Origin of the sequence: Butyrivibrio sp. NC2002, from assembly GCF_000702265.1 — a bacterium.
In the GTDB taxonomy this organism is placed as follows: Bacteria; Bacillota; Clostridia; order Lachnospirales; family Lachnospiraceae; genus Butyrivibrio.
In genome coordinates, this window is record NZ_JNKZ01000004.1 from 518,770 (window position 1) to 727,456 (window position 208,687).

The following is a 208,687-nucleotide window of genomic DNA, read 5'->3' on the forward strand; positions in this document are numbered from 1 at the left end:
ATGCTGTCTTTAAGATAGCACCTGTTTCAAGGATTTTAGCTGCAACACCGTTCTTTACTATTTCCATGAAAATAGGTGTAGATGCAGGATATACACTTAATGTAAATCTGTCATTACCTATAAATCTGCCCTCTAAGATATCAGCAGCTGCGCAGATATTTTCAAATCCGCCACCTGCGCATCCGGCAATGACGCCCTGATCTACCATGAATTTGCCGTCTTTTATCTTATTCTTAAGTGAGTATTCTACCTTATCGCCAAAGCTTACCTTTGCTCTCTTTTCAACATCTGCGATTATGTCTTCAAGGTTTGCGTTGACTTCATCGATCTCATAAGTATTGCTTGGATGGAAAGGCATAGCGATCATAGGCTTAATTGTGCTAAGGTCAACCTCAACTACTCCGTCGTAATAAGCTATTTCTCCGGGTTTTAATTCCTTGTAATCGCCGCTTCTTCCGTGTATTTCATAGAAGTTTTTGATCTCATCATCGGTCTGCCAGATAGATGAAAGGCAGGTTGTCTCCGTAGTCATAACGTCGATTCCGATCCTGAAATCAGCACTAAGTGATGATACGCCGGGACCTACAAATTCCATTACCTTATTTTTTACATAACCATCACCAAATACCTTGCCAATTATCGCAAGAGCTACGTCCTGAGGACCAACTCCGGGCGCAGGCTCTCCTGTAAGGTAAATAGCTACAACGTCAGGCATGTTGATATCATAGGTCTGTCCAAGGAGCTGTTTTACAAGCTCGGGACCACCTTCACCCATAGCCATTGTTCCAAGAGCTCCGTATCTTGTGTGAGAGTCAGAGCCAAGGATCATTCCTCCGCCTGTTGCAAGCATCTCTCTTGCAAACTGGTGGATAACAGCCTGGTGCGGCGGAACATAGATTCCGCCGTATTTTCTGGCTGCTGTAAGACCATACATGTGGTCATCTTCATTTATTGTTCCGCCAACTGCGCAAAGTGAGTTATGACAGTTTGTAAGTACATATGGGATAGGGAACTTTTCAAGTCCTGATGCCCTTGCGGTCTGGATAATTCCGACATAAGTTATGTCATGGCTTGTAAGCTTGTCAAACTTTACATTCAGCTTATCCATATTTCCGGATGTATTGTGAGCCTTTAAAATACTGTAGGCTATGGTATTCTTCTTAGCCTCAGCCTTATCAGCCGCCTTACCTGTTTTTGCCTGTATCTGTTTTTCCGCGTCTATCCCATCCGGAATGAGTTCCATTCCATTAATCAGATATCCCCCCGCCTGTAACGTACTTACCATTAACTGCATTCCTCCTTAAAAAATTTTGCCTATTAAATATTGAGCTTATCTATATGCCAGATTTCATCAACATATTCCTGAATAGTTCTGTCAGATGAAAACTTACCGCTGCTTGCTGTGTTTAGAATTGCCATCTTTGCCCACTTCTTCTGATCTCTGTAAGCTTCGGAAATATTTCTCTGTGCCTCAGCATAAGAGTTGAAGTCCTTCAAAATGAAATACTGGTCTGCCTTGTTAGAGTTTATTGTATTTAGAAGTGAATTGTAAAGCGGTCTGAAAAGTTCTCTGTCTCTTGAGAAGGTTCCGTCAACAAGGCGATCAAGTGTCTTCCTGACATTGGGATCCTTTTCATATATTTCTCCGGGGTTATATCCGCCATTCTTTTCATAGGCGATTACTTCCTCAGAGGTAAGACCGAATATGAACATATTCTCCTTGCCGACCTCTTCAAGCATCTCAACGTTTGCGCCGTCAAGCGTTCCCAGAGTGATAGCTCCGTTAAGCATCATCTTCATATTACCGGTTCCTGATGCTTCCTTACTTGCTGTTGAAATCTGCTCTGAAATGTCAGCGGCAGCAAAAATAAGTTCAGCATTTGAAACTTTGTAATCCTCAATGAATACTACTTTAAGTTTGCCATTAATACTAGTATCATTATTAATCACATCTGCAACAGAGTTGATTAATTTTATAGTGAGTTTTGCTGTCTGATAACCTGCAGCAGCTTTTGCTCCGAAAATATATGTCTTGGGGCACATATCAAGATCCGGATGCTCCTTAATCAGATCATACAGATAAATTACATGTAATATATTAAGGAACTGTCTCTTGTATTCATGAAGTCTCTTTACCTGACAGTCGAATATAGACTTAGGATCAACCTCTATTCCGTTGTGCTTTAAGATATACTTTGCAAGGCGCTTCTTATTCTGAAGTTTGATATCCATGAACTCTTTCTGCGCCTTCTTATCTGTAGCCAGTTCTTTTAAGCCGGAAATAACAGACAGATCGGTTATCCATCCGTCTCCTACCTTATCTGTTATCCAGTCTGCAAGAAGCGGATTGGCATGCATAAGGAATCGTCTCTGAGTGATACCGTTTGTCTTATTATTGAACTTATCCGGGAACATCTCATAGAAGTCCTTAAGTTCACGCTGTTTTAATATCTCGGTATGAAGTCTTGCAACACCGTTTACAGAATGACCGCCCACAATTGCAAGGTGCGCCATCTTAACCTGATTGTCATAGAGAATAGCCATACTTCTTATCTTGCCCTGTACATCTATACTCGGGAGATTGGAGTACTTTCTCATGATCTGGTCTACAAATCTTCTGTTTATCTCATCTACTATCTGGTAAATTCTGGGAAGCAGTCTCTGGAAGAGGTCAATTGGCCATTTTTCCAAAGCTTCTGCCATGATCGTATGGTTTGTGTAACAGCAGGTCTTCATGGTAACATCCCACGCGGTATCCCACGGGAGATAATACTCATCCATAAGCAGTCTCATAAGTTCTGCGACTGCTACTGTCGGATGTGTGTCGTTTAGCTGGAAAACAGCTTTTTCATAAAACTTGCTGATATCATCGTGTTTTCTTAAGTATCTCTTAAGCGCAGTCTGAACAGATGCAGAAATAAAGAAATACTGCTGCTTAAGTCTAAGTTCTTTTCCTGCGATATGATTATCATTGGGATAAAGCACTTCGCAGAGCTGACTTGCCAGGTTTTCCTGTTCTACAGCCTTCTGGTAGTCACCCTTATCAAATGAGTCGAGCTCAAAGCAGTTTACAGGCTCAGCATCCCAGATACGGAGCGTATTCACAAAGCCGTTGCCGTATCCTATAACGGGCAGGTCATAGGGGATAGCCCTTACTGACTGATATCCTTCCTGTCGGAAGATATTTCGTCCTCTGTCATCAACAAAAACATTTACATAGCCGCCGAATTTTACTTCTTTTGCATATTCGGGACGACGAAGTTCGAAAGGATTGCCGTACTCAAGCCAGTTATCCGGCACTTCAACCTGATAACCATCGCTTATTTTCTGGCGAAACATTCCATATTTATATCTGATTCCGCATCCATAGGCAAGATAGCCAAGTGTGGACAGAGAGTCAAGGAAACATGCGGCAAGTCTTCCAAGACCACCGTTTCCAAGAGCGGGATCCGGCTCCTGATCCTCTATAAGGTTAATATCCACTCCCAGTTCATCGAGTGCATCTTTAACATCCTTATAAGCCTGCAGGTTAATAAGGTTATTACCAAGCGCTCTTCCCATCAGAAATTCCATGGACATGTAGTAAACAATCTTGGGATCCTGTTCACTTGCCGCCTTCTGTGTCGTCATCCAATGATCGACAATTGCATCTTTTATCGCATAAGCGGATGCCTGGAATATCTCCTGGGGTGAAGCCTCCTCGATAGTCTTTCGGTAAAGTGTTTTTACATTGTAAAGTACACTTCGTTTAAAAAGTTCCTTGTCAAAAGATAATTGTTTTTTCTTCATTACACCCTCCTCATAATAGATGTAGGTACGTTAGTATTGTAACGCGAAATCAATCATCTGACTAGTTAAAGCATTATAAACTTCTTACCATAATTAATATCATTTTCGGGGTGGTAAAATATTTAACTTGTTAAAAAAGCGATATGTGATTATAATTCCTTTAGGTTGTATATATATGTTATACAACTTTCTAATGTTTATAGTTTAAAGAAAGGGAGAACAAACATTATGAAAAAGTTATTGGCTATGATGCTTACAGCATCACTCACACTCGGCCTTGTAGCTTGTGGCGGTTCATCTTCTGAGCCTGCAGCAGATACAGCTGAGGAAACAACTGTTGAAGAAGCTGCTGAAGAGACAGCTGAAGAAGCAACAGAAGAGGCAACAGAAGAGGCTGCTGAGGAAACAGAAGAAGCAGCTGAAGAAACAACAGAGGAGTCAGCTGATGCTGAGACAGCAGCTGCCGGCGACTACAAGATCGCTATGATCACAGACTCCGGTGACATCACAGATATGTCATTCAACCAGACAACATACGAAGCTTCAAAGGCATTCGCTGAGGCTAACGGTGTTGACTATCAGTACTACAAACCCACAGAAGATTCAAACGAAGCACGTGTTGCTGCATTCGATAACGCTGTAGCTGACGGTTACAACGTAATCATCGTTCCCGGCTATCTTTTCGCTGAAATGATTGCAACTGTTGCTGAGGAGAATCCTGAAGTTACAATCATCGCTCTTGACTGCTCACAGGGTGACTTCGAAGGCGCTGGCATGGATGAGCTTCCTTCAAATGTTTGCTCATTCACATATCAGGAAGAGCTTGCTGGTTACATGGCTGGCTATGCTGTAGTTAAGGAAGGCTACAAGAAGCTTGGTTTCCTTGGCGGTATGGCAGTTCCTGCAGTTATCCGTTATGGTTATGGTTTCGTTCAGGGTGCTAACGATGCAGCTAAAGAAGACGGCGTTGAGTCAGACGTAGAAGTTAACTATGTTTACGGCGGACAGTTCTTCGGTGATGAGTCTATCACAGCTGTTATGGATACATGGTATCAGGGCGGCACAGAGATCGTATTCGCTTGCGGCGGCGGTATCTTCAATTCAGCTGGTGAGGCTGCTAAGAAGGTAGGCGGCAAGGTTGTTGGTGTAGACGTTGACCAGTCCGGCACAATCGATGGTCTTTACGGTGATGGCGTTTGCGTAACATCAGCTATGAAGGGTCTTGCTGCAACAGTTAACTCAACACTTACAGATCTCTTTGCTGGTAAGTGGGATTCATACGCTGGTAAGATCGAGAACCTTGGTCTTGTATCAGGCGATGATCCGTCACTTAACTATGTACAGCTTCCTACAGATACATGGTCAATGACAAACTTCACTGTTGATGACTACAACAAACTTGTTTCTGCTATGTATGCTGGTGACATCACAGTTTCTAGCGATATCGAGGCTATGCCTTCAACAGATATCACTGTTACAGAATTTGATAACATTCACTAATTAAATGCTTTTATGAAGGGGAAGGAGCAATCCTTCCCTTTTTATACCCAAAACACGGCACATTAAAGCCATAGAAAATATCACTGTTTCATATATTCGGGTGATATTTTCTATGGTTTTACTATGCCATGAAATTAAGATATAATTATGAATAGTTAATTATTACAAATGTTAGAAAGGTGTGCCTCTTATGGAAGATTATGTAATTGAAATGTTGCATATCACGAAAGAATTCCCCGGCATAATTGCAAATGATGATATCACTTTGCAGCTTAAGCGCGGAGAAATCCATGCACTGCTTGGTGAAAACGGTGCAGGAAAAAGTACACTTATGAGTGTGCTTTTTGGCCATTACACTCCCGAGAAGGGTGTTATTAAAAAGGATGGCAAAGAAGTAAAGATCAACAACCCCAACGATGCTACTGCTCTTGGAATAGGAATGGTCCATCAGCACTTCATGCTGGTTGACATTTTCTCAGTTCTGGACAACATCATCCTTGGTTCGGAACCCTCCAAATTCGGTTTTCTTACCAAAGCTGATGCCAGAAAGAAGGTTCTTGCTCTTTCAGAAAAATACAATCTGAAGGTAGATCCCGACGCGATAATTGAAGACATTACTGTCGGAATGCAGCAGAGAGTAGAAATTCTCAAGATGCTCTACAGAGATAATGAAATTCTTATTTTCGATGAGCCTACTGCTGTTCTTACTCCTCAGGAAATCGATGAACTTATGAAGATCATGAAGGATCTGGCTGCTGAAGGAAAATCTATTCTTTTCATCACTCATAAGCTTAACGAGATCATGGCTGTAGCAGACAGATGTTCAATCCTTAGAAAAGGAAAATATATCGGTACAGTAGACGTTAAATCAACAACAAAGGAAGAGTTATCTTCCATGATGGTTGGTCGTAACGTTAAATTCGCTGTTGATAAAGAAGAAGCAAAGCCCGGCGAAGAAGTTCTTAAGGTCGAGAATGTGTGCGTTAAGAGTAAACTTCATGCAAATGATTCTGTTCACAATGTTTCATTTAATGTAAGAGCAGGTGAAATCGTTTGTATCGCAGGTATCGACGGAAACGGTCAGACCGAATTTGTCGGTGCTCTTACAGGTCTTGATGATATTTCAAGCGGCAAGATCACTCTGTGCGGCGAAGACATCACAAAGAAATCAATCCGTTACAAGAATACTCACGGAATGAGCCATATCCCTGAAGACAGACATAAGCACGGTCTTGTTCTTGATTACACTCTTGAAGAGAACATGATCCTTCAGCGTTATTTTGAGCCTGAGTTCTCACATCACGGCATTCTTAAGAAAGCTGAGATGAGAAAATATTCAGACAAGCTTGCAGCTGCTTTTGACGTTCGTTCAGGACAGGGCGCTACAACTATTGTACGTGCAATGTCAGGTGGTAACCAGCAGAAAGCTATCGCTGCCCGTGAAATGGATAGAGATCATAAGCTTTTAGTTGCTGTTCAGCCCACTCGTGGTCTTGACGTCGGCGCTATCGAAAACATTCACGAAGCTATCGTAAAAGAAAGAGATGCCGGTAACGCAATCCTTCTTGTTTCACTTGAGCTCGATGAAGTAATGAACCTCTCTGACAGAATACTTGTTATGTACGAGGGAGAAATTGTTGGTGAAGTAGATCCTAAGAATACAACTCTTCAGGAACTTGGATTATACATGTCAGGCGCTAAGCGCGACACAAGAAAGGAGGCATAAGCGTGAAAGAGAAAACAAGTATCTTTAACAAACCCGGATTTCAGACGCTGCTTGCATCCGTTTTGTGTGCAGTTCTTGGTATTTTCCTCGGATATATCATTCTGCTTCTGATGAACCCGGAACACGCTGCTGAAGGAATGTTTGCAATCCTTCGTAATTTCTTTAAATTTGCAGGCAATCAGAAAAAGCTCATGAGTGCCCTTGGATCCGTACTTGTAAAATCAGTACCTGTGATCCTTTGTGCTGAAGCTATTTTGTTTGCATTTAAGACAGGACTTTTCAATATCGGTTGTGCAGGTCAGTACACAGTAGGCATTATTGCAAGTCTTTATACTGCTCTTGCTCTTCACTGGAACTGGTTCTTCTGTGTTCTTGCTGCTATCGCTGCAGGCGCTATTTGGGGATGCATTTGCGGTTTCTTTAAAGCTTACTTCAACGTAAACGAAGTTATCGCAGGTATCATGCTTAACTGGATCGCACTTTATGTCTGCAACATTGTACTTGGTAATAAAACAGTTATGGATACAACCAAGTCCGAGACTCACAACGTAAAAGACGCAAGCCTTTTACCTGCTTTCATGAGCGAGTTCTTCGGAAAGAACAAGTACATGACAATCGCCGTTCCGCTTACTATCATAATTGCTATCCTGATCCTGTTTGTGCTCAACAAGACAACCTTTGGTTATGAGCTTAAGGCAACCGGACACAGCAAGGATGCTGCAAAATATGCCGGAATGAACGCTAAGAGAAATATCATCCTCAGCCTTGTTATTTCAGGTGCTATCGCAGGTCTTGCAGCAGGTCTTTATTACCTTACAGGTATCGAGCATTACAAGATTGCTTCTTCTGTTCCCGGAATGGGATTCTCAGGAATTGCTGTTGCTTTCCTTGGCGGTCTTCATCCTATTGGAACGATTTTTGCAGGTTTGTTCGTTACTTATATTACTCAGGGCGGACAGTATCTTAACACTAATTACTACAATCCACAGGTTGCAGATCTTATGATCGCTATAATCATCTATCTGTGCGGATTTGTTCTGTTCTTCAAGACTATAATGTCAAAACCTGTGAGCAAGCTTGGAACTGCTCCGGCTGACACTAAGAAAAACGATGCCGAAAACAAAGCGGCTGACAAGAAGGAGGTGTAAGAATATGGCTTTACTTATTCAGTACACACTAATTTTCTCCGCCGTTTTGATCCTTGTAGCTTTAGGTGGTATGTTCTCAGAACGAAGCGGTATCATCAACCTCGGTTTGGAAGGAATCATGGTATTTGGTGCTATGGCAGGCGCAATGGTAATGGTGCTTCTTCCTGAAAATGCATCCAAGTTTACCATCATTTCACTTACACTTATCGCAGCAGCCGTTGCCGGAATGATCTCATCTCTGCTTATCGCTGTTGCCTGCATTAACTTTAATGCTGATCAGACACTTATCGGAACTGCACTTAACATGCTTGCTACCGCAGCTGCGACTGTTATTATCAAAGCTTTTAACACCAGTCGTTCAAACGGAACAGACTTTTCAGCAAAACTCGACTACGTAAGAGGTCATGATGCTTTTATTTTCAACGTCGGACCTGTACAGCTTTCATGGTTTGTAGTAGTAGCTGCTCTGCTCCTTATTATCTCAATAATCGTTTTCTACAAAACAAAGTTTGCACTTAGACTCAGATCCTGCGGTGAACATCCTCAGGCTGCTGAATCAGTTGGTATCAATGTTTACGCTATGAGATATTCAGGTGTTATCATTTCAGGATTCCTTGCAGGTGTCGGCGGTATTATTTACATCGCTGCAGCAAACTCAACCTGGCACTTCGATTACGGTGTTGCCGGTGCCGGTTTCCTCTCACTTGCCGTTATGATCTTTGGTCAGTGGAAACCTGAAAGGATTGCTTGGTCTGCTGTACTGTTCGCAGTATTCAGATCGCTGTCCAACGTATATATGGGAATCGGATTCCTGCAGGCACTTCCTATTTCAGGAACTGTATACAATATCATGCCTTATGTGATCTCACTTCTCGTTCTTGCATTCACTTCCAAGAATTCAAGAGCTCCTAAGGCAGAGGGTATTCCCTATGACAAGGGCATGCGCTAATTAGTTAATTGGTTTACCTGATACCCTCTTTTACAGAGGGTATCTTAATGTAAAGGTATCGATTTCCGTTTTTTCTTCAGAGAAGATGGAATCTAAAAAAGAAAGGAACAAAACAATGGATATTAAAGAAATTCTTAATCACTGTGATCATACACTTTTAAAACAGGAAGCTACATGGGACCAGATAAAGGAAATCGCTGATGACGGTATGAAATACAATACAGCTTCAATCTGCATTCCTCCCTGCTACATTAAGAGAGCAAAAGAATATGTTGGTGATAAGCTTCAGCTTTGCACAGTTATCGGATTCCCTAACGGAAACATGACTACAGCAACAAAAGTATTTGAGACAAAAGATGCTCTTGCAAACGGTGCTGACGAAATCGATATGGTAATCAACATTGGCGAGCTTAGAGCTAAGAATTACGACTATGTTCTTAATGAAATCAAAGAGATCAAGGCTGCTTGCGGAAACAAAATCTTGAAGGTTATCATCGAGACATGCCTTCTTACTGATGAAGAGAAGATCAAGATGTGCGAGCTTGTAACAGAAGCAGGCGCTGATTACATCAAGACTTCAACAGGTTTCTCAACAGCAGGTGCTACATTCGCTGATATTGAACTTTTCTCAAAGCACATCGGCCCTAATGTAAAGATGAAGGCTGCAGGTGGTATCGGAAGCATCGCTGATGCTGAAAAGTTCATGTCACTTGGTGCTGACAGACTTGGTACAAGCAGAATCGTTAAGATCGTAAAGGAAGAGAACCTCCTTTAATACCGTCATCATTGCGCCTTGATGTGGGTGCATGATCTCTCGGGATGTTTGAAGTTTAAATAATCTAAAAAAGCTCCGCGCGGACTATATATAATCCTCGCGGAGCTTTTTATATGTTATGTTCCTACGTTATTTACTATGCCAAAGGAGATGCAGTTACCAAGGACTGCTCCATAGTCAGTACCCTCTTCCGGAACTGCCTTGTGTATTCCGTCTACCATGTATCGTTTTCCATTGTTTGCAAGTTCCTCTATGACTTTATATCTGTCGATAAAGAAGGCATTTCTTGAAACTTTTACTCCTCTTTGTATTCCTTTATAATCAGATAGGTTACAGCCCGGGAAATTGATATTTACTATCTCTCCGTACTTTAGTTTCACTTCGAGTCCGTCAGCTATCATATCCTTTAAATACGCATCTGTGACCTCATGGTTTGTCCAAACGCCCTCAGATAATGCAATTGCATGAAATCCCTGAAAAGCAGCCTCAAAAGCCGCTCCTGCGGTTGCAGAGTATTGAATATCCGTCGCAACATTATAGCCGTCATTTATTCCTGATAAAACTACATCCGGCTTCTCATCCATAACGCTCAAAGCTCCCACGCGAACGCAGTCTCCGGGAGTTCCGCTGCACGAATATGCGTGCACACCCTCCACGGGGAAATCATGTGGGTATATATCTATTGAATTTCTTAAAGAGATACTGTGAGATGCGGCACTCCTTTGATGTGAAGGAGCGACAACCCATACCTCGCCAAACTCCTTTGCCGCTTTTGCAAGTCTTATTATTCCATCTGCACTGATTCCATCATCATTAGTAATTAAGATTTTCCTCAAGTTGTTATTTGCCTCCATGATCATTTAACATAATAACGCATCCATAGCGTCTCTTTTTTTCTTAGAAAAAAAGAGACGCGGCAGCTAATGCTACCGCGTGCCTAATACTACTTTATATTATTTTTCAAACCTTCTCAACACCGATCGTAACTTTTTCTCCGTTGATATCCCATTCCTTGGAATTAGCAACGTCACTGCCGTATACTACTTCACTGGCAAGGACTTTTGTAGAAATAGATTCTTCGTTATCCTTTACGATCTTGGCGATCTTGTCATTACCGTTAACAGAGAGCTTGATGCGATCCATAACTTCGAAGCCTGAATCCTTACGCATTGTCTGAACCTTACTGATGACTTCATACATAAAGCCTTCATTTAAGAGTTCCTCTGTAAGATTGGTATCAAGAACTACTGTTACACCGTGATCCTCTGTGCTCTCGAAGCCTTCCTTCTGAGCCATATCGATAAGCAGATCCTCTTCTGTAAGTTCAACTGCTGTTCCGTCTGCGTCAAACTTAAGAGCGCCGTTTGACTTAAGTTCATCCATAGCGTTGTTGCCGTCAAGAGAGCCTAAATATTCTTTGATCTTGCCGAGTACTTTTCCATATTTAGGTCCAACAGTCTTAAGCTGAGGCTTGAATGTGTAAGTTGTAAAGTCTCTTACATCATCTGCAAATATAACTTTCTTTACATTAAGCTCATCTTCGATGATATCAAGATAGAAGTCAGAAACGGTCTTCTCAGCTTTGACATACATCTGTCCGATGGGCTGACGGTTCTTGATAGCAGCTGCATTTCTGCAAGCACGTCCAAGTACAACAATCTGAAGAACCTCATCCATATTTTCCTCAAGATCCTTATCGATAAAGCTCTCGTCTACTGCAGGGAAATCACAAAGGTGGATTGACTCCGGTGCAGTAGGATCGCTTGTACGTACAAGGTTCTGGTAGATAGACTCTGTCATGAAAGGAACCATGGGAGCTGCTGCCTTGCAGACATTTACGAGTGCTGTATAAAGGGTCATATATGCAGAAATCTTATCCTGCTCCATTCCCTTAGCCCAGAAACGCTCACGGCTTCTTCTTACATACCAGTTGGAGAGATCATCAACAAATGCATCGAGAGCCTTTCCAGCCTCAGGTATTCTGTAATTTTCAAGGTTCTTATCCACTTCACCGATCATGGTGTTCATCTTTGAGAGGATCCACTTATCCATTACAGTGAGTTTATCCTTCTCAAGTTTATATTTTCCGGCATCAAAACCATCAATATTTGCATACAGAACAAAGAATGCATAGGTATTCCAAAGTGTTCCAAGGAACTTTCTTTGTCCTTCAGAAACAGCTTTTCCTGCAAATCTTGAAGGAAGCCATGGTGCACTGTTTGTATAAAAGTACCATCTGATAGCATCTGCGCCGTATTTTTCAAGAGCTTCGAAAGGATCAACTGCGTTGCCCTTTGACTTACTCATCTTCTGTCCATTTTCATCCTGCACAAGGCCGAGTACTATAACATTTTTAAATGCAGGCTTGTTGAAGAGAAGTGTTGCCTCAGCGTGAAGTGAGTAGAACCATCCTCTTGTCTGGTCAACTGCTTCTGAGATGAACTGAGCCGGGAACTGCTTCTCGAAGAGTTCCTTGTTTTCAAAAGGATAGTGAAGCTGTGCGAAAGGCATTGCACCTGAATCGAACCAGCAGTCGATAACTTCCTTTACTCTGTGCATCTTCTTGCCACACTTAGGGCATGTGATCTCATATTTATCAATGTAAGGTCTGTGGAGCTCAACTGTCTCAGCAGAAGGATCTCCTGAGAGCTCTGCAAGCTCTTTTCTTGAGCCTACGGAAAGCTGATGTCCGCAGTCATCACACTCCCAGATATTAAGAGGAGTTCCCCAATATCTGTCACGTGAGATTCCCCAATCCTGGATGTTCTCAAGCCAGTCGCCAAAACGTCCCTTACCGATTGACTCGGGAACCCAGTTGATTTCCTTATTATTTCTGATAAGGTCATCCTTAACCTCTGTAACCTTGATGAACCATGATGAACGCGCATAGTAAAGAAGGGGTGTACCACATCTCCAGCAGTGAGGATAATCGTGCTCCATCTTAGGTGCAGAGAAGAGAAGCTTTCTTGCATCGAGATCCTTAAGTACCTCAGGATCTGCACTTACAGCACCTTCATCCATTTCCTTCTGAGTAGGCTTACAACGCATTCCTGCAAAAGGTGTCTCGGGCTTTAACTTACCTTCTGAGTCAACCATCTGAACAAGGGGTGCATCATATTTTCTACCAACTCTGGCATCATCTTCACCGAATGCAGGAGCAATGTGAACGATACCTGTACCGTCTGACATTGTTACGTAGTTATCGCAATAGATGAAGAATGCCTTCTTGTGCTGCTTCTCTGCTTCATCTGCAGCGCACTTGTAAAGAGGCTCATATTCTTTATACTCAAGATCTGTACCAACATAAGTTTCAAGAACTTCGTATGCCTTTTCGCCTTCTTCCTTTGCAAGGCTGCCGAGTACTGTATCAGCAAGAGCCTCAGCAAGGTAATATGTGTATCCGTCAGCTGCCTTAACCTTGATATACTTCTCATCAGGGTTTACGCAAAGACCGATGTTTGAAGGAAGTGTCCAGGGAGTTGTTGTCCATGCAAGGAAATATGCAACTTCTCCCTTAACCTTAAAGCGAACTACAGCTGTGCGCTCTTTGAGCTGTTTATAGCCCTGAGCAACCTCATGAGATGAAAGAGGTGTGCCACAACGAGGACAATAAGGAACTACCTTAAATCCCTTGTAAAGAAGACCCTTTTTCCAGATTTCATTAAGAGCCCACCACTCAGATTCGATGAAATTGTCATCGTATGTGATGTAAGGATGATCCATGTCAGCCCAGAATCCGACTGTACCTGAGAAATCTTCCCACATTCCCTTATATTTCCATACAGATTCCTTACATTTTTTGATGAAAGGCTCTATACCGTATTCTTCAATCTGCTCTTTTCCGTCAAGGCCAAGAAGCTTTTCAACTTCAAGCTCAACAGGAAGACCGTGTGTATCCCAGCCTGCCTTACGGGGAACTGTGTATCCCTTCATTGTGCGGTATCTCGGGATCATATCCTTGATGGCACGTGTAAGAACGTGTCCGATATGAGGCTTACCGTTTGCAGTCGGCGGTCCGTCATAGAACATATACATCTCGCCCTTGCTTCTGGTATCTACGCTCTTCTGGAAAATGTCTTCGTCTTTCCAGAATTTCTCGATCTCTTTTTCGCGGGCGACAAAATTCATGTCAGTGTCAACCTTCTTATACATTAGAAACTCCTTTCATAATGCGCTTAATTCGCATCCTTTGTGAAACGTTTTTTATCAGGAACGCAATTTCCTATGATGTAAAAAACCCCCGTCCTGTAAAAAGGACGAGGGTTAAACTCGCTGTACCACCTGTTTACAACATACTCCCCTTTGCCAAAGCTCAGGTTTTATATGGCTCTCTGTCACGGTGAGAATCCCGTCATAACCTACTCTACCGCCAAACCTCTTTGCCTGTAAGATCAAAGAATAATCAGTTGATAAGCGATCTGTATATTTCAGTCATGCAGCTCGGAAGTGATTTTCGGTAATCTGTACTCGCACCTGCTCGCACCACCCGCAGGCTCTCTGTAGCTTTTCATAATTACGTACTGTCTTCGTCATAACTTTTTCTATGCAATTAAGAATTATTGTATTCACCGGATTAAAAAATGTCAAGATAAAAACATATATATCAGCTATATATGTCACTCACTTATCCCTCAAAGCCCAGAAAGCTACTGCACTTGCAGCGGCCACATTAAGGGAATCCACTCCGTGATACATGGGTATCTTAACGCAGTAATCGCAGGAATCTATTGTTTCCTGCTTTAGTCCGTCGCCCTCTGCGCCAAGGAAAACTGCCAGTTTATCTTCTGAGTTTATCTCTTTATCATCAATCGATCTTGAATCATCCCTAAGCGCCATTGCAACTGTAGAAAAACCAAGCTTTTTTAGCTGCACAGCTCCATTTCCCCCAGGAAGAAAAGTCCAAGGTATCTGAAAAACAGTTCCCATGCTCACTCTTATAGCTCTCCTGTATAAAGGATCCGTGCAATCAGGAGAAAACAGGCAAGCATCCATTCCAAGAGCAGCCGCGCTTCGTATGATTGCCCCTGCATTTGTGGGATTTGTTACGTTTTCAAGAACGGCGATTCTTTTGGCATTTTTACATATATCTTCTACCGCAGGAAGAGGTCTTCTTTTCATCGCGCACAAAACGCCTCTCGTTAAATGAAATCCGGTTATTTCTTTGAGCACTTCATCAGGCGCCGCATAAACCGGTACATTTATATCAAGCTCATCGATTTTTCGTAAGAGCTCAACTGTTTCGCTTCCCTCCTGCAAAAGCTGCTTTTGTTCAAGAAGCAGCGAAATTGGTTCATATCCTGCATCCAGTGCACGAAAAATGACTTTAGGGCTCTCTGCTATAAATATCCCCGGCTCCGGTTCCCATATATGATAAAGCTGAACCTCCGACTGCTGTGCATACATCGTAAGTTCCGGTATGTCTATGTTTTTTGTATAAATTATTGTTTTCACTGTTATATCTCCAATGAAAAAAGTATAGCACAGGTTTCAGTTTTTCTTCAGAAAAACAGAAACCGTATTGGACTAGCCCGCTTTTGCCCGCAAGAAGTCATAGCAAAGCTTGTATATGTTTTTCTTATTTCGATATATGCTCAGTTTATACATGAAAATATTTCTGCCCAAAAGGTGGCTTGCATTGTGGTTTTCTGCGGTACTGCTCTATTTTGTATTTTGAATGCGAAAGCCCTGTCTAAAGATTTTACTACGGGAATTTCCAGCATTGCAGCAAAAGAATTAAAGGATGGAAGCATCCAAAAAAATTATGTGGTAAAAGAATATGTGCTGTCTTGTCTTGAAGTTGCTGAGGATGGAACTGATGTAAGTATTGTGGTTCCGGTAAATGCTACAAGCGATGCTCTATACGGAATGGGACTTCTGCCTGAAGCAGATTCTTTTGTAAATGTTTCTGCGGCAGGATTATATAACCTTAATTCTGTATCTGTAACTTATGATTATGAGTGATCATGAGGTATTTGCAGTATAGCTCCATCCGGTATGGAGCATAGACAAGTCAAATGGTCAGATGGACAGAAAATTGTAGCAAAAGTTTTCAAAAAAATGTTGACAGTAAATAGGTTATCGTGTAATATTCTATTTGCGTCGCGCAAGCGACTTTACATATATGCGATAGTAGCTTAGTTGGTAAAGCGCCACCTTGCCAAGGTGGAGACCGCGGGTTCGAGCCCCGTCTATCGCTCTAGTAAAACGAAAAGCACATCCATAAAGGATGTGCTTTTTGTTTTAGTGAGCGGCAGAGGAGCCACTCACCCGCGGTGCGGGATTCGTATCTCCGCTTCGCTCCGGTCGTCGCTATGCCGAGGTCCTCGCAAAGCGAGGAACGTGTCCTGCGGAGCTGGATTTAATTCTTGCAGGCAAAAGCTAAAAGCCCCAAGTGTTCAGAAAATCAGCATGACTTGGGGCTTTTGTACTTTCTGCCACTGCGTCTCGGAGCGGTAAAAGCAACAAGTTGCCTTGAAATCAAGGGGACTTGGGGCTTTTGAAGAATTCGCAGATGCGATGTCTGAACGAATTCCACTTGTGACAAGGGTAAAAAGCCCCAAGTATATAGGAAAATGGACATACTTGTTGCTTTTGTACTTTCTACCACAGCGTCTCGGAGCGGCAAAAGCAACAAGTTGCCTTGAAATCACCGGAACTTGGGGCTTTTGAGGAATTCGCAGATGCGGTATCTGAATGAATTCTTCTTGCGACAAGAGCGAAAAACCCCAAACACTTAGGAAAGAGAAGAAATTGTCTGCATGAAGTCTTACTTTTTTGTTGAAATGTATCTTGAACTATAGTTTTGGTCAATATGCTCCTATGTATTCTTTCAATCCCACCACCTATTATAGTGTTGACAGACTTTTGTCTGTAAATTATACTTCTAAATATTTATTTTCTGAAATATCAATCTATTTTATTGAATATATCGAACTTATCAGGAATCTTAATGTTAATACATTTTTTAGATAGGGAGGTGAAGGGATGAAACATACAACAGCACATTCTATAGATAAAGAGACAATAATAAATAGCCCTTCAAGACAGGAGATCATTAGCAGTTTTTATTCCCAGTATGAAGAAGACGGGCGCCTTGATAGAACAGTTCATGGGAGGCTTGAATATGCCACAACCATGCACTATATTCACAGATATGCCGGCAAAGGCTCAAAGATACTTGAAATAGGAGCCGGAACCGGAAGATACTCTATAGCCCTTGCTAAAGAGGGAATGGATGTAACCTCGGTTGAACTTGTTGAAAGCAATCTTGAAGTACTTAGAGCTGGCAGCAAGGGTCTTCCTAACATTCATCCCATGCATGGAGATGCCACAAATCTCGAAGCTCTCGCTGATAACTCCTTTGATGTCACTCTTGTTTTCGGGCCTATGTATCATTTGTATGAAGCAAAAGAAATCGATAAGGCTATAGATGAAGCTATCAGAGTAACTAAGCCCGGTGGAATACTGCTTTTTGCGTTTATATCGGTTTATGCGATCATGTATTCCAACTACTTCTATGGAAACTGGAGTCTCGGTCAAAATGAAAACTTTACAGAAGATTATAAAATCAGGCATTTTAAAGAGCAGCTTTTTACAGGCTATGATATTGCTGAGTTTGAGAACCTGTTTTTGGATAAAAAGGTTTCCCCGATAACTACAACCGGTGTAGACGGGCTTATTGAGCCTTTAGAACCAAGGGCTGATTTCGATGTTTCGGATGAAGATTTCAACAAATTATTTGAATGGTATCTGCATTTTTCCGAGAAAAGAGAACTTTTAGGCAATACTAACCATCTGCTTTATATATGCAAGAAGGATTGATAACATAATTAAAGTGAAAGACTCTAAGCCACAGTCTTTCACTTTAATTATGTTACTCAGTACATATCGCTACTGAATATGAGATATGAATTGTCATGAAGGATTACATGTCCGGTCAGAATCTGTGAATATTCATCCCACTTATTTTTATCAAGTATCAGTATGGAATGAGGGTCTGCGAGGAAATTATCTATTGTACCTTCTACGCAGATGAGATTTCCATACATCTCGGCAGGAGCTACATATTCCGGCTCCCAGTGAGCCAAGTCTGCATAATTTATCCTCCAGTCAGCTATAAGGTAAGCATTATAATCTGCATAAGAATCACCATATTCCTCCCTGAATTCCTTTATATCATTAGTGAAGTTATCCACAGGATGCCCGCCTTTGCCCGCAACAGCAATTACATCCCTGATACACGGGACTACAAACCATAGGCTAAAACCAATGATTGCTGCCACAACCAAAGCCTTTGCCAGCATCCTGTCTCTACCAAGAACTTTTATACACCACTCTCCAAAGACCGCTGAAAATATGCACATGGCAATTTGTGATGTATAGGTGTACCAGGTCAAAAAGCTACCTGTTACTGTAAAGAATACTAATGGTGTCGCAATCCACAATATGAACAGATAATTGTCACCAAGGAAGTTTTTTAAACCTGTTAAAGAACTACCTGTAAAATACTTTTTATCACCGGCCCATAATATAATACCAATCACCAGGACTGCATAGAAAATGAAGCACACATTTAGTTTAAAAAAATCACTGATAGGCTCAATTACAAATTGCTTCGATTGCGAAACCCTATAAGTTACTTCACCCAAGAACAATGCTTTAAGCAAATTCGTGCCATCAAACATTGCTCTTTTGATCATCCATGCAATGGGCATTATAGAAGCCAATATCACTGAAATCACTACTCTTTTTGCCGACTTAAAAGCTTTATGGATTTTGGGAATATATAGAAGTCCTATTAAGAAGATCAGTGCTGCGTGAGGTCCCTTGCACATAAATGCCAGACCCAGATTCAGCCCATAACAATACATAAAATTGGGATGTTCCTCCATAAGATATAAAGAGAGCATCGCCAACACAAAAAAGAAATTGTACCAAGCGTCCATCTCCGCTGCTCTGTACATATGAAAACTAAACAGAGGCGTGCAGGCACAAAAAAGAATCGGATAAAGAGCGGCTGCGTACCTTTTCTTTTTATATAAGAGAAATGTCATGACGGCGATCAGCGTAAATAATCCACCAATTGCAGAAGGGAATCTAGCAGCAAATCCGCTAACCCCCAACACTTTGAACGACAGAATCATAATATCCAAAACCAAAGGCGGCTTTGAATTAAAGTAATCGGTCGCGTATCGATAAGTATTTATCAACCAATTACCCTGCTTATACATCTCATATACGTTTGTGGCATGATATGCTTCATCTGTCTGTATAAGATATCCTTCCCCCAGATTTTTAAAAAGCATGTAAATACATAGACCCACAAACACAATTGTAATCATTATCCAAATCGTATTGCTAAGCTTTCTTTTAGTCATAGCTCCACCTTTTAGATATATAAAAAACAATATGATGTATCAGTTAGAAATCTACAATTTAACTATTTAAGATTATCTTACCATAGCTGGAATAAATGTGTTATCCGTAATTGCTTGCATGAACCTTTTATAGTAGTACATTATAGTTAAAAATTGCAGTGGGCATCTTCGGATTACACCTGGAAGAACCTGATGCGTCGGGTTCTTTTTTGTGTCAATAATCACAAGCATTCTGTTGGTTATATCATACGAATGAAGGTGATATAACCAACAGACATTATATTTCGCAAAGCAAAGAGTTATTTATAAAACTGAAATGCATATAATAAGCCCAACATAGAAACTCCGTCCTTGGTTTCATTATTTTTTAGCATCTCAAGTACTTGTTCTTTCGGAAGCCATTTTTTGTATGCAACTTCGTCAGTATCGTATAGTGAACCTTCCATATCTACTCTGGCCGCAAAGCAGTGGCATATACAGTCTGACATACCATTGGCAGGATTTTGAGAACAAAGAAAACTTACGTCTTTCAAAGAACAGCCGGTTTCTTCAATACATTCTCTTCTAGCAGCTTCTTCAGGGCTTTCGCCTTCTTCGATTTTACCGGCTGGGATTTCCCATTCAAGTCTTCCAACAGTATATCTTCTGTGGCGAATAAGGAGTACTTCATCTTTTTCATTAAAAATCGTCACACAAACAGCTTCCTTTGGATAATGCACCTGATGGTACTTTTCAATGATATAGCCACTTGGAAGTTTTACCTTGTCAGCGTACAAACATACAAAATCACTTTCATATATTACTTTTCTATCAAGCCTTTGGGGCATAATTATATTTTCCATATTGTCCTTTCCGATTTACTTTATCCTATGGATTATCTAGTTTTTTCACAGATTCCACAATTTATCACATTCGAAATATCTAATTCAGTTGCTGTTTACCGGTGGTTTCCAGGGCTTAGGGCAGAGAAGAGTAGTTCTGCCTATATCCGGAAGAACATCATATATAGAACATCCCATACGCTCTTCAAAATCTTCTTTTATTTTGAAGGCAATCTCCCAACCTTTAATGTATCCTTCCATAATTCCGTATCGTCTTGTAACATCAACAAATCTTTTTTCCAGAATTACAAAACCATAATCTGTGGCAAGAGAATCACATAGCTGGATCAGCTTGTCATAATCATCAGGCTCACCACAATTCATTATGTAATCTCTGATAGCCTTCTCATGTCCTGTTTCGGGCTCGTAGCTAAACTCTTCCTGCATGTGAAGATAGGAATGTGTCATGCAAATTCTGGCTGCTTCATCCCATCCTTTTTTCATACAGTACTTATACCCTTCATATACGTGAGTAGGAATATCAACAAAACCGAATTTACATCTTCTTCCGATATCATGCAAAAGCCCGAATATATAAGCTTTCTCTGAATCCATATCAGGGATCTTTTCAGCAATGTTACGAGCTGCTATGCCAACATTTTTGGAGTGATCAACCCATGGTCCGGGATTTAAGTTTCTTGCTATTTCTAGCTCTTCCAGAGCTTCTTTGACACTTGGAAACATCTGCTTTACCTCCTTGTCTTGAATATATTCAGGCGCTCACTGAACTTATAACCATGACTTCCTGAATTTCTGAGGAAATTCAATATTCTATGTTATACTCAGATTATAAAAGGTGACGTTACGTAATCTTCAAGCACTATTTTTACTGTATCGGAGAAAACTTTTATGAATAAAAAAGGCTACTATTCATCCGGACAATTTGCCAAAATGGCTCACGTGTCGGTAAGAACTATAAGGTTTTATGACCAGAAGGGGCTACTTGTGCCATCTTATACAACAAAGTCAGGTGCAAGATTTTACACTGATTACGATTTTGCAATTCTGCAGCAGATAATGCTTTTAAAGTACCTGGGATTTTCTCTGGATGAGATAAAAGAAATACCAAACGGTCAGGCTGATAATCATTTCATTCTGAATGCCCTTAAGATGCAGAAAAAACTGCTTTCAGAACGAATTGATGAAATGAAAAATGTTGAAGAAGGTGTAAATGCAACCATCAAAGCTTTGGAAAGCTCTGCTGCTCCTGATTGGAAGCAGATGCTGGATCTGATCCACATGACTTCAATGGAGAACAACTTAAAGAGCCAATATCAAAATGCAAGCAACATCTCTGCCAGGATAGATCTTCATAACATATATTCAACAAATAAACAAAGATGGTTTAATTGGGTACTAGAGGAATGTAATATCTCTTCCGGGATGAATATTCTTGAGCTTGGTTGCGGTAATGGAGCATTATGGGCCGAGAATATAAGCGAATTGTCCAAGCGCAATTATACAGATATACAAATAACTCTTTCAGATATCTCTGCAGGTATACTGCATGATGCAAGACAGAATATAGAAAGTGCTACAAAGGCATATTCAAAAGAACTGCGAGACTTAACATTTTCTTACAAGGCATTTGATCTTAATGCTATACCATTTGAAGATAATTCCTTTGATCTAGTAATTGCGGGTCACGTCCTTTTTTATTGTGAGGATATCCAACTTGCCTGTAAGGAAATAAGTAGAGTGCTAAAGCCTGGCGGAAGACTTGTTTGTAGCACATATAGCAGTAACCACATGAAAGAAATCAGAGAACTGGTAAAAAATTTTGATGATAGGATCGTGCTTTCCAGCAATGACTTGTATAAAATATTTGGTTTGGAAAATGGTGCTGATATCCTGCGTAGCGTGTTTGAAAAAGTGGAGCTGAAGAAATACCAGGATGAAATAGTCATTACTGACGCCGGCCCGTTAATAGATTATATCTTTTCATGCCACGGCAATCAGAACCACTATCTTCTGAACAGATATGCAGAATTTAAGAATTATATTATGAAAAAGGTAAGTCAAGAATTCCACATAACCAAGGATGCAGGGCTCTTTATCGCAATTAATTAAATAAAGAGCTTTAATACAAAAAACGCACATCATGTGATGTGCGTTTTTGTATTAAAAGAGCGATAGACGGGGCTCGAACCCGCGGTCTCCACCTTGGCAAGGTGGCGCTTTACCAACTAAGCTACTATCGCATATATGTAAAGTCGCTTTCGCGACAGCAAAATAAAGTTTACACTAGTGTTCTATATTTGTCAACAACATTTTTGAAAAATCCAAAAATGTTGCTGACAACGTATCGCGCCGCCTTTTCTCATAACAGCCCATCCCCCGTTTATTTGCTGAAAAGTCCCTGTAAAAGAATTATAAGAATAAGTACAGGCAATACTATTCTGTAAAAATGCTTAAGGAAAGCAGGCATTTTAATGCCTGATCCGATGTTTACCTCATCAATATAGTTGTCAAATCCCCATCCAAATCGTGTTACGCAAAAAAGTAATATTACAAGCGCACCTGACGGAAGAATCAGATTACTTACAAGGAAGTCCTCAAAATCAAGGACATTCCTTCCACCAAAAAATACAAGATTTTTAAGAACATTAAATCCGAGAACGCACGGAAGTGATGCTACGAGCAAAAATGCGCAGTTTATGGCAACCGAGGTTCCTCTTTTTATGTTAAATATATCAACTACACTTATTACTATATTTTCAAAGACAGCGGTAACTGTTGAAAAGCTCGCAAATGTCATGAGCATAAAAAACAGCGTTCCCCAAAGTCTTCCCATCGGCATGTTTACAAATATTTCGGGAATCGTGGCAAAAATAAGCGACGGTCCCTGCGAAGGTTCTACTCCAAATGAAAAGCAGGCAGGAAAAATGATAAGTCCCGACATTATTGCAACAACAGTATCAAGCACAGCTATAGTTATGCTCTCGCCTGTAAGACGATTTTCTTTACCCATGTAGCTGCCAAAGACTTCAATTGATCCCATTCCTATGCTGAGCGTAAAGAAAGCCTGACTCATAGCTGATGATATGATCTTGGCAAGTCCTACAGTTTTTGCCCTGCCAAGATCCGGAAGCAGATAAAACTTAAGTCCCTCCATAGCATTATCAAGTCTGAAGCTCTTGGTTGTTAGTACTGCAAGGAGTATTAAAAGACCGATCATCATAAATTTATTTACTTTTTCCAGTCCATTCCTGACTCCAAGACTTAGTATTCCAAATCCTATAAGCACGGTTAGTACTGTAAAAATGCCCATTTCGAGGGGGTTATTCATAAGTCCGTCAAAAACAGCAGAAACTTCTATAGGTTTCTCATCAGTAGTAAACTGACCGGTAGCAAATTTATAAAAGTAGTCCAGCATCCATCCTGATACGGTAGTGTAATACATCATCAGAATGTAGCTTCCTGCAAGGCATATCCATCCATGAACGTGCCATTTCTGTCCTGGTTTTTCCAGCTTTTTGTAGGCTTTTACCATGGTTAGGCCGCTTTTTCTGCCTATTGCAAGTTCCATTGTCATTACCGGAATTCCCATTATTGCAAGGAAGAGAAGATAAAATAAAACAAATATTCCTCCTCCGTTCTGACCTGCCATATATGGAAACTTCCAGACATTTCCTATTCCAATCGCGCATCCTGCGCTGACAAGTATAAATCCGAGTCTTGATCCAAAACTCTCCCTGTTACCTTCGTTCATACACTTATAACCTCCAAAGTATCGCAAAGCCTTATTATATCATCTAACCTCAGCTGTGGAAACTTTGTTTTTATATGTATCTGATAAATTGTTACTGGCTAAAACTCCAACATCTTGAGTGGTCACGCACCCGCTCCAAGGCGCCTCCGGTGAGAATTTTTTTACTTAAAAAAGGACCGCAGAATATGATCATTCGCGGCCCTTAAACATATTAAATAATTTGATTTTTGTCAGTCTGTGAAAAGAGGAGTTGAGTAATATCTGTCTCCACTGTCGGGGAGAAGTGCAACTATTACTTTTCCTTTGTTTTCCTCTCTCTTTGCAAGCTCGATCGCTCCAAAAAGTGCTGCACCGGATGAAATACCTACAGATATACCCTCTTTTGCGGCAAGAAGTTTCGCAGTTTTGAAGGCATCCTCATTGGAAGATGTGAACACTTCATCGTACACCTTAGTATTTAAAACCTCCGGAACAAAGCCGGCTCCTATGCCCTGAATTTTATGAGCACCGCTTTTTCCTTCTGAAAGAACAGGAGAATCCTCCGGTTCAAGTGCAACAACCTTTATTTCTGCATTCTGCTTTTTAAGGTACTCTCCTACACCCGTTACTGTTCCGCCTGTGCCCACACCTGCAATGAAAACATCTACCTTTCCGTCAGTATCTCTCCAGATTTCAGGTCCTGTTGTCTCTCTGTGACTTGCAGGATTAGCCTCATTCGTGAACTGTCCGGGAATAAAGCTGTTTGGTATTTCCTTAGAAAGCTCCTCAGCCTTTGCGATTGCGCCTTTCATTCCCTTTGCCCCTTCGGTAAGTACAAGCTCAGCGCCGTATGCTTTAAGGATATTTCTTCTCTCAACGCTCATGGTTTCGGGCATTGTGAGAATTATCCTATAGCCTTTTGCAGCAGCTATCGAAGCAAGGCCTATTCCTGTATTTCCGCTTGTGGGCTCAATTATTACAGAGCCTTCTTTTAAAAGTCCCTTCTTTTCCGCATCTTCTATCATATATTTAGCAGCGCGGTCCTTAACACTACCGGTAGGATTGAAATACTCAAGCTTTACCAGAATTGTCGCATTTAATCCAAGCTCTTTTTCTATATTCGTAACCTCAACAAGTGGGGTGTTTCCAACTAGTTCTATTGCATTTTTAAATATGTTAGCCATGATTTTGTCTCCTGTATTATACTGCTGCAAACCCTTTTTCGAGGTCTGCGATTATATCGTCGATATGCTCCGTTCCGATAGAGAGACGGATTGTTGACTTGTTGATACCCTGATCGGTAAGCTCTTCATCTGTAAGCTGTGAGTGGGTTGTAGATGCAGGGTGAATAACAAGGCTCTTTACATCAGCAACATTGGCAAGAAGTGAAAAGATCTCGAGATTGTCGATAAATCTCCATGCTTCTTCCTGACCGCCCTTTATATCAAATGTAAAAATGGATGCGCCGCCATTCGGGAAATATCTCTCATAGAGCGCATGATCGGGATGATCTGCAAGAGACGGGTGATTAACTTTTTCTACCTTCGGATGATTTGCGAGAAACTCCACTACTTTCTTAGTATTTTCAGCATGTCTGTCAAGACGAAGTGACAAAGTCTCTGTTCCCTGAAGAAGAAGGAATGCATTAAAAGGTGAAATTGTCGCACCGGTATCTCTTAAAAGAATTGCTCTTATGTATGTAACAAAAGCTGCAGGACCAACTGCATCGTAAAATGATACTCCATGGTAGCTCGGGTTAGGAGCAGCGATGTTAGGATATTTTCCGCTTGCTTTCCAATCGAATTTGCCGCTTTCAACAATGATACCGCCCAGAGTAGTTCCATGACCTCCGATGAATTTGGTTGCAGAATGAACAACTATATCTGCGCCATGTTCAATAGGTCTTATAAGGTATGGTGTACCGAATGTGTTATCGATCACAAGCGGAAGACCATGCTTATGCGCGATCTTCGCTATCGCATCAATGTCCGGGATATCGCTGTTTGGATTACCAAGTGTTTCAAGGTAAATAGCTCTTGTATTATCCTGAATTGCATTTTCCACTTCGCTCAAATTGTGAGCATCAACAAAAGTTGTTGTTATGCCGTACTGGGGAAGTGTGTGTGCAAGCAGGTTGTAGCTTCCTCCGTAAATGGTTTTCTGAGTAACAATGTGTCCGCCGTTTGCTGCAAGTGCTTCTATCGTATATGTGATCGCTGCTGCACCGGATGCAAGTGCAAGTGCTGCGCTTCCCCCTTCGAGTGCTGCGATTCTTTTCTCAAGTACGTCCTGTGTTGAGTTTGTAAGTCTTCCGTATATATTTCCCGCATCAGCAAGACCGAATCTGTCTGCTGCATGTTTACTGTTATGAAAAACATAAGAGGTAGTCTGATATATCGGAACTGCTCTTGAATCTGTTGCAGGATCTGCCTGCTCTTGTCCAACGTGTAACTGTAATGTCTCAAATCTGTATCCGCTCATTTTCAAATCCTCCTTATTCCCGCCAATGTTTTGTTCCGGGTTTTTTATTCAATCTTGTTTTGTTGGATTTATATTACAATCCGGAGCACGACTTGAAAATTCGCTTAAATTTATCGCTCGTGATAAACATTACTTATAACATTGTTATATCTCTTTGTATTTAGTTAATTCATCTATATATGCCTGACCGTATACCGACATCTTACTTCCTATCCTCGTGATATAGCCTATTGTAAGAGGATCCTCTTCTTTAAGTTTTATCGCCACAAGACCTCCCAGGATCACATCATCACCTGAGAGCATTCCGGAGCCTATGGAATATCCTCCAAGCTCTGCGATTATTTCCATAGATGTTGCTCTGTCATCAGATTTGACCATCTTTTTAAAATCATAATCCGCCATAGCTTCCTCATTCAGATACAGATTGCTGTCATCGCTTTGATCAAAGGAAACCACAGGATAGTCTTCAAGTTCTTCTATTGATATCTCTTTTCTTCCCGCAAGTTTATGCCCTTTCCACACGTAGATATAAGTTTCTCTTATCATAAGAGGCGTAAACTCAAGCTGATATTCTTTGAAGAGCTTCTTCATAAGTGCCTCATTTGCACCCGAAAAAGACACTATTCCGACTTCGCTTTTTAGTTTCCTTACATCCTCAAGTACCTCTTTTGTCTTGGTTTCATGTATTGAAAAGATGTACTTACCGGGATCCATCTTTTTTATAACGTCCGTGAATGCCCTTATTGAAAAGTTATAATGCTGTGTGGATACTGAAAACCTCTCTTTATCACTGTCTTTTGATAAATACCTGTCTTCCAGAATTTCATACTGCGCAAGCGCCTTTTTAGCATAGATAATAAACTCCCTGCCTTCATCAGTTAGGGATATTCCTTTGTTTGTTCTCTCAAAAACAAGGATCCCCAGCTCATCCTCCAGCTCTTTGATGCTTGCAGAGAGCGCAGGCTGCGAAACATAAAGTTTTCCTGCAGCTTCCCTCATAGATGATGAGGCTGCAACTTCCAGTACATACTTGATCTGTGTAATATTCATAGCCTTCCCCACTTTTCCTACCAAGTTGGTATAGAATGATTTCCTTGAGGGCTATTATATATTATTTCACACAGCCATGTCCACATGTTGCACGGTTCCTACGCCTCCGCTTTCCTTAAGATTCATAAGTATATCTTTTCCCTCGGAATCCTTGAACCAGACCTGCAGCTTATCAAATATTTCATCAAAATCTTTAGACCCTTGTGTGCTTTTTTCTTTTGTGCGCGAGAAACTATTTTGATAGAAATGTATATACGAAAATGATATTATATATGATGTTTGAAATGAAAAAAGTTCATCTTCTTATATGGGAAAAGGGAGAGAGTTCTAAAATGGGGAGCACATATAAAAATGGTATTTATCGTTCTGTAATATGTGGCATTATCGCATTTATCAATGCCATCTGTACGCAGGCAATTTTAACTCATGCCTGTTTTGGGTGGAATTATCTGCAGAGAAAAAGCTGGCTATTAATGTTTTTATCCGGCTTTGTAATTGCTGTGATCTTTTCCGGTCTACTTGATTTTTTATCCTCAAAAAAAGGACTTGTATTTAAGTCTAAAAAGATATTTATCATATTACCTTTTCTGTTTTTTATCTGCTGGCTTCCGTACTTTATAGTCTATAGTCCCGGACTAGTAAACTACGATACAGTCAATCAGGTTCTGGACTTTTTGGATGGAATATCTCCTGTTCCTTTTGGATTTGTTAACGGGCAGGAAGAAGTTGTTGCGCTATTTAATGCGCATCACCCTGTTCTGGTGACGATAATCTTCGGTACCTTTATAAAAATCGGCATTTTACTGGGAAATCCCGCAATCGGACTAATGCTGTATATCACGATACATATGATTCTGGCAGCTGTTATCTTTAGCTTTGCCATTAAATATGTCACTGATCTTTCAGGTGCTTTTGATGGAGTAAGCGCTTTACTTGTAGCCTTTTTCGCGCTTTGTCCTATAATCCCTTACTATGTTTGCATAATGCTCAAAAATTCGCTTCATTCATTGATTGCAGTAATATATGTCTTAATTTATCTAAGAATGGCATTAAAACCGGGCGAACTCTCTGCCAGGGAAAAAGTACTATGGTTTGTTTCTTCCATTCTGTTACCCCTTACGCAAAATACCGGTATTTATCTCGTAGTACCGACCAGCATTTTGCTCATCATCAAAAACTGTACGAAAAGTAGGAAATTCGTCGCAAAAACTCTTGCGACGGTATTCATAATGATGATGATAATTACCAAAATAGTTTATCCGTTTTTCAATATTTTTCCCGGCGGCAAACAGGAAATGCTTGGTACTTTGTTCCAGCAGACCGGCCGATATGTACGCGACTATGGCGATGAAGTTACAGAGGATGAAAAAAAGATCATATCTTCTGTTGTAGATTTTGACGTTCTTGTAAATGATTTTAAGTTTGAATCAACAGATGCTATTAAGGCATCCTATAATCTTCATGTGACAAAGAAGGAATTATCAGATTATTATAAAGTATGGCTTCGCCAGGGACTGCGGCATCCCGGTGCATACTTTAGAGGAGTTCTTCCCATTTGCGGACAGTTTTTTGCAATGGGATATGATGTGGGAATATTCGATCATATTCCTGCTGCTGAAAATATCGGAGTCTGGGCGCAGATGAAACACAGCTTTTCGGATGAGGTTCGATCAGTCTTTACCAGCTGGTATTACTGGATCAGATCCTTCCCCTTCATCAATATATTGTTTCAGCATGCGCTCTATGCGCTGTGGATTCCAATGTATGCTGTTTATAGAAAGCTAATTTCAAAAAATAAGAGCTTACTGTTTATCATGCCGTTCATTGTTAATGATCTGTTCTTGATAGTAAGTCCTATGGGATATTCAAGATATGCTTTATCAATGATATTTACGGGACCGTTTTTACTTTATCTGGTTTTCAGGATGGAAGAATTTGCTATAAAAAAATGAAAAAATGAGGAATATTCCAAAGGGAGTATTCCTCATCTCTTTTATCCACTTCCACTATTTAGCCGTTATTTAGGTGTATTACCCATCCGGCATCTGTTGAACTATCTGCTTCTGTTTCTTCTTCATCCTGCGCCTTATTCACTATATCTCTAAGGTCTGACGGGATCTTGTCTACATCAGTTATTACAACAGTATCTGAAAAAATATTGCCTATCGACAGGGTTGCCAGATCCGATGATTTCTCACTCTTTACTGCTGAATTTACATGATACAAATCATATGGAATAGCATTTTCGACCGTTTCCTTTATGTCTTTTCTGTCTTCAGAGCTCCATTCATAGTCATCTTCTCCAGAATAAACAGTCATATCAATAACTGATGCCTTTTCATATCCATCTCTCCATTCCACAGGAAGATTTTTGGAGGAAAGAAAAGCCTTTGTATTTGTAAAAGAAGGAAATACATAAAAATTGTAAATTTCCATTCCGTCATATCTTTTATTTCCAAGGTTTCCCAAAATTGTATACTCTATAAGCGGAGACTCCTTTTTAAGATCGTCAAAGTTCTGGGAATAGATATCCTTTTTCAGTGCTTCAAGCATCTCTTCTCGCTCAGATAAAGATAATTCTTTTATATGGGATCCTGTGATATCAGTATAATTTAAGGCATAAAATTCATCAGGCTTAGAATCCAGGATTCCAAAGCAGGCATTCTTAAATTCCTCTGTATTAAAGATTTGTCCGAAATTATCAAGTATTGCCTCATCACTCATGTCGACATAGAATTTTCTGTCTACTGTCTTTCCGTTTTTCATGTGCCAACGGAAACTAATCTCCCTAAGTGTCGCATTTTCATCATAAGAGTATGAATCATTGTTACTAAAAATCTTTTCAAAGCGAATCTCTTTTGTCTTCTTTGCTCCGGCAAGTTCGATCGGCTCAATATTTGACATATCGCTAAGGCGCATATTTTCCATAACTCTGCCATCCTTACCCATATTATACATATATGTCCCATCATTAGATAACATGCAAGTCCTAAGATTATCAAATATCATGTCTGTTGTCACTGCGCAGCTCTCTACTCTGTCAGTATTCGGAAGCCAGCAGTCATAACCAAATAAATCAAAGATGAATGCTGCAACCAAAAATGCACTTACAGCTCCTGCAAGAGCACTTGATGGTATGTGCTTCATACTGGCTTTAAAGTCAAATTCGTATATAGTCTCTATAACTATATGCGTTACAACTACTCCGCACAAAACTCCAAATACAAGACCGAAAACCTTATCACTTAATCCATAGAACAGAAGTCCAAATGAGAGGGAAACTGCTATCATGATCGCAATTTTTATTAAAGGCTTAGTAACCTTAAATGCCATCGCTTTTCCTGCTGCCTCGGATGGTCTTATTGTATTTAAGTACCTGCAGCCAAAATATAAAACTATTGAAAGCACACAGATAACAGCGAGTTCAGGAAGTAAATGTACAGGGTAACTTACTGTTTTTATTTCCTGCATCTTAGCTATGATTTCAAATATAGGTCCAACCGGGAAATATTCTAACCATGATGACTCTTTTTCAAAAACCGAATAGGAAATGAAAAATTCCAGCTCATATAATTGAATAATAAAAGTGTAGAAGCTTGTAAGTCCGTAAAAGACCATTGTTCCCAAAAAAGCAACAACTATGTGCCCTGTCAGAACTGCTGCAAGGATCGCAATCATATAAAGGAAAACATATTCAGCAATTACGGTAACTGCTGATAAAAGATAAGCTCCGATCGTGTTCCACAGGACGAATCCGTTTGCAATACCTATGATCAGGGTAATTATATTGCATATTATAAAAGGAACTGCAAATACAAGGATCCCGTTTACGCACATTATGTCAAAAAGTTTGCTTCTCTTCATTGGAAGTGCGCCATACAAGTCGCTCATTTTAGAATCACTAAGATATGAAAATCCCTGAAGGGCATTCACTACCGCAAGCCCAAAAACTATGATAACAACAGGTACTGAAGGCGCTGATACATTTTGGAAAAATGCACGCCTTATATCTTCTATAACTGCCAATTCATGTTCAAGCCTGTACTTATAGCGACTTATAAGAAGCATGATAAAAACTATCTGTGCAAAAAAGTTAGCTGCAATTGATAATGCTATTGGCCAAAGCCTTCTTTTTCTGTTTTCTTTACATAAATCAGCAAATGATCTTTTTGATGTCATATCCCTCTACCCCCGTTTCACTTATGAATATCTCCTCCAGAGAAAGTGGCAGCATCTCCATATATATCGGGCTCTCTTCCATAAGAACCTCCCTTGTCTCTTCCTCAGTCCCCCTGACTGTAAGCGTCACAAGTTTTCCCCTGTTCTCTTCTGAAATCACGCACAGCCTCTTCATTACGCGCTCTTTACTGTCATCATCCCTGAATACGCACTGAAGCTTGTGCACATCGGCCTTGGCATCATCAAGGTTCTTGGACAAAATTATTCCTCCCTTGTGAAGAAGGCCCACTGTATCACATATATCCTCAAGTTCTCTTAGGTTATGCGATGCAATAACCGGTGTGAATTTCCTTGTTGCCATTTCGCCTGCAAAAATGCTCTTAACCGCCTGCCTCATAACAGGATCAAGTCCGTCAAAGGTTTCATCGCAGTATAGATATCTGGTCATTGAAGACAGCCCAAGAATAATACTTAACTGTTTCTTCATTCCCTTTGAAAATGTCCTTATCTTGCGCTTTTTTTCAAGTCCGAACTTATCCATAAGCTCTGAGAATCTCTGCATGTTGAAGCTCTCGTATACTTTCTCGAAAAAGACCGCCATTTCCAAAGGAGTTGTATTCGGGAAAAATGCTATGTCATCCGAGATATAGAAAAATTCCTGCTTTACCTTGGGATTATCAAACACAACTCTTCCGTCTATGCTTATTGTTCCTTTGTCAGGCTTTAGTATTCCTGCAGCCATTCTCAAAAAAGTACTTTTTCCTGCGCCGTTTGTTCCGATAAGCCCAAATACCTGACCGTCTTCTATAGTCAGGTCGATTCCACTAATAGCAATGATATCTTCAAAACTCTTTGTAAGATTTATCGCTTGTATCATACCTTCCTCCTATAAAAACTATTTCTCTTCTTTCCTGTCTTTAAAGTGTTTTTTTACAAAATCCAGAACCTCTTTTTCATCAAGGCATAATGTATCGGCCTTATTTAAAAGATTTCCCATTTCATCAAAAAACTCCTTGCGTCTCTGTGGCATGACCTGCGAAGTATTCTCCGCAAATCTCCCCCTGCCTGCTACAGAATAGCAAAATCCCCTCTGCTCAAGATTGTCATATGCCTTCTGTATTGTGTTTGGATTGATGGACAGATCCATAGCAAGCGATCTGACTGAAGGAAGTGCTTCATCCGGACCTATTATTCCGCGCAATATAAGCCCTTCCATTTTGCTTGATATCTGCTCATATATAGGTCGTTTGTCCCTATAATCAATTTCAATCAGCATAAGTACCTCCTGATCTTGTGCCATAAGTGTACTATCTCATCTAGTACACTTAGATAATACACATCGTCATATCCTCTGTCAACAAAAATTACGATTTTTTGACAATTATTTTTTAAGAGCAATAGAAAAAGAGGCCGTATATAGTACAGCCTCCCTTTGCTTTTTCCGGTTTCTTTATTATCCGTATATTGAAAAATCGTTAATTACAGCTCATAAAGTTCTGAATATTTTTCCTCAAGATAATCAAGGAAGTCATCAGCAGTGAGTTCTCTTCCTGTGATATCCTTTATCCACTCTGAAGGAGCAAGCCTGTCTGCTTTCTTAAATACATTCTCCTTCATCCAGTTATTTATTGTAGTAAGATCACCCTTTTCAACGCATCCGTTTATGTCGATCTCGTTTTTCATGCGGTTATAGTACATTGCGTTGTACATGTTTCCGATAGAATATGTCGGGAAGTATCCAAAGCCTGATGTCCAGTGCACATCCTGAAGAACACCCTCTCTGTCATTTTGAGGCTCTACTCCAAGGTACTCCTTATATTTCTCTTTCCATCTTCTGGGAAGGTCTTCTACATCTATTTTGCCTTCGAAGAGCTCCTTCTCTATCTCGTAGCGGATTATTACGTGGAAAGTATAAGTAAACTCATCTGCCTCTGTCCTTATAAGTGAAGGCTCTACAATGTTAAGTGCCTCGTACAGTTCTTTCTCAGATACACCGTCCATTACCTGCGGGAAGATCTCGCAAACCTTGGGATAGATCAGATGAACAAACTCTCTTGATCTGCCGATTCTGTTTTCATACATTCTTGATACAGATTCATGCATACCAAGAGTCTTTCCGTCTGTAATGAAATATTCGTAGTTTTCCCTGGGCTGATTGCTTTCAAACAAAGCATGACCACCTTCGTGGATAATTGAATACATGCTTGATGCAAACTGAGTCGGGTAGTAATGAGTTGTTATTCTAGTATCGTCTTTTCCAAGACCTGATGTGAAGGGATGCTCAGATGTAGTAAATGCGCCTCTTTCAAGGTCAAATCCCAGCACATCTATAAGATACTCTGCCATCTTTTTCTGCTGTTCATCAGTAACTTCTATCGACATAAAGTCTCTGCGGATTTCTTTTTTGCTGCTCTTTATTTTTTCAAGAAGAGGAAGGAGTCTTTCCTTGCACTGTCCGAAGAGTTCATCCAGTTTTTTGGAGGTGATACCTCTTTCATAGTCATCAAGAAGATGGTCTATTACAGGCTTTGAATCCGCATCATCTCTTAAGCTTACAGCCTCTGCATTTGCATTTTTTACCTTTAAAAGAGAGTCTTTAAATAGTGAAAAATCTGAAGCTTTTCTTGCTTCTGACCAGTCCACAAAAGCCTTGTTGTATACAAGCTGAAACTCCATCTGCTTTTCGGGAGTTATGTTCTTCTCCTTTTCATAAGCTCTGTGTAAGTTGTCTGCAAGTGCCTTGTCCCATTCTCCGAGCTCGTCTCTGTGATCGTAGAGATAGTTTTCAGCTTCCACAAATTCATCTGCCTTGGTAAGCTTAAATGCCTGATTAGCAAGAAATGCCATTACTTCTCCCTGCTCCTCCATTCCCTTTGGCGGGCAGATTGTCTCCTGGTCATAGCTTAATACCGAAACTGCATGTCCGTATGTGTCAGCTTCACTTAAAACTTTCTTTACATATTCGAGCTTTTCCTTTAATTCGTTACTCATTTTTTCCTCCAATTTACTTTTTCGTTCCCATTTTTGTGACCTGTCATGCACAATTTACATAGGAAAATCCTCAGGATGTTCCTTAAAGTGCATTATCATAGTGGCTGTAAGGCTCAAGTTTTTTGCCTCTGAACCAATATCACTTCTTTTTATAAAAAGAGCCTGAGAAAGCTCATTTTCATCCATTTTTATTTCGCTATCTTCTGCCTCGCAGAAAAAACCAAGCAAAAGGTTAGAGTCAAATCCCCAGGGCTGACTTGCAAAATATCTTATATTCTTTACTTTAAGCCCTACCTCTTCCATTACTTCTCTTCTGACTGTATCTTCTGCTGTTTCGCCGATCTCGCAAAAGCCCGCAATTAGCGCATTTCCCTTATATGCTCTGCCGGCATATCTGGTCATAAGAATTCTGTCTTTGCAGGTAACTCCCACGATTACAGCAGGGCATATCTTTGGATATATAATATTTTTGCAGGAAGGGCATATCATTGCCCTTTCCTTGTCATAATATTCTGTCTTTGCAGCACATCTTCCGCAGAATCTGTTGTCTCTATACCACACAAACAGATGGTATGCAGTCATCCCCGCAAAACACAGATCTTTTGGATAAGCATTTCTTAAAACCCTAATATCTTCATAGGTAAATCCGCCTGATCCATCAATGTCTCCATCATTTTCGATGTCGCTTTTTTTAAGAAAAAAGCTCCTGTCATCTATCTTAAACAGGAATATCACATCTTCTTTTTTAAGACCAAGATCACTAAAGCGCGGGCAGATCACACCTCTTCCCTCTTCAATTTTGCACAGAATCTTTCTATTACAAAATGAAAAAACTATACTGTCAGATGAAGGCTCAGTATTTTCATACTCATTATGAAATATTTCGGGAGCTATATCCTGTATCATATCCGCCCTTTCTTACATCTCTTCACAAACCTGGAAGATAATGAACTTAAGGTAGTAAGAGGCATCGTTTGACCAAAGGATAGGATGGTCTGCTGCCTGCTGCCTGAATTCCACCTGCCTTAGCTGCTTGTGAGCGCTTCGAGCTGCCTCGCGTATTGTCTTTTTAAAGAGCTCTTCATCCATGAAGTGTGAGCAGGAGCATGTTGCAAGAAATCCACCGTTTTTGACGAGCTTCATTCCCCTTATATTTATCTCTCTGTATCCTGTAACCGCCTTCTTAATTGATGCGCGAGACTTGGTAAAAGCAGGGGGATCAAGGATCACCACATCATACTGTTCTCCCTTTTTCTCAAGATCAGGGAGCAGATCAAAAACGTCTGCACACTCAAATTTAATTACATCTTCAAGTCCGTTTAGTTTGGCATTTTCAAGAGCCTGAGCGCAGCCTACATCTGATGCGTCGACTGCAAGGACAGATGAAGCACCTGCTGCCGCTGCGTTTAATCCAAAGGATCCTGTATGTGTGAAGCAGTCGAGTACCTTTTTGCCTTTGCAGATTGAAGCGATCGCCCTTCTGTTATTTTTCTGATCAAGGAAAAAGCCTGTTTTCTGGCCATTTTCCACATCAACATAATACTTTACGCCGTTTTCTTCTATCAGCACTTTTGTATCAAAAGGCTCGCCTATAAATCCCTTGATCCTTTCAAGGCCTTCCTGTTCTCTGACCTTGGCATCACTTCTCTCGTAAATGCCCCTTATTATCACACCATCCTCAGAGAGTACCTTTTTGCAGGTATCAAGGATTATGTTTTTCATCCTGTCTGTTCCAAGCGCTAGTGACTCTATTACGAGAACGTCCGAGAACTTATCAATTGTGATTCCCGGAAGGAAATCTGCTTCTCCAAAAACGAGGCGGCATGATAGCTTTTTAAGCCTGTCACTTTCTGATCCTTTATCTGTCACAGCTTTGTTATCGCCTATGCCATATACAACGGGGTCCATCACAGCTTTTCTGTATTCCCAGGCATTTCTTATTCTTTTCTCTATCAGCTTTTCATCTACAGTATTCTCTTTTTTTCTGGACATCATACGGACTCTTATTTTGGAATTCGTATTGATAAAGCCGTATCCCATAAAATAGCCATCGTGGTCATGCACTTCAACAATGTCTCCATTTTCAAAGCTTCCTTCCACTTTGGTTATCTCATTGTCAAAAACCCAGGCTCCGCCCGCTTTGATTGTTCTTCCTTCTCCTTTTTTGAGAATTACTTTTGCATCTGATACTACTATTTTCTCCATATATCTTCCTATCTTCTTAATATTGCGCTAATCTGGCGCTTATTTCCTCTTTGTACCTGTTTCTTACATCATCAGGTCCCATTATCTTTACGTTTGTTCCAAGTCCGAATATCCAGCCAAAGAACTGATCGCTTAGAGCAACTTCAACTCTCGTTTCATACCATCCGTCTTCCGAAGATTTTTTGATAACGGCATCTTTTCCGAACCTGTCCAGAATAACACCTACCATCTCCTCTTTAAAGCCGATATTGACTACCTGTTCGTTTCCGTTAAACATACCAAAATTTTTCTTGGTATAACCGGCAAGGTCTATTTTATCAAATACCTTCTTGCCTTCTCGCTTTTCATCGATAAGTTTTATGAACTTCATCTTATCTACGCGGTAGTGCTTAATAATTTCAGCCTCTGAATCATAGGCAATAAGGTAATAATTTTCATCATCCCATGTAAGTGCCCAGGGACTTACCTTGTATAAATGTTTCTGCCTAGGGACCATTTCCTTATGAATGTTCCACTGCATGTACTCGAACTCAATCTTAGAGTTACTCATGATCGCATTATGTAAGTCGTTGACAATGTAATATATACTTTCATTCATTGTCTTTATCCTGCCCTGAACAACGACCTGTCTGTTCAGAGTTGCAGCTTCATATACGCTTACAAGACTTGTCAGCTTTTTTATCAGTTCCCTGGACTTTTTCTCCGTAATAAACTTGGATGACTGAATTGCATCTACAAGGAGCTGAAGTTCTGCTATCTCGAATTTCTTCGAGCCGACGTGATAGCCATAGCTTCTGCCAACAGACTCACCTATGACATCTATTCCCAAAACCTGAAGCGCTTCCATATCGTTGTACAGGCTTTTCCTATCCGCAGTTATGTCATTTTCCGCCAAAAGCTGTTGTATCTGCGGCATGGTAAGATAGTGGTCATCATCTGTTTTTTCTACCATTATCTTTGCCAGGTAATACAATTTTAGTTTTTGATTTGTTCCTTTAGGCATGATTTTTCTCCGTTACCTGTATGTATTATGTTTTTCCCGACAATACTATCTTCGTATACTTTCTCCAAATTTGCAAACCTTTATATTAGTGTCAGCTCCTGCCACCGGCTAAGATAAATACTATGCGCGGATACTCATCTATCTGCTATGAAAACATATTATATTTTGATAAAATATAGTTGCTTTTAAGACTTCTTGCAGGCAAAGATGAAAAAGTCCGCAAGAATCCTGCCTTAAAGAGTCATAAGGAATCCACCGCAAGCGGTACCCCCTTATGACCAAGTATGCAGGACATGCCCTTTACTTTGCGAGGACCTGGTCCAATATGTTTTTTGTTGGAGGTAATAATGAAAAGAAATATTACTAACTTTATTAAAGTCACAGCAATCACCTGTGCACTTTCTTTGGGCATCTTAGGATGCGGAGGTTCTGACGGAGCCGCTTCTTATGATAGTGCAGGCAGCATGGATTATGCTGCGGAGGACTATTATGACAGTTACAATGAGGAAGCTGTAACTGAAAGCGGCGTGTCTGAGGACTCTTCAACTGAAGCTCCGGAAGTTAAAAAATCCAATCGCAAGCTCATCACAAATATGTCTATGTCGATCGAGACAAAAGAATTCGACAAGATATTGTCTTTTCTTGAATCAAGGACAGAAGCTCTCGGAGGCTATGTTGAATCGATGTCAATTGATTCCAGGTACTCTGACGACAGAAGATACGGCTCACTGACGCTTCGCATCCCCGAGGAAAATCTTGATAGCTTCGTTAATGAAGTATCCGAAAAAAGCAATATTACATCTCAAAGTAAAAACGTTACTGATGTAACTCTTTCTTATGCCGATCTTGAGAGCCACAAAAATGCTTTGCGCGCAGAAGAACAACAGCTCCTTACTCTTATGCAGCAGGCTACAACCATTGAGGAAATAATGGCGGTTCAGGAGAAGCTGACCGATGTCCGCTACCAGATCGAATCAATGGAGTCTCAGCTTAGGACATACGATAATCAGATAACCTACAGCACTTTAACTGTGAGTGTTGAAGAGGTTGAAGTATTTACTCCTGAAGCAAAGCAGACCTTTATGGACGAAGCAAAGCAGGGATTTGTCGAAAATGTCGCCCTTATAATATCTGTATTTAGAACAATTGCACTGCTTATCATAACTCATATTCCTACGCTCATACTTATTCTTATCATCGCAGGAATTGCAATCCTTCTGGTAAGAGCAGCTGATAAGCGCCACAAAAAAAGAATGCAAAACAGAGGCCCCAGCAATATGAATCCATATCCTCAGCAGGTTCCTCTTAATCAGGCTTCATATATGCCAAACGGCACTACCTATCAGCAAACACCTCCCGGAAATGCTGCAGGTACAGCTGCTCCCGCAAATCCTTTGAATGGAAATAATGGAGAAAATAAATAAGAATTAATGAAAGCCGCTCTTACTTGCTTTTGATAAAACAAATAAGGGCGGCTTTTTTCTGCTTTTTTATAAGCGCAATGAATTACATGTGGATAATATTAAGTACGTTTAGTATTGAGCTGATAAGGATTATCACTATAAATACAGGTGCTATATATTTTATCATGAATTTAAAAATCTTCTTCCTGCGGAATGGATGTCCGTTAAGCTCAACCTCTTCCTCAAGTTTTTCAACTGTCATATATTTAGTCACAAGGAAGCAGATTGCAAGTGCTGCAATAGGCATCATGATTGAGTTTGTAAGGAAATCAAAAAAGTCGAGGAACTGCATTCCAAGGATCCTTACATTAGCAAGCGGACCGTTTCCTAGTGAAGAGAGGCTTCCAAGGAAGATCATAATAACGCCCATAAATACAGTTGCTCTTCTTCTGCTCCACTTGAATTCATCAGTAAAAGTTGATACCGCACTTTCTGTCAGCGCGATGGCACTTGTCACAGCAGCAAAAAGAACCAGTGCAAAGAATAATACACCTATTACTCTTCCAATTCCTATGCTTGCAAAAATCTTGGGCATCGTAATAAACATTAGTGATGGTCCCTGATTAAGCATTTTTCCGTCACCATCTGAGAATGCGAATACAGCAGGGATTATCATAAGGCTCGCAAGTATAGCGATAGCAGTATCAAATATCTCAACCTGCTTTGTGGATTCATCTATACTTACTTCCTTTTTTACATAAGAACCGAATGTTATAAGTATACCCATCGCAATTGAAAGCGAATAAAACATCTGACCCATGGCGGTAACTACTGTCATAAATGAAAAATGCTTCACATCAGGAATAAACAGATATTTTACACCCTCAAGCGCACCGGGTCTTGTTACTGTGTACACGCAGATAATAAGTGCAAGTACAACAAGTATCGGCATCATTATCTTGGATACTCTCTCGATTCCGTTTCTTACACCCATGAAAATAACACTAAGCACAAGAAGCGAAAAAATGATAAACCATATCTCTGACCTTACTCCATCTGTAATAAAGCCTGTAAAAAAGTCTTCACCTGCAACAACCTGCGCGCTTGATACAATATAAGCATACAGGTATTTGCAAACCCAGCCTCCTATAACAGAATAATAAGGAACAATAAGAATTGGTATTATCGCATTGATCCAGCCACCTGCGTGCATGAGCTTATTGTCTGAAAGTGCCTCAAATGCACCTACAGGACTCCTTTTAGTGGAACGACCGATCGCGGTTTCTGCAATGATCATCGTATAACCAAAAGTAACTGCAAGAATAATATAGACAAGAAGGAATATTCCTCCTCCATACTTTGCACAAAGATATGGAAATCTCCATATATTACCAAGTCCTACGGATGCTCCGGCTGCTGAAAGGACGAATCCGATCTTTCCGGAAAATGAACTTCTTTTCTCTTTCAAAATACTGACCTCCAAATAAAAATACGCTTGAATTATATCAGATTTTTATACAGTATGGTCTTAATTTTTGTTTTACATTAAAATGTTGTACAGATTCTTGTTTTTTCAAAAAATACGGGAATATAGAGAAATGTGAAAAAGGACAGATCTATGCATTATACTTATATCGTTAAATGCGCAGATAACACACTATACTGCGGATACACCAACAATCTGGAAAAAAGAATAGCAGACCACAATGCAGGAAAAGGCGCAAAATACACAAAGTCCCGTCTTCCTGTTACCCTGGTCTATCATGAAGAATTTGAAACAAAAGAGCAGGCAATGAGCCGTGAATGGCACATAAAGCAGCTTAGCAGAAAGGCAAAGCTTTCCCTTATCCAAGGAAAGTCTTGACATCACATCAGCCTTATTGTAATATACAATTTGCTGTTAATTATTTCTATTAGTTAACGGGGCGTGGCTCAGTTTGGTAGAGCGCGGCGTTCGGGACGCCGAGGTCGCAGGTTCGAATCCTGTCGCCCCGATTTTTTTATGCCTTTTTCTAACTTTTTCCATTTTTCCCAAGTTTAACTGAATGCGAATACTTGATGAAGAAGAAAGCATCAAGTACGGCATAAAATATTCCGAATCCAAGAAAGACACCTGTCAGTTCAAGTTTGAACATAAACATGTTTCAAATCGTGCAGAAACACGATTTGAATTCTACCATGAATATGAAAAAACAGAAAGAACGATATTTTTGAAAAAATATTTTTTTAAGTGATATGTTTTAATGCTCTGAATCGTATTATATTTAGAAGGCCTTCTAAACAATACAGAAAGAGAGTTTTGACATGGAGGAAAAAGAAGCAAGGCGGATATTGGAAACATATGCTGACATGATACTTAGAATCAGCTATGGTTCGGATCAGGAGGAGACACAAATGATCACAAACCTTTCATTTGATGTTGATGGCGTTCACTACTGTCTTATGACTTTCGACACAACCCTTACTGTTGATGATCTTTTTGATATGGCTGAAGAGCTTATAACTGAGGGGAAGTAATAAACTAGCTTCTTGCAGAGAGCTACCTAAATATTGGTAGCTCTCTTTTTGGAATTGGATTCCGTAAAATAGCAATATTCTGCTTTTTTCAGTGCCGCAATTGTATATAATAAAATTATGTAAAAGCTACTGATTTCTTGACCTGAACGGAGATCACATGAAAATTGATATTCAGAAAATTGAAACCGGTGAAGACAGTATAGTAATTCGATACAAAAAAATAACTCCCGAAATGCAAAGGATAATCGGTATTTTGGAAAAATCCGATCATAAACTTTGGGGTAAAACCGAAAACGGTTCAGTGAGCATAAATATTTACGACCTTCTGTACCTTGAATCCGTGGATGATAAACTGTTTGCATATACCGGAAATACAGTCGTCAGACTCGATGGCACACTTAACGCATTTATGATGGACATTGCTGATGAAAGCTTTTTTAGATGCAGCAAATCAATGGTCATAAATGTAAATAAGGTAAAAGCCTTAAAGAGCCTTTCATCCAACAGAATAGATGCAACGATGGAAAGTGGCGAGCATATAATTATTTCAAGAAGATATGCTTCAGATTTTAGAAGGCTTTTGAAAGGAGGCAGATAAATGAAAGAGAAAAAGAAATTATCATTATGGGAGCTTTATCTTACAAAAGAAATCGGAATTGAGTTCAAGGCTTGTCTTTATTTCTTTGCCTTTTTATTTTTCTACTGCACATACCGGGTAATAAACGGCATATATGATGCAAGTATTCTTCATATGACTGAGCTTATCCTTATCTGCTATGTCATTGGATACATTCAGGTATATCTTTTATGGAATTTTGATGAAGCTGATAAACTCGGGATAAAAGAGGTCATCGGAATGGTAATCTGTACCGCAGTATATTGTGCTCTCTCATTGCTTTTTAACTGGTTTTCCAAGAGCATACTTGTTACCGCACTCTTTGCTGCTTACATTTTACTTGTGTATTTTTGCGTATATCTTATCTACAAATATAAGCGGGAAATAGATGATAAAAAGCTAAATGAAGACCTCAAATTTTTCCAGACAAAGCATAAAAGTGAATGATAGAGGATAAATAGTGCATCTTACGGGAACAGTTATTGTTCCCGTTTTTTGTTTTTGATATGAATAAAGTATAGAAGCAAGGAGGTGCAGGATGAAAGAAAACGTGATTGAAATAAGCAATCTTACAAAGAGTTACAAAAAAAACAGAGGTGTCATTGATGTCTCACTATCTGTAAAAGAAGGGGATATTTTTGGCTTCATTGGCCCAAACGGCGCGGGAAAATCAACAACTATCCGCTCTATGCTTGGATTTCTAAAAATAGATTCAGGAAATATTAAGATACTTGGCATGGATAGCATAAAAGATCATGAAAAGATATTAAAGGAAGTTGGATACATGCCCTCTGAAGCCTGGTTCTACGATTCAATGAAGGTTTCAGACGTGATCAAATATGCAGCCGATGTCAGGGGTATTGACTGCAGTAGTGAAGCGCAAATGCTATGCGAAAGACTAAAAGTTGATACAGCAAAGAAGATAAAGGAGCTTTCTTACGGAAACAGAAAAAAGGTAAGCATTGTCTGCGCGATGCAGCACAGACCAAAGCTCTTTATCTTCGATGAACCTACAGGTGGGCTGGATCCTCTTATACAGAAGAAGTTTTTTCAGCTGATAAACGAATATGTGGATCAGGGAGCAACCTGTCTGTTATCTACACATGTTCTGTCTGAGGTTGACAAGTACTGCAAAACTGCAGCAATTATGCGTGAGGGAAGGCTCACAATGCTTGAAACACCACATATAGACGATGAAACATTCCTTAGCTTCTATGAAGATGCTGAATAAAACAAACTATAGAAAAACTTGAACTAACAAGTAATCACGTAAAATTGTCAGCATTATTTTAGGAGGATAATATGAAATCTGTATTAAAAAGAGAATTACTACTTAACATGAAGAACCTGCTTATATGGAGCCTGTCAGTTGGAATACTCGGTCTTACCTGTATCCTTATGTACCAGTCAATGGAGGGCGAGATGAAGGATATGGCTGATGCCTTCTCCAATATGGGCGCTTTTTCAGAAGCCTTTGGTATGAGCACACTTAGCATAGCCACTCTTAAAGGCTATTTTGCTACTGAGATAGGAGCTGTTCACGGCCTTGGTAGTGCTATGTTTTCAGCAATTGTCGCAATCAGCATCATATCAAAAGAGGAAGATGCACATACAGGAGAATTCCTGTTTTCACTGCCTCTTTCAAGAAAAAAGATACTTCTTGCAAAGGCAATCTGCGTTGCGATCATGCTTATAGTTTTTACAGCGATATGCACCCTGTTTTACCTCGCCGGATTTGCATATCTTGGTGAAGAGATGCCAATCAAAGAATTTATGACCTTTATGGGCAGGCAGCTGCTTATGAATGCGGAAATTGCCGGTATCTGCTTTGGCCTGTCATCTCTTGCAGGGAAAAACAGAATAGGGCTCGGCCTTGGAGCTGCTCTTTTCTTCTATGCTTATGATGTACTTGGCAGAGTAATTCCTGATTTAAAGGATTACCTTTTTATAGGCCCCTTCTCTTATGCAAATGCAGCGGAAATATTCACAGATGCTCAGTTACCGAAAAAAGCTATAGTTCTTGGTATAGTTTTTCTTATCTGCGGAATATCATTTGCATTTTGGAATTATGACAAAAGAGATTTGGCAGCATAAACAAGGCGCGGAGACTAAAGTCCGCGCCTTATCTTATTCTTCGTCCACTTGCTGGCGCTTAACAAGCTCAGCAAAGTAGCCACTTTTTTTGATCAGTTCCTCATAAGTCCCGTCTTCAACAATTTTTCCGCCGTCGAGGACAATTATCCTGTCACAATTTTTGATCGTAGAGAGTCTATGAGCAATTACGATCCTTGTACAATTAAGACTATCAAGTGCATCTGACACTTTTTTCTGTGTGATATTATCAAGGGCGCTTGTCGCTTCATCAAACATAAGTATTGACGGTTTTGGAGCTATCGCCCTTGCTATCATAAGCCTTTGTTTCTGTCCTCCCGATATTCCTCCTGAGCCCTCGGTTATTACTGTAAACATGCCCATAGGCATTGCTCTTATGTCATCTGCCATTCCGGCTAGCTCTGCTGCCTCCCAGGCTTCATCCAGTGTAAGTTCAGGGTTTGATATGGTTATATTGGAATAGATATCTCCCATAAATAGAGAGCCTGTCTGCATAACCGTGCCGATCTTACTCCTTAGTGACTTAAGATCAATGGATTTCATGTCTTTCCCGTCATAGTAGATCGCACCTCTGCTTGGATGTTCAAATCCCAGCAGCAGTCGCATCAGAGTAGATTTTCCGCAGCCTGTTTTTCCGGTTATCGCAACATATTGTCCGGGTTTTATCTTTAAACTGATCCCGTCAAGAACAAAGGGCATATCTTCTGTATATCTGAATTTCAGATTGCTTATCTCTATGTTTCCCGTAAGCTTTTCTATAACCGGTTTGTTTTCAGATACTTCAGGCTCAGCTTCCATAATAGGTCTTACCATCTCAAGAATAGGATCGATCCTTGCAATCTCCGCAACCATTCCTGAAAAGGCAACAAATGCGCCGTTTACCATTCCAAAAGCAGCATTAAAAGCATAGTATTCCGGAATACCGATGTGACTTTTTATCGCAATGCCATATATGATTATTGTTCCTATAAGAGATATAGCTGTTGTCAAAACGGTGCTTACTTTTACGAAAAGAGGCGGATCGTATTTATATCCTGCCTGATCGGAATATGCCCTGCCCCATCTGGCAAAAGCCCTTCTCTCTGCACCTGCAAGCTTTATCTTTTCAATGCCTGATATAAGTGCATAGGCTAGGCCGCTCTCCTTTACCTCCAGATTCATCTGTATCCTGTTAATTCTGGCAGCGGCAAAAACCGAAGTTATATTTATGATAGTTGCAAGGATCACAACCGAAAGTGCCGGAAATGCAAGTGCCGGCGCGAACGAATATATCTGAGCGATATATATAAATGATAATATCAACGTAGTTACAGTTGACATTGCAGTACTCAGCATCTGCGTAACAAGGATATTCATGTAGCCTGTTCGTTGCGAAATATCTCCTGATGCATAATCTTTAAAAAAGCTGTTTGGAAGCATCAAAAGCCTCATCATGGTTGCCGACTCAACGCTTAGATTAAGCTTTAGCGCTATTCTTTCAAGAAAAAGATCTCTTATCGTCCCAAACAAAAGATTACTTATGGAAACGCATATCATGAAAACCGAAATAGCTATAAGTGCTCTCATATTTGAAGAAACAGCTACATCCGCAAAGAGACTTTTGTTTATTACAGGAATAAGCATTCCGACAATCGACGCGATAACTGAATAGATAAGATAAGCATATAGGCTTCCTTTATCTGTATTTTCAATGATGAAGGTGATAAGGTCTTTTATCCTCATTTTTCTCATTGGAAATGGCTTATAGAATACTATTGCTTCATCCGAAATAAGTTTTTCCGATCTGCTGTTTATCTTTACATATCTTCCGGTCTCATAGTCCATGTATTTATATCCGGTCATTCCGGAAGGAATAAGGGCAACAGGTTTTCCGCTATCTCTTAGCACGGAAAGCATCGCTCCTGATGCGTCTCTGTGCCATCCCTTTTTCAGGACAACCTCCCTTGTCATGATTCCGTAGGGTCTAAGCAGGTATTCCAATATCTCATCGATCGAATTAAGTTTATCGGGAACTTCTCTGGCTGACACGTGATAATACTTTAGAATTGAGCTGATCGCATCCTTGGTCTGCTCTCTCTCGTCATGAAGTGATGCCGTCAGCTTTTTCCCCATAACTGAACCCGCAATTCTAAGACATGTATCCTCAAAGGCTTCCATGTCTGCTCTTTCTCTCATTTCAATTTGTTCGTCAAACCAGTTCATCCAGATTCCCCTAAAACAATTTTTAGTTTATTCACTAGTAACAAGCTGCTTATAAAGGCCATCATTTGCCATAAGCATGCTGTGTGTTCCTCTCTCTACAACCTTGCCATGATCAAGGACTATGATCTCATCGCAGTCTCTTATCGTTGAGAGTCTGTGTGCCACTACAATACTGGTAATTCCTCTGTCCTTTATCGCTTTAACAACTCCGTACTCAGTCTGTGCATCCAAAGCACTGGTTGCTTCATCCATGATTATGAGTGTGGGGTCCTGCGCAAGGACTCTTGCTATTTCTATGCGTTGTTTCTGTCCGCCTGAGAGGTTATGACCGCCCTCAATGATCTTATACTGGTAGCCCCCGTCTCTGCTCATGACCTCTTCGTGAATCTGTGCATCCCTTGCAGCCAGTATCATTTCAAAATCTTCTATGGATTTGTCCCACATCTTGATATTGTTGGCAACAGTATCTTCAAAAAGTATTACGTCCTGATTTACAACCGCAACAGAGCCTCTGAATACGCCTCTTTCTATGTCACTCATTTTCCTTCCGTCAAATAAGATCTCTCCGCTCCATGGCTGATATAATCCCGAAATAAGCTTACTCAATGTACTTTTACCGCATCCGGTTGCACCCACAAAGGCGACGCTTTTGCCCGGATACAATTCCAGATTAAAGTCCTCGATAAGAGGCGGTGAAAGCTTGGAATACCCAAAACTTACATTATGCATTGAGAGTCTTCCCGAGAGCTTTGACTTATCTTCCGTCACTACCTTATCGGCATCTTCTACTGCTGAGGGATCAAGAGGATATTCCATTACATCCTCTATTCGCTCCATTTCCGTGCGCATTTCCTGAAGGCTCTGCCCTGCACTTATAAATGATTGCGCGGGTTCAAGGAACTGCAAAAAAAGCCCCTGAAACGCCATGACCGTACCTTCTGTAAATTTGCCAATCATAACAAGATACACACCAACTATAACGATGATGTTATTGGTAAGTGTCATAATAACAGTCGGGATCAAACCAAAATATGCATTTAATTTGGCGAGCTTTACATTCTGCGCATTTACACTTGCCTGATATCCTGCCCATCTGCGAAAGAACCCGTTTTCTGCGCCGCTGCTCTTTATTGTCTCTATCATTTCAACTCCGGAAACGGTAGTTGCATAGAGCTTTGCCATATCTCTCATTTGAACGCGCGTTATATTTACACGTTTTTCACTTATAATTTTTGAGAAAAACAGATTTATAAATATTGAGCTTACTCCCAGAAGGGTCATCGGAACTGAATATCCCATCATGAAAACAAGGTAAAAAAGCAGCATTGCCGCATTAATAAGCAGCGGAGCAAAGGTGTTTACAAGGACATCCGCTATCATCGCATTGGTCAGTCTTCTCTGTTCAATATCTCCCGCCATTCTCTGAGCAAAAAACTTCATCGGCAGACGAAGAACGTGCCAGAAATATGTGGTATTTCCCACAGCATCGAATTTGCCGCTTATTCTTAGCGAATAAATCGCACATATCCATTGAACTATTATCTGTATCGCTGAGATAAGAGAAAGTACCAGCAAAAATGGAACTACAAGTTTTGGATTTTTTCCTGTAAGAAGATAATCAAGGAAGAACTTTGATAGCGCGGTAGTTGTAATAACACACAAAGATGCGGTACAGGTTGTTATCGCAACAAAAGCAAAGGCTGCTCCCGTACCCTGCATCCTCTTTTTCGCAAAGCCTATTATGCTTTTCTTTTTACCTGATGGAACAAAATCGGGCCCCGGAGAAAAAAGAATTGCAACCCCGGTAAAGCCCTCGTCAAATTCTTTTTCGCTAAGGACTACTTCTCCTCTTGCAGGATCATTGACATAGGCATTTCCATTCTTAAATCCATTAAGAACTATAAAGTGATTGAAGTTCCAGTGGATAATACATGGAAAAGTTGCTTCCTTCTTGAGAGCTTCTGTCTCAAATTTGTAGCCCTGAGCCTCTAATCCGTATTCTCTTGCAGCCTTGGCGACATTGCTGGCTTTGGAGCCATCACGGGATACTCCGCAGTCCTCGCGGACCTGCTCGAGTGGTATCCACTTGTCGTAGTAAGCCATGATCATGCAAAGAGACGCAGCGCCGCATTCAAGTGCTTCCATCTGCATAATAACAGGAACCTTAGCCACGCCCTTTTCTAATGGAGACTTAATATGTTTATTTCCCCTCGTTATCATATATTCCCCTTATTCCAGAATGCACGTAATAGGTGCTACCGTCTTTTCACCATTCTCTGTATTTACATGTATTTCACCGAAAAAGCCCCAGATCATTATCCCCGCAAGAAGAATTATGGTAGATAACAGAACTATCCAGACCGAAAAAGTTGTAACCTGAATGTAGTCATTTAACTGCTCAGGTGATGAAACTCTTTCCAAACTTTTTTTACGAAAAACTGATTTGCCTTCCATGTTCTTGCCCCCTGCATAGATACTTATATTTATTTTATTGTATATCAAACCTTTTTGTCATTCATAAAATTCGTAAAAAAATTATCATAATTTAATATTTTTATTTGTGTTAATATATATCAGGTAAAAAATTATTTTGGAGGGGATATGACTTTAGACGCTTACTTTAATCCGGATTTCACGTGGCCAAAAAAGCTTATATATCTGCTTTTGGCATTCCTGTTTCTTTTGTTTAGCATACTTATGATTTTTGCAAGTACCCAGATACTTGTTCCCAGAATGTCATCAAGGCAGGAAAGGAAAGAAGCTCTTACTGAAAAATTCTACCTGCTTGTACAACTGTTTTATGAAATGATCATATCAGCGACATCCGTCATGACTTTTGCCTGCTCATATGTCATCTTAAATCACATATACACGCTTATTTTACGAGGTGAGGGAAGCGGCATATACGCTCAGTATTTTCTAAAAGCATGGGAAGGCGCAGGAGATTTCATTCTGCTTCTTCTTATATGTTTATCATGCGTTATAAACACTATCCTGGATCATCTGATCGTGCCACTTAAAAAGATCTCAAAAGAAGAAATGGCATCCGTCAGAATGCTGGCTATGTTCTACGTTATTATTACACTTGTTTGTCTTAATATAATTGGCGATGAGAGTGAATACAGTCCTGTCATGATGTATTATCTTGGCCTTATGATCGGCCGCTTCGTATATTTCGACGCATCATTTGCTGATTTTGCCAATGCCATAAAAAATACGGTCATGAAGCTCCCTCTGCTGATCCTAGGTCTCTTGGCGACAGGGCTTTTATGTTATCTTGGTTTTTATCTGGGATATCTATTGGAGCGAAACTATTATATTGTGGGGCTTATTTATACTCATCTGTTTTTCCTTGTTGCAATATTCATACTGCACCACACAAAGATACTGCAGAAGATCTTTCCAAAAATACTTTGACTTTTAATTTTTACAAAAAAATTGAACCTTTAGTTTCATTTAAGGTTCGTCGTGTATATTAACTTCAGAAACAAGAAAGAACTTGTTTCGCCCCTCATAAAAACACTTTTCTTCATAACAAAAGCCAAATCCTACGTGACAAGGATTTGGCTTTCCCCCATTAATTGGGCTCTGCTGCATTAACCGTTTCTTCGACTGTCTTTTCCTCGACAGCTGCTTCCGATCCTTTGGGCTCATTAGAAGCAGCATCTGTCTCCTCTTCATTTTCAGGATTTTGCGCTTCATCTGTTGCTTCTTCCTGAATATCTTCTGTCTTGGAAGGCTGTGCATTAGCCATCACTTCCCTCTGGACAGCCTCTGCTTCATTAGATTTCTTAATAACATCAGAAACCATCCCGGTAAGCTGTGGGTTTGCAGCAAATATCAGGATAACCGCAACCATTCCCAGAACAGCGCCTAAGATACAGTACAAAATTGTTTCCGCGATCTTCTTCGGATCCGGCTTTTTGAAATTAATATTAATTGGTAATTTTGGCATAATCTACATCCTTGTATTTGAAAACTCGATCCATCGTTACAAATTACCGGAAAATACTTTCTCAATTACAGTATAGCATTCGCAAACTCTCAGTATATTTTCATTCTGCTAATTTATTCTTAAAAAATGATAAATAATTAGCATTTTTAACCCCCAGGGGGGCTTGCGACATGGATAAATACATAATTATACTTATTGAAGATTTTTAATAAAAGGATTAAGGAGATTTTAAATTATGCATATGGCAGACGCTTTGGTTGCTCCGGCTGTTGCGGGCACCATGTATGTACTTTCTACAGGAGCTGCGGCTGTTTCCGTTAAACAGGTCCGCGAAGAAAACGATCCCAAAAAGATCCCTGTTATGGGTGTTATGGGTGCATTTGTTTTTGCAACCCAGATGCTCAACTTCACTATCCCGGGTACCGGTTCCTCAGGACATCTGTGCGGAGGAATGATGCTCTCAGCTATGCTCGGACCTTTCGCCGGATTTTTGACAATGATAGGTGTTCTTCTTGTTCAGTGCCTGTTATTTGCAGACGGAGGACTGCTGGCTCTTGGATGTAATATCTGGAACATGGCATTTTATGGGTGCTTTATAGGAGCACTTCTTATATGGAAACCCATCATGAAAAACGGCGCATCAAAACTTAAGATTTTCATTGCATCGATACTTGGATGCGTACTTACACTTCAGCTTGGCGCATTCTCAGTATCAATTGAAACACTTGCATCGAAGATCACAGAACTTCCTTTCTCCGTATTCATGTCAACAATGCAGCCCATACACCTTGCTATAGGCTTTGTTGAGGGTCTTATAACTGCCGCTGTTCTTTCATTTGTTCACGAAGCAAGACCTGAGCTCTTGTGGGGAGTCGGAACTTCTGATACTGTAAAGGAAGGAAAGCTTTCATTTAAAAATACTATCATCACTATAGCCGTTGCAGCAGCTCTTTGCGGAGGAATCGTTTCACTTTTCGCTTCTGCATTCCCTGATGGTCTTGAATGGTCCATGGAACAAGTTGCAGGAACAACAGAACTTGAGGCAGTAGGTGGAGCTTATGATGCAGCTGCCGGAATTCAGGAAGCTACATCTCTTCTTCCCGATTATGCATTTAAGGGAAGCGAATCTGCTATAGGAACAAGTTTTTCCGGCATTGTCGGTGCACTCGTAGTAATTGCTGTAACAGTCGGCGCCTGCTATGCATTTAGATTTTTCAAGAAGAAAGAAAAAGCCTGATCTATTAGTTTATGAACTCAATTGAAAGAAATTTAAACGAACTTGATAAACTACAAACTTTGCAGCAGCGTTCTCACTGGATGAACAAGCTTCATCCGCTGGGAAAGCTGCTTCTTAGTATTCTCTATATTCTGACAGTCGTTTCATTTGGAAAATATGACCTCTCTTCTCTTCTTGTCATGTCAGTATATCCGATCTTTGGCTTTATTATCGGCGAGCTGTCTTTTCGTGAAGGGTTATATAGGATGAGGCTCATACTTCCACTTGTTATATTCGTAGGTATTTTCAATCCTTTCTTTGATAAAGAAGCCCTTTTCTATATAGCTGTGAATGAAGCAGTAAAAATCCCTGTTACAGGCGGCATGGTTTCCATGATCACACTTATGCTTAAGGGATTCTTCGCTGTCTTATCGGCTTATATATTGATCGCAACGACTTCCATCGATGATATCTGCTACGCACTAAGGATTTTGCACATTCCCAAAACTGTTGTTGTCGTCATTATGCTGATCTACAGATACTTCGGTGTAATGGCCAACGAAGCAGACAGGATGGCTACGGCCTACAAGCTTAGAGCGCCCTCGCAAAAAGGAATCCATTACAAAGCATGGGGAACCTTCGTCGGTCAGTGGCTCCTTAGAAGTATGGACAAGGCGGGCATTGTTTATGAAAGCATGCTTCTTAGAGGATTTACCGGGGATTTCAAGACTCATAAAAGGAGCTTTTCCCCAACAGATGTAATATACTTTTTACTGTGGACCATCGCTTTTATCTTAATAAGGCACGGCGGTCTGTTTGGCTGATGATATAGATAGGTGAATTTAGTTTTTTAGAGGAATATTTATGCACACCGGTATACATGGAGAAATACTAAAAATCGAGCATCTTAGCTTTTCATACGAAAATGACGCTCAGGTACTTACTGATATAAATTTATCTGTTCACGACGGGGAAAGCATCGGTATTGTTGGTTCAAACGGAATCGGCAAGTCCACTCTGATGAAGCTGCTTGTTGGTCTGTATCTTGATTTTAAGGGCGAGATCACAATTGCAGGTCACCCTGTTAACAAGAAAAATCTAAATCACATAAGAGAGCATATAGGCTATGTATTTCAGGATTCTGACAGTCAGCTGTTTTTATCAACTGTCGAAGATGATGTCGCATTTGGTCCGCAGAATTACGGCCTTTCCGATGAAGATGTTGAGAAGCGTGTATCTGAAGCACTGTCAAAAGTGCATATCGAAGATCTGCGCAAAAAGCAGACCTATAAGCTATCCGGCGGCGAAAAAAAGCTTGCAGCCATAGCAACTATCCTCGCAATGGAGCCTGATATAATCATAATGGATGAACCCTCTATCGCTCTTGATCCCAGAAACCGCAAGAACCTTATTTCCATCCTGAATGAAATTAAATCCATGAAGCTGATAACCTCTCACGATCTTGATTTCATCATGGATACCTGCGAAAGAACGATCCTTTTGGACGACGGCAGGATCATAGCTGACGGAGATACGAAAGAAATACTTAGTAACGAAGAACTCCTTGTGTCTCACGGTCTCGAGCTTCCTCTCCGCCTGCAATAATCTCAGTTTTTCTATGCACAAAAATCAATGCGCCGGGATTGATATTATTATCAATCCCGGCGCATTATTTTCTTATTTACTCATTAAATTTGAATAGTGTATTCCTTTTTAAATGCTTCGCCCTTATTAAGAGTATTTCCATATTCTCTTTCTTCAAGCTTTTGACCAAAACCTACTCTATCGCATCTTCCGCACCAGGGTTCAATGCAGACAAAAGGAGCATGCTTGCCTGTTGGTGACCACAATCCAAATAATGGCATATCGAACTTAACTGTCAGGACAGTATTTCCCTTATCATCGATAAGTGCAACCTCGTCTGCCTGCTCATCCTCAACTATTAGTGCATCTCTCATAAAAAGCTCATCAGACATCTTTAATATGCCGCCGGGAATCCCATATTCTTTTACTTCATCAGAAAGGCATCCTGATCCGTCTGATGAGATAATCCCTGCTTTTACAATAGATAGCGGCTCATTATTTTTCATGAGCTTTAATGTATATGTATCAAGATCGCAGTTAAATGCAGGGTGACCTCCTATTGAAAAATACATTGTTTCGCTGTTTGTATTATTAACCTTCCACTTTACGATCACCTTGTTTTTAAGCAATTTGTAGCCTATTGTCAGCTTAAAACCAAAGGGATACTTTTTGCGGGTATCTTCATTATCTGAAAGTTCAAATGAAAGCTCATCCTCTTTATTTATGACGCAGTCGAATTCCATGTCCCTTGCAAAACCGTGCTGTCCCATCTTGTAGGTTTTGCCTGCAAAAACTGATTTCTTTTCATAATAATTGCCAACCAGAGGGAAAAGTACAGGTGACGTTCTTCCCCAAAACTCAGGGTCTGCCTGCCACATGATCTCTGTGTTTTCATTCTTTTTTATAAGGCTCTTAATCTCTGCTCCATGAGAAGAAACCGTAAGTTTTACTGCTTCATTCTCGATCACATAATTTGTACTCATACTGCTATTCTCTACTTTCCCGATATGGCTTATGAAAGCTTAAGGTCGCCTTCTTTTATCCAACCGATTTTTCTAAATCCCATTCCAAAAAGAGTTGTTAATACTGCAGGTAAAACAAAGCATATAAGAATAAGTCCGATCCAGTCCATAGCTGTAATCGATGCCTTTACTCCTGTTGCCACATCATTTACCCATCCGGCATATACTCCGATCTGTCCTACAAGTCCGCATGTTCCCATTCCTGATGCAACTGCGCTCGCAGGATCGTTCATCTGAAGGTGGAACACACATGTTGCAATAGGGCCTGTAATTGCACTTGTAAGAATCGGCGCGATCCAGATCTTGGGATTTTTAACTATATTGCCCATCTGAAGCATTGAGGTTCCGATTCCCTGTGAAACAAGGCCTCCCCACTTATTTTCCTTAAATGACATGAAAGCAAATCCTACCATCTGTGCGCAACATCCAGCAACAGCTGCTCCTCCTGCAAGTCCTGTAAGTCCAAGTGCCGCACAGATAGCTGCTGATGATATAGGAAGCGTAAGCGCTATTCCAACTACCACAGATACTACTATGCCCATGAGGAATGGCTGCTGATCGGTTGCCCACATTACTACTCTTCCCACAGAAGAAGCCGCTGTCCCGATTGCAGGTGCAATAAGATATGCCATGCCAAGTCCTACAAGGATTGTAGTAATGGGTGTCACAAGAATATCAACCTTGGTCTCACCTGCTACTGCTTTTCCACATTCAGCAGCTATAACTGCTATAAACAAAACGGCAAGCGGTCCGCCCGCTCCTGCTCCGCCTGTTAAAGTGGTACTACCAAGTGCATTTGCCGCATAACCAACAGTTACCAGTGAAAACAGTACAAGGGGCGGTGCCTGTAATGCGTAACCAATAGCAACTGCCATTGCCGCACCGCTCATCTGTGAAGCATAGCCGCCAACTTCTGTAAGCCAAACTATGCCTAGCTGTTTTCCGATCGTGTTAAGAATTGTTCCTATAAGAAGAGATGCGAACAATCCCTGCGCCATAGCAGATAAGGCGTCAATACCATATCTTTTCCCCGAAATTACAATGTTTTTCCTTTTTAAAAACTCCTTCATGCCTTTTCTCCCTTTTTCTTTTTTTACACAGCAAAACTGCCGCTATATGCGGCAGTTTAACAGTCAATACATTATGCATTCACCACTGCATTTACAAAAGCTTCAAATTCCGGTTCATCCGTTTCATGCAGAGCACTCTTTATTGTGAGCATCGGCTCTACTATAGTAACGTTCTTTAACTTTGATAATTTTTCCGTGATCAGTTTGCCTGAAGCAGGTGCCCATGTTCCATTCTGGGCTATGGCAAAAGTTCTCCCCGAAACTCCCAGTGCCTCAAGATCTGATAAAAAGTTTTCCATCGGAATGTATATTCCATTGTTGTAGGTAGGGCAGAAGATCACTATCTTGCTGCATCTCCACACCTCTGATACAAGCTCTGAAGTATGTGTATCAGATACATCATATATTCTTACGTTCTTTCCGCTCTTTTCCCTTAAGTGGTCAGCTGCCTTCTGGGCTGCGCTCTTGGTGTGTCCATAGAGGCTTCCGTATATAACAACGATTTCATCATCTTCAGGTGTATAGGTGCTCCACTTCTGATACTTGTCTATAAACCATCCGATGTTTTCTCTCCAGATAGGTCCGTGAAGCGGGCAGATCACCTTGATATCAAGTCCCTGAGCCTTCTTTAATACTGCCTGCACCTGCATGCCGTATTTACCTACTATATTTGCATAATATCTTCTTGCTTCATCAAGGAATCTCTTTTCAAAATCGTACTCATCTGCAAATATTCCTGCATCTATTGCTCCAAAAGTTCCAAAAGCATCCGCACTAAAGAGCACCTTTGTTGCCTTGTCATAAGTAAACATTGCCTCCGGCCAGTGGACCATGGGAGCCATTACAAATGTAAGCTCATGCTTTCCAAGAGACAGGGTATCTCCTTCAGCTACAGTTACCTTTGCCTGATCGTTTAGTTCCGGGAAAAACTGTGAAAGAAATGTAAAGGTTTTTGCATTTCCAACAAGTGTAACTTCCGGATACATGGAAACTACCGTACTTATCTGTGAGCAGTGGTCAGGCTCCATGTGATCTATAACAAGATAATCAAGCTTTTTGTCCAAAAGGATTCCCTTCAGGTTTTCAAGGAACTGGTCTGATATAGAAATATCCGCTGTATCCAAAAGCGCTGTCTTTTCATCCATGATCACATAGCTGTTATAAGACACACCATCCTTTAAAGGGAAGATATTCTCAAATCTTGACAGCCTTCTGTCGCTTCCTCCAATCCAAAATGTATCGTCTGTCACCTTCTTGTAATTGATCAATGCTTTACCCTCCTCTGAAAAATATATTCTAAAAAATAATTGTCCATATACACAAATGGTGCCAGAATGCCCTTTTTAAGGGCACTTTGACACCTATTATTATCAATCTACTTCCAAAGTATTTTCTTCAGGAGATTCTTCTTTTGTACTCTCATGATATTCCTTCTCTGTGTTTACGCTCCAGATATTGCTTCTATCACGTGTTCCGCTGAGAATATTCTTAACGGTTTCAAATGATGTACACATAGAATGGTCTATATTGTTGTATCTGTGCTGACCATTTCTACCAACACAGTAGAGATTGTCAATTGTGTTGAGGTAATCAACCAGTTTATCCATCTCTTCGTATGTATCGAAGTATGCAGGATATGCCTTCTTAACTCTCTCTACATGATAATCGATAACCTGATCCTCTGAATCGATGAGGTTTATCTTAACCATCTCTGAAATTGCCATCTTAGCAAATTCATCATCGGTCATGCTCCACATATCATCGCCTTCATTGCAGAAGTACTCAAGTCCCATCCATACAGTATTATCAATGTCTTTTACAAGATATGGTGACCAGTTATTGTAAATCTGGAATCTTCCCATCTGCACGTTGCGGTCATGTACATAAACCCAGTTATCCGGAACTATATTTCCGATTGTCTTAACGTTTGTCTTGTTGATGAGATTAAGATGAGGAATAAGTACACCAAGTGTCATGTAGTCTCTGTAAGGAAGACCTGCTGCAATTCTTACGGGATCTGCAGGTACATCATTCATTCCTGCTACAAGATCCTTTATAGGCATTGAGCTTATAACATAATCACCTTCAACAGTTACTTCCTTGCCATCCTGAAGGTATGTAACACCTGTGAGATGGTCGCCATCCTTGTTTATCTTAACAACTTTGGCATTCTTTATTATCTTTCCGCCCTTCTTCTCTATCTCGGAAGCTGTTACATCCCAAAGCTGTCCGGGACCGAGTTTCGGGTAGCTGAACTCTTCTATAAGTGATGTCTCTACCTTACCGCCTGTCTTGCCGCTCTTTTTCTTAAATGCGTTGGCAAGAACAGCCATAATTGAAACGCCCTTAACTCTCTGAGCGCCCCAACTGGGATCTATCTGGCTGGGATGTCTTCCCCAAAGATTCTCTGTGTAATGCTCAAAGAACATTGAATACAGCTTTTTACCAAATCTGTTCACGTAGAAATCTTCAAGTGAATTTTCCTTGCGCTTAAATATCATAGCCTTAAGATATGAGAAACCTGCAACTATTGTGGTTCCAAGTCCCATATTAGTAAATGTCTCAACCTTAAGGGTTATAGGATAATCAAAGAATTTGCTGTTGAAGAATATTCTTGAAATACGATTTCTTCTAAGCATTACCCTGTCTTCAATTTCAGGATCCGGTCCACCCGGATTGAGTGATGAAGGGCGCTTTAAAACTATATCGTCATAGGATGCACTGCCCTGTCTGGGAAGCATATTATCCCACCATTCATTTACTTCGGGAACCTTAGAGAAAAATCTGTGTCCGCCCATATCCATGCGGTTTCCCTTGTACTCAACTGTGCGGGAAATACCACCGAACTTGTCAGTCTCCTCAAAGATTACTACCTCTATATCATTTGATTTTGTAAGAAGCTCATAAGCTGCTGTCAGACCTGCCGGACCAGCACCAATGATCAACGCTTTTTTCATGACTAATCTTATCTCCGTTTTTTCTTATTCAGTATTATATAATATCATGTATAAATTTTTATGTCGACCGCTTATTACCTATAATATTAACAATCGTTTCCTCCATCAGCTTAATATCAATAGGTTTTGCAACATGTGCATTCATTCCGGCACCAAGGGCCTTTTGCACATCATCGGCAAATGCATTCGCAGTCATTGCTATTATCGGTATTTCCCGGGCATCCTCTCTTTCAAGTTCTCTGATAGCTTTTGTAGCCTCATAGCCGTCCATGACCGGCATCTGAATATCCATAAGGATCGCATCATAATACCCGGGCTTTGCATCTGAAAACATCTTTACCGCTTCAAGTCCGTTCACTGCCCTCTCTGTAACAGCACCTTCCATATTCAGAAGTTCTATTAATATGTCTGCATTTATTTCATTATCTTCGGCCGCAAGAAGCCTCATTCCGCCTATCTTACTTATCTGCCTTATATTTGAAGAGCTTGTCCTGTTTACAATATCCTCAATAAGCTGTTTAAAAGTAGACATGAAAAACGGTCTCTGCAAAAAGTCGTAAATTCCCGATTCTCTTGCTTCATCCGCAACCTCCTCCCAATCCTCTGTTAAAAGAAGGAGTATCGGCGATGATAATAGTTTTTTCTCATGTATCCTCTGTGCCAGCTCAAAGCAGCTAAGGCTCATTATCTGCATTCCAAGGATTATTACGTCAAATCCCTTTTTATCTCTGTCACTTACCTCTATAAGATGGAGAGCTTTATATCCGCTAGTTGAGAAGAAGACCTCGACACCTGTATCCTTAAGCGCTGTCTCTATCTTGGCACACTCATTTACATCATTATCTATTACCAGTATCCTGTGGATTCCGTGGTTTTTCCAGAAGTCGCCTTTATTCTGGTCTACTCCCTGAAGGCGGATCATTATGTCAAACGTAGAACCAATTCCCTCTTCCGAGCTGACGTTTATTGTTCCTCCCATCATTTCTACCAGATTCTTGGCAATTGCCATTCCAAGTCCCGTTCCCTGAATTTCAGTTGCTTCAACCTTCTTTTCTCTGGTGAAGGCGTCAAATATCGTCTCCTGGAAAGCTTTACTCATTCCAATTCCGTTATCTTTTATTGAAAAGTGTACGTCCCAATATTCACCGGTTGCATTTTTTGACTCATCTATTGAAAATACGATCGTGCCGCCAACAGGCGTATACTTTACCGCATTTCCCAGGACATTTACGAGTACTTCATTTATCCTTTGCTTGTCGCCTATGAATATATCCTGCTGCATCCCTCCGGAGTGAATCTGATAATCCTGCTGTTTTGCCTTTGCCTGAAAAGCTATTACCGAATTAACCTCTTCAAGTAATAATCCAAGCGCAAACTCCTCCTGAGAAAGCTTCGACTGTCCGCTCTCAATCTTACTCATATCAAGAACATCGTTTAATAAAGATAGAAGGTTCTGGCAGGCAAGTCCTATCTTATGTGTATAGTCTCTTACTTTTTGGGGATTCTCCGAATTTTTTGCGATAAGAAGATTGAAGTTGGTTATCGCATTCATGGGAGTTCTGAAATCGTGAGACATGTTGGCAAGAAAGCTTGTCTTTGCGTCATTTGCAGATTTTGCCACTTCTACCATCGCTTCCATCTGCTTATTTCGCGTAACTTCCTCGGTCTTATCTATCCAGACAAGCAGATACCTGTCCTTTTCCTTAAAAATAACGTGCTTAATTGTGCCTTTAAAGTAGCGTATCTCTCCGCTTTCTTCATTAAATACTTCAAGAACATCAGCAGATAAGGTATCTTCAAGTTCAAGTTTTTTAAGGACAGCGATAAGATCTGTGGGATCTCCGGCATATTTTTTGCCGACATTAAGAAGTACCCTTATGTCATCCATAATGGTATCCCTGCTTATCCCTACCAGCTGCGTTACGTTTTTGGTAAGAAAATCCGCCTTGTAATCTTCAAGATTAAAAATAGCAGCTATGGACTTATTTTTTTCTACTACATAGTCGAAAAAACTAACAAGATCCTCCACGGTGTCCCTCTTCCTTTTTCTACCTCTTTTCGTACATTTCGCTACCTTGGAAATATTCTCCGCACTTCCTTAGTTCGCCAAGTACAAGATTGTAGCCTTTTTGTGTATCAATCCACGTATTTATCGTTATTCCCCGTGTATCAACAGGGCAAACTGTTATCTCTATGTCTTTTAGTTCACACTGAAATGTCATGAGTGCTCTTCTTGCATGAAAAGCCTGACAGCACAAAATAATATGCTTAACATCTTTAAAGCACTCTTTTTCTCTTATCATCTTTGATACGAAAATTGCATTTTCAAAAGTACTGGTCGCCTTTTCCTCGAGATAAACTGCTTCCCCCGGAACCCCGTTTTCTTCCATTATCTTTTTTAGATATGAAGCTTCTGTCTTTTCTCCAAGGCAGTTGTTGCCATCTCCTGTAAAGACCTTAAATTCCTCATATAGGCTCTCATAGGTAAAATAATAGTTGCCGGATACAAGGATTCTTTCAGAATAGCCGTCCTTATAAAGCTCTGCGGCATGAATTCCCAGCTCTTTTATAGGAGCGCCGGGAACAACTATCAGATCGGCTTTTTGGGGTTCATCTTTTTTGAATATGAAATTTCCTATATCTCTAAATGATAATTCGTTATACATTTTACCTGATCATTACCTGTTTTATTTCAGCGATATAAATGTAATGATAATCTCCATTTCTGTAATTATCCGCAATAAGTCTTCCACTCACAAAGTTCTCTTCCTTCATAAGCTGCTTATACAATATCTTGCATACGATCACGTTGTCCGCTTCATCTATAAACGGAACTTCATCTTCATAATAATTGACCGTAAGTTTGGCATTTTCAATCTTATCTTCGTCACGCCCTGAGACGCTGCCACAATACTTTTTCACATAGTTAAATTCACTTTTGTTAAGAAAAGAGAGCGAGAATTTCTTGTTCGCATCCATAAATTCCTTGGTATATCTGCTTTCTCTCACATAAACTATAGCGCAGGTTTTATCCCACACATAAGTGACTCCGCCCCATGAAACTGTCATGGTATTGCATTTGTCTTTATTTCCTGCGGTCAGAAGAGCCCATGTGTCTCCTCCAAAGCGGAAGGCTCCTTCCAATATTTCATCTAGTTCAACAGGTTGAAATACGTGCATATAGTCCTCCTTTTCGTAGGCAATAGCCTTGTGAGAGTTGTTTATATGTTTAGAAATCCCTAAGCTTATCCTCTTCTGTAAGCTCGGTATTTTCTATCTTCGTAATGGTCAGGTCATAGCTGTAATCTTTACTTACTTCTATTGTGAGCTTTTCTCCTACCTTATGCCCCATGAGCTGCTTTCCAAGTGGTGATTCTACACTTATAAGTCCTTTAAGAGCATTCCCTCTCATGGTCGTAACTATTTTATATACTTCTTCGCTTCCATCCTCTTCGATTCTAACCGTTACTGTCTTATTCATTCCGACTTCATCTTCTGCGCTTGAATCATCGATGATCTCTGCCGTTTTTATCATTCTCTCAAGGAAACGGATCCTGCTTTCATTTTGATTTTTGGCCTTTTTAGCTGCATAGTACTCAAAGTTCTCACTTAAGTCTCCCTGAGCCCTTGCCTCCTTAACGTCTTCAAGAAGTTCTTTCCTGACAACGGCTTTTCTATGCTCTATCTCAGCCTCCATGTCCTCTATATCTTTTTTTGTTAACTGATTATGCATTTCTTACACCTCACTACGTACAGTTAAATTAATTTTACACGATTTTCTTTTGCAAAAAAAGTGAATAAATCATAAAAAAGCTGCCATGGATGATAAAACCATGGCAGCCTCTAAAGGTCTTATATTATTTAAATCAAGCCTTGCCGTCTGATCCAAGAACATTGATGATCTTGTCGTGAACGATTTCCTTAACATAAGCACGGCCGTCGCCAAGATACTGACGAGGATCGAAGTGCTCAGGATGCTCAGCGAAGTGCTGACGGATACCTGCTGTCATACCAAGACGAAGATCTGAATCAATGTTGATCTTGCAAACTGCGCTCTTAGCTGCTGCTCTGAGCTGCTCATCCGGAATACCAATAGCATCCTTCATAGCGCCGCCGTTTTCATTGATGATTCCAACGTACTTCTGAGGAACTGCTGAAGAACCGTGAAGAACGATCGGGAATCCGGGAAGTCTCTTAACAACTTCCTCAAGGATATCAAGACGAAGCTTAGGATCCTGGCCGGGCTTAAACTTGAATGCACCGTGGCTTGTTCCGATTGCGATAGCAAGTGAATCAACACCTGTGCGCTTCATGAAGTCTTCAACCTGATCGGGATTTGTGTACTGTGCAGCATCATCTGCTACGTTAACATCATCTTCAATACCAGAAAGTGTACCAAGCTCAGCCTCTACAACACAGCCTTTCTCGTGAGCATAATCTGCTACCTTCTTGGAAAGTTCAATGTTTTCTTCATAAGGCTTTGAAGAAGCATCGATCATAACAGATGTGAATCCGTTGTCGATACACTCCTTACAAATCTCGAAGCTTGCACCGTGATCAAGGTGAAGAGCGATCGGAATAGATGTAGCCTCACAAGCTGCCTTAACCATGTTTACAAGGTAAGGGAACTGTGCGTACTTGATAGCACCCTGAGAGCACTGAAGAATAACGGGGGATTTAAGCTCGTCACAAGCCTCTGTAATAGCCTGGATGAACTCCATGTTGTTGATATTAAATGCACCAACAGCATATCCACCATCGTATGCTTTTTTAAACATCTCAGTAGTTGTAACTAATGGCATAATTTGTACCACCTTTCGTATAATTTGTTAACAAAATAACTAGAAATATTATAGCTCAAATTCATAGAAGGTTACAAGATTTTTTACTGTTTCCATCAAAAGCTTGAGTAGATAAATGATGAGGCATCATAGCCGGGTCCCCATACTCCACACGTAATAACGAATACAGCGGCCACAATATAGATGACCCATCTCATCCAAAGTCCCTGTTTATTGATATTTTCCCTGACAATGATCCCTCTGTAATTGCATACGTCAACAATAAACAGAACTATTAAGGATCCAATCATCAGATAAACATCCGGAGCTGACAGTCCAAGTGAAATAAGGGTTCCATCTGTTATTATCCAGGGCGATATCGTCCACATATTCTTAAGGATAAATGCAGCCTGAGCAAAGCTCTCTGCTCTGAAGAATACCCATCCGATATTTACCAGCATAAATGTCACAAAAATCTTGATAAATTTATGTGAAAAGCTCTCTCTGTCTATGTTAAACACATCTACAAGCTTATCTCTTAAAGGCTTTAGCAGAATTCCTGCAACCTGGAATAAGCCGTGGATAAGTCCCCACACAACAAAAGTCCATGCTGCTCCGTGCCAGAGACCACTTACTGCAAATACGATCATCAGGTTTATGAGTTTTCTGGTAAGTCCCTTCCTGTTTCCGCCAAGAGGAATATAGATGTAATCCCTAAACCATGTCGAAAGAGATATATGCCATCTTCTCCAGAACTCTGCAACAGATCCCGACAGATATGGATTTTTAAAGTTATCCATAAGTTTAATTCCCATAAGCTTTGCTGTACCTATGGCAATGTTTGAATAGCCCGCAAAATCACAGTATATCTGAAGTGTATAACACAGTGTGGCAAGGAACAGAACTCCGCCATCCCTCTGCTCATAATTTGCATATACGCTGTTTACAACCGTAACAAGTCTGTCAGCGATTATTATCTTCTGGAAATATCCCCACAATATCAAGAGCGCAGCATCTTTTATATCATCCATAGAAACTTTTTTGGGACTCACATACTGAGGCAGCATATTTGAAGCTCTCTCAATAGGTCCTGCCGATATCTGCGGAAAAAATGAAATAAATGTCGCAAGTCTTAAGTAGTTGTTTTCAGGCTCTATTTTTCCCATGTAGCAGTCAGCAATATATCCAATCGCCTGAAACAGATAAAATGATATTCCGGCAGGAAGGATGATATTTAGAACGGGAGCTGTCTCAGATAGCTTAAAGAAAGACTGAATGCTACTCACAGTATCCATGAGAAAACCTGTGTATTTAAAATACCCAAGCATCAAAACAAGTATCGTTATCGATGATACAAGGACAGCCTTTTTCTTTGATCTGTCGCCGTTTTCTCCTCCTACGGCTCTTCCGGCCACATAAGCTACAACAGTAACGAAAAGTAGCAAAATAAGGAACTTACCGTTTAGCTTATAGTAAAATCCCCAGCTGGCTGCAAGAAACCAGATATATCTGTATTTTTGCGGAATAATGCATGTGATCAAACATGCTGATAGTATGAATATCAAAAACTCCAATGATACAAACTGCATCACTTTCCCCCCCTTAATCCGATAAGTAGTCGTAAGTAAATTTATCACAATTGTAGTATTGGTGCGCTTTTACCTGTCCCTTTTTAAAGAACAGCATCTGTACATCTGTGTAAGCGTAAGCATCCGAATACAGATAATTTGTCTCGAAGTCATCGTTTATATATAGCATTCTGTAGATATCGCCGCCTGCTCCGTAGCTTAGATCTCCTTTAGACGTTGAAACTGTTTGCAAATCCATCTCTCCTGCAAACTCTGTTACATTTCCCTTATCTGAGATGAAAATATACGGTGCTTTTGTCTCTATGGCTCTATCCAGGACTTCGCCTGCTCCCATAGCCTTTAGTTCCTTCATAAATACAGTATCGTAAAAGCTCTTTGATCCGCCTTTAATGCTTATAGCAAAGGTCTGCTTATTCTGAAGAAGCTGCATGTATAGTCCGCTCGTATATATGTCTTCATTGCCTGTTAGCATCTTTTTCATATTGTCATAGTACTCATCAGCACAGCTCTGCCAGACCTGATATTCAGGATCATCTCTATGGTCGGGAAGATCAAGATTTTCTGCTATGAAATTCTCAAGGCATTTTGTAACCTTATCTGCTCCTATTACATTGAGGTGTCCGGCATCCTTGAAGTCCATGTCATAGTCGACAAGCCCTTCCATATCAAGCATGTTGATAGAATATACTCCATACTCATCTGCAATCTGCTCAGCCGTTTTGGCAGCCTGCTGATTTTCCTCCATGGCAAGGAACGGAAGGGTCATTACAACCACCTCTATGCCCTGCGCCTTACACTCTTCTATGATCCTTCTTAGATACGTCGTACCTACTGTTTCTCCCGGAAGTCCTCCGGTATCAAGGTCAGTATATTCAAAATCATAGCCATGGATGTTATAGAGCATATCGGCACCCATAAGGGTATTTATCTTTGATGTGCCGCTTAGTCTTTTTACATCATCTGAAGTGATCTCTTTCCATCTGTCATGATAAACGATAAAGTCGAAAAGATACTGCATCTTTATGTCCTTATCCTCTATCATGTCATTTATCGCCTGCACCTTGGTTTTTCCAAGTGGAAATCTGTCTATATTAAGGTGCAGCTCATCGCTTGTAACATTCGCATTTGGATCGTCTATATAGCGAATGTCGTTTTCCAGCATATATGCGTCTACAAACACAACCTTGGGCTTACAATAATCAAGAGCCAGCTTCATTTGCCAGTAACTGGACATCAGAACACTGCCGTAACCTCCCAGATTATATGCTGTAACGCCCAGATCCTCATATAATTCAATCGGATTTATTCCGTTTATTACATGGGATGATCCAATAATAAATGCATCAATGTGGTTCTTTTTGGCCTCCCTTACAAACATTTCATTTTTCTCATAACTTGATTTTCTCTCAACAACGAGACTTACCGCAAACAAGCATGAAAAAAACAGGATCAGAAATATAACTGTTTTTAATAAATTCCCTAATTTCCCCTTCATACACCCTCTCAATATCTTTACATTTTAAAGAAGTTTGTAGACCAGAAGGCCTCCTCATTTACTGCTGTTATTCTGCTGTACTGCAGAACCACTGCGGACTGGGCACCGTATGTCCTTACAAGCTTTCCGTTTTTTATGTTATAGCACAGTTTATCCGTCTTAAATCCCTGCCTGCTGCTCTCCATAACTCTTATAAGTCTTGCTTCCATCGGTATTCCCAAAGGAGTAACGTCTATCTCCTTAATTGTCTCATACTCTCCGCAATTTATAACCACTATTGTGGCGCAAATTCTGTTAAATCTGCCGTATGCAAGAATATTATCTCCGGCATCAAGCTTTCTTAGTGAGCCTGTCCTTAATTCCATATTTGACTTGTGGATATGGATCATTTCCCTGTGAAAATCGATCATGTCAATATCTTCAAGTCCCCATGGATATGTTCTTCTGTTATCGGGGTCGGTAAAACCGCATACTCCCGCTTCATCACCATAATAGATCGTGGGAGCTCCCGGCCATGTCATTTGCAGTACTACGGCCTGCCTCATAACTGCCTTGTTCACGCCTGCTTCAGCTGCTGCAAAGCCTAAGTTGCTACATCTTCCCACCATTTTGTTAGTTCTTGTAAGAAATCTTGAATGGTCATGGTTTGACAGCTCGTTCATAGCAACCTGAAGCGATGAGCATACAAAATTCTCCGACATTGCTTCGGTCATTCTTATCCAGAATGCTTCTACATTACCAACCAGATCTTCCCGATAATCATCACTGTGCTTTTCCATTCCTGTAAGAAGATAGGAAACCGGCTCCATAAAGGCATCGTAGTTCATTACACTGTCCCACTCATCTCCTCGCAGCCAGTTCTCTGCAATTCCATAGTGCTCAGCAAGAATAAGTGCATCCGGCTTTACTCTCTTTACAGCTTTTCTGAATTTTTTCCAGAATTCATGATTATATTCGGAAGAATGTCCAAGGTCTGCTGCCACATCCAGTCTCCATCCGTCCGCATTATAAGGCTCTGACACCCATTTTTCTGCGATTTTCAGGATGTAATCCTCGAGAGCTTTACTGCCTTCATAGTTTAATTTAGGCAGTGTATCGTATCCCCACCATCCATCGTAGTTTTCGTTATATGGCCATTTATCCTTATGGAATCCAAAAAAATCATGATATGGACTGTCCTTTGAAACATAAGCTCCCTTTTCATAATTCTTTGAGCCCTCATATATTCTCTCTTTGTCAAGCCACTTATTAAACGATCCACAGTGGTTAAACACTCCGTCAAGGATAACTTTTATTCCTCTTTTATGAGCTTCTTCAACTGTCTTTATAAAAAGCTCATCAGATGCTTCAAGGTTCTTAATATTCGTCACCCTGTCTATATATCTGGTGGCATCCTTATTATGCTCTCCATCCTCAAGGAGTTTTCCCTCATCAGATACGATCTTACCAAAATGAGGATCTATATGGTCATAGTCCTGAGTGTCGTATTTATGACTTGATGGTGATACAAATAGAGGATTGAAATATATAACATCTATTCCAAGATCCTTTAAATAATCCAGCTTATCTATAACTCCCTGCAGATCTCCGCCATAGAATTCCCGTATATCTCCTATAGGATCAGGATCCTTTCGCCAGTTCGTAACTCTTACTGATCTGCCACCAACGTATTCATATTCATCTGTTAAAACATCATTGTCAGGGTCACCGTTTCTGAATCTGTCTACAAAAATCTGATACATCACAGCGCCCTTGGCCCAATCAGGTGTGGAAAAATCCGGGATCAGTCGAAATTTCAATCTGTCCGGCATTACTGAAGTAGCCCCTCCCTGATCATAGTACAGAACCATGTCAGGTGATTTAATAACAAAATAGTAGTGGATCATTTTCTCATCTTCTGGGATTTCAACCTTTGCCATGTAATAGGCATTGTCATCCTCTATCTGATGAAGATCCATTTTATAATTTATTGTTTCTTTTCTTGTTTCCCAAATCAGACTAACATCTACCGCATCATCCTTGGAACACCTGAAATACAGGTAAGCCTTGCTTCCTGCCTTAGGTTCGGTAGGTTGTAAATAGTCCAATGTCATATCATGGAACAGTTTGTTCCTTGCTATCATAGAACAGCTCCTGCTAACTAATTTCCCCTTATATGCAAAAAAGACAGCTTAGGGATGCTGTCTTTTTTAGAGAAGGTATTTCTTTCTTATGGGTATAGCAAAAAACTTTAAATGTATTGGGGGTTACGTGATTATATTATCACTCGATTATATTATCGTAAATGCTCACATTTCACAAAATAACCAAAAACCCCTACAGCTTTTTGTAAGTATTGCACAAGTCAAATCTTATCCGCAAGTGCAACTACATCCTCCACAAAAGAATCAGCTTTATTTGTATCAATCGCAGAACTTGATGACAGTCCAGTGCCTTCTACAGAGCGAAGTTCGAACAGATCCTCAAATTCTTTGCGGCCAATTTTTTCTTTTTCTATTAAGAGATTGGCACATTTGTGCAATACATCTTCATGGCTCTTAATTATTTCCTTCGCCTTGCTGTAGCAAAGATCGATGATCACCTTGACCTGCTTATCGATCTCACCCGCCATAAGCTCGGAATTTCTCTTGTTGTGCTGAATATCATATCCAATAAATACATCCTCTTCCTGTTCGTTGTAATTGATGATACCTATTGTCTTTGACATTCCGTATACAGTAACCATCTTCCTTGCGATACTGGTTGCTTTCTGGATATCGCTTGAAGCACCTGTTGTGATATCGCCAAATATGATCTCTTCGGCTATTCTTCCTCCAAGTGCAACCATTATCTCCTGCAGCATCTTGCCCTTTGTAAGGAACATTTCGTCCTTCTCGGGAAGAGGCATTGTATATCCTGCAGCACCAACGCCTGTGGGAATTACCGATACCGTGTATACAGGTCCAACATCAGGAAGCACATGATACAAAATAGCATGCCCTGCTTCGTGATAAGCAGTGATCTTCTTTTCCTTGTCTGAAATGATATGACTGCGTTTTTCTGTTCCAATACCAACCTGAACAAAAGCTTTCTGAATATCCTTCTGCTGAATATAATTGCGGTTATCCATAGCTGCATTTATCGCAGCCTCATTAAGAAGGTTCTCAAGGTCAGCACCTGTAAAACCTGCTGTAGTCTGAGCAATGCTTGATAATTCAACATCCTCGGCAAGAGGTTTGTTCTTGGCATGAACCTTAAGGATCTCTTCTCTTCCTCTTACGTCGGGTCTTGCTACAGTTATCTTTCTGTCAAAACGTCCGGGTCTTAATATAGCGGGATCAAGAATGTCCACACGGTTTGTTGCAGCCATTACGATGATTCCTTCATTTACTCCAAATCCGTCCATCTCAACAAGGAGCTGGTTAAGAGTCTGCTCTCTTTCATCGTGTCCGCCGCCCATACCGGTTCCGCGTCGTCTTGCAACTGCATCTATCTCATCGATAAATATGATACAAGGTGAGTTTTTCTTGGCATCAAGGAAAAGATCTCTTACTCTTGATGCACCTACACCGACAAACATTTCAACGAAATCCGAACCGGAGATACTAAAGAACGGAACCCCTGCTTCACCTGCTACAGCTCTTGCAAGGAGTGTCTTACCTGTTCCGGGAGCACCCTCCAGCAGTACACCCTTGGGTATTCTTGCTCCTACTCTGGTAAACTTGGAAGCGTCCTTCAAAAACTCTATGATCTCAACAAGCTGTTCCTTTTCCTCAACAAGTCCGGCAACATCATCCAGCTTTATCTTATTATCGACGCCTGTGAATAAGCGGGCTCTGCTTTTTCCAAAGCTCATCATCCTGTTGTTTCCGGAAGACTGACCCTGGGCATTGTTCATCATAACAAATAAGAATACCAGCACCAAAAGTCCTACAAGTATCGGGATGATCAAACTAAGAAGAAGGTTCTGCCCCGGAACATCTCTCACTACAGGATCGACCTGATGCTCTACAAGAATCTCTTCAATAGCCGCTACATCCGTTACATATAAGAGCTTATTAGAGCCGTCTGTAAGAGTTATCTCAACAGCACCCGTAGGTGTTTCTTCATTTGGAATGATCTCAGCCGAATAAACCTTGTTATCTTCAAGGTCATCTATCAGCTGTCCTCTCGTATATGCAGCACCTGATCCTCCGTTTCTTACCTTTCCGTACTCAAGAAAAGCAAGTGCCAGAAGAAGTATTATTATAAGACCGAAATAAAAATTAAAGCCTTTGTTTTTACCCACTATTTTGTCCTCTTGATCTTAATATTTGAATTAATCGAATTCAACCACTCCGATGTAAGGAAGATTTCTATATCTCTGATCGTAGTCAAGACCGTAGCCTACAACAAACTCATCAGGAATCTCAAATCCTGTGTAATCTACATGCACGTCCATAACTCTTCTCTCAGGCTTATCAAGAAGTGTGCAAAGCTTGATGCTTGCAGGGCCTCTGTCTCCAAGCATTTTAAGCAGATAGCTGAGAGTTCTGCCTGAATCCACGATATCTTCAACTACGAGAACATCCTTATCCTTAAGGGGTTCATCAAGGTCCTTAACGATCTTAACAACACCGCTTGACTTGGTAGATGAGCCATAGCTTGATGCTGACATGAAGTCCATTGTTACAGGAACTGTAATTCTCTTTGCAAGCTCACACATAAAGAATGTGCCGCCCTTAAGAACACATACAAGATGTACTGTCTTTCCTGCATAATCCTTACTGATCTGATCACCGATCTGCTGAATTCTCTTGTCTACTTCCTCTTCTGAAAGAAGAACTCTCACTGATTCTGCCATTACTGCCTCTCTTCCGGGAGAAACTCATCTCCCTTTAACTAACTGTAAACTTGTAACTTCTACTGCTAAAATCTGACTTGTACTCTCACCTATCTTGTATTTGTCATTCATACGAAATCCGGGGATCCATATAACTTCCTCATCATCCGCAAAAATGATCAGCTCTTCCCTCATATGTGCAGGGATTTTCTCATCGATCATTAGCTTTTTCAATGTCTTTGTCCCATTGGAAACTGAAATCCTGTCTCCCTTTTCTCTGGTCCTGAACGACATAGTATTATTTATTTTATCATAATCAAGCCATTTCGTATATTCTCCCGTCGGTATTTCTTTGGTATTGTCCGCAGGAAAAAGACACAGCCTGACTTCTCCAAGCCCCGGCAAATCGAAGGTTTCCTTGCCTTTTGTTGTAAGCTCATTTTTAGATATCCTTACCTTGCTATAGTTTCCTTTTTCTTTTTTGCCTCCGGTATTTTCTGTCTTATCTTTTTTACAAAAGCTCATCTTATTGTAAGCTCTTGTCACCGTTATCTTGTAAGGCAGGTCATAGCTTTTTGTTCCGGCACTATTCTCTGCCATCTCAATAAGAGCATCTATATGCGCTGCAGTAATATCCTTAATCCCCGGTAAAATCTCCTTTAGTGCAAGCATCATAAGTCTTTCTTTTACAAATGGTGAAATATCCTGCAGCTTATCAAGGTCAATTACGAGCTCTCCGTCTTTTGTGACAGATGAAGCATTAAGAACCAGCCTCGCCTTATCTTCAATATAATCATCTATATCTGACAAAAATGCTGCTGCCTCCGCAACATGCCTTACAGCGCCCTTGTTTATTTCCTTTTCTGCAACCGGAAGGATGTTATGCCTTATCCTGTTTCTTGTGAATTCATCCGTATTGTTACTCTGATCTACGCAAAAGTCCTGTCCGATAGAATGTAAGTATTCCTCAATTTCAGCTCTCGAAAGTGGCAGGATCGGTCTTATGATCGTATGATTTCCATGTTTTCTTACAGGTTTTATGCCTGATAATCCCTTAAGCTTCGTTCCTCGGAATAAATTGTGTAGCATGGTTTCAGCCTGATCGTTGGTATTATGGGCAGTTGCGATAAGGACCTTCGTTCCTTTTTCCTTCTCTATCTTATCAGCAATTTCCTCAAATGCCTTGTATCTTTCAATCCTTCCCGCTTCCTCTTCGGACAATCCGCTTTCCCTGAATATTCTGGGAATATCCACATCCTTTCTGTGAAAAGGTATGTTATATTTTTCGCACAGTTTTTCTACAAAAAAAGCCTCTCCTTCCGCTTCCTTCCGTATCATGTGGTTTATGTGTATTACCTCCAAATTAAAAGAAAGCTCCTTGGATAAGCTCATTAATATATAAAAAAGGCAGACAGAATCAGCGCCTCCGGAAACTCCGGCAAGCACTGTCTCTCCACCATTTATCATTTTTTCCTTATTTATGAAATTTCTTACTCTGTCAATCATTATTTACCGGCACCGCTATCCTTGAATATTATCTCTCCAGGATAAACAAGTCCCAATTTTTCCTTCGCTACTTCTTCGATATATTTTCTGGTTGTCGTATATGTTTCAAACTCAGCAATGTCTGCTGTTCTTTGTTCTTCACTCTCTATCTGAGTCTGAAGAGCAGTTATCCTGTCGTTATAGCTCTTTTGCTTCTGCAAAAGACCAACGCTCTTTATCGACACAACAACAAGCAGTAACAAAACTGCTACTGTAGCAAGCATCATTCCATATTTATTTTGCGTATTTGTCTGCTTGTATTTTGCTCTTACTGCCATTTTCCCTCATATCCAGAACCCGATTCTCGTTTTTTCGGATTCTCTCCCTATTTATATTCTAATACACACAGATTTAAGTGTCAATTTACCTCAGTTTCCGGCAATTTAAATATATCGATAAAGCGAAGATACATCCTCTTTATGGATAGTTTCTTTCACATCAAGGACTTCTACCTTCACATCCTTGTTGCCAAAGCCGATCGTGATGATGTCGCCTGCCTTAACTTCTGCTGATGCCTTGGCTACTCTGTCATTTATCATAACTCTCCCGGCATCGCAGGCATCATTGGCAACTGTTCTTCTTTTTATAAGTCTTGTAACTTTAAGGTATTTGTCTAATCTCATTAATTATCTCCAATTATCTTCTTCTATATCTGCTATTAATTACTGTGCTTGCAGCATTAGGAGAAGTCGACTCGCTATTGTCTCCTGTTGTTTTATCATCCTGCATATTTGTGCTATCGCCGTTAGTTCCGGCATTTTCACTACCCCAAGCGCCGGAAGGTGTATTTGCCGAGCTGTTTCCCGTGCCAGCTGATGTGGAACTTCCGGAATCACTTCCTGTTCCTGTATCTATATCATCTTTATTCTGACCGGAACTATCTGTAGAACTAGCGGTTCCCGGATTTTCAGGTACAGGGATTTCATTATCATCTGTATTTCCTGTGTCTGACGATCCGGTTCCTGTATTTCCCGTATTTCCTGTGTTACCGGTATCAGAAGAGCCGCTTCCGCTATTACCTGTATTAGAAGATCCGCTTCCAGTATCTTCTTTTCCGGAAGAATCACCTGTATCTGAACTATCACCGGAATCACCTGTATCATCCTTTTGAGGATCATCGCTTCCGGTATTTCCGCTATCTGAGCTCTCTTCTTTAACCTTCTTAAGGTCAGGGAAGGTATAAGTTACATTTGTCTTTTCCTTATCTACCTGAATAGTATAACTTCTGGTCTCATAGCCATCTCTTTGAAGTGTGACCATATGCTGTCCGGCATTTTTTTCAAAGCTGATCGGTATGATTCCTACGTAGTTACCGTCAAAATAGGCCTCTGCACCAATAGGAGCATCAAAAGATATCTTGTAACCTGTTATAGCATTTTCGTCCTCTTGTGAAGATGAAGAATCAGATGAACTCGATGTTGTTGATGTTGCTGAGGAATCTGATCCCGTAGATGTAGATGAGCTCGACGTATCTACTTCTACTGTCGTTGCTGCTGCGCTGCTGTCAACTCCTGCAGTTGTTGAAGTTGAGGATGATGCGCTACTTGCCGCTTTTTTAGTATTATTGGTAGTTGCCTCAGAGCTTGCCGAGGTTGATGTTTCCGGTACCTCGGGTATTGAAATTGAGGTTGATGAATCAGCACTCTCTTCTTCGCTTGCAGATTCAGATGTATCTGCATCATCTTCCTCTTCTTTTTCCTGATTTGGTTCAAGGTCTACAAAAATCGAAGCATCTTTTTCGCCAACCTTCAGGTACTTATCCACAGCGGTGTAACCATCAGCCATAACATGAAGGCTATGCTTCCCATAAGTAAAGCTGTGTGGCACTTCTGTTATTATCTCTTCGCCGTCCACAAAAACTCTTGCTTCTGAAGGTGTGACATAAAATGTAACATTACCTTCCTTTTCCTTCTGAATAGATACAACGCCTGTATCTATAACGGTCTCTTCATTTCTTGCAACAACAATTTCTGAATTAAGCTTAGCCCCGTTTCCTGAGATTGAGACATTATAGCTTCCTTCAGGTGCACTTATAAGCATATTTGGAGTAATTTTCCTTATAACTTCCTTATCGAGTTCTATCCATGCTCCAACCAGACTTCTGTCATCCACAACGTCTGATGAAAGGCTCACATATCCGTGTCCTCTCGTTACGACTATACTGTAGATTTCCTTGTCTATTCCGCTAACCCTTATGGTATCGGTGGGAAGGATATCTTCAGGATTTACAGCCTGATCATCAGCTATCAGAATGGTTTTTCTCGTAAGATGAAGAGTTTCTCCATTTATTTTTGCAGTCTGATCATCGCTTATAAGATTAAAATCTTTTACATTTTCCTTAACCCATGCTTCACCGGACACAACACAAGAATTTAAGTGCTTGGTGCCCTTTAAAAAGGTTATATCCACAACCTGTCCGATTGTCAAAAGAGTTGCAGAAATAGGTCTCCCATATATGTCATAAATATGAGTTGTGTTGTCATAGCTTAATGTATAATTTTTTCCAGTGTCGTGATTTCTAAACTGAATCGTCTTTGAATATGTATTTATCTGCTTTATAGAAGCTGTATCTGCAGAGTCATATTTTCCAAGGAGTGTTACCCTTGTTTTAGAATCGAACAAGTCCGACTCAGACGCTGCATATACGCTTAATGACTGCCCTAAAAAAACAGATGTTGTCATTATCATTGTAAGTAATAATCGCATTGTTTTTTTCATCAGTTTCCCCTCCGTCACCATACCAAAATGACGTAAAATACCGCTTTTTTACAAATTAATTATCTAACGATTTCCTGTAAGTTGCAAGGTGATCTGTGTCAAGAAGATAGGCTTTAGTATTGTGCTCAGGATATTCCAAAACATCACTAAGCATTTCCTTTAGTACATCCCCAAGCTCTTTCCCCGCCGGGATTCCTTCTTTCATAAGGTCACTTCCGTTAACCGCCAGATCTTTTAGCGATAAGCACTCATTATTCTTTTTTATCTCGTCATAAAGCTCCCTGACTTTTTCTATCCAGGCAAGCTTCTCTTTTCTTTTATATTCGCTCTGCGCAAGTGTATCTGCTTCTTTTACAAAAAGAAGTGGCAAAAATAGCTCCTCGCCAACCTTGCTTATTGCTTTTCTTACACTCTTTTTTTCGGCAGGAAATCTGTAATCATGATATCTTATAAGCTTCTCTACAACATCCATTGTATTCCTGTCAAACTTTAATCTCTTTAATATATTTACTGCAGTAACAGCACCTTTTTCGGCATGCCCATGGAAATGGTCCACACCTTCATCATCTGTTACCCTGCAAGATGGCTTCTCGATATCATGAAAAAGCATGGTAAGTCTGAGCGCCTTATCACTTTTTACATATTCAACAGATCTGATAATATGCTCCCCAACAGTATAAACATGATGAGGATTATTCTGCGCTGTCTCCATGCAAACATCAAATTCAGGCATTATTACCCCGGTTATCCCAAGTTCATAGAGCCTCCTTACTTCCCCCGGATTATCCGAAGTAATGAGTTTTATCAGCTCAACCTGTATTCTCTCTGCGCTTATTCTATTAAGAGTATCAGCCAGTTCTTTAATAGCAAGAGAAGTATTTTCTTCTATGCCATATCCAAGTTGTGCCGCAAATCTCACAGCTCTCATCATCCTGAGAGCATCCTCTGTAAAGCGCTCCTTTGGATCGCCAACACATCTTATGACCTTTTTCTCTATATCCAAAAGGCCGTCAAACTCATCTACCAGGCCTTCTTCATAGCTGTAGGCCATGGCATTTATGGTAAAGTCTCTTCTCTTTAAATCTTCAATAAGGCTGGCGGTAAAAGTCACATCCTTGGGATGTCTTCCATCCTCGTATTCGCCGTCTATGCGATAGGTTGTGACTTCAAAGCCTTCCTTATCCATCATAACAGTTACAGTACCATGAGCAATTCCGGTATCTATGGTGCGCGTAAAAAGTGCCTTAACTTCTTCAGGTCTTGCACTTGTTGTGATATCCCAGTCTCCCGGCTCTCTTCCAAGGATACTGTCTCTTACGCATCCGCCAACCACATATGCTTCATATCCTGCTTCATGAAGCGTTTTCAATATCTGATTAGCTTTATCAGGTATTTTTATTGTAATATCTTTGCCTGTATTGCTCATTTTCTAAAGGTCTGTAATCTCCGTTTCAATAATTAATATGCTCTGCCCCAGTAAACCATCTTCTTAGCAGGTTTGCCGCAGCATACGCATGTACCTGCCAGATTCTCCTGCTCAAAAGGAATACATCTGCTGGTAACTGAATAATCTTCCTTGATCTTATCTTCGCAAGCTCTCTCGCCGCACCACATAGCCTTAACAAAGCCCTTTGTCTCCTTGAAGGCTTCTTCAAACTCTTCTTTGTTGGTTGCAGCAAAAGTATGAGTTTCAAGGTGCTTCTTTGCTCTCTCAAACATATCATTCTGAATAGCAGGAAGAAGCTCTGAAACCTTAGCAGCAACATCAGAAATTGCACACTCTATCTTTTCTGACGTATCTCTTCTTACAAGTACACACTTTCCGGCTTCGATATCCTTAGGTCCGATCTCAATACGAACAGGAATACCACGCATCTCCTGATCAGCAAACTTGTATCCCGGACTTCTGTCTGTATCATCAAGCTTAACTCTGAACTCTGAAAGAGACTCAAGGAGCTTGTTTGCAGCATCAAGAACTCCGTCCTTCTTCTGCTGGATAGGAACTATCATAACCTGAACAGGTGCAATTCTGGGAGGAAGCACAAGTCCTGAATTATCTCCGTGTACCATGATCATAGCGCCGATAAGTCTGGTTGTAGCACCCCATGATGTCTGATATACGTGGTGAAGCTTGTTATCTTTTCCGGCATACTGAATATCAAATGCTTTAGCAAAGCCATCACCAAAGTTGTGGCTTGTAGCTGACTGAAGAGCTCTTCCATCGTGCATAAGAGCTTCAACTGTGTAAGTAGCTTCTGCACCTGCAAACTTTTCTTTTTCAGTTTTCTGTCCCTTAATAACAGGAATAGCCATGTCTTCTGCAAGGAAATCTGCATAGACATTAAGCATCTGCTGTGTTCTCTCCTCAGCTTCCTCAAAAGTAGCATGAGCAGTATGGCCTTCCTGCCATAAGAATTCTCTTGAACGAAGGAAAGGTCTTGTCTCCTTTTCCCAACGAACAACGCTGCACCACTGGTTAAGTACCTGAGGAAGATCCTTATATGAGTGAATCTCTCCCTTATAGTAATCACAGAAAAGTGTTTCAGAAGTAGGTCGAACGCAATATCTCTCTGTAAGTGGCTCCTGACCGCCGTGTGTAACCCATGCTACTTCGGGAGCAAATCCTTCTACATGATCTTTTTCTTTCTGAAGAAGTGACTCCGGAATAAGCATTGGAAGGTACGCATTTGTTACTCCCGTCTTCTTGAAGCGCTCATCAAGGTGTTTCTGAATAAGCTCCCAGATTGCATATCCGGCGGGCTTAATTACCATAAATCCCTTGATGTTGGAATAACTGATGAGTCCTGCCTTAATAACTACATCGGTATACCACTGTGTGAAGTCCTCATCCATTGAGGTAATTTCTGAAACTAATTTTTTACCATCCTGTGCCATTTTTTATTTCTCCTCGTAAATCTCTATCCCATTTTTGTGCATGGGCATCCACTTTTAAATATCGATAGTATCTTAACATGGTAAAGCTTTAAAGCGGAATTTGTCAAGCTAATCACTAATATCATCCTATTTTATTAATGAAGAAAAGCCGAAGGCAATTATCATCCTTCGGCTACAATATCCATATTCAAGCCTTTATATACCATCTTATTGGCTGTTTCTTCCAAGCTCCATTATCTGATGGAAGGTTTCTATGTCATTTTCTGTCAGCTTTATATTGCAATGCATCTCATTTCCATCAGGAGTCGTAACCTTCATATCAAAGACGGTTCCGGGTACTATGGATGCTGCGCTCACCGCTTTAAAAAAAGGAATTACTCTGGGATGTTCGCTATTAAATGTATCAAATCTCTGTTTAAGCTGCATTAAGGCCATTGGATTAACATTCATCATCTTCACCTCTCTCAAAAAATTATATTAAAAACTCATCATAAAGAATTTTAGCGCGAAAAAAAAGTACCGCCCCATGAGCTATACTCACAAAACAGTACTCGGCGTGCGCCTCCAGGGGCTCGAACCCTGGACACCCTGATTAAGAGTCAGGTGCTCTACCAACTGAGCTAGAAGCGCTTAGCTATTTGATTGTTTGCCGCTCGCTGACGACAAGGAATATATTACATCGGTTTTTCTAATAATGCAAGCACTTTTTTAAAAAATTTTCAAATTTTCTTATTTTTTTACAAAGAGTCCTGATTATATGAGGGTTTTAGGCATTTTCAGTTGAAATATTTTCTGCCTTTTCGGGGTGCTCAAGCATCTCCTGCATGGTTTTCCATCCAAGAACGGCACACTTAACTCTTGCAGGCATATGTGCAATATCCTGAAGAGAAGCAGCTTCATCAAGCTCTTCTATCTGAGCCTCATCCTTGATATCACCCTTTATCATTCCCATAAATGTTCCGGCAAGTTTTATGGCATCTTCCTTTGATCTGCCGATCACCTGATCAGCCATCATGTCTACAGATGCCTGTGAAATAGCACATCCTGAGCCATTGAACAAAGCATCTTCTATAACTCCGTTCTCTATCTTAAGCTGCAAAGTAATATCATCTCCGCAGCTGGGATTTACACCTCTTAAAACAAGATCGGGATTCTCCATCTGTCCCTTGTGTGAAGGACGAAGATTGTGCTCATTTACTATTTCTCTGTATAAACCTTTTAAATCCATTTATTGCCTCTTTTCAAAAACTACAAAATATTTTTATCAGTATCCCATAACACTGCGAACACCTTCAAGGTGCTTAAGGAATCTGTCTACTTCTTCTTCAGTATTATAAAAGTACACACTGGCCCTTGCTGTAGATCCTGCGCCTATAAACTGCATAAGCGGCTGTGCACAGTGATGGCCCGCCCTTATGCATACATGGTCGTCATTAAGAACAGATGAAATATCATGAGGATGAACTCCATCCATAGTAAATGTCACGATTCCGCTGTGCTTTTCCGGATCATTTGATCCATAGATTTTGATATAAGGAAGCTTTTTCATGCCTTCCATCATCCGGCGTGTAAGCTTATCTTCCTGCTCTCTTATAAAATCAAAACCAACGCCCTTCAGATACTTAATAGCAGCTTCAAGACCTACCGCTCCTGCGGCATTAACAGTGCCCGCCTCAAACTTATGCGGAAGCTCAGCATAGGTTGCATCTTCTCTTGTGACATATTCTATCATCTCTCCGCCTGTAAGGAAGGGATTCATATTTTCAAGAATCTCTTTTTTGCCATAGAGAACGCCTATTCCCATAGGTGCCATAAGCTTATGACCTGAAAATGCGTAGAAATCCGCATCTATATCCCTTACATTTACCGGAATATGAGGAGCAGCCTGCGCACCGTCAACTATAACTGTTGCGCCCTTTGAATGAGCATAGGCAGCTATCTCTTTTACAGGATTGGTTACGCCAAACACATTTGATACATGACCTACAGATACAATTTTTGCTTTATCTGTGATCTTGCTTTCATATTCCTCTTTTGAAATAACGCCTTCTTCGTCAATTTCAAGATATACAAGCTTTGCCTTTTTAGCCCTTGCCACCATCTGCCAGGGAAGAATATTGCTATGATGCTCCATTATCGTGATTACGATCTCGTCACCCTCATTTACATTATCCATTCCATAGCTATATGCAACAAGGTTAAGGGATTCAGTAGTATTTCTTGTAAATATTATTTCCTCTGAAGATGAAGCACCGATAAAATCTGCAACAGTACTTCTTGCATTTTCGTAACGCTCTGTAGCATCCATGCTTAAATCGTAAAGACCTCTAAGCGGGTTTGCGTTTGAATTCTCGTAAAAATCTTTTATAGCTTCAATAACAGCTGTAGGTCTCTGGCTTGTAGCTGCGTTATCGAAATATATATAGTCTCCCTTATTTAAAATGGGAAAATCCCCTCTAAAGTCTTCCGGTCTTGCCATAGCGGTCTCCTTAGTTATTTCAAATTATAAAATATTTCTTATATACTGCTGAATTCTGACAATCATTGCCTCATCGGGAATCATTCTTGCTATTGATTCCATACGGGCGCGGATCATGAGTCTTTTAGCCTCTTCTTCGTCTATGCCTCTGCTCTCCATATAGAAAAGAACATCATCTCCAAGCTGTCCTATTGAGGCACCGTGTCTTCCGTCCACATCTTCTTCCTGACAGAGGATAACGGGCATTGTCCTGTTTATTACATCAGGGCTAAGAAGCAGAGTATCCTCCTGCTCATCACCAACTGAGCCTGCACTTCCTGCCTTGAAATCAAGTGTTCCTCTGAAGGTCTTAACGGCCTCATCAAGAAGAACTCCCCTGAATATCATGTTGGACTCTGTCTTTTTACCAATCTGATCTGCAACATAGTTCATATCGTAAGTCTGCTTATGTCTGCAGAGATAACCTGTGTGATTGTTGTATATACTCTTATCTCCAAGAAGAGTGATCCTGTCTCCGCCCCAGGTGTCCTTTGCTCCCAGCTGCATGTTTATTGTCTCGATGTCTGCATTATCATCACAGATTCCGCCCACATCATCAAAGTGCATAACATCTTCGCTGAGCATCTGAACCTTAATAAGGTTTATCTTTGCTCCTTCTTCTGCAAGAAGCCTTGTCTGGATTCCCAAAAATCCCTTTGCATTCTCCTCAGAATCATACTCCATGATAACAGTGATCTCTGAATTCTTCTTAGCATGGATAACCTGACTTCCGAGAACGCAGCTTCCGTTTTTTAAGCTGTATTTTACAACTACGGGTTCCTCGGTCTTATAACCTTCAGATACTGTATATACAGTGACAGGAACGTTCATCTCTTTCATGAGGTTATCGACTGCAGCTCCCATTCCTGTTCTTACGATCTGTCCATCATTTAACGGTGCTGTATCTCCGTTTGGTCCGGGAAGATCTGCCTTTTTACTCTCGATCTTTTCATTTACCTTTAAAAAGATTTCTTTTACGTCATCTTCAGATAAATCGCTTTTAACTGTGACACTTGATGGAATATTTTCCGGCTCAGGTGTCTTAGTATCTTCTATATATAAATCTTTTAAATCTATCTCGCTGTCATTTGCCTTTAAAAATCTGTAAGTCAGCGCAGGGAGATGATTTACATTCATTTTTATATCCATATCTTTTCCCATTTATTATAGATGTAATTAGTACCACTTCACATGTAAAACCCGCATTATTACAGCGGACTGGTCACCATTTATCCTATCAGCCGCCTGACATCTCAAGCTTTATGAGGTTATTCATTTCAACCGCATATTCAAGAGGTAGCTCTTTAGAAACAGGATTGGCAAATCCGCTGACTATCATAGCTCTTGCATCCTCTTCTGAAAGACCTCTGGACATAAGATAAAATACAGCTTCATCGCTGATCCTTCCGATCTTAGCCTCATGTCCTACGTCTGCATCATCAGTTCTTATATCCATTCCGGGAATAGTATCTGCTCTTGAAATGGAATCAAGCATCAGTGAATCGCAGGAAACCGATGTTTTTGCATGCTTTGCTTCTTTATTTATTACAACTGAGCTCCTGTAGGTTCCTATTCCGCCGGACTTTGAAATAGACTTGGTGGAAATAAGGGAAGATGTATATTTTCCCTGATGAACTACCTTGGCACCGGTATCAAGGTTCTGACCTTTTCCGGCAAAAGTAATTCCTGTATATTCCATCTGAGAGTGGTCACCCTTAAGAATAGTCATGGGATAAAGGTATGATGTATGTGATCCGAATGAACCTGATACCCATTCCATTCTCGCACCTTCCTCAACGAGTGCTCTCTTTGTGTTGAGGTTGTACATGTTTTTGGACCAGTTCTCTATTGTTGAATATCTAAGTCTTGCATTCTTTTTTACAAAAAGCTCTACGCAGCCTGCGTGAAGGTTAGCTACATTGTATTTAGGTGCAGAGCATCCTTCGATAAAGTGAAGATCCGCTCCCTCATCAACAATGATAAGAGTGTGCTCAAACTGACCGGCGCCTGCCGCATTAAGTCTAAAGTAGGACTGAAGCGGGATATCAACCTTAACTCCCTTTGGAACATATACAAATGAGCCACCTGACCATACCGCTCCGTGAAGTGCCGCAAACTTGTGATCTGTAGGCGGAACCAGCTTCATGAAGTACTCATGGACCATCTCGGAGTACTCGCCTGTAAGAGCGCTTTCCATATCTGTATAAACAACGCCCTGATCTGATACTTCATCCTTTACATTGTGATAGACAAGCTCCGAATCATACTGCGCACCAACACCTGCGAGCGACTCTCTCTCCGCTTCCGGAATACCAAGTCTCTCGAAAGTATTCTTGATATCCTCCGGAACATCTTCCCATTTGCCCTTCATATCGGATTTGGAACGAACATAGGATGAAATAAGATTCATATCAAGTTCATCCGTATCAGGTCCCCAAGGTGGCATATCCAGACTGTTATATAGCTTAAGACAATCGAGCCTGAACTTTCTCATCCACTCCGGGTCGTGCTTTTCCTCGGAAATCTTCATAACGATATCCTCAGTAAAGCCATCCTCCATTCGATAGAAATCCTGCTCATTCTCTACGTCTTTTATGTCATAAACACTGCGGTCAATATCTACAACCGCCTTCTCATTTTCACTCATAATATTTCCTTTTAAATCGTAGTAAATGCTTTACTTATCAATTTGCCGAAAGCGGGCTGCATCCGTCGCATCCCTCACATCTTGTATATTTCTCAAATCCGTGCTCGTTGATCTCTTCAACAAGGCTTCCGTCACCTGTTGTAACGATATGACCCTTAACAAGTACATGTGTATAGTCAACATGAAGAGATTCAAGGATCTTGGTACTGTGAGTTATTATAAGAAGCGCACCGTCCTTCTGCTTCTGGTATTCCTGGATACCCTTTGATACTGTACGAACCGCGTCTACATCAAGTCCTGAATCAGTTTCATCAAGAATTGCAAGCTTAGGCTTTAACATAAGCATCTGAAGGATCTCTGCCTTTTTCTTTTCTCCGCCTGAAAAACCAACGTTAAGGTCACGGTCTGCATAAGTGCCATCCATGGTAAGAAGCTCCATTGCTTCCGCAAGCTGCTTCTTATACTGAAGAAGCTTAACAGGCTTACCTGTCTGCTCATGATATGCATTTCTTATAAAGCTTCCGAGTGATATTCCGGGAACTTCAAGAGGATTCTGGAATGATAAGAACATTCCTGCCTTTGCTCTCTTATCTGCTGAAAGAGATGTTATATCCTCACCATCAAATAAAATAGAACCTTCCGTTACCCTGTAGTGAGGATTACCCATGAGAGTATATCCAAGTGTGGATTTTCCCGCACCGTTTGGTCCCATAAGGACATGAGTCTCACCGGGTCTGATCTCAAGATTTATATTATGCAGTATCGGCAGATCATCAACCGAAGCTGAAAGAGAGCTGACCTGTAATAATGATTTATCTGACATATTTGTTACTCCTTATAATAAATGTACTAAAACGTACAAACTGCGCGTAATCTAGTAGATTATAGCACATAATATGAAAAAATGTTAAAAAATCTAAGATTTCCTAGAGAAATAGTAGGAATTAAGAAAAATACTGCTTTTATAGGTGAAAAAAAGTGCTGCCCTCAATAATGAAGACAACACTTTTTCAAATTATTATTATTTATTCCATTGGCCGGCTGTGTAGTAGATTACAGAACCTGCACCTCTTTTGCTGATAGGTGTGATGTAAAGAAGTCCTGTATTATATGTCTCACCATTTACCTTCTTTACACCCTCTACATATACATAATATGTCTTGTTTCCTTTTACCTTTTTACCACCGATCTTCTTGATGGAAACACTGGTCTTATTTCCTTTTACTGTCTTAACCTTCTTGAACTGACCGCCCTTGGAAGATGCAACGTAGATATTGTACTTATTAATACCTTTTACTTTCTCCCACTTTACATTCAGCTTTCCGCCGCTTACTTTACCTGCAAGCTCTCTTGCATCCTTTTTAGCAGGCTGTGTCATGAAAAATGCAGTCTTTGAAACAGGTCCCCAGTATGTAACTCCATTGATAACTGAATATGCCTGGCAGCATCCTTTATAGATCTTCTTGTTATCAATTCTGTGTGAGTATCCCACATAGCTTGAAGTTACTGTCTCGATGACATTTCCTCTTTCATCCATGAAAGTGAATTTGTAGCCATCTGCACCTGTCTGCTTATCCCATGTTATATCTACATTGTGGATTACTCTCCACCACATTTCCTGGTTTACTCCGGTAACCTGTCCGGGAAGTGTCTTTAAAGTTCCACTTCCAACTGATGAGCTATTAGTTCCTCTACTGGAAGTATAAGTGTAATATACGCAAACTTCATACTCTGTTCCGGGAACAAGGCCGTTAATTGTATATGATCTGTTTGTCCCTACAGGAACACTTTTGTTCTCTGCCATTGCTCTGGCTGTTTTATAATCTGTACTATAACCAATGTAGTAAGACTGCAGTCTGTTACTTCCATATAAAGAAGGTGCATCCCAGGTAACAGTAATGGATGTCTCTGTCTGTGCAGTCTGCTTCAATCCATATGCGAGAGCAGTATTTTTACCGAATCCCACAACGAGTGCAAATGCTGCTACTGCAAGCAGTATCTGCGACAATTTCTTAAACTTTTCTTTCATTACATTTTTCCTCCAAAAAAATTATTGCATCGCTATTTTTAGCACATATTTCCCATGTTTTTTCATTTTCGCGACGAAATGCACGAAATCGAGGACGAAATGCAATTATTGTCTATTTAGCAAAAAATAATATTGTTAATTAAGGTAATGGTCATCCGAAAAACACGGGTGACCATTCTTTTTATTATCATTTTATTGAAAAAAGTCTATGATATATGCTTTAATGATGTCGAATATAAACTTTTTTAGAGGTGACAAAAAAATGAATTTTTGGATTCCTGTTTTGGAGGATACAATAGAAGATGGTCTTAAGATACTTCCCTTTTTATTTATTACATATCTGATAATGGAATATCTTGAGCACAGAACCGGTGATAAAACAGAAGAACTGGTTCAAAAAGCCGGTAAATTCGGTCCTCTACTTGGCGGATTGTTCGGCGCTTTTCCTCAATGTGGTTTTTCCGCTGCTGCGACAAACCTGTATGCCGGAAGAGTCATCACTTTAGGAACTCTCATTGCAATATACCTATCCACTTCTGACGAGATGGTGCCTCTTTTTATATCAGAGCAGATTCCCGTTTCCAAGATGATAGGCATAATCGCGATGAAGGCAGTTCTTGGTATATTCTACGGATTCCTTGTAGACTTTGCACTTAAGCAGTACAGAAAGATAAAAAAGCTCCGTCTTCAGGATCCTGTAAGGATTGATGAACTCTGCAAAAGAGAACATTGCCACTGCGAAGAAGATACACCTAAGATCTCAGCTCACAGGTCAAGAAGCGAAAGCGACTCCTCAAAGAAGATATCCAAGGCAGCTATTGCAGAAGAAGCAAGTAAAAAGCATGACCACTCCCAAGAAGGTCACGGAAACATACTTCGCTCCGCGCTTGTACACACTATTCACATCTTCATCTATGTGTTTATATTTACTCTGGTACTTAATGCAGCTATTGAGTATATAGGCGAAGATACTCTGTCTGAGTTCATGAAAAACAGCGGAGTTTTTGCCCACGTTATCGCAGGACTTGTAGGTCTTATCCCCAACTGCGCTGCATCTATTGTAATTACTGAATTATACATAAACGAGATAATAAGTTTTGGCACGATGATGTCCGGCCTTTTGGTTGGCGCAGGTGTCGGCCTTCTTATCCTCTTCCGCGTAAATGAAGGCACAAAGAAAAACCTGCAAATCACCGGTATTCTCTACATAATCGGTATCTTCACAGGTTTCATATTAGATCTTTTTTCTTTTACATTGTAATTACTACGTTATAAAACTTCCGGTATGGAGGAAGTTTTATAACGTTATTTTTTAGTAAGCGGCAGGCGAACCTTAAATTTGATGGTATGGTCGCCTCCCCGGAGAGCTTCGATAGTCCCTCCGTGGGATGTTGCTATCGCTCTTGCTACAGACAGCCCTATTCCATAGCCTCCGGTGTCACGACTTCGTGAGGAATCTCCCCTGTAAAAACGGTCGAATAGCTTATCAAGATTTCCCTCTGGAAGTGAATCACAGGTGTTTGCCACCTCGAATATCACATGCTTTTTCTTTGCATCCCTTTCAAGAAATACAAATACATTGCCCTCTCCGCCTACATATTTCATTGCATTGTCTATAAGGAGCGATGATAACTGGCCAATTCCGTTTTTGTCGCCCATTATCATTATCCCATCCTCTATGTTCTTCTCATATTTGAGATTCTTTGATTCGGCAACTGCCTGGAAGGATTCAGCACTCGTCCTTATGATATCGCTTATATTTATCTCCGAAAAAACAAGGTGGATATTCTCTTCTTCCATCCTCGAAAGAGACAGCATATTTTTGACAAGTCCGTTCATTCTCTTTATCTGGTTCTTAACGCTCTCCGTCCACTCGCTCTTTCCCGATTCAAGCTCTATTACATCTACGTTTGCAGAAATAACAGCAAGCGGTGTCTTTAGTTCATGCCCTGCATCAGTTATAAACCTCTTTTGTTTTTCTAAAGACTCAACTACAGGAGCAACCGCCCTTCCCGAAAACAGATAAACCAAAATAAGCATTGCAACAAGAGCAACCATACCAATAAACAATGTTGATATAAGAAGCCTGTTTGCACTATAGATGCTGTTTGAACAGTCAAGGAAAAGTACAAGATAGCTGCCATCCTCCTGTTTACTTATAAGATATCTGTAGTGGTTATTAACATAGCCCCTTAGTATATTCTTGTTTTTTAATACCTCTGTCTTGTAATTTTCTGCATCTTCCGCAGACACTGCTGCTATGTGGCCTGTGTCTATTTCCTTAGTATTTCCGTCTTCATCTGTCCTCACAAAGAAATATCTGGTCATAAAGGGCATCTCAAGAGTCCTGTTATAAGCCATTTTCTCGTTAAATATGTCCTTGTTTTCAGGAGGACTTGGGGGAGTTTCCCCATCTTTTGCATCATCCATTTTCCTTGGATTTTTCATCATCTCAGGGAAAAAGCCATCATTATCTGCAAGGAGTTGCAGCGTTTCATCTGCGGAATTTTTAATCTGCACATAATTAGAGATATTTATAACAGAGAGTAAAACTACAAGTATTACAAGGAGCGAAAGCATGGCGGTAATGACAAATTTCCGCCTCAGTTTTTTTACCATATATTATGTTTCCTCCGTGAGTTTCCATGATCATTTTTCATGAATAGAATATCCAAGCCCTCGTGATGCCTTTATCTCTACATTTGCATCAAGGGATGTCAGTTTTTTCCTAAGGTTTGATATATAAACCCATACTACATTTACGTCCGCTTCGCCATCAGACCATATCCTGTCCATGAAAGAGTCCACAGATATAATATGCCCGGGGGTTGTCATGAGCATCTCCATCATCTGGAACTCCCTGTTCGCAAGACGGATTCCTTCGTGCCCTTCTGTCTTTAGCATATACTCAGACCTGTCCAGCTCCAGGTTTCCGCAGGATAAATTGTTTGGTGAAAAGTCAGCCTTCCTTCTTGTCATAGCCCTTATTCTTGCAAGGAGCTCTCCCATATCAAAAGGCTTTGTCAGATAATCATCTGCTCCCAGATCAAGTCCTGCTATCCTGTCCTCGATCTCTGACTTGGCAGTAAGGAAAAGCACGGGCGTCTGCACTCCTTTATCGCGGATCCTTTTTAATACCTCGGTTCCTTCAAGGTGGGGCATCATGATATCAAGGATTATCCCGTCATAGTCGCTCGATAATATGTAATCCAACGCATCCTGCCCATCGTAGACCGCATCAACCGTATACCCTGAGTGCTTAAGGATCGCTACAAGCGCATTTGATAGTTCCTTTTCATCTTCTGCAAGAAGTAGTTTCATAAATAAAGTACCTCCTAAATTCAAAAGCCTCCGTAATACTCATCAAGAAGAAGCTCAACAACCCTGTTGTAACTAGCTTTTCCGTCTCCTACTCCGTTTACCTTAAGAGTAGTATCAACGAATGTTTCTGCTGCGTTTTTTACTGTTTTTGTGTCAAAAAGAGCATTGTCCTCGACCTTTTCCCAGCTCTCTTTTGTCAGGAAAACGTTGTCTTCCTTAACCTGATCGGAAATTGCAACATGAGATAAATACTCATCTTTTGACACATTTTCATAGAAAGCATTATTTACATAATTAAGTATCCCTAAGTATCCGCTGTAGTTAAATGCGATATCATCAGATGATACGCAAGAAAGATACCCTATAAAATTGGCCTCATCCTCAAATATATAGCTTTTTGTGTGCGCAAGCTCGTGACACATGGTAAAAGGCTTATTTAAAACATGCATCACATCATTATAATTGGCTTCCATTGAAAAAGGGAAATAATAGCCCTGCATATGCTGCTGGCTCACAAATCCTGAAAAGAAAAGCGGCTTAGGAGTGACGTAAAAACCGGATAGCCTCTCGTACCTGGATGATAGCTCAGATACCGCTTCCCTTGCCTTACTTTCAATTACTTCGTCCCTGTCATCCCCTGTGCCATCAGCAAAAATGACCTCGTTATTTTCATCTCTTTTTACAAGAAGCGATAATTCATTACACTTATTTACAACCTCATCCCTGTATGCAGACAGCTCCTCAATAGTGTATTCTCTGCCCTGATCTGTGCCTGCAGAAAGAGGCGTTGTGTGGTAGTTGATAAAACAGTTAAGCGTCATCACAAGGAAAATTATCACAAGTATCCGAAGAGTCACTATAAATATAACTCTTCTGATCTTCGTAAACATAGAAATAATGAAAAAAGCTATCCATAAAAGTCCTGCAATTATCATTATTTCCCCGACTGAAAACGGGAAAACGCTTGTAAGTCTTCCAAAGCTGCCTGTTATAATAGGAAAAATCCTAAGCGCATAAATATCTGAAAATCCCGGAACTACCCAAGACAAAGCGTTTAAAACCACAGTAAATATGAAGATCATCAAAAATATGCTTACGTGTTTTTTTCTCATATATACATTATAAGCTATAGGGATCAAAAATTGTTTCACTTTAAATCTCATTTTTTGTGTTAGAATATCCCTAAATATGTACTTTAAAAGGAATGATCTATGAAAAAAAATATTACTACCGCTATCTGCGCTCTTATCGCTGCTATCATGCTAAGTGCCTGCGGATTATCAGAAGAAAACAAAAATCTGGTAAATGAAGCACTTTCTAACCTTACAATCGAAAAGGAAAGCAGCGAAAAGCTCTACGGAGAACTTACCGATGAAAGCTTTAGTGATGAGCTTAACGAATTAGCAGCACAATATCAGGAATTTTCGGAGCTTGATGTATCTAAGATCAAAAACAAAAAATGTGAAGAGATACTTGGTAACATAAATGCTCTGACTGACTCCTACAAAGCACTATATGATGAAATGAACGCTGAGCTTTCAAAGGAGCAGGCAGAAACAGCTGAAAATGAAAAGCACATCGAGATACTCTCCAATATCATAAATAAGTCAGGATCAGAACTTAGCTCTATCATTTTAAGGGATAACTCGCAGGGTACTGATTCAGAAAACCTCCTTTTAGGCGGTCAGACTCTTAAAAGCGGAACTATCCTTGCAGGCGCTGTTCTTCCTGTATATATTGACAGCACTGATTTTGCCCTTATAATTACTGACACACTAGGTAATACTCACGAATATGCGCTTCCTCTTACAGGTCTTCAAAAGGATGTTCAGATAAAGATATCTGTAACAATAAACACCCCTGAAGCAGGGGTGTCTATCGGTGATTATGCATCTGTTCCTGATTCTGAATCCTGAGCACTGCTCTCATTTGTCTGAGTACTGCTATCTCCATCTCCAGACATTTGATTCTGAGGTGCCTGTCCATTAGATGCTTGTCCATCAGGCATTGTAGGTCTTTCACCATTTTTAAAGTTTGGCATTTCGCCTTCCGGGATCTCACCATTCTGGAAGGCTTCTTTATTGCCTCTTCCTCCGCCCATATGGCCGCCCTGCATCATTTGACTCTGAGTGCCAGCAGTCGTTGCTTTATCGCTGACTGTAAAGGTATCTGTGGTATCACCCGCTGTAATAGTATAATCGCCTTCTTTTAATTCATCAGAGCTAAAGACAACTGAATTTCCTGTCTTTGTCATGGTGTATTCCATCAGCTTATTTCCATCAGAATCTGTAATTGTGATCTCTGTGCCTGCACTAAGCGTTGTTTCAAAGTTATACATTACCGAGTACTGTTCTGAATCCTGACTGAATGTTTCAGCCATTCCGCTTGCGCCTACAGCTATCACAGAGCCTCCTGATATAACAGCTACCCCGCCCTTATCAAGGGCTCCGTTTCCGCTGTTTTCAGGTCCGTCTACAACGATTGTCCCTCCATCTATATAGAGGTCTCCGTTTGAATCTATTCCGTCGCCTTGTGAATTAACATATAAATTGCCGCCGTAGACATGGATATAAGCGTTTTCATCATAATCCATTCCACCGCCCATTCCTCCAAAGCCAAAGCTATCCTGGGAAGTGCTGGTAGAAGCGTTTAATCCGTCATCACTTGATATTACGCTTATTTCTCCGCCTGTTATATCTATGGTATCTCCTTCGAGACCTTCATAGCTTTTTTCTACATTTATTGTTCCGCCTGCAATATACAGAACCGTTCCTGCATGGATTCCGTCATCCTCTGCATTAATTGTTATGTCTCCGCCTTCTATGTAGATATATCCTTTTCCGGATTCCTCTTCGTTACTTGTGTGGATGCCGTCCTTCTCGCTTCCGCTTACAAGGTTAAAAGTTCCGTCCTTTATCCGGATGCTGTCTTTTCCTTCAAGAGCATTGCCTGTTGCGGTCACATTGTAGGTTCCGCTTGTAAATTTGACATCATCTTTTCCAACGATTCCGTTTGCGTAACCTGCTTTTATATTTAGTGTGCCATCTCCGTTAAAAGTGATATCGTCTTTGCTGAAAATAACTCCGTCGACATTAGTCTCTGTATCTTCCTGCACATACTCGCTTCCTGTATCCTGAAGGGTGTTTTCTGAGTTTTTCGCAAGGGTTATAAATACTTTGTCAGCTGATTTTACATATATACATGCGCTGTCATCATTGGTGATAGTTACTCCGTTTAATACAATCTGCACTTTGTCGGTATCAGCTGCATCTACAACTATCTGACCGTCATTTAATGTGCCTGAAAAAATATAGGTTCCTTCGCTTGTTATCGTGATCGTTGTGCCATCTGCGCTTACTCCGTTTCCGGAAACCTCTACTTCGTCGCCGTTTAAAGTGATATTTGCGCTGCTCTCCTCATCAAAGCCTGTATCGAGGTCCCTTGAAGTAAACATATTCTCAAAGTCGAGCTCGCTTACACTTGTTACTGCACCTATTGTTGTAGTATCGTTGCTCGCATTTATGATTTCTGCAGAACTTACGCTACTTGCTGTATCTGATGTTTCTGAATCTCCGCTTTCAGACTCTGTACTTTCTGAATCCGTGCTTTCACCTGTTTGATCATCTGCTGTTTCATCTGTGCTTGTAGCTGTTTCTTGCTGCGCCTGTCCACATCCTGTTGTTCCTAATGTTACTGCCGTTCCTATAGTAAATATCATTCCTGTTGCCAGAACTGATAATAAATTTTTTCTTTTCATGATCTGATACCTCATCAAAAATCGCATTGGCTTCTTTTATAAAGTTAAGCTCTTACAGCTCAGCACCGGGTACTGCCACAGGTCTTGAGCATGCAATCTCAAGATTTCCGTTTCTTTCTCTCATCTCATCGATCATTGCCTTAGTTGAAGCTGTATTTCTCATTGTGATGTTATATGTAAGCTTATAGAGGCTTCCCATTCCGGTTGTCTTTACTTCAAGAAGCTCTGCACTGTTTGTATATCTTGTAAAAATGTCATCAAATATTCCCTCAAAATCAAGTGTTTCGGGAACTGTTATCTTAAGTGTCTTAACCTCTGAACCTACACCTCCAAAACCAATTGCCTTAAGTGCTACGTTTACAAGTGTGATAACTACTGCAAATATGAATGCAAGTCCGATATATCCCATACCTGTTGCAAGACCTACTGCCATTGCAAGGAAGATGTTTGTAATATCCTGACCTGTTCCGGGCTGTGATCTGAATCTTACAAGGCTGAATGCACCTGCTACTGCAACGCCCGCTCCAAGGTTACCGTTTACAAGCATGATAACCAGCTGAACTATAGCCGGAAGAAGTGCCAGAGTGATCGCAAGGCTCCTTGATGTTGATGATTTTACTCCTGCCATAAATGCGATATAAATTCCAATTGCTACTGAACAGATAGTTGCTATAACGAAGGCTATCGGTGTGATAGTGCCTGATTCCATGATTGTTCCAAATAAAAATGTAGTCATTTTTTGTATCTCTCCTTTTTTTCACTAAGAAACTATATTATGCTGAATTATGCTGACAAAATCCTCTTGTCCCTGATGATCGTGCCATCCGAAAAAGGCTTTTTTACGCCCTCCGGATATGTGTAATCAAGGTATCCTTTTCCGTATTTTGAAAATGATACTTTTCTGATATTTAAATCACTTAAGATGTGAGCCATTTCTATGGACATCGCGCCTGCGATCTTAAGCTCCATCAGATGCTGTCCCTTTTTTAATATGTCAGTTCCGACATTTCCCATCTTAAGATCAAGGTCATCTACTCTCCATCTTATGTTTTCATCGAATGTGATCCTAAGCTCAGGATCATGTATTCCTGCCATCGCTATCCTGTCATAAGAGATCGCCATCGCAGGCTTCAATCCTGCATAGTATGTTTTGAAATAGTCGATCTCATTTGAAATCTGCGATTTCTTTTTTTCATCCAAAGGCTCATCCTCGTTTAAATAGCCAAGGGCCTTTTTATAATCCATACCTATCCTTCTCTTATATACAATGCCTTTATATTTTTTCTTTATCTCTATGAAGGCTCTTGTATCATCAGTCGGCACTCCGTAGGTCCTAAGTCTTAGCTTCTCCTTATAAACCGGTTTTTCAAGTGAAGCCTTAATAAGGCTAAAGTCCGGAGTGTCATAATATATGTTTAAGATGGAAGTCTTCCCGTACTCGTCGACTTCAGCCATGTCCTGAAGCCTTTCCCTTATTGCTCTGTACTGGAAGTCTTCCAGCAGATATTTTGTCTCGAATCTCTGGAAAGTGTCTTTGAATCCGCCCATGTCTTTTGCCTTTCTGATTGCTTGTTTTCTTGTTTACATAGGCATCATAACTTTTGAACCTAAAATTATCCTTAAAACTATTATTTTGTTTCGAAAAAATATGAGAACTTACTAAAAAAACAAGAAAATCCCTTGTTTTTAGCGCATTTACGGATTATAGTTTATGATACACAAAAGTATTTTAAGAGGTTATGGTTATGGAAAAATATAGTAAAGGCGATAAAGTTATTATTCTTGATTACAACAACAAGCCTGTTGTACCTTATGTAGTTGCGGAAATTGAAGATGTTATAAGCGACACAAGAGTCAGGCTCTTTCTTCCCGACGGCGCAAGCTGCTACGAGTACACAGACAGATTTAAGAAAATAGATGAGGAAAAATATAAAGAAGTCTTGAACGATGTTCACGAAAGAGAGCGTGAGCTTCCTCTTGATCTTAAGATGGATATCAGAAAATTTGCTGCAGATCATCCCCGTCTTACAAGAGATATCTACAAAAACTTCCAGCTTGATAAGCAGTACGTTAGCGTTATCCACGCATATTCAGGACGTCTCCTCATGTTCGGTAAGGAATTCATCCCTGAGAGATTCCTTTATGAATACGAAGTTGCAAAAGAAGGACTCCAGAAGACCAGAAGCTTTTTCCACGATCTGGATGAATCAATTCCCGAAGTCCATATCGACTGACTTAACCGGGACGTTTCAAATTGACGCATATTATTAAAGGTGCATTTGGGCAATAAGCCTCAATGCACCTTTTTCAGTCACGGGGAAGTCAACGGGGACGATTCAGTATGACTCGCTTTCAGGCAGGGCCACAAGTTCTGTGAGTTTTCCTGCATTCTTCTTTAATATCTAAATACAAATATCTGAAACACGAACGTGAGCAACAGTCCAACCAAAACCATGAAAATACCTGCAATCATCGTAAGTTCATCTTTAAAGGCCATCAAGTTATTAACAGTTAACGTACCTAAACCTGCGGAATATCTCGCCCTTTGGCTGTATCTTAAATTCCATATCCTGCCCTGTTTTTGGGTGTTTAAAGTTTAGCTTATAGGCGCACAGAGCTACGTTTCTTACCATGAGCTCTCTTGAGAGGGCATTGCTGTCTTCTGTAAAGTAGCGCCTGTCTCCCATTATTGGGTAGCCCATGTTGCTTAGCTGCGCTCTTATCTGATGGAATCTTCCGGTATCAAGCCTTATTTCAAGAAGGCTTATGCTTCGCTTATCCTTTTCGATATCTCCATCTGCATCAGTTTCTTTTGCCTTGAATTCTACTATTTTTTCTCTTTTAATGGTTATCTCTTCAAGGACTTTATAGGATAGAGCTGCCTTTTTAGCTGAATCTGTCAGATTCTCTTCTTCAACGATAACTGCACTTCCTGTTTGCTTGTCTCTGTCGATATAGTTAAATAGAGCCTTTTCCTTTTCGCCATCGGGAAGAATTCCGAAGACTACGGCCAGGTAGTTTTTGCTCATCTCACCTTTTGACTGAACTTGCTCACTAAGGGAGGCTGCTGCCTTTTTATTTTTGGCAAAGACAAGGATTCCTTCAACGGGCTGATCGAGTCTGTGTATAACATGGATAAGTCCGCCTTTTTCTCCTCTTCTGTTTAGCTGCGATCTGAGCATGTTTTCAAGGTCAGGTTCCGTCACGCGACTGCTCTGAACAGCTAGTCCTGCGCTCTTGTAGCATACAAGTATGTCTTCATCTTCAAATAGGATTTCAATGTTTTGCATAAAATCTTCCTTATAAACAAAAGTTTCGAAATCATTAGATTAATTTTTTAAAGCTCTCCGCAGCTATTGCAGAGAGCTTTATCATTATACCTTAAATCTGTAACCTACGCCCCATATTGTTTCAATATATTGCGGATTACTTGTATCGAATTCAATCTTTTCACGAATCTTCTTGATGTGAACGGTTACCGTAGCAATGTCACCGATTGAATCCATGTTCCAGATTTTTCTGAAAAGTTCTTCTTTTGTAAATACGTGGTTAGGATTCTCTGCAAGGAATGTAAGAAGGTCGAATTCCTTAGTGGTGAAGCTCTTTTCAGCGCCGTCCACATATACTCTTCTTGCAGTCTTATCGATCCTAAGGCCTCTTATTTCAACTACGTCGTTTGACTCATGTCCGCTTCCTACAAGTCTTGAATAACGTGCCATGTGAGCCTTAACTCTGGCAACAAGTTCTGAAGGGCTGAAGGGCTTTGTGATGTAGTCATCCGCGCCAAGTCCGAGACCTCTTATCTTATCGATATCATCTTTTTTAGCTGATACCATAAGGATCGGTACGTCCTTCTTCTCACGAATTCTCTTACATACTTCAAATCCGTCCATTCCGGGGAGCATCAGATCCAGTATTACCAGATCGAACTCCTCACTAAGTGCTGTCTGGAGACCTACATCTCCTGCGTTTTCAATTTTCACCTCAAAGTCTGACAGTTCAAGATAATCTTTCTCAAGATCAGCAATCGCCTCTTCATCCTCAACAATCAAAATCTTGCTCATACGGTGCCTCCTCATTTTAGTTTATTTTGACTTCGTAACATAACTTTCATTTTTAGAGAAACTCGGAATCATGATCTACGACATTCTCGCCGTCCGCTTTTTCATGGTATTCCATGTATTTCCTTAAAACAAAGTGCATACAGGTTCCTTCGCCTTCATGGCTGGTCGCCCATATATATCCGCCGTGATCTTCGATGATCTTCTTAACAATAGAAAGGCCTATTCCACTTCCGCCCTGTTTTGAATTCCTCGATGCATCCGTTCTGTAGAACCTGTCGAAGATATTTGGTATTTCCTGAGCCCCTATACCCTTTCCGTTATCCTCGATCTCAACTCTTACAGAATCTACCTCATCAAGAATCCTTATATCTATTATTCCGCTTCCATCCTCACGTCCAAGATATTTAACACTGTTACTTACAATATTGTTTACAACTCTCTTTAGCTGCTCTGCATCTGCAACTATCTGTGTATCCGGAGTTGTAAGGTTTGCGTAATTCAGCTTTATGTCTTTATTTTCAAGCTCCATTCCTATTTCTTCTATGCAGTCTCCAAAATAATCTCCCACATTTATTCTGGTGAAGTTGTAAGGAATTCTGTTGTTATCTATGCTTGAGTATAAAGTAAGCTCATTTATCAAATTGTTCATGTCATTCGCTTTATTGTATATTGTGCGAATGTACTTCATCTGTCTCTCCGGAGTATCTGCAACTCCTTCAAGAAGTCCCTGTGAATATCCTTTGATCGCTGTTATAGGTGTCTTTAGATCATGGGATATATTGCTTATCAGTTCTTTATTCTGACTTTCTCTTATTACCTTTTCATCCGCGGACTCTTTTAACCTTAGCCTCATGTCCTCGTAGTTTCGGTACAGCTCCCCAATCTCTCCCTTTTCATTTATATCGGTAGGAAGCATATATTCGAAATTACCGTCTTTAATGTGCTTCATCGCAACATTCAGTTCATTTACCGGTTCGAAAAATCCTCTGTTTAGCCAGGTGGTAAGAATAAGGCTGGTAGCGATAAGTATCAGTACAAATGCTATGCACATGTAAGTTATCAGCCTGCTGTAAGATCCCTCGACCGCCGATTGAATGACATAAAACGAAGCAATTACCAGGATGAAAGGCATTATTATAATTGTAATTGATGTAATTAATAGCCTAGTCTTAAAACGCATGTCTGCTCCTGTTTTTAGTATATCATATTTTTATTTATGCTTTATCAGCATCAATGCTTAGAATATCCTGCATTGCTTTGTAGCATATGTCATATCGTCCCTGTCCTGTGAGATCGCTTAGCTTTTCGATCAGATCAGGGTTATTCTCTATCACCTCCACTATCATGGGATTGTATCTTGTTCCGGCATCTTGTTTTAATTCCTTTAGAAGCTTTGCAAAATCTTTTCCCTGTGTATAACTTCTTGTAAGTGTGTCTGTTCCTGCTTCTATAGAATCAGCAATAGAAATGATATCTATTATGATCTTAATAGTCGATTCGTTATTGTCATATCCAAGAGGATATCCGTGAAGTCCGTCGTAATGCTTGTGGTGTCCTATGATTACATCGCTGTATGGCTTTAGTGCTGCATTGTCCTGAGCTTCTCTGTAGCCTATTTCCGAGTGTTTCCTTATAGTTGCATACTCGGTGTTCGTAAGGCTTCTGTTCTGTCTGTTGACTACGCTGGGTATATAGCATTTTCCTATGTCATGCACAAGACCGCTTATTGTTATAAATGAAAGAAGATATGCCCTGTTTTTCTGAACTTCTTCTACTGAGGTCGTTCCTCTTACCCCAACAAAAGCCTCCGGATGTGTATCCAGAACTTCCTGCCCTATAAGTGATGCTATATTGGCAACGAGCCTTGAATGGATATAAGTAAACGGCTGCCTTCTGACTATCATGTGCATAAGGAACTGAACCTTATTAAGTTCTCCCGTGAGAATAGGTTCTGCTGCATGATACCATTCGGCACATACTGGAAGCATGGTTCCTGTGAAAAACTGATAGGGAACTTTTCCCAGAATCTCCATGGATTTTGGTAAAAACTTATCCGCCCATTCCTCTTTTATCACATCTGGTGCATCCATGGTTCTTATGACCATGATAGCGGTGCAGGCATATTTAAAATGCCTCATTATAAGTTGCAGCGCCTCTGTGTCATCGCCCTTATAGTCCGGAACAGGTATTATTTCATTTATGCTTTTTATTATCGTACTAAGGATTTCTTCAGGTGTTACCTGGCCTGTAAGATACTTGTATGTGATGCATATTCTGTAATTGGGGCTTCCCTCTACTTCTCCGCCCTCAGTCATCGCACGATTACTCATATCTTCGATCAGCTTTATATACCTCTCTCTTTCCTCTTTGCTAAAGAGGTCATAGTGCATGTTTTTTGCAAGAAAAGCATCGTCTGCTGATTGGACAAACCTTTTTACGTTTTCATTTTCTGCGTCATTTTGCTGGACAAAATCGCTGTTCCACAGGTTTCTTAGTTTTTCAAAAACAGTAATGCTCTCCATACTGCAGGATTGAACCTTGTAATAGAAATTACCGAGGTAGCTTATTAAATTAAAGTAATCTTCATAGATAAATTCTCTTATTTCAGGGGTAGATATCTTAGAAATGTTATCGCTTTGCTCAATTACTTTTCTAAAGTAATGCATAGCAACATCCATGCCTTTTTTATCACTTACCGTTCTGTAAAAGCTTGCGTATTCACTCGCAAGGACATGGTATATTGCTACTAAAAACTCAGGTTCTCCCATGTCTTCGAAGACAGGAAGTATCCTCTCACAAAATTCTGTGAGCACAGCAAAGTCATGATGACCATCAAAGAAAAATCCAATTGCCAGATCATACAAAAGCTCAGCTTCTTCGGGAGTGATCTCTTCTGAACAATTATCCCAAAGTTCAGACATAAGCTCTTCATTTTCTGCGTAAATTTCACGCATTACATACGATCTTTCGGACATAAGTTGAACCCAGTCAAACGGATCACTGGTTGTAAAGAGCTGCTTTTCGTAATCGCTTAGTCTGACCGAATTCTCAGTGTATAGTTTTCGAAATTTTTCAGCAAGTTTTCTTTCTATCATCTAAGCCCCTCATCATAAATAAAAGAAAAAAAAACTAAAAAAATATGTATTTCATTTATAATACCATATTTCGTTAATATGTGCCATCTAATAAAACGCGCACAATTGCACATTTTATTAGTCTTTGCTAAAATTTCTCTATAGATTTTTAATTTGGAGGTAGTTATGAGCAAAAAGCGAAATTTCGTATTACTTGGTCTTCTTTCCGCAGCTGTAGGCGGTAGCTATGCCTTAACTTCATATTTGTATGATCTTTCCCTCGTTCCAAAGAAAAAGACAGAGGAAGATATAAATTCAGATCCCGATGATGCAAAGGCTGTTAAATGGCTAAGGGAATATGATAAAAAGGAAGATGCTTACATCAAATCACTTGATGAGCTAAGCCTTCATGCAACACTTCTTAATGCTGAAACTGGGTCGCACAAATATGCCATCTGTATCCATGGTGTAAAAAGCGATGGCGAATATATGGCTTATTACGCAAAGCATTATATTGATAATGGTATAAATGTTCTTCTTCCCGATAACAGGGGCTTTGGAAAAAGCGAAGGAAATTACACAGGATATGGCTACTTTGACCGTCTGGACATCATGGAGTGGATCTACTTTATTTTAAGAAGAGATAAGGATGCTAAGATCATGCTCCACGGAACCAGCATGGGTGCAGCTATAACTCTTATGACAACTGGTGAGCACCTTCCGGATCAGGTAGTGATGGCTGTTTCTGACAGTAGTTACACTTCCCTTAAAGAGGAATTTGCAGATGTATACAAAACACTAAAATTATCGGTCATTCCTTCTATGCTTGTGCTGCTGATAATGAGGGCAATTGTTCTATTTAGATGCGGCTACGACATAGATAAGGTAAACTGCCTGAATGCAGTTTCAAGGTCAAAGACACCTACTTTGTTTATCCACGGAGATGAAGACAGGCTCATCGATCCTCAGATGTGTGCCCGCCTTTATGAAGCATGCAGTGCTCCAAAGCAGTATTGCCTTATCCTTGGTGCAGATCACGTCAAGGGAGCTTATGTTGATTCTGACAAATATTGGAAAAAGGTTCACTCTCTTATGGAAAAAACAGGTTTCTGATTATATAATGTAATGAAAAAATGAAGTAAAGGATAGATTTATGCAGTACAAGACAAAAGGCACATGTGCCACACAGATAAACGTTGAACTCGACGGAAATATCATTAAGTCTGTATCTTTTGTAAACGGATGCAGCGGAAATACTCAGGGCGTAGCCAGGCTCGTTGAAGGAATGGATGCTAATGATGCTATAAAGAAACTTCGCGGAATAAAGTGCGGTTTCAAGAGCACATCCTGCCCGGATCAGCTCTCATATGCCTTAGAGCAGGCTTTAAACGCTTAATTATTGTATATAAAGAAGGTTTTACATGGCTAAAAAAATAGTTCTTACGGGGGGCGGTACAGCCGGCCACGTTACACCAAATCTCGCGCTTATTCCCGAGCTTAGAAAAATGGGATATGAAATAAGTTATATTGGATCACATAACGGAATTGAGAAAAAGCTGGTGGAGGATTTTAACGTTCCTTATTATTCTATTTCTACCGGAAAACTCAGAAGATATTTCGATCCCAAGAATTTTTCAGATCCTTTCAGAGTAATGAAAGGCTTTGTGGAGGCGAGAGGTCTTCTTAAAAAGTTAAAACCCGATGTTGTCTTTTCAAAGGGAGGATTTGTATCCGTTCCTGTCATAAGAGCAGCATCTACCCTTAAGATTCCATGCGTACTCCACGAGTCCGACATGACTCCGGGACTTGCAAACAAACTTAGCTTTTCATCTGCAAAGACCATTTGCTGTAATTTCCCTGAGACACTTTCTATGCTTCCCGCTCAGAAGGCTGTTCTTACAGGTACTCCTATAAGAAAAGAGCTCCTTCAGGGTTCAAAAGAAGCAGGTAAGGCATTCTGCGGATTTACAGATGATAAGCCCGTTGTCATGGTTACCGGCGGAAGTCTTGGTGCTCAGAGCATCAATGAGACAATAAGATATGCGCTTCCAAGGATTCTTCCGCATTTTAACGTTGTTCATCTGTGCGGTAAAGAGAAAATGGATAATTTAAGACTTAACACTCCCGGCTATAAGCAGTTTGAGTATGTTAAGAGTGAAATGAAAGATATCTTTGCGATGGCTGATGTTGTCGTATCAAGAGCCGGAGCCAATGCTATCTGCGAGCTTGCAGCGCTTAGAAAGCCCAATATTCTTATTCCGCTTTCTGCAAAAAGCAGCAGAGGCGACCAGATAATAAACGCCAGATCATTTGAACAGCAGGGATTTTCCCTTGTTATAGACAATGAAGAGCTTGATGAGGACATCCTCGTTGAAAGCATATTTGATGTATATAAGAACCGTGAGAAGTACATCGAGAAAATGAAGGAAAGCAATCAGTTCGGTGCAACCGAGACAATTCTAAACATAATTGAGGAAGCGGCTAAAAAATGAGATATCCTAAATTTTTAAAAAATGGCGGAATAATAGGCTTTGTGGCTCCATCCTTTGGATGTTCCACAGAGCCTTATATTTCTTTATTCAAAAATGCTCAGAATAAATTTGATAATTTGGGCTATAAGATGAAGTTTGGTCCGAATGTATATGAAGATAAAGGCATTGGTATCAGTAACCTTCCGCCTCTTTGCGGAAAAGAGTTAAATGATATGTACTCAGAAGAAAGTGTTGATGCCATAATATCCTGCGGCGGCGGTGAGCTCATGTGTGAGGTTGTGCCCTACATCGATTTTGATCTCGTGAAAAGATCAGAACCTAAGTGGTACATGGGCTACTCTGACAATACGAATTTTACATTTTTGTCAGCAACTATCGCTGATACTGCTGCAATCTACGGTCCCTGCGTTTCATCATTTGGAATGGAACCCTGGCATTCATCTATTAATGATGCTCTTCTTCTTTTAAGAGGTGAGCGCCTTACTGTAAGTGGCTATGACATGTGGGAAAAAGAAGACGAGCTTCCGGATATTCCCCCGGAAGAGGTAAATCCATTAGAGCCCTATAATCTCAACCGCAAAACAGAGTACAAGTTCTTTATCCCGTCGGATAGTTCCTCTATGTATGATGGAAAAGAGCTACTTCCTGTAACTGATAAAGAGATTAAGTTTGAGGGTCGTCTTATCGGAGGATGCATGGACTGCCTTGTTAATCTCTGCGGTACAGAGTTTGATCATGTATCTGATTTTGCAGAAAAATATAAGGATGACGGGATCATCTGGTTTCTTGAATCCTGCGACCTTAACGTGATGTCCATTAGAAGATCCATATTTATGATGAAGCATAGCGGCTGGTTTAAGCATGTAAAGGGATTTCTTATCGGAAGACCACTTTGCTATGGTCAGGAAATGATGGGACTTGATCAGTACAGTGCCGTTACCGAGCTTCTAAAGCAGTTCCACGTACCGATCCTGATGGATCTCGATATCGGTCATCTGCCTCCTATGATGCCTCTTATCGATGGCGCATACACCAAGGTATCTGCAAAAGCAAGCACCTTCACATTGGAACATATCCTAAAATAGTAATAAATGTTGATGAAATGTCACAATGTAAAAAGCATGTAGAATAGGGACTAGCAAAAGACCCGATTTCTACATGCTTTTTAATGATATTTACATTATTTGTAATTAAATGTTAAGTAAGTCGCTGTATACAGCAAGTGCGCCGTCTGTTTCGTGAGCAAGTACTTTCTTTGCAAGTACTTTACCGAGCTGAACACCTTCCTGATCAAAGCTGTTTAAGTTCCAGACAAAGCCCTGGAACATTACCTTGTTCTCGAAGTGAGCAAGAAGTGCGCCGAGTGACTTGGGATTAAGCTCCTCACCTATTATAATGCTTGAAGGACGTCCGCCCTTGAAGTTCTTGTTAAGGTTCTCATCCTTTTTACCGCAGGCAAATGCAACAATCTGAGCAGCTACGTTAGCACAAAGCTTCTGCTGGCTTGTTGAATCCTGAATGTTTACATCATTTTTCAGCTGGCTGTTTCTAAAGCCGATGAACTGCATAGGAATGATGTCTGTTCCCTGGTGAAGGAGCTGATAGAATGAGTGCTGTCCGTTTGTTCCGGGTTCACCAAAGATAACAGGTCCTGTCACATAGTTTACAGGCTCGCCAAATCTGTTTACGCTCTTGCCGTTTGATTCCATGTCGAGCTGCTGAAGATGAGCAGGGAAGCGGCTAAGTGCCTGTGAGTAAGGAAGTACTGCTGTTGAAGGATAGCCAAGTACGTTTCTCTCATAGAAGCCTATCATTGCATCGAGCATTGCAGGATTCTTCATCATATCCTTTTCTTTTGCAAGTTTGTCTTCTTCTGCTGCACCTTCGAGGAACTGTGCAAATACATCAGGACCAAAAGCAAGTGAAAGAACTGCTCCGCCTACACCTGAAGTTGATGAATAACGTCCGCCGATATAATCATCCATGTAGAAAGCTTCGATGAAATCATCGCTCTTTGCAAGAGGTGATGTCTCAGAAGTTACAGCAATCATGTGCTTTGATGAGTCAAGGCCAGCCTTCTTAAGAGCATCCATAACGAATGACTGGTTAGTAAGGGTCTCAAGTGTTGTGCCTGACTTAGAAACGAGGATGAAGATTGAATGTGCAACATCTATAGAATTAAGAACAGCTGAAGCATCATCAGGATCTACGTTACTGATGAACTTAGCTTCCATCTTGAAGTTGCCTGTCTTGTGAGCCCAGTTTTCAAGTGCAAGATACATTGCTCTGGGACCAAGGTCTGAACCGCCGATACCGATCTGAACAACAGTTGTGAACTTCTCACCCTTTTCATTTGCAATGGCTCCTGAATGAACCTTATTTGCAAACTCTGCGATCCTCTTCTGCTCGTTCTCATAGAACTCTCTCTTATTAACTCCATCAGCTATAACATCATTGCCAAGCTGACCTCTTGTAAGGTGGTGGAGAACCATTCTCTTTTCACCTGTATTTATAACTTCTCCATTATAGAGCGCTTCAAACTTCTCAGAAAGCTGAGCTTCCTTTGCAAGCTTATCAAGTGCTGCAAGGATGTCATCATCAACTTCCTTTGCTGCGTAATTGTAATCAAGTCCTGCTGCCATTTTTACTGAGTATTTTTTTACTCTCTCGGCACCTGATTCACCTGTCATTGCTGAAACAAGATCAATTTTCTTTACATTTTGCAGTTCCTTGTAGGAATCAAGTGTATCAAGATTTTTCCAATCAGCCATTTTTGTAGAATCCTCCTATTATCTATTACGTATGCCTCCATGTAAAATTCCCAGAGATTCCTGTTCTTTCTCCAAAAACAGAGAATCATAACTGTGGGTATTTTACATAGAGACACAAGCAATTATCATGCTTTCGCGTTAAAGTATAGCAATACTTGAGAAGCGCCGCAAGATTTAAGTACTTAAATAATCATAAAAAAATAGAACTCCCAATCTTGAGAGTCCTATTTCTATTTCAAATATTATTTTGCCAGTCTGATTACATTCCAGCTCTTTGAAGGAAGAACTGTTGTAAGAATTCCGTTATCAACCTTGCTGTCCTTGCTTTCTGTAGGAGCAACTGTGTTAGGTTTCTTTTCTGTGTTTACAGCCTTGAGGTCATCATTTGTAAGAACGATGTGCTCAACTACTTTGTAGCCTGCATACTGTCTAAGGTCACATGTAAGCTCGAAGTCTTCCTTAAGGTTCTTATTTACAGCAAAGATTGTAAGTGTTTCATTTTCATCATCTACTGTTACAACGCTGTCGATGTAAGGAGCATCACCGTGCTTACTCTCGTATGAAGGAGACTTAACAACTGTGTTAAGAACTGTTCCTCTTCCGTAGATGCTTGCATGCATGTAAGGATAGAAAATTGTCTGTCTCCAAGCACCTGTATCGCTTGTCATGATAGGTGCAATAACGTTAACGAGCTGAGCAAGGCATGCGATCTTAACTCTGTCTGCATGACGAAGGAGTGTTATGAGCATTGATCCAACAAGAAGTGCATCCTCAAAGTTGTAGATATCTTCAAGCTGATGCGGGTGCTCAACCCACTTCTCAAGCTTCTTATCCTGCTCGTTTGAGTGATACCATACGTTCCACTCATCAAATGAGAGGTTGATAGTCTTATTTGATCTCTTAACTGCCTTAACATAATCGCAGATAGAGATAACCTGTGAAATGAACTTATCCATTGCTACGCTGCTTGCAAGGAAGTTAGGTGTATCATCCTCTGCATTGCCGTAATAGGAGTGAAGTGAAAGATAATCAGCTGAATCGTAGCTGCACTCAAGTACTTCTCTCTCCCACTTACCAAATGTATCCATATAAAGTGAAGAAGAACCGCATACTACTGTCTCGATTGAAGGATCAACAAGCTTCATGATATGACCTGCTCTTCCGGCCTTCATACCGTACTCACCGGCTGTCATATGACCAAGCTGCCAGGGACCGTCCATCTCGTTACCAAGGCACCAGAGCTTGATATTGTGAGGATCCTTTACGCCGTGCCTTATACGCATATCACTGTAGTATGTGCCGCTCTTTATGTTGCAGTATTCAACGATGTTCTTTGCTGCATCGATGTCTCTTGTTCCGAGGTTAACTGCCATCATCGGCTTTGTACCTGCCTTTGAGCACCAATCCATGAATTCGTTAAGTCCGAACTGGTTTGTCTCAACTACATTCCATGCAAGCTCAATTCTTCTGGGACGATCTTCCTTAGGCCCAACACTGTCTTCCCAGTTGAAGCCGGAAACGAAGTTTCCTCCGGGATATCTTACTATCGGAACGTTGATCTCCTGAATGAGTTTCAGTACGTCTTTTCTGTAGCCGTTCTTATCGGCAAACTTGTTGCCTGGCTGATATATTCCCTCGTAGACAGCTCTTCCGAGGTGCTCCAAAAATGAGCCGTAAATTCTGTCATCAATTTTGCTTATTTCGAAATCTCTGTCGATACAAATTTGCGCTTTTTGCAGTTTCTTTGCCATGTAAATAACCCTCCTTATACATTTAAAGCTGTGAATATTATTGCCTATTGCTATCTAAAATCATATATATTTTATTCCGTAAATATTGACTTTTTGTCCGGTTATATGTTTGTATGTGTTTGGAGGAAAAGCTATGTTCAGAACAGATTACTGTGGCTATAATGTGCACAATCCAAACAAAGATAGTATCTACAGACCGGAAGGCAGAGGTGACTATTTATTTCTTCATATCACTTCCGATATGGATTTTTATTTTCCAAGAGAAAAAAAGGACAAAAAGGCAGTCTACAAATATGGTATGTCTCTTACTAAAGTGCGGGCAAAAAAGGGAGACTGCATATTATATACACCGGGGTATTTTCAGTATTACTGCGCTGTTTCTGCTTTTTCCAACTCATTTGTACATTTTACCTGTGATGAGGATGAGATCAGAGGTATTCAGATTCCAATGAACAACCTGTTTCATCCTGTAGATGACGAAGCTATCGTAGATACCTTAAGACGTCTTCAGTTTGAGTATTTGTCCAAGCAGCAAAGGCGCGAGAAAATGATAGATCTTTTGATAAGAGAGCTCCTTATAGCTGCAGAGAGAAGTATTTCCATTCCTACGTCTGAGGTTGAAAAAACAGAAGTTTACGCATCTTTATCGAGGTTTAGGGTAGGAATGCTCCAAAGATGTTCTGAGGAGTGGGATATTGAAAAAATATGCAAAGAGACCAATCTTGGTAGAAGTCAGCTTTATCACTATTACAAGGCTTTCTTTTTTACCACCCCAAAGGATGATCTTATAAACGCAAGAATTGATAAAGCAAAGCATCTGCTTTCTAACAAGGAACTTAGGATTTCAGAAGTGGCTGAACAGAGCGGATTTACCAATATATATCACTTCAACAGATACTTTAAACGTGAATGTGGTTGCACTCCGAGCAAATATCGGCTAGGATTTTCCATATTTTTGTAAATTGTAATGATTGACTAGTCAGTTAGTACATGCTAAAGATATATTTACTAATTATTGCTTTTTTGAGAGGTAAATATGAAGCACTCGCCTTTGACAATGGGGTTATTGGCGTTCGTTTTTACATGTGCTTGTATGGTATGTTCCTGCAACAGCGCCAGCAAAGCAGATGTGACAGAAACGTCCGATGAATCATCCTACAGTAAAAACTATGTATATTCCATAAAAGATCTGGGTGTCTCTTCAGATGACAAAACCTGGATAGCCGGTACCTGCTCCGCTGACAGCGAGATTCACGGTCTTAGGATCACAGAAAGTGATGGCTACAATAAATACGCTATTACTCCGGCTGAAGGTGACATTGATATAAGTTCTATTCCTCTTAAATCTGACAAAGGTATATCTTATAGTCTTTTAAACTGCGACGGTAATGACAATTTTTACACCGTCAGAAGCTATGATGACAAAGATAATCACACAAAAGAAATCGTAAAGATAAACAAGCATGGTGAAATCTGGGCAGCCCCAGTGGTTTCGGAAGATGAAACCGGAGAAATAATAAGCCTTGTCGTTTCTTCAAAGTACGGCGTTATTACCGTTAGTTCAACCGGGTACAGCATATATGATGAAAAAAACGGCGATGGCAAGCATATAATAGACAGAGATAATAATTCTGCTTTTTTCCCGCCAAAGCTTTATTCTCTAAGAGATGGAACGGTGCTTATATCAGAGCCTGATGAAGATCTCGTATATCATATGTACGAACCTGATTTTAATAAGAATTCATTTGGCACTGAGGTGTCTCTTCCCGAACAGATCGATCCGGGACAGAGGATGTGTGCCGGAAAATCTCATGATTTTTTCACTTACATGAATGGAATAATCTATTGTTATAACCTGGGAGATAGTCAGGTCACACCTGTATGCGACTTCTATATGTCAGATTTCGTAATAGATTACGTGAATCGTATTTTTGAGATTGACGACTGGAATCTTGAGATATTTGCAGGACTTAACGGAAAGCCCGATACTCTTTATAAACTTACGAAGGTTGATCCTGAGGACGTCGCCGAAAAACAGGTCATTACTATAGGAACTACTTTTAATGACTATTCAATCAACCGTTCTATCCAGGAATTCAACAGCGATAATGACAAATATAAATTAAGAGTAGAAAATTACGATCCCGAATACTTTGAGATACAAAACGGAACAAGTAAACTCCTTACTGACTTAAAAGAAAATAATGCACCCGATATTCTGCTTTTCTATCCATATAGTACGACAGACTATCCTATGTATGCTGAATATGACTATTTCCAGGATCTGTCCCTTTATCTTGAAAGAGATCCTGAGCTAAGAAATAAACCTCTTCTTGAGAATGTGATCAATGCAGGGAAGCTAAATGATAAGTTGTATTTCCTTATACCGTCATTCTCAGTTGAAACCTGCGTAGGATATGAAAAACTTCTAAAAGATAAGACCGTTACACTTAATAATATTTTCGAGGTTTGTGATGATCTGAATATCAAAAGAGATGTATCTCTTGGCTACTTTACAAAAGAAAGCTCCTATCCTCTTTTTTGCTCTAACATACACGATTTTGTAAATCTTGATAATAAAACCTGTAATTTTAATAATGAGGCCTTTTATAATCTTTTGGGGCTTATTGATTCATTTCCTGCTTATACCGAATCTGTTGATTATTCTTCATATGATTCGTTTTACAAGGATGAAAAATCGCTGCTTTTGTACTGCAATATATGCAACTTTCAGTCATATCAGACGATGAAGGATGCTTATTTTGGTGATGATATTGTATTTAACGGTATCCCGGGTAATAATTCGGCATATTCATATATATGTCCTACTATGTCTGTTGCGATAAACAATAAGAGTCTATATAAAGATGCTGCGTGGAATTATGTAAGAACTCTGTTTCTTGACGATTATCAAAACAGTATAGACTGGGCATTTCCGGTTACTCACAGATCATTTTCCGCATTAAAACAGCAGGCTTTAAGCGGAACCTACTACCAGGGAACAACAGGTCAGACTCTTGTTTCATCTGAAATTATAAACAATTCAGGGGAAGATATTAAAGTAAGGCCTTTAACAGAGAGTGAAGTGAGTCAGGTATCTGACCTTATAAACTCAGCCGATCACATCGGTTTTCCTTTTAATGATTGCTCAGATATAGTTTCTTCTGAGATAACTGAGTTTTATAAAGACGAAATATCAAAAGAAACCCTTATAACCAATATAGAGAATAAAATTGATGCTTATTTGAAAAAAGAATACAGGGAGGATAATAAGTAATGGGGGCATACATATTTGTACACTTTAGAGAGAAGTACACACCTGACGGTGAGCAGGTATATTTTGGTCTGTCCAAAGATGGCTTTAACTGGGAGATGGTCAACAGCGGTGAGCCTGTTCTTGTTAGTAATGTAGGTGAATGTGGTGTTAGGGATCATGTCATCTTCAGAAAAAAAGAAGGCGGTTTTGTTATTCTTTCAACAGATTTAAGTCTCGCCAATAATTTTGAGAGTAAATATCATGGAGATTGGAAGGAAATAAACCACAACGGCAGCAATTTCCTTGTAAAATGGGAATCTTCTGATCTTGTACACTGGTCGGATGCTGAGCTTGTGAGGATGGTAGATGATTCATTTGGTTGTGTCTGGGCTCCTGAAATTATTGCAGATGAAGAAAACGGCGATTACATGGTTCACTGGAGCAGCTTCCACAATGAAGAAAATCCTGATCACACTGCAATTTACTATGCAAGGACCAAGGACTTTAAGACTTTTTCAAAGGCAAAGATCCTGTGCAAAAAGGAAGACACCGGAATTATTGATTCAAATATTGTTTACGAAAACGGCTACTACTACCGCTTTATAAAGAGCGATTTTAATCCTGAGCACATAATGCTTCACAGGAGTACATCACTTACAGGCGAGTATGAGAGAATGCCTGCTTTTGATGAAGAGATGGACAAGCTTGAGCAGGGGCAGTATGAAGCTCCTACCTGTTTTAAATTAAGCGATGGCAGATGGTGCGTAATGCTCGACTTCTACGGCTGTGAAAAAGAAAAGCAGGGCTATGTTCCTTTTATCGCAGATGATATAACCACAGGCCGCTTTGTACGAAGTGACGATAAGTTCAGTTTTCCTTACGGCTTTAAGCATGGTACTGTAATGACCATAACTGATGAAGAATATGATAGAATAAAAAAAGCATATCCGAATAATTGATCATATTCAAAAAGGAGCAAATATCATATGAGTACAAAAATCGGAATCATCGGAGCAATGGAAATTGAGGTTGAGACCTTAAAAAAGGAAATGACCATAACCGGTACCAAGACCATTGCTAACATGGAGTTTAATGAAGGCATGCTTGGAAACACGGATGTTGTCGTTGTTAAGAGCGGAATAGGCAAGGTTAATGCCGGTATCTGCGTTCAGATCCTTGCAAGTGTATTCAACGTTACAAACGTTATAAATACAGGTGCTGCAGGCTCACTCGATGCCAAAATCGATATAGGTGATTTTGTTGTTTCCACTGATTGTGTCTATCACGACGTTGATGCAACAATATTTGGCTACAAAAAAGGCGAGGTTCCCCAGACAGGACTTAGAGAATTCCCTGCAGACAAAGACATGATCGAAGGAATTAAAAAAGCTGCAAAGGAAGCTGATATTACTTCAAAACTCTGGGATGGCAGAATATGTTCAGGTGATCAGTTTATCTCAGACAATGCTGTAAAGGATGCTATCAAGAAGGAATTTAACGGCCTTTGCACAGAGATGGAGGGAGCTGCAATAGCTCACGCCTGCTATATCAACAAGATTCCATTTGTGATCTTAAGAGCTATATCAGATAAAGCAGATGGAAGCGATATGCTAGACTATCCCGAATTTGAAAAAAAGGCTGCACACGACTGCGCAAGCCTTACACTCAGCTTTATAAAAAATCTTAAATGATAAGACGCCCGGATCAAATGTCCGGGCGTTTTACTTTTTTACTTATGAGTCGAAGAACTCTCTTCCATCATCTGTTACCATTCTCTCAGACTTTGGATACTCAAATATTTCAGCATTCTCTGCATTTTTAGTAAGATAATCCGCAAATCTCTTAGCATACCATTTAGCCATCGGAAGATTGTGCATAAGGTAATTTCCGCAGTTAACAGCCTGAGCTCCGGGTACTTCCTCGGCATTCTCAACTGATTTGAATGCTCTTGTAACAAGGTCGCATATTTCCTTGGGAGCACGGTTTCCCTTCATAATGAGATAGAAGCCTGTAAGACATCCCATAGGTCCCCAATAAATGATCTGATCCTTCCAATCGGGATCATTTCTAAGGTAAGTTGCAATTATATGCTCAAGAGTATGCATTGCAGCTACCTCAACTGCGGGCTCAACATTAGGCTTTGTAACCCTGATGTCATAGGTTGTAACCTTCTCTTCTCCTAGAATATCTACTCTGCTGGTAAAGATTCCGGGTACAATTTTTGTGTGGTCAACAGAAAAGCTGGGAATTAAATCCATTTTTTTACTCCTTTGTATCAATTAAAATATCTCTTTAAGAGACCGGCAAATGCCTTGCCATGTCTTGCCTCGTCTCTTGCCATCTCATGAACTGTATCATGTATAGCATCGAGGTCAAGAGCCTTAGCGCGCTTAGCAAGATCAACTTTACCTGCTGTTGCGCCGTTTTCAGCATCTACTCTCATCTCGAGATTTTTCTTTGTTGAGTCTGTTAAGACTTCACCTAAAAGTTCTGCAAACTTAGCAGCATGCTCTGCTTCTTCCCATGCAGCCTTTGCATAGTAGTCACCTACTTCAGGATAGCCCTCTCTATATGCCTGACGGCTCATAGCAAGGTACATACCTACTTCTGAACATTCTGCAGTGAAATTGGAACGAAGGTCCTCTAAAATATCACTGGGAACACCCTTAGCTACTCCTACTACATGCTCTGCAGCCCATACCATGTCACCTGACTGTTTGGTGAACTTTTCAGCAGGTGCCTTACATACCGGACATTCCTGCGGAGGCTGATCTCCCTCATGAACATAACCACAAACTGAACATACCCATTTCATAGATAAAATCTCCTTTCTTTTGAGGATTTTTACCCTCCATGTATATAAAAAATGTTAGAAAATTATTGCTTTTTTAAGTATAACAAATAAATTGTACACATTTTAACATTAATAAAAATTTAATATTTCTGTTCCTTTTGTTATTGTAATTTAATAATGTTATATGTGATTTTGCGATATACTAATGATAGTTAATTATGTTTGCATTTATTTTACGAAAGAGGTTGTTATGTCAATTCTCGAAGAAAGAATAAAAAGCGTATATACAAATTTAACCAGAGAAGAGCGTAAAGCTGCTGATTATTGTCTTAAAAACGATGCCAGTATTTTTAATAAAACCGTTGCAGAACTTGCTGAGGATTCAGGTACCACTCAGGCAACCTGGAGCAGGTTTTCCAAATCCCTAGGATATACCGGACTTAAGGGCTTAAAGCATGAACTCTTTACAAGTGCTAATAATGCCGAAAAACCCGGACCTCATATCGAATTTAAGGATATCGATCAATATACATCTATGCAGGCCATTGCAGATAATATCTGCGCTACCAGTACTCAGGCCATTCAGACAACCTACAGACTCTTTGATGCCAAGTCATTTGAGAATGCTGTAGATGCCATCATTTCAGCCAGAATGATCAGGATATTCGGAGTTGGTAGCAGCGGACTTGCAGCTTATGATCTGTATACCAAGTTCCAGAGATTATCATATAACGTAACTTTTAACGAGGATCATCATAATTCTCTTATGAATGCGGCTCAGCTAAAAGAGGGCGATGTTGCTATTTTCCTGTGTGACTCCGGAAGAACCGAAGAGATCATGCAGCTTCTAAAGACTGCTAAAGAAAAAGGTGCTGAAACCATCGCTATCACAAAGCTTGGAAACAGTCCGCTTGCGCAGGGTTGTGATCATGTTCTTTTTACCACATCTCCTGAAATCGATAAAAAGAGCGGTGTTACAAGTTCAAGATTTTCACAGCTTTTCCTTGTTGATACCATCTATACGGCTGTTGCAAACAAGGATTTTGAAAATATCAGAACTCTCCTGCAGGATTCCTATGATCTGTTCCACGAGCTTGTAAATTATTAAGACAGGTATGGTAGATTACATATATCTGCAAAACTCTCTCAGGGTGTATGGCATAGTCCTTGAGAGAGTTTTCATTTTACTCCTCTCCCGGTGGTTGCTCGTATGTTAAGAGGTCTTGCTCTTCATAGGGCTTTATGAGCTCATTTACTATTTTCTCTGTAAAATCCTTCATTTTATCAAGCTCTTCTTCATAGTTTTCAGTTGTAAGTCTGTATTCTCCTCTTACCATCTGATCTAGCATAAGCTTATTTATTTCAGGTGAAAAATGTATCGAATCAAGGTAGTTTTCGAGGTTTGTTATAACCATAGGCTCATTCTGAAAACAGAATACTTCCGCGTTATCATAGGATAATAGTGCCTTTACCATCTGTTTTTCATTGTAAATATAGGCATCTCTCTCACCTGTTCTGTATATTCCATCCCACCAAAGCATAGAATATGCCGGGAAAAAGAAATGAAACTGCGTATCCGGATGATTCTCAACCTGCCTTGTAAGAAGATCGATATTTGCAAGAAGCTCTTCTTCGTAAGCCTTCTCATCCATCATTTCACTTACTTCCAATGTTCTGTTGTAGAGCCCAAGCGCATTTGCCTGATTAAAGGTTTTCCATTTTGCCCAGTTGTAGGATAGTGATTCATCATAATCCGTAAATAGGGAATTCACTATAAGATATGGTATCTTCTCAAAAATTACTCCCTTGTTGAATAAATACATTACATCGTTAAAGGGATTATGATCGTAGAGGTACATCGGGCATCCCGTTGATTTGTACGTTGTTTCACTACTTGCGCTAAGAGATGACGGATCAATGTTGTAAAATACATGATCTATCTTATTTCCCGAGCTGAAGGCTTCGTCCAGAAGGTAGCACAGATCTGCTGTTGCTCCGTATGACCTTACTGCCTTTATAGTATTGCAGTTATAAGCTTCGTTATACCAGTCGTTGTCGTTATTTTCCACCACAGAGGATCCTACAAGGACCGCGTCATAATCAAAATGCCTGAGCGTCCCAACGCACTGATATTCCTTGTCGTTTAAGACCGCTTTTAAAAATGGCAATGGCTTATGATAGTGATAAAAAGGATCAAATATGATCACCAGACCTGCTATAAGTAAAAGAAGTACAGCTACTGATATCAGAAATTTTTTTATGAAGGTTATGTCCTTTGTTTTTGTATTTTCCATGTTTTCTAAACTCGCACCTAAAAGTTAAAATAAATAAATGTACTTACCTGTGATAAAGATATGAATGACCATACAAACAGGATTACCAAAAGGAATGTATATCCTTTTCCTATTTTTTCTCCAAAAACAAGTTCTCTTGCATTATCCCTTGTCATTACAAATGCGGATACTATCATAAGGATTGCAAAGCTTGCAATATATACAGGTGTTTCAAGGCTTTTGTTTACGAGGTTTACTGCCTGACGGATGAGATAGTTTTCCGATATGCTAAGGACACTTGCTGTCTTATACAAAAATCCCGGCCAGGTAAAGAAACAGAGTTGTTTAAAATATTGGATTGCATAAGTCATGTTCTTTGATCTGAAAAATACAAGGGATATCAAAAACATGATGTATGTAAGTATTTTTCCAAGAAATTCAGGTATTACTATAAGCGGCTTTTCTCTAAGCAAATAGCTCTTTTTTATGTCTGTCTTTGTTGCCATAATTCCAAGATCGTCAAATACAACCATTATTCCCATGATCAGTCCCCAGCACAGATATGTCCAACCTGCTCCGTGCCAGAATCCGCTTAAAATAAATATGATAAGAACATTAAGCGCAGTCCTTAATTTGCCTTTTCTTGATCCGCCAAGAGGAATATAAACGTATCTTACGAAAAATCTTGTTAGTGTCATGTGCCATCTCTGCCACAGATTTCTAACGCTAAGTGCTTTATAGGGTGAGTTAAAGTTCTGAGGAAGAGTTATTCCCAGCATGTAGCTTACGCCCTCTGCCATATCACAATAACCTGAAAAATCAAAATAGAGCTGGAATGAATAGGCTACAAGGACTAATATTCCAGTTATCGTATCCATGTAATAGGTGTATAAAAATCCGTAGTCGGCTATTTTAGCGAGGTTATCACCAAGAAGTACTTTCTTTGAAAGTCCGATAACGAATAACTGCATTCCCTTTGCTATGTTCTCAGATTTCAGAATTCTTTTTTCTTTGTCTCTGAACTGGCTTATCATTTCACCAGGAAGTGCAATAGGTCCCTGAATTATCTTCGGAAAATATGTTATGTATAAAAGATATTCTGTAAATGTCACAGATTTTGCGGACACTTTTTCCCCGGGATCACTATAGTTATCCACAATCTCCCTATATGTATCCACTAAGAATGCTATATGTGAAAAAATATAAAAACTTATTCCCACAGGCAAAACTATAGCAAGGCTATCTATCTTTCTCCCCGTTACAATCGATATATTTTCAAGGAAAAAGTTAGTGTACTTAAAATAACCCAGTAATCCAATATTTGTAATTATTCCAAATACAAGTAATATCTTTTTATCTCTGCTCGTAATTATAAGTCTGCTTATTTCGTAGGTAATAAAGGCTGATAGAAGAAGAATTATCACAAATTTAAATGAAAAAAGGCCATACAAAATTATGGAAGATGCAATTAGCATATAATCTGCAATCTTCCATTTTTTCATGGCCGATAAGGTATACCACAAGATAACTACAAGTGGCAAAAATATTAATATAAATGAAAATGAATTAAATGACATATCCTTATTCCAGAATGAGACCTACCGGGCAATGATCCGATCCCATCTGATCCTTGTAAATAATTGCATCTTTGAGCCTGTTTTCAAGAGCCTTGGATGTTATAAAATAGTCTATACGCCATCCTGCGTTTTTCTCACGTGCTTTGAATCTGTATGACCACCATGAATATGCGCCTTCAAGATCAGGATAAAAGTGTCTGAAGGAATCAATCAAATCAGCTCCTATCACATTATCGAATTTAGACCTCTCTTCGTCTGTAAAACCTGCATGGCCTTTATTTGTCTTAGGATTCTTAAGATCTATTTCCTTATGCGCAACGTTAAGGTCACCACAGTAAATTACCGGCTTTTTCTTTTCAAGAGTTTTAACATATTTTAGGAAATCATCCTCCCATACACATCTGTATTCAAGTCTTGAGAGGTCTTCCTTTGCATTCGGAACATATACGGTTATCAGATAATAATCCTGATACTCAGCTGTTATTACTCTTCCCTCATGGTCATGCTCTTCTATTCCAAGACCATATGTAACCTGTATAGGTTCTTCCTTTGTAAAAAGAGCTGTACCTGAATATCCTTTTTTCTCTGCATAATTCCAGTACTGATGGTATCCGGGCAGATCAAGTTCAATCTGTCCTTCCTGAAGTTTTGTCTCCTGAAGTCCTATTACATCAGGTTTTTCTTCTTCCATAAATTTTTGGAATTCGCCCTTTGATACACATGCGCGAAGACCGTTTACGTTCCATGATACAAGTTTTTTTGACATAATTTTCTCCTTGAAGGAAATTATTTGGTGGTTGTATTTATGTATTTATTTCTGAATTTGGAATACATGATCTTCTGAGAATCATATACTCCGTAATAGCCTGAAAACGTGTAACTAAGTGCTATTGCCAAAAGATAATAGGGCATTCCGTTGTAGCCAAACATTTCAAAACACAAAAGAAGTGATGAAATTGGACAGTTAGTAATTCCGCAGAACAAAGCTCCCATACCTATTGCAGAACAAAGAGCTGAATTAAATCCAAATATCTGTGAGTATAAACATCCAAAGGTAGCTCCTATATAAAGAGCAGGGATAATTTCTCCTCCCTTAAAGCCTGCTCCCATAGTTACTGCTGTAAATACCATCTTGAAGAAAAAGGCTTCATAAGGCGCTTTTCCTTCTGTTGCCAGCTCTATAACGTCCATTCCTGCGCCGTTATAGTAATTATTTCCAACAAGAAGTGTCAGAAGAACTACAAGGCAGCCACCCACAAATATTCTTATATAAGGATTCTTAAATGCTTTCTTATACAGTTCTCCGCTTTTTTTCATAACTATGCAGAACATGATACTGATTAGTGCACAGAGAACAGCAAGAATAGCTCCTTTTATAGCATTATCGATTGTAAAATTAGGTACAATTGTCACTGCAAAAACATCGGGTACTGTTCCAAGGTATTTTGCCAGATTACTTGCTACAAGTGCTGAAACTACGCATGGAATAAGGGCTGCATAATACATAACTCCTATGCTTTCTATTTCCATCGCGAGAAAAGCAGCTGCCATCGGTGTTCCGAAAAGGGCTGCAAATGCTGCACTCATTCCGCACATAGTTATTATCTTACAATCATCTTCATCCAGCTTTATCATCTCTCCTATGTTATGACCGATACTTCCGCCTAGCTGAAGAGCTGCGCTTTCTCTTCCGGCACTTCCGCCGCAGAGATGCGTAAGTATAGTTGCTACAAAGATCAGTGGGATTTTTCTCTTAGGTAGATGATCTCCTGCTGAAATAGTAGTTATAACCAGGTTTGTTCCGGTATCTACATATTCCTTGGATAATCTGTAAAGAAATACGATAAGTAAACCTGCAAAAGGAAGAAGCCATATCATAAAGCTATGGCTTTTTCTAAATGCAGTAGCATATTTTATTCCATGGAAAAAGGCAGCCCCAACTGCCCCTACAATCAAACCTACTATTATTCCCAGAAAAAGCCACTTAAATGTGGAACGAAGTCTCTTTATCTGATGTTTATAATGAGGTTCCAAAGATTTGTTATCTTCCATAACAGTCCCCTCTTTTTTCATACCATTACCCCTATTAATTACTCATTGACGCTATGAGCGCATCTATTTCCGATTGACTGAGCATTCTTCCGCTGTTAGCAGCGGATGCATCTGTAGGTGACTGCGAAGGCACACTAAAACCTCCACCTCCCTGCTGTGAAGATTTACCCATAATGCTGGCAAGAAGCGCCTGTTGTTCAGGATCAAGTCCGTTTATATCACTCATATTTTAATCCTCATTTTGCAAAAATAAATGTATATATGAACTGTATCATATTTTTGTATCTAATAAAAATTAAATTATTATTAGCCAAGTGATTCTAATCTTTTCATGTTCTTTAAATTATCATCGGTTTCTCTTAGCATTTCCCTTAGAGACAGGCTCTTTTCATAGTCAAATTCACATATAGAATAGATAAGGTGGTTAAGATATTTTGTGTTATCCATAAGGAGCTTATTATTCTGCCTTGCCATCTCTATCCTCAGAGCTTCAGCTTTATCTTCTTCATCTGTTACCTGGATAACAGCGAATTCATCACCACGTATTCTTCCGCAAACACTGTGCTTTCCAAATACTTCCTCAAGTATCTCCGCTACTCTGCATACCGCATGATCACCTTCATCATGACCATGTATCGCATTGATATTCTTTAAAGAGTCCATGTCAATATATGCAACTACTGCATATTTGCCCTCTTTGAATTCTTCCTTGAGCATATCATAAGCTTCTGCAAAGAATCCTCTTCTGTTAGGCAAACCTGTCAGGTAATCCTTATCTCCGATATGATCAAGGACAGAGCCATCTCTTGCAAGCTGTTCCTGGCAATCAGCCAGTTCTTCTTCAAGGTATGCTGTATTTTTCAATAAATAATCGATACGTCCACCTGCAATCAGTGTATCTAAGAGAATATCATCGAAAACTCCGCACATAAAGTCTTTAGAATAATCAGTTATCATAAATCCTTTTTGTTCATTACCGATGAATATATTTCTTATTACCTGGCTATTGTTGTTATCAATTATGTCGAATATGTCCTTAGTATTTATTGAATCATTATCAAGGACATCAACAGATTTTCCATCTTTTACCGAAAAAATCCTCTTTGACTTTTTCGGAATCTTCCATCCCTTTTTAAGAGACCTGTTTACAGGTTCTTCCAATATTGCAAGTTCAATATTTTCAATTCCCGCTTCTGCCACCTTCTCAGAGACAATACTGTATTTTTCCTGAATGTCACCGAAGGTTATTATCTCAGATATTTTCTGCAATTTTAAAATGCTTTCTGTAATATCTTTGAGAGTTATATCCTTTAGCTTTGACTTTTCTATGTCTGATTTTTTACCTGAGATTTTCTCATATAGCTGCTTTATAGCATAAAATCCCAATTCTTCGTCTGTAAGATCATCTTCTGATTCCACAGATTCAAATCCGTTAAGGGTTGTAAGAGTAAGAACATTTTTATTATCAAGAGATTTTATAAAATCCTCTTTTTTCAGAATCTGAGCATCTCTTCCAATCCTATCAATATCGACTATAAATCCATCGAATTTTGCCTGCATTGCATAATCAAATACAGCCTGATACTGATATGCATAAGGATTACTTTCATCGATATTCCTATCGGTGATCATGTATTTTCCCGGAAAAATGATCAGTTTAATGCCCAACTTACACGCAGCTTCATCTGCACCTCTGCAGATGTAAGCTACATGTTCATCCTTAAATTCTGAAATAAATAGTCCCACTCTCATAGAAAATCACCTATCACTCATTTTCTTCATTATCTTCTTCAGATTCAAAATCTTCGTCGATAATATCATCTAAATCGTCATCATCAACTTGTTTTTCTGATGTTTCAGGTATTTCCTCCATGGCATCTTCTATATTCTCGAATTCTTTGTCGCCATTAGATAATTTTTCTCTTACTTTTGCTATTGCTACTACGAGAACTCCCTTATCAAGATTTATCATCTTAACGCCGGATGTAACTCTTCCATGAATGGTTATTTCTTCCATTCTCAGCTGAATAAGTATTCCGCTATCTGTGATCATCATGATCTCGTGCTCATCCTTAACAGCTTTAACACCTATAACATTGCCGGTCTTTTCTGTTATCTTGTAGCACTTAACACCCTTACCGCCTCTGTTCTGAATATGGAATTCATTAAGTTCTGTTCTCTTACCATATCCTTTTTCAGAAACTATGAGAAGTGAATCACCCTGAGAATTAAGCTGCATTCCTACAACTTCGTCCTGGTCTCCGAGCATGATTCCTCGTACACCCATGGAGGTTCTTCCTGTAGGTCTTACATCTGTTTCTTTGAATCTGATACACATTCCGTTCTTTGTTACAAGGAATATCTCAGAGTCTTTCTTAGTAGTCTTAACTTCTATCAATTCGTCATCATCATCAAGGTTGATTGCAGTAAGACCGTTCTTTCTCACGTTTGCAAATTCCATTACGTGAGTTTTCTTAACGGTACCCTTCTTGGTAACCATGAAGAGGTTCTTTTCTTCTGTATATTCCTTGATTGGAATTGTAGCAGTTATCTTTTCATCCGGAGCAAGCTGCAACAGATTAACTATAGCTGTTCCTCTTGATGTTCTTGAAGCTTCGGGAATCTGATATGCTTTAAGTCTGTAAGCTCTTCCCTTATTCGTAAAGAACATGATGTAGTTGTGGGTTGTAGTCATAAGAAGATCTTCAACATAGTCATTTTCTATTGTTGAAATACCCTTTATTCCTTTACCTCCACGGTTCTGTGCTCTGAAATTATCTATGGACATTCTCTTTATATATCCAAGGTTTGTCATTGCAATGACTGTGTTAACATTGGGGATCATGTCCTCTATGTCTATGTCAGAGTCATCATGTCCTATCTGTGTTTTTCTGTCATCTCCGTATTTATCAGAGATTTCAGTTATTTCCTTCTTAATTACACCAAGAAGTACTTTTTTATCTGAAAGGATAAGCTTTAATTCCTTAATTCTTTCAAGGAGTTCTGCGTGCTCTTTCTCAAGCTTGTCTCTTTCCAAACCGGTAAGAGTTCTAAGACGCATATCAACAATAGCCTGAGCCTGAACATCTGAAAGTCCGAATCTTGACATCAACTGTTCTTTTGCAAGCTGAACTGTCTCGCTTCCGCGTACAATCTTGATTACTTCATCGATATTATCAAGTGCGATGAGTAATCCTTCCAAGATATGATTTCTCTCTTCAGCTTTATTTAAGTCAAACTGTGTTCTTCTTGTAACAACGTCTTCCTGGTGAACGATGTAGTGATGGAGCATGTCTACAAGTCCAAGAACCTTAGGTTCGTTGTTTACAAGTGAGAGCATTATAATTCCGAATGAGTCCTGAAGCTGTGTATGCTTGAAAAGTCTGTTGAGCATAACATTAGCATTTACGTCATGTCTGAGCTCTATGACGATTCTCATACCTTCTCTGTCGGATTCATCTCTAAGTGCTGTGATTCCGTCGAGTTTTTTAAGCTTTACATATTCAGCAATCTTTGAAATGAGGTTAGCTTTGTTAACAAGATAAGGAAGCTCGGTTACTATGATTCTGCTCTTACCGTTGGGCATGGATTCAATGTCTGTTACGGCACGAACAATAACCTTTCCTCGTCCTGTTCTGTAGGCTTCCTCTGCTCCTCTTGTTCCGAGAATGATTCCACCTGTAGGAAAATCAGGAGCTTTGACGATAGGAAGAAGTTCTTCGATATCTGTCTCTCTGTCCTCGTTAATTTTATTATCAATCATCTTGTTTACTGCTGCAATTACTTCCCTTAAATTGTGGGGTGGAATATTTGTAGCCATTCCGACAGCAATACCGGTTGTTCCGTTTACAAGAAGGTTAGGAAATCTTGAAGGAAGAACTACAGGCTCTTTTTCTGTCTCATCAAAGTTTGGTGTAAAATCAACTGTATCTTTGTTGATGTCTGCAGTCATTTCCATTGAAATCTTGGAAAGTCTGGCCTCTGTATATCGCATTGCGGCAGCGCCGTCACCGTCAACGGAACCAAAGTTACCGTGTCCGTCTACAAGGCAATATCTCATTGACCAGGGCTGAGCCATGTTAACCAATGCACCGTAAATTGAGCTGTCACCATGAGGGTGATATTTACCCATTGTATCACCAACGATACGCGCACATTTACGATGTGGCTTATCAGGACCGTTATTAAGCTCTATCATGGAGTAAAGAATTCTTCTCTGAACAGGCTTAAGACCATCTCTTACATCAGGAAGTGCTCTTGATGCGATTACACTCATGGCATAATCAATATAGTCTGACTCCATCGTTTTCTGAAGGTCTACCTCTTTTACTCTGTCGGTAGTTACCTTGTCAAAAACGTCATCAGATAATTCTTCACCGTTTTTATTGTTGTTATTATTATCAGCCATTTTTTCCCCTTATAATGCCATAAAAATACTATGGATTATTTGTATTTAAATGATATATTTTGACTTTGATTTTTTGCTATGTCTTATATATCCAGGTTCTTAACAAATTTTGCGTTTTTCTCTATAAACTCTCTTCTGGGTTCAACTTTATCGCCCATGAGAGTTGTGAATGTAACATCTACATCTGATTCTGCTTCTTCATCCATGTTAACGCGGAGAAGTACTCGTCTTTCAGGATCCATGGTTGTTTCCCAAAGCTGTTCAGGATCCATCTCACCAAGACCCTTATAACGCTGGATCTTATTGTTCTGGTCACGTCCAACATCACTTAATATCTTATTAAGCTCTTCATCACTGTAGGCATACCAGACCTTCTTGTTCTTCTCAAGCTTATAAAGCGGAGGCTGAGCAAGATATACATGTCCCTGTTTGATAAGTTCAGGCATGAATCTATACAGGAATGTAAGCATAAGTGTTGCTATATGAGCACCATCTACGTCGGCATCAGTCATGATGATTATCTTGTCATAGCGAAGCTTTTTGATATCAAAGTCATCATGGATACCTGTACCAAAAGCGGTGATCATTGCTTTAATTTCAGCATTTCCGTATATTCTGTCTATTCTTGCCTTTTCAACATTTAAGATTTTTCCTCTAAGAGGAAGAATAGCCTGAGTTGCACGTGATCTGGCTGTTTTAGCTGAACCACCCGCAGAATCTCCCTCAACTATGAAAATCTCACAGTTTTTAGGATTTTTATCTGAACAGTCTGCAAGTTTTCCGGGCAGACCAAGTCCATCAAGCGCAGATTTTCTTCTTGTAAGATCTCTTGCTTTTCTTGCAGCATCTCTTGCGTGCTGAGCAAGTATTGCTTTTTCAAGGATAACCTTGGCAACCTGAGGATTCTGTTCAAGGAAATATGTAAGCTGCTCTGAAACTACGCTGTTTACAGCTCCTCTTGCTTCACTGTTACCAAGCTTTTGTTTTGTCTGACCTTCGAACTGAGGATCCTCAATCTTTACACTGATGATTGAAGTAAGACCTTCACGGATATCATCACCTGTGAGGTTTTCCTCATTATCCTTGAGCATTTTATTTTCTCTGGCATAATCATTGAAAGTCTTGGTAAGCGCAGCTTTAAATCCTTCCAGGTGAGTACCACCTTCAGGTGTATTTATATTGTTTACGAATGTATATGTGCTTTCATTGAAGGAATCGTTGTGCTGAAGTGATACTTCAACCTGAACATTGTTTTTGTTTCCTTCAAAATACATAATCTGATCGTAAAGAACAGTTTTACTCTTGTTAAGATACTGAACAAATTCCTTTATTCCGCCTTCATAGTGGAACTGCTGCTCAATTATATCTTCGCCTTCTTCTACTCTGTAGTCTCTAAGTGTGATCCTGAGACCCTTTGTAAGGAATGCCATTTCTCTAAGACGCTGCTTTAAGATGTTATAATCAAAAACTGTCGTCTCCTTGAATATCTCTGCATCTGGCTTAAATGATACCTTAGTTCCTGAATGTACCTTGGTTGTTGTTCCGACTTCTTTAAGAGGATAGCATACCTTACCTCTTTCATAGCGCTGCTCATATACTTTTCCTTCACGAACAACCTGTACTTCAAGCCATTCTGAAAGAGCATTAACTACAGAAGCACCAACTCCGTGAAGACCACCGGATACCTTGTATCCTCCACCGCCGAATTTTCCGCCTGCGTGAAGGATTGTAAATACAACTTCTACACCTGTAAGACCTGATTTATGATTAACGTCTACAGGAATACCTCTACCATTATCCATAACGGTAATTGTATTATCTTTGTTGATATTTACTTCAATGTGATCGCAGAATCCTGCGAGTGCTTCATCTACGGAATTATCTACTATCTCATAAACAAGATGGTGAAGTCCTCTTGCTGCTGTAGTTCCGATATACATACCGGGTCTTTTTCTTACAGCTTCAAGACCTTCCAATATTTGAATTTGATCCGCTCCATAGTTATTCTCTGTGCTGTTCATTTTCATCCTCTATTCTTCGGGTATTGTTCCGTTTACTACTCTGAAAACTTTATCTATTTCAAATCTGTTATTTACAAATTCATCAAGGCCCGTACAGGTTATTATTGTCTGAATATCTCCAATTGTATTTAGCAGATAATTTTGTCTGTTACTGTCAAGCTCTGACAAAACATCATCCAAAAGAAGTACGGGATTTTCTTTTTTTGATTTTTTAACTATTTCTATCTCAGAAAGCTTTAATGACAGAGATGCTGTTCTTTGCTGTCCCTGAGATCCGTATTTTCTGATATCAATTTCATCTTTTGAGATCAGATTTTCACTCTTAACATTGAATGAAAAATCATCTTTATGAGGACCAACAGTAGTTTGCTTTAAATATATGTCCTTCTGTCTTGAGTCTTTTAACTTATTTTCATACTCATCACAGGTAACATTCGGTTCATAATAGATGTTAAGCTGTTCTCTTCCACCTGTCAGCTTGGTATGGATAGGACCTATTATTTCACATAAATCCTTTATGAATCTATCTCTTGTCCTTATTATCACTTTTCCGTATTCAACAAGCTGTGCATCCTGAACATCAAGTAGTACCTTGTTTTCAGGATGATCAAACATATCTTTTAATACTTTGTTTCTTTCACTGATGAGCTTGTTATATTTAGAGAGATTCTCTAAATAAATTTGATCCAGTTGACAGAGCTCCATATCCATGAATCTGCGTCTTTCAACCGGACCATCTTTTATGATACTGAGATCTTCTGGAGAAAAAAATACTACATTGCATCTTCCTACAAGATCGGATGCTTTTTTTATTTTCTGTCCGTCTATGGCAATTCCTTTGGATTTACTTTTCCTTAAGTGCATGTCAACTTTGTATGTTGCTCCGTCACGTTCGATAAGAGTTCTTATATGACCCTCATCTTTTCCAAAGGATATTATCTCTTTATCTTTACTGCCCTTATGAGATTTGGTAGTAGCAGCGAGATAAATAGCTTCAAGTATATTTGTTTTTCCCTGAGCATTGTCACCATACAGAATATTGGTTCCGCTGCTGAATTCAATTTTTAGATTTTCATAATTTCGAAAATCAGATAATTCCAATGATTTTATTATCATTTTGTTATTTGTACCTGTGTACCTTCATATTCGACTACATCACCGGGATAGAGCTTTCTGCCTCTTCTTTTCTCTACCTCTCCGTTTACTTTAACAAGACCATCCAAAATATCATTTTTGGCATCAGCTCCTGATTCCTCAAGACCTGCTTTTTTCATGGCCTGACCAAGTTTTATAAATTCATCATTTTCTCTTAGACTAACTTTTTCCATAATTCTCTCAATTCACTGTAGTAAAGTTTATAGGAAGTACAAGATAAATATAGTTGGATTCTTTATCCCTTATAAAGCAAGGTGCTTTGGGATTGACCATATAAATATCTATGTTCTCATCATCAATTGCTCTGAGCGCATCTATCAAAAACTTAGGATTAAATCCTATGATAAGATCCTTACCCTGCTTCTCAATCTCAATTTCTTCATCCATGCTTCCAATGGTTGAATTGATCTTGAGTTCCATCTTGTCATCTGTGATAGAGATAATAACAGGCTTTTTATCGCCTTCCTTAACAAGAAGAGTAGCTCTGTCTATACAATCAAGCATCTCTTTTCTGGAAATAGTCATCTTTGTTTCATAATCGCTTGAAAGCATCTGATCAATATTGAAATATTCGCCCTCAAGAAGTCTTGATACAACAATAGTCTTATCAAACTCAAATAAAATGTGCTTGTCTGTAAAGAATATATCTACATTGCTCTCTGTACTGTCAGTGATTATCTTACTTATATCTGATAATGTCTTTCCGGGTACAACTACTTTTTTTGGTGAGTAGGAATTCTGAAGTTTAACTTTTCTTATAGAAATTCTGTGTCCATCAAGAGATACGAGCTTTAATGTATCCTGATTAACTTCGAAAAGCTCTCCACTCATCATCTTATTAGCATCATTTTCAGCAATAGAGAAAATAGTCTGCTGAATAATATTCTTAAGTGTGTACTGAGATACAGAGATTCCATCTATTTTTTCAATGCTGGGAAGATATGTAAAATCATCTGCATTTCTTCCTACTATGCTAAACTTAGCCTTTTCACAACTTATTGTTACTTTTCCGTTAGAATCTGTTTCTATTGTGACATCACTGTCAGGAAGTTTACGTATAATATCAAAGAATATTTTTGCATCTATTGCAATATATCCTCTTTCTAAAATATTGCCCTCTACTTCTGTCTGAATACCAAGTTCCATATCGTTGGCAATAAATTTGATGATTCCTTCTGATGCATCTACAAGGATGCATTCAAGTATAGACATAGTTGTCTTATTGGGTACTGCTTTTGAAACAATTTGTAAGCCCAATACCAGATTAGATTTGGAACAAATAAACTTCATTAGGCGATAGCTCCCTTCGATCGCAATATATAAAATAAATAATATTAATTAATAATATTCGTAATAATAGTTGTTGATTTGTGGAAATCATAGTCTATTATACAATTTATCTGGCTTATTTACAAATTTTTAATAGTTGATAAATAAAAATTTAATGTTGAAAAGTTTACATTTGTCCACGCGCCAAATTTTGCGTTTTAAGACTATCGAAATAGTTTTCCACTTAATTTTTGATTTATAAACACTTTATAAATAATTTATAAACAGAGTTATCCACTTTTAGGCAGATGGATTTAACTTCTTTGTGATGATATCGATGTTTCTTTGAAGTTCTTCATCTGACTGGATCAGGTCTTTTATCTTATTAACTCCGCTCATAACAGTTGTATGATCCTTTTTACCGAGAGCTTTTCCGATTTCTTCAAGAGGAGAGTCGGTAAATTCTCTTGAAAGGTACATAACGATCTGTCTTGGAAGAACTATTTCTTTATTTCTCTTCTTAGAAGTTATATCTTCCTGCTTTACATTATACTGTTCGCAAACTGTACTTATTATTAATGGTATAGTTATTACCTTTGATACATCAGGATAAACGATATCTTTGAGAGCTTCCTTGGCATTATCAAGAGTAATATCTACATTATTAAGTCTGGAGTAGGCTATTATCTTATTGTATGCGCCTTCAAGTTCTCTGATATTTGATTTAATATTGGTAGCAATGTATTCAAAGATATCATCACCGATTTCTTTTATGTATCCTTCAGCATTTTTCTTAAGGATTGCCATTCTTGTCTCATAATCAGGAGCCTGGATGTCAGATATAAGTCCCATCTCAAATCTGGATCTGAATCTTTCTTCAAGGGTTTCCATTTCCTTTGGTGGTTTATCTGATGAAAGGATTATCTGTTTACCGGCCTGATGGAGTACGTTGAATGTGTGGAAAAACTCTTCCTGAGTACTTTCCTTTCCTATTATAAACTGTACGTCATCGACCATTAGTACATCCACGGTTCTGTATTTCTCACGAAGCTTACTCATGGCATCGCCTTTTCCGGCTTTACCATTTCTGATAGAGTCGATTACTTCATTTGTAAACTGCTCTGATGTGACATATAAAACCTTTGATCCGGGGTTATTTTCAATAATGTAATGACCGATCGCATGCATAAGGTGAGTTTTACCAAGTCCCGGTCCTCCGTATAAAAAGAGGGGATTGTAGGCTTCTCCGGGGGATTCAGCAACTGCAAGTGATGCGTTATGTGCGAACCTGTTGTTTCCACCTACTACGTATGTCTCAAATCTGTATTTAGGATTAAGGTTTGAACTCTCGTAGTTATTTACTGTTTGCTGAGGTTTTTTGTCTTCATCTGAAAGAGTTTCTTCATTATTAATATATTCATCTTTTACATCTTTTTCCAAAATGAATTTAACTTCGATATTTTGCTCTAAAAACTCAGACAGAGTAACAGTGAAAAACTTTTCGTATTTCTTCTCTATATAATTTAGAGCGTTGCTGTCATCAAAAGGAATTAAAATTATTACAGTATTGTTTTCATACTTATAAAAAGATAGGGGTTGTACCCAAGTGTTGAAGGATATTTCTGTCATACTAAGATCTATCCGGATAGATTCTTTTATGTTATCCCAGTTTTCTGATATTTTTTGTGTTATTTCTGTAGCTTTTTCCATATACTTCTCCCAATGCGAATTTAAGAATTATTGTAACTTATACACATTTAAATATCAAACAGGAGCATATTGTGGATAACTTTATAAAAATAATTAAAAAAATTTTTTATTTTTTTCTCAAAGTGGAAAAGTGGAAAAGTATGTGAATATTATTCAACAAAACAAACACGCATAAATACTGGGTTTGTTATTCTTTGATAAATAGTTATCAAAATTTTTTCCACATTTAATCCACAATTTGTGGATAATATTTATGAATTTACAGATAATAACAACTTATCCACAAAATCAACATTTGGTTGTGGATAAGTTGATCAAATACTATATATTGGAAGAAATTTTTCTGAAAAAATTTTCAGTTATCCACATGGATTTTTTAGAACTTGACTAAAATTGCTATATTTATTATAATTACAACGATTTTTTCTGATTAGGACAATTATTTTTAATTGATATATAGAGAAGGAGGTGTATTTCGACTATGAAGAGAACTTATCAGCCACATAAGCTTCAGAGAGCTCGTGTTCACGGCTTTAGAGCAAGAATGAGCACAAAGGGAGGCAGAAAAGTACTTGCTGCCAGAAGACTTAAAGGTAGAAAGAAAATATCTGCATGATTATAAGGACCACTATGTGTGGTCCTTATGTTATATGCACAGGGTTTTTAAATGAACTTTTCAGAATCATTAAAAAAGACTGCTGATTTTCATCTTGTCTATAAATGTGGAAAGAGTGTTGCAGACAAAAACATTGTCCTATATGTCAGAGAAAATGATTCCACAATTAATAGACTGGGTATTTCATGCAGTAAAAAAATTGGAAATAGTGTTGTCAGGCACAGATTCAACAGACTAATCCGTGAAGTATACAGACTACATGAAAATATATTTAATAGTGGTTTAGATATAGTAGTCGTGGCCAGGAGGTGTGCTAAGGATGCTACATATTTTGAAATAGAAAAATCCTTCCTCAGTTTGGCCGGAAAGTCTCATCTAATAAAAAATGATGAGGTGAAAGATGAAGAAAATACTTATATTTCTAATTAAATTATATCAAAAGTATGTTTCTCCCTTAAAGAGAACAAAATGTCCATACATTCCGACTTGTTCGCAGTATGGATTGGAAGCAATAGAAAAGTATGGTGCATTTAAGGGGAGTCTTCTTGCTGCTTGGAGAATTCTTAGATGTAATCCTTTTTCAAGTGGGGGATATGACCCTGTACCATAATTATTTGGAGGATGTGTTGTGAACTTAGTTTTTCTTACACAGTATCAGGGGAAAATAGTAGGTCCGGTTGCATGGATTCTTGGACATATCATGAATTGGATCTTTATTTTCCTTCAGAAAATTGGAATTCCCAGTACGGGTCTTTCCATTATTTTATTTACAATTATTATTAACCTTTTACTTTTACCTCTTACTTACAAACAGCAGAAGTTCTCTAAACTTCAGGCTAAGATGAATCCTGAACTCCAGGCAATTCAGGCTAAGTACAAAGGTAAAAAAGATAATGATTCCATGCTAGCTCAGCAGGAAGAAATAAAAGCTCTTTATGCTAAGTACGGTGTTTCACAGGCAGGAAGTTGTGTTCAGTTACTTATACAGTTCCCTATTATGATTGCTCTTTACAGAGTAATCTATTCAATGCCTGCTTATGTAACAGCTGTTAAAGATGCTTTTTATCCTCTTGTTTCACAACTCCGTGAGACAGCAGGAGCCAGTGATTTTTTACAGACTCTTTCAAGTGCCGCTCAGTATGCAAAACAGTTTTCAAATGATGCATTTACTTCCGGCGATGTGACTTATATAGAGAATACTTTTGTTGATGTTCTTAATAAAGCTTCAACTGCAGATTGGAATTTATTATCTGAGAAGTTTACATCACTTAGTGATTCAATACAGAGTACTCATTCTATAATAAGTTCATATAATAGTTTCTTAGGACTTAATATTGGTGATTCACCTAGTTATATGCTTCATACTGCTATCAGCAGCAAGTCATTTGGACTCTTTATAGGTGCTCTTGCTATTCCTGTATTATCCGCATTAACACAGTGGATCAGTTTAAAGCTTATGCCTCAGGCTGCAACTACAAGTAATGATCCTAATGATCAGGCTGCGCAGATGGCTAATTCTATGAAGACTATGAATATGATGATGCCTATCATGTCAATCGTATTTACATACGGACTTCCTGCAGGTCTTGGTCTTTACTGGATTGCCGGTGCTGTTGTTCGTACAGTATTGCAGATTATCATCAATAAGCGTATTGATAAAATGGATATTGATGCACAGATTATCAAAAATACTGAGAAATATAAAAAGAAACTTGAAGCTCAGAAGTCTACTCCCTCAATGGAGATGTATGCAAAACTTAATACCAGAAACAATTCTTCTGTATCAAAGCTTACTCAGGCAGAAAAAGATGCCGGTATTAACAATGCAAGACAGATATATGAGAGTGGCAGGGCTAAGAAAACAAGCCTTTTGGCAAGAGCTAATATGGTTAAAGAATTTGATGAAAAAAATAATAAACAGGGGGAATCATAAATGGATTACATTGAGATTTCAGCAAAGACAGTTGATGACTGTATAACAGAAGCTTGTATTCAGCTTTCTGTAACTAGTGATAAACTTGATTATGAAGTTATTTCTGAAGGTTCTACCGGATTTCTTGGTTTAAATGTTAAGCCTGCAAGAATTAAGGCAAAGGTTAAATCTGAGAATGATAACGCAGAAGAGAATAAAAATACCGAAGCAGTAAAGACATCTCTTGAAAAGCAGGTTGATGCAAAAGTTGAAGAAGCAAAGAAAGATAATAAGAAGGATCATAAAAAGGAAGCAGTAAAAGAAAGCAAATCCGATTCTACAGATTCTTCCGATTTTTCTGATTCATCATCTGTTTCATATGTATATGATCATGAATTCATTAACATCGCAAAAGAATTTGCTAATAATGTTTTTGAAAAAATGCATATGGAAGTAAAGGTTGAAGCAAAGTATAACGAAACTGACAAGGTTCTTGAAGTTGAGTTATCAGGTGACGAGATGGGTGTACTCATCGGTAAGAGAGGACAGACTCTTGATTCACTTCAGTATCTGATTTCTCTTGTTGTTAACAGAGACAGTGAAGATTACATTCATGTTAAGGTTGATACCGAGAATTACAGAAGCCGCAGAAAAGCAACTCTTGAAAATCTTGCTAAGAATATTGCTTATAAAGTTCGTAAGAACAGAACTGCAGTTTCACTTGAGCCTATGAATCCTTACGAAAGACGTATAATTCATTCAGCTCTTCAGTCAGACAAATATGTTACAACTCACTCTGAAGGTGAAGAACCTTTCAGAAGAGTAGTAGTAACACTTAAGAAATAATCGATCTAATACAACTTGTTAATTTATTATGGGGTAAATTATATAGATGGTTCTATGTAATTTACCCTAAATACATTTTTGAAAATTATGATTTTTAAAGAAGATACGATTTGTGCGATAGCCACTGCAATGATTGATGCCGGAATAGGTATAATCAGAATAAGTGGTGAGAATGCACTTTCATTTGCAAGCAAAATTTATATTGATACAAAAGGTGAACATTCTCTTTTGAACTTTAAAACCCATACTATTCACTATGGGTTTATTTGCGATTTAGATGAAAACAAAATTGATGAAGTCATGGTTTCTGTTATGAAGGCTCCTAAAACTTACACAAGAGAAGATGTAGTAGAAATTAATTCACATGGTGGAAGAGTAGTAATGGAAACTATTTTGAATCTTCTGATAAAAATCGGATGTAGATTAGCTGAGCCCGGTGAATTTACAAAAAGAGCTTTTTTAAACGGAAGAATAGATTTAACCAGAGCTGAAGCTGTCATGGATCTGATACATGCTCAAAATGAATTTTCAATGAAAAATTCTGAGATTCAGCTTAGTGGTGAGTTATTTAATAAAATAGATTCTATAAGAAAAGAAATTATTTATGAACTGGCATTTATTGAATCAGCAATTGATGATCCGGAAAATTATGATCTGGATGGATACAATGAAAGATTGACTAAGAAGAATGAAAGTTGGCTTTCGAAAATTCAAAAATTAATTGATAGCTCAAATGAAGGAATGATTAGAAAAGATGGTATAAACACTGTGATAATAGGAAAACCAAATGCCGGAAAATCATCTCTTCTAAATAAACTTGCCGGAAAAGAGAGAGCTATTGTTACTGATATTGAAGGCACAACTCGAGATATTATTGAAGAAAATATAAGATTGGATGATATCATTTTACATGTTATCGATACTGCCGGAATCAGAGATACCGATGATGTTATAGAAAAAATCGGTGTTGAAAAGGCTGTCGATTCTGCAAAGAGTGCAGATCTTATTTTATATATAATTGATTCAACCGATAGTGACTTTTCACATGATGAAAGAATTAATAATATTATTAAAGAAAATCATGTGATTGTATTATTAAATAAAAATGACATAAGTGACAGTATAAATGTTACTGAAGAAGATATCCATAAAAAATATGGAAATGATATTCCTGTTATAAAGACATCTATGGTTGATGAGACAGGAATGGATGATCTTAAAAAAATAATTGGTGATATGTTTTTTGATGGTTCTATCCTTCCTAAGGAAGAAATGTATATTACCAATTTAAGACAGAGGGAAGCACTCATTAATTCAGAACAAAGTCTGGAAAAAGTTAGAGAAAGTTTAAATGCTTTCATGTCAGAAGACTTTTTATCGATTGATCTGATGAATGCATATTCTTACCTTGGTGAAATCATCGGTCAGGAAGTCGATGATGATTTAGTTGAAGAAATTTTTTCAAAATTCTGTATGGGAAAATAATTAGAGGTTTTTATGATAGCAGATAATGTTGACGTAGTTGTAATAGGTGGCGGACATGCCGGATGTGAAGCCGGTCTTGCTGCAGCAAGGCTTGGACTTAAGACAATAATTTTCACTTTGAGCTCTGATAATATCGCTTTTATGCCATGTAATCCGCATATTGGAGGATCTTCAAAAGGTCATCTTGTCAGAGAAATAGATGCCCTTGGTGGAGAGATGGGAAAAAATATTGATAAAACATTCCTTCAATCCAAGATGCTCAATAAGTCAAAAGGCCCCGCTATACATTCACTTCGTGCTCAGGCAGATAAGCTAGCTTATTCAAAAGAGATGAAGAAGGTTTTGGAAAACCAGGAAAACCTTTATATAAAACAATCTGAAATCTGCGAATTAATTTGGGAAGAACTTGATAAAGATAAAGATGTTTTTCTTTGCAATGAAGGATATGAAAAAAAGATTACCGGTGTCAAAACTGTAACAGGTCTTATATACAACTGTAAATCTGTTATTCTTTGTACCGGAACATATCTTAAATCAAGATGTCTTTGCGGTGAGGCTATTACATATACCGGTCCAAATGGACTTCAGCCTTCTAATATGTTATCAGATTCACTTATTAAAGCGGGTATTGAACTTAGAAGATTCAAGACAGGAACTCCTGCAAGAATGGATGGTAATTCAATTGACTATTCAAAAATGGAAGTACAATATGGTGATTCACCTGTAATTCCTTTTTCATTTGATACTAATCCGGCTGATGTTCAGAAAGAGCAGCATAATTGTTACCTTACTTATACAAATGAAAAAACACATGAAATTATACGAAATAACATAGATAGATCACCTATGTATTCAGGTGTTATAGAGGGGATAGGACCCAGGTATTGTCCCTCAATAGAAGATAAGGTAATTAAGTTTCCTGACAAGATCAGACATCAGGTGTTTATTGAGCCTGAGGGAACTCATACAAATGAAATGTATGTTGATGGTATGTCTTCTTCAATGCCCGAAGATGTTCAGCTTCAAATGTATAGATCTGTTCCCGGACTTGAAAACTGTATCATTGTTAAGAATGCTTATGCAATAGAATATGATTGCCTTGTTTCCGGTCAGCTTTATCCTACTTTGGAAATTAAGAAGATTCGCGGTCTTTTTAGTGCCGGTCAATTTAATGGTTCAAGTGGTTATGAGGAAGCAGCTGCTCAAGGATTATATGCTTCGATTAATGCTTGCATGCAAATTTTAAATAAGCCCTATCTTTCTATAGACAGATCAGAAGGATATATTGGTGTACTTGTGGATGATCTCGTAACAAAAGATAATCTCGAACCGTATAGAATGATGACTTCAAGAGCTGAGTACAGATTACTCTTAAGACAGGACAATGCAGACATCCGTCTTAGAAAAAAAGGGTATGAGTGCGGACTTATATCAAAAGAAAAATATGATGCTCTTTTGATAAAAGAAGATCAGATAGAAAAAGAAATCGAAAGACTTAAAAGTGTAAAAGTTGGTGCTGCTGCACCAATACAAAAATTCATGGATGAACATAATTCACCCAGACTAAAAACGGCTGTTAGTTTATCTGAACTTATATGCAGACCTGAACTTGATTATTATAGTTTGAGTGAAATAGATCCTGACAGACCTGATCTACCTGCAGATGTTATTGATCAGGTTGAAATAAATATTAAGTATGAAGGTTATATAGAAAGACAGCAGAGACAGGTTGATAAATTCCGCAAGATGGAAAAGAAAAAGATTCCTGCTGATATAAATTATGATGATGTTCTAAGTCTACGACTCGAGGCTAGGCATTATCTTAAAAAATTCAAACCTGTAAATGTAGGTCAGGCTTCCAGAATTAGTGGAGTTAATCCTGCTGACATTTCTGTACTTTTAGTTTACCTTGAAAACTATAATAGAAACAATTAAAGTATCGGAGGTTTTACGTGATACATTCTTTTGATAATTTGATCAAAGATTTTGGAGAGTATAATTTATCATTAACTGAGAAACAGTTAGAGCAGTTAGATAAATATTATGAACTTCTTGTAGATTGGAATAATAAAATAAATTTAACTGCGATAACTGATTTTGATGAAGTATGTAAACTTCATTTTGTCGACAGTATTTCTTCCAGTCAGTTTTATGATTTTAAAAAAGATAATTTAAAAGTTATTGATATAGGAACCGGAGCCGGTTTTCCAGGAATAGTTTTAAAAATAGTATTTTCTAACTTACATATAACCTTACTCGATTCATTAAATAAAAGAATTAATTTTCTGAATGAAGTAATAGATACACTTGATCTTAATGAAGAAGGTTTTATTGAAACCGTACATGGCAGGGCGGAAGATTATGCTGATGCAAAAAAAGGTTATCTAAGAGAACAATATGATGTTGCTGTTTCGAGAGCAGTTGCCAGATTTTCTACTTTATGTGAATATTGTCTTCCTTACGTAAAAAAGGATGGAGTATTCATATCTTATAAAGGTGATAAAGTTAATGATGAAATTGTAGATGCAAATAATGCAATTTTTCTTCTCGGAGGAAAGCTAAATTCCGTGAATGAATTTGTACTTGTGAACTCAGAATATCATCGCTCTATTTGTATAGTCGATAAGGTTCAAAACACATCATCTAGGTATCCAAGAAAAGCCGGTACTGCTCAAAAAAATCCTTTATAAAAATGTTTCACGTGAAACATTATAATTTGAAAATTTAATTCCACAACAAATTGTTTCACGTGAAACATTTTAACCCAAGATATTGTAAAAAAATGGCGTGAAACATTAATAATAGGTGATATTTTATAAAATTGAGTGCAAAACTCAGAATACTTTCGATTAATAATTGTGATATAATGAGTAACTGTACAAATAAAAAGAGGGAGAGAAAAGGTTATGGGAAGAGCAATTGCGATTGCCAATCAAAAAGGTGGAGTCGGTAAGACTACAACATCTATTAATCTGTCAGCAACTCTGGCTGAAAAAGGAAAGAAAGTTTTGGTTATTGATACAGATCCTCAGGGTAATACAACAAGTGGTTTTGGTCTTAACAAAAACCAACTGGAAAATACAATATATGAATTACTTATTGGAGAATGTGAGATAGAAGATGCTCTTTATAAAGATGTTGTAGATGGTGTTGATATTATACCTTCCAATGTCAATCTTGCTGCTGTTGAGATTGAACTTATTGATATGGAAGAAAAGGAATTCATATTAAAGAAAGCAGTAGATAAGATAAGATCTGATTATGATTTTATTATAATAGATTGTCCGCCTTCACTTAGTATGTTGACTATCAATGCTATGACAACAGCCAATACAGTTCTAGTTCCGATTCAGTGCGAGTATTATGCATTGGAAGGATTAAGCCAGTTAGTACATACAGTAAACCTTGTAAAAGAAAGATTGAATAATGGTCTTGAGATGGAAGGAGTTATATTTACTATGTATGACTCCAGAACTAATCTGTCTATGCAGGTAGTTGAAAACGTAAAAGATCATATCAATGAAAATGTATATAAAACAATTATTCCGAGAAACATCAGATTAGCGGAAGCACCCAGTTATGGTATTCCAATCAATATGTATGATTCAAAATCTGCAGGTGCTGAAGCATATAGACTTTTGGCAGATGAAGTAATCGGAAGAAAATTTTAATATACAAGATATGTATCACGTGAAACATATTATGGAATATATTGTGGAAAAGAGGTAATGTATGGCGGCTAAAAATGTTAAAAGAGGATTGGGAAAAGGACTTGATGCTTTAATAGCTCCCGCACCGAAGACTTCCTCAAAGAAGACCGAAGAGAAGGTTGAAGAAGGTCAGGTCGTAATAGTAAATATTACTAAGGTAGAACCTAATAGAGAACAGCCAAGAAAAACATTTGATGAAGATAAGCTTATAGAATTATCTGATTCAATTAAACAACATGGAATTATAAATCCTCTTATTGTTCAGGACAGAGGAGATCACTATGAAATAATCGGTGGTGAGAGAAGATGGAGGGCAGCAAAGAAAGCTGAACTCAAAGAAGTTCCGGTTATTATAAAGAACTTAACTGAAGAAGAAATAGCAGAGTATGCACTTATTGATAATATTCAGAGAGAGGATATAAATCCAATCGAAGAAGCACTCGCCTTCAAAAAGCTTATTGATGATTTCCATTATACTCAGGACGTAGTTGCAGAAAAAGTATCAAAGAGCCGAGTTGCTATTACAAACTCTCTCAGACTTTTGAAATTGTGTGAAGCTGTAAGACAGATGGTAATAGATGGAAAGTTATCAACAGGTCATGCAAGAGCTTTGATTTCTATAGAGGATCCTGAAGAACAACTTAGGATTGCTGAAAAAGTTTTTGATGAGAAGATGAATGTACGTGACACAGAAAAACTCGTTAAGAATCTTGGTAAAGAATCAAAAGCAAGAAAAAAGACAGAATCTCATACAAATGAAAGTGTAGAAGCAGCATATAGAGAACTGGAAGATAGATGCACCCAGGCAACTGGAACCAAAGTATCCATATCCACAAAGGGAGATGGAGTAGGTAAATTAGAAATCGAATTCTACAGTACAGATGACCTGGAAAAAATAACACAAAGATTATGTAAGGAGTAATATATGAACAGTAATATTTTCGACAGCTTGGGATTAAACATAGATATTGTCTATATATTGATAGCTCTTTTAATCATCATAATAATACAGTTTGTTTTAATACTTGTTCAAAACAGTAAGATTAAGAAGATATCAGCAAAAATAGCTAAATTCATGAGAGGAAAAGAAGCTTCTTCTCTGGAGGATGAAATAGTTGCATTATTTGATGATAACCAAATTATCAAAAAAGCGACAGAAAAAAATCAAAAAGACATCAATGATTTATACAACAGACTTTCATTTTGTTTTCAAAAAGTTGGAATCATCAAGTATGATGCCTTCAACCAGATGGGAGGACAGCTTAGTTACTCAATAGCACTTCTTGATGAGGATGATAATGGAATACTTCTTAACTCAGTTCATTCAACAGATGGATGCTACTCTTATTCAAAAGAAATAAGAGGTGGTAAATGTAAACTCGAACTTGGTGAAGAAGAACAGATGGCATTAAATGAGGCAATGAATTATCTTAAATAATAAAAGGGGATAAAAAAATGATAGACATTAGATTTTTAAGAGAGAATCCTGAAGTAGTAAAGGAAAACATCAGAAAAAAATTCCAGGATGAGAAGCTTACACTCGTTGATGAAGTAATCGAGCTTGATGAGCAGAGAAGAAAAAATCAGCAGGAAGCCGATGAACTTCGTCAGAGCAGAAATAAGATTTCAAAAGAAATCGGTATGCTTATGGGCCAGGGCAAAAAAGAAGAGGCTGAGGCGAAGAAGGCAGAAGTAGCAGCAAATGCAAAGAGACTTGAAGAGTTAGAAGAAAATCAGAAGAGCCTTGATGATAAAGTTACTTCAATCATGATGAACATTCCTCAGATAATCGATGAGAGTGTTCCGATCGGAAAAGATGATTCAGAGAATGTAGAAATAGAGAAGTTCGGCGATCCTTTCGTTCCTGATTTTGAGATTCCATATCACACAGATATTATGGAAAGATTCAACGGTATCGATCTTGATGCTGCAAGAAGAGTAGCCGGAAACGGTTTCTACTATCTTATGGGTGATATCGCAAGACTTCACTCAGCAGTTATTTCATACGCAAGAGATTTCATGATCGACAGAGGATTTACATACTGTATTCCTCCTTTCATGATTCACGGAAATGTAGTTGAAGGTGTTATGAGTTTTCCTGAAATGGATGCTATGATGTACAAGATCGAGGGAGAAGATTTATACCTCATCGGAACAAGTGAGCATTCAATGATCGGTAAGTTCAAGGAGCAGATCATAAACGAAGAGGATCTTCCCAAGACACTTACAAGTTATTCACCCTGCTTCAGAAAAGAAAAAGGTGCTCACGGAATAGAAGAGCGTGGTGTTTACAGAATTCACCAGTTTGAAAAGCAGGAAATGATAGTAGTATGTAAACCTGAAGATTCAAAGATGTGGTACGACAAGCTTTGGCAGAACACAGTAGATTTGTTCCGTTCACTTGATATTCCTGTACGTACTCTTGAATGCTGTTCAGGAGACCTTGCTGATCTTAAGTGCAAGTCATGCGACGTTGAAGCATGGTCACCCAGACAGAAGAAGTACTTCGAAGTAGGTAGCTGCTCTAACCTTGGTGATGCTCAGGCTAGAAGACTTAAGATTCGTATAAAGGGAAAAGACGGAAATTATCTTGCACATACACTTAACAATACAGTAGTTGCTCCGCCTCGTATGCTTATTGCATTCCTTGAGAATAACTTAAACGAAGATGGATCAGTAAATGTTCCGGTAGCACTCAGACCTTATATGGGTGGAAAAGAAAAACTTGTTCCTGTAAAGTAATCAGGTACGAAATGAAAACCGATGAAAGGAGGTGAAATCCATGCATAGCTATCTAAGAGCAATAGGTTTTGAAAACTTTAAGACAAGAGATGAAATACAAAAACTTATAACTAAGACAGTTCAGGAAGCGGATACAAGATCCTATGTAACTAAGGATGGAGAAAAGCTTTTAGGTGAATTCTGCAAGGATTTCGCTGACGAAATCGGAATCTGTGTTTGCGGAGAATTTAATGAAGAAGACAAATTCCTCTATGATTATTACTACCCGTATATAAAGGGCGAGGGAATAAGTACAAAAGAGGATATAAAAATCCAAAGACACGCAGCCAATGAATCCTATGCGGGTATTTGCGATGATCTTAGAGTAGGGGTTACCATAATTTTTTATCTACAAAATATGGTTCCCTATATCAAAAACCAGAATGAAAATAATGATCTGTTAAAGACAGCTTCTCTTACTTTGTCTGCTTTATCATTAAAGGGAACAGTAATGATGCCTATTGCAAAGACTGACAGAGATAAGAGTTTTCAGAGAAAAAGAACAAGAGAAAGAGAAAAGCTTATGAACAAAGCCAGAAAAGGTGATGAGACAGCTATGGAATCTCTTTCAATCGAAGAAATGGATACATACAGTGCTCTTTCAAAACAGATAAAGACCACAGATGTATACACACTTGTAGATAATTATTTCATGCCATACGGTGTAGAGTGCGATCAATACGCTGTTATGGGAGAAATTGAAGATTGTCATGAAACGACCAATTCTCTAACAGGTCAGACTCTCGAAATTATGACGATCAATTGTAACGAACTTATTTTTAATGTATGCATAAATAAAAAAGACCTTCTCGGAGAACCACAGCCGGGAAGAAGATTTAAGGGAACAATCTGGATGCAGGGATTTGTAAATTATCCGGAGAACTAATAACTACCAAATTCTTATGAGGGGAATTTTTATAGGGGAAAGAATTTTGGTATGCTCGAAATAGGTTCCGTATTTGATAAAAAATATAAGATTCTAAATGTTATCGGACAGGGCGGAATGAGCACTGTCTATTTGGCTATGAACGAAAGAGCCGGTAAAAGCTGGGCCATAAAAGAAATTCGTAAAGAAGGCGTATCGGATTATCGCGTTATCAAGCAAAGCCTGATCACAGAAGTATCTCTACTTAGAAATTTATCCCATCCTTATATACCAACAATCGCAGATGTCATCGACAAAGAAGACTCTATTGTTATTGTCATGGATTACATAGAAGGAAATAACTTGAAAAAGGCATTGGATGAGTATGGCTCTTTTTCTGAGGAATATGTAATTGAATGGGCAAAACAGCTCTGTGATGTTTTAATGTATCTTCATACAAGAACTCCAAAAATCATATATAGAGATCTAAAGCCGGGGAATATCATGCTTCGTCCGGATGGATCAATCTGCCTTATTGATTTTGGTACAGCAAGAGAATATAAGGAGCAGGGGAAAGATGATACAATCTGCCTCGGAACCAGAGGATATGCTGCTCCCGAGCAGTTCGGCGGACTTGGACAGACAGATGAAAGAACAGATATCTACTGTCTTGGTACAACTATGTATCACCTTTTAACCGGACATAATCCAAGTGAACCACCTTATGAGATCAAACCTATAAGACAGTGGAACCCCGATTTTTCACAAGGTCTTGAAAGAATAATCTTAAAGTGTACTGAACCTAATCCGGAAAACAGATATTCATCCTGTGAAGAAGTTCTGTATGATCTCAAAAACTATACGCAGCTCGATCAAAAGTACAGAAAAAAAGCAAAAAGAAGAATAGGAACTTTTGCAGTTACTGCTTCTTTATCATTGATGTTTGCAGCTTTTTCACTCTTAACAGGAAAAGCAGCAAGCAATCAAAAGATTGTAATATATGACGACTATGTAGATCAGGCCAAAATTGAAGTGCAATATACAGATAAAATGTTGATGTATATAAAAGCAATAGATGTAGATCCATCAAAAGCAGAAGCCTATCTGAAAATAATAAACGAAGTATACTTAACAGATGATAATTACTCCCAAGAGGAAGATAAACAACTGACAGATATTCTGCTTACAACTACTTCAGATGGAAGAACAAGGGGTGAAGCCTTAGAGTCAAACCCTGAGGAATTTGCTGAGTTTGCATATTATAGGGGACTTACCTATTTTTACAGTTATGAAAATGATGGTAATAAAACGCTTTCATCTTATTGGTTTAACAAAGCAGTAGAATCCGGAATGCTAGATGAAGTAAGAAATGAAAGAGCTGTCAGACTAGGTAGAATTTCAGATTATTATCTGTCTATCGGAAGAGAATCAAAAAGCGGAGATGAAATAATAAGTTATAAGCAGTACTGGAATGATTTATGTGATCTTACGAGCGGAAATATAGTAAGTATCGACAATGAGACGACCGCTTTAATGATGTACGAAGAACTGGCGGGACAGGTTAACCTTCACGCAATGGAATTTATAAAAGGTGGTGTGTCTTACGACTCCATAAGAGATGAGTTCGAAATGATAGAATCACATCTTGATTCTGATTTTAATGCCGAGACAATGAGCAGTTCAGAAAGACTCACAACGATGATGGAGAACACAAAGAGCCTATTGGACAAAGCAAAAGCATCAGCCAAAAATGCACATAACAAAGTAAGGGAGGAACCATCATGACGAAGTCATGATTTGGAATGGTTCCGACCGATAGGGCAGGATTGCGGAGCAATCGTGCCAATACATAATATACGAGGAGAAATAAGTCATGCAGGCAGAACTATTGGATATACTTTCATTAGTATTTATGATCCTATCTCTGTTTTTTCTTGCAGTATCAGTAGTAATATGGTTTGGCTTTCATATTTTTCATGACATAAGTGTACTTACCGGACTTGGTGCTAAGATGGCAATCAAAAAAATGAAAAGAGAAACCAGAGGAAATCAGGTTAAATTTGCAGCTATAAAAAGCCATAAAAAGAAGGCTTCCATAAGCTGGGGTAATACAGGAAATACTAAAAAACCTGATATTACCGGAGAAATGACTGGAGAAACGACAATAATAAACAATAAAGATTTTGAAGAGACAGTTCTTCTTAATGAAAAAAGTAGTTGATACGATCAACTACTTTTTTTGTACATGGGAATAGTTTTAAGCTTGTGAAGATTTATGGCATGAAGGCGGTCAATTTTTTCTCTGACCTGATCATCTTCACAAATTCCGGTGAGAATATATCTATCAAGCGTATCGTAGGTAAATCCGAGTTTATCTTCATCACTCATTCCGCTAAGTCCATCAGAAGGAGTCTTATGTATCAGATTTGAAGGAAGTCCGAGAGCATCGCCGATTTTTCTCATCTGACATACAAGGAAATCAGAGCATGGACTAAAATCACCTGCAGCATCGCCGTACTTTGTAGAATATCCAACATAATCCTCAGATGCATTGCAGGTATTTGCGACACGGCCACCATTTGGAAGAGACTGAGCAATTGCATATAATACAGACATTCTGACTCTTGGAGGTGTATTTATAAGCGCATCTTTTCCGAGAACAACACCCGATTCCGACATAGAAGATTTAAATGAATCCATAACAGAGTGAATATTGACAATATAGGATTTAATGCCAAGAAGAGCAGCAACATTTTTTGAATCTTCTATATCCTTCTGCTCACCATCAGGCATTAGAACGCCGACAACTCTGTCTTTTCCAAGTGCCTTTACAAGAAGAGCAGCAACAATAGTAGAATCTTTACCACCTGATAGACCTATAACAGCACTTGCAGTAGGACCATTTTCCTCAAACCAGTTTCCTATCCATAAAGTGATATTTTCGATTTCCTTTTTGGCATCAAAGTTTTGTAATAATTTTTCCATATTGGTTTCTCCTCAGAAAATAAGGCATTTATAAAAGTGAACAACTGATTGATGAATGAATTGTAACATATCTTGAGTGAAAAGAAAAAATGCATTTCATCCTCAAAATCAAGCATTTTATCGCTGAAATGAAAAAAATAAAAAAGATGTTGTAATATATTATGGTGTGGTAAAAAGGAGGGGTGCAGAAAAAAGGTGGTTTTATGAGAAAAAAGCTAATAATTGCAACAATAATGATAGGAATAATGACACTATCAGCCTGTAGCGGAGTAGGTATGAATAATTTGAAAAAAGACGTGAAAGGGGCAGTAAAGATAGTGAAGGATGAAGCAAAATACAGCGATGAATATAAAGATATAGATGTTCATACAGAAAGTGAAATGCGCAGCTTTGCTCTTGATGCGCTAAAAAACAAATACGGAAAAGAATTCAAAATAGATGAAAGCTATTGCAAATATAATCATAAGAACGGAAGAGATACAGAACCCCTGCAGCTTCGCGCAAGGGCTTATCCAATAGATGATCCAGATGATGTATGTGGGATCAGAGTTGTGGAACCTAATAATTTTTCAGACACCTATTCTATAAATAAATATAATCCTGTAGTATCTGAATATTTGCAGCCGAAGATGCAGGAATACGGGGTAGCCGGTGATGTTACCATAAGTTATCCGTATATGGTAGGAATCATGGAAGATGGCTTATCCGCAGAAGATATCATGAAAGATGGGCAGGCATGTATAAGATTTTATCAAAAAACGGAGAAAAAAGAAGATATCACCGAGTATATTCCAATTATTAGAAAATGGCTTGATTTCTTATATACATGTGATTTTGAATGGTACTTTGCTTTGGTAGATGAAAATGATAAGTATTATCAGTATGCAGGTATCTCAAAAGGAGACCATAGATATACAAAAGCAGAGCAATGGACAGATGATAATCTAATTTCATTAATAGAGGCATGTATTAATTTAAATGACTAATAAAATTAAAATAACCCTATACCAGGCATAGATAAAGATATGTACAAGGAATATGTACTTGAATAGGAGTAAAAATGAGAAAACTTGTTCAACTAATTGCAAGAAAAAAATGGAACCCTTTAAGTAAATTTATTGCAGTGTTTACCATGTTTTTTTGTTTTGTGGGTTTTCTATCGTTGAGTACATCATATGTTACAAGAGATTACCAATCAGTTCCTGCTTATATATCAGATATTACAGCTCATGAAGTATGGAGAAAACAGGGACCAAGAACAGAGTATGAGTACAAAGTTCACTGGATATACGAAGGACAAGAATACACAAAACAAATGTCAGATATAGGTGATAAGCCGAATGAACAATTGTCTGAAGTATGGATAAATAGTGATAATACAGATATGGTTATAAATAATTCATTTAATTTAAAAAAAGAAGGATGTCTGTATTTAGTGGTCTCAGTTGTGTTATTTGTTGTCTGGGTAGTTTTACTAAAAAAATCTAAAGACAGGGAATATGTGGATTTAAAGAGATGGGAAAGATTATTTCTCGGAGGCTGTTTGTTATCAGTTCTATCACTAATAGGAACAATATATAGCTTTTTTATATTAAAATCTGTAAAAAATTCAGGCAGTTCAGATATATTGTTTGGAAGTTTCATTTTTGGCTTTTTTCTAATAGCAACAATGCTGATTGTAGCATATACTACAGAAGTAAAAAGGCAGCAGAGGAAAACAAAATACTAATGGATACATTATTAACAATAATCGCTGAAAAGGAAAAAAACATATACAGAATATACCTAATTACAATAGCAATATTTTTTGGATTTGTTTCAATAATTATGTTCTATACCGGAATTAGAACAAATGATTACGAACCGGTTCCGGCATATATTAGTGATATTACATCCAGGGAGGTTCTCAGAAAGCAGGGAATTAGAACCGAATATGATTACATCGTGCATTGGATATATGATGGTAAGGAATATCATAGAACATTAAGAAATCAAATAACCGAACCTGATCAAAACTTATCTGAAGTATGGATTAATGAAGATAATACTGACATGTCCGTTTCCGAATCAGACTCTTCTTTGAAATCAGCGGTATCTCTGATTTTGATAGCTATTATATGTTTTTTGTTATGGTTGCAACTATTTAGAAAAGCTAAAAAAATAATTCCTGTGAGTAAAGAGAAGTGGGAAAGTATGTACACGTTGACAAAACTGGTGCTAATAATAGGTTTAGTAGGAGTAATTTATAGCTTTATAGTTGCAAATTCCTATGGCAATTTTGAAATAATCACAAAAGAGGCAATGACAATTTTTTCATTTTTTCTATTGATAGTGTATGTGATATTTATATGGGCAAATAGAGTTATAAGAAAACATATATAAAAGCATAAAGAAATCATATTGAAAGAAAAGAATGAATCCTGATGATATTAATAAACTGCAAGGTGTTGTAGAAAGAAATAATGAATATTGTAAAAATAATTGGTTGCAAAAAAAGTAATACACTACGCCAAATAATATTTGTATGTTTTTTGGTAATGTTGGAATGTCAAATTTTACAAATGGGATCGGCTATATATTCAAAAGATTTTATTGCAGTACCCGGCTATATATCTGATATACAATTATCTGATACCACTATTACTAAAAAAGGTGTAAGAAATACCTATCAATATACAATACACTGGAATTACGAAGGCAAGGAATATACAAAGAAGAAGTATAGTTTAAACAGTACACCGGATGAAAATATTTCAGAAGTATGGATTAATAAAGATAATTCAGACGCAATCATATATAGCCCTAATGAGCTTTCTTCACAGGTATATATATTTGGTTTGATTTCTGTAATAGCATTTGTTGTATGGCTTTTCATGTATTTGAAAGCAGAAACTGTAAAATACGATGAAGAAATAGCATTAAATGTTTTGGTAGCAGGAGGTCTTGGGACTGTCTTGTCATTAGTAGCTGTAGCCATTACAGCTATTGCATATAATGAAAAAAAAGATGGAAACGCTTATCAAGTGTACACATCAACTGTAATGCTGGTAACTAGCACAATCTTTTTAATAGTATGTTTAATTCTCACCATTATGGCAAAAGTCGAAACAAAGAGGCTATCATCAAGGTTATAAATCGTCTGAAAAGAATTATCATATTGGTAACAACTGATCCGCTTTTTTTCTATGAATAATTATGCTATAGTTAAAATGCTTTGTTTGAAAATTCGAGGGGGAACGAATAATCGAAGGAAGTATGTAAAAGTGTTTAAAGAGTTTAGTTTGGGGTCAGAAGGGGAAAATATACATAAATTTATAGGGATGGAATACCAAAAAGGTATTTCATCCCTTTTGTGTGCATTTCGTCCTCAAATCTATGCATTTCGTCGCAAAAATCACCGGGAATTATAATTTTACAGTATGATAATCAAGCTGAAAAAGGGAGGAATGAAGAATGGGAAAAATAAAAAAATTACTAAAGACAGTTGCTTGCGCAACACTGGTATTTACACTTAGCATGCCAATAACAGCTTCTGCTAATTTATCAAGCGTATCAGTTAATAAAGATGTAAGCAATGATGGAACTACCATATATACAAATCGTGCAAATGGTAAAAGCTATGTGAAATATGCAGATGGAACCTCAGCAGGAGATACAGATTTCGTTAACTTATCGAGAATAGAATCTGATAAACAAATGATCAGAGTGGGTGATATTAACGAAGTTAGTATTTACCCTTCATATAATCAAACTATCAGTAATGTAAAAGTTATAAGCGGAAAGAAGAATCTGACAGCTAAAATCTCAAGTAAAAATATAACTAGAAATATGATCATAAATTGTAGTCAGGAAAGTGACGGCAGATATTACTACAAGGATCAGAGAACAGATGAAAAGATATATACAGACAGCAAGCAGGTCGTTGTAACTAAAGCATCATATAAGATAAGAATTATTGGAAAAAAGAAGGGGAAGGCCAAGATAAGATTTCAGTTTAATGACATAAATGGAAATAAGGTCCAAACAAGAACTCTTAAAGTATCGGTAGTTGATAATGCAAAACCGGTTAAACAGGTTACATTTGGCGGTAAGAATGTATTAGTCGATATGACTGACAATAGCAAATATATATATGCCGGTAATTCCAAAAATGGCACAGGCTATACAACAAAGAAAAGCGGCAAATTAAAAGTGAAAATGAATAAGTATGCAAGACTTAAGAGTATCTATATGGTTACTAATACTCCCTATATTACTAAGGAATATGATAAAAGCTTAGGATATACAACCGGAAATTATGCTCAGAATGGAACGAATGCTGTAGATATTAATGGGGATGGAGATTTTAATGATGAAATAGATGGAATCAATGAAAGTGCAAGCAGTGATAAGGTCTATAAAAAAATTAAAAATGGATCAAAAGTAAAATTAAGTAATGTACCTGATTCAGTAACAAATAACTCAATAACTTTGGATCGCGAGGAAGGTTTGAAGGATTATAGCTATTTAGAGCAGAATTCATCTAATATATCTACAACACAATTCATTATTATTATGCAGGATAAGAGAACAGGAGAATATTTATCACAGACTGTTTCAATAAAAAGAAGAATTTCGAAGTAAAAAAGAAAATCAGTAAATTATATGAATAAAACCGGAGGTAGCTATGAAAAAGTTCATTAACATAAATATAAGCATGGTGCTTTTTGCAGCTATGCTGATGACATCAAATATTGATACTAATGCCTTCTATAGAGCTAATGCTGATAAAGAAAATGTCAATATTACAATAGATAAGGATAATAGCGGAAATACAACTTATATAAACAAAGCAAATGGTAAAACTTACACTGAATATGCTGATGGTAGTAAGTCCGGAGACGAAGATTTTGAAATAATAAATCAGGATATACAAAAAAAAGTAACTGTAGAGGAAGGAAGATATGAGGAAATACAAATATCACTTCCCTATGGGCAGACATCTATAAGTAAGCTCAAAGTAAAAAAAGGAAAGGGTGTCGTTTCAGCAAAGATAAGCGGGAAAAAGATAGTAAGAGGAGTACCACCTAAAACATATACTGAGGCAGGCGGAAAAAAATACTACAGAGACAGAATAACCGGTGAAAGAATATACATAACCGGTGAGGCACCATTATTAGATTATGCAGATTACACTATTAGGATATATGGTAAAAAGAAGGGTAATGCAAAGCTTCAGTTCAATATAAATGACATAAATGGCAATGTAGTAGCCAAAAAAAATATAAAAATAAAAGTATCCGACAATGGAAATGCGGTAGTTTCGGCTACATTTGCAGGAAAATCACTCATCTACGACTATTCTAAAAATGCTGATAATAAGAAGTACATTTACTATAATGGCACAACTGATGGTGCCATGTGTACTACAAAAGCAAAAGGAAAATTAAAAATAAAGCTTAATAAAAATTATAGGCTAAAAGGAATATATCTTAAGAAGAGCAATGAGTTTGAAGATGTTTCATATAGTAATACATCACAGTATGCAGGAACTTATGCAAAAAGAAAGAAAACATCTCTTGATTTAAATGGGGATGGTGATTGTAACGACGTAATTGATGGAATTAAGGAAAGTTTAGAAAGTAGCTATCATTATGAAAAAGTAAATAATGGAAAGAAAATCACTTTAAATAAAGTTCCAACCAATTATGAAAATGAAAATTCTGTAAACAAAACAAATGGTGAAATTACAGAATTATATGATGCTCCTAGAACATCTAAGACTGAAATAATAGTAATTTATCAGGAAAAAGAAACAGGTATATATTACACCTGGTCAAAAAGTATATTAAAGAAGATCAAATAATGATTAGAGGGAGAGGACATGAGAAAGAAAAGTAAGGGGATAAGAGCGCTATCTGTATCACTGATTTCAATGATACTATTTTGCAGTTTATTTTCAGGACATGTATATGCTGAAAATGAGGCAGAAAATGTAAAAGAGAATGAAGTGCAGGAAGTTGAAGTAGATGTAGAGGAAACCCAGGTTGATACAGAAAAACAGGAAGAAGTTATTCCTGAGCAGGAAAATGACCAGGCTACTGAAGAAAAAACAGATACAGAAATAACAGATACAGAAATAACCGATAATATAACTCCTAATAACGAAATTGAGTTAATGAATGAAGGATTACCCGGTTCAGAATCTGATAATGAAATTGGTGATGACGACAATGAAAATAAAGATGATTTAGATAATCAGGATGATGATGAAAACGAGAATAAATCTTCGGATGAAAACGATAATCAACAGATAGATGTTCCCGGTGACGAGACACAGCCATCAGAAGAGGAAAATAAGGGAGGAGATTCTGAAAACACTAAAAAGGAAAATACAACAGGTGTGGAAGTAAGCGACCCCATAATAGCAGCTGATTCTGAGACTACTATCGGTGAGGGAGATAAGAAAAAGAAAATAAGTTATAAAAATGGTGGAGAGGTACCTGTTACAATCTCTCTGAAAAATTTTATAGATCAAGATCAAAAAAGTATTGTCAAATGCATTAACTACTATGTTGATAACAAGAGTAACAGAGTGGATGTGAGTAACTCAGAAAGTGAGTATACATATAAGATTTCAGGATTAGGCAACCACTATCTTGAAAAAATAGAGGTTGTTTTTTGGGATGAAGATACCGCTCCGATAGTGGAGAATATTGATAGTATCATCTGTATTTATAATGAAGAGGACGACAACAACAGCATTCAGGCAGGTTTTATGGATCTTGATGGATATGCAGGCGGTTGGTATTCAAAAAAAGCCAATAGTGAGGTTAATCCTCATGTCCATTTTAAGGCTGATACAGTAAGGTACATAAAAGAAATAACAATAAACGAAGTTTATAACGATATTTTGGGCGATAAAAATGTCGGAAAACAGGTTGGAATATATACAAATGATACAGATGTAAGCCTGTCCGAAAAAAACAGTCTTGATATTGATATTGAATTTAACGGAGAGACAGAAGGCTGCAACGAACTTGTTGCTGTAGTAAAATATGCTATTGGCTACGGATATGAAAAAGAGGGCATAATAGCAAGAATCGATAATACAGCTCCGAGTCTTTCAGAGAATGCTTTAAATTTTAGAATAGATAATGAGGATAGCGGATTATATGATGAAGAATCTAATACGCTATATATGAAAGAAGCTCTACAAACAAGCCTGATGATTCCAGGGAATGCTGACATTAATAATAATGTAGAAACCAGTGGAGTTGAAGAAGTTTCAGTAGCAGTAAATGGTGCAACAGGTGAGAAGGAATCACTTATAATACCTGAAGAATCCAGGAATCGCGATTATCCGGTTGATAATACATATACCGCTTCTGAATCTGAGACATCAATTGAGTTTTTAAATGTTACACTTAAAGATGCTGCAGGTAATATAAGTGACCCCATTACCATTAATTATGGAAAAAGCATAGTATTTGATAACGAAAGACCAAGAATTGACTTCAAAAGCGGATATCCGCAGAGCTCATACGATTTGGGCGACGGATCAAGACTGTTTAAGGGAATAGTAAAAGGATCATTTTCTATAGAAGATAAATTTCTTAATGAAAACAGTATAGTATTTAAAAATACTCTTTCAAAGAAAAACCCGAAAATACATTTGTCTGCAAACAGTTCAGAACAGACTAAGATATATGAATATGAACTTGGCGACGAAGGTGCTTATAAGATAAATGCCAGCGCTTCCGATAAAGCGAGCAATTCCAGCAATGAAGACAGTCAGATAATGATTGTAGATAATAGCGCACCTGAAATAAAAGACACATATACTTCAAACGGAAAAAGCTTTGAACCTAAGGGCGAGGATTCGACCTTCAAAAACGGAAATGTAACGATCGATATAAGCATGGATGAGAAATATCCTGCATTTGAAGATTGTAAGCTTGTAGTTGAATATCAGGACGTAAATGGCAATTCTAAAACTGAGACATTAAGCGGATCAGACTGGAGTGGTAGAATGGGAGATTCAGAACACCTCCTTACCTACAGCACTCAGGAAGACGGAAGATATACAATTACAATCTTTGCACAGGATGTACTTGGCAATGTAAGTAAAGTAATTACAAAAGGATTTACCGTAGACTCTACAAAACCCGAACTCACTGTTGAATTTGACAACGATGAGGTAAAGAACGGAAAGTATTATAACGATACAAGAGTAGCAACAATCCAGGTAATTGACTCAAGCTTTTCAGAAGATAAAGTAGAACTTGATGTTGATTCAGAATATGGCACTGTTAAAGAGGGCAAATGGTCTGATAAGGGAAATATCCATACACTTGAGCTTAGCTTCAACCAGGATGGAATATACAGCTTCAAAGTAAAATGTGAAGATAGCGCAGGAAACATATCAGATACATATAAGTCAGATGAGTTTGTGATCGACAAAACAGCACCTGAAATAAATGTAAGCTATGATAATAATGCCGCTCAAAATGAGATTTATTATAACTCAGTAAGAAAAGCATCAATTGACATCAAAGAGCTTTCATTTGATAACGAACTTGTAAAGGTCGGAACCCAGCCTCTTAGTGATGCATCCGAAATACCTACAATTGGAACATTTTCGTCAGATGGTGATGCAAATAGTGCAGAGATGGTATTTGATAAGGATGGTACTTATGGATATACCATCGAATGTACAGACCTTGCAGGTAACACATCAACAATTTATACATCAGATAAATTTATAATTGATACTACAGAACCTGAGATAGCTTTTGAAGGAGTTGAGAACTACTCAGCTAACAACAAGACAGTTGCTCCAGTTATCAGCTTCCTTGAAAAGAATGTAGATAACAATCAGACCGAGATAACCGTAACAGGTGCAAATCACGGACAGGTATCAAGACAGAGCACGATAACACCTTCGGAAGATGGCGAGAAAATAGCATTTGCTGATTTCGAACATGTAAAAGAAAATGATGACCTTTATGTAGTAAATGTAAAAGTCAAAGATCTTGCCGGAAATGAAAAGGAAAATAGGCTTGTGTTCTCTGTAAACAGATTCGGATCAGTTTATGTATTAAATGAGGATGCAAAAAAACTTAACGCAGACTACTTCACAACACAGGCAAAGACAGTAGCTATTTCCGAGATAAATGTAGACGATCTTGTTGAGAAGAACGTTACAATGGCCCGCGATGGTAACTACTCAGACCTCAAAGAAGGAAAGAGTCTTAGCGTAAGCAAAGAAGGTAGTGAAGAGAGTTGGAAGAGATATACATATACCATCAATAAGTCAGCATTTGGAAAAGACGGTATTTATGCTATTGGCGTATCTTCCACGGACAGAGCTACCAATACACAGGACTCACGTTCAAGGGACGCTGCAATTGACTTTGCACTTGATACAACAAAACCCGACATTACAACTCCTGACCTCAAGGATGATGTAGTATACGAGGGAAAAGAGCATAAGGTCAACTTAAATGTTACTGACAACATGGTTGTTAAGGAACTTAAGATATATTCAGACAAAGAGCTTGTTGACAACTATGATGAAGATACTCTTTTAGAGACAGCAGGAACAGTAGCATTCACATTAAAGGGAGATGATAAGAAGCACAACATCCATGTTCTTGCAGAAGATGTTGCAGGTAACACAACAGAAGTCATCTACAGAAATGTCTATGTTGGAACTAAGAAGGCAGAGACAAATACAATTATAGAAGATGAGACTACAGCCACAACAGGTGGAAATGCAGATCAGAATCTTGGCGATGGTACTGACTCAAGCAGCGGAAAGATAAAGAGGCAGATTAAGAATGTTGTTCTCTATTCAGTGATGATCCTTATGATCATGGGACTTGGTGCATGCGCCGGTGTAATGATAATAAGAAAAAATAAAAGTGAACAGTAAAAACTGTTGATCGCAGATGCATCTTATGTAGTGCAATGCAATAATGAGAAATTTAGACTGTCCTTGGGGGTCCACCGTATGTGGATACCCTTAGGAACCATTATGAGGGGGATCATAAAATGGAGAATCTAAATGAGTACTATTCTTACGATTTACAGTCATAACGCGTTCAAACGATTTCTGCTTCCGGCAATAAATAATTCGGATTATTCCATATTATTGTCGGACAGATTGTTTGACATTGATACAAATATCGATCTTCGACTGGAGGTTGCAGACGACAACTGGTATTTTGCAAGCACAGACGATTACGTTATAGAGCACGTTGACAGCAAAGAGGACTGCTATGAGAATCCCATACAGGATGGAACCTCTTCTGATCAAGGTGCTTATAAGCTATTAATAGACGGAAAACATATTATATCGATTATTGCACGAATAACCGATAATTATTTTTCTGAATATGAAATGTATAGTATCAAAGATCTGCCCACTCCAATAGATATAGGCAGAGAAAAAAGCTGCATGATAAGCTATGACTTTGCAGGAAAGAACCTTCTTTCTACAGATCATGCTCTTATATTCAAAAGCGGCGACAAAGTATTATTTAGGGATAATGAGACTGCAAACGGCTCATTTATCAACAACAGCCGTGTATTTGAGGATACAGAGCTTAAATTCGGTGACTGTATAGATATTTTTGGGCTTAGAATAGTATTTTTTGGAGACAAGATTTCCATAAATGTGATTGAGAGCGGAGCTGTCATAAATGAATCAGTGCTTCAAAAGATAGTAGTAGAAGCGCCTCCCATAGAGAAGGTCAACAAACAAAACCTGACAACTCTTTTTCACAGATCTCCCAGAAGAATAGCTCAGATAGATACTGAGCCTGTAAAAATAGATGATCCTCCGGAACCAAGAGATGAGGTAAAAGACAGAGGAATCCTGGCAGCTATAGGTGCAGCCATCGGTATGGCACTGCCTATGCTGATCGGTTGTACGTTTATGCTGTATGCATCCAGGGTATCCGGATTCAACAGAGGTCTTTTCATGTATGTAGGTCTTGTAACTGCGCTTTCTTCTGCAATTATAGGAACCATCAGATCTCTGACAGGCATGAAAAATGCCAAAAAAGAATACGAAGAATATGAACGTTTAAGAAATGAAAGATATGGTGCATATCTAAGTGAGCAGAGAGAAATAATAAAGGAAAAGTACAACAAAAATACAAATGCCATGCACGACAGGTATTACGGCGCTGCATACTGCTGTGCAATGAATGAGGAAAATCCTCTTCTTTGGAGCAGAAATACGAAGCAGCCAGACTTTTTAAATGTAAGACTGGGGCTTGGTAATATTCCTTTCCAGGTAGAGATAGAGATACCGGATAAGAAATTCACCATGATCGACAATGCACTTGTTGATATACCCGGAAATATAAAGAAAGAATTCTCAACGCTAAAAAACGTGCCGGTATGTATAGACCTCATAAAAGAGAAGCTTATCGGTGTTATAGGCGGAAGAAAAGCCCAGGGTGCTGCAGTAGTAGCAAGGGATATTATCGCCCAGATTGCTGCTAACAATTCATACACAGACGTAAAGATAGTTCTTATCTATGATGAAAAAAAGACAGGTCTTGGCAGAACATGGGATTTTGTAAGATGGCTTCCACATGTATGGAATGAGACTAAGTCATTTAGATACGTAGCTTCTAACAAAGAGGAAGCAAGTGACGTATTTTATGAAATAAATAAGCTTCTTAGACAGAGGCAGGAAAATGCTTCTTTTGGCTCAATGAACGAAAATGCAATTCCGAAACCGTATTATGTAATGATACTTGCCAATCCGGAACTTATGGAGGGCGAGCTTATATCCAAGTACATACTTAACCCTGAGCCTGTTTACGGTATGAGCACGATCATCCTTACAGAGAGATACGAGCAGCTTCCCAATGAATGTGAGATGATCGTTCAGAATGATGAAACCTATAACGGAATTTATCATATTTCAGACGACTACGAGCAGAGAACGGAAGTTGAGTTTGATGAGGTATCTACAGAAGATCTCGATACACTTGCATCCAACATCGCCAATGTAGAGGTCCAGGAAATAGAAACCGGTGGTGATATAACAGATTCCATTACATTCTTTGAAATGTATGGAATAAACAAACTCGATGAACTCCACGTATTAAACAGATGGAAGAAGTGCAAAACCTATGAAACAATGAGAGCACTCGTTGGACAAAAATCAGGTGGAGCGCCCTGCTATCTTGATATCCATGAAAAATATCATGGACCTCACGGACTTGTAGCAGGTACTACAGGTTCAGGTAAATCAGAGACATTGCAGACCTACATACTCTCACTCGCTATTAACTTTTCACCAGATGATGTCGGATTCTTCATTATCGACTATAAGGGTGGTGGTATGGCTAACCTATTTACCGACCTTCCTCACATGATCGGACAGATAAGTAACCTGTCAGGAAACCAGGTAAACAGAGCACTTGTTTCAATTCAGAGTGAAAAAGACAGAAGAGAGACTCTCTTTAGAGACTATGGCGTAAAAGACATCAGAGATTATACAAAGCTGTATAAGAACTTTGAGGCAACGGTTCCGCTCCCGCATCTTATCATCGTAATCGATGAGTTTGCAGAAATGAAGATGGAAGAACCTGAATTCATTCAGGAAATCGTATCAGTATCTCGTGTCGGACGAAGCCTTGGTATACACCTTATAATGGCAACGCAGAAACCTGCGGGATCAGTAAGTGAAGATATATGGTCCAACTCCAGATTTAAGCTGTGTCTGCGAGTTCAGAGCAGACAGGATAGTATAGATATGTTAAGAAAGCCTGATGCTGCCTACCTTACAAGATCCGGACGAGCTTATCTTCAGGTCGGAAATGACGAATTGTATGAGCAGTTTCAGTCAGGATTTAGTGGAGCTGTATACTACGAGGATGAAGGTGATTCAAGCCTTGATACAGCCAAAATGCTTGAAGTTACGGGAACTTCTTCAATAGAGGGTAATCATACCCGTATGGCAAGGCAGAGAGAAAAGAAGCTTAAGTGGATAAAGCTTCTGGTTGATGTCATGATGGAAATCTGCAATGAAAAGGGATACGAATTATCTACAATAACCAAAGCCCAGATAGATATCCTCATCGACAAGATGTTTAAGAAGCTTGCGGACATGAATGAGGACTATCCGGTTTCAGACAGAAACAGAGAAAATCTTGGAACACTAATTGAGATAGCACAGACTACAGGTCCTGATGCTGAAAAGATAATCATTAAGGAAGCTGCAATAGGAAGTGCAAAGAAAAAGCTTCCTCAGCAGCCTGAACGAACACAGCTTGAAGCAGTTGTTGCATACCTTAAGGATCTTGCAGAGAAGAATGGCTACAATCATGACTTTAGTCTGTTCCTTCCTTTGCTTCCTAAACGTATTACGCTTAGAGAATTACCGCAGAGAGTATTTAAGTGGGATGAAGAGAGCGTATTTAACGGTACAAGCTGGCCAAAGAGAGAAGAACTAAATATTGAAACAAGCATTGGTTTATATGATGATCCTGAAAACCAGAGACAGGATGTATTTAGCATAAACCTCTCAGAAACAGGTAACATCCTTGTATTTGGTGCTTCGACTACAGGTAAGACAACATTACTACAGACAATAATATATGGATTTGTAAACAGATATTCACCTGCAGAGATAAACATCTATGCCCTTGAGTTTAGTGCAAGAAAGCTCAGCCTTTTCGAGAACATGCCTAATGTGGGCGGTGTTATAAGAGACAGCGATGACAACGATAAGATTGATAAATTCTTTATCATGCTGCATGGAATTTTAAAAGATAGAAAGCTCCTTCAGCAGGCACAGAAAAGGCCGGGACAGATTACAGTAGAAGACCTTCCGAGAATTGTAATATTCATAGACAACTTTGCTGCACTTAACAATAAAACCGGTGATAAATACCATTCATTTATCATGCAGCTTGTAAAAGAAGGCGTAGGTAACGGAATTTTCCTCATTGTTTCAGCTACAGGAACAGGAAGCAGCGAAATACCCAATTCGCTTGCTCAGAACTTTAAAACAACAATCTGCTTAGAGCTCAATAACACCTATGACTACGGAAACTACATGCGAATGACAAGACTCCGCGTATTCCCTGAAAACGGAATCAAGGGAAGAGGTATCGGCTATGTTGACGACAGGATTCTGGAATTCCAGACGGCAATTGCTATTGACGGAGATGATGTCACAGTAGAGGAGAACATAGAGAAGCTCACAATGCAGATGAAAGCTGCCTGGGATGGCGAGTGTGCTATGCCTATTCCTGAGATACCCAAAGAACCTACATGGGATATATTTGAGAAGAACAGCAAGGTTAAGGAAATGATAGCAAGTGACAGGCTCCTTCCTCTTGGATATGACGCAACTCTTGCAGTTCCGTTTGGAATCGACCTCTCAGAGATATATTCTCTTCTTATTGTCGGTGCTAAGAAGAAGGGTAAGACTAATGCACTTAAGATTGCAATGCGTTCTGCTAAGGCAAGAGGCGGAAGAGTTATCATAGTTGACTTTAAGAACCAGTTTACCGCTTTTGCACAGGAGATTGATGCAAGGAGAATAGCAACCGAGCAGGAATGGGCAACATTCCTTACAGATCTCCTTGTCAGCGACGTTGCACCAAGAAACAAGATGAAGGCACAGCTCATAGAAAAAGGAGCGGAGGAAAAAGAAATCTACGAGCATATGAAGGAATACGAGAGTATTTTCATCTTCGTGGACGATCTGCCGTTCTTTATCGACAAGATGATACATCCTGCAGAAGATGTGCCTAAGAACATCCTTCTGAACATGGAGATGATTGCAGATAAGGGTGCCCTTCACAACATTTACTGGTTTGTTACCATCAATAAAGAAGATATTGCTCCTATCAGCTCTTATCCTCTTTACAGAATGTTTACGAGAGATAAGAAGGCAATTCACTTCGGCGGAAATGTACATACAACAACTCTGTCCAACCTAAGCTTTGATAATCAGGATAGAAGAAGTCTGGATATGGCAAAGCCTGTAGGAAGAGGAATGCTTTCAAGCGATATGGAATCAGATGTTAAAGAAATAATAGTGCCAATGATTAAAGGAAACAAAGGATGATTTCAGCACTTCTGTATGATAGAGAAGAAAAGGAATTAAAATACATAGACACTGCTTTTAGAGATGCATTTGCAAAGCACTCTGAGGACACGCTTAAAACCTCAGTATGCTGTGACGAAGAGAAACTAAAAAAAGCTGTAAAAGAAACAGAGATAGTCGACATTAGTTTTTTGGAAGCAGTAGATGAGAGGGGAATAGATATAGCAGGCAAAGTCAGGAAGAAGTATCCTGACACTGCTATGCTCCTTGTTGTGTCGGATACCATGAAACCCACTCAGTATATCAAGCCATCGATAATGGCATCCGCTCTTATTATGAGGCCACTTGATGAGGCGGATACCAAAGAGACTATTACAGAGTTCATTCAGAGCGTGGTAAAAGCGGGCGAGAATGAAGGAGATTACTTATACGTAGATACTTTAGATGGAAAGATACGAATTCCTTTTGACAAAATCATCTATATAGAAGCAAGAGAAAAAAGGATTTTCATAAGACTTTCCAGAGAAGAATACGGAATAAAGGAAACTCTTGAAAATATTCTCGATAAGCTTCCTCCCAGATTTGCGAGGATTCACAGAAGCTTTATTGTAAATAAGGACAAAATAAAGATTTACAATAAAACGTCAAGGATAGCAGAGCTGGAAGGTGGTTTATCAATTCCGGTATCAAGATCGTTTAAGCAGGTGATGGATAACTTATGATGAAAGCAATTTATTTATCGGTAATGGAGATGAAAATTCTCCTATATAGGCGAAAAATACAGGGACTCATTATTTTTGATGAGCTTAATTCAAAGATAGATTCGCAGGAAGAAGTAAAGAAGGCAGTAGAGAAACTCGTGTTTGATAAATACCTTGTTCCCAGCGATGATGCATTTACTTTGAATGACGAGCTAAAAGAAGTATTCGATATATTGGAAAAAGCAAGGTACACCTTCAGGATAAGGGCGATGCAGGATATGGAAAATGCAAGATGCCTTTATATGACAGATAATAAGAGCCTTCTTCTTAATATGGATAACAGAGGAACTTCTCTTATCAGGATAGAAACATTTGAGAATGAAGATGCAATAAGGTTTATCATGGACTCTGATTATATGCCCATAGCTTCGAAAAACGGAAATGATGGATATAACGAGGAAGAGCAATTTGACTTTTCAAAAGCATTTTATGAGAGCGACGCAAGACTTCTTGCAGAGCGCTACAAAAGAGGAGAGTCTAAACCGGATAGAGAGATTCTCGTAAAAGAAGGCGATATCAAAGATATCATATATATAAAGGAAAACGAAAAGATACGATCAGCTTTATATAATGAAGAGAACTTTGAAAAAGCATTTATGGAGGATAACGATGGTACTTGTTGACTTGTATGTACCTGCTCTTGATAAGGATTACAATTTCAGCCTTAATGAAAATATCAGGATTGGATCTCTGATAGCAGAAATAACTGAGATGATAGAGCAGAAGGAACGAACGGCATTTGTAGGAAATGTAGGCGCTTTATCGCTATTTGACAGGGAAAAACAGCTTAAACTTCCTAAGGAAAATACCCTTAAAGAATGCTATGAAAAGAACGGAACAAAGCTGATTTTGATATAAAAATTGCATTTCGTCCTCGATTTCGTGCATTTCGTCGCGATTTTGATAAAAACAAATATTATTGTGTTAATGTATATTCAGCGCAAGGGAGATGAGATGTTTAAAGTAGATTCAGATGTATTAAGAAGATGCTCCACACAACTAAATATTGACGCCGATGCGCTTTCAAATAAGGCAAAAGAGATTGATGCGGTATGTGATGCATTAAGCGCACTTTCCGGGATGGATATCGTTATTGAATCAATACGCATGATAAATGAATGCCTTAGAAAAGAAGTTGGATTTACAGAGAATCTCTCAGAGGCAGCCGAGAGGATAGCACATAAATACGAGCTGACTGAAGAGAGGATAGTCGAAGTGATCGAGAACTCGGGAAGAAATACCGGAGGCGGAAATGTCTCTCTTGGAAATTTTTCCGACAGAAGTAATATGAATAGTTCTGTAAATGAAACACTAAGTGATATTGACAGGTTGATTAAGTAAAAAGCAGAGGTGGAAAAATGGATGTAATTGCAAATGATCTTGCTAAGTTTGAACAGGACATAACTGATTACGATGGTTCCTTTACCAGACTCGACAGGGCTCAGCTTCAGCTTCTTGCTCATATGAATGAGCTGCAGAACATGTGGGAAGGCGAAGCACACGATCAGTTCATGGAAACATTCAGCAAAGATTATCAGAAAGTTGTTAATATGGTTGATTTCTTGAAAGAAGTACTTTCAGATTTGAATTTTGCTGATAAGGAATATACATCTTGTGAAAGCTCCGTTGAAAGTATTATAGAGAGCATGGATGTCTAAAAATAAGATAAGGAGGAAGAGTTGATATGGCTTTTAGCTTAGCACTTGGAGTTACTCCTGAGAGTTTGAAATCAAAATCATCGGATGTAACAGCTGATATAGATGATATGAATAACGAAATACAGATTCTTATTTCAGAAGTTCAGGAAACAAGTCAGTACTGGCTTGGCGATGCAGGTACTGCCGAGAGAACAAAAATGGACGAAAACATAGATGCTTTGAACGCACTTATAACAAGGCTCAGAACTTATCCATCCAGGTTACTCACTATGGCAGGTATATACGAAAATGCAGAAAGCGACAACGTAACAACTGCAGCAGCTACTAAGACAGATATTGTGATGTTTTGATCATATATGAATGGTGGACGAAGATGAAGAGCGAATATGAAATCTACATGGACTTTAACAACGCCATGGATCAGGTTGGAAAACTCAGGAAAATTTCAGGAGAGGTAGTTGGTATCGGAAATGATGATATCGGCGGAACAATTGATAATATCGAAACCAACTGGACTGGCGAAAATTCAGAAGCTTACGTTTCCAAAAGTAAAATTGTAAAAGGAAAGGTAGTAAGCACCGGAGGCGACATCGGTAAAGTCGCAGATACTATTGAAGCTATTGCTACAAGAATCAGAGACGCTGAACTTGAGGCATTAAGAATAGCAGAATCATAAATATTTTTTCATATAATAGGAGGAAATGAAAAATGTCAGAAATTTATGTACAGAGTTCAAACGCACTTGAGCAGGTAATCAACGATCTGCAGGCTAAGAACAACGAATTCCATCAGTATGCAGACAACATCAGAAACGAGCACAAGACTCTTGTTACAAAGTGGGAAGGTGATGCAAGTGATGCATTCGAAGCAAACTTCCAGAAGGAAGAGCCCAACCTTACAAACTTTGAGGATGCTATCAACGAGTATATCGTAGCACTTAAAAAGATCCTTGGTGAGTACGAGCAGGCTGAAACACAGAACGTAAATATTGCTTCTAACTAAGAATCAACAAGTGAAATCATTATATGGGGAACTATATCATAGATAGTGTATAGAGAAAAAAATAAAAGGAGAAAAATAAAATGGCAATTTTAAAGGCATTAAAAGTAACAGACGTAGCTGACCTTCGCACAGAGGCTTCTAATTTTAGATCACATGCATCAGACGTACAGAAGAAGACACAGGAGATGCTTACACTTGTTGAGCAGACAAACAGTGTATGGAGAGGTGATGCAAGAACAAAGTATGCAACACAGTTCCAGGGTCTTCAGGATGATATGACAAGACTTTTCAAAACTTGCGATGAGTACGGCGAAGATCTTGAGAAGATCGCTACAAACTACGAGAATGCAGAAAACGACAACGTACAGGCTGCAAACGCTTTAAAAGCTGATATTGCACTTGTATAATCATAAAACAAACCCAAGAAAAGATTTAGGTTTAAGCAGTGTCTTACGGCACTGCTTTTGCCGCGTTTACCGGAAAGTAACAAGGCAGTAGGATTTATGGAGTAAGTATGAGAAAAATAAGTAAGATATGGAACAAAACAGTTATTGCTCTTCTATGTGCAGGGACATTAATGTCTTTAACAGATAGCTTTTCAATAAGAGCTTTTGGGGCAGAGGATGAAACAGAAATATCTGATGATTATGAAACAGAAGATGTTTATACAGAGGAAGACGATACAAATGAAGCAGAGGGTGAAACAGAAGGTGAGGCAGAAGGCGAATCAGAGGAACAAGAGCCTGTAAAAGTAATGCAGGTAAGATGCGATGATTCTTCTGTAAGAGCATATATAACAGGTGTGTCACAAGGAGATGTTTCGGAATATCAGATTGGTAATATTCCTGTAGAAAATGTTTCCACATATCCTATTACAGAAGATGATAATGCTGCAAGAACCCTCATCATGGTTGATAACTCTATATCAATTCCGGGTGAATCCAGAGAAAAAGTAACTGAGATCCTTAAGAAGATAGTTTCAAATGCATCTGAGAATGAACTATACAGAATATCAACTTTTTCTGAGGACATAACATATTTATCAGATAAATATACCGATGATGTAACTGCACTTAACAACATGATAGACTCTATATCTTACGCAGATCAGGAAACCTATCTTACTGATGTTCTCTATGATGTGGTAAAAGAAATAAATACTACTGAAGAATATGGATATACAAGAATTGTCGTAATATCCGACGGCGTAGATAACAAACCTATCGGAGTTACAAGAGAAGAACTTAATAAAGAGCTTGAAGATCGTACTCTTCCTATCTATACCATAGGAGTCAGCACCGGGAAAAATGCGGATAATCTTGAGGGAATGTTTGCCCTGTCCAGAGTAACAGGATGTGATTACTGCATCATGGAAGAAACGGAAGTTGATCAAATAGCTTCTATTATAGATAAGGATAGAAACCTAACAGTATTTAAGGCAGTAATTCCGGAAGATGTAAAAGACGGAAGCCTTCAGAATACAAAGCTTACATTTACGGATGGATCAGCTATTTCATTTAAAGCTCTGATGCCTTTTTCAATAAAGGAAAAGGAGGAAGAAGTGGAGGTACCCCCGGTTATAGTTGAACCTGAACCGGAACCAGAACCGACATTTTTTGAAAAAATAACAAGATGGATAATCGCAAACAAACTTATCTTTGCGCTGATAGTAACAGCAGTTATAGCGATAATTGCTTTGCTTGTTATCTTTGTTGTTAGAAAGATATTCAATAACAGACCCGGAAGTGAACCTCAGGAATGTGCACCAACAACTCCTCTTAACACATACGGTAAGACGGAGATACTTGGTGAAGCAGGAGATGATGGTAAGACAACAAGGCTTACTCCAAATGAGAGACCGGGACATATTAAGAAGATAAAGCTTACAACGGCCAGTGACAACTCCAGAACTTTCCGTTGCGAGATTGAGAAAGAAATAAAAATAGGAAGAATGCCTGACAATGATATCGTAATTAGTGATGATACAACAGTTCATGGTCATCATTGCACAATTGAGTGCAAAGACAATGCATATTTTGTAACCGACCTTATGAATGTAAAGAACCACTCAAGCGTAAACGGGATAGAGATAAAACCCGGATTCCCTCAGCTGATCGTAACTAACAGTAAACTTACGATCGGAAGATATACGTATGTGGTTTCGATAATAGAAGATTAAAGGTGAAACAAGGGAGATTACAAAAAAGGCTGGTAATTGATGGCAGAAAAGATAATATATTACGGATATACCGACACCGGTAAAAAAAGAGATATAAATCAGGATTCTATACTTATGAAGGCGGAAGGTGAGAATGGAATTTTCTGCGTGGCTGATGGAATGGGAGGACACAGCCACGGAGAAATCGCTTCCAGCCTGATAGCAGAGAGAATAGGTGAATGGGCGGATATTAACCTGTTTTCAGAAAAAGATGGGGTTAAGATTCAGGAAGATCGTTTTGATTCCTTATGTGATAGCTTTGAAGAATGCATACATATGGTAAACGAAGAAATCAGAAGGGAATATTGCATAGATTGTGTATGCGGATCAACTCTTGTAGCTCTGCTTATTGCAGGAAGAAAGTATGCAGCTTATTCAGTAGGTGACAGCAGAATATACAGAAAATCCGGTAAAGAGTTCATGCAGATAACAAAGGACCAGATATGGCAGAACCAACCGGAAATCATGAATACACTCTCCGAGAATGAGAAGAAAAAGCATCCTGATTTTGGAAAGCTTACAAATGCAGTTGGAGCTTTCGACCATATAAAGATAAATACTGTAACAGGTACTATGAAGGATACAGATATCTTTACCCTTTGCAGCGATGGAATATATAAATGTTATACGGACTTCTCCCTAAAATGGGCACACTGCTGTATCAATGCAGAAAAGGGCACATCCAATTTTGAAAAAACAATAAATCAAATAAAAAAGCATGTGGATAAGAAAGGCGCTCCTGATAACTATTCAATAATAATTGTCGGAAGATAAATATGCCGCTCTATAAGAAGAAGCCGCTACAAGTTGAGCGGCTTCTTCGTTTTTTTATTCAGCTGATGGTGCATCCTTAGGAACAATCTTGCCATCCTTAACTACGAACTCGCCAAGTTCAAGGATCTTTTCAGTAAGAGCGAGTTCTTCTTCATCCTGGAGACCAATAAAGTATATTCTTTCGATATTCTCGTTATTAAAGAAGAACATTCTATCTGAGTCGATCATGCCCTCAGGGAAATAGCAGCCCGAGTAGTCATATACTGTATCATCGCCGCCCTTTGTCTGGATTCGCCCGCAAACCATAAGACGTTTATTGCCACCTTTTAATAAAACAACAGATCCAATTGGTAATAATTCCTTTTTTTTCATCTTCACATACCTCAAAAAATTTTTATACTATTCGATTATATCATTAAAATAAGTCTTTCGCCCACTGATATGCAGGACAATCAGACCAGTCGATATTGATATCTATTCCAACAGCTACGCCTTTGCCTATTTCGAAAGCAATTCGTGCATGATTTTCATCAACACAGACTCCATAACCATGTCCTATTGCACCTTGTCCTTTTGCACCTATGCCGACACATTCTGTAGTATCGACATCAAGGCCCCATATAGTGAAACCTTGTGTTACACTTTCTTTTTCAATACCTGCACCATAGGATACGACGCCGGGAGTACCGGAACTGTATTCAACTTCACCTGAAACATATCCAGTATCCTCGGTACGTTTCAGACGAAAATTCCACATGTCTGTTCCGATTTTAAACTTTTGATCCGTATGATAAATACTGGTATTACTGTTCCCATTACCGGTTATGTGAGGATGAAAATTACCATTTTCATCAAATAATGATAATCCAACCTTTCCTTCATGTTCAGAATAAAGATAGGTGGATTCTGTATCTGCGGTTATAAAATTATTAAATAAGCTATAACCAAAAAGGATAGAAGGACCATAAGCATGTGCTTCACCTTCAGCATTTACATGAGCATTAGAAGGATCGGTATCGTATTCATAAGAACCGCCCGCATTTGCAGTGGGTTCTCTAAACAAAAAATATGTGTCAAATATACCACTGCCTTCTTTTTCTTTACCATGCCGTTTTTCCGGGATATTGCTTCTTGCGGAACCGGATCCGCTAGGCCAGGTAATACCGGTATTTCCCCCAGAGTTATTTGGGTGTTGACTATGTCCTTTGCCGTGATTTGTGTTCGGGAGATGCTTATTTCCACCTTTGGTATGAGCAACTATTGTTTTATCAGCAGACTTATATTTTTCGATTATTTGCTTAAAGGCTTTATAGATATTAGCAGTTTCTACTGCTTCTCTTGAAAGATTTTTGATGCAAGCATCAAGAGTAGCTTTAATTATTTCATATTCAGGTCCACATAATATTAGACAGTCTGACACACTTTCAAGTGCCGCACTATTCTGCCTGACCTTATCCGGTATTAATTCGAATTTATTGCTTATGGCTTCGCAATTATCTATATCAATGCTGAATTTCATAATTCCTCCTGTAACTATTTTGATTTAGTAATATAAAAGAAATGATTGCAGCAACCATCCATATTACAGACATACCAAAGAAAATAAATGCTCCGATCAAAGTAGTCTGTCTGTCTAAAAGTGACAGATCAAGAGTTTCAGGATTGATCCAAACCTTTGACAGATTTTTATTAGGATAAGAGCTTTCCTTAACGAATTTCTGATGGTTTATGCCGTTATAAGAAAAGTTGATAGTGTAATCATATGCAGAAGCTGTGGAACGACCATTTCTTACAGTTACTCTTTCTACATCTGAGATATATGCAGGAACTTCTACATATAAATCCATGGCCTTATATTTAAAAGTAAAAACGATTCCAAGAAGTAAAAATAATCCTGAAAAGATGATCAATATAAGACCTATTATTTTACCTACTTTTGACATAACTATTCCTTTCTATACTCGCAAAAAGTAGTATATAGTATAAAAAGCTGTTTGAGCTAAAAGTGCGACGAAATGCACGATTTTGAGGACGAATGACATCTATCAATTGGTTTAAGAAGGCTTGAAGAAAGCATATTACTGTGCTAGAATAACGAAGTTGGCTGACAATTCAGCTCGAAACATATCTGTTCTCGTAGTTTAACGGATAAAACAAGCGCCTCCTAAGCGCTAGCTATGGGTTCGATTCCCGTCGGGAACACTATTTTAGAAGCCTTTATTAATAGGCTTCTTTTCTTTTACCTATTATTAAAAAATCATAAATTCAAGCTGCAAAGGGGTATTTGGGAATTGGTTGTTTTATAATTAATCCATCGTTATTTGGTCTGCTGTATTTTTATGGGTGACTGTCCATATGGAGTGGAGGTTATGATGCAAACTGAAGAAAAAACAAGCCAGGTTCTTAAATATACATATAAAGATATAAACGCAGCAATGGACTCTATAAGAGTCATGTTTGATATGGTAAGGCTTGTTGATGTGGAAGAATGCAGAGAGGTTTCTATTACTTTAGACGGAGAGCTTAATTTTGGCAGGGAATGCTATGCTATCTGGGCTTCAGATCATAGATGTGCTAATTGTACCAGTTATCAGTCATGTCAGACGCGTACCAAAAAGAGTCGCATAGAGCATTTTGAAGGAAAATGCTTTCAGGTTCAGTCTGTGCCCGTTGAGCTTACATTAAAGGATATGACCACATATTCCTGCAATATGGAGCTGATAACAATTACCGAAGATGACCATTATGATAAAGAAACAGATAAAGACGTTTGGGAAACAAGTGGCTATATCACAACTCACGACTCGCTTACCGGAATCCTTAACTGGGAAGGCTTTTGTAAAAATGCGAGGAAGCTTATAAGTGATGAACCGGACGAAAATTTTCTAATAATATCTGCAGACATCGATAATTTCAGATATGTTAATTCTCTTTTTGGAAATACCAAAGGAAATGAAGTACTTGTTGGAGTTGCACGTATTTTTACGGAATTATTTGACAAGAAATGCGCTATCGGAAGAACCGGTGGTGTAAATTTTGCAATCTGCACCACAAACGAGAGCGATATAGCTTCGATACTTAAAAATATAGCAGAGAAGGTATCCGGACTTATTTCATCTCCATCATTTAGATTATCCATTCACTTTGGAATCTATGATGTAGACAATTCAAACCTTCCGATATCTATAATGTTTGACCGTTCATATATGGCACTTGAAGCAATCAGAAATAATCAGCAGATGATCTACAACTATTTTGATGAAAATATGATGCAGAAGGCTATTCATGAACAGCAGATCATAAATGATTTTAAGAAAAACCTAAGAAGCGGACAGTTTGTTATATATCTTCAGCCACAGGTAAATAAGAATCATTATATAGAGGGTGCTGAGTGCCTTGTAAGGTGGGTTCTGCCGTCCGGTGAACTTTTGCCTCCATTCGAATTTATAGGAATACTTGAGCAGGTTGGGCTTATAGGAAAGCTGGATGAATACGTATGGGAGCTCGCCGCCAGGCAGCTTTCTGAATGGAAGGGAACAGAGTATGAATCGCTTTATTTGTCGGTAAATGTATCACCAAGAGATTTCTATTACCTTGATATAGCAAAGATTTTTCCTGCATTGTGCAAAAAGTATGATATCATGACAGATAAGCTGCATATAGAGATTACGGAAACAGCCGTTGCAGATGAAACATCCGGTAATATGGCGACGCTTAAAAAACTGCATGATGAAGGATTCATAGTGGAGATAGATGACTTCGGAAAAGGCTCATCATCACTGGGGCTTTTAAAAGACATACAGGCAGATGTACTGAAAATTGATATGCAGTTTCTTCAGAAGAGCGAAAATGAAAAAAGAAGCTTTGTAATACTTCAGTCAGTGATAGAAATGGCCAAAAAGCTGGACATGGAGATAATTACAGAAGGTGTTGAGACTGTTGGACAACTGGATTTTTTAAAGAATCTTGGTTGCAGCATGTTCCAGGGCTTTTATTTTTCAAGACCGATACCTGTTGCCGCTTTTGAAAAGATCATAAAAGACGGCTTTGAAAATTTGTGAACTTAAAGGATAAATATGGATAATGAAACACTTCTTGCGGGCAGGATCAAAGACCTTGCCCGCAAAGCTTATGAGAATAACTATGTGACCCATACTGACTTCTTATCGATGTCGGAATTATATGAGGTAAACAGCATCTGTATCAAAAACAAGATGATAACGGGACAGAACATGATAGAAGGAGTTCAGTACGTTCCTTACGGAGGGGTAAGTGACCCTGACAGAGCAGTATTATGCTTTCTTCCGTCATATCTTGATGAGGAGACTTTTCTTTTACAGGAAAAGGAAGAGAGTGACGTAATAAGCTGTATTCTTATAGAACCTGTAAACAAGAAATTTGCAGATGAATTGTCACACAGGGATTTTCTTGGATCAATAATGAACCTTGGAATAGAGAGAAACAGGATAGGGGATATCAGGACTGACTCCTTAAAGGGATATGTATTTGTCACAAATGATGTTGCAGACATAGTCTTAAATGAGCTGTGCAGAATAAGACATACTACAGTAAAATGCAAAAAGATCAAGGTTACTGAATGTGATATAGTTCCTGAGTTTGAGACCCTTGAGGGCACAGTCCCGTCAGAGAGACTCGATGCCATACTTGCCCTTGTTTATAAATTATCTCGCAGTAAGGCACAGGAGCTTATAGAGAATCAATCGGTTTATGTTGATGGAAAAACCGCATATAGCGGAGGCTATGACCTTAGCGAAGGATCCAGAGTTTCAGTCAGAGGCTATGGCAAATTCATTTATGACGGCATGGCAAAAGCCACCCGAAAAGGGCGGCTCTTAGTTACAATTAGAAGATTTGTATAAATCAGTCTTCATCTTTACTTTTATATTTCTTTTTTTCTGACTTCTTTTTCATCTCCGTCATATCTTCTTCGGAGATGAATTTAAGAGTCTTTACGGCGTAATATCTGTCATGCTCAGTCTTTTTTACCCTTACCTTGGCCTTCATATATCCGTGTTCTTTGCATAAGGATACACTGTAAAAATGTTTGCCGTTTAGAGAAAACCACTTAACCTTCCTTCGGATAGGTCTGTTGCACAGATAACATTTAGTGCCCATAACTTCAGGATCTGAGAGCAGCTCTTCCTTTGTCTTGAATTCCCTTGATATGTATTTGGCATAATGCTCAAAGATAATATGTACTTCCTGATCCTTTGTCTTGGGAGTTACGTAATTGTCAAAGGAATAGTTATAAAATACCTTTCTGTCCAGCTCGCAGAATATCCTTGCGGTGTAATCCGCATCAGATAATGCTCTGTGAAAAGCACTGTCTTTTTCCATGCCAAGGCTCTCGGTTGCATGCTCAAGACTTCTTCTCATTTTGCCGTCTTCATACTGTATGCTGAAAAGCTTTTGGACATCATAAAAAGGAAGAGGTCTGTCAGATAAAAGATCAAGCCCAAAGAAGTCCATATTTCTTTGCAGTTCTGTAAGATCAAGAGGTCCCCAGGTGCAGAAGGTAGGATCGTCACCACACCAGGCAAGAAAATCTCTGATCACAGTTACAAAGTCATCACCATCCTGAAGATCCTCCATCGTAATGTGAATCAGATCCTCGGTGATCTTGTGCATCTTCTTATAGACCTGAGGTTTTATCAGCCTTGAAAACTCGCCGGTTCTATTCCTGTTTTCATCGAGTCTGACAGCACCTATTTCTATTATTTCAAACGGAAGAGCTTTACCGTTTGATTCTTTTACTTTTTTGCCCTGATTCCACTCAAGGTCGAATACGATATAGTTTCCCATGTGCCTAATTATAGAACTTTTAGGAGGCTTTAGCAAAAATAAAAAAAGTTCTTGACATAATGAATTGCACACAATATAATTAAATCAAACTTAAAGCCAAATATACAAATGATCACTTTTTTTGAAAGGAGAATATAACGATGGGATTCTACGATTATTCTGTAAAAGATACAAGCGATAACGATGTGTCAATGAAGCAGTTTGAGGGCAAGGTTGTTCTTGTTGTTAATACTGCTACAGGATGTGGATTTACACCTCAGTATAAAGATATTGAAGAGATGTATGACAAATACCATGATCAGGGATTCGAGGTTCTTGATATTCCGTGTAACCAGTTTGCAGGACAGACTCCCGGTACGGATGAAGAGATAAAGGAATTCTGTCAGCTTCACTATAACACCAGATTTCCTCAGATGAAGAAATCAGATGTCAACGGAGATAATCAGCTTGAGCTCTACAGATATTTAAAGTCTCAGAAGGGATTTGAAGGATTTGGAAAAGGTCCCGCAGCTCTTGCTATGAACGTAATGCTTAAGAAGATTGACAAGGATTACAAGAACAATCCTGATATCAAGTGGAACTTCACAAAGTTTGCTGTAGACAGACAGGGTAACGTAGTAGCCCGTTTTGAGCCAACAGCAAAGATGGAAGAGGTAGCAGAGTGCATAGCATCACTGCTGTAATATGTACATTTATTATACCCTTAGAAGCGCGGACCATTTCGTTTCCGCGCTTCTTTCTTTCTACGGTTTAAGCGCTTCCTTGCTTCTCTGCTTCCGCCGAAGCTGTAGGCACTTATCAAATCGACTATATATATGATCGCAATAAGGATAAGAGCAGCTATTATGATAAAGGTAAGTACCTGCTTTATGTTAATGTAGATAACATGACCAAGTGATGAAACATCGGCAGAATTGTTTAGCGCATCTGCCTTGGCTGCTACAACATGGCCTTTTCCAACAGGAGTATCATTGTAAAAATAGTTGATCACACAAGCGCCTGACTCAGAATCTGTCTCGTAGGAAACAGTTGATGTGGTATCTGATAATGAGGCACTCTGCGGAAGAATAATATAATCGGATTTATTAAATTCAAGTACAGTACCTGAAGGAACAAATATATCGTTCTCTGATGAGAAGAAGGAGTGATCTTCAGGGATGTAGCTTTTTTCCTCGCTCTTGATATTGACTGTTTTAAAGTTATTGAAGCCATAGTCAAACAAGGTGACGGTATCTGTAAACTGAGAAGGGGATTCCTCCATGAAAACCACGCAAACAAGTTTCATACCGTCTCTTTCCGCACAGGTTACAAGTGTTTCTCTTGCAAGATCTGTGTATCCGGTTTTTCCGCCTACTATTCCTGGATATGATATTTCTCCGGATATCAGTTTGTGCTTGTTATTAAGGTAAAAATCATCAGGCTGACCGGCACTTGGTTCAAAATGATATCTTGGAGTATTTCCCACGCGGCAAAGAAGCTCATTTGAGAAAAATTTGGATGAAATAAGAGCCAGATCATATACACTTGTATAGTGGTTTGAATCCTGAAGGCCGTTTGTATTTGCAAAATGAGTATTGGTGCAGCCTAGGGATGCGGCTTTTTTATTCATAAGATCTACAAAAGCATCAACTGAACCGCTAACATGCTCAGCTACAGCATTTGCAACTTCATTGGCGGAACCTACCATGATTCCGTAGAGACACTCTTCAAGAGATAAATATTCTCCTGCATCAATACCGATATTGGATCCGTCTGCAGGAACAGAGCTTATCGCAGAATCGGTAAAGGTAACGGTATCGTCGAGACTTGCATGTTCTACAGCAAGAAGACAGGTCATGATTTTTGTGGTACTTGCAGGATATAATTCTTCATGGATGTTTTTGGCATAAAGAATGGTTCCTGTATTTATATCCATTAAAATAGCAGCCTCAGCGCCGATTTCAGGACCCTCAGGCCAGCCCGGTATATCATTACTCTGTATAGGAAGCCCTTTTCTTGTCTCAGGGTCACTTGGAGTATCACTTGTAGCAAGGCATACGAATCTGTTTCCTGCAAACACCCCCAGAATTATCATAGAAAGCAGGAATAAGAAAAACGGTTTCCTTATTTTGTTGTTAAGCGTTTGGAAAAAGTTCATAAAAGCCTCTTAAAATAAGTATTTTTGCATATGTTATGATACCTATTTCCGAAAAACTTTTCAATAAGGCCAAGTTGTTGTACAATTTAATTATAGTAAATGAAAGGCAGTACATAAATGCGTTTAAGAAACATAAAAGGCGCAAGAGAGAGAATAGCTGACAGCAGCTTCACAATAGATGAACCTCTTAATTGCAAAGGAAAGTGGAAAGAAATTTTTGGGAATGATAACCCGGTGCGAATAGAGGTTGGAACCGGAAAAGGCAGATTTATAATGGATCTGGCAGAGGCTAATCCGGATGTGAACTATGTCGGGATCGAGAAATATTCAAGCGTATTACTAAGGGCAATTCAGAAACAGGAAGAGAGAGAACTTACAAATGTAAGATTTATCCGAATGGAAGCGGAGATCATTTCCGAGGTTTTTGATAAAGAAGAGGTAGACAGGATATATCTTAACTTTTCAGATCCCTGGCCCAAAGAAAGGCATGCTCAGAGAAGACTTACTTCATCAAGTTTTCTTAGAAGATATGATGAGATCCTTAAAAAGGACGGGCAGCTTGAATTCAAAACCGATAATAAAGACTTATTTGATTTTTCTTTGATGGAATTAAATACCGCAGGATGGCATGCGGAAGCAGTCACTTTTGATCTTCATAATGACCGGGTCATGAATGAAGGAAACATAATGACAGAATATGAGGAACGATTTTCAGCAAAAGGAAATCCGATCTTCAAATATATTATCAAAAGGTAGGGTTGTTACATAATTTTTTAAGCGAAATGATCGCGGAAAGAGGTGGACAATGGCTGAGTACACATTCACAACAAAGAATTTTGAGGAGGAAGTACTAAACAGTAAGCTCCCTGTTCTGATTGATTTCATGGCAGACTGGTGTGGCCCTTGCAAGATGATGGCTCCTATGATCGAGGAATTTGCCAAGGAGTATGAAGGGGAACTTAAGGTTGGTCAGATTAATGTTGATGAGCAGCCTGAAATTGCCCAGAAATACGGCGTTATGTCAATTCCTATGTTCGCATTTATAAAAGACGGCGAGCTTGTTGACTCTGCAGTAGGTGCTCAGAGCAAGGCAAAAATTCAGGGCATGATCGACAAGGTTCTTGCCTGAACAATTTTATAATTTAAAAAAGACCAAAAGTCCGAGGAGCTAAGCTTTTCGGACTTTTTTTGTGCGAAGTGATATAATATTATGATGTTAGGGGAGAGATAGGGAATTGGAGGGAAATCCTTGTCAAATAATATTAGAAGTTTCAATGACTACAGAAAAAAGGTAAACCTTGACAGGCAAAATACTGAGGAGATGGACATTGAGATTCAGGATCCTCTTGATTTTTTAAGTGCCAGTGAAAGAGAAGAATATTATAGAACTCAGCATGAGAAGATGGAGAAAGAAAGGGAGAACATCGACAAGGATTCTGATGACTATTTCTTTGACGATGATTTCGAGGTGAAGCTCCCGGAAGATAATGATTTAGATAAGAAAGAAAAAGAGCCTGACGATTATAAAGCTGCAGAAACTAAGAAAAAGGCTGAAAAAAAGGCTGATATTAAGTCTGAAAAAAGAATCCGTAAAAAACCGGAAGACGACAGGGATGATGACTGGTTTGATGAAGATGACTCAAAAAGTACAGGCATAAATCCTTATCTTGTCGTGAGAATTGCTTCTATAGCGACCGGAATAATAATACTGCTTCTTTTGGGAATTATTTTTAAAGAGAAAGTCCTTGATAATATTTTTGGGAAGGACCCTGATGAAGTAAAAACGGTTTCTGTCGGAGAAGTAGAGGGCTATTCTGCAATGGATGACACGGTGGTGACTACGGTTCAGCTAAACCTGCGATCAACACCAAGTACTGCCAGCGACTCTTTTATCGTGACCAATGTACCTGCCGGAACGGAGCTTAAGAGGGTTGCGCTCAGCGATAACGGCGACTGGGCCCAGGTCGAATACGAGGGTCAACGCCTCTACTGTGCGATGAAATATCTTACTGTAAAAGAATAGATACATTATGAAAATGAATGTAGATAGCTGTAGAATTTATCAAGTGCTTCAGTTAAGTCTTCGCAGGAATCGGTAAGAGTTTCCACTTTTGCGGAAATGTCCGATGAAGACACTTTATTATCTATAGCCATGCTAAGCCTTAATGCGTTCTCTTCTTCAAGGGAACGCATATCCATGTGTACGAGTATGTTCTCATAGAGGGGCTCCACGTATGAAAAAAGGTTTGGATAGCGCTTCCTTACGTAGGAAAGCTCATCCAGAATGAGCTCTCTTCGTTGAAGCATGAAAAGAGTATAGACAGGTTCGACGATTTCCTTGGGCTCGATTTCCTGAGTGTAGGATTCATCGTTATATTCCTGTCTGGTGGCAAAGTATTCACAGACCTCCTGGATAAAAGGGCTTACTTTTTTGTCATCATATATTTTTTTTAATTCATTAATATAAGAGTCGTTCATTACAGGTTCATCCTTTACAAACTTACAATATTTAATATACATCAATGAGGAAGTTTATGAAAATAGGAATTTTAGATTCCGGAATAGGCGGACTGTCAGTGCTTAACGAAGCATTTCACCTTCTTCCGGGACAGGAATACATATTTTATGCAGATACACAGCATGTTCCCTACGGTCTTAAGACAGAGGAACAGATTCTTTCGTATGTAGATGATATCATCAGATTTTTCATAGATAAAAAGGTGGACAGTGTTGTCATTGCCTGTAATACTGCGACAAGTGTTGCAGTAGCAGAGATGAGGAAAAAATATCAGCTTCCTATAATAGGAATGGAACCCGCTGTGAAGCCGGCTGTTGAGAATAAAGAGGACGACGATAAAAGAGTTCTGGTTATGGCAACTCCTGTAACAATAAGGGAGAAGAAGCTTAAGAATCTTCTAGTCAGAGTTGATAAGGATCACAGCGTAGATCTTCTTGAAATGCCTCAGCTTGTAACCTTTGCCGAGAGATGCGAGTACGATACTGAGGAAGTAAGAAAATATTTAACTGACAAATTCAAAGATTTTGATGCGGATAAATATGATGCTCTGGTGCTTGGGTGTACGCACTTTAACTACTTTAAACCAATGTACAGAGAATTATTGGGCAAAAATATCCACCTGATTGATGGGAATTATGGTACAATACGCCATCTTGGGGATGTGCTTGGCCTTGAGATATCGGGAGAAGACAAAGAGCTTGTTTTTGATCAACCACAAGATATAGTGGTTGGATATAATACAACATACTACGAGTCCGGAAACGAAATTACGGATAACAAGAGTCTTTTAAAAATAGCTTCAATGCTGAGCCGCCTTGAATATGTGCGGAAAATAAAGTGACGATAAATTGTTACTTGATTTATACCATATAATGTATTATCATTTAATTGTAGCCACAAGATATAGTTTCTGGTGGCTACTATCTATCTAAAGATATATGTGACGTGTGAGGGGCACTTAAATAATAGTAAGAAGAAAAGAGAGGGGTTATCCAGTGAAGATTATCAAGAGAAGCGGTAAAGAAGTTACTTTTGATGGCTCCAAGATTTTGGCTGCCATCGAGAAAGCAAATAAGGAAGTGACTCCTGACCAGAGCTTATCCATGGAGCAGATTAAAGAAATTGAGGCTCAGGTTGAGGATAAGTGCGGCCTTCTTACAAGAGCTGCAAACGTTGAGGAAATTCAGGATATGGTCGAGGACGGCCTTATGAATTCCGGCAAGTTTGAGGTAGCCCGCAAATACATTACATACCGCTATCGCCATGCACTGGTGCGTAAGTCCAATACCACAGATGAGCAGATCATGTCTCTCATCGAGTGCAGCAACGAAGAAGTAAAACAGGAAAATTCAAATAAGAACCCCACTGTAAACAGTGTTCAGAGAGACTACATGGCAGGAGAGGTCAGCCGTGATATCACACGCAGATTTCTTCTTCCTGAGGATGTGGTCAAGGCTCATAAGGATGGAATAATCCATTTCCACGATTCGGATTATTTTGCTCAGCATATGCACAATTGCTGTCTTGTAAACCTTGAGGATATGCTTCAGAACGGAACTGTTATTTCTGAGACAATGATCGAACGTCCCAAGAGCTTTTCAACAGCATGTAACATTGCAACACAGGCTATAGCCCAGATTGCAAGCTCTCAGTATGGCGGACAGAGCATCACTCTTTCACATCTTGTACCTTTTGTAGATGTCAGCCGTCAGAAATTCAGAAAAGAGGTTCGTCAGGAATTCATCGATGCCAAGATGGATGCAACAGACGATCAGATAAATGAGATCGCTGAGATGCGTGTCCGCAAGGAAATTGAGAGAGGTGTTCAGGTCATTCAGTATCAGGTAATAACACTTATGACCACAAACGGCCAGGCACCCTTCATCACTGTATTTATGTATCTTGACGAAGTACCTGAGGGACAGATAAGAGAAGACCTTGCGCTTGTTATCGAGGAGATGCTCAAGCAGCGCATAATAGGTGTTAAGAATGAGAAGGGTGTTTACATTACACCTGCATTCCCTAAGCTTATATATGTTCTTGACGAGGACAATATCCACGAGGGAACACGTTATTGGTATCTTACACAGCTCGCTGCAAAGTGTACTGCAAAGAGAATGGTTCCGGATTATATTTCTGCAAAGAAGATGAAGGAATACAAATCAGGTGATGTATATCCCTGCATGGGATGCAGAAGCTTCCTTACAGTTGATAGCGAAGACGTTAAAGAGGGTCTTTGCAACAAGGGCAATATTGCAAATGCTCAGAACTATCATGAAGGCGACCATAAATACTACGGAAGATTCAATCAGGGTGTTGTAACATTAAACCTTGTTGATGCAGCTTGTTCATCCGGCGGAGATGAGGCAAAGTTCTGGGAGATTATGGAAGAGAGAACAGAGCTTTGTAAGCGTGCTCTTATGTGCAGACACAACAGGCTTCTTGGCACTCCTTCCGATGTAGCTCCTATTTTGTGGCAGTTCGGTGCTCTTGCCAGACTTAAGAAGGGCGAGACAATCGATAAGCTCCTTTATGGCAATTATTCAACAATATCACTTGGATATGCCGGACTTTGCGAGTGTACCAAGTTCATGAAGGGTGTAACACATACCGATCCTGCAGGAAAAGATTTCGCACTTCGTGTAATGCAGTTTATGAATGATAAATGTGCTAAATGGAGAGAAGAGACCAACATTTCATTTAGTTTGTACGGAACACCTCTTGAGTCAACAACCTATAAGTTTGCAAGAGCTCTCCAGAAGAGATTTGGTATTATCGAAGGCGTTACTGATAAAAACTACATAACAAACAGCTATCACGTTCATGTAACCGAGAAGATCGATGCATTTACAAAGCTTAAATTTGAGTCTGAGTTCCAGGCACTTTCTCCGGGAGGAGCAATAAGCTATGTTGAAGTTCCGAACATGAACAACAACATCGAGGCTGTTCTTGCAGTTATGCAGTACATATATGAGAACATCATGTATGCAGAGCTTAATACTAAGAGCGACTATTGTCAGTGTTGTGGATACAATGGAGAAATTCAAATCGAAACCGACACAGACGGTAAACTTATTTGGAAATGCCCTAATTGCGGTAACACCGATCAGAGCAAAATGAATGTCGCAAGACGTACCTGCGGTTACATCGGAACCCAGTATTGGAATCAGGGTAGAACGCAGGAAATAAAAGAGAGAGTACTTCATCTTTAATATGGAAATGTGATCTCCGTAGTACTCGGCAAATTAACGGAGATTTCCATGATCGATGGGAGAAAATGGTATATAAAATGGGGAAAAGGGGCTATCGTAAGGTAGCTCCTTATTTGTACATATAATATGGAGAGAGAATATGAATTACGGAGAAATAAAGACAACGGATATAGCTAACGGCACCGGAGTTAGGACTTCACTATTTGTATCTGGATGCACACATCACTGCGAGGAATGTTTTAATGCAGACACATGGGATTTTAATTATGGAAAGCCTTTCACAAAAGAAGTGGAAGATGAGATCATAGATTCTCTGCGCCCTGCATACGTTACGGGACTTACTGTCCTTGGTGGAGAACCAATGGAAGTAGTAAACCAAAAGGTTGTACGACCTTTTCTTGAGAGAGTAAAGAAGGAACTTCCAAATAAAACAATCTGGATTTATTCAGGTTACACATGGGAAGAACTTAATGATGAGAACAATAAAAGATGTCATTCGGAAGATACCGCCGCTATTTTAAACCTGATAGATGTACTTGTGGATGGAGAATTTGTTTTGTCTCTTAAAGATATCTCTCTTAAATTCAGAGGATCATCCAATCAAAGAATAATACTTGTTCCCGAAACCATCAGAGAAGGTAAGATAGTGCTTTCGGAGCTGAATCTTTAGTAATTATAAAATCGCAGATTAAGAGTAAAAGAGGAATATGAAATGCAAAGCTCTGATTTTGAAAAAGAAAAAGCCTATCAGAAAAATCAGTGAGTAAACTCATAGAGAAGGTTTGAAATAGTGGCAAATTCCTCAAGACTTAGTTTTTCGCCTCTTATTGAGGGATCAAGACCCATTTTTTCAAGGCACAAAACAACCTGATCTCTGGTTATACCAAGATTTGCGTTGGTAATACCATTTGAAAGAGTCTTCCTTCTCTGTGCAAAAGCGCCTCTTATTATTGCAAACATAAATTTAGAATCAACTGTTTTGACAGGTGCCTCTTTATGACATGCAAGATGGATAACAGCAGAATCAACTCCGGGCTGTGGTATAAAGCAGCTCGGAGGAACTATTTGAACCATAGTGGGATTTGTATAATACTGTACGGCAAGTGATAAAGCGCCATAATCCTTAGATCCGGGCTTTTCGGCCATCCTGTCTGCAACTTCTTTTTGTACCATAACAGTAATACTTTCAATAGGAAGCTCGCTTTCAAGTAGCCTCATTAATATGGGGGTAGTAATGTAATAGGGCAGATTTGCCACTACTTTAATAGGTCTTCCTCCATTTTCTTCCTGAACTATCTTTTCTATATCTACTTTGAGAATATCCTGATTTATCACTTTGACATTGTCATAGCTTGAGAGTGTGTCCTCAAGAATTGGTATAAGCATTCTGTCAATTTCTACAGCAATTACTTTTCCTGCACTATCTGCAATGTACTGTGTCATAGTTCCGATTCCGGGACCTATTTCAAGGACAGTATCTTCTTTTGTAACTCCTGCTGCTTCAACAGTCTTAGACAGTACAGAGTCGTCGATGAGGAAGTTCTGCCCGAACTTTTTCTGTATACTTAAATTATATTTTTCAATTACCTTCTTAGTTTCAGAAGCGCATCCAAGTGTAGCCATATTTTCATTCTCCAATCCATGGTCAGTATAACAGGTTTTTACAGCTTGTAGAGCTTTTGGGCATTAGACGTAGTGATATCTATTACATCATCAACGGACATATGCTTGATCTCTGCAATCTTGTCAGCCACATATGGCAGATTAAGTGAAGAGTTTCTCTTTCCTCTGAAGGGTTCAGGGGAGAGGTAAGGCGAATCGGTCTCGAGAACAATCTGCTCTATAGGTGCATATTCTACAACTTCGCGGAGTTTTTTTCCGTTTTTAAAAGTAATGACTCCACCTACGCCTACGTAGAATCCCATGTTTAAATATTCTTTGGCGATTTCGACTGAATAGGAGAAACAGTGGATATCTCCTCCGATTTCCTCTGTATGAAGTGCCTTCATTATATCAAGAGTATCTTTTGCAGCATCTCTTGAGTGGATAATAAGAGGCTTTGAGGCTTTTCTGGCCATTTCTATCTGAGCTTCGAACCATTTTTTCTGAATTTCTTTAGAAGGTTCGTCATAATGATAGTCAAGGCCTATCTCGCCAACTGCAAGAGCTTTTTCGTAGCAAAGCTTATCTTCAAGCCATTTAAGCTCATCATCATCCATTTCTGCACAGTCGCTTGGATGAACACCTATGGTTGTGTATATAAAAGGGTATTTTTTGGTAAGCTCAATAGAAGTTTCAACCGTCTTTTTTGAAGAGGTTGCATTTACTATTGTTCCAATATTGTTCTTTGCCATAGAAGAAAGGAGTAAATCCCTGTCTTCATCAAAGGCTTCGTCATCATAATGCGCATGTGTTTCAAATATCATATCTATCTCCAATCCATCGTCAGTATAACACAGAAAAATAAATTGCACATCTTCAAAAAAGTTAGTATTTATGCGGCTTTTTGGCAATGCATTTTTTGACATCACTAGTGCCGTATGCTAAACTTACACTAGATATAGTATGGAATTAGTTAAGGGGACAAGATTTTGGATAAAACTGAATATAAAATTCGCGCAGACGAAATAAAAAACCTGATGCGGGAACATAGATTTGAAGAAGCGGTACGGATAGCCGACACAATTGACTGGAAGAGAGTTAAAAGTGTCGGTATGCTTTGTGCCATAAGCGATTTATATAAAGTAAACAGAAGACTTGAAGAGAGCAGGGATATTCTTCTCCTTGCCTATGACAGAAGCCCAACCAGAAGAGAAATAGTCTATTCTCTTTGTGAGCTTGCAATCGCCATGGGCGAATTTGTGCAGGCTATCGAATATTATAAGGAATTCGTAAGACTCGCTCCCAGAAATACAGCAAGATATATACTTCAGTACAAACTCTACGAAGCTCAGGAGGTCAGCCTCGAGGAGAGAATAGCTGTGCTCGAAGAGTATAAAAAGCATGACTACAACGAAAAGTGGGCATACGAGCTGGCATACTTATATCACAGAGTAGGACTTACAACTGAATGTATTGAGGAATGTGACGAGCTTTTCTTATACATGAGAGAGGGAAGATATGTCATAAAAGCCCTGGAACTGAAAGCTTTGCATGAACCCCTATCACCTGAACAGAAGGCAGTTTATCAAAAATATAAGGCAGAGGTTTCCGGCAGATTAAATGCTCCTGAACCTGAAAAGGCAACAAGGGGAGTTGATATGCCCCTCTCAGGGAAAACACCTACCAAGGAGATTCCTCCGATTCCGGAGAATTTCGAAGCAGGGGATCTTGCCAAAGAAAGTGCAGATAATTCTTATCAGACTACTCAGTACTACAATGATGAGGAACCTGCGCAGGATGGCGCATCAGATTATGAAGTCCCGACTGTCAATGTAAATAACTACAACACAATGGACCTGCAAAAGGAAATTGCGGCCAATTTAAAAGAAGTTTTAAATAACAGTCCCGAAGCTGCTCTTTTTGCAGATGCTAACGGTCCAAGCGTAGAAGATGATACAGCTTATGAAGATCAGCCTTCTTTTGCTACGGAGTCTACCGGAGAATTTGCTGCAGAGGCAACTGCCGAAACCGGAGATATTGCATATGCTGCAGGATCAGTTATTGCAGATGATACAACTAATGCAACTGATACAGGCAGTATGGCAGAATCTTATGAAATACCGCAGGAGGATAATGCTGCACAGGCTACACAGTCAGCAGAAGATACCGAAGCATATTTGCAGGACGAGTCTTCAAAAGAGACTGAGGCTGAACTTCCTGAGGATATCCATGATGCTGATACCAAGGTATGGGGCGTCCAGGAAATAAGAATGGGTGTTGAAGCAGCGAAAAAAAGTATCGATGCTCTTAAAGAGGCTAAAGAAGCAGAGGAAAAAGCATCTACTGTCAAGGAAGAGATAAAGGCACCAAAGACCCCGCTATCTGCAGAGCTTAAAGATAAAGAGATAGTTGCAGACCTTGCGCAGAGCACTATGAATGAGCATGCAATGTACAAGGGAGCTGTCTTTATGGATGAACCTCTTCAGGATGAGGTTCCCGGTGCTGTCATCAGGCCGAATGCGAGATATCAGATCAACAGCCATTTCGATAAGATGCTCTCTCAGGAATATGATGGTCAGATCAGTATGGCTATCGATGAAAAGAAGCAGGTTGATGATCAGATAACAGGTCAGATAAGCATAAGTGAGTTTATGAAGGATTGGGAGTCCTTTAAGCAATCCCAAAAAGAAAAGCAGCTTAGAAATGTTAAAAAGCTCGTAGCTTCTGAAACCGGTGAGCTTTTCAAAGATTTCGATGAAAATCTTACAGAGCCTCTTCTTAATGAAGAGCCCGATGATGAGATAAGAGCAGCGCTTGACCTTCAGAATACTACTTCCATGGTACAGCTTACAGGAAGTGATCTGGATTTAGCGCAGACTGTGGACAGCTCAGAGCAGGAAGAAGAGTGGGCATCCAATTCTGAGGAAGCTGTAGATGTTTCTGAGCCTGCACAGGAATTACAACCTGAGATAGATCTTGGTGAGACTGCTGACATTGATGCAGAGGCAGTTGAAAAGAAGCTCGCTTCTGAAGATAATAAATCCGAAGAAGAAACTGAAGCAGAAACAGATATTAAAGAAGATACAGATGATTCAGAAGATGTAGAAGATGTAGATGATAAAGAGACTGCTGAAGATGAATCTAAAGAGGCTTCAGAAGAATCTTCAGAAGAAGAGATAACAACAGACGAATCCGAAGATGAAGCTAAAGCTGCTGATACCAAGATAAAGGAAGAAAAGAAAAAAGTACCTTCCGAAGAAGATGAGGATTCAGAGGAAGATAAGGGCATGGAAGACAGAGTCCGTGTCATGACACCTGAAGAAAAGGAACTTTTCGGACCTTATATTCATCATAGAAAGAGCAGAAAGCAGATCATTGAGGCAATAGACAACCTCAGTATGGCTGCATATACCAATAATGCGATAGTTACCGGCGAAGAGGGTGCGGGAACCGTTAATCTTGCTAAGGGACTTATCAAGGCAGCACAGGCAACAGATTCCAACTTCTCAGGTAAGGTTGCAATGATATCTGCTATAACTCTTAATAAGAGAACCGTAAGCCCTATTTTTGACAAGATAGTAAACGGCGCGCTTATTATAAGACGTGCAGCTGACCTTAAAGAAGCAACGGTTAAGACGCTGCTTAAACTTTTGCAGAATGAGAACAAAGGATACATAGTAGTTATAGAAGATACCAAGGACGACATCGATAGGCTGCTTGATAAGTATCCGGAGCTTAAAAAGTGTTTCAATGTAAGAGTAGATATAGAAGCGCTTGACGACGACTCTCTTGTGGCCTATGCAAAACAGTATGCCATCGAAAAAGAGCATGTTATCGATAACCTCGGAATCCTTGCACTTCACCAGAAGATTGCAGAGAGACAGACACTTGATCACGAGGTTACGGTAAAAGAAGTAAGGGACATGGTTGACGATGCGATCTATTATGCAAATAAGAGGTCCATAGGACATGTCGTTGATGTACTTTTAAGAAAACGTTTTAATGAGGAAGACATGATCATTCTCAGAGAAAAAGATTTTCTTCACTAAAAGAGTGGTATACTAAAATTAAATTTTTACATAATCTTATTACGAAGGGGAATTTTTTATGGGGCAGACAGTATTTATTTCTGAAGCAGATGAGTATCTTTTTGGACAGGGAACTCACTATGATATATACAAAAAACTCGGTGCGCATGTTTCTGAGGAGAATGGTGTTAAGGGAATGTATTTCGCTGTCTGGGCACCAAATGCAGCTGAGGTTCACGTTATTGGATCCTTCAATGGCTGGGATGAGACATCTCACAAGATGGAAAGAAGCGGTGAGATTGGAATATATCATCTTTTTATTCCGGGAGTTGGAACCGGAGAACTCTATAAGTATCTTATTACTACGCAGGATGGAAGAAAGCTCTACAAGGCAGATCCGTATGCCAATTATGCTGAGCTTCGCCCGGGCAATGCTTCAAGAACGACAGATCTTTCTAAATTTAAATGGAGCGATAGCAAGTGGTATGAGAGCATCAAGGGCAAAGACATAAACAGACAGCCTCTTGCAATTTATGAATGTCATATAGGTTCCTGGATGAAGCATCCCGACGGAACAGAGGATGGCTTCTATACATACAGACAGTTCGCTGACAGGATTGTTGAGTATCTAAAGGAAATGAAGTATACACATGTGGAACTCATAGGCATTGCTGAGCATCCTTTTGACGGATCATGGGGATATCAGGTAACAGGATACTATGCGCCTACAGCAAGATACGGCGAGCCTACTGACTTTATGTACCTTGTAAATCTGCTTCATAAAAATAACATCGGTGTTATCCTTGACTGGGTACCTGCCCATTTCTGCCCGGATGAATTTGGTCTTGGCTGTTTTGACGGAACCTGCATTTACGAGGATCCGGACCCGAGGAAGGGTGAGCATCCTGACTGGGGAACAAAGATTTTCAATCTTTCCAAGAATGAAGTAAAGAACTTCCTTATTGCTAATGCACTTTTCTGGATAAAAGAATTCCATGTAGACGGACTCAGAGTAGATGCGGTCGCATCAATGCTGTATCTTGACTATGGCAAGAGAGACGGTCAGTGGGTTCCTAATAAGGACGGTGGAAACAAAAACTACGATGCTATCGAATTCTTCAAACACCTTAATAGTGTAATAAGAGGAACCTATCCTGAAGTGCTTATGATCGCTGAGGAATCAACAGCATGGCCCAAGATCACTGCGCCTATTGAAGACGATGGACTTAATTTTACATTTAAGTGGAACATGGGGTGGATGCATGATTTTTGCGAATACATGAAGCTTGATCCGTACTTCAGAAAAGGCGCTCATCACATGATGACATTTGCAATGAGCTACAATAACGCAGAAAATTACATTCTTCCTCTTTCACATGACGAGGTTGTTCATCTTAAGTGCTCTATGCTTGAGAAGATGCCCGGTTATAAGGTTGATAAGTTTGCAAACTTAAGAGCAGGCTATGCATTTATGTTTGGTCATAGCGGAAAAAAGCTTCTCTTCATGGGACAGGACTTTGCACAGGAGAGAGAATGGAGCGAGAAAAGGGAACTCGACTGGTTCCTTCTTCAGGAAGACCTTCACAGAGGAATGAAGGATTATGTTAGAGACTTGCTTGAGATATACAGAAAATATCCTGCACTTTACGAGGTTGATAATGACTGGGGCGGATTCGAATGGATCAACGCAGATGATGCGGACCACAGTATTTTCAGCTTCTACAGAAGAGCAATAAACGGAAAAGACAATATCCTGTTTGTGATAAACTTTACTCCGATGGAAGTGCCAAATTACAAGGTGGGCGTTCCTTTTGCAGGAAAATATAAGCACATTTTAGACAGTGCGGACAAAAAGTATGCAGGATGCGGCTCAGGAATTCCTGATAGCATAACAGCAGAGCCCGGACTTTGCGATTACAAGGATTACAGCATAACAATGAATATTCCTCCTTATGGAGCAGAGTTGTTTGTATTCCAGAATCCTGATGCACCAAAGGAAGCATCTAAGAAGGAAGATACTAAGAAAACAGTAAAAAAAGAAACCGGAAAGGCAGCTGAAAAGCCTGTAAAGAAAACATCTTCCAAGGCTTCCTCCGCAAAGAAATCTTCAAAGAAGAAATAATTACATGTTAAAGTATCATACAGTTTAAACCGAAATAAAAGGTGATAGGCATAAGATGTGCCTGTTACCTTTTTTTCATATTATAATGACTTTTAAAAATCGGAGGACCTGATGAATATTTCTTTGCAGGCTTTAAATGGAACGGATTCCGATTTTGAGAAAATATCAAACGGCAAGGAAGCTGGACTAATTTTTCAGACAGGTAAAGAAAACAAGACAAAAAGCACAGGGGCATTAAGTGTTGACCTTGCCAGTAGTCTGATAAATACAAATGCGTATGGAAAAGGATCCCGTACTAAGAATGATGTAATAAAAGAGGCGCAAAATACCGATCAGAAGGTGCGCCATAATTTTATGTCTGTAATGGCTAACAATATGTCCTCGGAGGATTTTTCCAAGGGACTAAAGGATGGGTTTGATTTATCTGAAGTAAGCAGCGAAGAAGCGGTTACTATCCTTGACAGGATCAAGGCAGAACTTGCAAAGTCCGGAGAGAACATTGTTGGATTTACAGATGATATTTCAGCAGGTGAGCTTAAGAAGATTACAGGAAGTGAAGGGCTTGCGAACGACATTCTTAAATCTTTTAAGGAAAATGATATCCCCGTTTCGGAAACAAATGTCAAAGACACAATGGATGTACTTTCAAAGATGAGTGAAGTGACATCTCTTACTGATGGTGCGGTTAAATATATGACTCTTAACGAGATGGAGCCGACCATTCAGAACATCTATATGGCAATGCATGCAACAAACGGCCAAAACATCAATTCCAGAGGCTTTTATGCTGATGGACAGGAAGGCTATTATGCTAAGAAGCCTGATGAAGTAGACTGGAAAACTCTTGAAGACCAGGTGGATAAGATACTTGCAGATCTTGGATATGTACAGGACGAAGAAGAAATATACAGCCAGGCCAAAAACAATGCCAGATGGATGATCGAAGAATCAATCCCTCTTACAGGAGATAATTTGCAAAATGTAAACATGCTTAAGAATCTTGAGTTTCCCTTGAAAGATTCTGATGTTTTGGCGCTTGCAGCTTCATCAATAGCAAATGAGAAGGCAGCAGCTATGGCGAATGTTCAGAATGAGGAAAACAATCTAAAAAGAGCAGTCGAAATAAATGAAAAGACATCAAGGATATCGGACGGAGCAATAAATAGGGCTCTTGAAAAATTGGCATATAAAGCAGAAGGCAGTTTTGAGAATGTAAGCATAGAAAAAGCCCTGACACTTAAGAGTATTTTTGATGAAGAAAAAAACGGAGAGAGTGCCGTAATATCAGAAGGAGCAAACGCAGATGCAGATACAGCCGGACAAAATATTAAGGCGGATCAAGATCAGCAGTTTCTTATGGCAAGAAGGCAGCTTGAAGAAATAAGGCTTTCAATGTCAGTATCTGTCAATCTAAGGCTTCTTAACAAGGGAATTCAGATAGAAACAACGCCTATGAAGCAGCTTATAGGCGAAATGAATAAGGCCATAGATGAAATAGGTAAGTCACTTTTTCCTGATGAACCGGAAAATTATGCAGTTTTTGATAAGGCAACGAGTAAGATCGCACAACTTCCGGAAATGCCGATTTCTTTTCTTGGAAGATATGTAAATAGAGAGCCCGGCACGCTTGATGAAATAATAGGTCATGCCAAAAGAGTTAAGGCGAGCTATGAAAATGCCAAAAGAGAATATGAAACCCTGGGAACGCAGGTAAGAGGCGACCTGGGAGATAACATAAAGAAGGCATTTAGGAATATTGATGATATTTTAACTGAGCAAAAGCTTGAAGTTTCAGAAGAAAACAGGCGCGCCATAAGAATACTTGGATATAACAAAATAGAAATAAGTCCTGAAAATATCGAGAGAGTAAGAAGCATAGACGTAAAGCTTAAGGACATAACAGATAATCTTAAGCCGGGCGCTGTTCTATCGATGATACGAAATGGGCATAATCCTCTTAAGATGACATTAAATGAGCTGTCATCAGAGCTTGGCAACCGGGAAAAGGACGAGTCAAAAAGAGAGGAAAAGTATTCTGAGTTTTTGTATAAGCTTGAGAGAAATCATGAGATATCAGCTAAAGAAAAAGAATCCTACATAGGCATATACAGGCTCTTTAACAGGCTTAAAGTAACTGACAATGCAGCTATAGGAGCAGTTCTTGAAACCGGAGCCGAGATGACTATCGGTAATCTTTTGACAGCGGACAGGACTCTTAAAAGAGAAAAGAAAGGGCTCGATGTAAAGATAGATGATAGTGTATCTAATTTTGAAGAGGGAAAGCGGATCACAAAATCGATTTCAGCCCAGATAGAGACAGCATTTATCTATTACAGCCAAAAAGCAGACACCGTTTACAGAAATCTTGAGCCTGAAAAGCTGCATGCGGCAAAGCCAGATAATGATACTCTTTTGGAAAATCTTGCAAACAGGCTTGAAGAGATAAATGAAGCTGAAACAGCGAAAGAAAACTTAAGAGCATATATTAACGAAAATGCAAAAGAGTCTAGGGATACAGTAAAGCGAAGCGATGCGGAGTCTCTTACAAAAGAGCTTACAGAAAAGGGACTTCCTGCAACAATCAAAAATCTTGAAGCTTTGATTGATATAAGAAAGAGAAGAAGGGGCAGAAAGTCAGAATGGGATCGCATTGAAAGTGCAGCTCATCTTGCATTTTCCGAGACGAAGAAGGATATGCTCGACGATCTTATGAATACTGAAGATTATAAGACGTCATATAAAGAGCACCTTGAAGAATTTGAGGGAAAAATAAATGAGGTAATGATAGATCAGGCAGACTCATATATAGATGTAAAGGCAATGAGGCTTGTTAAGAAGCAGATTTCTGTTATGAGCAAAATGGCAGATAATGACAGCTTTGAAGTGCCTGTAGAAATAGATGGAAGATACGTTTCTATGAATATCACATTAAAGAGTAAAGAGGGTGGCGGATCAAAGGTTGAGACTTCGGTTGATACCGAGGATTACGGTCATATTTCCATGGCCCTTACTCTTTTGGATGGAGAAGCAAAGGGCATTTTTGCTGCATCCGGCGCATCTTCTGAATATTTAACAGAATATATGGAGAAAATTAGGGAAAATTTTGTCTCAGAAATATCGGATAATATGCCGAATATAAATATAGATGTAAATAACATAGGTATCATGTATCACATGTCAAATGCTGCAGATGCAGTATCTGAAGGGGAAAACGGAATTTCCGACAGTAGAACTTTGCTAAGGATGGCAGGCTTTTTCGTACATGCAATACAGACGTAAAATCGGAGGTCATCATGCAAGTTAACTACAATATCTCAGCTATGATCGCAAACAATGCCCTTGCTTCCAATGACAATAAGTTGGCAGAATCAATCGAAAGATTATCAAGTGGATTAAAAATAGCAAATGCTAAAGATAATCCATCAGGCCTTGCCATGGCCAGAAGAATGCATGCTCAGATCCGCAGTCTTAAACAGGCCGGTAACAATTCAGGTGATGGAATCTCGATCATGGCTACAGCAGATGGTGCTTTAAATGAAGTTCATGATATGCTCCAGAGAATGAGTGAGCTTGCGATTCAGGCAACAAACGGAACAAATTCTGACAATGACAGAAAGACGATCCAGGATGAGATTGATCAGCTAAAGGAAGAAATTACCAGAATAGCCGAAACAACGCAGTTTAACGGTCAGAATCTTCTCGACGGCTCTTTTGATCTAAGAGGATATGCTACAACCGGTGATGCTGTAGCAGGGCAGAACGTGACAGATCCTAATATCACAGTCAATGAATACAGTAGTAATGTCGATCCCGGAAATTATGTGATAGAAGGCCTAACCGCTAAATTTAATAAGAGAATCGGCGAACTTGATATTACCGACATGGGAAGTGAGTATATAAAAATCTATAAATACGATCCCATAACAAAGCAGATAGACAGAGATAATCCGTACATGAGTGATGCCAGAATTACTACAGATGGCGACATCATTCGTATGGAGACAAAAGATGACAGATATATCGAAATCCGTGTAACGGAAGATCTCGATAATGCTACGGTAAATCTGGAACTTACAGGAAAAGGCGATATGACTTTGCAGATAGGTGCAAATGAAGGCGTAACCCTGAATGCGAGAATACCGACTATAAGCCTCGATAATCTGGGACTTGTTTATACAGATTTTACCAGAACAATATATGAAGACGTTGAAGCAAATGTAAAAAATCTGACAACAGGGGATATCTCCGGGAACACACCATACAGTGATGTATGGCTTGGCACAAAGTATGCGACTAGCTACTATTTCTACTACGAGAATATAGAAAATAATACAAAAGATTTTTATACCACAACTGATTACCTTGATAAGATGCAGAAGTACAGCAATATGCTTTCTCAATATGCAGAGCTGCAGGGAAATCCGGCATATCAGGCTATTGCTGATGATATTAATGAGCTTCTTAAAGGAAATGGAGTATCTGACTCTTTTCCTGATGTAAATGAAGGCCTCGATAAAGAAGAAATAGTAGGAACATTCATAGAAAAATATTTTGTCGCAGCTACTCAGCAGCAGGCTCTGGACAGCTATGACCTTGATACTTACAGCAATACTACGGCAAGAAATATCTATACGATATTAACAACTGATATTGTCGGAGTAACACCTAAAGATAATACCGAAACCAGACAGGCTTCCATAGATACCTTCCAGGCTCTCTTTCAGGATATGGATACACTCTATCAGGCAGAAACCGGTGAAAGCCTTATGGATAACATAACTCCCACAGGTGATCCGGAAACGGATGTGGAGAATTTTGTCAAATACTATGGTCTTACAAAGCAGGATCTGGCAACACTTAAGGAAGCAAACGATAATAACACACTTACAGGCGCGCAAGTAAAGGACATAGTTTCGGCATCAAAAGCCAATTTCCTGACACAAGCTGAAAGTAACGATAAAAAATCCACGGAAGAATGGAACAAGTATTTATCCTATGCGGATTATCTAAATGAATATAAAGCAACTGTACAGGCGGATTATGACCTTATCATGAGCAAAGTAACTCCTGATATGTCGGAGGAACAGATTAGCTTTATAAAGCTGGAAGCACAGCCCTACAAGGACATTCTTGATAACATCACAGAGATCACAAATACGATCGACAGAATAGATAAAGCGGTGGATGTTGATTTTTCTCCGGTAACTGATGCTGATAAAGTCAGGATGTTCGCCAATGAATATTTTATTGATGAGCCTGTTCAAAAGGTACTTGATAAAACTCTCGAAAATACTGAGATGACTGATGAAATCAAAGGGAAAAAGATTTACGAAACACTAAGGTATTCCAATGAAAAAGGAAAAACAGCTCCCAATACCGGAGCAGATCAGGCAATAAGAGATATTTCATCAGCAATACAGAAGGTATCCAACATAAGAGCAAGACTGGGCGCTTATCAGAATAGACTTGAGCATACAAGTAAGAGTATAAATGTGGTTGATGAAAATATGACAGCTGCTTACTCAAGGATCATGGATGTCGACATGGCGGAAGAGATGACAGTTTATTCAACCCAGCAGGTGCTTTCTCAGGCGGGAACATCAATGCTTGCACAGGCAAACGAGAGACCTTCACAGGTATTACAGCTTCTGCAGTAAAGTGAGGTAACTATGACACAGGAAAAGATCAGGGATTACACATTAAGGATCACTATGGCAAACAAAACCCAGATGATCACAATTCTCTACGAAATGGTTCTGGATTATATAAATGAGGCAGAATCAGAGCTTTCAAAGGACAACAGGAAAGGCTTTATAGAGGGAATTCAAAGGGCCGGAAACTGCATAGACGAACTGATCCATTCACTGAACTTAGGATACGAACTTGCAAATAATCTCCTTGGACTTTATATTTTCGAAAAAAGGCAGCTTCTTAAGGCGATTGCAGGATTTGATACGAAAGTTTTAGTGCATGTGAAAGGAACATTTAATTCTCTTCATGAAGCATATCTTTCTTTGGAAAAAATGGATAATGAAAAATCTATTATGAAAAATGTTCCAAAAGTTTATGTGGGACTTACATATGGCAAAAATCAGCTCACAGAGAGCATTTCCGGGGATATTATGTCCAGAGGACTTAAAGCATGATGTAATTTTTTTGATTTGTTAACAATTTGTTCAAAAAAATGAGTTTCTACTATAAGTATAAAATATGAACAAGAAGCCGAACAGGTGTTTAGAAACAGCGCCGCGTTCGGCTTCTTTTTTGCGATGGCGAATAATTGCAAATATTAACAGAATATATGAAATTAAAAATCATGGGAAAATGCTCGATTGACAAAGAAATTGACCGCTGATATTATCGTCAACGTTGCAAATCGCAGCAAACAATTTCCCGGGATGAGCCGGCAGGCGTTCGCCTTATTAACCGATACAAGTCTGATGTATGCAGTCGCGTATGCCGGCTTATCCGTATGTTCTAATGAACACCCAAATAGATTTTTAAAATAGAGAGGTAGTTTATGGCAATAAAGGTTTTATATTTTCTGTTATCAGGTTCTGTTCTTACAGACATTTTAAAAAACAAAATATTCAATGCATGGCTTTTGATATATGCAGGTATAGGGCTTGCGCTTGCGGCAGCAGGACATGGTCCTGACAAAATACCTGTGGTGCTTTTAAAAATGCTTATAACTTTTGTGATAGGAATTTTCCTTTATTTTTTGAAAGCCCTTGGCGGCGGAGACATAAAACTGTTTATAGTAATTTCAATGTTTTTAACAATCGAAGAGCTGGCGCTCACATTTATTCTGTCTATGGTATTTGCTCTTGTCATAGGAATTCCCAAAATGATAATCGATAGAAAACTTCATCAGACAATACACTTTGCACTTCCGGTGCTTCTAAGTGTGCTCCTGGTGACTTACAATTCAATGCTTATGTGAGGTTAATACAATATGAGAAACAATCTGTTTATATGTGACAATGATGAAAAATACTGCTTAAGGCTTTATGGCTACTTAAAAGAAAAAATGAGCATGACCTTTGATATACAGGGATTTACAGATATAGATGAGATCCTTCAAAAAACGGAGATGGCAAAAGAGGCAGTCCTTGTAGTATCTGAGAATATGCTCTCAAATAATGAATCAGCAGCAAAAATCTTTGAGCTTATTAAAAATATTATCATCCTTGATGAAAACTGTGAAATGCTGGTGGAAGAGCCGGGTGCGCCATACGGCGAAGAAACACGAAATATCAAACATATAAGTAAGTACCAAAGCTGCGAGAGGATCGCGCAAAGCATTCTTGATATGTGTCTTAAAAATCCGGATATTTCCGGAAAACTTAGCTTTTCAGAGCGAAGTTTAAACATAATCAGCTTCTATACACCTGTAAAAACAATATATCAGACAGACATCTCACTTTTGTTTGCAGAACTTGTTTCAGGCCAGATGAATGAAGATAAGACATTGTTTATGACAACAGATTGCATTTGCTCTTTTAAGGACATTATTGCAAGAGATGATGAAGAGACAATTGCTGACCTTATCTACTATGCAGAATGTGAAAAGCAGTATTTAGCCAAGTTTTCAATGTATCTTGAAAAAATCAGAAAGAAAATAGGAAATACTTATTACATACCTGCGGTAAAAAACGGCAAGGACCTAAGAGGAGTAAAAGAAGACTCCTTTAGGGGACTTATTTCAAACATAGAGAAATGCGGCATATATGATAATCTCGTGATCGACCTTTCGGAAGGAACGGATGGATTTTTAAGTATTGTGCGCAATTCAAGCTTTCACATTGTGCTCAAAGATAGCTCGGAATATGGACAAAGAGCGATAAATGCATATAAAGAAGAACTAAAGCTGCTCGATGGTTTTGATATGGAAAAGCTGATAGAAGAGGACATAACAAGTATTAATGAAAAGCTCCCGTCAAAGAAAAATGAAGAATATACGGCAGCAAAGATTTTAAGCAAATATAAGAAATGCACCAGAGGAATGCGAACTAATGAAAAATGATGAATTAAGAAAAAAGATCAAAGAGAAGATACTCTCTGAAATTGATTTTTCAAAAGACATTGATGATGAAGAGATGCTTCTTAGGATAGACAGAAATATCCTAAATACTTGCAGAACAGAGAACATCTCAATAGAAGAAAAGGTCAGACTAAGAAGAGACATTTTCTATTCAATAAGAAAGCTCGATGTGCTTCAAAACCTTGTGGATGACAAAGATGTAACGGAAATAATGGTAAACGGAACAGATAACATTTTTGTAGAAAAAAACGGCAGGCTATCACGCTACGATATGCATTTTGAGTCGAAAGAAAAACTTGAAGATGTGATCCAGCAGATAGTCAGCAAATGCAACAGAGTCGTAAATGAATCATCTCCTATTGTGGATGCAAGACTTGAAAATGGATCCCGAGTTAATGTGGTTCTTAGTCCTGTCGCGTTAAACGGACCGATAGTTACTATAAGGCGTTTTCCCGATAGCCCGATAAACATGAAAAAGCTGATCGAAATAGGATCAATACCTGCGGACGTATCGGAGTTTTTACAAAAGATGGTTGTAGCAGGATATAACATTTTTATTTCAGGTGGAACCGGATCAGGTAAGACCACATTTCTAAACGCACTTTCAGACAGTATTCCAAGAGATGAGAGAGTAATAACAATTGAAGATAATGCTGAGCTTCAGATTTTGCATGTGCCGAATCTGGTACGACTTGAGACCAGAAATGCCAATGTAGAGGGTTGCAAGGAGATAACGGTAAGGGACCTTATAAAGTCATCGCTTAGAATGAGACCGGACAGACTGATCGTTGGTGAGGTAAGAGGTGAGGAATGTATCGACATGCTACAAGCTATGAATACCGGCCATATTTCGATGTCAACGGGCCATGCTAATTCTTCAAAGGATATGCTGTCAAGACTTGAGACTATGGTACTGATGGGAATGGAGCTGCCGCTTCCTGCGGTAAGGGGGCAGATAGCATCCGGGATCGACATCATAGTTCAGCTTGGAAGACTTAGGGATAAAACAAGAAAACTATTGGAAGTATCGGAAGTTACAGGAGAAATAGTTGATAGCAGGATAGAAATACGTCCTCTCTATTCATTTAGAGAAACGGGGACAGATACGGAGGGAAGAATAAAAGGAGAGTGGATAAAAGAAAATGAACTTTACTGTACTTCAAAACTTGAAGCAGCGGGCATTAGCCTGTAAGCCCAAAATTACGGATATCCCGCTGTTTGCAAAAAATATTCTTATCTTATGCGCAATAGCGTATTTATTCTATGGGAATCTAATGTCATCTGTTTTTATCCTTCCATTGTCATTTCCTTGGTTTGTTCTCGAAAAAGAAAAGAGTAGAAGAAGTGAAAATCATGAACTCGGAATCCAGTTCAGGGATGCAATGATGGCAGTATCCACTGCGCAAAAAGCGGGATATTCAATAGAAAACTCTTTTCACGAGGCTAAAGCAGACATGATCCTTTTGTATGGAAGAAGAGCACCTATCTGCAGAGAACTTAGCAGGATTGAGCAGGGAATAAAAAACAATGTAACTGTTGAAACCATGATAAGACAATTGGGAAAAAGAACAGATAACAAAGATATTGAAGAGTTTGCGGGAGTTTTTGCTGTTGCTAAAAGAAGCGGCGGAAACATGACTGAAACAATTGAAAGATGCGTTGAAGTTATCTCAGAGAAAATGGAAGTTGAGAGCGAAATAGAAGTATTAATCGCAGCAAAGAAAATGGAGGCCAGGATCATGGAAATAGTTCCATTTGGGATAATGGCTTATGTTGGTCTTACAAATCCGGGATTCTTTGAACCCTTGTACGGAAATCTTTTCGGAGTATGTGTGATGACAGCCTGCCTTTTTATCTATATCTTTGCATATCTTCTTTCCGAAAAAATAGTAACTATCGAAATCTAATAAAAAAGAAAGGGAATTAAATGATAGCAATTGTATATCTGATAATTCCTGTATATACGCTGCTTCTATTTATCCTATCACAGGATGAACAACTTCCGGATGACCTTACAGAAAAGGGTCTGCAGAGAAGATTTGAGAAGATAGCAGCGCTTATATACAGAAAATTCCTTGAAAAAAGCAGATTATATAAATCATCTGTAAGGAAGCGGAAAGTCAGAGAAGAACTAAAGATACTTGATTATGAAAAAGATACTAATGAACTGGTAAGAGGATATTACATAAGGAAGATCAGCCTCGTTCTTGAACTTTTGATCGTCGGATCCATACTTGCCGCCATAAGCAGTTATCAGGCAGCAGGCAGCAGGATTATAGAAGACAATACCATAGTCAGAAAAGATTATGACATGGGAGATAAAAGGGTAGATCTCGTGGCATTTTCAGGAAGCGGAACACAGGTTGGCGACTTTGAAGTAAGTGTTTCAGAGCGCCTCTACAATGAAAATGAAGCAAATAAGCTTTTCAAAAAGATGGCAGAAGAAATCCCCGGTATCATTAAGGGAGAAAACAAAAGTCTTGAAAAGGTCACAACGGACCTTAAACTTGTAGAAAAAATAAACGGGTATCCATTCACACTTGTATGGAAAAGTGATGACTTCGACCTTGTACATTCTGATGGAAAGGTAACTAATGAAGCGGTAGAAGGAAGCGGAAAAATAGTAATGCTTACCTGCACCGCAATGTACAACGATAAGAAGTGGGAAAACACATACAATGTTAACGTATGTCCTAAAGAGCGCTCACTTGGAGATGAGCTTATACAAAATATTCAAAAAGAGCTGAACAAGGCAGAGCAGGAAAGCCGCCAGGATGAGAACTTCAAGCTTCCAGGCAGAGTTGATGATGTGGATATTATCTGGCAGAAAAAATCTGAAGATAACAGCATGATACTCTTAATGCTAATTCTTACTGCGGGATGTGCGATATTTATAGCAAAAGATAAAGAAGTCTCCAAAAAAGTAGAGGAGCGGAAAAAGAGTCTCCTTCTTGAGTATCCTAAATTCATTTCAAGACTTGTCCTATATATGGGGGCAGGAATGTCTGTCAGAGGAATTCTCCGAAAATTTTCAGATGAATATAAAAACGAAAAGAGTCTTACAGGGAAAACAAGTTTTCTCTATGAGGAAATCTGTAAGTGCTGCAATGAGCTGGACAGCGGCCTGTCAGAACTTTCAGTTTATGAGAGATTTGGTATCAGATGCCAGGTTGTGCAGTACACAAGGCTTGTAACACTTCTTTCCCAGAATCTGAAAAAAGGAAACAGTGAACTTTTAACTGTACTTAGAGAAGAAGCCAAAAAAGCGACCAAAGAAAGAATGTCGTACGCAAGAAAAATGGGAGAGGAAGCCGGAACAAAGCTGCTTCTTCCAATGGTAATGATGCTTGTGATCGTAATGGTCGTCATCATGATTCCGGCATATCTGTCATTTTGAAAACATAGGTGTAATCACCACTGGTGTTACATATAGATCAATAATTTTTTAGGAGGAAAAAATGAAAACAAAAGTAACAAACAAATTAAGAAAAATCGAGGAAGGCATGATCATTTTAAAGCATAAAGCACTTGGAATGCTAAGTGATTTTGTAAATGATGAAAGCGGAATGGGTACAGTCGAGGTTATCCTTATAATCGTGGTGCTCATCGGACTTGTAATTGTGTTTAAGCAGCAGATTGACGGCCTTGTCGAAAACATTTTTAAGACAATTAAAAGTGATACAAAATCGATCACAGGAATGTAACGCATACCTGAGTGTATATTTGTCACTATCTTTGTCCATCATTTTAACCCTTATAATGACGCTTTTTGGAGGCGCACGGATTGGGGCTATAAAGATGAAAACAGAGTTGGTGACAGATATAGCCATGAATTCGGTATTAGGAGAGTATAATACCAAACTATTCGAAAAGTACGGCCTTTTATTTGTAGACACATCCTATGGCGGAGGACAAGGCAACATAGAGAATGTAAATGAGCACTTAAGAAAGTACTTTTCCAAAAATTTTGAGCTTTCTCCCATGGGTACTCTCTTTGGCAGAAGCACGATGATGAAGACCTCTCTTGAGAATGTGGACATAACAGGTTATTCCCTTGCAACAGATGGTGATGTTTTTAAGAGGCAGGTAATAACTTACATGGAATCTGATCTCATAGGAGGAGCAGCTAAGAAAGTCAGAGAAAATGCACAAAAGCTTAAAGATAGTGGTTATGAAGAAATAGATGTAGAAGAGGCAGCGAGGGAAAACGAGCAGGAAATAAGCGGCTCATACTATGAAGACACTGATGGCGACGGAGAGTCAGAAGAATATGAGATAGACAACCCGGCAGGAAGTGTCACATCGCAAAAAAGCATAGGAATTCTCTCACTTGCAGCTCCTTCTTTTGACGATATTTCATCAAAGGCTATAAATTCGGAAAATCTTGCTTCTAACAGGAAGTTAAAAAGAGGAACCGGGCTCGATGAGGATTTTCAAGTCAAATTTAAAGAAAAGCTTTTATTTGATGAGTATATATTTGAAAAGTGCGGTTATTACGGAAATGAAGGCACAGACAGCGCACTTGATTATGAGCTTGAATACATATTTGCCGGAAAAGACAGTGATTATAAGAATCTTGAGGCTGTCGTAAACAGACTCTTCTTTATAAGAGAAGCATCAAATTATGTATATCTTTTATCTGATGAAAAGAAAAAGGAAGAGGCTAAAACTCTGGCACTGACAGCATCCGCGCTTTTGTTTTCCCCCGAACTTGAAGAGCCTATGACTTATGCGATCATCTTTGCATGGACTTTTGCTGAGTCAATCTCTGATCTAAGGATCCTTCTTTCAGGAGGAAAGGTACCTCTTGTAAAAACAGAAGAGAGCTGGAATATTTCAATCGGGAATCTGCTTAATTTCAGAAACAATCTGAAAAACAAAAAAGGAAGCGGCTTTAGTTATGGGGACTATCTTAAAATGCTGGTTTTTCTTAAATCTGATAAAGATAAAACCATGAGAATGATGGACGTAGTCGAGATGAATATCAGAAAAACCAAAGGAAATGCCGGATTTAGACTGGACAACTGCATAGATGTCTATAGAGCCAGATTTACAGTAAAGGGATTTTTTTCTCAAAACATGGTCATCGAGCGAATATACGGGTATGAAATGTAAATAAATAATATAAAGAAGTTAGTGGAAAAGATGTCTTTTCAGGAAACTGCAGATGACGGCCTTTTCCTTGATAAAAATCTAAAAAACTAATATGGAAAAATATAAAGAAATCAAAAACAAAACAAGAAAACTAAAAACAATAAAATTCTGTAATAAAAAATTATTCATTTTGAAAGGAATGCTTCTCCGGGCAAAAAAAGGGAAGAGGCTGTCATCTGCAGCTTCTATAACAGTTGAGGCATCTTTGGTTCTTCCACTATTTATATTCTTCTTTGTAAATATTCTTGGAGCATTTGACATTCTGAAGCTTCAATGTGATATGGAGGCTGCTCTTCATCAAACAGGAAGTGAAATAATGGAATCGGCTGGAATTCTTCGTCATATTAAGGAAGGTGAAGAACCCGGTGTTATAAAAGGCGCTTTAAGCGCAGCTTATGCAGGGAAAAGGGTCAGGGATTATCTGGGCGAAGAATACCTTGATAACAGCTGCGTTGTAAACAAGTCATCCGGTCTGTCCTTTGCGGAATCAGCGTTCTTATCTGACGGAGATATTATTGATATCGTAGCTTCTTACAAGGTTCATCCCATTCTGGGAATTGTAGAATTCACAAATTTTCCTATGGAATCAAGATTTTACGGTCACGCATTTACCGGTTATAACGGCGATGCAAAGGCGGAGGATTCAAGTAAAGAGGAGGAAATGGTCTATGTTACAGAACACGGCAGTGTGTATCATAGGAGCCTTTCCTGCTCGCATCTTAATTTCTCGGTAAGAGCGGTTGATTTTAAAAATGTATCGTCTCAAAGGAATGTAGACAGATGCAAGTATTACCAGTGTGAATACTGCAAAAAGGCAACCGGCGGAACGGTTTTTATAACAGATTACGGAAATAGATATCATACAAATGTCAATTGCTCCGGCCTTAAAAGGACGATTTTTACAATACCAATCTCGCAGGCCCATGGAAAGGGACCCTGCAGTGAATGCGGCTAATGAGAGGAGATTTATTATGCAGTCACTTACTAATGCATTTAGCACTGTATGTGTTTTTCAATTAGCAGTAATGGCTATTCTTTTAGCTTGCGCTATAGAGGATATAAAAAGAAAGAGAATCTCGGTAATATATCCTGCAGTGCTTTTTGCACTTATACTTATATTTCAGCTATACCTGGTATACGAAAAAAGATTTGATATAAAATTGCTTGCTATTTCCCTTATCCCCGGGATTGTGATGCTTATTTTATCTTTCTTATCGGACAGATCACTTGGAGCAGGAGATGGAATAATGACATTATTTATGGGTCCTATTCTTGGCGCCCGGGTAACATTTTTCGCAATAGTCATCGCGCTTTTTTTGTCAGCATTTGTCAGCGGTTTTTTGATCATATTTAAAAAGGCAAAGAAAACAGAAAGCTTTGCATTTATACCATGCATTTTAATTGGAGTAGGGGTATCGATATATGCGTTTTGCTAATAGACAAAGACGATCATTAAAGACACAAATCCCTGCATACATGTCTGTAGAAGCTTCTTTTGTTGTTCCCACTGCAATCCTTATCATTGCATTTATCATTTACCTTGCCTTTTTCATGTATGCAAGGTGCATATTGTCGCAGGATCTCTACCTTATAGGATTTAGGGCATCTGCTTATTATGAAGATCAAGGCTATAATAGCGCGGCAGATTATGCAGAGGATAGGAAAACTGCTCAGTTTAAAAACAAATACTTTGGGAGCAGCATTCCCGAAACCAAGGTAACAACTAAGGGACGGGATATTTTTATTGAAGGAAAAATAACTACAGGTCACAGGGCTCTTGGAAGCTATTTTAAGAAACTTGAAGATAAATGGGAGTTTACCCAAAAGGCAAGGATAAGAGATACCGATCCGAGAGAAAAGCTTCGGAAGCTGAAAAGACTTAAAGATATTGCAGAGCTTGCAGGAAAAAGAAAATAGAAACACTATTTGGAGGAAAGATGGAATTTAGGTTTTACAGAGAATTGAAACATAACTATTTTGTGATAGATGCAGATGAAGAAGACCTTTCTGATTATCAGTACAAGATGCTGGAAAATAATAAGGTAAATGGGATTATTCCACTTGATTTAAGGCGCATGGACAACAGATGCGCTTTTTATTACGAAATAGATTCAAAGCAGAGTATGTCTGTAAGATATCAGACAGAGAAAATGGGTTACGATAAGGTGATGGTGTTTTTGCAGGACTACATTGAAACCTGTAAAAATCTTGAGGAATATCTACTTGATGATAAATGTCTCATCGTCAATGAAGACTTTATATTTGAGGATTTACCTACCGGAAAGTTTTTCTTCATATACAAATTAGGAGGAGATGAATGCAGCAAGGATTTAGGAAGCCTTTTGATCGACCTTACCGACTTATCAGATGAAAAAGCATCCGACCTTGTATACGACATATGCGACATTACAAAAGAAGTATTTTCCTATCATTCATTGGAACAAATTATAAATAAACAAAAAGGCTATATTTCGGATGACATTTTTGAAGAAGATGAAGAGCATAATGTTAAAGTTATGCCTCGGGAAGGTGATTCCACACAGAACTATGCTTTCGATGGATATTTAGATGAAAATGATAACGATGATTACGAAAAGAGCTTTGAAGCATATCCTGATACATCAAAAAAGAGCAGGAAATTTCAGCTATCAGGACGATTGTCATTTCTTCTTGGCGGATTGTTTCTAATAGTAGCAGGAGCACTTATTTATCTGAGGATATTTTTCTACCTCACATACGAAGAGGGACTTATCGACCTTGGAACATTTATGGTTTCGATCATGATGTCTCTTATCTGCTTTATTCAGGGATTTAGAAAAAAGCCAAGGAAAGATGTACTCGAAGATAAATATGAGGATGACGAAGATATAACGGATAGTGACCAGGATCTTTATTCTGACAACGAATATGATGACGAAGAAACGGTTCTTTTGGGATTTGACCTCTCAGAGCCCCAAAGGACCCTGCGAGGCATTGATGAAATGGAGGGTACGGTTTTCCACCTTAATGACAATGAAATGACAATAGGTAAGAACCCTGCAGGCAATGACTTTTCTATAAAAGAGCCTACTGTATCCAGGATGCATGCACGTCTTTTTTGGGAAGATAATGATAACGAGTATTCAATATGCGATGCCGGATCAAAAAACGGGACATTTGTAAACGGAAGAAAGCTTCAAAAAAATAAGAAAAGACTCCTCAAAAAAGGGGACAAGGTTTCTTTTGGAAAGTGCTCTTTTGCATATATTTAAAGCAAATATGAAATTCCAAAGTGTGGTATAATAAGCATTATTTTATAATCCATGGGGGCTCTGTATGAAAATTAATATATATTATGGCGGCAGGGGGATAATCGACGATCCGACTCTCTATGTTATTTCCAGAATGAGTGATGTTTTTAAAGAATTAAATGTTCAGGTTGAGCAGTTTAATCTGTTTGAGCAAAAGAACGGAATAACTGCACTTCCTGCGACTTTGAAAAATGCTGATGGAGTGATCCTTGCTTCAACTGTTGAATGGTTTGGAGTAGGAGGCTATATCCATCAGTTTCTTGATGCTTGCTGGCTTTATGGGGACAAGAATAAATTATCTGGTCTTTACATGGCTCCGGTTGTCATGTCAACAACACACGGTGAACGTGAAGGAATGATGGAGCTTTCAAGCGCATGGGAGATACTCGGAGGAATTCCTTTAGACGGACTTTGCGGGTATATAGCAGATTTTTCATCTTTTGAAAGTAATGACAGTTATAAGAACCTTATCGAGAAAAAGGCTGAAAACATATACAGAAGCATGAGCCAGAAGATGGAATCGCTTCCTACAAGTAATCAGGCGGTAGAGCATGCTGTTTCAAAAACGAAGATGAATGATTTTACTCCGCAGGAAACGGAAGCCCTTTCAAGATATATCTCCAACGAAGAATACGTTCAGAAGCAGAAAGAAGATATTCAGGAACTGAGCAGCATTTTCAGGAATAAAATGGACAAGGAGCATGCCGCTGAGCACACAGAAGACTTTATAAGCAGCTTAAAGAGCCATTTTAAGCCTGTGGCAGGACTTCATGCGGTTTATCAGATAACACTTCTTGATCAGATAAAGGACAGAGATATAAACATAAAAATAGAAAACAGCGCTATAGAAATTAAGCTTGGAGAGGCAGCAGGCTGTGACGTTCATGCTTCTTTAAATACTGATGTGCTCGAGCAGATAACATCCGGAAGAATGACATTCCAGAGAGCTTTCATGGAGGGGAATCTAAAAATGAAGGGAGACTTCAAACTGCTGAGAAATATGGATCAGCTGTTTGATTTTAAATAATTTTGGGAGATTATACAGAAGTTTTTTGGACGAGGCAAAAGAGACTGCTTCTGACATCGTACGTAAACCTGGCATTTGTGATCATAAATGTTCTGGTATATCTGGCCACATATATCTTTGGAGATGCGATATATGAATATGGAACAAACTATTATATAAGAGTTGTTGACATGGACGAGTATTATAGGCTCTTTACATGTATGTTCATACACTTTACCGCGGATCATCTTTTCAGTAATATGCTGGTTCTTTTGTTTATAGGTGCCAATGTGGAGCACGATATAGGGCATATAGAATATTTTATTCTATATATAGCTTCCGGGATAATTGCAAGCATAGTCAGTACCATAAGTAATTTAAAAACAATGCACTATGACCTTTCCTATGGAGCAAGCGGAGCTGTATATGGAATTATGGGTGCAATTGTAGTCATTGCTTTATTTGGCAGAAAAAAACTCGCTTCAGGAAAGAACTTCCTAATAAGGGTTTTTGTTGTTATTGCGTTAAACATTTATGACAGCGTGATAAATACGAGAGTTGACGGCGCAGCACACATTGGTGGTCTTGTAGCCGGAATCATAATCACGCTTTTTATAACACTTATTTTCATGAAAGAATACACGATGGAGGAATGGGTATGACAGATTCAAACTGCATTTTCTGCAAACTAGCAAATGGGGTATTTCCCACAAATAAGATTTATGAGGACGATAACTTTACAGTAATCCTTGATAACGGTCCTGCAACTAAGGGACACGCACTGATCCTTCCCAAGGAGCATTATGAAAATATCTATGAACTTCCGGAAGAAACAGCTGCAGAAGCAATGAAACTTGCTAAGAAGCTTTCTATAAAGCTTAAAGAGAGACTTTCTGCTGATGGTATTAACCTTGTTCAGAATAATGGAGAATGCGCCGGACAGACAGTAAATCATTTTCATCTTCATGTGATTCCCAGATACAAGGATGACAATCAACACATATTATGGAAACCTACACAGCCAACAGATGAAGAATTAAAAGCTATTTGCAAAAAGCTTCAATGATTCTATTATTTCACTGATCACATGTAACATGGATGGAAAAATTGATGCGTTCTATTAATGTAAAAGAAATTGTAGAGGCAGTCAGAAACCTCTGCATAGATGCGAATTATACACTCACAGATGATATGAAAAATGCGCTTAAAAGGGGCATGGAAGAAGAGAAATCTCCTTTAGGCAGGAAAATATTAAGCCAGCTTCAGGAAAACCTTAAAATAGCCCGGGAAGGCCAAATACCTATATGTCAGGATACAGGTATGGCCGTGTTTTTTATAGAAGTAGGTCAGGACGTACATATAGAGGGAGGCCTTCTTACAGATGCTGTAAATGAAGGTGTCCGCCGTGGCTATACAGAAGGATACTTAAGAAAATCTGTAGTATCGGATCCTCTTATCAGAAACAATACAGGTGATAACACACCTGCTGTCATTCACTATGATATAGTGGAGGGAGATAAGCTAAAGATAACTATAGCTCCCAAAGGATTTGGGTCAGAGAATATGAGCAGAGTATTCATGCTTAAACCCGCAGACGGGGAGGAAGGCGTGAAACAGGCAATTGTTCAGGCAGTTAAAGATGCCGGTCCCAACGCATGTCCTCCTATGGTAATAGGAGTTGGCATCGGAGGAACCTTCGAAAAATGCGCCCTTTTGGCCAAAAAAGCACTTACTCGTGAAGTAGGAGTGCATTCTGACATCCCTTATGTGAAAAAGATGGAAGAAGAAGTACTTGCGACAATTAATAAAACAGGTATTGGTCCCGGCGGACTTGGTGGAAGCACAACTGCTCTTGCAGTAAATATAGACACCTATGCTACGCATATAGCAGGTCTTCCTGTTGCGGTAAATATCTGCTGTCATGTAAACAGACACAGAACCGCGATTTTATAATCGATGATCACAGATTGAGAGGTATCTGATGGATTACAAACTAAGTGCGCCCTTCGACAGGGAGATTATCAAAAAGCTTCATATAGGAGATATGGTTTACATATCGGGAATTATATATACTGCAAGAGATGCAGCGCATAAAAGAATGCAGGATACTCTTGATAGAGGAGAAAAGCTTCCGATAGAAATAGATGGGAATGTTATATACTACATGGGACCTTCACCTGCCAGAGAAGGAAGACCAATAGGCTCTGCGGGACCGACAACAGCAAGCAGAATGGACAAATATGCTCCGAATTTGCTCGATCTTGGACTTGCCGGAATGATTGGAAAAGGAAAAAGATCACCTGAAGTTATTGAAGCTATAAAAAGAAACAAGGCAGTGTACCTTGCAGCAATAGGAGGAGCAGGAGCTCTTCTTTCCAATGCTATAGTGAAGTCCGATATAGTTGCTTATGATGATCTGGGAACAGAGGCAATAAGACAGCTTACAGTAGAGGATTTTCCTGCTATAGTAGTCGTTGACTCAGAAGGAAATAATTTATACGAAACCGCTATAAATGAATTTTTGAATGATTATGGCAAATCAGAAATTGTAGAATGATTTCTGACTATTTCTGACTATTTGGAAAAGACTGGTTGACAATGCAATATTACATCTGTATAATTACTTTTGCGTTAGAGATATTTATGATAATGCATACAACCAAATACCATTTGGTAGAGGGTTCAGACATGGAGTAATACTCAAGTGGCTGAAGAGGCGCCCCTGCTAAGGGTGTAGACCGTTCACGCGGTGCGAGGGTTCAAATCCCTCTTACTCCGTTCAAAATTTTTCCCGGCTTATGGCCGGGATTTTTTGTTGAATAGGAAATTTCTCCGAAATTCCTATTCAATAAAAAACGCTCCGCGAGGATGCGCACTCGCGCGAAAGGAAAATGTTGCATTTTGCAACCGCGCTCGGCGCGAGAATGTCGCGAGCGACATTCTTTTCTTATTGAAAAAAGAATTTCCCAAGCAAATCCTTCTTACTAAAAATCTGAAGAACTAAAATCCATAAGATAAAAATGATCACAAAGCTTTATTTCATTAATTGGATGAATGAGTAGTAACAAATAGATAATATATATGGAAGATCAGGCTGGCCTTGAGTGAATTTATATAAAATATATACAATTAAAACAATTAAGGCTTTTTTTATAGGAAAGGAAAGAACAAAAGTGGCTGAAAAGCCAATAAAACAGCGGCTTTTTTAAAATTTTTATAAAAATCAAAAAAAATTTAAAAAAATTGTTGACACATAAGGGGGTGAATGGTATATTTATATTCGCTCGCTGCGAGTGATAAGCGGTCTGACCGGAAGGGATCAGCGCTGTTGTTCAAAAGAGAGTAAAAAGACAAATAAAAAAGTGCTTGACAAAAAGCCTGCTAAATGATATCCTATCAGAGTTGCGGCTGACAAGCCAAGACACAAAAGCACATTGACAATAAAATAGTAATGCAACCCTGAAAATTCCATTAAAGAATATTCAGAGAACAAAACCTAACAAAGGTAAAACGGACAGAACAAAGCCAAGCTTTAGTTCTGGTCAGACGAACGATCAAATCACCGAAAGGTGAAGAGATAGATTTTTAACGTGAGAGTTCGATCCTGGCTCAGGATGAACGCTGGCGGCGTGCCTAACACATGCAAGTCGAACGGAGATTTAACGCTGCAGAGACTTCGGTCAAAGCTTGTTAGATCTTAGTGGCGGACGGGTGAGTAACGCGTGGGCAACCTGCCTCGTACTGGGGGATAACAGTTGGAAACGACTGTTAATACCGCATAAGCGCACAGTGTCGCATGACACAGTGTGAAAAACTCCGGTGGTACGAGATGGGCCCGCGTCAGATTAGCTAGTTGGTGAGGTAACGGCTCACCAAGGCGACGATCTGTAGCCGGACTGAGAGGTCGGACGG

The 208,687-nt window shown here is 39.0% G+C and carries 181 protein-coding genes, 6 tRNA genes, 1 rRNA gene, 1 pseudogene and 1 other annotated feature (1 of these 190 cut by a window edge); of the genes and pseudogenes, 101 read left to right on the plus strand and 88 right to left on the minus strand.

Annotation, left to right across the window (positions count from 1 at the left end; translation table 11 throughout):
• Both T543_RS02405 and T543_RS02410 read right to left on the minus strand, forming a co-directional pair.
• Positions 1-1,285, minus strand: partial view of a hydratase gene (locus tag T543_RS02405; protein ID WP_035765310.1) — the 5' portion only. Its footprint begins 1,013 nt before the window's first position; only the first 1,285 of its 2,298 coding nucleotides appear in the window; its start codon is at positions 1,283-1,285; its stop codon lies off the left edge, out of view.
• Positions 1,286-1,317: 32 nt separating this feature from the next.
• The gene (locus T543_RS02410) at positions 1,318-3,789 is read right to left on the minus strand and encodes a glycogen/starch/alpha-glucan phosphorylase (RefSeq protein ID WP_035765313.1); all 2,472 of its coding nucleotides are present in this window, start codon (positions 3,787-3,789) and stop codon (positions 1,318-1,320) included.
• 228 nt (positions 3,790-4,017) lie between these two features.
• Here T543_RS02410 and T543_RS02415 point away from each other — a divergent pair, with 228 nt between their 5' ends.
• The 5 genes from T543_RS02415 (at position 4,018) to deoC (ending at position 9,887) form a co-directional block, all read left to right on the plus strand.
• The gene (locus tag T543_RS02415; protein ID WP_242839446.1) at positions 4,018-5,289 is read left to right on the plus strand and encodes a BMP family lipoprotein; all 1,272 of its coding nucleotides are present in this window, start codon (positions 4,018-4,020) and stop codon (positions 5,287-5,289) included.
• Positions 5,290-5,479: 190 nt separating this feature from the next.
• Complete coding sequence (locus T543_RS02420) at positions 5,480-7,015, plus strand: ABC transporter ATP-binding protein (protein ID WP_035765316.1); 1,536 nt, start codon at positions 5,480-5,482, stop codon at positions 7,013-7,015.
• A gap of 2 nt (positions 7,016-7,017) precedes the next feature.
• Positions 7,018-8,163, plus strand: coding sequence for an ABC transporter permease (locus T543_RS02425; RefSeq protein WP_035765319.1), 1,146 nt, complete (start codon positions 7,018-7,020; stop codon positions 8,161-8,163).
• Between the two features lie 4 nt (positions 8,164-8,167).
• Positions 8,168-9,112: an ABC transporter permease gene (locus T543_RS02430; protein WP_035765322.1), complete on the plus strand. Its 945-nt coding sequence runs from the start codon at positions 8,168-8,170 to the stop codon at positions 9,110-9,112.
• Between the two features lie 115 nt (positions 9,113-9,227).
• On the plus strand, positions 9,228-9,887 hold the full coding sequence (gene deoC / locus T543_RS02435) for a deoxyribose-phosphate aldolase (protein WP_035765883.1): 660 nt from the start codon (positions 9,228-9,230) through the stop codon (positions 9,885-9,887).
• Between the two features lie 116 nt (positions 9,888-10,003).
• Here the strand turns inward: deoC and surE are convergent, their stop codons facing one another.
• From surE to T543_RS02455, 3 genes are all read right to left on the minus strand, one after another.
• A complete protein-coding gene (gene surE, locus T543_RS02440; RefSeq protein ID WP_242839447.1) occupies positions 10,004-10,723 on the minus strand; it encodes a 5'/3'-nucleotidase SurE in 720 nt (239 codons plus the stop codon).
• 124 nt (positions 10,724-10,847) lie between these two features.
• Positions 10,848-14,039: an isoleucine--tRNA ligase gene (gene ileS, locus T543_RS02445; protein ID WP_035765324.1), complete on the minus strand. Its 3,192-nt coding sequence runs from the start codon at positions 14,037-14,039 to the stop codon at positions 10,848-10,850.
• Between the two features lie 97 nt (positions 14,040-14,136).
• Positions 14,137-14,429: a binding site (T-box leader), on the minus strand.
• A 78-nt stretch (positions 14,430-14,507) separates the two neighbouring features.
• A complete protein-coding gene (locus T543_RS02455) occupies positions 14,508-15,338 on the minus strand; it encodes a TrmH family RNA methyltransferase (RefSeq protein WP_035765328.1) in 831 nt (276 codons plus the stop codon).
• Positions 15,339-15,524: 186 nt separating this feature from the next.
• Here T543_RS02455 and T543_RS02460 point away from each other — a divergent pair, with 186 nt between their 5' ends.
• The 3 genes from T543_RS02460 (at position 15,525) to T543_RS02470 (ending at position 17,708) form a co-directional block, all read left to right on the plus strand.
• Entirely contained in the window at positions 15,525-15,848 is a 324-nt protein-coding gene (locus tag T543_RS02460; protein WP_035765330.1) for a hypothetical protein, read from the plus strand.
• Positions 15,849-16,010: 162 nt separating this feature from the next.
• Positions 16,011-16,083 (plus strand) — tRNA-Gly (locus T543_RS02465).
• Positions 16,084-16,871: 788 nt separating this feature from the next.
• Positions 16,872-17,708, plus strand: a complete 837-nt coding sequence (locus T543_RS02470) for a class I SAM-dependent methyltransferase (protein WP_051638475.1) — start codon at positions 16,872-16,874, stop codon at positions 17,706-17,708.
• Positions 17,709-17,764: 56 nt separating this feature from the next.
• On the opposite strand, the gene T543_RS02475 is transcribed toward T543_RS02470, so the two are convergent.
• The 3 genes from T543_RS02475 to T543_RS02485 form a co-directional block, all read right to left on the minus strand.
• Positions 17,765-19,264: an ArnT family glycosyltransferase gene (locus T543_RS02475; RefSeq protein WP_035765331.1), complete on the minus strand. Its 1,500-nt coding sequence runs from the start codon at positions 19,262-19,264 to the stop codon at positions 17,765-17,767.
• Between the two features lie 299 nt (positions 19,265-19,563).
• On the minus strand, positions 19,564-20,106 hold the full coding sequence (locus T543_RS02480) for an NUDIX hydrolase (protein WP_035765332.1): 543 nt from the start codon (positions 20,104-20,106) through the stop codon (positions 19,564-19,566).
• 84 nt (positions 20,107-20,190) lie between these two features.
• On the minus strand, positions 20,191-20,829 hold the full coding sequence (locus T543_RS02485) for an HD domain-containing protein (protein WP_035765334.1): 639 nt from the start codon (positions 20,827-20,829) through the stop codon (positions 20,191-20,193).
• A 165-nt stretch (positions 20,830-20,994) separates the two neighbouring features.
• Here T543_RS02485 and T543_RS02490 point away from each other — a divergent pair, with 165 nt between their 5' ends.
• A complete protein-coding gene (locus tag T543_RS02490) occupies positions 20,995-22,215 on the plus strand; it encodes a MerR family transcriptional regulator (RefSeq protein ID WP_035765336.1) in 1,221 nt (406 codons plus the stop codon).
• A 58-nt stretch (positions 22,216-22,273) separates the two neighbouring features.
• Here T543_RS02490 and T543_RS02495 read toward each other — a convergent pair.
• The 5 genes from T543_RS02495 to T543_RS02515 all read right to left on the minus strand — a co-directional run bounded on the left by T543_RS02495 (position 22,274) and on the right by T543_RS02515 (position 27,367).
• A tRNA-Gly gene (locus T543_RS02495) sits at positions 22,274-22,346 on the minus strand.
• 140 nt (positions 22,347-22,486) lie between these two features.
• Entirely contained in the window at positions 22,487-23,857 is a 1,371-nt protein-coding gene (locus T543_RS02500; RefSeq protein WP_035765339.1) for a sodium-dependent transporter, read from the minus strand.
• A 230-nt stretch (positions 23,858-24,087) separates the two neighbouring features.
• On the minus strand, positions 24,088-25,020 hold the full coding sequence (gene cysK / locus T543_RS02505) for a cysteine synthase A (protein ID WP_035765340.1): 933 nt from the start codon (positions 25,018-25,020) through the stop codon (positions 24,088-24,090).
• 16 nt (positions 25,021-25,036) lie between these two features.
• Positions 25,037-26,317, minus strand: coding sequence for an O-acetylhomoserine aminocarboxypropyltransferase/cysteine synthase family protein (locus T543_RS02510; RefSeq protein ID WP_035765341.1), 1,281 nt, complete (start codon positions 26,315-26,317; stop codon positions 25,037-25,039).
• A gap of 144 nt (positions 26,318-26,461) precedes the next feature.
• Complete coding sequence (locus T543_RS02515) at positions 26,462-27,367, minus strand: LysR family transcriptional regulator (protein ID WP_035765343.1); 906 nt, start codon at positions 27,365-27,367, stop codon at positions 26,462-26,464.
• Positions 27,368-27,651: 284 nt separating this feature from the next.
• Between T543_RS02515 and T543_RS02520 the strand changes: the two genes are divergently transcribed.
• Entirely contained in the window at positions 27,652-29,319 is a 1,668-nt protein-coding gene (locus T543_RS02520; RefSeq protein ID WP_155843120.1) for a DUF6020 family protein, read from the plus strand.
• 58 nt (positions 29,320-29,377) lie between these two features.
• Here the strand turns inward: T543_RS02520 and T543_RS02525 are convergent, their stop codons facing one another.
• The 7 genes from T543_RS02525 to T543_RS02555 form a co-directional block, all read right to left on the minus strand.
• Positions 29,378-31,546, minus strand: coding sequence for a DUF6449 domain-containing protein (locus T543_RS02525; protein ID WP_035765346.1), 2,169 nt, complete (start codon positions 31,544-31,546; stop codon positions 29,378-29,380).
• On the minus strand, positions 31,521-32,423 hold the full coding sequence (locus tag T543_RS02530) for an ABC transporter ATP-binding protein (protein WP_035765348.1): 903 nt from the start codon (positions 32,421-32,423) through the stop codon (positions 31,521-31,523). Before T543_RS02530 ends, T543_RS02525 begins: the two co-directional genes overlap by 26 nt.
• An 18-nt stretch (positions 32,424-32,441) precedes the next feature.
• Complete coding sequence (locus T543_RS02535) at positions 32,442-32,822, minus strand: GntR family transcriptional regulator (protein WP_051638476.1); 381 nt, start codon at positions 32,820-32,822, stop codon at positions 32,442-32,444.
• 203 nt (positions 32,823-33,025) lie between these two features.
• The gene (locus T543_RS02540; protein ID WP_035765351.1) at positions 33,026-34,537 is read right to left on the minus strand and encodes a carboxypeptidase M32; all 1,512 of its coding nucleotides are present in this window, start codon (positions 34,535-34,537) and stop codon (positions 33,026-33,028) included.
• 54 nt (positions 34,538-34,591) lie between these two features.
• Positions 34,592-35,443 carry an NAD(+) diphosphatase gene (gene nudC, locus T543_RS02545; protein ID WP_035765354.1) on the minus strand — a complete coding sequence of 284 codons (852 nt, stop codon included), beginning with the start codon at positions 35,441-35,443 and terminating at the stop codon, positions 34,592-34,594.
• Positions 35,444-35,455: 12 nt separating this feature from the next.
• Positions 35,456-36,742 carry a class I SAM-dependent rRNA methyltransferase gene (locus tag T543_RS02550; protein ID WP_035765357.1) on the minus strand — a complete coding sequence of 429 codons (1,287 nt, stop codon included), beginning with the start codon at positions 36,740-36,742 and terminating at the stop codon, positions 35,456-35,458.
• Positions 36,743-36,758: 16 nt separating this feature from the next.
• On the minus strand, positions 36,759-37,745 hold the full coding sequence (locus T543_RS02555; RefSeq protein WP_035765360.1) for a helix-turn-helix transcriptional regulator: 987 nt from the start codon (positions 37,743-37,745) through the stop codon (positions 36,759-36,761).
• Between the two features lie 347 nt (positions 37,746-38,092).
• Between T543_RS02555 and T543_RS02560 the strand changes: the two genes are divergently transcribed.
• Positions 38,093-39,169 carry a DUF4349 domain-containing protein gene (locus tag T543_RS02560; protein ID WP_035765363.1) on the plus strand — a complete coding sequence of 359 codons (1,077 nt, stop codon included), beginning with the start codon at positions 38,093-38,095 and terminating at the stop codon, positions 39,167-39,169.
• A gap of 82 nt (positions 39,170-39,251) precedes the next feature.
• Here T543_RS02560 and T543_RS02565 read toward each other — a convergent pair whose 3' ends face one another.
• Positions 39,252-40,619 carry a sodium-dependent transporter gene (locus T543_RS02565; RefSeq protein ID WP_081829917.1) on the minus strand — a complete coding sequence of 456 codons (1,368 nt, stop codon included), beginning with the start codon at positions 40,617-40,619 and terminating at the stop codon, positions 39,252-39,254.
• A 147-nt stretch (positions 40,620-40,766) separates the two neighbouring features.
• Here T543_RS02565 and T543_RS02570 point away from each other — a divergent pair, with 147 nt between their 5' ends.
• From T543_RS02570 to T543_RS02600, 7 genes are all read left to right on the plus strand, one after another.
• Positions 40,767-41,012, plus strand: coding sequence for a GIY-YIG nuclease family protein (locus tag T543_RS02570; RefSeq protein ID WP_035765367.1), 246 nt, complete (start codon positions 40,767-40,769; stop codon positions 41,010-41,012).
• 57 nt (positions 41,013-41,069) lie between these two features.
• A tRNA-Pro gene (locus tag T543_RS02575) sits at positions 41,070-41,143 on the plus strand.
• Between the two features lie 309 nt (positions 41,144-41,452).
• Complete coding sequence (locus T543_RS02580; RefSeq protein WP_035765370.1) at positions 41,453-41,665, plus strand: hypothetical protein; 213 nt, start codon at positions 41,453-41,455, stop codon at positions 41,663-41,665.
• 157 nt (positions 41,666-41,822) lie between these two features.
• Positions 41,823-42,263 carry a LytTR family DNA-binding domain-containing protein gene (locus tag T543_RS02585; RefSeq protein WP_035765373.1) on the plus strand — a complete coding sequence of 147 codons (441 nt, stop codon included), beginning with the start codon at positions 41,823-41,825 and terminating at the stop codon, positions 42,261-42,263.
• Positions 42,264-42,728, plus strand: a complete 465-nt coding sequence (locus T543_RS02590) for a DUF3021 family protein (RefSeq protein ID WP_035765376.1) — start codon at positions 42,264-42,266, stop codon at positions 42,726-42,728.
• A 91-nt stretch (positions 42,729-42,819) separates the two neighbouring features.
• Positions 42,820-43,512: an ABC transporter ATP-binding protein gene (locus tag T543_RS02595; RefSeq protein ID WP_035765379.1), complete on the plus strand. Its 693-nt coding sequence runs from the start codon at positions 42,820-42,822 to the stop codon at positions 43,510-43,512.
• A 71-nt stretch (positions 43,513-43,583) separates the two neighbouring features.
• Complete coding sequence (locus T543_RS02600; protein WP_035765381.1) at positions 43,584-44,375, plus strand: ABC transporter permease subunit; 792 nt, start codon at positions 43,584-43,586, stop codon at positions 44,373-44,375.
• A gap of 33 nt (positions 44,376-44,408) precedes the next feature.
• On the opposite strand, the gene T543_RS02605 is transcribed toward T543_RS02600, so the two are convergent.
• From T543_RS02605 to T543_RS02615, 3 genes are read right to left on the minus strand one after another with little or no spacing between them, the layout of a single operon-like run.
• Positions 44,409-46,595 (minus strand): ATP-binding cassette domain-containing protein, encoded by a 2,187-nt coding sequence (locus T543_RS02605; RefSeq protein WP_035765384.1) that lies wholly within the window; start codon positions 46,593-46,595, stop codon positions 44,409-44,411.
• 27 nt (positions 46,596-46,622) lie between these two features.
• Positions 46,623-48,815: an NHLP family bacteriocin export ABC transporter peptidase/permease/ATPase subunit gene (locus tag T543_RS02610; RefSeq protein WP_051638478.1), complete on the minus strand. Its 2,193-nt coding sequence runs from the start codon at positions 48,813-48,815 to the stop codon at positions 46,623-46,625.
• Positions 48,816-48,824: 9 nt separating this feature from the next.
• Positions 48,825-49,049, minus strand: coding sequence for a hypothetical protein (locus T543_RS02615; protein ID WP_035765385.1), 225 nt, complete (start codon positions 49,047-49,049; stop codon positions 48,825-48,827).
• Between the two features lie 147 nt (positions 49,050-49,196).
• On the opposite strand from T543_RS02615, the gene T543_RS02620 reads away from it, so the two are divergent.
• On the plus strand, positions 49,197-50,012 hold the full coding sequence (locus T543_RS02620) for a hypothetical protein (RefSeq protein WP_035765387.1): 816 nt from the start codon (positions 49,197-49,199) through the stop codon (positions 50,010-50,012).
• A gap of 160 nt (positions 50,013-50,172) precedes the next feature.
• Here the strand turns inward: T543_RS02620 and T543_RS02625 are convergent, their stop codons facing one another.
• Positions 50,173-50,550 carry a hypothetical protein gene (locus T543_RS02625; RefSeq protein WP_035765390.1) on the minus strand — a complete coding sequence of 126 codons (378 nt, stop codon included), beginning with the start codon at positions 50,548-50,550 and terminating at the stop codon, positions 50,173-50,175.
• Positions 50,551-50,785: 235 nt separating this feature from the next.
• On the opposite strand from T543_RS02625, the gene T543_RS02630 reads away from it, so the two are divergent.
• From T543_RS02630 to T543_RS02640, 3 genes are read left to right on the plus strand one after another with little or no spacing between them, the layout of a single operon-like run.
• The gene (locus tag T543_RS02630) at positions 50,786-51,787 is read left to right on the plus strand and encodes an energy-coupling factor ABC transporter permease (RefSeq protein ID WP_035765393.1); all 1,002 of its coding nucleotides are present in this window, start codon (positions 50,786-50,788) and stop codon (positions 51,785-51,787) included.
• A gap of 11 nt (positions 51,788-51,798) precedes the next feature.
• Positions 51,799-52,590, plus strand: coding sequence for a cobalt ECF transporter T component CbiQ (cbiQ, locus tag T543_RS02635; RefSeq protein ID WP_035765395.1), 792 nt, complete (start codon positions 51,799-51,801; stop codon positions 52,588-52,590).
• A 40-nt stretch (positions 52,591-52,630) separates the two neighbouring features.
• The gene (locus T543_RS02640; protein WP_035765398.1) at positions 52,631-53,371 is read left to right on the plus strand and encodes an energy-coupling factor ABC transporter ATP-binding protein; all 741 of its coding nucleotides are present in this window, start codon (positions 52,631-52,633) and stop codon (positions 53,369-53,371) included.
• Between the two features lie 83 nt (positions 53,372-53,454).
• On the opposite strand, the gene T543_RS02645 is transcribed toward T543_RS02640, so the two are convergent.
• The 28 genes from T543_RS02645 to T543_RS02780 form a co-directional block, all read right to left on the minus strand.
• Positions 53,455-54,333, minus strand: coding sequence for an aldose 1-epimerase family protein (locus T543_RS02645; RefSeq protein ID WP_035765400.1), 879 nt, complete (start codon positions 54,331-54,333; stop codon positions 53,455-53,457).
• Positions 54,334-54,362: 29 nt separating this feature from the next.
• On the minus strand, positions 54,363-55,442 hold the full coding sequence (locus T543_RS02650; RefSeq protein ID WP_035765403.1) for a PTS sugar transporter subunit IIC: 1,080 nt from the start codon (positions 55,440-55,442) through the stop codon (positions 54,363-54,365).
• 71 nt (positions 55,443-55,513) lie between these two features.
• Positions 55,514-56,710 carry an FprA family A-type flavoprotein gene (locus T543_RS02655; protein ID WP_035765404.1) on the minus strand — a complete coding sequence of 399 codons (1,197 nt, stop codon included), beginning with the start codon at positions 56,708-56,710 and terminating at the stop codon, positions 55,514-55,516.
• 102 nt (positions 56,711-56,812) lie between these two features.
• Positions 56,813-58,399: an NAD(P)/FAD-dependent oxidoreductase gene (locus tag T543_RS02660; protein WP_035765406.1), complete on the minus strand. Its 1,587-nt coding sequence runs from the start codon at positions 58,397-58,399 to the stop codon at positions 56,813-56,815.
• 58 nt (positions 58,400-58,457) lie between these two features.
• Positions 58,458-60,428: an ATP-binding response regulator gene (locus T543_RS02665; protein ID WP_051638479.1), complete on the minus strand. Its 1,971-nt coding sequence runs from the start codon at positions 60,426-60,428 to the stop codon at positions 58,458-58,460.
• Between the two features lie 19 nt (positions 60,429-60,447).
• Entirely contained in the window at positions 60,448-61,065 is a 618-nt protein-coding gene (locus tag T543_RS02670) for a YdcF family protein (protein WP_035765409.1), read from the minus strand.
• A 1-nt stretch (position 61,066) separates the two neighbouring features.
• Positions 61,067-61,579 (minus strand): flavin reductase, encoded by a 513-nt coding sequence (locus T543_RS02675; protein WP_035765412.1) that lies wholly within the window; start codon positions 61,577-61,579, stop codon positions 61,067-61,069.
• A 49-nt stretch (positions 61,580-61,628) separates the two neighbouring features.
• A complete protein-coding gene (locus T543_RS02680; protein WP_035765415.1) occupies positions 61,629-62,132 on the minus strand; it encodes a GreA/GreB family elongation factor in 504 nt (167 codons plus the stop codon).
• Between the two features lie 133 nt (positions 62,133-62,265).
• Entirely contained in the window at positions 62,266-63,201 is a 936-nt protein-coding gene (fba, locus tag T543_RS02685) for a class II fructose-1,6-bisphosphate aldolase (RefSeq protein ID WP_035765418.1), read from the minus strand.
• 95 nt (positions 63,202-63,296) lie between these two features.
• Positions 63,297-64,769, minus strand: coding sequence for an MBOAT family O-acyltransferase (locus T543_RS02690; protein ID WP_035765420.1), 1,473 nt, complete (start codon positions 64,767-64,769; stop codon positions 63,297-63,299).
• Positions 64,770-64,782: 13 nt separating this feature from the next.
• The gene (locus tag T543_RS02695) at positions 64,783-66,264 is read right to left on the minus strand and encodes a TroA family protein (RefSeq protein ID WP_035765423.1); all 1,482 of its coding nucleotides are present in this window, start codon (positions 66,262-66,264) and stop codon (positions 64,783-64,785) included.
• A 17-nt stretch (positions 66,265-66,281) separates the two neighbouring features.
• A complete protein-coding gene (locus T543_RS02700) occupies positions 66,282-68,387 on the minus strand; it encodes a glycoside hydrolase family 13 protein (RefSeq protein WP_035765426.1) in 2,106 nt (701 codons plus the stop codon).
• 221 nt (positions 68,388-68,608) lie between these two features.
• Complete coding sequence (ftsH, locus tag T543_RS02705; RefSeq protein ID WP_051638480.1) at positions 68,609-70,531, minus strand: ATP-dependent zinc metalloprotease FtsH; 1,923 nt, start codon at positions 70,529-70,531, stop codon at positions 68,609-68,611.
• A gap of 30 nt (positions 70,532-70,561) precedes the next feature.
• Complete coding sequence (gene hpt / locus T543_RS02710; protein ID WP_035765428.1) at positions 70,562-71,086, minus strand: hypoxanthine phosphoribosyltransferase; 525 nt, start codon at positions 71,084-71,086, stop codon at positions 70,562-70,564.
• Between the two features lie 24 nt (positions 71,087-71,110).
• A complete protein-coding gene (gene tilS / locus T543_RS02715) occupies positions 71,111-72,571 on the minus strand; it encodes a tRNA lysidine(34) synthetase TilS (RefSeq protein ID WP_035765431.1) in 1,461 nt (486 codons plus the stop codon).
• Entirely contained in the window at positions 72,571-72,888 is a 318-nt protein-coding gene (locus T543_RS02720; protein WP_035765434.1) for an FtsB family cell division protein, read from the minus strand. The genes tilS and T543_RS02720 overlap by 1 nt, the downstream gene beginning before the upstream one ends.
• 105 nt (positions 72,889-72,993) lie before the next feature.
• Positions 72,994-73,233, minus strand: coding sequence for an RNA-binding S4 domain-containing protein (locus tag T543_RS02725; RefSeq protein ID WP_035765437.1), 240 nt, complete (start codon positions 73,231-73,233; stop codon positions 72,994-72,996).
• 13 nt (positions 73,234-73,246) lie between these two features.
• Positions 73,247-75,328: a PEGA domain-containing protein gene (locus tag T543_RS02730; RefSeq protein ID WP_035765440.1), complete on the minus strand. Its 2,082-nt coding sequence runs from the start codon at positions 75,326-75,328 to the stop codon at positions 73,247-73,249.
• Between the two features lie 55 nt (positions 75,329-75,383).
• Positions 75,384-76,733, minus strand: a complete 1,350-nt coding sequence (locus T543_RS02735) for a CCA tRNA nucleotidyltransferase (RefSeq protein WP_035765890.1) — start codon at positions 76,731-76,733, stop codon at positions 75,384-75,386.
• Positions 76,734-76,786: 53 nt separating this feature from the next.
• The gene (gene proS / locus T543_RS02740) at positions 76,787-78,223 is read right to left on the minus strand and encodes a proline--tRNA ligase (protein WP_035765442.1); all 1,437 of its coding nucleotides are present in this window, start codon (positions 78,221-78,223) and stop codon (positions 76,787-76,789) included.
• Positions 78,224-78,430: 207 nt separating this feature from the next.
• Positions 78,431-78,676, minus strand: coding sequence for a hypothetical protein (locus tag T543_RS02745; protein ID WP_051638481.1), 246 nt, complete (start codon positions 78,674-78,676; stop codon positions 78,431-78,433).
• 104 nt (positions 78,677-78,780) lie between these two features.
• Positions 78,781-78,853 (minus strand) — tRNA-Lys (locus T543_RS02750).
• A gap of 136 nt (positions 78,854-78,989) precedes the next feature.
• Positions 78,990-79,451, minus strand: coding sequence for a Fe-S cluster assembly sulfur transfer protein SufU (gene sufU / locus T543_RS02755; RefSeq protein ID WP_035765444.1), 462 nt, complete (start codon positions 79,449-79,451; stop codon positions 78,990-78,992).
• A gap of 36 nt (positions 79,452-79,487) precedes the next feature.
• Positions 79,488-80,702 (minus strand): aminotransferase class V-fold PLP-dependent enzyme, encoded by a 1,215-nt coding sequence (locus tag T543_RS02760; protein ID WP_035765445.1) that lies wholly within the window; start codon positions 80,700-80,702, stop codon positions 79,488-79,490.
• Positions 80,703-80,726: 24 nt separating this feature from the next.
• Positions 80,727-81,890 (minus strand): SufB/SufD family protein, encoded by a 1,164-nt coding sequence (locus T543_RS02765; protein ID WP_197023914.1) that lies wholly within the window; start codon positions 81,888-81,890, stop codon positions 80,727-80,729.
• A gap of 88 nt (positions 81,891-81,978) precedes the next feature.
• Entirely contained in the window at positions 81,979-83,388 is a 1,410-nt protein-coding gene (gene sufB, locus T543_RS02770) for a Fe-S cluster assembly protein SufB (protein ID WP_035765447.1), read from the minus strand.
• Positions 83,389-83,425: 37 nt separating this feature from the next.
• Entirely contained in the window at positions 83,426-84,211 is a 786-nt protein-coding gene (gene sufC / locus T543_RS02775) for a Fe-S cluster assembly ATPase SufC (protein WP_051638482.1), read from the minus strand.
• A 198-nt stretch (positions 84,212-84,409) separates the two neighbouring features.
• The gene (locus tag T543_RS02780) at positions 84,410-85,417 is read right to left on the minus strand and encodes a fibronectin type III domain-containing protein (RefSeq protein WP_035765450.1); all 1,008 of its coding nucleotides are present in this window, start codon (positions 85,415-85,417) and stop codon (positions 84,410-84,412) included.
• Between the two features lie 262 nt (positions 85,418-85,679).
• On the opposite strand from T543_RS02780, the gene T543_RS16015 reads away from it, so the two are divergent.
• On the plus strand, positions 85,680-86,678 hold the full coding sequence (locus tag T543_RS16015) for a putative manganese transporter (protein WP_035765463.1): 999 nt from the start codon (positions 85,680-85,682) through the stop codon (positions 86,676-86,678).
• Between the two features lie 44 nt (positions 86,679-86,722).
• Here T543_RS16015 and T543_RS02790 read toward each other — a convergent pair whose 3' ends face one another.
• The 3 genes from T543_RS02790 to T543_RS02800 are packed head-to-tail and all read right to left on the minus strand — an operon-like array spanning position 86,723 to position 89,889.
• Positions 86,723-88,036 (minus strand): sensor histidine kinase, encoded by a 1,314-nt coding sequence (locus tag T543_RS02790; RefSeq protein WP_051638483.1) that lies wholly within the window; start codon positions 88,034-88,036, stop codon positions 86,723-86,725.
• A gap of 30 nt (positions 88,037-88,066) precedes the next feature.
• On the minus strand, positions 88,067-88,738 hold the full coding sequence (locus T543_RS02795; RefSeq protein WP_035765466.1) for a response regulator transcription factor: 672 nt from the start codon (positions 88,736-88,738) through the stop codon (positions 88,067-88,069).
• A 20-nt stretch (positions 88,739-88,758) separates the two neighbouring features.
• The gene (locus T543_RS02800) at positions 88,759-89,889 is read right to left on the minus strand and encodes a DUF3810 domain-containing protein (protein ID WP_051638484.1); all 1,131 of its coding nucleotides are present in this window, start codon (positions 89,887-89,889) and stop codon (positions 88,759-88,761) included.
• 60 nt (positions 89,890-89,949) lie between these two features.
• On the opposite strand from T543_RS02800, the gene T543_RS02805 reads away from it, so the two are divergent.
• Positions 89,950-90,654, plus strand: coding sequence for a hypothetical protein (locus tag T543_RS02805; RefSeq protein ID WP_035765468.1), 705 nt, complete (start codon positions 89,950-89,952; stop codon positions 90,652-90,654).
• Here T543_RS02805 and T543_RS02810 read toward each other — a convergent pair.
• The 3 genes from T543_RS02810 to T543_RS02820 are packed head-to-tail and all read right to left on the minus strand — an operon-like array spanning position 90,624 to position 94,043.
• Positions 90,624-92,495 carry a carbohydrate-binding domain-containing protein gene (locus T543_RS02810; protein WP_051638485.1) on the minus strand — a complete coding sequence of 624 codons (1,872 nt, stop codon included), beginning with the start codon at positions 92,493-92,495 and terminating at the stop codon, positions 90,624-90,626. The genes T543_RS02805 and T543_RS02810 overlap by 31 nt on opposite strands.
• A gap of 52 nt (positions 92,496-92,547) precedes the next feature.
• Entirely contained in the window at positions 92,548-93,231 is a 684-nt protein-coding gene (locus T543_RS02815) for a DUF4956 domain-containing protein (protein WP_035765470.1), read from the minus strand.
• A gap of 47 nt (positions 93,232-93,278) precedes the next feature.
• Entirely contained in the window at positions 93,279-94,043 is a 765-nt protein-coding gene (locus T543_RS02820) for a polyphosphate polymerase domain-containing protein (RefSeq protein ID WP_035765472.1), read from the minus strand.
• A gap of 197 nt (positions 94,044-94,240) precedes the next feature.
• Here T543_RS02820 and T543_RS02825 point away from each other — a divergent pair, with 197 nt between their 5' ends.
• Positions 94,241-94,729, plus strand: coding sequence for a hypothetical protein (locus T543_RS02825; protein ID WP_035765474.1), 489 nt, complete (start codon positions 94,241-94,243; stop codon positions 94,727-94,729).
• Between the two features lie 270 nt (positions 94,730-94,999).
• On the opposite strand, the gene T543_RS02830 is transcribed toward T543_RS02825, so the two are convergent.
• From T543_RS02830 to T543_RS02845, 4 genes and pseudogenes are all read right to left on the minus strand, one after another.
• Complete coding sequence (locus T543_RS02830; RefSeq protein ID WP_035765476.1) at positions 95,000-95,785, minus strand: RluA family pseudouridine synthase; 786 nt, start codon at positions 95,783-95,785, stop codon at positions 95,000-95,002.
• 84 nt (positions 95,786-95,869) lie between these two features.
• Complete coding sequence (locus T543_RS02835) at positions 95,870-96,559, minus strand: response regulator transcription factor (protein WP_035765479.1); 690 nt, start codon at positions 96,557-96,559, stop codon at positions 95,870-95,872.
• A 52-nt stretch (positions 96,560-96,611) separates the two neighbouring features.
• Positions 96,612-97,622, minus strand: a pseudogene (locus tag T543_RS02840) (sensor histidine kinase); the annotation flags it as partial.
• Positions 97,623-97,773: 151 nt separating this feature from the next.
• Entirely contained in the window at positions 97,774-99,654 is a 1,881-nt protein-coding gene (locus T543_RS02845) for an HD-GYP domain-containing protein (RefSeq protein ID WP_035765483.1), read from the minus strand.
• A gap of 165 nt (positions 99,655-99,819) precedes the next feature.
• On the opposite strand from T543_RS02845, the gene T543_RS02850 reads away from it, so the two are divergent.
• Genes T543_RS02850 through T543_RS02865 form a run of 4 tightly spaced genes read left to right on the plus strand, consistent with a single transcriptional unit; the run spans position 99,820 to position 103,210 of the window.
• Positions 99,820-100,746: an alpha/beta hydrolase gene (locus tag T543_RS02850; RefSeq protein WP_035765486.1), complete on the plus strand. Its 927-nt coding sequence runs from the start codon at positions 99,820-99,822 to the stop codon at positions 100,744-100,746.
• Positions 100,747-100,786: 40 nt separating this feature from the next.
• Positions 100,787-101,029 (plus strand): TIGR03905 family TSCPD domain-containing protein, encoded by a 243-nt coding sequence (locus T543_RS02855; RefSeq protein ID WP_035765488.1) that lies wholly within the window; start codon positions 100,787-100,789, stop codon positions 101,027-101,029.
• 25 nt (positions 101,030-101,054) lie between these two features.
• Positions 101,055-102,125 carry an undecaprenyldiphospho-muramoylpentapeptide beta-N-acetylglucosaminyltransferase gene (locus T543_RS02860; RefSeq protein WP_035765491.1) on the plus strand — a complete coding sequence of 357 codons (1,071 nt, stop codon included), beginning with the start codon at positions 101,055-101,057 and terminating at the stop codon, positions 102,123-102,125.
• A complete protein-coding gene (locus T543_RS02865; protein ID WP_035765494.1) occupies positions 102,122-103,210 on the plus strand; it encodes a S66 family peptidase in 1,089 nt (362 codons plus the stop codon). The genes T543_RS02860 and T543_RS02865 overlap by 4 nt, the downstream gene beginning before the upstream one ends.
• A gap of 105 nt (positions 103,211-103,315) precedes the next feature.
• Here the strand turns inward: T543_RS02865 and T543_RS02870 are convergent, their stop codons facing one another.
• Together T543_RS02870 and arfA are read right to left on the minus strand one after the other, a co-directional pair.
• Entirely contained in the window at positions 103,316-104,896 is a 1,581-nt protein-coding gene (locus T543_RS02870; RefSeq protein ID WP_035765496.1) for a glucose-6-phosphate isomerase, read from the minus strand.
• A 242-nt stretch (positions 104,897-105,138) separates the two neighbouring features.
• Entirely contained in the window at positions 105,139-106,647 is a 1,509-nt protein-coding gene (gene arfA / locus T543_RS02875) for an arabinosylfuranosidase ArfA (protein WP_035765499.1), read from the minus strand.
• 133 nt (positions 106,648-106,780) lie between these two features.
• On the opposite strand from arfA, the gene T543_RS02880 reads away from it, so the two are divergent.
• The 4 genes from T543_RS02880 (at position 106,781) to T543_RS02895 (ending at position 111,594) form a co-directional block, all read left to right on the plus strand.
• Complete coding sequence (locus T543_RS02880; RefSeq protein WP_035765502.1) at positions 106,781-107,608, plus strand: helix-turn-helix domain-containing protein; 828 nt, start codon at positions 106,781-106,783, stop codon at positions 107,606-107,608.
• A 75-nt stretch (positions 107,609-107,683) separates the two neighbouring features.
• Positions 107,684-109,924, plus strand: coding sequence for a type 2 periplasmic-binding domain-containing protein (locus T543_RS02885; RefSeq protein WP_155843126.1), 2,241 nt, complete (start codon positions 107,684-107,686; stop codon positions 109,922-109,924).
• Positions 109,924-110,862 carry a glycoside hydrolase family 43 protein gene (locus T543_RS02890; RefSeq protein WP_035765508.1) on the plus strand — a complete coding sequence of 313 codons (939 nt, stop codon included), beginning with the start codon at positions 109,924-109,926 and terminating at the stop codon, positions 110,860-110,862. The genes T543_RS02885 and T543_RS02890 overlap by 1 nt, the downstream gene beginning before the upstream one ends.
• Positions 110,863-110,889: 27 nt before the next feature.
• Positions 110,890-111,594 (plus strand): 5'-methylthioadenosine/adenosylhomocysteine nucleosidase, encoded by a 705-nt coding sequence (locus T543_RS02895; protein WP_035765510.1) that lies wholly within the window; start codon positions 110,890-110,892, stop codon positions 111,592-111,594.
• A 42-nt stretch (positions 111,595-111,636) separates the two neighbouring features.
• Here the strand turns inward: T543_RS02895 and T543_RS02900 are convergent, their stop codons facing one another.
• Positions 111,637-112,161, minus strand: coding sequence for an S-ribosylhomocysteine lyase (locus T543_RS02900; protein WP_035765513.1), 525 nt, complete (start codon positions 112,159-112,161; stop codon positions 111,637-111,639).
• Between the two features lie 17 nt (positions 112,162-112,178).
• Positions 112,179-112,718, minus strand: a complete 540-nt coding sequence (locus T543_RS02905; RefSeq protein WP_035765516.1) for an NADH peroxidase — start codon at positions 112,716-112,718, stop codon at positions 112,179-112,181.
• Between the two features lie 229 nt (positions 112,719-112,947).
• Between T543_RS02905 and T543_RS02910 the strand changes: the two genes are divergently transcribed.
• Complete coding sequence (locus tag T543_RS02910) at positions 112,948-113,805, plus strand: MurR/RpiR family transcriptional regulator (RefSeq protein ID WP_035765518.1); 858 nt, start codon at positions 112,948-112,950, stop codon at positions 113,803-113,805.
• Between the two features lie 76 nt (positions 113,806-113,881).
• Here the strand turns inward: T543_RS02910 and T543_RS02915 are convergent, their stop codons facing one another.
• From T543_RS02915 to dnaA, 12 genes are all read right to left on the minus strand, one after another.
• Positions 113,882-114,991 (minus strand): hypothetical protein, encoded by a 1,110-nt coding sequence (locus T543_RS02915; protein WP_035765522.1) that lies wholly within the window; start codon positions 114,989-114,991, stop codon positions 113,882-113,884.
• A 17-nt stretch (positions 114,992-115,008) separates the two neighbouring features.
• Positions 115,009-116,547 carry an MBOAT family O-acyltransferase gene (locus T543_RS02920; protein ID WP_035765525.1) on the minus strand — a complete coding sequence of 513 codons (1,539 nt, stop codon included), beginning with the start codon at positions 116,545-116,547 and terminating at the stop codon, positions 115,009-115,011.
• A gap of 4 nt (positions 116,548-116,551) precedes the next feature.
• Positions 116,552-117,313: an exodeoxyribonuclease III gene (locus T543_RS02925; RefSeq protein WP_035765528.1), complete on the minus strand. Its 762-nt coding sequence runs from the start codon at positions 117,311-117,313 to the stop codon at positions 116,552-116,554.
• A gap of 20 nt (positions 117,314-117,333) precedes the next feature.
• Positions 117,334-118,620 carry a chloride channel protein gene (locus tag T543_RS02930; RefSeq protein ID WP_242839449.1) on the minus strand — a complete coding sequence of 429 codons (1,287 nt, stop codon included), beginning with the start codon at positions 118,618-118,620 and terminating at the stop codon, positions 117,334-117,336.
• 13 nt (positions 118,621-118,633) lie between these two features.
• Positions 118,634-118,825 carry a hypothetical protein gene (locus T543_RS02935; RefSeq protein WP_035765531.1) on the minus strand — a complete coding sequence of 64 codons (192 nt, stop codon included), beginning with the start codon at positions 118,823-118,825 and terminating at the stop codon, positions 118,634-118,636.
• An 80-nt stretch (positions 118,826-118,905) separates the two neighbouring features.
• Positions 118,906-120,351, minus strand: a complete 1,446-nt coding sequence (locus T543_RS02940) for a GGDEF domain-containing protein (RefSeq protein WP_035765534.1) — start codon at positions 120,349-120,351, stop codon at positions 118,906-118,908.
• A 13-nt stretch (positions 120,352-120,364) separates the two neighbouring features.
• Positions 120,365-123,007, minus strand: a complete 2,643-nt coding sequence (gyrA, locus tag T543_RS02945) for a DNA gyrase subunit A (protein WP_081829901.1) — start codon at positions 123,005-123,007, stop codon at positions 120,365-120,367.
• An 83-nt stretch (positions 123,008-123,090) separates the two neighbouring features.
• Positions 123,091-125,028, minus strand: coding sequence for a DNA topoisomerase (ATP-hydrolyzing) subunit B (gyrB, locus tag T543_RS02950; RefSeq protein WP_155843128.1), 1,938 nt, complete (start codon positions 125,026-125,028; stop codon positions 123,091-123,093).
• A 9-nt stretch (positions 125,029-125,037) separates the two neighbouring features.
• A complete protein-coding gene (recF, locus tag T543_RS02955; protein WP_035765540.1) occupies positions 125,038-126,144 on the minus strand; it encodes a DNA replication/repair protein RecF in 1,107 nt (368 codons plus the stop codon).
• Positions 126,141-126,356 (minus strand): RNA-binding S4 domain-containing protein, encoded by a 216-nt coding sequence (locus T543_RS02960; RefSeq protein WP_035765543.1) that lies wholly within the window; start codon positions 126,354-126,356, stop codon positions 126,141-126,143. Before T543_RS02960 ends, recF begins: the two co-directional genes overlap by 4 nt.
• Positions 126,357-126,363: 7 nt before the next feature.
• Positions 126,364-127,473 (minus strand): DNA polymerase III subunit beta, encoded by a 1,110-nt coding sequence (gene dnaN, locus T543_RS02965; protein WP_035765547.1) that lies wholly within the window; start codon positions 127,471-127,473, stop codon positions 126,364-126,366.
• Between the two features lie 279 nt (positions 127,474-127,752).
• Positions 127,753-129,162 (minus strand): chromosomal replication initiator protein DnaA, encoded by a 1,410-nt coding sequence (gene dnaA, locus T543_RS02970; RefSeq protein WP_035765549.1) that lies wholly within the window; start codon positions 129,160-129,162, stop codon positions 127,753-127,755.
• Positions 129,163-129,643: 481 nt separating this feature from the next.
• On the opposite strand from dnaA, the gene rpmH reads away from it, so the two are divergent.
• The 15 genes from rpmH to T543_RS03045 all read left to right on the plus strand — a co-directional run bounded on the left by rpmH (position 129,644) and on the right by T543_RS03045 (position 143,598).
• Entirely contained in the window at positions 129,644-129,778 is a 135-nt protein-coding gene (gene rpmH / locus T543_RS02975) for a 50S ribosomal protein L34 (RefSeq protein WP_035765550.1), read from the plus strand.
• A 51-nt stretch (positions 129,779-129,829) separates the two neighbouring features.
• Positions 129,830-130,207: a ribonuclease P protein component gene (rnpA, locus tag T543_RS02980; RefSeq protein WP_035765551.1), complete on the plus strand. Its 378-nt coding sequence runs from the start codon at positions 129,830-129,832 to the stop codon at positions 130,205-130,207.
• Positions 130,179-130,388: a membrane protein insertion efficiency factor YidD gene (gene yidD / locus T543_RS02985; protein WP_035765552.1), complete on the plus strand. Its 210-nt coding sequence runs from the start codon at positions 130,179-130,181 to the stop codon at positions 130,386-130,388. Before rnpA ends, yidD begins: the two co-directional genes overlap by 29 nt.
• 18 nt (positions 130,389-130,406) lie before the next feature.
• Positions 130,407-131,711, plus strand: a complete 1,305-nt coding sequence (locus T543_RS02990) for a YidC/Oxa1 family membrane protein insertase (protein ID WP_035765553.1) — start codon at positions 130,407-130,409, stop codon at positions 131,709-131,711.
• The gene (jag, locus tag T543_RS02995; protein ID WP_035765554.1) at positions 131,712-132,536 is read left to right on the plus strand and encodes an RNA-binding cell elongation regulator Jag/EloR; all 825 of its coding nucleotides are present in this window, start codon (positions 131,712-131,714) and stop codon (positions 132,534-132,536) included.
• A gap of 87 nt (positions 132,537-132,623) precedes the next feature.
• Positions 132,624-134,021, plus strand: coding sequence for a tRNA uridine-5-carboxymethylaminomethyl(34) synthesis GTPase MnmE (gene mnmE, locus T543_RS03000; protein WP_035765557.1), 1,398 nt, complete (start codon positions 132,624-132,626; stop codon positions 134,019-134,021).
• Between the two features lie 12 nt (positions 134,022-134,033).
• Positions 134,034-135,956, plus strand: a complete 1,923-nt coding sequence (gene mnmG, locus T543_RS03005; protein WP_035765559.1) for a tRNA uridine-5-carboxymethylaminomethyl(34) synthesis enzyme MnmG — start codon at positions 134,034-134,036, stop codon at positions 135,954-135,956.
• Between the two features lie 17 nt (positions 135,957-135,973).
• The gene (gene rsmG / locus T543_RS03010; RefSeq protein ID WP_051638486.1) at positions 135,974-136,711 is read left to right on the plus strand and encodes a 16S rRNA (guanine(527)-N(7))-methyltransferase RsmG; all 738 of its coding nucleotides are present in this window, start codon (positions 135,974-135,976) and stop codon (positions 136,709-136,711) included.
• A gap of 216 nt (positions 136,712-136,927) precedes the next feature.
• Entirely contained in the window at positions 136,928-137,692 is a 765-nt protein-coding gene (locus T543_RS03015; protein WP_035765560.1) for a ParA family protein, read from the plus strand.
• Between the two features lie 61 nt (positions 137,693-137,753).
• Positions 137,754-138,653, plus strand: coding sequence for a ParB/RepB/Spo0J family partition protein (locus tag T543_RS03020; RefSeq protein ID WP_035765572.1), 900 nt, complete (start codon positions 137,754-137,756; stop codon positions 138,651-138,653).
• 3 nt (positions 138,654-138,656) lie between these two features.
• Positions 138,657-139,169 carry a DUF4446 family protein gene (locus T543_RS03025; RefSeq protein WP_035765575.1) on the plus strand — a complete coding sequence of 171 codons (513 nt, stop codon included), beginning with the start codon at positions 138,657-138,659 and terminating at the stop codon, positions 139,167-139,169.
• A 17-nt stretch (positions 139,170-139,186) separates the two neighbouring features.
• Positions 139,187-140,473, plus strand: coding sequence for a serine--tRNA ligase (gene serS, locus T543_RS03030; RefSeq protein ID WP_035765578.1), 1,287 nt, complete (start codon positions 139,187-139,189; stop codon positions 140,471-140,473).
• Positions 140,474-140,513: 40 nt separating this feature from the next.
• Positions 140,514-141,398, plus strand: coding sequence for a DUF3881 family protein (locus T543_RS03035; protein WP_035765581.1), 885 nt, complete (start codon positions 140,514-140,516; stop codon positions 141,396-141,398).
• A 51-nt stretch (positions 141,399-141,449) separates the two neighbouring features.
• Positions 141,450-143,162 carry a serine/threonine-protein kinase gene (locus tag T543_RS03040; RefSeq protein ID WP_035765584.1) on the plus strand — a complete coding sequence of 571 codons (1,713 nt, stop codon included), beginning with the start codon at positions 141,450-141,452 and terminating at the stop codon, positions 143,160-143,162.
• A gap of 88 nt (positions 143,163-143,250) precedes the next feature.
• Complete coding sequence (locus T543_RS03045; protein ID WP_035765585.1) at positions 143,251-143,598, plus strand: hypothetical protein; 348 nt, start codon at positions 143,251-143,253, stop codon at positions 143,596-143,598.
• Between the two features lie 5 nt (positions 143,599-143,603).
• Here T543_RS03045 and nadE read toward each other — a convergent pair whose 3' ends face one another.
• Positions 143,604-144,362: an NAD(+) synthase gene (nadE, locus tag T543_RS03050; protein ID WP_035765588.1), complete on the minus strand. Its 759-nt coding sequence runs from the start codon at positions 144,360-144,362 to the stop codon at positions 143,604-143,606.
• A gap of 203 nt (positions 144,363-144,565) precedes the next feature.
• On the opposite strand from nadE, the gene T543_RS03055 reads away from it, so the two are divergent.
• The 19 genes from T543_RS03055 to T543_RS03145 all read left to right on the plus strand — a co-directional run bounded on the left by T543_RS03055 (position 144,566) and on the right by T543_RS03145 (position 165,839).
• Positions 144,566-145,348, plus strand: coding sequence for a hypothetical protein (locus tag T543_RS03055; RefSeq protein ID WP_035765591.1), 783 nt, complete (start codon positions 144,566-144,568; stop codon positions 145,346-145,348).
• Positions 145,349-145,422: 74 nt separating this feature from the next.
• The gene (locus T543_RS03060) at positions 145,423-146,091 is read left to right on the plus strand and encodes a hypothetical protein (RefSeq protein WP_035765594.1); all 669 of its coding nucleotides are present in this window, start codon (positions 145,423-145,425) and stop codon (positions 146,089-146,091) included.
• Positions 146,091-146,744, plus strand: coding sequence for a hypothetical protein (locus tag T543_RS03065; RefSeq protein ID WP_035765598.1), 654 nt, complete (start codon positions 146,091-146,093; stop codon positions 146,742-146,744). Before T543_RS03060 ends, T543_RS03065 begins: the two co-directional genes overlap by 1 nt.
• 80 nt (positions 146,745-146,824) lie before the next feature.
• Positions 146,825-147,496 (plus strand): hypothetical protein, encoded by a 672-nt coding sequence (locus T543_RS03070; protein ID WP_035765601.1) that lies wholly within the window; start codon positions 146,825-146,827, stop codon positions 147,494-147,496.
• Positions 147,497-147,815: 319 nt separating this feature from the next.
• Positions 147,816-148,985, plus strand: a complete 1,170-nt coding sequence (locus T543_RS03075; protein ID WP_035765603.1) for a hypothetical protein — start codon at positions 147,816-147,818, stop codon at positions 148,983-148,985.
• A 43-nt stretch (positions 148,986-149,028) separates the two neighbouring features.
• A complete protein-coding gene (locus T543_RS03080; RefSeq protein WP_035765605.1) occupies positions 149,029-150,207 on the plus strand; it encodes a hypothetical protein in 1,179 nt (392 codons plus the stop codon).
• Between the two features lie 18 nt (positions 150,208-150,225).
• On the plus strand, positions 150,226-154,278 hold the full coding sequence (locus T543_RS03085) for an Ig-like domain-containing protein (protein WP_035765608.1): 4,053 nt from the start codon (positions 150,226-150,228) through the stop codon (positions 154,276-154,278).
• 132 nt (positions 154,279-154,410) lie between these two features.
• Positions 154,411-159,447: an FtsK/SpoIIIE domain-containing protein gene (locus T543_RS03090; protein ID WP_035765611.1), complete on the plus strand. Its 5,037-nt coding sequence runs from the start codon at positions 154,411-154,413 to the stop codon at positions 159,445-159,447.
• Positions 159,444-160,148: a LytR/AlgR family response regulator transcription factor gene (locus T543_RS14990; RefSeq protein WP_051638487.1), complete on the plus strand. Its 705-nt coding sequence runs from the start codon at positions 159,444-159,446 to the stop codon at positions 160,146-160,148. The genes T543_RS03090 and T543_RS14990 overlap by 4 nt, the downstream gene beginning before the upstream one ends.
• Entirely contained in the window at positions 160,145-160,810 is a 666-nt protein-coding gene (locus T543_RS03100) for a hypothetical protein (RefSeq protein WP_035765613.1), read from the plus strand. Before T543_RS14990 ends, T543_RS03100 begins: the two co-directional genes overlap by 4 nt.
• A complete protein-coding gene (locus tag T543_RS03105) occupies positions 160,797-161,045 on the plus strand; it encodes a hypothetical protein (RefSeq protein WP_035765616.1) in 249 nt (82 codons plus the stop codon). The genes T543_RS03100 and T543_RS03105 overlap by 14 nt, the downstream gene beginning before the upstream one ends.
• Before the next feature lie 96 nt (positions 161,046-161,141).
• Positions 161,142-161,528 carry a hypothetical protein gene (locus T543_RS03110; RefSeq protein WP_035765619.1) on the plus strand — a complete coding sequence of 129 codons (387 nt, stop codon included), beginning with the start codon at positions 161,142-161,144 and terminating at the stop codon, positions 161,526-161,528.
• Between the two features lie 17 nt (positions 161,529-161,545).
• Positions 161,546-161,845, plus strand: a complete 300-nt coding sequence (locus T543_RS03115) for a WXG100 family type VII secretion target (protein ID WP_035765621.1) — start codon at positions 161,546-161,548, stop codon at positions 161,843-161,845.
• Positions 161,846-161,871: 26 nt separating this feature from the next.
• Positions 161,872-162,195 (plus strand): WXG100 family type VII secretion target, encoded by a 324-nt coding sequence (locus tag T543_RS03120; protein ID WP_035765623.1) that lies wholly within the window; start codon positions 161,872-161,874, stop codon positions 162,193-162,195.
• A gap of 23 nt (positions 162,196-162,218) precedes the next feature.
• A complete protein-coding gene (locus tag T543_RS03125; RefSeq protein WP_035765627.1) occupies positions 162,219-162,521 on the plus strand; it encodes a WXG100 family type VII secretion target in 303 nt (100 codons plus the stop codon).
• Positions 162,522-162,553: 32 nt separating this feature from the next.
• Positions 162,554-162,847, plus strand: a complete 294-nt coding sequence (locus T543_RS03130; RefSeq protein WP_035765631.1) for a WXG100 family type VII secretion target — start codon at positions 162,554-162,556, stop codon at positions 162,845-162,847.
• An 80-nt stretch (positions 162,848-162,927) separates the two neighbouring features.
• Positions 162,928-163,254 carry a WXG100 family type VII secretion target gene (locus T543_RS03135; protein WP_035765633.1) on the plus strand — a complete coding sequence of 109 codons (327 nt, stop codon included), beginning with the start codon at positions 162,928-162,930 and terminating at the stop codon, positions 163,252-163,254.
• Positions 163,255-163,361: 107 nt separating this feature from the next.
• Positions 163,362-165,026, plus strand: coding sequence for an FHA domain-containing protein (locus tag T543_RS03140; protein WP_035765634.1), 1,665 nt, complete (start codon positions 163,362-163,364; stop codon positions 165,024-165,026).
• A 39-nt stretch (positions 165,027-165,065) separates the two neighbouring features.
• Positions 165,066-165,839, plus strand: a complete 774-nt coding sequence (locus T543_RS03145) for a PP2C family protein-serine/threonine phosphatase (protein ID WP_035765636.1) — start codon at positions 165,066-165,068, stop codon at positions 165,837-165,839.
• Positions 165,840-165,893: 54 nt separating this feature from the next.
• Here the strand turns inward: T543_RS03145 and T543_RS03150 are convergent, their stop codons facing one another.
• Genes T543_RS03150 through T543_RS03160 form a run of 3 tightly spaced genes read right to left on the minus strand, consistent with a single transcriptional unit; the run spans position 165,894 to position 167,782 of the window.
• Positions 165,894-166,211 carry a DUF4176 domain-containing protein gene (locus T543_RS03150; RefSeq protein ID WP_035765637.1) on the minus strand — a complete coding sequence of 106 codons (318 nt, stop codon included), beginning with the start codon at positions 166,209-166,211 and terminating at the stop codon, positions 165,894-165,896.
• Positions 166,212-166,254: 43 nt separating this feature from the next.
• A complete protein-coding gene (locus tag T543_RS03155) occupies positions 166,255-167,358 on the minus strand; it encodes a hypothetical protein (RefSeq protein ID WP_035765638.1) in 1,104 nt (367 codons plus the stop codon).
• Positions 167,342-167,782, minus strand: a complete 441-nt coding sequence (locus T543_RS03160) for a DUF3592 domain-containing protein (RefSeq protein WP_035765639.1) — start codon at positions 167,780-167,782, stop codon at positions 167,342-167,344. Before T543_RS03160 ends, T543_RS03155 begins: the two co-directional genes overlap by 17 nt.
• Positions 167,783-167,969: 187 nt before the next feature.
• On the opposite strand from T543_RS03160, the gene T543_RS03165 reads away from it, so the two are divergent.
• The 3 genes from T543_RS03165 (at position 167,970) to T543_RS03175 (ending at position 170,719) form a co-directional block, all read left to right on the plus strand.
• Positions 167,970-168,041 (plus strand) — tRNA-Arg (locus T543_RS03165).
• 170 nt (positions 168,042-168,211) lie between these two features.
• Positions 168,212-169,900 (plus strand): putative bifunctional diguanylate cyclase/phosphodiesterase, encoded by a 1,689-nt coding sequence (locus T543_RS03170; RefSeq protein WP_051638488.1) that lies wholly within the window; start codon positions 168,212-168,214, stop codon positions 169,898-169,900.
• A 15-nt stretch (positions 169,901-169,915) separates the two neighbouring features.
• A complete protein-coding gene (locus T543_RS03175) occupies positions 169,916-170,719 on the plus strand; it encodes a YlmH/Sll1252 family protein (protein WP_051638489.1) in 804 nt (267 codons plus the stop codon).
• Position 170,720: 1 nt separating this feature from the next.
• On the opposite strand, the gene T543_RS03180 is transcribed toward T543_RS03175, so the two are convergent.
• Positions 170,721-171,662: a 3'-5' exonuclease gene (locus T543_RS03180; RefSeq protein WP_035765643.1), complete on the minus strand. Its 942-nt coding sequence runs from the start codon at positions 171,660-171,662 to the stop codon at positions 170,721-170,723.
• 140 nt (positions 171,663-171,802) lie between these two features.
• Here T543_RS03180 and T543_RS03185 point away from each other — a divergent pair, with 140 nt between their 5' ends.
• Complete coding sequence (locus T543_RS03185; RefSeq protein ID WP_035765646.1) at positions 171,803-172,345, plus strand: glutathione peroxidase; 543 nt, start codon at positions 171,803-171,805, stop codon at positions 172,343-172,345.
• Between the two features lie 20 nt (positions 172,346-172,365).
• On the opposite strand, the gene T543_RS14995 is transcribed toward T543_RS03185, so the two are convergent.
• Positions 172,366-173,799 (minus strand): D-alanyl-D-alanine carboxypeptidase family protein, encoded by a 1,434-nt coding sequence (locus tag T543_RS14995; protein WP_051638490.1) that lies wholly within the window; start codon positions 173,797-173,799, stop codon positions 172,366-172,368.
• A 117-nt stretch (positions 173,800-173,916) separates the two neighbouring features.
• On the opposite strand from T543_RS14995, the gene trmB reads away from it, so the two are divergent.
• The 3 genes from trmB (at position 173,917) to T543_RS03205 (ending at position 175,822) form a co-directional block, all read left to right on the plus strand.
• A complete protein-coding gene (gene trmB / locus T543_RS03195) occupies positions 173,917-174,555 on the plus strand; it encodes a tRNA (guanosine(46)-N7)-methyltransferase TrmB (protein ID WP_035765649.1) in 639 nt (212 codons plus the stop codon).
• Positions 174,556-174,604: 49 nt separating this feature from the next.
• Positions 174,605-174,928 carry a thioredoxin gene (gene trxA / locus T543_RS03200; protein ID WP_035765651.1) on the plus strand — a complete coding sequence of 108 codons (324 nt, stop codon included), beginning with the start codon at positions 174,605-174,607 and terminating at the stop codon, positions 174,926-174,928.
• 120 nt (positions 174,929-175,048) lie between these two features.
• On the plus strand, positions 175,049-175,822 hold the full coding sequence (locus T543_RS03205; protein WP_035765652.1) for an SH3 domain-containing protein: 774 nt from the start codon (positions 175,049-175,051) through the stop codon (positions 175,820-175,822).
• Between the two features lie 5 nt (positions 175,823-175,827).
• Here T543_RS03205 and T543_RS03210 read toward each other — a convergent pair whose 3' ends face one another.
• The gene (locus T543_RS03210) at positions 175,828-176,277 is read right to left on the minus strand and encodes a hypothetical protein (protein WP_035765655.1); all 450 of its coding nucleotides are present in this window, start codon (positions 176,275-176,277) and stop codon (positions 175,828-175,830) included.
• 56 nt (positions 176,278-176,333) lie between these two features.
• On the opposite strand from T543_RS03210, the gene murI reads away from it, so the two are divergent.
• The 3 genes from murI to nrdG all read left to right on the plus strand — a co-directional run bounded on the left by murI (position 176,334) and on the right by nrdG (position 180,199).
• Complete coding sequence (gene murI, locus T543_RS03215) at positions 176,334-177,158, plus strand: glutamate racemase (RefSeq protein ID WP_035765657.1); 825 nt, start codon at positions 176,334-176,336, stop codon at positions 177,156-177,158.
• A gap of 154 nt (positions 177,159-177,312) precedes the next feature.
• Positions 177,313-179,529: an anaerobic ribonucleoside-triphosphate reductase gene (nrdD, locus tag T543_RS03220; protein WP_035765660.1), complete on the plus strand. Its 2,217-nt coding sequence runs from the start codon at positions 177,313-177,315 to the stop codon at positions 179,527-179,529.
• Positions 179,530-179,668: 139 nt separating this feature from the next.
• Complete coding sequence (gene nrdG / locus T543_RS03225) at positions 179,669-180,199, plus strand: anaerobic ribonucleoside-triphosphate reductase activating protein (protein WP_035765663.1); 531 nt, start codon at positions 179,669-179,671, stop codon at positions 180,197-180,199.
• Between the two features lie 86 nt (positions 180,200-180,285).
• On the opposite strand, the gene rsmA is transcribed toward nrdG, so the two are convergent.
• Positions 180,286-181,152 carry a 16S rRNA (adenine(1518)-N(6)/adenine(1519)-N(6))-dimethyltransferase RsmA gene (gene rsmA, locus T543_RS03230; protein WP_035765665.1) on the minus strand — a complete coding sequence of 289 codons (867 nt, stop codon included), beginning with the start codon at positions 181,150-181,152 and terminating at the stop codon, positions 180,286-180,288.
• 38 nt (positions 181,153-181,190) lie between these two features.
• A complete protein-coding gene (locus T543_RS03235) occupies positions 181,191-181,955 on the minus strand; it encodes a TatD family hydrolase (RefSeq protein WP_035765667.1) in 765 nt (254 codons plus the stop codon).
• A gap of 165 nt (positions 181,956-182,120) precedes the next feature.
• On the opposite strand from T543_RS03235, the gene T543_RS03240 reads away from it, so the two are divergent.
• From T543_RS03240 to T543_RS03350, 23 genes are all read left to right on the plus strand, one after another.
• Positions 182,121-185,180: a tetratricopeptide repeat protein gene (locus T543_RS03240; protein WP_035765670.1), complete on the plus strand. Its 3,060-nt coding sequence runs from the start codon at positions 182,121-182,123 to the stop codon at positions 185,178-185,180.
• A gap of 58 nt (positions 185,181-185,238) precedes the next feature.
• Complete coding sequence (glgB, locus tag T543_RS03245; protein ID WP_081829903.1) at positions 185,239-187,281, plus strand: 1,4-alpha-glucan branching protein GlgB; 2,043 nt, start codon at positions 185,239-185,241, stop codon at positions 187,279-187,281.
• 111 nt (positions 187,282-187,392) lie between these two features.
• Positions 187,393-190,560, plus strand: coding sequence for a DUF6240 domain-containing protein (locus T543_RS03250; RefSeq protein WP_035765672.1), 3,168 nt, complete (start codon positions 187,393-187,395; stop codon positions 190,558-190,560).
• Between the two features lie 14 nt (positions 190,561-190,574).
• On the plus strand, positions 190,575-192,938 hold the full coding sequence (locus T543_RS15000; protein WP_051638491.1) for a flagellin N-terminal helical domain-containing protein: 2,364 nt from the start codon (positions 190,575-190,577) through the stop codon (positions 192,936-192,938).
• Positions 192,939-192,950: 12 nt separating this feature from the next.
• Complete coding sequence (locus tag T543_RS03260; RefSeq protein WP_035765674.1) at positions 192,951-193,427, plus strand: flagellar export chaperone FliS; 477 nt, start codon at positions 192,951-192,953, stop codon at positions 193,425-193,427.
• A gap of 374 nt (positions 193,428-193,801) precedes the next feature.
• Positions 193,802-194,224, plus strand: a complete 423-nt coding sequence (locus tag T543_RS03265) for a prepilin peptidase (protein WP_035765676.1) — start codon at positions 193,802-193,804, stop codon at positions 194,222-194,224.
• 12 nt (positions 194,225-194,236) lie between these two features.
• Positions 194,237-195,307, plus strand: a complete 1,071-nt coding sequence (locus T543_RS03270; RefSeq protein WP_035765678.1) for a P-loop NTPase family protein — start codon at positions 194,237-194,239, stop codon at positions 195,305-195,307.
• Positions 195,297-196,517 (plus strand): CpaF family protein, encoded by a 1,221-nt coding sequence (locus T543_RS03275; RefSeq protein WP_035765680.1) that lies wholly within the window; start codon positions 195,297-195,299, stop codon positions 196,515-196,517. The genes T543_RS03270 and T543_RS03275 overlap by 11 nt, the downstream gene beginning before the upstream one ends.
• An 82-nt stretch (positions 196,518-196,599) precedes the next feature.
• Positions 196,600-197,232, plus strand: coding sequence for a type II secretion system F family protein (locus tag T543_RS03280; RefSeq protein WP_051638492.1), 633 nt, complete (start codon positions 196,600-196,602; stop codon positions 197,230-197,232).
• Between the two features lie 20 nt (positions 197,233-197,252).
• Positions 197,253-198,722, plus strand: coding sequence for an immunoglobulin-like domain-containing protein (locus T543_RS03285; RefSeq protein ID WP_035765683.1), 1,470 nt, complete (start codon positions 197,253-197,255; stop codon positions 198,720-198,722).
• A 136-nt stretch (positions 198,723-198,858) separates the two neighbouring features.
• Positions 198,859-199,029, plus strand: coding sequence for a Flp1 family type IVb pilin (locus T543_RS03290; RefSeq protein ID WP_155843144.1), 171 nt, complete (start codon positions 198,859-198,861; stop codon positions 199,027-199,029).
• Positions 199,030-199,123: 94 nt separating this feature from the next.
• Positions 199,124-200,440 (plus strand): DUF5702 domain-containing protein, encoded by a 1,317-nt coding sequence (locus T543_RS03295; protein WP_035765688.1) that lies wholly within the window; start codon positions 199,124-199,126, stop codon positions 200,438-200,440.
• A gap of 244 nt (positions 200,441-200,684) precedes the next feature.
• Positions 200,685-201,434 carry a hypothetical protein gene (locus T543_RS15005; protein WP_155843130.1) on the plus strand — a complete coding sequence of 250 codons (750 nt, stop codon included), beginning with the start codon at positions 200,685-200,687 and terminating at the stop codon, positions 201,432-201,434.
• Between the two features lie 16 nt (positions 201,435-201,450).
• Positions 201,451-201,915 carry a prepilin peptidase gene (locus T543_RS03305; protein WP_035765690.1) on the plus strand — a complete coding sequence of 155 codons (465 nt, stop codon included), beginning with the start codon at positions 201,451-201,453 and terminating at the stop codon, positions 201,913-201,915.
• Positions 201,902-202,396, plus strand: coding sequence for a hypothetical protein (locus tag T543_RS03310; RefSeq protein WP_035765692.1), 495 nt, complete (start codon positions 201,902-201,904; stop codon positions 202,394-202,396). Before T543_RS03305 ends, T543_RS03310 begins: the two co-directional genes overlap by 14 nt.
• 20 nt (positions 202,397-202,416) lie before the next feature.
• The gene (locus T543_RS03315) at positions 202,417-203,730 is read left to right on the plus strand and encodes a DUF6382 domain-containing protein (protein ID WP_035765694.1); all 1,314 of its coding nucleotides are present in this window, start codon (positions 202,417-202,419) and stop codon (positions 203,728-203,730) included.
• 64 nt (positions 203,731-203,794) lie between these two features.
• On the plus strand, positions 203,795-204,796 hold the full coding sequence (locus T543_RS03320; protein WP_035765696.1) for an SCP2 sterol-binding domain-containing protein: 1,002 nt from the start codon (positions 203,795-203,797) through the stop codon (positions 204,794-204,796).
• Positions 204,797-204,798: 2 nt separating this feature from the next.
• The gene (locus T543_RS03325; protein WP_035765699.1) at positions 204,799-205,437 is read left to right on the plus strand and encodes a rhomboid family intramembrane serine protease; all 639 of its coding nucleotides are present in this window, start codon (positions 204,799-204,801) and stop codon (positions 205,435-205,437) included.
• Positions 205,434-205,841 carry an HIT family protein gene (locus tag T543_RS03330; protein ID WP_035765701.1) on the plus strand — a complete coding sequence of 136 codons (408 nt, stop codon included), beginning with the start codon at positions 205,434-205,436 and terminating at the stop codon, positions 205,839-205,841. The genes T543_RS03325 and T543_RS03330 overlap by 4 nt, the downstream gene beginning before the upstream one ends.
• A 44-nt stretch (positions 205,842-205,885) precedes the next feature.
• Positions 205,886-206,728 carry a fumarate hydratase gene (locus T543_RS03335; RefSeq protein ID WP_330369953.1) on the plus strand — a complete coding sequence of 281 codons (843 nt, stop codon included), beginning with the start codon at positions 205,886-205,888 and terminating at the stop codon, positions 206,726-206,728.
• 28 nt (positions 206,729-206,756) lie between these two features.
• Entirely contained in the window at positions 206,757-207,332 is a 576-nt protein-coding gene (locus tag T543_RS03340; RefSeq protein ID WP_051638494.1) for a Fe-S-containing hydro-lyase, read from the plus strand.
• Positions 207,333-207,465: 133 nt separating this feature from the next.
• Positions 207,466-207,553 (plus strand) — tRNA-Ser (locus tag T543_RS03345).
• An 808-nt stretch (positions 207,554-208,361) separates the two neighbouring features.
• Positions 208,362-208,687 (plus strand): 16S ribosomal RNA (locus T543_RS03350); the annotation flags it as partial.

Bases quoted from the DNA above. Each gene is read 5' to 3' on its own strand.
- T543_RS02485 (WP_035765334.1), bottom strand. From the start codon at position 20,829: ATGTTTCCAAGTGTCAAAGAAGCTCTGGAAGAGCTAGAAATAGCAAGA.
- T543_RS02870 (WP_035765496.1), bottom strand. From the start codon at position 104,896: ATGGCTGATTGGAAAAATCTTGATACACTTGATTCCTACAAGGAACTG.
- T543_RS02615 (WP_035765385.1), bottom strand. From the start codon at position 49,049: ATGGAAGGCAAATCAGTTTTTCGTAAAAAAAGTTTGGAAAGAGTTTCA.
- proS (WP_035765442.1), bottom strand. From the start codon at position 78,223: ATGGCACAGGATGGTAAAAAATTAGTTTCAGAAATTACCTCAATGGAT.
- T543_RS02530 (WP_035765348.1), bottom strand. From the start codon at position 32,423: ATGATACAAGCGATAAATCTTACAAAGAGTTTTGAAGATATCATTGCT.
- gyrA (WP_081829901.1), bottom strand. From the start codon at position 123,007: ATGGCTGATAATAATAACAACAATAAAAACGGTGAAGAATTATCTGAT.
- T543_RS03130 (WP_035765631.1), top strand. From the start codon at position 162,554: ATGTCAGAAATTTATGTACAGAGTTCAAACGCACTTGAGCAGGTAATC.
- T543_RS03310 (WP_035765692.1), top strand. From the start codon at position 201,902: ATGCGTTTTGCTAATAGACAAAGACGATCATTAAAGACACAAATCCCT.
- T543_RS02475 (WP_035765331.1), bottom strand. From the start codon at position 19,264: ATGACTAAAAGAAAGCTTAGCAATACGATTTGGATAATGATTACAATT.
- gyrB (WP_155843128.1), bottom strand. From the start codon at position 125,028: ATGAACAGCACAGAGAATAACTATGGAGCGGATCAAATTCAAATATTG.
- T543_RS03170 (WP_051638488.1), top strand. From the start codon at position 168,212: ATGCAAACTGAAGAAAAAACAAGCCAGGTTCTTAAATATACATATAAA.
- T543_RS02480 (WP_035765332.1), bottom strand. From the start codon at position 20,106: ATGGAAAATATAATTATGCCCCAAAGGCTTGATAGAAAAGTAATATAT.
- T543_RS02860 (WP_035765491.1), top strand. From the start codon at position 101,055: ATGGCTAAAAAAATAGTTCTTACGGGGGGCGGTACAGCCGGCCACGTT.
- T543_RS02850 (WP_035765486.1), top strand. From the start codon at position 99,820: ATGAGCAAAAAGCGAAATTTCGTATTACTTGGTCTTCTTTCCGCAGCT.
- T543_RS03070 (WP_035765601.1), top strand. From the start codon at position 146,825: ATGAATATTGTAAAAATAATTGGTTGCAAAAAAAGTAATACACTACGC.
- T543_RS03295 (WP_035765688.1), top strand. From the start codon at position 199,124: ATGAAAACAGAGTTGGTGACAGATATAGCCATGAATTCGGTATTAGGA.
- serS (WP_035765578.1), top strand. From the start codon at position 139,187: ATGATAGACATTAGATTTTTAAGAGAGAATCCTGAAGTAGTAAAGGAA.
- T543_RS02570 (WP_035765367.1), top strand. From the start codon at position 40,767: ATGCATTATACTTATATCGTTAAATGCGCAGATAACACACTATACTGC.
- mnmG (WP_035765559.1), top strand. From the start codon at position 134,034: ATGATAGCAGATAATGTTGACGTAGTTGTAATAGGTGGCGGACATGCC.
- T543_RS03125 (WP_035765627.1), top strand. From the start codon at position 162,219: ATGAAGAGCGAATATGAAATCTACATGGACTTTAACAACGCCATGGAT.
- T543_RS03320 (WP_035765696.1), top strand. From the start codon at position 203,795: ATGAAAATTAATATATATTATGGCGGCAGGGGGATAATCGACGATCCG.
- T543_RS02555 (WP_035765360.1), bottom strand. From the start codon at position 37,745: ATGCCTAAAGGAACAAATCAAAAACTAAAATTGTATTACCTGGCAAAG.
- T543_RS03340 (WP_051638494.1), top strand. From the start codon at position 206,757: ATGGATTACAAACTAAGTGCGCCCTTCGACAGGGAGATTATCAAAAAG.
- T543_RS02855 (WP_035765488.1), top strand. From the start codon at position 100,787: ATGCAGTACAAGACAAAAGGCACATGTGCCACACAGATAAACGTTGAA.
- T543_RS02605 (WP_035765384.1), bottom strand. From the start codon at position 46,595: ATGAACTGGTTTGACGAACAAATTGAAATGAGAGAAAGAGCAGACATG.
- T543_RS03035 (WP_035765581.1), top strand. From the start codon at position 140,514: ATGCATAGCTATCTAAGAGCAATAGGTTTTGAAAACTTTAAGACAAGA.
- T543_RS02630 (WP_035765393.1), top strand. From the start codon at position 50,786: ATGCATATGGCAGACGCTTTGGTTGCTCCGGCTGTTGCGGGCACCATG.
- T543_RS02890 (WP_035765508.1), top strand. From the start codon at position 109,924: ATGGGGGCATACATATTTGTACACTTTAGAGAGAAGTACACACCTGAC.
- T543_RS03085 (WP_035765608.1), top strand. From the start codon at position 150,226: ATGAGAAAGAAAAGTAAGGGGATAAGAGCGCTATCTGTATCACTGATT.
- dnaN (WP_035765547.1), bottom strand. From the start codon at position 127,473: ATGAAGTTTATTTGTTCCAAATCTAATCTGGTATTGGGCTTACAAATT.
- ileS (WP_035765324.1), bottom strand. From the start codon at position 14,039: ATGTATAAGAAGGTTGACACTGACATGAATTTTGTCGCCCGCGAAAAA.
- T543_RS02590 (WP_035765376.1), top strand. From the start codon at position 42,264: ATGAAAGAGAAAAAGAAATTATCATTATGGGAGCTTTATCTTACAAAA.
- T543_RS02560 (WP_035765363.1), top strand. From the start codon at position 38,093: ATGAAAAGAAATATTACTAACTTTATTAAAGTCACAGCAATCACCTGT.
- T543_RS03185 (WP_035765646.1), top strand. From the start codon at position 171,803: ATGGGATTCTACGATTATTCTGTAAAAGATACAAGCGATAACGATGTG.
- T543_RS03090 (WP_035765611.1), top strand. From the start codon at position 154,411: ATGAGTACTATTCTTACGATTTACAGTCATAACGCGTTCAAACGATTT.
- T543_RS03265 (WP_035765676.1), top strand. From the start codon at position 193,802: ATGGCAATAAAGGTTTTATATTTTCTGTTATCAGGTTCTGTTCTTACA.
- T543_RS02815 (WP_035765470.1), bottom strand. From the start codon at position 93,231: ATGACTACATTTTTATTTGGAACAATCATGGAATCAGGCACTATCACA.
- T543_RS02895 (WP_035765510.1), top strand. From the start codon at position 110,890: ATGAGTACAAAAATCGGAATCATCGGAGCAATGGAAATTGAGGTTGAG.
- T543_RS02825 (WP_035765474.1), top strand. From the start codon at position 94,241: ATGGAAAAATATAGTAAAGGCGATAAAGTTATTATTCTTGATTACAAC.
- T543_RS03075 (WP_035765603.1), top strand. From the start codon at position 147,816: ATGGGAAAAATAAAAAAATTACTAAAGACAGTTGCTTGCGCAACACTG.
- T543_RS02960 (WP_035765543.1), bottom strand. From the start codon at position 126,356: ATGGAAAAAGTTAGTCTAAGAGAAAATGATGAATTTATAAAACTTGGT.
- T543_RS02745 (WP_051638481.1), bottom strand. From the start codon at position 78,676: ATGATGAATGTTAATCCAATGGCCTTAATGCAGCTTAAACAGAGATTT.
- T543_RS02730 (WP_035765440.1), bottom strand. From the start codon at position 75,328: ATGAAAAAAACAATGCGATTATTACTTACAATGATAATGACAACATCT.
- T543_RS02510 (WP_035765341.1), bottom strand. From the start codon at position 26,317: ATGAGCGGATACAGATTTGAGACATTACAGTTACACGTTGGACAAGAG.
- T543_RS03120 (WP_035765623.1), top strand. From the start codon at position 161,872: ATGGCTTTTAGCTTAGCACTTGGAGTTACTCCTGAGAGTTTGAAATCA.
- T543_RS02820 (WP_035765472.1), bottom strand. From the start codon at position 94,043: ATGGGCGGATTCAAAGACACTTTCCAGAGATTCGAGACAAAATATCTG.
- T543_RS03115 (WP_035765621.1), top strand. From the start codon at position 161,546: ATGGATGTAATTGCAAATGATCTTGCTAAGTTTGAACAGGACATAACT.
- T543_RS03040 (WP_035765584.1), top strand. From the start codon at position 141,450: ATGCTCGAAATAGGTTCCGTATTTGATAAAAAATATAAGATTCTAAAT.
- T543_RS03100 (WP_035765613.1), top strand. From the start codon at position 160,145: ATGATGAAAGCAATTTATTTATCGGTAATGGAGATGAAAATTCTCCTA.
- T543_RS02830 (WP_035765476.1), bottom strand. From the start codon at position 95,785: ATGCAAAACATTGAAATCCTATTTGAAGATGAAGACATACTTGTATGC.
- T543_RS02885 (WP_155843126.1), top strand. From the start codon at position 107,684: ATGAAGCACTCGCCTTTGACAATGGGGTTATTGGCGTTCGTTTTTACA.
- rsmA (WP_035765665.1), bottom strand. From the start codon at position 181,152: ATGGCTACACTTGGATGCGCTTCTGAAACTAAGAAGGTAATTGAAAAA.
- fba (WP_035765418.1), bottom strand. From the start codon at position 63,201: ATGCCATTAGTTACAACTACTGAGATGTTTAAAAAAGCATACGATGGT.
- T543_RS02515 (WP_035765343.1), bottom strand. From the start codon at position 27,367: ATGAATATTACACAGATCAAGTATGTACTGGAAGTTGCAGCCTCATCA.
- T543_RS03180 (WP_035765643.1), bottom strand. From the start codon at position 171,662: ATGGGAAACTATATCGTATTCGACCTTGAGTGGAATCAGGGCAAAAAA.
- T543_RS03135 (WP_035765633.1), top strand. From the start codon at position 162,928: ATGGCAATTTTAAAGGCATTAAAAGTAACAGACGTAGCTGACCTTCGC.
- T543_RS02415 (WP_242839446.1), top strand. From the start codon at position 4,018: ATGAAAAAGTTATTGGCTATGATGCTTACAGCATCACTCACACTCGGC.
- T543_RS03080 (WP_035765605.1), top strand. From the start codon at position 149,029: ATGAAAAAGTTCATTAACATAAATATAAGCATGGTGCTTTTTGCAGCT.
- T543_RS03270 (WP_035765678.1), top strand. From the start codon at position 194,237: ATGAGAAACAATCTGTTTATATGTGACAATGATGAAAAATACTGCTTA.
- T543_RS02690 (WP_035765420.1), bottom strand. From the start codon at position 64,769: ATGCAGTTTGTATCATTGGAGTTTTTGATATTCATACTATCAGCATGT.
- nadE (WP_035765588.1), bottom strand. From the start codon at position 144,362: ATGGAAAAATTATTACAAAACTTTGATGCCAAAAAGGAAATCGAAAAT.
- T543_RS14995 (WP_051638490.1), bottom strand. From the start codon at position 173,799: ATGAACTTTTTCCAAACGCTTAACAACAAAATAAGGAAACCGTTTTTC.
- T543_RS02625 (WP_035765390.1), bottom strand. From the start codon at position 50,550: ATGCCAAAATTACCAATTAATATTAATTTCAAAAAGCCGGATCCGAAG.
- dnaA (WP_035765549.1), bottom strand. From the start codon at position 129,162: ATGGAAAAAGCTACAGAAATAACACAAAAAATATCAGAAAACTGGGAT.
- T543_RS02910 (WP_035765518.1), top strand. From the start codon at position 112,948: ATGTCAATTCTCGAAGAAAGAATAAAAAGCGTATATACAAATTTAACC.
- T543_RS03110 (WP_035765619.1), top strand. From the start codon at position 161,142: ATGTTTAAAGTAGATTCAGATGTATTAAGAAGATGCTCCACACAACTA.
- sufC (WP_051638482.1), bottom strand. From the start codon at position 84,211: ATGTCAGATAAATCATTATTACAGGTCAGCTCTCTTTCAGCTTCGGTT.
- T543_RS02915 (WP_035765522.1), bottom strand. From the start codon at position 114,991: ATGGAAAATACAAAAACAAAGGACATAACCTTCATAAAAAAATTTCTG.
- sufU (WP_035765444.1), bottom strand. From the start codon at position 79,451: ATGGATTTAAAAGGTTTATACAGAGAAATAGTAAATGAGCACAATCTT.
- T543_RS15000 (WP_051638491.1), top strand. From the start codon at position 190,575: ATGCAAGTTAACTACAATATCTCAGCTATGATCGCAAACAATGCCCTT.
- T543_RS02490 (WP_035765336.1), top strand. From the start codon at position 20,995: ATGAATAAAAAAGGCTACTATTCATCCGGACAATTTGCCAAAATGGCT.
- T543_RS02650 (WP_035765403.1), bottom strand. From the start codon at position 55,442: ATGAAGGAGTTTTTAAAAAGGAAAAACATTGTAATTTCGGGGAAAAGA.
- T543_RS03250 (WP_035765672.1), top strand. From the start codon at position 187,393: ATGAATATTTCTTTGCAGGCTTTAAATGGAACGGATTCCGATTTTGAG.
- T543_RS03285 (WP_035765683.1), top strand. From the start codon at position 197,253: ATGATAGCAATTGTATATCTGATAATTCCTGTATATACGCTGCTTCTA.
- T543_RS03140 (WP_035765634.1), top strand. From the start codon at position 163,362: ATGAGAAAAATAAGTAAGATATGGAACAAAACAGTTATTGCTCTTCTA.
- T543_RS03150 (WP_035765637.1), bottom strand. From the start codon at position 166,211: ATGAAAAAAAAGGAATTATTACCAATTGGATCTGTTGTTTTATTAAAA.
- T543_RS03335 (WP_330369953.1), top strand. From the start codon at position 205,886: ATGCGTTCTATTAATGTAAAAGAAATTGTAGAGGCAGTCAGAAACCTC.
- T543_RS02620 (WP_035765387.1), top strand. From the start codon at position 49,197: ATGACTTTAGACGCTTACTTTAATCCGGATTTCACGTGGCCAAAAAAG.
- T543_RS02805 (WP_035765468.1), top strand. From the start codon at position 89,950: ATGAAAAAAAATATTACTACCGCTATCTGCGCTCTTATCGCTGCTATC.
- T543_RS02585 (WP_035765373.1), top strand. From the start codon at position 41,823: ATGAAAATTGATATTCAGAAAATTGAAACCGGTGAAGACAGTATAGTA.
- T543_RS02525 (WP_035765346.1), bottom strand. From the start codon at position 31,546: ATGACATCAAAAAGATCATTTGCTGATTTATGTAAAGAAAACAGAAAA.
- T543_RS03020 (WP_035765572.1), top strand. From the start codon at position 137,754: ATGGCGGCTAAAAATGTTAAAAGAGGATTGGGAAAAGGACTTGATGCT.
- T543_RS02900 (WP_035765513.1), bottom strand. From the start codon at position 112,161: ATGGATTTAATTCCCAGCTTTTCTGTTGACCACACAAAAATTGTACCC.
- arfA (WP_035765499.1), bottom strand. From the start codon at position 106,647: ATGGCAAAGAAACTGCAAAAAGCGCAAATTTGTATCGACAGAGATTTC.
- T543_RS02695 (WP_035765423.1), bottom strand. From the start codon at position 66,264: ATGAAGGGGAAATTAGGGAATTTATTAAAAACAGTTATATTTCTGATC.
- T543_RS03055 (WP_035765591.1), top strand. From the start codon at position 144,566: ATGAGAAAAAAGCTAATAATTGCAACAATAATGATAGGAATAATGACA.
- T543_RS02880 (WP_035765502.1), top strand. From the start codon at position 106,781: ATGTTCAGAACAGATTACTGTGGCTATAATGTGCACAATCCAAACAAA.
- T543_RS03280 (WP_051638492.1), top strand. From the start codon at position 196,600: ATGTCATCTGTTTTTATCCTTCCATTGTCATTTCCTTGGTTTGTTCTC.
- deoC (WP_035765883.1), top strand. From the start codon at position 9,228: ATGGATATTAAAGAAATTCTTAATCACTGTGATCATACACTTTTAAAA.
- glgB (WP_081829903.1), top strand. From the start codon at position 185,239: ATGGGGCAGACAGTATTTATTTCTGAAGCAGATGAGTATCTTTTTGGA.
- T543_RS03290 (WP_155843144.1), top strand. From the start codon at position 198,859: ATGCTAAGTGATTTTGTAAATGATGAAAGCGGAATGGGTACAGTCGAG.
- trmB (WP_035765649.1), top strand. From the start codon at position 173,917: ATGCGTTTAAGAAACATAAAAGGCGCAAGAGAGAGAATAGCTGACAGC.
- T543_RS16015 (WP_035765463.1), top strand. From the start codon at position 85,680: ATGAATTTTTGGATTCCTGTTTTGGAGGATACAATAGAAGATGGTCTT.
- T543_RS03260 (WP_035765674.1), top strand. From the start codon at position 192,951: ATGACACAGGAAAAGATCAGGGATTACACATTAAGGATCACTATGGCA.
- T543_RS03065 (WP_035765598.1), top strand. From the start codon at position 146,091: ATGGATACATTATTAACAATAATCGCTGAAAAGGAAAAAAACATATAC.
- yidD (WP_035765552.1), top strand. From the start codon at position 130,179: ATGAAGAAAATACTTATATTTCTAATTAAATTATATCAAAAGTATGTT.
- T543_RS02640 (WP_035765398.1), top strand. From the start codon at position 52,631: ATGCACACCGGTATACATGGAGAAATACTAAAAATCGAGCATCTTAGC.
- T543_RS02920 (WP_035765525.1), bottom strand. From the start codon at position 116,547: ATGTCATTTAATTCATTTTCATTTATATTAATATTTTTGCCACTTGTA.
- T543_RS02795 (WP_035765466.1), bottom strand. From the start codon at position 88,738: ATGAAACTACTTCTTGCAGAAGATGAAAAGGAACTATCAAATGCGCTT.
- T543_RS03305 (WP_035765690.1), top strand. From the start codon at position 201,451: ATGCAGTCACTTACTAATGCATTTAGCACTGTATGTGTTTTTCAATTA.
- T543_RS02935 (WP_035765531.1), bottom strand. From the start codon at position 118,825: ATGAGTGATATAAACGGACTTGATCCTGAACAACAGGCGCTTCTTGCC.
- recF (WP_035765540.1), bottom strand. From the start codon at position 126,144: ATGATAATAAAATCATTGGAATTATCTGATTTTCGAAATTATGAAAAT.
- rpmH (WP_035765550.1), top strand. From the start codon at position 129,644: ATGAAGAGAACTTATCAGCCACATAAGCTTCAGAGAGCTCGTGTTCAC.
- mnmE (WP_035765557.1), top strand. From the start codon at position 132,624: ATGATTTTTAAAGAAGATACGATTTGTGCGATAGCCACTGCAATGATT.
- cbiQ (WP_035765395.1), top strand. From the start codon at position 51,799: ATGAACTCAATTGAAAGAAATTTAAACGAACTTGATAAACTACAAACT.
- T543_RS02670 (WP_035765409.1), bottom strand. From the start codon at position 61,065: ATGTATAACGAATTATCATTTAGAGATATAGGAAATTTCATATTCAAA.
- T543_RS02680 (WP_035765415.1), bottom strand. From the start codon at position 62,132: ATGCATAATCAGTTAACAAAAAAAGATATAGAGGACATGGAGGCTGAG.
- T543_RS02580 (WP_035765370.1), top strand. From the start codon at position 41,453: ATGGAGGAAAAAGAAGCAAGGCGGATATTGGAAACATATGCTGACATG.
- T543_RS02535 (WP_051638476.1), bottom strand. From the start codon at position 32,822: ATGCTGATTGAAATTGATTATAGGGACAAACGACCTATATATGAGCAG.
- T543_RS02865 (WP_035765494.1), top strand. From the start codon at position 102,122: ATGAGATATCCTAAATTTTTAAAAAATGGCGGAATAATAGGCTTTGTG.
- murI (WP_035765657.1), top strand. From the start codon at position 176,334: ATGAAAATAGGAATTTTAGATTCCGGAATAGGCGGACTGTCAGTGCTT.
- T543_RS02540 (WP_035765351.1), bottom strand. From the start codon at position 34,537: ATGAGTAACGAATTAAAGGAAAAGCTCGAATATGTAAAGAAAGTTTTA.
- T543_RS02940 (WP_035765534.1), bottom strand. From the start codon at position 120,351: ATGAGAGTGGGACTATTTATTTCAGAATTTAAGGATGAACATGTAGCT.
- T543_RS03045 (WP_035765585.1), top strand. From the start codon at position 143,251: ATGCAGGCAGAACTATTGGATATACTTTCATTAGTATTTATGATCCTA.
- T543_RS02410 (WP_035765313.1), bottom strand. From the start codon at position 3,789: ATGAAGAAAAAACAATTATCTTTTGACAAGGAACTTTTTAAACGAAGT.
- rnpA (WP_035765551.1), top strand. From the start codon at position 129,830: ATGAACTTTTCAGAATCATTAAAAAAGACTGCTGATTTTCATCTTGTC.
- T543_RS03060 (WP_035765594.1), top strand. From the start codon at position 145,423: ATGAGAAAACTTGTTCAACTAATTGCAAGAAAAAAATGGAACCCTTTA.
- T543_RS03025 (WP_035765575.1), top strand. From the start codon at position 138,657: ATGAACAGTAATATTTTCGACAGCTTGGGATTAAACATAGATATTGTC.
- T543_RS03275 (WP_035765680.1), top strand. From the start codon at position 195,297: ATGAAAAATGATGAATTAAGAAAAAAGATCAAAGAGAAGATACTCTCT.
- T543_RS02675 (WP_035765412.1), bottom strand. From the start codon at position 61,579: ATGCACGTATTTCAACCTGTTGAACTAGATGAAATATTGGAAGGAGCC.
- T543_RS03330 (WP_035765701.1), top strand. From the start codon at position 205,434: ATGACAGATTCAAACTGCATTTTCTGCAAACTAGCAAATGGGGTATTT.
- tilS (WP_035765431.1), bottom strand. From the start codon at position 72,571: ATGATTGACAGAGTAAGAAATTTCATAAATAAGGAAAAAATGATAAAT.
- T543_RS14990 (WP_051638487.1), top strand. From the start codon at position 159,444: ATGATTTCAGCACTTCTGTATGATAGAGAAGAAAAGGAATTAAAATAC.
- T543_RS02430 (WP_035765322.1), top strand. From the start codon at position 8,168: ATGGCTTTACTTATTCAGTACACACTAATTTTCTCCGCCGTTTTGATC.
- T543_RS02600 (WP_035765381.1), top strand. From the start codon at position 43,584: ATGAAATCTGTATTAAAAAGAGAATTACTACTTAACATGAAGAACCTG.
- T543_RS02720 (WP_035765434.1), bottom strand. From the start codon at position 72,888: ATGGCAGTAAGAGCAAAATACAAGCAGACAAATACGCAAAATAAATAT.
- cysK (WP_035765340.1), bottom strand. From the start codon at position 25,020: ATGGCTAACATATTTAAAAATGCAATAGAACTAGTTGGAAACACCCCA.
- nrdG (WP_035765663.1), top strand. From the start codon at position 179,669: ATGAATTACGGAGAAATAAAGACAACGGATATAGCTAACGGCACCGGA.
- T543_RS02470 (WP_051638475.1), top strand. From the start codon at position 16,872: ATGAAACATACAACAGCACATTCTATAGATAAAGAGACAATAATAAAT.
- T543_RS02835 (WP_035765479.1), bottom strand. From the start codon at position 96,559: ATGAGCAAGATTTTGATTGTTGAGGATGAAGAGGCGATTGCTGATCTT.
- T543_RS02810 (WP_051638485.1), bottom strand. From the start codon at position 92,495: ATGAAAAGAAAAAATTTATTATCAGTTCTGGCAACAGGAATGATATTT.
- T543_RS02420 (WP_035765316.1), top strand. From the start codon at position 5,480: ATGGAAGATTATGTAATTGAAATGTTGCATATCACGAAAGAATTCCCC.
- T543_RS03210 (WP_035765655.1), bottom strand. From the start codon at position 176,277: ATGAACGACTCTTATATTAATGAATTAAAAAAAATATATGATGACAAA.
- T543_RS03145 (WP_035765636.1), top strand. From the start codon at position 165,066: ATGGCAGAAAAGATAATATATTACGGATATACCGACACCGGTAAAAAA.
- T543_RS02595 (WP_035765379.1), top strand. From the start codon at position 42,820: ATGAAAGAAAACGTGATTGAAATAAGCAATCTTACAAAGAGTTACAAA.
- T543_RS02845 (WP_035765483.1), bottom strand. From the start codon at position 99,654: ATGATAGAAAGAAAACTTGCTGAAAAATTTCGAAAACTATACACTGAG.
- T543_RS02780 (WP_035765450.1), bottom strand. From the start codon at position 85,417: ATGAAAGAAAAGTTTAAGAAATTGTCGCAGATACTGCTTGCAGTAGCA.
- sufB (WP_035765447.1), bottom strand. From the start codon at position 83,388: ATGAGTGAAAATGAGAAGGCGGTTGTAGATATTGACCGCAGTGTTTAT.
- nudC (WP_035765354.1), bottom strand. From the start codon at position 35,443: ATGATACAGGATATAGCTCCCGAAATATTTCATAATGAGTATGAAAAT.
- T543_RS02790 (WP_051638483.1), bottom strand. From the start codon at position 88,036: ATGGTAAAAAAACTGAGGCGGAAATTTGTCATTACCGCCATGCTTTCG.
- T543_RS02520 (WP_155843120.1), top strand. From the start codon at position 27,652: ATGAAAAAAGTTCATCTTCTTATATGGGAAAAGGGAGAGAGTTCTAAA.
- hpt (WP_035765428.1), bottom strand. From the start codon at position 71,086: ATGGCAGAATCAGTGAGAGTTCTTCTTTCAGAAGAGGAAGTAGACAAG.
- T543_RS02725 (WP_035765437.1), bottom strand. From the start codon at position 73,233: ATGAGATTAGACAAATACCTTAAAGTTACAAGACTTATAAAAAGAAGA.
- T543_RS03235 (WP_035765667.1), bottom strand. From the start codon at position 181,955: ATGATATTTGAAACACATGCGCATTATGATGACGAAGCCTTTGATGAA.
- T543_RS03160 (WP_035765639.1), bottom strand. From the start codon at position 167,782: ATGTCAAAAGTAGGTAAAATAATAGGTCTTATATTGATCATCTTTTCA.
- T543_RS03015 (WP_035765560.1), top strand. From the start codon at position 136,928: ATGGGAAGAGCAATTGCGATTGCCAATCAAAAAGGTGGAGTCGGTAAG.
- T543_RS02660 (WP_035765406.1), bottom strand. From the start codon at position 58,399: ATGAAAAAAGCGTTGATCATTGGTGCTGGTCCGGCAGGTCTGACAGCA.
- T543_RS02645 (WP_035765400.1), bottom strand. From the start codon at position 54,333: ATGAGTACAAATTATGTGATCGAGAATGAAGCAGTAAAACTTACGGTT.
- T543_RS02550 (WP_035765357.1), bottom strand. From the start codon at position 36,742: ATGGAGAAAATAGTAGTATCAGATGCAAAAGTAATTCTCAAAAAAGGA.
- T543_RS02760 (WP_035765445.1), bottom strand. From the start codon at position 80,702: ATGGCAAGACCGGAAGACTTTAGAGGGGATTTTCCCATTTTAAATAAG.
- T543_RS02500 (WP_035765339.1), bottom strand. From the start codon at position 23,857: ATGAACGAAGGTAACAGGGAGAGTTTTGGATCAAGACTCGGATTTATA.
- T543_RS03315 (WP_035765694.1), top strand. From the start codon at position 202,417: ATGGAATTTAGGTTTTACAGAGAATTGAAACATAACTATTTTGTGATA.
- T543_RS03155 (WP_035765638.1), bottom strand. From the start codon at position 167,358: ATGAAATTCAGCATTGATATAGATAATTGCGAAGCCATAAGCAATAAA.
- T543_RS02610 (WP_051638478.1), bottom strand. From the start codon at position 48,815: ATGATAACGAGGGGAAATAAACATATTAAGTCTCCATTAGAAAAGGGC.
- T543_RS02925 (WP_035765528.1), bottom strand. From the start codon at position 117,313: ATGTCAAAAAAACTTGTATCATGGAACGTAAACGGTCTTCGCGCATGT.
- T543_RS03175 (WP_051638489.1), top strand. From the start codon at position 169,916: ATGGATAATGAAACACTTCTTGCGGGCAGGATCAAAGACCTTGCCCGC.
- T543_RS02905 (WP_035765516.1), bottom strand. From the start codon at position 112,718: ATGAAATGGGTATGTTCAGTTTGTGGTTATGTTCATGAGGGAGATCAG.
- jag (WP_035765554.1), top strand. From the start codon at position 131,712: ATGGATTACATTGAGATTTCAGCAAAGACAGTTGATGACTGTATAACA.
- T543_RS02700 (WP_035765426.1), bottom strand. From the start codon at position 68,387: ATGATAGCAAGGAACAAACTGTTCCATGATATGACATTGGACTATTTA.
- T543_RS03105 (WP_035765616.1), top strand. From the start codon at position 160,797: ATGGTACTTGTTGACTTGTATGTACCTGCTCTTGATAAGGATTACAAT.
- T543_RS02930 (WP_242839449.1), bottom strand. From the start codon at position 118,620: ATGAAAAAAGAGGGGACTGTTATGGAAGATAACAAATCTTTGGAACCT.
- trxA (WP_035765651.1), top strand. From the start codon at position 174,605: ATGGCTGAGTACACATTCACAACAAAGAATTTTGAGGAGGAAGTACTA.
- T543_RS02765 (WP_197023914.1), bottom strand. From the start codon at position 81,890: ATGGATATAAAAATGAATGTAAATCATCTCCCTGCGCTGACTTACAGA.